Annotated in this window: 228 protein-coding genes, 1 tRNA gene, 4 pseudogenes and 1 riboswitch (2 of these 234 cut by a window edge); of the genes and pseudogenes, 113 read left to right on the top strand and 120 right to left on the bottom strand. The window is 65.3% G+C overall.

Annotated features, from left to right (window positions below; translation table 11 throughout):
• Nucleotides 1–73 carry the 3' end of a PAS domain-containing sensor histidine kinase gene (locus AC1ROB_RS04930; RefSeq protein ID WP_492973422.1) on the top strand. 1,754 nt of this gene lie to the left of the window's left edge, so 73 of the gene's 1,827 nt are visible here — the last part of the coding sequence; its start codon lies off the left edge, out of view; its stop codon occupies nt 71–73.
• A 36-nt stretch (nt 74–109) separates the two neighbouring features.
• Here the strand turns inward: AC1ROB_RS04930 and AC1ROB_RS04925 are convergent, their stop codons facing one another.
• The 3 genes from AC1ROB_RS04925 to AC1ROB_RS04915 form a co-directional block, all read right to left on the bottom strand.
• Nucleotides 110–817: a hypothetical protein gene (locus AC1ROB_RS04925; protein ID WP_492973423.1), complete on the bottom strand. Its 708-nt coding sequence runs from the start codon at nt 815–817 to the stop codon at nt 110–112.
• A 107-nt stretch (nt 818–924) separates the two neighbouring features.
• Entirely contained in the window at nt 925–1,614 is a 690-nt protein-coding gene (locus tag AC1ROB_RS04920; RefSeq protein WP_492973424.1) for a DUF4175 family protein, read from the bottom strand.
• Between the two features lie 201 nt (nt 1,615–1,815).
• On the bottom strand, nt 1,816–2,331 hold the full coding sequence (locus AC1ROB_RS04915) for an RT0821/Lpp0805 family surface protein (protein WP_492973425.1): 516 nt from the start codon (nt 2,329–2,331) through the stop codon (nt 1,816–1,818).
• A 165-nt stretch (nt 2,332–2,496) separates the two neighbouring features.
• Between AC1ROB_RS04915 and pdxH the strand changes: the two genes are divergently transcribed.
• The 11 genes from pdxH to AC1ROB_RS04860 all read left to right on the top strand — a co-directional run bounded on the left by pdxH (nt 2,497) and on the right by AC1ROB_RS04860 (nt 13,517).
• A complete protein-coding gene (pdxH, locus tag AC1ROB_RS04910) occupies nt 2,497–3,087 on the top strand; it encodes a pyridoxamine 5'-phosphate oxidase (RefSeq protein WP_492973426.1) in 591 nt (196 codons plus the stop codon).
• The gene (locus AC1ROB_RS04905) at nt 3,084–4,013 is read left to right on the top strand and encodes a cation diffusion facilitator family transporter (protein WP_492973427.1); all 930 of its coding nucleotides are present in this window, start codon (nt 3,084–3,086) and stop codon (nt 4,011–4,013) included. Before pdxH ends, AC1ROB_RS04905 begins: the two co-directional genes overlap by 4 nt.
• Complete coding sequence (locus AC1ROB_RS04900) at nt 4,000–5,412, top strand: sodium:proton antiporter (RefSeq protein WP_492973428.1); 1,413 nt, start codon at nt 4,000–4,002, stop codon at nt 5,410–5,412. Before AC1ROB_RS04905 ends, AC1ROB_RS04900 begins: the two co-directional genes overlap by 14 nt.
• An 89-nt stretch (nt 5,413–5,501) precedes the next feature.
• Nucleotides 5,502–6,215, top strand: a complete 714-nt coding sequence (gene rsfS, locus AC1ROB_RS04895; RefSeq protein WP_492973429.1) for a ribosome silencing factor — start codon at nt 5,502–5,504, stop codon at nt 6,213–6,215.
• A gap of 10 nt (nt 6,216–6,225) precedes the next feature.
• Entirely contained in the window at nt 6,226–6,696 is a 471-nt protein-coding gene (locus tag AC1ROB_RS04890) for a 23S rRNA (pseudouridine(1915)-N(3))-methyltransferase RlmH (protein ID WP_492973430.1), read from the top strand.
• Nucleotides 6,697–6,778: 82 nt separating this feature from the next.
• A complete protein-coding gene (gene gpmI, locus AC1ROB_RS04885; RefSeq protein ID WP_492973431.1) occupies nt 6,779–8,368 on the top strand; it encodes a 2,3-bisphosphoglycerate-independent phosphoglycerate mutase in 1,590 nt (529 codons plus the stop codon).
• Nucleotides 8,361–9,563, top strand: a complete 1,203-nt coding sequence (locus tag AC1ROB_RS04880; protein WP_492973432.1) for a murein hydrolase activator EnvC family protein — start codon at nt 8,361–8,363, stop codon at nt 9,561–9,563. Before gpmI ends, AC1ROB_RS04880 begins: the two co-directional genes overlap by 8 nt.
• On the top strand, nt 9,563–10,873 hold the full coding sequence (locus AC1ROB_RS04875; RefSeq protein ID WP_492973433.1) for a S41 family peptidase: 1,311 nt from the start codon (nt 9,563–9,565) through the stop codon (nt 10,871–10,873). Before AC1ROB_RS04880 ends, AC1ROB_RS04875 begins: the two co-directional genes overlap by 1 nt.
• A gap of 38 nt (nt 10,874–10,911) precedes the next feature.
• Nucleotides 10,912–12,231 carry a divergent polysaccharide deacetylase family protein gene (locus AC1ROB_RS04870; RefSeq protein ID WP_492973434.1) on the top strand — a complete coding sequence of 440 codons (1,320 nt, stop codon included), beginning with the start codon at nt 10,912–10,914 and terminating at the stop codon, nt 12,229–12,231.
• Nucleotides 12,232–12,238: 7 nt separating this feature from the next.
• A complete protein-coding gene (locus AC1ROB_RS04865; protein ID WP_492973435.1) occupies nt 12,239–12,718 on the top strand; it encodes an RNA pyrophosphohydrolase in 480 nt (159 codons plus the stop codon).
• A 7-nt stretch (nt 12,719–12,725) separates the two neighbouring features.
• Nucleotides 12,726–13,517 (top strand): alpha/beta hydrolase, encoded by a 792-nt coding sequence (locus AC1ROB_RS04860; RefSeq protein WP_492973436.1) that lies wholly within the window; start codon nt 12,726–12,728, stop codon nt 13,515–13,517.
• Between the two features lie 7 nt (nt 13,518–13,524).
• Here AC1ROB_RS04860 and AC1ROB_RS04855 read toward each other — a convergent pair whose 3' ends face one another.
• The 3 genes from AC1ROB_RS04855 to AC1ROB_RS04845 are packed head-to-tail and all read right to left on the bottom strand — an operon-like array spanning nt 13,525 to nt 15,439.
• On the bottom strand, nt 13,525–14,016 hold the full coding sequence (locus AC1ROB_RS04855; protein WP_492973437.1) for a PAS domain-containing protein: 492 nt from the start codon (nt 14,014–14,016) through the stop codon (nt 13,525–13,527).
• 51 nt (nt 14,017–14,067) lie between these two features.
• On the bottom strand, nt 14,068–14,565 hold the full coding sequence (locus AC1ROB_RS04850; protein ID WP_492973438.1) for a PAS domain-containing protein: 498 nt from the start codon (nt 14,563–14,565) through the stop codon (nt 14,068–14,070).
• Nucleotides 14,566–14,623: 58 nt separating this feature from the next.
• Nucleotides 14,624–15,439: a ferritin-like domain-containing protein gene (locus tag AC1ROB_RS04845; RefSeq protein WP_492973439.1), complete on the bottom strand. Its 816-nt coding sequence runs from the start codon at nt 15,437–15,439 to the stop codon at nt 14,624–14,626.
• A 107-nt stretch (nt 15,440–15,546) separates the two neighbouring features.
• On the opposite strand from AC1ROB_RS04845, the gene arsC reads away from it, so the two are divergent.
• Both arsC and AC1ROB_RS04835 read left to right on the top strand, forming a co-directional pair.
• Complete coding sequence (gene arsC, locus AC1ROB_RS04840) at nt 15,547–15,888, top strand: arsenate reductase (glutaredoxin) (RefSeq protein ID WP_492973440.1); 342 nt, start codon at nt 15,547–15,549, stop codon at nt 15,886–15,888.
• 64 nt (nt 15,889–15,952) lie between these two features.
• Nucleotides 15,953–16,885 (top strand): DMT family transporter, encoded by a 933-nt coding sequence (locus AC1ROB_RS04835; RefSeq protein ID WP_492973441.1) that lies wholly within the window; start codon nt 15,953–15,955, stop codon nt 16,883–16,885.
• Between the two features lie 3 nt (nt 16,886–16,888).
• Here AC1ROB_RS04835 and fdhF read toward each other — a convergent pair whose 3' ends face one another.
• The 4 genes from fdhF to aroA all read right to left on the bottom strand — a co-directional run bounded on the left by fdhF (nt 16,889) and on the right by aroA (nt 23,685).
• Nucleotides 16,889–19,639, bottom strand: a complete 2,751-nt coding sequence (fdhF, locus tag AC1ROB_RS04830; RefSeq protein ID WP_492973442.1) for a formate dehydrogenase subunit alpha — start codon at nt 19,637–19,639, stop codon at nt 16,889–16,891.
• On the bottom strand, nt 19,636–21,303 hold the full coding sequence (locus tag AC1ROB_RS04825) for an NADH-ubiquinone oxidoreductase-F iron-sulfur binding region domain-containing protein (protein ID WP_492973443.1): 1,668 nt from the start codon (nt 21,301–21,303) through the stop codon (nt 19,636–19,638). Before AC1ROB_RS04825 ends, fdhF begins: the two co-directional genes overlap by 4 nt.
• Before the next feature lie 92 nt (nt 21,304–21,395).
• Nucleotides 21,396–22,295 (bottom strand): LysR family transcriptional regulator, encoded by a 900-nt coding sequence (locus tag AC1ROB_RS04820; protein ID WP_492973444.1) that lies wholly within the window; start codon nt 22,293–22,295, stop codon nt 21,396–21,398.
• 7 nt (nt 22,296–22,302) lie between these two features.
• Nucleotides 22,303–23,685 (bottom strand): 3-phosphoshikimate 1-carboxyvinyltransferase, encoded by a 1,383-nt coding sequence (aroA, locus tag AC1ROB_RS04815; protein WP_492973445.1) that lies wholly within the window; start codon nt 23,683–23,685, stop codon nt 22,303–22,305.
• 172 nt (nt 23,686–23,857) lie between these two features.
• Here aroA and AC1ROB_RS04810 point away from each other — a divergent pair, with 172 nt between their 5' ends.
• Both AC1ROB_RS04810 and AC1ROB_RS04805 read left to right on the top strand, forming a co-directional pair.
• A complete protein-coding gene (locus AC1ROB_RS04810) occupies nt 23,858–24,181 on the top strand; it encodes a TIGR02300 family protein (RefSeq protein ID WP_492973446.1) in 324 nt (107 codons plus the stop codon).
• 119 nt (nt 24,182–24,300) lie between these two features.
• Nucleotides 24,301–24,376: transfer RNA gene (locus AC1ROB_RS04805), tRNA-Ala, on the top strand.
• 71 nt (nt 24,377–24,447) lie between these two features.
• Here AC1ROB_RS04805 and AC1ROB_RS04800 read toward each other — a convergent pair.
• Nucleotides 24,448–24,651: a hypothetical protein gene (locus AC1ROB_RS04800; protein ID WP_492973447.1), complete on the bottom strand. Its 204-nt coding sequence runs from the start codon at nt 24,649–24,651 to the stop codon at nt 24,448–24,450.
• Nucleotides 24,652–24,733: 82 nt separating this feature from the next.
• Between AC1ROB_RS04800 and AC1ROB_RS04795 the strand changes: the two genes are divergently transcribed.
• The 4 genes from AC1ROB_RS04795 (at nt 24,734) to speE (ending at nt 27,994) form a co-directional block, all read left to right on the top strand.
• Nucleotides 24,734–25,276 carry a PAS domain-containing protein gene (locus AC1ROB_RS04795; RefSeq protein ID WP_492973448.1) on the top strand — a complete coding sequence of 181 codons (543 nt, stop codon included), beginning with the start codon at nt 24,734–24,736 and terminating at the stop codon, nt 25,274–25,276.
• A gap of 7 nt (nt 25,277–25,283) precedes the next feature.
• Nucleotides 25,284–26,273 carry a peptidoglycan bridge formation glycyltransferase FemA/FemB family protein gene (locus tag AC1ROB_RS04790; RefSeq protein ID WP_492973449.1) on the top strand — a complete coding sequence of 330 codons (990 nt, stop codon included), beginning with the start codon at nt 25,284–25,286 and terminating at the stop codon, nt 26,271–26,273.
• Between the two features lie 351 nt (nt 26,274–26,624).
• On the top strand, nt 26,625–27,056 hold the full coding sequence (gene speD, locus AC1ROB_RS04785; RefSeq protein WP_492973450.1) for an adenosylmethionine decarboxylase: 432 nt from the start codon (nt 26,625–26,627) through the stop codon (nt 27,054–27,056).
• Nucleotides 27,053–27,994: a polyamine aminopropyltransferase gene (speE, locus tag AC1ROB_RS04780; RefSeq protein ID WP_492973451.1), complete on the top strand. Its 942-nt coding sequence runs from the start codon at nt 27,053–27,055 to the stop codon at nt 27,992–27,994. Before speD ends, speE begins: the two co-directional genes overlap by 4 nt.
• A gap of 76 nt (nt 27,995–28,070) precedes the next feature.
• Here the strand turns inward: speE and AC1ROB_RS04775 are convergent, their stop codons facing one another.
• From AC1ROB_RS04775 to AC1ROB_RS04765, 3 genes are all read right to left on the bottom strand, one after another.
• Entirely contained in the window at nt 28,071–30,041 is a 1,971-nt protein-coding gene (locus AC1ROB_RS04775) for an APC family permease (RefSeq protein WP_492973452.1), read from the bottom strand.
• Nucleotides 30,042–30,173: 132 nt separating this feature from the next.
• Nucleotides 30,174–31,376, bottom strand: a complete 1,203-nt coding sequence (locus tag AC1ROB_RS04770) for an MFS transporter (protein ID WP_492973453.1) — start codon at nt 31,374–31,376, stop codon at nt 30,174–30,176.
• Nucleotides 31,377–31,476: 100 nt separating this feature from the next.
• A complete protein-coding gene (locus AC1ROB_RS04765) occupies nt 31,477–32,529 on the bottom strand; it encodes an aromatic ring-hydroxylating dioxygenase subunit alpha (RefSeq protein ID WP_492973454.1) in 1,053 nt (350 codons plus the stop codon).
• 222 nt (nt 32,530–32,751) lie between these two features.
• On the opposite strand from AC1ROB_RS04765, the gene AC1ROB_RS04760 reads away from it, so the two are divergent.
• Nucleotides 32,752–33,243, top strand: a complete 492-nt coding sequence (locus AC1ROB_RS04760; protein ID WP_492973455.1) for a hypothetical protein — start codon at nt 32,752–32,754, stop codon at nt 33,241–33,243.
• Nucleotides 33,244–33,349: 106 nt separating this feature from the next.
• Nucleotides 33,350–34,258, top strand: a complete 909-nt coding sequence (yddG, locus tag AC1ROB_RS04755; protein WP_492973456.1) for an aromatic amino acid exporter YddG — start codon at nt 33,350–33,352, stop codon at nt 34,256–34,258.
• On the opposite strand, the gene AC1ROB_RS04750 is transcribed toward yddG, so the two are convergent.
• Nucleotides 34,226–35,470, bottom strand: a complete 1,245-nt coding sequence (locus AC1ROB_RS04750) for an MFS transporter (protein WP_492973457.1) — start codon at nt 35,468–35,470, stop codon at nt 34,226–34,228. The genes yddG and AC1ROB_RS04750 overlap by 33 nt on opposite strands.
• A gap of 89 nt (nt 35,471–35,559) precedes the next feature.
• Here AC1ROB_RS04750 and AC1ROB_RS04745 point away from each other — a divergent pair, with 89 nt between their 5' ends.
• Nucleotides 35,560–36,354 (top strand): AraC family transcriptional regulator, encoded by a 795-nt coding sequence (locus AC1ROB_RS04745; RefSeq protein WP_492973458.1) that lies wholly within the window; start codon nt 35,560–35,562, stop codon nt 36,352–36,354.
• Here the strand turns inward: AC1ROB_RS04745 and AC1ROB_RS04740 are convergent.
• Genes AC1ROB_RS04740 through rmuC form a run of 3 tightly spaced genes read right to left on the bottom strand, consistent with a single transcriptional unit; the run spans nt 36,323 to nt 38,699 of the window.
• Entirely contained in the window at nt 36,323–36,745 is a 423-nt protein-coding gene (locus AC1ROB_RS04740; protein WP_492973459.1) for a cupin domain-containing protein, read from the bottom strand. The two genes, AC1ROB_RS04745 and AC1ROB_RS04740, sit on opposite strands and share 32 nt — an antisense overlap.
• On the bottom strand, nt 36,745–37,371 hold the full coding sequence (locus AC1ROB_RS04735; RefSeq protein ID WP_492973460.1) for an exopolysaccharide biosynthesis protein: 627 nt from the start codon (nt 37,369–37,371) through the stop codon (nt 36,745–36,747). The genes AC1ROB_RS04740 and AC1ROB_RS04735 overlap by 1 nt, the downstream gene beginning before the upstream one ends.
• A complete protein-coding gene (gene rmuC / locus AC1ROB_RS04730; RefSeq protein ID WP_492973461.1) occupies nt 37,368–38,699 on the bottom strand; it encodes a DNA recombination protein RmuC in 1,332 nt (443 codons plus the stop codon). Before rmuC ends, AC1ROB_RS04735 begins: the two co-directional genes overlap by 4 nt.
• A gap of 94 nt (nt 38,700–38,793) precedes the next feature.
• Here rmuC and def point away from each other — a divergent pair, with 94 nt between their 5' ends.
• Genes def through truA form a run of 3 tightly spaced genes read left to right on the top strand, consistent with a single transcriptional unit; the run spans nt 38,794 to nt 40,977 of the window.
• The gene (gene def / locus AC1ROB_RS04725; RefSeq protein ID WP_492973462.1) at nt 38,794–39,312 is read left to right on the top strand and encodes a peptide deformylase; all 519 of its coding nucleotides are present in this window, start codon (nt 38,794–38,796) and stop codon (nt 39,310–39,312) included.
• A 7-nt stretch (nt 39,313–39,319) separates the two neighbouring features.
• A complete protein-coding gene (gene fmt, locus AC1ROB_RS04720; RefSeq protein ID WP_492973463.1) occupies nt 39,320–40,240 on the top strand; it encodes a methionyl-tRNA formyltransferase in 921 nt (306 codons plus the stop codon).
• Nucleotides 40,240–40,977, top strand: coding sequence for a tRNA pseudouridine(38-40) synthase TruA (truA, locus tag AC1ROB_RS04715; protein WP_492973464.1), 738 nt, complete (start codon nt 40,240–40,242; stop codon nt 40,975–40,977). Before fmt ends, truA begins: the two co-directional genes overlap by 1 nt.
• Nucleotides 40,978–40,987: 10 nt before the next feature.
• Here truA and AC1ROB_RS04710 read toward each other — a convergent pair whose 3' ends face one another.
• The 4 genes from AC1ROB_RS04710 to dapE form a co-directional block, all read right to left on the bottom strand.
• Nucleotides 40,988–41,314 (bottom strand): hypothetical protein, encoded by a 327-nt coding sequence (locus AC1ROB_RS04710; RefSeq protein WP_493031396.1) that lies wholly within the window; start codon nt 41,312–41,314, stop codon nt 40,988–40,990.
• 84 nt (nt 41,315–41,398) lie between these two features.
• Nucleotides 41,399–41,995, bottom strand: coding sequence for a DUF6624 domain-containing protein (locus AC1ROB_RS04705; protein ID WP_492973466.1), 597 nt, complete (start codon nt 41,993–41,995; stop codon nt 41,399–41,401).
• A 72-nt stretch (nt 41,996–42,067) separates the two neighbouring features.
• Complete coding sequence (locus AC1ROB_RS04700; protein ID WP_492973467.1) at nt 42,068–42,640, bottom strand: hypothetical protein; 573 nt, start codon at nt 42,638–42,640, stop codon at nt 42,068–42,070.
• On the bottom strand, nt 42,624–43,832 hold the full coding sequence (dapE, locus tag AC1ROB_RS04695; RefSeq protein WP_492973652.1) for a succinyl-diaminopimelate desuccinylase: 1,209 nt from the start codon (nt 43,830–43,832) through the stop codon (nt 42,624–42,626). The genes AC1ROB_RS04700 and dapE overlap by 17 nt, the downstream gene beginning before the upstream one ends.
• Nucleotides 43,833–44,095: 263 nt before the next feature.
• Here dapE and secA point away from each other — a divergent pair, with 263 nt between their 5' ends.
• The 3 genes from secA (at nt 44,096) to AC1ROB_RS04680 (ending at nt 48,558) form a co-directional block, all read left to right on the top strand.
• Nucleotides 44,096–46,810: a preprotein translocase subunit SecA gene (gene secA, locus AC1ROB_RS04690; protein WP_492973468.1), complete on the top strand. Its 2,715-nt coding sequence runs from the start codon at nt 44,096–44,098 to the stop codon at nt 46,808–46,810.
• Nucleotides 46,811–46,941: 131 nt separating this feature from the next.
• The gene (locus AC1ROB_RS04685) at nt 46,942–47,943 is read left to right on the top strand and encodes a DUF2891 domain-containing protein (protein ID WP_492973469.1); all 1,002 of its coding nucleotides are present in this window, start codon (nt 46,942–46,944) and stop codon (nt 47,941–47,943) included.
• Between the two features lie 42 nt (nt 47,944–47,985).
• Nucleotides 47,986–48,558 (top strand): hypothetical protein, encoded by a 573-nt coding sequence (locus AC1ROB_RS04680; RefSeq protein WP_492973470.1) that lies wholly within the window; start codon nt 47,986–47,988, stop codon nt 48,556–48,558.
• Here AC1ROB_RS04680 and AC1ROB_RS04675 read toward each other — a convergent pair.
• Nucleotides 48,555–49,679 (bottom strand): peptidoglycan-binding domain-containing protein, encoded by a 1,125-nt coding sequence (locus AC1ROB_RS04675; RefSeq protein ID WP_492973471.1) that lies wholly within the window; start codon nt 49,677–49,679, stop codon nt 48,555–48,557. The two genes, AC1ROB_RS04680 and AC1ROB_RS04675, sit on opposite strands and share 4 nt — an antisense overlap.
• A gap of 168 nt (nt 49,680–49,847) precedes the next feature.
• On the opposite strand from AC1ROB_RS04675, the gene AC1ROB_RS04670 reads away from it, so the two are divergent.
• The 6 genes from AC1ROB_RS04670 to AC1ROB_RS04645 all read left to right on the top strand — a co-directional run bounded on the left by AC1ROB_RS04670 (nt 49,848) and on the right by AC1ROB_RS04645 (nt 55,108).
• Complete coding sequence (locus tag AC1ROB_RS04670; RefSeq protein WP_492973472.1) at nt 49,848–50,474, top strand: LysE family translocator; 627 nt, start codon at nt 49,848–49,850, stop codon at nt 50,472–50,474.
• A 1-nt stretch (nt 50,475) separates the two neighbouring features.
• Nucleotides 50,476–51,663: an epoxide hydrolase family protein gene (locus AC1ROB_RS04665; RefSeq protein WP_492973473.1), complete on the top strand. Its 1,188-nt coding sequence runs from the start codon at nt 50,476–50,478 to the stop codon at nt 51,661–51,663.
• 9 nt (nt 51,664–51,672) lie between these two features.
• Nucleotides 51,673–52,128: a MaoC family dehydratase gene (locus AC1ROB_RS04660; protein ID WP_492973474.1), complete on the top strand. Its 456-nt coding sequence runs from the start codon at nt 51,673–51,675 to the stop codon at nt 52,126–52,128.
• Between the two features lie 147 nt (nt 52,129–52,275).
• The gene (locus tag AC1ROB_RS04655; RefSeq protein WP_492973475.1) at nt 52,276–52,917 is read left to right on the top strand and encodes a glutathione S-transferase family protein; all 642 of its coding nucleotides are present in this window, start codon (nt 52,276–52,278) and stop codon (nt 52,915–52,917) included.
• 276 nt (nt 52,918–53,193) lie between these two features.
• Entirely contained in the window at nt 53,194–54,252 is a 1,059-nt protein-coding gene (locus AC1ROB_RS04650) for an ABC transporter substrate-binding protein (RefSeq protein WP_492973476.1), read from the top strand.
• Nucleotides 54,253–54,502: 250 nt separating this feature from the next.
• Entirely contained in the window at nt 54,503–55,108 is a 606-nt protein-coding gene (locus AC1ROB_RS04645; protein WP_492973477.1) for an alpha/beta fold hydrolase, read from the top strand.
• Between the two features lie 307 nt (nt 55,109–55,415).
• On the opposite strand, the gene AC1ROB_RS04640 is transcribed toward AC1ROB_RS04645, so the two are convergent.
• Complete coding sequence (locus AC1ROB_RS04640; protein ID WP_492973478.1) at nt 55,416–56,369, bottom strand: acetyl-CoA carboxylase carboxyltransferase subunit alpha; 954 nt, start codon at nt 56,367–56,369, stop codon at nt 55,416–55,418.
• A 145-nt stretch (nt 56,370–56,514) separates the two neighbouring features.
• On the opposite strand from AC1ROB_RS04640, the gene purH reads away from it, so the two are divergent.
• The 3 genes from purH (at nt 56,515) to AC1ROB_RS04625 (ending at nt 60,166) form a co-directional block, all read left to right on the top strand.
• On the top strand, nt 56,515–58,101 hold the full coding sequence (gene purH / locus AC1ROB_RS04635) for a bifunctional phosphoribosylaminoimidazolecarboxamide formyltransferase/IMP cyclohydrolase (protein ID WP_492973479.1): 1,587 nt from the start codon (nt 56,515–56,517) through the stop codon (nt 58,099–58,101).
• A 14-nt stretch (nt 58,102–58,115) separates the two neighbouring features.
• Nucleotides 58,116–58,763 carry a glutathione S-transferase family protein gene (locus AC1ROB_RS04630; RefSeq protein WP_492973480.1) on the top strand — a complete coding sequence of 216 codons (648 nt, stop codon included), beginning with the start codon at nt 58,116–58,118 and terminating at the stop codon, nt 58,761–58,763.
• 155 nt (nt 58,764–58,918) lie between these two features.
• Nucleotides 58,919–60,166, top strand: coding sequence for a cyclopropane fatty acid synthase (locus tag AC1ROB_RS04625; protein WP_492973481.1), 1,248 nt, complete (start codon nt 58,919–58,921; stop codon nt 60,164–60,166).
• Nucleotides 60,167–60,223: 57 nt separating this feature from the next.
• Here the strand turns inward: AC1ROB_RS04625 and AC1ROB_RS04620 are convergent, their stop codons facing one another.
• A complete protein-coding gene (locus AC1ROB_RS04620) occupies nt 60,224–61,615 on the bottom strand; it encodes an MFS transporter (RefSeq protein WP_492973482.1) in 1,392 nt (463 codons plus the stop codon).
• Nucleotides 61,616–61,854: 239 nt separating this feature from the next.
• On the opposite strand from AC1ROB_RS04620, the gene AC1ROB_RS04615 reads away from it, so the two are divergent.
• The 5 genes from AC1ROB_RS04615 (at nt 61,855) to AC1ROB_RS04595 (ending at nt 67,139) form a co-directional block, all read left to right on the top strand.
• Nucleotides 61,855–62,274 carry a globin family protein gene (locus AC1ROB_RS04615; protein WP_492973483.1) on the top strand — a complete coding sequence of 140 codons (420 nt, stop codon included), beginning with the start codon at nt 61,855–61,857 and terminating at the stop codon, nt 62,272–62,274.
• 25 nt (nt 62,275–62,299) lie between these two features.
• The gene (locus AC1ROB_RS04610; protein ID WP_492973484.1) at nt 62,300–63,274 is read left to right on the top strand and encodes an alpha/beta fold hydrolase; all 975 of its coding nucleotides are present in this window, start codon (nt 62,300–62,302) and stop codon (nt 63,272–63,274) included.
• A 78-nt stretch (nt 63,275–63,352) separates the two neighbouring features.
• Nucleotides 63,353–64,063, top strand: a complete 711-nt coding sequence (locus tag AC1ROB_RS04605; protein WP_492973485.1) for a response regulator — start codon at nt 63,353–63,355, stop codon at nt 64,061–64,063.
• A 3-nt stretch (nt 64,064–64,066) separates the two neighbouring features.
• On the top strand, nt 64,067–66,010 hold the full coding sequence (locus AC1ROB_RS04600) for a PAS domain S-box protein (RefSeq protein ID WP_492973486.1): 1,944 nt from the start codon (nt 64,067–64,069) through the stop codon (nt 66,008–66,010).
• Nucleotides 66,011–66,164: 154 nt separating this feature from the next.
• Nucleotides 66,165–67,139: a TRAP transporter substrate-binding protein gene (locus AC1ROB_RS04595; protein WP_492973487.1), complete on the top strand. Its 975-nt coding sequence runs from the start codon at nt 66,165–66,167 to the stop codon at nt 67,137–67,139.
• Between the two features lie 74 nt (nt 67,140–67,213).
• Here the strand turns inward: AC1ROB_RS04595 and AC1ROB_RS04590 are convergent, their stop codons facing one another.
• Both AC1ROB_RS04590 and AC1ROB_RS04585 read right to left on the bottom strand, forming a co-directional pair.
• Nucleotides 67,214–68,533 (bottom strand): TRAP transporter large permease, encoded by a 1,320-nt coding sequence (locus AC1ROB_RS04590; RefSeq protein ID WP_492973488.1) that lies wholly within the window; start codon nt 68,531–68,533, stop codon nt 67,214–67,216.
• A gap of 10 nt (nt 68,534–68,543) precedes the next feature.
• The gene (locus tag AC1ROB_RS04585) at nt 68,544–69,083 is read right to left on the bottom strand and encodes a TRAP transporter small permease (protein WP_492973489.1); all 540 of its coding nucleotides are present in this window, start codon (nt 69,081–69,083) and stop codon (nt 68,544–68,546) included.
• A gap of 207 nt (nt 69,084–69,290) precedes the next feature.
• On the opposite strand from AC1ROB_RS04585, the gene AC1ROB_RS04580 reads away from it, so the two are divergent.
• On the top strand, nt 69,291–69,644 hold the full coding sequence (locus AC1ROB_RS04580) for a RidA family protein (protein WP_492973490.1): 354 nt from the start codon (nt 69,291–69,293) through the stop codon (nt 69,642–69,644).
• Between the two features lie 4 nt (nt 69,645–69,648).
• Nucleotides 69,649–70,002, top strand: a complete 354-nt coding sequence (locus tag AC1ROB_RS04575; protein ID WP_492973491.1) for a RidA family protein — start codon at nt 69,649–69,651, stop codon at nt 70,000–70,002.
• A 4-nt stretch (nt 70,003–70,006) separates the two neighbouring features.
• On the opposite strand, the gene AC1ROB_RS04570 is transcribed toward AC1ROB_RS04575, so the two are convergent.
• Complete coding sequence (locus AC1ROB_RS04570; protein ID WP_492973492.1) at nt 70,007–70,558, bottom strand: cupin domain-containing protein; 552 nt, start codon at nt 70,556–70,558, stop codon at nt 70,007–70,009.
• A gap of 168 nt (nt 70,559–70,726) precedes the next feature.
• Here AC1ROB_RS04570 and aptA point away from each other — a divergent pair, with 168 nt between their 5' ends.
• On the top strand, nt 70,727–72,076 hold the full coding sequence (aptA, locus tag AC1ROB_RS04565; RefSeq protein ID WP_492973493.1) for an omega-aminotransferase AptA: 1,350 nt from the start codon (nt 70,727–70,729) through the stop codon (nt 72,074–72,076).
• Between the two features lie 66 nt (nt 72,077–72,142).
• On the opposite strand, the gene AC1ROB_RS04560 is transcribed toward aptA, so the two are convergent.
• Nucleotides 72,143–72,706 (bottom strand): SRPBCC family protein, encoded by a 564-nt coding sequence (locus AC1ROB_RS04560; protein ID WP_492973494.1) that lies wholly within the window; start codon nt 72,704–72,706, stop codon nt 72,143–72,145.
• The gene (locus AC1ROB_RS04555; RefSeq protein ID WP_492973495.1) at nt 72,703–73,038 is read right to left on the bottom strand and encodes a metalloregulator ArsR/SmtB family transcription factor; all 336 of its coding nucleotides are present in this window, start codon (nt 73,036–73,038) and stop codon (nt 72,703–72,705) included. The genes AC1ROB_RS04560 and AC1ROB_RS04555 overlap by 4 nt, the downstream gene beginning before the upstream one ends.
• A gap of 107 nt (nt 73,039–73,145) precedes the next feature.
• Between AC1ROB_RS04555 and AC1ROB_RS04550 the strand changes: the two genes are divergently transcribed.
• Entirely contained in the window at nt 73,146–73,583 is a 438-nt protein-coding gene (locus AC1ROB_RS04550; RefSeq protein WP_492973496.1) for an EamA family transporter, read from the top strand.
• Between the two features lie 4 nt (nt 73,584–73,587).
• Here the strand turns inward: AC1ROB_RS04550 and AC1ROB_RS04545 are convergent, their stop codons facing one another.
• From AC1ROB_RS04545 to AC1ROB_RS04530, 4 genes are read right to left on the bottom strand one after another with little or no spacing between them, the layout of a single operon-like run.
• Entirely contained in the window at nt 73,588–73,995 is a 408-nt protein-coding gene (locus tag AC1ROB_RS04545) for a carboxymuconolactone decarboxylase family protein (protein WP_492973497.1), read from the bottom strand.
• Between the two features lie 11 nt (nt 73,996–74,006).
• Complete coding sequence (locus tag AC1ROB_RS04540; protein WP_492973498.1) at nt 74,007–74,504, bottom strand: cell wall hydrolase; 498 nt, start codon at nt 74,502–74,504, stop codon at nt 74,007–74,009.
• A 4-nt stretch (nt 74,505–74,508) separates the two neighbouring features.
• Complete coding sequence (locus tag AC1ROB_RS04535) at nt 74,509–75,111, bottom strand: 2-hydroxychromene-2-carboxylate isomerase (RefSeq protein WP_492973499.1); 603 nt, start codon at nt 75,109–75,111, stop codon at nt 74,509–74,511.
• Nucleotides 75,112–75,130: 19 nt separating this feature from the next.
• Entirely contained in the window at nt 75,131–76,447 is a 1,317-nt protein-coding gene (locus AC1ROB_RS04530) for a deoxyguanosinetriphosphate triphosphohydrolase (RefSeq protein WP_492973500.1), read from the bottom strand.
• A 134-nt stretch (nt 76,448–76,581) separates the two neighbouring features.
• Between AC1ROB_RS04530 and AC1ROB_RS04525 the strand changes: the two genes are divergently transcribed.
• The 5 genes from AC1ROB_RS04525 (at nt 76,582) to AC1ROB_RS04505 (ending at nt 82,091) form a co-directional block, all read left to right on the top strand.
• On the top strand, nt 76,582–78,300 hold the full coding sequence (locus tag AC1ROB_RS04525; RefSeq protein ID WP_492973501.1) for a sensor histidine kinase: 1,719 nt from the start codon (nt 76,582–76,584) through the stop codon (nt 78,298–78,300).
• 110 nt (nt 78,301–78,410) lie between these two features.
• Nucleotides 78,411–79,388, top strand: coding sequence for a Bug family tripartite tricarboxylate transporter substrate binding protein (locus AC1ROB_RS04520; protein WP_492973502.1), 978 nt, complete (start codon nt 78,411–78,413; stop codon nt 79,386–79,388).
• On the top strand, nt 79,388–79,876 hold the full coding sequence (locus tag AC1ROB_RS04515) for a tripartite tricarboxylate transporter TctB family protein (RefSeq protein WP_492973503.1): 489 nt from the start codon (nt 79,388–79,390) through the stop codon (nt 79,874–79,876). Before AC1ROB_RS04520 ends, AC1ROB_RS04515 begins: the two co-directional genes overlap by 1 nt.
• Nucleotides 79,876–81,354: a tripartite tricarboxylate transporter permease gene (locus tag AC1ROB_RS04510; protein WP_492973504.1), complete on the top strand. Its 1,479-nt coding sequence runs from the start codon at nt 79,876–79,878 to the stop codon at nt 81,352–81,354. The genes AC1ROB_RS04515 and AC1ROB_RS04510 overlap by 1 nt, the downstream gene beginning before the upstream one ends.
• Nucleotides 81,355–81,638: 284 nt before the next feature.
• Complete coding sequence (locus AC1ROB_RS04505) at nt 81,639–82,091, top strand: PaaI family thioesterase (protein ID WP_492973505.1); 453 nt, start codon at nt 81,639–81,641, stop codon at nt 82,089–82,091.
• 21 nt (nt 82,092–82,112) lie between these two features.
• Here the strand turns inward: AC1ROB_RS04505 and AC1ROB_RS04500 are convergent, their stop codons facing one another.
• Nucleotides 82,113–83,039, bottom strand: coding sequence for a hypothetical protein (locus tag AC1ROB_RS04500; protein WP_492973506.1), 927 nt, complete (start codon nt 83,037–83,039; stop codon nt 82,113–82,115).
• Nucleotides 83,040–83,235: 196 nt separating this feature from the next.
• Here AC1ROB_RS04500 and AC1ROB_RS04495 point away from each other — a divergent pair, with 196 nt between their 5' ends.
• Entirely contained in the window at nt 83,236–83,979 is a 744-nt protein-coding gene (locus AC1ROB_RS04495) for a substrate-binding periplasmic protein (protein WP_492973507.1), read from the top strand.
• A gap of 1 nt (nt 83,980) precedes the next feature.
• On the opposite strand, the gene AC1ROB_RS04490 is transcribed toward AC1ROB_RS04495, so the two are convergent.
• From AC1ROB_RS04490 to tsaB, 26 genes and pseudogenes are all read right to left on the bottom strand, one after another.
• Nucleotides 83,981–85,636 carry an alkaline phosphatase D family protein gene (locus tag AC1ROB_RS04490; RefSeq protein WP_492973508.1) on the bottom strand — a complete coding sequence of 552 codons (1,656 nt, stop codon included), beginning with the start codon at nt 85,634–85,636 and terminating at the stop codon, nt 83,981–83,983.
• A gap of 84 nt (nt 85,637–85,720) precedes the next feature.
• Entirely contained in the window at nt 85,721–87,871 is a 2,151-nt protein-coding gene (gene pnp, locus AC1ROB_RS04485) for a polyribonucleotide nucleotidyltransferase (protein WP_492973509.1), read from the bottom strand.
• Nucleotides 87,872–88,151: 280 nt separating this feature from the next.
• On the bottom strand, nt 88,152–88,421 hold the full coding sequence (gene rpsO, locus AC1ROB_RS04480; protein ID WP_492973510.1) for a 30S ribosomal protein S15: 270 nt from the start codon (nt 88,419–88,421) through the stop codon (nt 88,152–88,154).
• Nucleotides 88,422–88,439: 18 nt separating this feature from the next.
• Entirely contained in the window at nt 88,440–89,360 is a 921-nt protein-coding gene (gene truB / locus AC1ROB_RS04475) for a tRNA pseudouridine(55) synthase TruB (RefSeq protein ID WP_492973511.1), read from the bottom strand.
• 13 nt (nt 89,361–89,373) lie between these two features.
• Nucleotides 89,374–89,814 carry a 30S ribosome-binding factor RbfA gene (gene rbfA, locus AC1ROB_RS04470; protein WP_492973512.1) on the bottom strand — a complete coding sequence of 147 codons (441 nt, stop codon included), beginning with the start codon at nt 89,812–89,814 and terminating at the stop codon, nt 89,374–89,376.
• A 31-nt stretch (nt 89,815–89,845) separates the two neighbouring features.
• Nucleotides 89,846–92,725, bottom strand: a complete 2,880-nt coding sequence (gene infB / locus AC1ROB_RS04465; protein WP_492973513.1) for a translation initiation factor IF-2 — start codon at nt 92,723–92,725, stop codon at nt 89,846–89,848.
• 55 nt (nt 92,726–92,780) lie between these two features.
• A complete protein-coding gene (locus tag AC1ROB_RS04460; RefSeq protein WP_492973514.1) occupies nt 92,781–93,278 on the bottom strand; it encodes a DUF448 domain-containing protein in 498 nt (165 codons plus the stop codon).
• Between the two features lie 35 nt (nt 93,279–93,313).
• Nucleotides 93,314–94,840, bottom strand: a complete 1,527-nt coding sequence (gene nusA / locus AC1ROB_RS04455) for a transcription termination factor NusA (protein WP_492973515.1) — start codon at nt 94,838–94,840, stop codon at nt 93,314–93,316.
• A gap of 29 nt (nt 94,841–94,869) precedes the next feature.
• Nucleotides 94,870–95,400, bottom strand: a complete 531-nt coding sequence (gene rimP / locus AC1ROB_RS04450; RefSeq protein WP_492973516.1) for a ribosome maturation factor RimP — start codon at nt 95,398–95,400, stop codon at nt 94,870–94,872.
• A gap of 211 nt (nt 95,401–95,611) precedes the next feature.
• The gene (locus AC1ROB_RS04445; RefSeq protein WP_492973517.1) at nt 95,612–96,289 is read right to left on the bottom strand and encodes a CbtA family protein; all 678 of its coding nucleotides are present in this window, start codon (nt 96,287–96,289) and stop codon (nt 95,612–95,614) included.
• 33 nt (nt 96,290–96,322) lie between these two features.
• The gene (trmB, locus tag AC1ROB_RS04440; RefSeq protein WP_492973518.1) at nt 96,323–96,931 is read right to left on the bottom strand and encodes a tRNA (guanosine(46)-N7)-methyltransferase TrmB; all 609 of its coding nucleotides are present in this window, start codon (nt 96,929–96,931) and stop codon (nt 96,323–96,325) included.
• Between the two features lie 114 nt (nt 96,932–97,045).
• A complete protein-coding gene (gene metK, locus AC1ROB_RS04435; protein ID WP_492973519.1) occupies nt 97,046–98,260 on the bottom strand; it encodes a methionine adenosyltransferase in 1,215 nt (404 codons plus the stop codon).
• 134 nt (nt 98,261–98,394) lie between these two features.
• Nucleotides 98,395–98,871 (bottom strand): helix-turn-helix domain-containing protein, encoded by a 477-nt coding sequence (locus AC1ROB_RS04430; RefSeq protein WP_492973520.1) that lies wholly within the window; start codon nt 98,869–98,871, stop codon nt 98,395–98,397.
• Between the two features lie 67 nt (nt 98,872–98,938).
• Nucleotides 98,939–100,513 (bottom strand): apolipoprotein N-acyltransferase, encoded by a 1,575-nt coding sequence (lnt, locus tag AC1ROB_RS04425; protein WP_492973521.1) that lies wholly within the window; start codon nt 100,511–100,513, stop codon nt 98,939–98,941.
• 8 nt (nt 100,514–100,521) lie between these two features.
• The gene (locus tag AC1ROB_RS04420; RefSeq protein WP_492973522.1) at nt 100,522–101,406 is read right to left on the bottom strand and encodes a hemolysin family protein; all 885 of its coding nucleotides are present in this window, start codon (nt 101,404–101,406) and stop codon (nt 100,522–100,524) included.
• Nucleotides 101,407–101,558: 152 nt separating this feature from the next.
• A pseudogene (gene ybeY / locus AC1ROB_RS04415) lies at nt 101,559–102,038 on the bottom strand (rRNA maturation RNase YbeY); the annotation flags it as partial.
• 9 nt (nt 102,039–102,047) lie between these two features.
• Nucleotides 102,048–103,103, bottom strand: coding sequence for a PhoH family protein (locus AC1ROB_RS04410; protein ID WP_492973523.1), 1,056 nt, complete (start codon nt 103,101–103,103; stop codon nt 102,048–102,050).
• Nucleotides 103,104–103,137: 34 nt separating this feature from the next.
• A complete protein-coding gene (gene miaB / locus AC1ROB_RS04405) occupies nt 103,138–104,532 on the bottom strand; it encodes a tRNA (N6-isopentenyl adenosine(37)-C2)-methylthiotransferase MiaB (protein WP_492973524.1) in 1,395 nt (464 codons plus the stop codon).
• A 565-nt stretch (nt 104,533–105,097) separates the two neighbouring features.
• Nucleotides 105,098–106,258: a PepSY-associated TM helix domain-containing protein gene (locus AC1ROB_RS04400; protein ID WP_492973525.1), complete on the bottom strand. Its 1,161-nt coding sequence runs from the start codon at nt 106,256–106,258 to the stop codon at nt 105,098–105,100.
• Nucleotides 106,259–106,299: 41 nt separating this feature from the next.
• A complete protein-coding gene (locus AC1ROB_RS04395; protein WP_492973526.1) occupies nt 106,300–108,639 on the bottom strand; it encodes a TonB-dependent siderophore receptor in 2,340 nt (779 codons plus the stop codon).
• Nucleotides 108,640–108,798: 159 nt separating this feature from the next.
• Nucleotides 108,799–109,731, bottom strand: coding sequence for a FecR family protein (locus tag AC1ROB_RS04390; RefSeq protein WP_492973527.1), 933 nt, complete (start codon nt 109,729–109,731; stop codon nt 108,799–108,801).
• Between the two features lie 37 nt (nt 109,732–109,768).
• Nucleotides 109,769–110,311 (bottom strand): RNA polymerase sigma factor, encoded by a 543-nt coding sequence (locus AC1ROB_RS04385; RefSeq protein ID WP_492973528.1) that lies wholly within the window; start codon nt 110,309–110,311, stop codon nt 109,769–109,771.
• A 67-nt stretch (nt 110,312–110,378) separates the two neighbouring features.
• Entirely contained in the window at nt 110,379–111,221 is an 843-nt protein-coding gene (locus tag AC1ROB_RS04380; RefSeq protein WP_492973529.1) for a lysophospholipid acyltransferase family protein, read from the bottom strand.
• Nucleotides 111,222–111,247: 26 nt separating this feature from the next.
• Complete coding sequence (locus AC1ROB_RS04375; protein ID WP_492973530.1) at nt 111,248–111,676, bottom strand: Fur family transcriptional regulator; 429 nt, start codon at nt 111,674–111,676, stop codon at nt 111,248–111,250.
• 120 nt (nt 111,677–111,796) lie between these two features.
• Nucleotides 111,797–112,231 carry a Ros/MucR family transcriptional regulator gene (locus AC1ROB_RS04370; RefSeq protein WP_492973531.1) on the bottom strand — a complete coding sequence of 145 codons (435 nt, stop codon included), beginning with the start codon at nt 112,229–112,231 and terminating at the stop codon, nt 111,797–111,799.
• A 131-nt stretch (nt 112,232–112,362) separates the two neighbouring features.
• Nucleotides 112,363–113,484 (bottom strand): tRNA (adenosine(37)-N6)-threonylcarbamoyltransferase complex dimerization subunit type 1 TsaB, encoded by a 1,122-nt coding sequence (tsaB, locus tag AC1ROB_RS04365; RefSeq protein WP_492973532.1) that lies wholly within the window; start codon nt 113,482–113,484, stop codon nt 112,363–112,365.
• Nucleotides 113,485–113,540: 56 nt separating this feature from the next.
• On the opposite strand from tsaB, the gene ddpX reads away from it, so the two are divergent.
• Nucleotides 113,541–114,113: a D-alanyl-D-alanine dipeptidase gene (gene ddpX / locus AC1ROB_RS04360; protein ID WP_492973533.1), complete on the top strand. Its 573-nt coding sequence runs from the start codon at nt 113,541–113,543 to the stop codon at nt 114,111–114,113.
• Here ddpX and AC1ROB_RS04355 read toward each other — a convergent pair.
• The 5 genes from AC1ROB_RS04355 to sppA are packed head-to-tail and all read right to left on the bottom strand — an operon-like array spanning nt 114,050 to nt 117,836.
• Nucleotides 114,050–115,270: an NAD(P)/FAD-dependent oxidoreductase gene (locus tag AC1ROB_RS04355; RefSeq protein ID WP_492973534.1), complete on the bottom strand. Its 1,221-nt coding sequence runs from the start codon at nt 115,268–115,270 to the stop codon at nt 114,050–114,052. The genes ddpX and AC1ROB_RS04355 overlap by 64 nt on opposite strands.
• The gene (gene lhpI, locus AC1ROB_RS04350; protein WP_492973535.1) at nt 115,267–116,211 is read right to left on the bottom strand and encodes a bifunctional Delta(1)-pyrroline-2-carboxylate/Delta(1)-piperideine-2-carboxylate reductase; all 945 of its coding nucleotides are present in this window, start codon (nt 116,209–116,211) and stop codon (nt 115,267–115,269) included. Before lhpI ends, AC1ROB_RS04355 begins: the two co-directional genes overlap by 4 nt.
• A gap of 13 nt (nt 116,212–116,224) precedes the next feature.
• Complete coding sequence (locus AC1ROB_RS04345) at nt 116,225–116,548, bottom strand: LapA family protein (protein WP_492973536.1); 324 nt, start codon at nt 116,546–116,548, stop codon at nt 116,225–116,227.
• A gap of 19 nt (nt 116,549–116,567) precedes the next feature.
• Nucleotides 116,568–116,870, bottom strand: coding sequence for an integration host factor subunit beta (gene ihfB / locus AC1ROB_RS04340; RefSeq protein ID WP_492973537.1), 303 nt, complete (start codon nt 116,868–116,870; stop codon nt 116,568–116,570).
• 39 nt (nt 116,871–116,909) lie between these two features.
• Nucleotides 116,910–117,836 (bottom strand): signal peptide peptidase SppA, encoded by a 927-nt coding sequence (gene sppA / locus AC1ROB_RS04335; RefSeq protein ID WP_492973538.1) that lies wholly within the window; start codon nt 117,834–117,836, stop codon nt 116,910–116,912.
• A gap of 82 nt (nt 117,837–117,918) precedes the next feature.
• On the opposite strand from sppA, the gene AC1ROB_RS04330 reads away from it, so the two are divergent.
• Complete coding sequence (locus AC1ROB_RS04330) at nt 117,919–118,836, top strand: NHL repeat-containing protein (protein ID WP_492973539.1); 918 nt, start codon at nt 117,919–117,921, stop codon at nt 118,834–118,836.
• Between the two features lie 100 nt (nt 118,837–118,936).
• Here the strand turns inward: AC1ROB_RS04330 and AC1ROB_RS04325 are convergent, their stop codons facing one another.
• From AC1ROB_RS04325 to AC1ROB_RS04315, 3 genes are all read right to left on the bottom strand, one after another.
• On the bottom strand, nt 118,937–119,293 hold the full coding sequence (locus AC1ROB_RS04325; protein WP_492973540.1) for a hypothetical protein: 357 nt from the start codon (nt 119,291–119,293) through the stop codon (nt 118,937–118,939).
• Between the two features lie 71 nt (nt 119,294–119,364).
• Entirely contained in the window at nt 119,365–119,943 is a 579-nt protein-coding gene (locus AC1ROB_RS04320) for a PAS domain-containing protein (protein WP_492973541.1), read from the bottom strand.
• Between the two features lie 141 nt (nt 119,944–120,084).
• Nucleotides 120,085–120,642, bottom strand: a complete 558-nt coding sequence (locus AC1ROB_RS04315) for a sigma-70 family RNA polymerase sigma factor (protein WP_492973542.1) — start codon at nt 120,640–120,642, stop codon at nt 120,085–120,087.
• A gap of 247 nt (nt 120,643–120,889) precedes the next feature.
• On the opposite strand from AC1ROB_RS04315, the gene AC1ROB_RS04310 reads away from it, so the two are divergent.
• Genes AC1ROB_RS04310 through AC1ROB_RS04300 form a run of 3 tightly spaced genes read left to right on the top strand, consistent with a single transcriptional unit; the run spans nt 120,890 to nt 123,110 of the window.
• Entirely contained in the window at nt 120,890–121,417 is a 528-nt protein-coding gene (locus AC1ROB_RS04310) for an invasion associated locus B family protein (RefSeq protein ID WP_492973543.1), read from the top strand.
• Nucleotides 121,414–122,622, top strand: coding sequence for a dual-specificity RNA methyltransferase RlmN (gene rlmN / locus AC1ROB_RS04305; RefSeq protein WP_492973544.1), 1,209 nt, complete (start codon nt 121,414–121,416; stop codon nt 122,620–122,622). Before AC1ROB_RS04310 ends, rlmN begins: the two co-directional genes overlap by 4 nt.
• Before the next feature lie 2 nt (nt 122,623–122,624).
• Nucleotides 122,625–123,110: a hypothetical protein gene (locus tag AC1ROB_RS04300; RefSeq protein WP_492973545.1), complete on the top strand. Its 486-nt coding sequence runs from the start codon at nt 122,625–122,627 to the stop codon at nt 123,108–123,110.
• Nucleotides 123,111–123,129: 19 nt separating this feature from the next.
• On the opposite strand, the gene AC1ROB_RS04295 is transcribed toward AC1ROB_RS04300, so the two are convergent.
• From AC1ROB_RS04295 to AC1ROB_RS04275, 5 genes are all read right to left on the bottom strand, one after another.
• The gene (locus tag AC1ROB_RS04295) at nt 123,130–125,280 is read right to left on the bottom strand and encodes a methyl-accepting chemotaxis protein (protein WP_492973546.1); all 2,151 of its coding nucleotides are present in this window, start codon (nt 125,278–125,280) and stop codon (nt 123,130–123,132) included.
• A 211-nt stretch (nt 125,281–125,491) separates the two neighbouring features.
• Entirely contained in the window at nt 125,492–125,941 is a 450-nt protein-coding gene (gene cynS, locus AC1ROB_RS04290; RefSeq protein ID WP_492973547.1) for a cyanase, read from the bottom strand.
• A 27-nt stretch (nt 125,942–125,968) separates the two neighbouring features.
• Nucleotides 125,969–126,820, bottom strand: a complete 852-nt coding sequence (locus AC1ROB_RS04285; protein ID WP_492973548.1) for an ABC transporter ATP-binding protein — start codon at nt 126,818–126,820, stop codon at nt 125,969–125,971.
• Between the two features lie 5 nt (nt 126,821–126,825).
• Complete coding sequence (ntrB, locus tag AC1ROB_RS04280) at nt 126,826–127,665, bottom strand: nitrate ABC transporter permease (RefSeq protein WP_492973549.1); 840 nt, start codon at nt 127,663–127,665, stop codon at nt 126,826–126,828.
• Between the two features lie 21 nt (nt 127,666–127,686).
• A complete protein-coding gene (locus tag AC1ROB_RS04275; RefSeq protein ID WP_492973550.1) occupies nt 127,687–129,078 on the bottom strand; it encodes a CmpA/NrtA family ABC transporter substrate-binding protein in 1,392 nt (463 codons plus the stop codon).
• 176 nt (nt 129,079–129,254) lie between these two features.
• On the opposite strand from AC1ROB_RS04275, the gene AC1ROB_RS04270 reads away from it, so the two are divergent.
• The 3 genes from AC1ROB_RS04270 (at nt 129,255) to AC1ROB_RS04260 (ending at nt 132,463) form a co-directional block, all read left to right on the top strand.
• Nucleotides 129,255–131,165: a sigma-54 interaction domain-containing protein gene (locus AC1ROB_RS04270; protein ID WP_492973551.1), complete on the top strand. Its 1,911-nt coding sequence runs from the start codon at nt 129,255–129,257 to the stop codon at nt 131,163–131,165.
• 94 nt (nt 131,166–131,259) lie between these two features.
• A complete protein-coding gene (locus AC1ROB_RS04265) occupies nt 131,260–131,502 on the top strand; it encodes a hypothetical protein (protein ID WP_492973552.1) in 243 nt (80 codons plus the stop codon).
• 160 nt (nt 131,503–131,662) lie between these two features.
• Nucleotides 131,663–132,463, top strand: a complete 801-nt coding sequence (locus AC1ROB_RS04260; RefSeq protein ID WP_492973553.1) for a MipA/OmpV family protein — start codon at nt 131,663–131,665, stop codon at nt 132,461–132,463.
• A gap of 136 nt (nt 132,464–132,599) precedes the next feature.
• Here the strand turns inward: AC1ROB_RS04260 and AC1ROB_RS04255 are convergent, their stop codons facing one another.
• Nucleotides 132,600–133,796 (bottom strand): M20 aminoacylase family protein, encoded by a 1,197-nt coding sequence (locus AC1ROB_RS04255; RefSeq protein ID WP_492973554.1) that lies wholly within the window; start codon nt 133,794–133,796, stop codon nt 132,600–132,602.
• A 159-nt stretch (nt 133,797–133,955) separates the two neighbouring features.
• Here AC1ROB_RS04255 and AC1ROB_RS04250 point away from each other — a divergent pair, with 159 nt between their 5' ends.
• A complete protein-coding gene (locus tag AC1ROB_RS04250; protein WP_492973555.1) occupies nt 133,956–135,236 on the top strand; it encodes an MFS transporter in 1,281 nt (426 codons plus the stop codon).
• Here the strand turns inward: AC1ROB_RS04250 and AC1ROB_RS04245 are convergent, their stop codons facing one another.
• The 4 genes from AC1ROB_RS04245 to AC1ROB_RS04230 form a co-directional block, all read right to left on the bottom strand.
• Nucleotides 135,237–136,055, bottom strand: coding sequence for a hypothetical protein (locus AC1ROB_RS04245; protein WP_492973556.1), 819 nt, complete (start codon nt 136,053–136,055; stop codon nt 135,237–135,239).
• Between the two features lie 83 nt (nt 136,056–136,138).
• On the bottom strand, nt 136,139–137,503 hold the full coding sequence (locus AC1ROB_RS04240; protein WP_492973557.1) for an MATE family efflux transporter: 1,365 nt from the start codon (nt 137,501–137,503) through the stop codon (nt 136,139–136,141).
• 87 nt (nt 137,504–137,590) lie between these two features.
• Nucleotides 137,591–137,839, bottom strand: a complete 249-nt coding sequence (locus AC1ROB_RS04235; RefSeq protein ID WP_492973558.1) for a YjiS-like domain-containing protein — start codon at nt 137,837–137,839, stop codon at nt 137,591–137,593.
• A complete protein-coding gene (locus tag AC1ROB_RS04230) occupies nt 137,839–138,897 on the bottom strand; it encodes a class I SAM-dependent methyltransferase (RefSeq protein WP_492973559.1) in 1,059 nt (352 codons plus the stop codon). Before AC1ROB_RS04230 ends, AC1ROB_RS04235 begins: the two co-directional genes overlap by 1 nt.
• A 123-nt stretch (nt 138,898–139,020) precedes the next feature.
• On the opposite strand from AC1ROB_RS04230, the gene AC1ROB_RS04225 reads away from it, so the two are divergent.
• On the top strand, nt 139,021–140,058 hold the full coding sequence (locus AC1ROB_RS04225; protein WP_492973560.1) for a GlxA family transcriptional regulator: 1,038 nt from the start codon (nt 139,021–139,023) through the stop codon (nt 140,056–140,058).
• Here the strand turns inward: AC1ROB_RS04225 and AC1ROB_RS04220 are convergent.
• Nucleotides 139,954–141,201, bottom strand: coding sequence for an acyltransferase family protein (locus AC1ROB_RS04220; protein ID WP_492973561.1), 1,248 nt, complete (start codon nt 141,199–141,201; stop codon nt 139,954–139,956). The genes AC1ROB_RS04225 and AC1ROB_RS04220 overlap by 105 nt on opposite strands.
• Nucleotides 141,202–141,339: 138 nt before the next feature.
• Between AC1ROB_RS04220 and AC1ROB_RS04215 the strand changes: the two genes are divergently transcribed.
• The 4 genes from AC1ROB_RS04215 (at nt 141,340) to vapC (ending at nt 143,752) form a co-directional block, all read left to right on the top strand.
• Nucleotides 141,340–142,374, top strand: a complete 1,035-nt coding sequence (locus tag AC1ROB_RS04215; RefSeq protein ID WP_492973562.1) for a methionine synthase — start codon at nt 141,340–141,342, stop codon at nt 142,372–142,374.
• Between the two features lie 44 nt (nt 142,375–142,418).
• Nucleotides 142,419–142,715 carry a SemiSWEET family sugar transporter gene (locus AC1ROB_RS04210; RefSeq protein WP_492973563.1) on the top strand — a complete coding sequence of 99 codons (297 nt, stop codon included), beginning with the start codon at nt 142,419–142,421 and terminating at the stop codon, nt 142,713–142,715.
• A 374-nt stretch (nt 142,716–143,089) separates the two neighbouring features.
• Nucleotides 143,090–143,320, top strand: a complete 231-nt coding sequence (gene vapB / locus AC1ROB_RS04205; protein WP_492973564.1) for a type II toxin-antitoxin system VapB family antitoxin — start codon at nt 143,090–143,092, stop codon at nt 143,318–143,320.
• A 30-nt stretch (nt 143,321–143,350) separates the two neighbouring features.
• Nucleotides 143,351–143,752 carry a type II toxin-antitoxin system tRNA(fMet)-specific endonuclease VapC gene (vapC, locus tag AC1ROB_RS04200; RefSeq protein ID WP_492973565.1) on the top strand — a complete coding sequence of 134 codons (402 nt, stop codon included), beginning with the start codon at nt 143,351–143,353 and terminating at the stop codon, nt 143,750–143,752.
• 173 nt (nt 143,753–143,925) lie between these two features.
• Here the strand turns inward: vapC and AC1ROB_RS04195 are convergent, their stop codons facing one another.
• Nucleotides 143,926–144,417: a hypothetical protein gene (locus AC1ROB_RS04195; protein WP_492973566.1), complete on the bottom strand. Its 492-nt coding sequence runs from the start codon at nt 144,415–144,417 to the stop codon at nt 143,926–143,928.
• A 56-nt stretch (nt 144,418–144,473) separates the two neighbouring features.
• Complete coding sequence (locus AC1ROB_RS04190; protein WP_492973567.1) at nt 144,474–145,292, bottom strand: MipA/OmpV family protein; 819 nt, start codon at nt 145,290–145,292, stop codon at nt 144,474–144,476.
• Nucleotides 145,293–145,459: 167 nt separating this feature from the next.
• Between AC1ROB_RS04190 and AC1ROB_RS04185 the strand changes: the two genes are divergently transcribed.
• Complete coding sequence (locus tag AC1ROB_RS04185) at nt 145,460–146,203, top strand: response regulator (protein WP_492973568.1); 744 nt, start codon at nt 145,460–145,462, stop codon at nt 146,201–146,203.
• Nucleotides 146,200–147,621: an ATP-binding protein gene (locus AC1ROB_RS04180; protein WP_492973569.1), complete on the top strand. Its 1,422-nt coding sequence runs from the start codon at nt 146,200–146,202 to the stop codon at nt 147,619–147,621. Before AC1ROB_RS04185 ends, AC1ROB_RS04180 begins: the two co-directional genes overlap by 4 nt.
• Before the next feature lie 18 nt (nt 147,622–147,639).
• On the opposite strand, the gene AC1ROB_RS04175 is transcribed toward AC1ROB_RS04180, so the two are convergent.
• The 8 genes and pseudogenes from AC1ROB_RS04175 to AC1ROB_RS04140 form a co-directional block, all read right to left on the bottom strand.
• Complete coding sequence (locus AC1ROB_RS04175; RefSeq protein WP_492973570.1) at nt 147,640–148,947, bottom strand: sensor histidine kinase; 1,308 nt, start codon at nt 148,945–148,947, stop codon at nt 147,640–147,642.
• Nucleotides 148,948–148,953: 6 nt separating this feature from the next.
• Nucleotides 148,954–149,772 (bottom strand): PstS family phosphate ABC transporter substrate-binding protein, encoded by an 819-nt coding sequence (locus tag AC1ROB_RS04170; RefSeq protein ID WP_492973571.1) that lies wholly within the window; start codon nt 149,770–149,772, stop codon nt 148,954–148,956.
• 263 nt (nt 149,773–150,035) lie between these two features.
• Nucleotides 150,036–150,695 carry a peroxiredoxin gene (locus tag AC1ROB_RS04165; protein ID WP_492973572.1) on the bottom strand — a complete coding sequence of 220 codons (660 nt, stop codon included), beginning with the start codon at nt 150,693–150,695 and terminating at the stop codon, nt 150,036–150,038.
• Nucleotides 150,696–150,803: 108 nt separating this feature from the next.
• Nucleotides 150,804–151,211, bottom strand: a complete 408-nt coding sequence (locus AC1ROB_RS04160; RefSeq protein ID WP_492973573.1) for a DUF2177 family protein — start codon at nt 151,209–151,211, stop codon at nt 150,804–150,806.
• Nucleotides 151,212–151,321: 110 nt separating this feature from the next.
• The gene (groL, locus tag AC1ROB_RS04155; RefSeq protein WP_492973574.1) at nt 151,322–152,980 is read right to left on the bottom strand and encodes a chaperonin GroEL; all 1,659 of its coding nucleotides are present in this window, start codon (nt 152,978–152,980) and stop codon (nt 151,322–151,324) included.
• A gap of 38 nt (nt 152,981–153,018) precedes the next feature.
• On the bottom strand, nt 153,019–153,336 hold the full coding sequence (locus AC1ROB_RS04150; RefSeq protein WP_492973575.1) for a co-chaperone GroES: 318 nt from the start codon (nt 153,334–153,336) through the stop codon (nt 153,019–153,021).
• Between the two features lie 221 nt (nt 153,337–153,557).
• A pseudogene (locus AC1ROB_RS04145) lies at nt 153,558–154,190 on the bottom strand (NADPH-dependent F420 reductase); the annotation flags it as partial.
• A gap of 14 nt (nt 154,191–154,204) precedes the next feature.
• Nucleotides 154,205–154,966: a 3-oxoacyl-ACP reductase family protein gene (locus AC1ROB_RS04140; RefSeq protein ID WP_492973576.1), complete on the bottom strand. Its 762-nt coding sequence runs from the start codon at nt 154,964–154,966 to the stop codon at nt 154,205–154,207.
• Nucleotides 154,967–155,084: 118 nt separating this feature from the next.
• Here AC1ROB_RS04140 and AC1ROB_RS04135 point away from each other — a divergent pair, with 118 nt between their 5' ends.
• The 6 genes from AC1ROB_RS04135 (at nt 155,085) to AC1ROB_RS04110 (ending at nt 162,101) form a co-directional block, all read left to right on the top strand.
• Nucleotides 155,085–156,008 (top strand): LysR family transcriptional regulator, encoded by a 924-nt coding sequence (locus AC1ROB_RS04135; protein WP_492973577.1) that lies wholly within the window; start codon nt 155,085–155,087, stop codon nt 156,006–156,008.
• 70 nt (nt 156,009–156,078) lie between these two features.
• Nucleotides 156,079–156,747, top strand: coding sequence for a glutathione S-transferase family protein (locus AC1ROB_RS04130; RefSeq protein ID WP_492973578.1), 669 nt, complete (start codon nt 156,079–156,081; stop codon nt 156,745–156,747).
• 10 nt (nt 156,748–156,757) lie between these two features.
• Nucleotides 156,758–157,147, top strand: a complete 390-nt coding sequence (locus AC1ROB_RS04125) for a PaaI family thioesterase (RefSeq protein WP_492973579.1) — start codon at nt 156,758–156,760, stop codon at nt 157,145–157,147.
• A gap of 16 nt (nt 157,148–157,163) precedes the next feature.
• The gene (locus tag AC1ROB_RS04120) at nt 157,164–158,303 is read left to right on the top strand and encodes an alanine racemase (RefSeq protein WP_492973580.1); all 1,140 of its coding nucleotides are present in this window, start codon (nt 157,164–157,166) and stop codon (nt 158,301–158,303) included.
• 64 nt (nt 158,304–158,367) lie between these two features.
• Nucleotides 158,368–160,122 (top strand): sensor histidine kinase, encoded by a 1,755-nt coding sequence (locus AC1ROB_RS04115; protein ID WP_492973581.1) that lies wholly within the window; start codon nt 158,368–158,370, stop codon nt 160,120–160,122.
• A gap of 185 nt (nt 160,123–160,307) precedes the next feature.
• Nucleotides 160,308–162,101 carry a sensor histidine kinase gene (locus tag AC1ROB_RS04110; RefSeq protein WP_492973582.1) on the top strand — a complete coding sequence of 598 codons (1,794 nt, stop codon included), beginning with the start codon at nt 160,308–160,310 and terminating at the stop codon, nt 162,099–162,101.
• Nucleotides 162,102–162,107: 6 nt separating this feature from the next.
• Here AC1ROB_RS04110 and AC1ROB_RS04105 read toward each other — a convergent pair whose 3' ends face one another.
• From AC1ROB_RS04105 to rsmI, 8 genes are all read right to left on the bottom strand, one after another.
• The gene (locus AC1ROB_RS04105) at nt 162,108–163,229 is read right to left on the bottom strand and encodes a DUF2336 domain-containing protein (protein WP_492973583.1); all 1,122 of its coding nucleotides are present in this window, start codon (nt 163,227–163,229) and stop codon (nt 162,108–162,110) included.
• Between the two features lie 189 nt (nt 163,230–163,418).
• The gene (locus AC1ROB_RS04100) at nt 163,419–164,171 is read right to left on the bottom strand and encodes an FkbM family methyltransferase (protein WP_492973584.1); all 753 of its coding nucleotides are present in this window, start codon (nt 164,169–164,171) and stop codon (nt 163,419–163,421) included.
• A 189-nt stretch (nt 164,172–164,360) separates the two neighbouring features.
• Nucleotides 164,361–164,558: a hypothetical protein gene (locus AC1ROB_RS04095; protein WP_492973585.1), complete on the bottom strand. Its 198-nt coding sequence runs from the start codon at nt 164,556–164,558 to the stop codon at nt 164,361–164,363.
• 99 nt (nt 164,559–164,657) lie between these two features.
• On the bottom strand, nt 164,658–165,614 hold the full coding sequence (gene gshB / locus AC1ROB_RS04090; RefSeq protein WP_492973586.1) for a glutathione synthase: 957 nt from the start codon (nt 165,612–165,614) through the stop codon (nt 164,658–164,660).
• A 44-nt stretch (nt 165,615–165,658) separates the two neighbouring features.
• Nucleotides 165,659–166,483, bottom strand: a complete 825-nt coding sequence (locus AC1ROB_RS04085; protein ID WP_492973587.1) for a SirB1 family protein — start codon at nt 166,481–166,483, stop codon at nt 165,659–165,661.
• Nucleotides 166,484–166,502: 19 nt separating this feature from the next.
• Complete coding sequence (locus AC1ROB_RS04080) at nt 166,503–167,117, bottom strand: BON domain-containing protein (RefSeq protein WP_492973588.1); 615 nt, start codon at nt 167,115–167,117, stop codon at nt 166,503–166,505.
• Between the two features lie 55 nt (nt 167,118–167,172).
• On the bottom strand, nt 167,173–167,547 hold the full coding sequence (locus AC1ROB_RS04075; RefSeq protein WP_492973589.1) for a YraN family protein: 375 nt from the start codon (nt 167,545–167,547) through the stop codon (nt 167,173–167,175).
• Nucleotides 167,534–168,427 carry a 16S rRNA (cytidine(1402)-2'-O)-methyltransferase gene (gene rsmI / locus AC1ROB_RS04070; RefSeq protein WP_492973590.1) on the bottom strand — a complete coding sequence of 298 codons (894 nt, stop codon included), beginning with the start codon at nt 168,425–168,427 and terminating at the stop codon, nt 167,534–167,536. The genes AC1ROB_RS04075 and rsmI overlap by 14 nt, the downstream gene beginning before the upstream one ends.
• A 19-nt stretch (nt 168,428–168,446) precedes the next feature.
• On the opposite strand from rsmI, the gene AC1ROB_RS04065 reads away from it, so the two are divergent.
• From AC1ROB_RS04065 to AC1ROB_RS04055, 3 genes are all read left to right on the top strand, one after another.
• A complete protein-coding gene (locus tag AC1ROB_RS04065) occupies nt 168,447–169,874 on the top strand; it encodes a penicillin-binding protein activator (protein WP_492973591.1) in 1,428 nt (475 codons plus the stop codon).
• A gap of 177 nt (nt 169,875–170,051) precedes the next feature.
• On the top strand, nt 170,052–170,582 hold the full coding sequence (locus AC1ROB_RS04060; RefSeq protein ID WP_492973592.1) for a response regulator: 531 nt from the start codon (nt 170,052–170,054) through the stop codon (nt 170,580–170,582).
• 26 nt (nt 170,583–170,608) lie between these two features.
• Nucleotides 170,609–171,100, top strand: a complete 492-nt coding sequence (locus AC1ROB_RS04055; protein ID WP_492973593.1) for a hypothetical protein — start codon at nt 170,609–170,611, stop codon at nt 171,098–171,100.
• A 1-nt stretch (nt 171,101) separates the two neighbouring features.
• Here AC1ROB_RS04055 and AC1ROB_RS04050 read toward each other — a convergent pair whose 3' ends face one another.
• Nucleotides 171,102–171,869 (bottom strand): sulfite exporter TauE/SafE family protein, encoded by a 768-nt coding sequence (locus tag AC1ROB_RS04050; RefSeq protein ID WP_492973594.1) that lies wholly within the window; start codon nt 171,867–171,869, stop codon nt 171,102–171,104.
• Entirely contained in the window at nt 171,862–172,476 is a 615-nt protein-coding gene (locus tag AC1ROB_RS04045; protein ID WP_492973595.1) for a HupE/UreJ family protein, read from the bottom strand. The genes AC1ROB_RS04050 and AC1ROB_RS04045 overlap by 8 nt, the downstream gene beginning before the upstream one ends.
• A 130-nt stretch (nt 172,477–172,606) precedes the next feature.
• Nucleotides 172,607–172,842, top strand: a riboswitch (cobalamin riboswitch).
• A 118-nt stretch (nt 172,843–172,960) separates the two neighbouring features.
• On the opposite strand from AC1ROB_RS04045, the gene cobW reads away from it, so the two are divergent.
• From cobW to cobM, 10 genes are read left to right on the top strand one after another with little or no spacing between them, the layout of a single operon-like run.
• Nucleotides 172,961–173,986 carry a cobalamin biosynthesis protein CobW gene (cobW, locus tag AC1ROB_RS04040; protein WP_492973596.1) on the top strand — a complete coding sequence of 342 codons (1,026 nt, stop codon included), beginning with the start codon at nt 172,961–172,963 and terminating at the stop codon, nt 173,984–173,986.
• A 21-nt stretch (nt 173,987–174,007) separates the two neighbouring features.
• A complete protein-coding gene (gene cobN / locus AC1ROB_RS04035) occupies nt 174,008–177,784 on the top strand; it encodes a cobaltochelatase subunit CobN (protein WP_492973597.1) in 3,777 nt (1,258 codons plus the stop codon).
• 13 nt (nt 177,785–177,797) lie between these two features.
• Nucleotides 177,798–178,445, top strand: a complete 648-nt coding sequence (gene cobO / locus AC1ROB_RS04030; RefSeq protein ID WP_492973598.1) for a cob(I)yrinic acid a,c-diamide adenosyltransferase — start codon at nt 177,798–177,800, stop codon at nt 178,443–178,445.
• Nucleotides 178,445–178,828 (top strand): RidA family protein, encoded by a 384-nt coding sequence (locus AC1ROB_RS04025; protein ID WP_492973599.1) that lies wholly within the window; start codon nt 178,445–178,447, stop codon nt 178,826–178,828. The genes cobO and AC1ROB_RS04025 overlap by 1 nt, the downstream gene beginning before the upstream one ends.
• A 21-nt stretch (nt 178,829–178,849) precedes the next feature.
• Entirely contained in the window at nt 178,850–179,896 is a 1,047-nt protein-coding gene (locus AC1ROB_RS04020; RefSeq protein WP_492973600.1) for a sirohydrochlorin chelatase, read from the top strand.
• Entirely contained in the window at nt 179,893–180,534 is a 642-nt protein-coding gene (locus tag AC1ROB_RS04015; protein ID WP_492973601.1) for a precorrin-8X methylmutase, read from the top strand. Before AC1ROB_RS04020 ends, AC1ROB_RS04015 begins: the two co-directional genes overlap by 4 nt.
• Nucleotides 180,531–181,733 carry a precorrin-6y C5,15-methyltransferase (decarboxylating) subunit CbiE gene (gene cbiE / locus AC1ROB_RS04010; protein ID WP_492973602.1) on the top strand — a complete coding sequence of 401 codons (1,203 nt, stop codon included), beginning with the start codon at nt 180,531–180,533 and terminating at the stop codon, nt 181,731–181,733. The genes AC1ROB_RS04015 and cbiE overlap by 4 nt, the downstream gene beginning before the upstream one ends.
• A gap of 13 nt (nt 181,734–181,746) precedes the next feature.
• Complete coding sequence (cobI, locus tag AC1ROB_RS04005) at nt 181,747–182,466, top strand: precorrin-2 C(20)-methyltransferase (protein ID WP_492973603.1); 720 nt, start codon at nt 181,747–181,749, stop codon at nt 182,464–182,466.
• Nucleotides 182,463–184,268, top strand: a complete 1,806-nt coding sequence (gene cobJ, locus AC1ROB_RS04000; RefSeq protein ID WP_492973604.1) for a precorrin-3B C(17)-methyltransferase — start codon at nt 182,463–182,465, stop codon at nt 184,266–184,268. The genes cobI and cobJ overlap by 4 nt, the downstream gene beginning before the upstream one ends.
• Nucleotides 184,265–185,035: a precorrin-4 C(11)-methyltransferase gene (cobM, locus tag AC1ROB_RS03995; protein ID WP_492973605.1), complete on the top strand. Its 771-nt coding sequence runs from the start codon at nt 184,265–184,267 to the stop codon at nt 185,033–185,035. Before cobJ ends, cobM begins: the two co-directional genes overlap by 4 nt.
• Nucleotides 185,036–185,078: 43 nt before the next feature.
• On the opposite strand, the gene AC1ROB_RS03990 is transcribed toward cobM, so the two are convergent.
• Both AC1ROB_RS03990 and AC1ROB_RS03985 read right to left on the bottom strand, forming a co-directional pair.
• Entirely contained in the window at nt 185,079–185,852 is a 774-nt protein-coding gene (locus AC1ROB_RS03990) for a cobalt-precorrin-6A reductase (protein ID WP_492973606.1), read from the bottom strand.
• Nucleotides 185,836–186,936, bottom strand: coding sequence for a cobalt-precorrin-5B (C(1))-methyltransferase (locus tag AC1ROB_RS03985; RefSeq protein WP_492973607.1), 1,101 nt, complete (start codon nt 186,934–186,936; stop codon nt 185,836–185,838). The genes AC1ROB_RS03990 and AC1ROB_RS03985 overlap by 17 nt, the downstream gene beginning before the upstream one ends.
• 46 nt (nt 186,937–186,982) lie before the next feature.
• On the opposite strand from AC1ROB_RS03985, the gene cobA reads away from it, so the two are divergent.
• From cobA to AC1ROB_RS03955, 6 genes are all read left to right on the top strand, one after another.
• Nucleotides 186,983–187,804: a uroporphyrinogen-III C-methyltransferase gene (gene cobA / locus AC1ROB_RS03980; protein WP_492973653.1), complete on the top strand. Its 822-nt coding sequence runs from the start codon at nt 186,983–186,985 to the stop codon at nt 187,802–187,804.
• Nucleotides 187,786–189,096, top strand: a complete 1,311-nt coding sequence (locus tag AC1ROB_RS03975) for a cobyrinic acid a,c-diamide synthase CobB (protein ID WP_492973608.1) — start codon at nt 187,786–187,788, stop codon at nt 189,094–189,096. The genes cobA and AC1ROB_RS03975 overlap by 19 nt, the downstream gene beginning before the upstream one ends.
• 62 nt (nt 189,097–189,158) lie before the next feature.
• Nucleotides 189,159–189,632, top strand: coding sequence for a PAS domain-containing protein (locus tag AC1ROB_RS03970; protein ID WP_492973609.1), 474 nt, complete (start codon nt 189,159–189,161; stop codon nt 189,630–189,632).
• Nucleotides 189,629–190,435 (top strand): GAF domain-containing protein, encoded by an 807-nt coding sequence (locus AC1ROB_RS03965; protein WP_492973610.1) that lies wholly within the window; start codon nt 189,629–189,631, stop codon nt 190,433–190,435. The genes AC1ROB_RS03970 and AC1ROB_RS03965 overlap by 4 nt, the downstream gene beginning before the upstream one ends.
• 141 nt (nt 190,436–190,576) lie before the next feature.
• Complete coding sequence (locus tag AC1ROB_RS03960) at nt 190,577–191,128, top strand: SH3 domain-containing protein (RefSeq protein ID WP_492973611.1); 552 nt, start codon at nt 190,577–190,579, stop codon at nt 191,126–191,128.
• Between the two features lie 67 nt (nt 191,129–191,195).
• Nucleotides 191,196–191,723 carry a group III truncated hemoglobin gene (locus tag AC1ROB_RS03955; RefSeq protein WP_492973612.1) on the top strand — a complete coding sequence of 176 codons (528 nt, stop codon included), beginning with the start codon at nt 191,196–191,198 and terminating at the stop codon, nt 191,721–191,723.
• On the opposite strand, the gene AC1ROB_RS03950 is transcribed toward AC1ROB_RS03955, so the two are convergent.
• Together AC1ROB_RS03950 and AC1ROB_RS03945 are read right to left on the bottom strand one after the other, a co-directional pair.
• On the bottom strand, nt 191,720–192,364 hold the full coding sequence (locus AC1ROB_RS03950; RefSeq protein WP_492973613.1) for a glutathione S-transferase family protein: 645 nt from the start codon (nt 192,362–192,364) through the stop codon (nt 191,720–191,722). The genes AC1ROB_RS03955 and AC1ROB_RS03950 overlap by 4 nt on opposite strands.
• 11 nt (nt 192,365–192,375) lie before the next feature.
• Entirely contained in the window at nt 192,376–192,984 is a 609-nt protein-coding gene (locus AC1ROB_RS03945; RefSeq protein WP_492973614.1) for a pyridoxamine 5'-phosphate oxidase family protein, read from the bottom strand.
• Between the two features lie 213 nt (nt 192,985–193,197).
• Between AC1ROB_RS03945 and AC1ROB_RS03940 the strand changes: the two genes are divergently transcribed.
• The 6 genes and pseudogenes from AC1ROB_RS03940 to AC1ROB_RS03915 all read left to right on the top strand — a co-directional run bounded on the left by AC1ROB_RS03940 (nt 193,198) and on the right by AC1ROB_RS03915 (nt 198,233).
• Complete coding sequence (locus AC1ROB_RS03940) at nt 193,198–194,205, top strand: hypothetical protein (protein ID WP_492973615.1); 1,008 nt, start codon at nt 193,198–193,200, stop codon at nt 194,203–194,205.
• Nucleotides 194,206–194,218: 13 nt separating this feature from the next.
• Nucleotides 194,219–194,743 (top strand): hypothetical protein, encoded by a 525-nt coding sequence (locus AC1ROB_RS03935; RefSeq protein WP_492973616.1) that lies wholly within the window; start codon nt 194,219–194,221, stop codon nt 194,741–194,743.
• Nucleotides 194,744–194,836: 93 nt separating this feature from the next.
• A pseudogene (locus AC1ROB_RS03930) lies at nt 194,837–195,181 on the top strand (response regulator); the annotation flags it as partial.
• Nucleotides 195,170–195,260, top strand: a pseudogene (locus AC1ROB_RS03925) (DNA-binding response regulator); the annotation flags it as partial. The pseudogenes AC1ROB_RS03930 and AC1ROB_RS03925, both read left to right, overlap by 12 nt.
• On the top strand, nt 195,257–195,598 hold the full coding sequence (locus AC1ROB_RS03920) for a winged helix-turn-helix domain-containing protein (RefSeq protein ID WP_492973654.1): 342 nt from the start codon (nt 195,257–195,259) through the stop codon (nt 195,596–195,598). The pseudogene AC1ROB_RS03925 and the gene AC1ROB_RS03920, both read left to right, overlap by 4 nt.
• The gene (locus AC1ROB_RS03915; RefSeq protein ID WP_492973617.1) at nt 195,579–198,233 is read left to right on the top strand and encodes an ATP-binding protein; all 2,655 of its coding nucleotides are present in this window, start codon (nt 195,579–195,581) and stop codon (nt 198,231–198,233) included. Before AC1ROB_RS03920 ends, AC1ROB_RS03915 begins: the two co-directional genes overlap by 20 nt.
• Nucleotides 198,234–198,236: 3 nt before the next feature.
• On the opposite strand, the gene AC1ROB_RS03910 is transcribed toward AC1ROB_RS03915, so the two are convergent.
• From AC1ROB_RS03910 to irrA, 6 genes are all read right to left on the bottom strand, one after another.
• On the bottom strand, nt 198,237–198,668 hold the full coding sequence (locus tag AC1ROB_RS03910; RefSeq protein ID WP_492973618.1) for a VOC family protein: 432 nt from the start codon (nt 198,666–198,668) through the stop codon (nt 198,237–198,239).
• Between the two features lie 77 nt (nt 198,669–198,745).
• Nucleotides 198,746–199,168 (bottom strand): hypothetical protein, encoded by a 423-nt coding sequence (locus AC1ROB_RS03905; RefSeq protein WP_492973619.1) that lies wholly within the window; start codon nt 199,166–199,168, stop codon nt 198,746–198,748.
• An 82-nt stretch (nt 199,169–199,250) separates the two neighbouring features.
• A complete protein-coding gene (locus tag AC1ROB_RS03900; protein WP_492973620.1) occupies nt 199,251–199,838 on the bottom strand; it encodes a DUF3501 family protein in 588 nt (195 codons plus the stop codon).
• Nucleotides 199,838–201,202: a (Fe-S)-binding protein gene (locus AC1ROB_RS03895; RefSeq protein WP_492973621.1), complete on the bottom strand. Its 1,365-nt coding sequence runs from the start codon at nt 201,200–201,202 to the stop codon at nt 199,838–199,840. The genes AC1ROB_RS03900 and AC1ROB_RS03895 overlap by 1 nt, the downstream gene beginning before the upstream one ends.
• Nucleotides 201,203–201,303: 101 nt before the next feature.
• Nucleotides 201,304–201,723, bottom strand: coding sequence for a rubrerythrin family protein (locus AC1ROB_RS03890; protein WP_492973622.1), 420 nt, complete (start codon nt 201,721–201,723; stop codon nt 201,304–201,306).
• A 204-nt stretch (nt 201,724–201,927) separates the two neighbouring features.
• Nucleotides 201,928–202,347 carry an iron response transcriptional regulator IrrA gene (gene irrA, locus AC1ROB_RS03885; RefSeq protein ID WP_492973623.1) on the bottom strand — a complete coding sequence of 140 codons (420 nt, stop codon included), beginning with the start codon at nt 202,345–202,347 and terminating at the stop codon, nt 201,928–201,930.
• A 302-nt stretch (nt 202,348–202,649) separates the two neighbouring features.
• On the opposite strand from irrA, the gene fabA reads away from it, so the two are divergent.
• The 8 genes from fabA (at nt 202,650) to AC1ROB_RS03845 (ending at nt 208,920) form a co-directional block, all read left to right on the top strand.
• Nucleotides 202,650–203,189 (top strand): bifunctional 3-hydroxydecanoyl-ACP dehydratase/trans-2-decenoyl-ACP isomerase, encoded by a 540-nt coding sequence (fabA, locus tag AC1ROB_RS03880; protein ID WP_493031391.1) that lies wholly within the window; start codon nt 202,650–202,652, stop codon nt 203,187–203,189.
• Nucleotides 203,190–203,300: 111 nt separating this feature from the next.
• Nucleotides 203,301–204,536, top strand: coding sequence for a beta-ketoacyl-ACP synthase I (gene fabB / locus AC1ROB_RS03875; RefSeq protein WP_492973625.1), 1,236 nt, complete (start codon nt 203,301–203,303; stop codon nt 204,534–204,536).
• 39 nt (nt 204,537–204,575) lie between these two features.
• The gene (locus AC1ROB_RS03870) at nt 204,576–205,397 is read left to right on the top strand and encodes an enoyl-ACP reductase FabI (RefSeq protein WP_492973626.1); all 822 of its coding nucleotides are present in this window, start codon (nt 204,576–204,578) and stop codon (nt 205,395–205,397) included.
• 80 nt (nt 205,398–205,477) lie between these two features.
• Nucleotides 205,478–206,002, top strand: a complete 525-nt coding sequence (locus tag AC1ROB_RS03865) for a PAS domain-containing protein (RefSeq protein WP_492973627.1) — start codon at nt 205,478–205,480, stop codon at nt 206,000–206,002.
• Nucleotides 206,003–206,073: 71 nt separating this feature from the next.
• On the top strand, nt 206,074–206,646 hold the full coding sequence (locus tag AC1ROB_RS03860; RefSeq protein WP_492973628.1) for a PAS domain-containing protein: 573 nt from the start codon (nt 206,074–206,076) through the stop codon (nt 206,644–206,646).
• A gap of 40 nt (nt 206,647–206,686) precedes the next feature.
• Nucleotides 206,687–207,214, top strand: a complete 528-nt coding sequence (locus AC1ROB_RS03855) for a PAS domain-containing protein (protein ID WP_492973629.1) — start codon at nt 206,687–206,689, stop codon at nt 207,212–207,214.
• 59 nt (nt 207,215–207,273) lie between these two features.
• Nucleotides 207,274–207,906, top strand: a complete 633-nt coding sequence (locus AC1ROB_RS03850) for a glutathione S-transferase family protein (RefSeq protein ID WP_492973630.1) — start codon at nt 207,274–207,276, stop codon at nt 207,904–207,906.
• 114 nt (nt 207,907–208,020) lie between these two features.
• Complete coding sequence (locus AC1ROB_RS03845) at nt 208,021–208,920, top strand: MBL fold metallo-hydrolase (RefSeq protein ID WP_492973631.1); 900 nt, start codon at nt 208,021–208,023, stop codon at nt 208,918–208,920.
• 107 nt (nt 208,921–209,027) lie between these two features.
• Here the strand turns inward: AC1ROB_RS03845 and AC1ROB_RS03840 are convergent, their stop codons facing one another.
• Nucleotides 209,028–210,191: an aminotransferase class V-fold PLP-dependent enzyme gene (locus AC1ROB_RS03840; protein WP_492973632.1), complete on the bottom strand. Its 1,164-nt coding sequence runs from the start codon at nt 210,189–210,191 to the stop codon at nt 209,028–209,030.
• A 211-nt stretch (nt 210,192–210,402) separates the two neighbouring features.
• On the opposite strand from AC1ROB_RS03840, the gene AC1ROB_RS03835 reads away from it, so the two are divergent.
• The gene (locus AC1ROB_RS03835) at nt 210,403–211,284 is read left to right on the top strand and encodes an EamA family transporter (protein WP_492973633.1); all 882 of its coding nucleotides are present in this window, start codon (nt 210,403–210,405) and stop codon (nt 211,282–211,284) included.
• Here AC1ROB_RS03835 and AC1ROB_RS03830 read toward each other — a convergent pair.
• From AC1ROB_RS03830 to AC1ROB_RS03815, 4 genes are all read right to left on the bottom strand, one after another.
• Nucleotides 211,281–211,433: a hypothetical protein gene (locus AC1ROB_RS03830; RefSeq protein ID WP_492973634.1), complete on the bottom strand. Its 153-nt coding sequence runs from the start codon at nt 211,431–211,433 to the stop codon at nt 211,281–211,283. The genes AC1ROB_RS03835 and AC1ROB_RS03830 overlap by 4 nt on opposite strands.
• 69 nt (nt 211,434–211,502) lie before the next feature.
• Nucleotides 211,503–212,114, bottom strand: a complete 612-nt coding sequence (locus AC1ROB_RS03825) for a hypothetical protein (RefSeq protein WP_492973635.1) — start codon at nt 212,112–212,114, stop codon at nt 211,503–211,505.
• A 12-nt stretch (nt 212,115–212,126) separates the two neighbouring features.
• Nucleotides 212,127–212,474 (bottom strand): hypothetical protein, encoded by a 348-nt coding sequence (locus tag AC1ROB_RS03820; protein ID WP_492973636.1) that lies wholly within the window; start codon nt 212,472–212,474, stop codon nt 212,127–212,129.
• Nucleotides 212,475–212,601: 127 nt separating this feature from the next.
• Nucleotides 212,602–212,898 (bottom strand): hypothetical protein, encoded by a 297-nt coding sequence (locus AC1ROB_RS03815; RefSeq protein WP_492973637.1) that lies wholly within the window; start codon nt 212,896–212,898, stop codon nt 212,602–212,604.
• A gap of 154 nt (nt 212,899–213,052) precedes the next feature.
• On the opposite strand from AC1ROB_RS03815, the gene AC1ROB_RS03810 reads away from it, so the two are divergent.
• The 3 genes from AC1ROB_RS03810 (at nt 213,053) to AC1ROB_RS03800 (ending at nt 215,741) form a co-directional block, all read left to right on the top strand.
• Nucleotides 213,053–213,364 carry a hypothetical protein gene (locus tag AC1ROB_RS03810; protein ID WP_492973638.1) on the top strand — a complete coding sequence of 104 codons (312 nt, stop codon included), beginning with the start codon at nt 213,053–213,055 and terminating at the stop codon, nt 213,362–213,364.
• Between the two features lie 90 nt (nt 213,365–213,454).
• Nucleotides 213,455–214,516 (top strand): SDR family oxidoreductase, encoded by a 1,062-nt coding sequence (locus AC1ROB_RS03805; RefSeq protein WP_492973639.1) that lies wholly within the window; start codon nt 213,455–213,457, stop codon nt 214,514–214,516.
• Between the two features lie 34 nt (nt 214,517–214,550).
• A complete protein-coding gene (locus AC1ROB_RS03800; protein ID WP_492973640.1) occupies nt 214,551–215,741 on the top strand; it encodes an MFS transporter in 1,191 nt (396 codons plus the stop codon).
• A 14-nt stretch (nt 215,742–215,755) separates the two neighbouring features.
• Here AC1ROB_RS03800 and AC1ROB_RS03795 read toward each other — a convergent pair whose 3' ends face one another.
• From AC1ROB_RS03795 to AC1ROB_RS03780, 4 genes are all read right to left on the bottom strand, one after another.
• Nucleotides 215,756–216,700 carry a LysR family transcriptional regulator gene (locus AC1ROB_RS03795; protein ID WP_492973641.1) on the bottom strand — a complete coding sequence of 315 codons (945 nt, stop codon included), beginning with the start codon at nt 216,698–216,700 and terminating at the stop codon, nt 215,756–215,758.
• A gap of 32 nt (nt 216,701–216,732) precedes the next feature.
• Nucleotides 216,733–217,584 (bottom strand): CDP-diacylglycerol--serine O-phosphatidyltransferase, encoded by an 852-nt coding sequence (gene pssA / locus AC1ROB_RS03790; RefSeq protein WP_492973642.1) that lies wholly within the window; start codon nt 217,582–217,584, stop codon nt 216,733–216,735.
• Nucleotides 217,585–217,633: 49 nt separating this feature from the next.
• Nucleotides 217,634–218,326 (bottom strand): phosphatidylserine decarboxylase, encoded by a 693-nt coding sequence (locus AC1ROB_RS03785; protein WP_492973643.1) that lies wholly within the window; start codon nt 218,324–218,326, stop codon nt 217,634–217,636.
• 121 nt (nt 218,327–218,447) lie between these two features.
• Nucleotides 218,448–220,277: an ABCB family ABC transporter ATP-binding protein/permease gene (locus tag AC1ROB_RS03780; protein WP_492973644.1), complete on the bottom strand. Its 1,830-nt coding sequence runs from the start codon at nt 220,275–220,277 to the stop codon at nt 218,448–218,450.
• Between the two features lie 173 nt (nt 220,278–220,450).
• Between AC1ROB_RS03780 and AC1ROB_RS03775 the strand changes: the two genes are divergently transcribed.
• Nucleotides 220,451–221,299: a fumarylacetoacetate hydrolase family protein gene (locus AC1ROB_RS03775; protein WP_492973645.1), complete on the top strand. Its 849-nt coding sequence runs from the start codon at nt 220,451–220,453 to the stop codon at nt 221,297–221,299.
• A gap of 161 nt (nt 221,300–221,460) precedes the next feature.
• Here AC1ROB_RS03775 and AC1ROB_RS03770 read toward each other — a convergent pair whose 3' ends face one another.
• Nucleotides 221,461–222,374: the 3' portion of a quinone-dependent dihydroorotate dehydrogenase gene (locus AC1ROB_RS03770; RefSeq protein WP_492973646.1), read on the bottom strand. It continues 142 nt past the right edge of the window; only the last 914 of its 1,056 coding nucleotides appear in the window; its start codon lies off the right edge, out of view; its stop codon occupies nt 221,461–221,463.

The raw sequence follows: 222,374 nt of genomic DNA, 5'->3' as shown, positions 1-222,374 counted from the left end.
TCTGCGCAGCGAAAGCCTTCCCGATGGCAGCACGTCGCTGCATCTGCGCCTGCCCATGGCCGGGCCGGTCTGAAATACAATTGGGCTGAAACAGAATCGCGTTGACAGGTCAGGCCTTGAAATTGACCTTCATGCCGGCTGTCGGCGCCGCGGCATTCTGCAGGTTGGCGATCTCGCGGTTGGCATCGCCGAACATCTTCTGCATCTCGCCGCGATCCTGCGCTTCCAGGAACGGGTTCATGCCGGTGAGCAGCAGACGCTTCATCACCTTCTTGAGCGCACCGTTGATCTCGGCCGCATCGGTTTTCAGCGTGGCCAGGTCTTCATTGCTGATCGCGCCGGTGCTGACGGCCGGGCCGAGGCCCAGCGAGGCCTTGATCTGCGCGGCGGCCGACTGCGCCGCCGTCAGCGGCTTCTGCGGATCGGTCACCGGCGGGGCATTGAGCGTCAGGGCCTGGGGTTTGGGCGGTTGGACGGACCCTGTGCCGCTGGCCCCGGCGCCGGAAAGCGTGCGGCTGATCTCGCGGGCGGCATCGCGGATATCGCGGGCGACGCTGCGCGCCAGGCGTCCGTCGCCCATGGCGGCGGCCGAACCGGCCGCGAGCTGCAGACCGGCCAGACGCACACGGGCCTGATCGAGCTTGCTGCGCGCCAGACTGGCCGCGAGCGTACCGCTGCTGCCTTTGAGGCTGGTCAGCACCTCATCGAGAGTCTGCCCGGCCTGGCTTTTCGTCTGGCCCGTCCTGGCCACGGCCTGGGTCTGGGCTGTCGCCAGCAGGAATTTCGGGGTGCCGTTACCGGCAATATCGCTGACCATTCTGGCCTCAAGCAAAGGGGTGCCGCCGCCCATTTTGGGTTGCGCGGACAGGGTCCTTATACTCCGGTCTCAGCCGGCAGGGGTTAATTCCGGGCCTAAAAAAGCGATTATGCGCTGATATTCACCGTCATGCCGGGAGTGGGGGCCGCCGCCGCCAGCAGGCCACCAACCTCGCGCTCGGCCTCGCGGACCATCCGGTCCATCGCCTCGCGCTCTTTGGGATCGAGCGTATGGAAGCCGGTCTCGCGCAGTTTGCGCATGATTTTCTTCAGCTCCTTGACCAGCCCCGCAGCCTCGCGTTTCAGGCTGGCAAGATCGTCGTCGCCGGCAGCAGGCCGGGCCTCGCCGGCCGGCGCGACGCTGGCGGCCGGCTTCGGCGCATCAGCGGGAGCCCCGGCCCCTGTGGGGGCAGGCGCCGCGGTGCCGGAGGCCGCCGGCATGGCCGCGGCCGTAGTACCGCCCGCCTCGCCGGCGGCCGCCAGCGCGCGGCTGAGTTCGCGGCAGGCATCGCGGATATCCCGCGCCACCTTGCGGGCCAGACGCGCATCGCCGGTGGCGGCGGCCGAGCCGGCAGCCAGCTTCAGCGCTTCCAGTTTGGCTTTCAGCTGTTCGAGCTTGCGGCGCGCGGCTTCCTTGGCGCCCTTGCTCTTGCTGTTTTTCAGATCGTCGATAATCCGGTCGAGCGTCCGCTCGGCGTCGGTTTTCTGGCGCGTGGCATTCAGGCTTGCCAGCGCATCGCGCGCAGCCGCCTGGGCGGTGGGAGGGGGCGCAAGCGCCCCGGCAATATCGGCGACCATTCTGGCCTCCTGTTGCAGGTTGTCGGCGGCACGAGGCTTCTGCCTGCGCCGCGCTTTCATCTTAGCCCCGCATCCTTAACGCGCCATAAAAAAAGACGGCGTGTTCGGGGGAACACGCCGCTGAGTCTGGGGGGAAGGAAAATGAGGAATAACGCGGTAGTCAGACCGGCCGGGGCTCTGCAAACCTGGCCGGACAGAAAATCAGTTCATAACCTTCCAGCTGCCATCGGGCTGGCGGCAGGCGGTGCCGAAGCCCTGCTGCTGCTCGCCACCGACGGTGATGGTCTGCTGGAATTCGCGGCAGTATTCACCGCTCTTGGCCTGGTAGGCCGGCTGCGGCACCACGGTGCCGGCATTGCCGCTGTCAGGGTTGCGCCAGGACACCTGGGTGCCCGACGGCGTGGTCTCAAAAGCGCGCTGGTTGGCGCGTTCCATATAGCCGCGGTCGGCCTTGTCGAGCGATTTGCCGACTTCCGAGCCGAGCAGCGCGCCGATCAGCGTACCGGCAGCGACACCGACCAGCTGGCCGGTGCCCTTGCCGAACTGGGCGCCTGCAACGGCGCCACCGACGCCGCCGAGCACGGTACCGACATTCTGTTTGGGGCCGCTGTCATTGGCGCAGGCGGCCAGCATGCCGACGATACCGACAGCAGCAACCACCGACACGAAGCGGCGAGACCGGCTATGATACGGCGGGCGGAGAGAAATGGCGTTCATGGATCGTGGACCCCTAAGACATGCCCCGATAAGGCCTTTTAGGGCCGGGCACGGGAGAAAATCTGGCCGGGGATTGCGGCGGGATTGCGGCAGGGTTTAGGTATCATTGCGTCAGACTGTTACAGTCGGTGACAGCCGGCCATCGCCAGAGGATTGCAACCGATTATGAATGCCGCCGCAGACCCTTTTGCGCAATTCGCCGCCTGGCTGGCCGAGGCCACCAAGAGCGAGCCGAACGACCCCAATGCCATGGCCCTGGCGACCGCCGATACCGACGGCCTGCCCAATGTGCGCATGGTGCTGCTGAAAGACCATGACGCGCAGGGTTTCGTCTTCTACACCAATTTCGAAAGCCAGAAGGGCACCGAGCTGCTGGCCAACAAACAGGCCGCCGCCGTGTTTCACTGGAAGAGCCTGCGCCGCCAGGTGCGCATCCGCGGCAGCGTGAGTGTGGTGAGCGATGCCGAGGCCGATGCCTATTTCGCCTCGCGCGCCCGCGACAGCCGCATCGGCGCCTGGGCCTCGCAGCAGTCGCGCCCCCTGGAAGGCCGCTTCGCGCTGGAGGCCGCGGTGGCAAAATATGCCGCCAAGCATGCCATCGGCGAGGTGCCACGTCCGCCGCACTGGTCGGGCTTCCGCATTGCGCCGGTCTATATCGAATTCTGGACCGACAAGCCGTTCCGCCTGCATGACCGCCTGGTTTTCCGGCGCAGCAGCGTGGCGGCGCCCTGGACCACCGAGCAGCTCTATCCGTGACGATCGTCGCGCAAAGCCGCGTCGACCGCGCCACCACGGCGCGGCTGATGCGGCGCGCCACCTATGCCTCCGTGCTGGTGGTGACTCTCCTGGTGGCGGCGAAGCTGGCGGCCTGGCTGCAGACGGAATCGGTGGCACTGCTGGCCTCGCTGGTCGACAGCCTGCTCGATGGCGTCGCCTCGCTGATCAACCTGTTCGCGGTGCGTCATGCGCTGACACCGGCCGATGACGAACACCGCTTCGGCCATGGCAAGGCGGAAGCGCTCGCCGGCCTCGGCCAGGGCGCCCTAGTGGCCGGATCGGCGCTGTATCTGTTCATTGCCGGCATCGAGCATCTCGTTACGCCGCAGCCGATCGGCCAGAGCCCGGCCGGCATCGCTGTCATGCTGCTGTCGATTGTGCTGACCGGCGGGCTGATCCTGTATCAGCGCCGTATCGTGAAACAGACCGGCTCGCTGGCGATTGCCGCCGACCGGCTGCATTATGTCGGCGATCTCGCCACCAATCTGACCGTGATCCTGGCGCTGCTGCTGGCCAGCCGGCCGGGTTTTGTCTGGGTCGATGCGGTCGGCGCCCTGATCGTTGCCGTCATCATCGTCAAGAGTGCCATCGACATCGTGCGCGGCGCGCTCGACAACCTGATGGACCGCGAGATGCCGGATGCCGACCGCGACCGCATCCTGGCCGTGGTGCGTGCCCATCCGCAGACCCGTGCCGCCCATGACCTGCGCACGCGGCTGGCCGGCAACCAGGCCTTTATCCAGTTCCATCTGGAACTCGATCCCGACATCACCCTGCGCGCCGCGCACCGGATCTCCGACGAGATCGAGGCGCAGCTGCTGCAGATCTTCCCTGGCGCCGAAGTGATCATCCACCAGGATCCCGCCGGCTATGACGAACCGGTTGCCCCGCATGTTCCACGCTAAAGCCAGCCTCATCGCAACCGCCAGCCTGCTGGTCCTGCTCGCCACGCCGGCCCATGCGGCCGCCGTCGACGGCCGGAGCCTGACCGTCCTCTGGGTGCTGCCCTTTGCCGGCATCCTGCTGTCCATTGCCCTGATGCCGCTGTTCACGCCGAATGTCTGGCATCATCATTTCGGCAAGGTCGCGGCCTTCTGGAGTCTCTGCGTCATCCTCCCCTTCGCGCTGCAGATCGGCACACTGCCAACGGCCCATATGCTGCTGGACGTGGCGCTGCACGAATACATCCCCTTTATCGTTCTGCTGTTCGCACTCTTCACCGTGGCCGGCGGCGTGCGCATCACCGGCAACCTGCATGGTTCGCCCAGCCTGAACACTGCCCTGCTGCTGGTCGGCACCGTGCTGGCCAGCTGGATGGGCACCACCGGCGCCTCCATGCTGATGATCCGCCCGCTGATCCGCGCCAATGACGACCGCCGGCACAATGTGCATGTGGTGGTGTTCTTCATCTTCCTGGTCAGCAATGTGGGCGGCGCGCTTACGCCGCTGGGCGATCCGCCGCTGTTCCTCGGTTTCCTCAAGGGCGTCGATTTCTTCTGGACGACGAAGGCCCTGTTCATGCCGACGATGTTCGTCACCGTATTGCTGCTCGCCGTCTTCTACGCCATCGATAGCCACTATTACCGCAAGGAAGGCATCGTCGCGCCCGATCCGACGCCGGACAGCGCCATCGGCCTGGAGGGCGGCATCAACCTGATCCTGCTCGGCGCCATCATCCTGGCTGTCCTGATGTCCGGCACCTGGACTCCCGGTGTGGAGATCAGCGTCTTCGGCGTTGGCGTGGCCCTGCAGAATCTGGTGCGCGACATCCTGCTGGTCGTCATCTCGCTGCTGTCACTGAAGCTGACGGATACACAGACCCGCAGCGACAACGGCTTCACCTGGGGGCCCATCATCGAAGTGGCCAAGCTGTTTGCCGGCATCTTCATCACCATCATCCCGGCCATCGCCATCCTGCGCGCCGGTCTCGACGGCGCGCTAGGGCCCCTGGTCAGACTTGCCTCCCATGCCGATGGCACGCCGAACAATGCGATGTATTTCTGGCTCGCCGGCGGCCTCTCCAGCTTCCTCGACAATGCGCCGACCTATCTGGTGTTTTTCAACATGGCCGGCGGCGATGCCACGCAGCTGATGGGGCCGCTGGGCACGACGCTGCTGGCGATCTCGGCCGGCGCGGTGTTCATGGGCGCCAACAGCTATATCGGCAACGCCCCCAATTTCATGGTCAAGGCCATCGCCGAGGAGATGAAGGTCAGCATGCCTAGCTTCTTCGGCTATATGGCCTGGAGCTGCGCCATCCTGCTGCCCTGCTTTGCCATCGTGACGCTGATCTGGTTCCGCTGATGCGGGGTCACAGGACTTTCATTGTCGATAAACCCGAGTCGCGGTAGACTGTGACCGATTCGGGCGGCAGTCCGGCCGCCTGATCACGGGTGTTTGTTCAGGAGGACAGAGCCATCGCAACCAGCACGACGCGCAAAAGCGCTGCCGCGACCAAAGGGGCCAAGCCCAGGGCCGCCACCAAGTCCAGCACAACGACGTCCAAGGGCACCGCCGCCGCCAAGAAGCCAGCGGCTGCCAGCAAGACCAAGACCGCGCCTGCGACCAAAACCACATCGGCGACCAAGAAGACCGCGCCGGTTCGCAAGACCGCGATGACCAAGGTCACCGAAGCCGCCGCCAAGGCCGCCGCGAAATCCGCGGCGCCAAAGCCGAAATCCGCGAAAAAGGCCCCGGCGACATCCGGCGCAAAGCCGGCACCCGGCAAGGCCGCCGCCCCGAAAAAAAGCAGCATTCCGCCTGCCGTGCTGAAGCTGCACCAGGCGATCCTGAAATCCCTGGATGACGACAAGGCCGAGGAGATCGTCTCGATCGACCTGACCGGCAAATCCTCGATTGCGGATTTCATGGTGGTCGCCTCCGGCCGCTCCTCCCGCCAGGTCAGCGCCATCGCCGAGCATCTGGTCGAACGCATCAGCCGGGAAACCGGCCGCAAGGTGCGCGCCGAGGGCAAGGCCGTGGGCGACTGGGTGCTGATCGATACCGGCGACATCGTCGTGCATATCTTCCGGCCCGAGGTGCGCAGCTTCTACAATCTGGAAAAGATGTGGGGCGGCGCCACCATCCCCGAGCCGGCGGCAGCCTGACGATCCCACGATGAAGATCACGGTGGCCTGCGTCGGCAAGGCGGGCCGCGCCAAGCATGATGCGGCCCAGACCCTGCTGGAAGGCTATCGCGAGCGCCTGCCCTGGCCGGTCACCATCCGCGAGGTGGAAGACCGCAAACAGGGCGGCAGCGCGCCCGAACGCAAGGCTCGCGAAGCCGCCCTGCTGCTGGCCGCCCTGCCCAAAGGCGCCGTGATCGTAGCCCTGGACGAGCGCGGCAAAAGCCTGACCAGCCGCCATTTCGCCGATATCCTGGCCCAGTGGCGCGACCACGGCGAACAGGAGGTGGCTTTCCTGATCGGCGGCGCCGACGGCCTGGACCCCGCCCTGGTATCCAGGGCGCGGCTGACCCTGTCGCTTTCGGCCATGACTTGGCCGCATTTGCTGGCCAGGGTGATGCTGCTGGAACAGCTCTATCGCGCCTGGAGCCTGCAAACCGGCCATCCTTACCACCGTGATTAAGGAAAGGCCGGCGTGACGGGCGGGCCGGTCTGCGCTATGTAGAACGCAAGCCCCTTACTCAGAAGAATCGCCGATTTTCGCCATGAGCAATACCGCCGAAGCCCGCAAACCCGTTGTCCTCTGCATCCTGGACGGCTGGGGCCTGCGCGATGATCCGGCCGACAACGCTCTGGCCCAGGCCAGCCTGCCCAATTACCGCCGCCTGCTGGAGACCCGCCCCTTTGCCAAGGTGGGCACCTCGGGCCGCGATGTCGGGCTGCCCGACGGCCAGATGGGCAATTCCGAAGTGGGCCACATGAATATCGGCGCCGGGCGCATCGCCGTGCCCGATCTTGGCCGCCTCGACAATGCCGTGGCGGACGGATCGCTGAAAGACAATCCCGCCCTCACCGATCTGATCGCCAAGCTGAAAGCCAGCAAGGGCGCCCTGCATCTGCTCGGCCTGCTGTCGGATGGCGGCGTGCATTCGCATCAGGACCACATGGCGGCCGTGGCGAAGATTTTCGCCCAGGCCGGCGTGCCCGTGAACATCCATATGTTCGCCGATGGCCGCGACACGGCGCCGAAAAGCGCCCTGGGGTTCCTGCAGACCTTCCGCCAGCAGGTCGCCGGCGTCGCGGGCATCTCGTTTGCCACCGTGAGCGGACGCTTCTTCGCCATGGACCGCGACAAGCGCTGGGAGCGTGTCAGCCAGGCCGTCGACGCCATCGTCGATGCAAAGGGCAAGGCGGCCGTCAGCGCCGAAGCCGCCGTCGAGCAGGGCTATGCCGCCGACGAGAATGACGAATTCATCAGCCCCACCGTGCTCGCCGGCTATGCCGGGATGAAAAACGGCGATGGCGTGCTGATGGCGAATTTCCGCGCCGATCGTGCGCGCGAAATCCTCACAGCCTTGCTCGATCCGCATTTCGACGGATTCACGCGCAGCCGCGTGGTGAACACCGCCGGCGCCGTGGGCCTGACCGAATATTCCACGGCACTGAACGCGTTTCTCGCCACGGCCTATGCGCCGATGCGCTATCCCAACGTGCTGGGGGAAATCCTGGCGAATGCCGGCATGACCCAGCTGCGCATCGCTGAGACCGAGAAATACGCCCATGTCACCTTCTTCATGAATGGCGGCGAAGAACAGCCGTTCAAGGGCGAGGACCGCATCCTGGTGCCGTCGCCGAAGGTGAAGACCTACGACCTGCAGCCGGAGATGTCGGCGCCGGAACTGACCGACAAGCTGACCGCCGCCATCACCTCGGGCCAGTACGATCTGGTCATCGTCAACTATGCCAATCCCGACATGGTCGGCCATACCGGTTCAATGCCGGCGGCGATCAAGGCGGCGGAAACCGTCGACACCTGCGTCGGCCGCATCGAAGCGGCGGTGAAGCAGATGGATGGCGTGCTGCTGATCACCGCCGATCACGGCAACCTGGAACAGATGATGGATCGCAACAGCGGCCAGCAGCATACGCAGCACACCACCAATCCGGTGCCGCTGCTGCTCACCGGCGGCGCGCGCACCGATGCTTACGCGCTCTCGGACGGTCGCCTGTGCGACATCGCGCCGACGCTGCTGCATTTCCTCGGCCTGCCGCAGCCCAAAGAGATGACCGGCCGCATCCTCGCCACGCCGACCGCGACCGCAACCAGCCAGAACCCTGCCCGCCGCCTTGCGTAAGCTGCTCCTGTCCCTCGTCGGCCTGGCGCTGCTGGCGCCGGCGGACGGCTTTGCGCAAGCCGCGCCGCAGCAGCAGTTGCAGGATGTGCAGAAGCGCCTGCAGGAAAGCCGCGAACGCGAGCGCGAACTGGGCCAGGAAGCCGCCAAGCTGGCCCAGAAGCAGCGCGATCTGCAAAGAAAGCTCGTCACCGCCGCCCGCAAGCTGCAGACCCAGGAGGACCTGGTGTCGCAGAGCGAAGAAAAACTCGCCCGGCTGCTGTCCGACGAGGAAGCCGCCCGGGACTCGCTGGAGCTTCGCCGCGGCGAATTGGCGCAGACGCTGGCCAGTCTGGCCCATCTGAGCCGTCAGCCGCCCGAGGCCATGGTGCTGGCACCGGGCTCGGCGCTCGACATGGTACGGGCGAGCCAGCTGATGGCCGCCCTGGTGCCGGAGATCGAAAGCCGGGCCACCGGCCTGAAGGACGAACTGACCCGCCTGGCCCGGCTGCGGCAGGGTGTTTCCAGCGAGCAGGAGCGCCTAGGCAAGGCCATCGCCCAGCTGGACCATGAGCGCCGCGACCTGGAATTCCTGCAGGCCGAAACCCATGCCGCCGCCGCACAAACGGCGGAAGAGCGCGATTCCGAGCGTGAAAAGGCCGGCCAGCTGGCCGCCCAGGCCAAGGATCTACGGGCGCTGGTCGACCGCCTGCTGGAACAGGAGCGCCGCGACGCCGAACGGCGCGCCGCCGAGGCCCGGGCCAAGGCCCTGCCGGCACCCAAGGGCGGCGAGCGCGACCCGCCGGAAGCCTATGCCGCTTTAGAAGGCAGTGCCGCCCTGCCGGCCCGCGGGCGGATCGTCGGCCGCTTCGGGCAGGCCGACGAAAACGGCGCACCTCTGCGCGGATTGCGCATCGAAGCCCGCCCCGGCGCCCAGGTGATCGCCCCGGCTGACGGCAAAGTGATGTTCGCCGGACCGTTCCGCGGCTACGGGCAACTCTTGATTATCGCCCATGGCGGCGGATACCATAGCTTATTGGCGGGATTTGGACGGATCGACCGGGCGGTCGGTCAATGGGTTCTCGCCGGAGAACCGGTTGGCCTGCTGAGCAACTCCCCAGGCGAAAAACCTGTCCTATATCTCGAACTGAGGCGCAAGGGTGAAACGGTCAATCCGTTACCCTGGCTGGCCTCGGGCGACAGAAAGGTTAGCGGCTGATGCGCAATTTCCTCCTCGGTGGCGTCTGTGCCTTCGCATTGATGGGTTCTGTCGCGCTGTTCGCAGCCCCCAGCAAGGTCGGCAACCTGCAATCCAACGAAACCTACCGGCAGCTCAATCTGTTCGGCGAGATCTTCGAGCGGGTGCGCAACGACTACTACAAGGAAACCAAGGACGAGGAGCTGATGGAGCACGCCATCAACGGCATGCTCACCTCGCTCGATCCCTATTCGGTCTACATGCCGCCGCGCAGCTTCCAGGAAGCGCGCGTGCAGACCCGCGGTGAGTTCGGCGGTCTGGGCATTGAAGTGACGCAGGAAAGCGGCCTCATCAAGGTGGTGTCGCCGATCGACGAAACGCCGGCGCAGAAGGCCGGCGTGCTGCCGGGCGATCTCATCACCCATCTGGACGGCGATCCGGTGATGGGCAAGTCGCTGCAGGAATCGATCGAGAAGATGCGCGGCAATGCCGGCACCAATATCGTGCTGACCGTGCGGCGCGGCGCCGCCGATGCGGCCAAGACCTTCGACATCAAGATCACCCGCGCCGTCATCAAGACCCGCGTGGTGCGGTCGCGCCGCGAGGGCGAGTTCGCCTACCTGCGCATCTCGTCCTTCAACGAACACACCACCCAGGACCTGACCGCCGCCATCGACAAGCTGAAGAGCGAGATGGGGCCGGAGCTGAAGGGCTATATCGTCGACCTGCGCGACAATCCGGGCGGTCTGCTGGATCAGGCGATTTCGGTATCCGATGCCTTCCTGAACCAGGGCGAGATCGTTTCGACCCGCGCGCTGCGCGCCGCGGCCGATGAAGGCCAGCGCTACAACGCCAAGCGCGGCGACGTCGCCGATGGCAAGCCGATGGCCGTGCTGATCAATGGCGGCTCGGCTTCGGCTTCCGAAATCGTCGCCGGCGCCCTGCAGGATCATCATCGCGCCGTGCTGGTGGGCAACACCACCTTCGGCAAGGGTTTGGTGCAGACCATGATTCCGCTGGGTGAATTCGGCGGCATGAAGCTGACCACCGCAGGCTACTTCACCCCCTCGGGCCGCTCGATCGACAAGGTTGGCATCAGCGCCGATGTGGAAGCCTGGAACGAGCGCGACCGCCAGATCGCCGCGGCGCTGAAAGAGCGTCGCCAGATGACCGGCACGCGCGAGACCGAGGAAGACAAGCCGCAGAACCAGAGCACGCCGGTGCCGACACCGCAGGCCGTGCCGACGCCGGGCCAGGACGGCCCTGACCTGGTGCTGCAGTCCGCCATCGAAGTGCTGCGCGCACCGCCGAAGCCGTCTGCCCGCAAGTGACCTTGCGGCACGGATCAGCAGAAGGCTGAGACACCGCAATGGCCAAACTGCACGCCGATCCTGACGACCGCGCGATGGGCGATGCGCCGCCGCAGAAAGCCGGCCTGTTCGGCCGGCTGTTCGGCCGCAAGAAGACCGCAGCCGTCGAACCGGTGATGGCGGTTGCCGATCATGACGACGCCGACCTGATCCAGACCATCACCGGCGATGACGATGTTCATCCTGTCGAGCCGCCGCGTCGCCGCGGCTTCAAGCATAAGATCACCACGCTGTTCCGCATCATCGGCCTAATCCTGTGGCCGCCCTTCCTGCGCGGCGACTTCGGCACGGTGAATCGTCGCCTGCTGCTCACCGCCTGGACGCTGGTGCTGTTTGCGCTTGCCGCCGCCGGTGGCTGGCTGGTCACCACCAGCGAGAAGCTGGCCTTCCTGCCCGGCTCGGAAGTGACCATCGGCGTCGCCCGCCTGGCCCTGCCGCCCGAAGCCCGGCTGGCGCCCGACCAGAAGAGCAGCGCCGCCGCACCGCCGCCGGCCGTCGGTCGCCTGGCCAGCGGCCTGCTGGTGGCGCCCGATCCGGCACTGACCGAGATGACGCCGCGCGGCCCGATCCCGAAGATCGGCGCCGATGGCCGCCAGCCCTGGAATGCCTATGCGCGGCCCTACGACGAGCCGCCGAACCGGCCGCGGCTGGCCATCGTGCTGCACGAGATGGGCCTGAACGTGCAACTGACGGCGCTGGCCGCCGAACGCCTGCCGCCGGCGATCAGCTTTGCCTTCAATCCTTACGCGCCCGATCTCGCCGCCCAGGTGGAGAAGGCGCGCAGCAGCGGCCATGAAGTGCTGATCGGCCTGCCGATGGAACCGTTCGACTATCCGAGCAGCGACCCGGGCCCCTACACGCTGCTGACCTCGCTGAGCGACCAGGAAAATATCCGCCGCCTCGACTGGGTGCTGGCGCGCGTGCCGGGCTATATCGGCTTCACCAATCTGATGGGCGGCAAATATACCTCCTCGCCCGAGCATATGCGCACCATCGCCGCCCGCCTCAAGGATCGCGGCCTGATGTTCGTCGACACCCGGGTGGCGCCGCGCAGCGTGGCGGCGCGCGTGGTGCGCGAAGGCGGCGGCGTCTATGCCTTCGTCAACCGCCAGATCGACATGCAGCCGACCGCCCCGCTGATCGATGCGCGCCTGGAAGAACTGGAGCGCACCGCACGCGCCAGCGGCGTCGCCATTGGCGCCGCCATGCCCTATCCGGTCAGCCTCGACCGCCTGCTCGCCTGGACGGACAAGCTCGACGCCAAGGGCATCGCGCTCGCCCCCGTCTCCGCCATCGCCAATCGTCAAACCCCCGAGTGAGTCGTCCATGAGTATCGATGCGCGTCCCTACCGCGACGGCGTGGGCATTGCCCTGCTGAATGCGCAGGATCTGGTCTTCGTCGGCCAGCGGATCGACCAGACCGCCGAAGCCTGGCAGATGCCGCAGGGCGGCATCGATGCGGGCGAAGAACCGCTGCCGGCAGCCTTGCGCGAAATGGAAGAAGAGATCGGCGTGCCGGCGCATCTGGCCGAGGTGATCGCCGAAAGCCGCGGCTGGCTCTCCTACGACCTGCCGCCGGAGCTGGTCGACAAGGTGTGGAAGGGCAAATATCGCGGCCAGCGGCAAAAATGGTATCTGGCGCGCTTCAAGGGCCGCGACAGCGACATCAACATCCAGACCGCGCATCCCGAATTCAACCAGTGGCGCTGGCAGCCGTTCCGCCAGCTGCCCGACCTGATCGTGCCGTTCAAGCGACCGATCTATGAACAGATCGTCGCCGAATTCGCCGACCGGGTCCGCACCTGACCTGCGCATGAGCAAGGGCGATGTCCTGCTGCTGCACGGCGCCTTCGTCGGCGGCTGGGTGTTCGAACGCCTGCGCAGCGAACTCAGCCGGCGCGGCTGGAAAACCCATGCCCCCGACCTGCCCTTCCATGGCGCGGAACAGGCCGGCCAGCCGCCGCATCCGGATCTGGCGAAACAGGGCATTGCCGATTACCGCCGTTTCATTGAGGACGAGATTCACCGCCTGCCGCCGGGCGCGCATCCCCCCGTGGTGATCGGCCATTCGCTCGGCGGCCTGCTGGCGCAGCAACTGGCGGCGCAGAATCTGGTGCGCGCCACCGTGCTGCTGGCGCCGGTGGCGCCCTGGGGCAGCCTGCCGCGCACGAAAAGGCAGCTCGACAATGCCGCCGGTCTGCTGTGGAAGGGCGGCCTGGATATCTGGCGCAAGGGCGTGCCGCCGGATTTCCAAATTGCCGCCGACCAGTCGATGGATCATATCGCGCCGGCGCTGCAGCGGGACATCTTCGCCCGCATGGTGCCGGAATCGGGCCGCGTGCTGGGCGAGAGCGTGCTGTGGTGGCTGGACTGGCATGCGGCCAGCCATGTCGCCACCCATCGCGTGCAGGCGCCCGTGCTGGTGATCGCCGGCAGTGACGACAAGGTGACGCCGGCCACGGCCTGCCGCGCCGTCGCAGCCCGTTATCCCGGCCGCGCCGTCTATCGCGAGGTGCCAGGCCTGAGCCATTTCATCTTCGGCGAGCCGAAGGAAGACGAGGTCATTGCCCTCGTCGCCGACTGGCTGGACGAGCGCGTGGCCTGAAGCGGCTTCAAACGGACTCGACCGGCACGCCGCAACCCAGCACGATATCCACACTGGATCCATCGGAAGACAGCGGCAACAGCACGGCCTGAAACCGCTGCCGGCCGCGTTCGATTATGTAGTCGTAAGAGAGCGTCTGCATCGTGCCGCCGGTTATGACCGCATCATACAGCGCCAGCAGTTCGGCGCGGAAACCGGTATTGGCGATCTCGTCGAGCCAGCGTCCGGTCAGATCGCGGCCGTGATAGAACACGAACTCGCTGCCGAACAACCGGTAACGCAGACGCCAGCCGGTATCGGACTGGCGCACCACATCGACCAGCAGCAGATAGCCCAGCAGGGATTTGAGATCGAGCGGATCGAGATCGGCACGGGCGGGAAAGCGGCGGCCGGCCTGCTTGCCGGACCAATAGTCAATCAGGCTGCGCAGCCGCGGATCGAGATCCCCTGCTGCGACGGGCGTGATGTGGCGGTTACCCGCTGCTGTTTCGCCTCCCATGCCGACAAGCCTAAACCGACCGGGAAAATCAGCAAGACATCTTGGAGGTTGCTAATAGACTGCAACCGGCAGGCCGCTGCTGAGCAGTATGTCGATGGTCTGGCCATCGGCAGCCAGCGGCAGGATCACAGCCTGGAAGCGGTGGCGCCGGCTGTCGAGCAAGTAGTCGTAAGACACCATCGGCGTGGCACCTGTCGCCACCACATGGGTGTAGAGCGCGGATAGCTGCTCGCGGTAAACCGGGTTTTCGATTTCATCTACCCAGCTGCCGGTCAGATCGCCGCCATGGTAGAAAACGAATTCGCTGCCGAACAGGCGATAGCGGAACCGCAACCGGGCGTCCCCTGCTGCCACTTCCGGGCGCACCACATCGATCAGGTTGATATTGCCGAGCAGGCCGCGCAGGTCGAGCGGATCGATATCGGCGCGTGCCGGAAAGCGCCGGCCGGCACGCTTGGCACGCCAATAGGTCAGCAGCTCGGCGAGGCGCGTATCGAGGTCGGTTTCTGAGATCGGTCCCTGGGGTGGCAGATCGACCGGCGCTGTCATGGCGGAAAGTTTAGTCCGTCGTGCGGTCGAGGCAAGAGCCGGTTGTGATCGCCCGGCGTCAGGCGGCCGCGGCCAGGCGGCCCAGGCGCCATTGCATGACCCGCCAGATGATGGCGGCGAACCAGCGGCTGGCCCGCGACTGCGGATCAAGGTCGCAGGCCTTGAGTGCCATGCTCAGGCCGCGCTGGATATGGCCGAACCGGTAGACCCGGCTGGCGCGCAATTCATAGGCGGCGCTCTGCGTCTGCCGGTTGTATGCGCCTTCGCAGCCATTGCCGCACCAGTAGGCCATCGCCAGTTCGTCATCGCTGGCTTCCTGCATGCGGCCGAGCGCAATCGCCAGACGCCGCAGGCGCGACAGCGGCTGGTGCTGCTGATAGCGCTGCAGGTGGTCGTAGAAGAGTTTGTAATGGCGGAACTCGTCGGCGGCGATCTTGCCGGCCACCGCCTTCAGCACCGGCTCGTCGGTGGCATCGCGGATCGCGGTATAGAAACTGGATGTGCCGCATTCCACCACGCAGCGCGCCACCAGCTCGCCGCTGCGGCTGCCGCGCACGGAAGCCGTGACATCCAGCGGCAGGCGGTAGCCCTCGACAAAGCGCCGCATCGCCAGTTCGGCATCGAAAGCCGGATCGGCCAGATGGGCCCAGCGCGCCAGCGCCGCGCCATGCTGGCGTTCCTCGACGCCCCACTGCCGCACCACGGCGCAGAAGGCGGGGTCATCGGCAAAGACATTGCAGAGATACGTGACGTAATCGTCGGCATTGTGTTCGACCAGCGCCGCCGCTTTCACCGCGCGCAGCAGATCGGGATCGACCTTTGCGGGGTCGAACTGGTGCCAGGGAATGTCGTCGAGGGTCCAGTGACCGGTCATGCTTCTCTTATTTAACCGACAGTCATCAAATTGCAACTCTTGCAAAATGCGCTAAGTGCCGGTTAATACACCATTCTTGGCGAAATTAGGGCGACAGGACCGGTTCCATGGCCGACAGTATCCTCTATCACAATCCGCGTTGCTCCAAATCCCGCCAGGCGCTCGCCATCCTGAAAGCCAGCGGCATCGAGCCGGAGATCGTCGAATACCTGAAAACCCCGCCCGACGAAGCCGCCCTGAAACGCCTGCTGGCCCTGCTGGGCCTCAAGGCCCGCGATGTGCTGCGCCGCCAGGAAGCCGCCGCAGCCGGCCTTGATCCGGCCGCCAGCGAAGCCACGCTGATCCAGGGCCTGGCCGCCCATCCGGAAGCGCTGGAGCGGCCGATCTTCGTGCACAAGGGCAAGGCGGTGCTCGGCCGCCCGCCGGAAAAGGTGCTGGGCATTCTCTAGCCTGCTGGTCTTGGCCGGGGCTGCGCGTTAGGTTTGTCAGCATACAAACGGAAGCGTCTCGCCCATGACCGATCAGTCCATCGACACCCAAAAGGGTGCCGCCCCCCAGGCTGTTGTCCAGCAGGGCATTTCCGCCTATTCGCTCGGCCTGCTGGCGCTGCTGACGCTGTTCTGGGGCATCAACTGGCCGATCATGAAGATCGCGCTGGTGGAAATGCCGGTCTTCACCTTCCGCGCGCTCTGCCTGGGCGGTGGCGCCGTCGGCCTGTTTGCCATCGCGATCTTCAAGCGCATGCCGCTGCGCATTCCCGCCGGCTATTTCTGGAAGCTGGTCTGGATCAGCCTGTTCAACATCGCCGGCTGGAATGTCTTTGTGCTCTACGGCCTCAGCATGCTGCCGGCCGGCCGCACCACCATTCTCGCCTTCACCATGCCGCTATGGCTGATCCCGATGAGCACGCTGCTGCTGCACGAACGCCTCACCGGCTGGAAGCTCGCCGGCCTCGGCATCGGCCTCACCGGCCTGATCGTGCTGGTCGCCGGCGAATGGCAGGCCATGGCGGCTGCGCCGCTGGGCGTGGTGCTGGTGCTGGCAGCATCCGTCTGCTGGGCCATCGGCACGCTGCTGACCAAGCTGTGGCTGGTGCCGATGACGGCCGTGCCGTTTGTCGGCTGGCAGATGGTGCTGGGCGGCCTGCCGATCTTCGTGCTGGCACCTGTGCTGGAATCGAGCGGCTGGTACATGTATTCGCTCGGGCCGTGGCTCTCGGCGCTGTACAACGCCACGATCTGTTTCGTCTTCTGCTACTGGGCCTGGAATGTGCTGGTGCGCATCCTGCCGGCTGGCATCAGCGGGTTGTCGACCCTGATGATCCCGGTGGTGGGCGTCTTCTCGTCGATGTGGATGCTGGGCGAGCAGCCGCAATGGCCGGAATTCGCAGCATTGGTTCTGGTTGCCACCGCGCTGGGCCTGATCCTCAAGCCGGCAAAAAGCTGAAGGCTACTCTGCCGCCGCCTGCTCGCGCAGCGGTTCGACTTTCGCCGCGCAGAACTTGAATTCCGGAATCTTGCCGAAAGGATCGAGCTGCGGATTGGTCAGCAGGTTGGCCGCCGCCTCGAAGAAGGCAAACGGAATGAAGACCATGCCCTCGGCCACATCGCGGTCGATGCGGCATTTGAGCTGGATCGCGCCGCGCCGGGTCGAGACCCGGATGATGTCGCCGGCCGCAATGCCCATGCGGCCCGCATCGCGCGGATGCAGCATGGCGATGGCTTCAGGCTCCAGCGCATCCAGCTGCGTCGCCCGCCGCGTCATCGCCCCGGTATGCCAGTGTTCAAGCAGGCGGCCGGTGCTGAGCACCATCGGGTAATCGGCATCGGGCAGTTCGGCCGGCGGCGTGACCTTGGTGGGGACGATGCGGGCGCGGCCGGTGGCCGTGGGGAAACCGTCGCCAAAAATGATCTCCTGGCCACCCGGATAGGTAACCGCGTCTTCATTTTCCAGCCGCGACCAGGTGATGCCGGCCAGCGAGGGCATCAGCGCCGCCATCTCGGCATAGATTTCACTCGGATGCCCATAGGCCCAGGGCAGGCCCATGCGCTGCGCGATCGCCTGCACCAGCGCCCAGTCCTGCCGCGCCTCGCCCGGCGGCTTAAGCGCGGCGCGGCCGATCTGCACGCGGCGGTCGGTATTGGTGAAGCTGCCGTCTTTCTCGGCAAAGGCGGAAGCGGGCAGCACCACATCGGCATGGAAGGCGGTTTCGGTGAGGAAAATATCCTGCACCACCAGATGATCGAGTTTCGCCAGCGCCGCGCGGGCATGAGTGGCATCGGGGTCCGACATCGCCGGATTCTCGCCCATGATATACATGCCGCGGATCTCGTCCTGCAGGATCGCCGTCATGATCTCGACCACGGTCAGACCGCGCTTGGGCGGAATGCTGGCACCCCATACAGCCTCGAAGGCCTGGCGCCTGGCGGCGTCTTCCACCGACTGGTAGTCGGGCAACACCATCGGAATGAGGCCGGCGTCAGACGCGCCCTGCACGTTGTTCTGGCCGCGCAACGGATGCAGGCCGGTGCCGGGCCTGCCGACCTGGCCGGTGATCAGGCTGAGTGCGATCAGGCAGCGGGCATTGTCGGTGCCATGCACATGCTGCGACACGCCCATGCCCCAGAAGATGATCGAGGCTTTCGAGGTGGCATACATCCGCGCCACGTCGCGCAGCACGTCGGGTTCGATGCCGCAGAGCGGTGCCATCGCTTCCGGCGTCGCGTCCTTCACCGCCTGCTCCAGGTCGGGGAAGCCGTCGACGAAACGCTGGATATAGGCCGGATTGGTCAGGTTCTCGGCGATGATGACATGCAGCAGCGCATTCAGCAGCGCCACATCGGCGCCCGGCTTGAAACGCAGGTGATGCGTGGCAAACCGGGTCAGCGCCTGGCCGCGCGGGTCCATCACGATCAGCCTGGCGCCATTCTGCCGCACGGCATTCTTGATGAAGGTCGCCGCCACCGGATGGTTCACGGTGGGATTGGCGCCGATCACGATGATCACCTCGGCATCCATGGCGGCCGAGAACGGCGCGGTCACGGCGGCCGAACCGACGCCTTCCATCAATGCAGCAACGGATGACGCATGACAAAGCCGCGTGCAGTGATCGACATTGTTGGTGCCGAAACCCATGCGCACCAGCTTCTGGAACAGATAGGCCTCTTCGTTCGATCCCTTGGCCGAACCGAAACCGGCCAGCGCCTGCGGACCGACCGCGTCGCGCACCTTGACCAGGCCGGCCGCCGCGCGCGTCAGCGCCTCTTCCCAGGTGGCTTCGCGGAAATGTGTATAGGGATTCGCCGGATCGACGAAATCCCCGCCATGCTTCGGGATGCCGTCCTTGCGGATCAGCGGCACGGTCAGGCGATGCGGATGGCTGATATAGTCGAAGCCGAAGCGGCCCTTCACGCAGAGCCGGCCGCGATTGGCGGGTCCGTCTCGGCCGGTGACATACTGAATCCTGTCATCCTTGATCTGATAGGTGACCTGGCAGCCGACACCGCAGAAGGGACACAGGCTGTCGACGCTCTTGGTCGCCTTCTCGACTCCGCGATTGTGTTCGTCGACCAGCGTGGCCGGCAACAGCGCGCCGGTGGGGCAGGCCTGCACGCATTCGCCACAGGCCACACAGGTACTGTCGCCCATCGGATCGTTGAAATCGAAGACGATCTCGGAATGATGGCCGCGGAAGGCCATGCCGATCACATCGTTGCCCTGCACCTCGCGGCAGGCGCGCACACAAAGATTGCACTGGATGCAGGCATCCAGGTTGACCGCCATGGCGCCATGGCTGCGGTCGGGTGCAACGGGAGCCGCCTCCCGTGCCGGGAAGCGGCTCCCGGTGACGTTCAGCGCCTCGGCCCAGTGCCAGAATTTCGACTCCGCGTCATGGGCCTCGGCGCGCACCGGCTGGTCGGCAACCAGCAGCTCCATCACCATGGCGCGCGCTTTCACGGCCCGTTCGCTGGCCGAAACCACCGTCATGCCTTCGGTCGGCTCACGCTTGCAGCTCGGCGCCAGAACGCGCTCGCCTGCGATCTCCACCATGCAGGCACGGCAGTTGCCATCGGCGCGGAAGCCCGGCTGCGGCGTGTAGCACAGATGCGGGATATCCGTGCCCACCCGCTTGGCCACCTGCCAGATGGTCTCGCCGGGCTGCGCCTCGACCGGTTTGCCGTCGAGCAGAAAGCGGATCATGTGAAGCGCTCCAGCACCGAGAGCAGCGGATTGGGCGCTGCCTGGCCCAGACCGCAGATCGAGGCATCGCGCATCACCTGCGCCAGATCACGCAGCAGCGGCTCGTTCCATTTCGGCTGCGCCATCAGCGTCGCGGCCTTTTCGGTGCCGACGCGGCAGGGCGTGCACTGGCCGCAGCTTTCATGGCGGAAGAACTTCATCAGGTTCAGCGCCGCATCCTTCACGTCATCTTGGTCCGACAGCACGATCACCGCCGCCGAACCGATGAAGCAGCCATATTTCTCCAGCTGGCCGAAATCGAGCGGGATATTATCTAAGCTGGCCGGCAGGATGCCGCCCGAGGCGCCGCCCGGCAGATAGGCCATGAATCTGTGGCCCGGGAGCATGCCGCCGCAATACTCCTCGATCAGCTCGATGATGGTGACGCCGGCCGACGCCAGCTTGACGCCGGGATTGCGCACCCGGCCGGAGACCGAATAGCTGCGCAGGCCTTTCCCACCGTTGCGGCCATGGCCCTGCCACCAGGCCGCGCCTTTATCGGCGATCTGCGGCACCCAGTAGAGCGTCTCGATGTTGTTGATCAGCGTCGGGCGGCCGAACAGGCCAACCTGAAACGGATAGGGCGGCTTCTGGCGCGGCAGGCCGCGCTTGCCCTCGATGCTTTCCAGCATCGCCGATTCCTCGCCGCAGATATAGGCGCCGGCGCCACGCCGCAGTTCGACCGTCACCTCGCCGAGCAGGCCGGCGGCCCGCAGTGCCTGCAGCTCGTCGGCGATGACAACATTCAGCGCCGGATATTCGTCGCGCAGATAGATATAGGCCGTTTCCGCCTCGATCAGATGGGCGGCGATCAGCATGCCCTCGAGGAAGCCATGCGGATCGGTTTCGAGCAACCAGCGATCCTTCAGCGTGCCGGGCTCACCCTCATCGCCGTTCACGGCGAGCAGGCGCGGCTTCGGCTGCTCCAGCAGGGCTTTCCATTTGCGCGCCGTGGGAAAACCGGCGCCACCCATGCCGCGCAGGCCGGCGGCCTCGATCTCGGCAATCAGCGTCTGGGCCGTCAGCGCGCCGCCACGCAGTTTTGACAGCACGCTATAGCCGCCCTGCGCCCTGTAAGCCGCCAGGCCTTTGTAAGGCGGCAGAACCGGGGCAACGGCTCTGGCCGCATGCGCCGTCTGCACGGCTTCACGCGAGGCCGGCGCGATCACGTTCCTGCCATAGACGGCGCAGGGTGCGCGATCGCATTGCCCCATGCAGGGCGCACGTTCGACGCGCATGCCTTCCAGGCTTTCCAGCTGTGCGGCCAGCGCATCGGCGCCGGCCATGGCGCAACTCAAACTGTCGCAGACGCGCAGGGTCACGCTCGCGGGCTCGTCGCCATCGACCACCCGGAAATGCGCATAGAAGGTCGCCGTCTCGAACACCTCGGCCAGCGGCAGGCGCATGACTTCACTCAGGGCGGTCAGCAGCGGCGCCGGCAGGCAACCTTTCGCATCGTTGATCGCATGCAGGTATTCGATCAGCAGATCACGACGGCCGGCATCGGGCACGACAATGGCGCGCAAGGCTGCATGATCGTTATCCGAAGCCTGACGGCCGCGCGGCGTGGCGCGGCCAGGACGGCCCGGCCGATGCTGGCGGGGCGCAGGAACGGCAATATTCATGAACAAAAACGCTGGCTGGCTGCTGGTGCGCCATCATCCGCCCCGGTCAGGGCGGGATCAAGACCGCATTCCCGTCGCGCGATAGAGGTTTTCTATCGACCGGTCAGCACGGTAGCGAGCAGCTTGGCTTCCGCCATCAGGGCGGCGGTCAGCGGCGGCATCGGTTCGCGCTGCGGCACCACCAGGCCGATGGTGTGCACCGCATCAGGCTGGGTGATCGGAATGGCGCGCAGGGTTTCGGTCAGGCCAAGCGTCTCGGCCAGCTTTTCCGGCATCACGCTGGCCCATTGCCCGGTGCGCACATGCGAGAACAGCACGATCATCGAGTTGGATTCCAGCGTCGGCTCGGGCTCGGCGCCGCCGGCCTCGCGCAGCAGCCGGTCGATGATGCGGCGGTTCTGCATGTCAGGCGTCAGCAGGCAGAGCGGGATGCGACTGACCTCGGCCCAGGTGACGCTGTCGCGGCGGCCCAGCGGACTGTCTTCCGATGTCAGCAGGCGATACTGCTCGGAATACAGCGGGATCGAGCGGGCGCGGCCGAGCGGCTCGTTGTCGATATAAGTGATGCCGGCATCGATCTCGAGATTCTCCAGCATGGCCAGCACTTCGATCGACGTGCGCGACAGGATGGTGAATTTCACATCCGCATGTTTGGCGCGATAGGGCGTGGTCAGCGCCGAGACCATGCCGAGCGCCGTGGGAATGGCGGCGATCTTCAGATGGCCGGTCAGACCGGTTTTCAGTGCCTGCACCTCCTGGCGCATGGCGCGCGCATCGCCGACGATCCGGCGCGCCCAGTCCAGCACCCGCTCGCCCTCTGCCGTGAAGCCGAGAAAGCGCGAGCTGCGCTGCACCAGCAGCACACCAAGGGTATCTTCCAGCTGCTTGATGCCGGCCGAAAGCGTGGGCTGGGTGACGCCGCAGATGTCGGCGGCCTTGCCGAAATTCTTCTCGCGCGCCAGCGCCAGCAGGAATTCCAGCTTGTCGATCATGCGACGGTCAGGCCGCGCGTTCGAGGGTCGCGCCCAGCCGCCGCATCAGATCGGCAAAGCCGGGAAAGCTGGTATCCATCACGCGGGCATCGTCGATCACGGTGCCGTCCTGCGCCGCCAGACCCAGAACCAGGAAGGACATAGCGATGCGGTGATCCAGTTCGGTGCCGATGGCGTCGCCGCCCGCTGCGATGCCCCGGGGGGGCCGGCCCTTGCCGTGAATGACAATGCCATCCTCGAATTCCTCGAGATCGACGCCGCAGGCCTTGAGGCCGCGCGCCATCACGGCCAGGCGGTCGCTTTCCTTCACCCGCAGTTCCTTGGCGCCGCGCACAACGGTGTCGCCCTCGGCGCAGGCCGCCGCCACGAACAGGATCGGGTATTCGTCGATCATGCTGGGCGCGCGTTCGGGCGGCACGGTCACGCCCCTCAGTGCGCCATGCTTGACGATGATATCGGCCACCGGCTCGCCGCCCTCGTCGCGCCGGTTGGCATAGCTCATGTCGGCGCCCATCTCCTGCAGGGTGGCGAACAGCCCGGTGCGCAGCGGATTGAGGCCGACGTTATTCAGCGTGATCTGCGAGCCCGGCACGATCAGCGCCGCCACCATCGGGAAAGCCGCCGAGGACGGATCGCCCGGCACACTGATGGTGGCCGGTTTGAATTCGGGCTGCCCGGTCAGGCGGATGATGCGGCCGCCGGATTTCGTTACCTCGACGCTGACCTCGGCGCCGAAATGCCGCAGCATGTTTTCGGTATGGTCGCGGGTCGCCTCATGCTCGATCACCGTGGTGATGCCCGGCGCGTTCAGGCCGGCGAGCAGCACCGCGGTCTTCACCTGAGCCGAAGCCACCGGTAGTTCGTATTCGATCGGCAGCGGATGGGCTGTGCCGACCACCGTCAGCGGCAGGCGGCCGTTACTGCGGCCGACGAAGCGCGCGCCGATGCGCGACAGCGGCTCGACCACCCGGCCCATCGGGCGGCGGCGCAGCGAGGCATCGCCGGTGAAGGTGGCGGAGAAATTGTGGCTGGCGACCAGGCCCATGACCAGGCGCGCGCCGGTGCCGGCATTGCCCATGTCGAGCACGTCCTCGGGCTCGGACAGGCCGCCGACGCCGACGCCCCAGACCCGCCAGTCGCCGCCGCCGCGCGGGCTGTCGCCCAGACGCTCGACCTCGGCGCCCATGGCGCGCATGGCGGCCGCCGTCCGCAGGACATCCTCGCCTTCCAGCAGCCCGCTGACCCGGGTTTCGCCCACAGTCAGGGCGCCGAAGATCAGGGCGCGGTGGGAAATCGACTTGTCGCCCGGAATGGCGGCGCTGCCGGCCAGGCCGGCGGCGCCAGGGCGGGACCGGAGAGGCTGGGCTTTCTGGGCGGAATGGGCGGTCATCGGGGCAACAGTCCCAGAGCGGGTCGCCGGCCGTAAAAAAAGCCGGGATTAACGGGTTGACAGGGCGCGCTTCTTTAACACAATCGCGCCGCTCCGGCCAGCCGGCCGGGGCGTCGCCGCCGGACCCATTTCCAAGGCTATCCGGGCGCCGACCAGCATGGAGATTTGTTCGATGGCGAAAGCTGAATGGGGCACCAAGCGCCGCTGCCTGAGTTGCGGTGCCGGCTTCTACGATCTCGGTAAATCGCCGATCATCTGCCCGAAATGCAGCACGGAATTCAATCCGGAAGTGCTGGCCAAATCGGCCCGCCGCCCGTCCAAGGTCGAAGAAAAGAAGGCCCCCAAGCCCGTCGTCATTGCCGATGCCGCCGATGACGTGGTGGAGGATGCCGAGATCGGCGACGAGATTCTGGAGGATGCCGACGAGTTCGAAGAGGACGATGTCGCCGAAGAGATCGACGTCGAGACCCCGACGGACGAGACTGAAGAACGCTGAAAATCGGGCCTCGTTTCGGGGCCACGAAGCACTTGCAAAGCGGCGGAGGGCGGCTTATGGTCCGCCCCCGCCGACGGACCTCAGGCTCAGACAAGGAGCTGTTAAGTCCGTGATTTAATGGGGCCATAGCTCAGCTGGGAGAGCGCCTGCATGGCATGCAGGAGGTCAGCGGTTCGATCCCGCTTGGCTCCACCAAATCCTTCCGAAAAACGCCCGGTCCGCCCAAGACATTTGGTTGGCCGGGCGTTTTCGTTCCGGCCGGCCGCTCACGACCAGAAGCACAGGATGCCGTAGCAGGCGCCGAGCCAGTCGCGGAAGATGAAATACAGCGCGACATCCAGCGCCAGCAGCAGCAGCAGCACCGGTCCCAGCACGAATTTCAGGAAATACAGCAGCGCCCAGCGCGTGAACCGGGGCGCCGGAATCACCAGGCCGTGGATGCGCTCAGGCTGTCGGAACAGGCGGGCCATGACGCCGTCTTTACCGCAAAGCGCCGCCGCCCGGAAGAGCATGGCTTTACAGTGCTGTGCCGAACCGGCCAAGCTGCCGGCCATGACTGATGCCCCCGGCCGCTCCACCTTCTCGACCGCCAGCCTGCTGCGGCGCGATTTCACGGCCGCCGACTGCCGCGAGCCGGTGATCGGCCAGCTCTACGATTACTGGCAGGACCGCCGTGGCGCCCATCGCTTTCCCGGCCGCCAGGATATCGACCCGCTCGACATGAAAGCCGCGCTCGGCGGCATCACCATTTTCGAGGTGCATCGCAATGCGCCGATCCCCGGCCGCCTGCGCTTCCGCTATCGCCTGATCGGTTCGGCCATCGTCGCCCGCGACGGCTTCGACCATACCGGCAAATGGCTGGACGAACTGCCGCTGAAGCAATACCGCGCGCTGCTGCTGGGCCGGCTGGAAATGCTCTGCGCCGATCCCGGCGTTCTGCTGGTGCACAACAAACAGTTCTACGACGAGCGCTGGTACGATTACGAAGCGATCTGGCTGCCGCTCGCCACCGACCACCAGACCGTCGACATGCTGATGGCCTGCCAGATTTTCGCCCGCCGGCCGTCGGGCCATGTGGGCCTGCCCGTTGCCTGACGAAGCCGTGCCTGACGCGATCACCCTGCAGGCCTGCAGCGATGCCGCCGCCTGGGCGGCGGCGCAAAGCGCCATGCGCCGCAGCGTGCTGGAGCAGGGCTGGTGCTATGGCGCCGCCGTCGATGCAGCCTCCACCGGCAAGGTCTGGCCCGAACGCTGGCTGATCCGGCGCGGCGATACCGTCATCGGCATGGCGCAGGTTTTCGTCCGCCGCATTCCCCTGCTCGGCCGTTTCGTGCGCCTGGTGCGCGGGCCGCTCTTCATGCCCGGCCTCGACCGCGCCGACCGCAACGCAGCGCTTGGCCTGCTCCGTGCCGCCTATCCCTGGCGCCAGCGCTGTCTGTTGTGGTGGCTGCCGGAACTGAACGGCGGCTCGGAGTCCGATGCCGCGCTGGCGCAACTGGGCCTGCGGCCGATGGTGACCGGCTATTCCTCGATCCGGCTCGACCTGATGCCGCCGCTGGAGCGCCTGCGCAAACAGCTCGACGGCAAATGGCGCAACATGCTCAAGACCGCCGAGAAGTCGGCGCTGCTGCTTGAAGTGAGCAGCGTCGCCGATGGCAGCTGGAATGCCGAAGCCTTCGCCGCCCTGATGGGCGAGCATGACGAGCATCGGCTGGAAAGCCGCTTCCTCGGACCCGATGCCGCCTTCTACACCGCCTTTGCCGCCAGCGTGGCCTCCGCCCAGGCGGGTGAGGATGCCATATTACTCTGGGCCCATGCCGGGCCGCATCTGGGCAAGCTGCGTCCGATCGCCGGCATCCTGGTGCTGCGCCATGGCGCCGGCGCGACCTATGCCATGGGCTGGAGCAACGAAGCCGGACGGCTGGTGAAAGCGCATTACCGTCTGCTGTGGCGGGCGGTGGCCGAGTTGAAAGAACGTGGCGTCACCGATTTCGATCTGGGCGGCGTGGATACCGAACGCGGCGCCGGTGTGGCGCGCTTCAAGCTGGGCCTGGGCGGCGCGGTTTTCACCCTCGCCGGCAGTTATCTCTGAGGCGAAGCATCCATCGCCGAATGTGACAGTTTGCCGCGGCAACAGCGCGGATTCGGCGCGATTCAGCCCGCTGGCTGCCCCCTGGTTGTGACCCCTGCACCACAGGGGAAAAAAACCGCCCCCGAGGGGTCGTTTTTGCTTGCATCAGGGGGGGATTGGCCCCATACCCCCCTTCCAGAGACTGTTTGGAAAGTTGCGAACTGGCCGTCGGCCCGGACATCGATCCGACCGACCGGAACCACGGGGCTTTCCCAACAGTCTCTCTGCCAATCGGACACCCCTTTCATCTTATCGGGGTTGCCGCTCATTTCCCGGATTGCCCACAGCAATCCCCGTGGTGGAGAGACCAGTATGACCAAGAACTCCCTCAAGCCTGCCCTGCATGCCGTGCCGACCGACGAGACGGCGGCCGACGAGCATTTCATCTGCAAGGACGGCATGCGTTATGCCGGCATGCATCTGATTATCGATCTGTGGGGCGGCAAACACCTGGATAACCTGGCGCTGGTAAAGCAGACGCTGACCGAGGCCGTGGCCGAGATCGGCGCGACGCTGCTCAACATCGACCTGCATCATTTCGAGCCCAATGGTGGCATCTCGGGCGTGGCCGTGCTGGCGGAAAGCCACATGTCGATCCACACCTGGCCGGAAAAGGGCTATGCGGCTCTGGACGTCTTCGTCTGCGGCGACTGCCAGCCACAGAAGGCTATTCCGGTGCTGCGCCGCGCCTTCCTGCCCGACAACATCCAGTGCACCGAACTCAAGCGGGGCCTGGTCCTGTGACCACGTGGTTTAACGAGACGCTCTACAAGGGCTTCCGCCAGAGCCACGAAGTCAAGAAGGTCCTCTTCGAGGGCAAGTCGCAGTACCAGAATGTCGGCGTGTTCGAGAGCGGCCGCTTTGGCCGCGTGCTCGCGCTCGACGGCGTGGTCCAGTGCACCGAGGGCGACGAATTCGTCTACCACGAGATGCTGACGCATCTGCCGATCCTGGCCCATGGCAAGGTGCAGTCGGTGCTGATCATCGGCGGCGGCGACGGCGGCATCCTGGAAGAAGTGCTGAAGCACAAGTCGATCAAGCGCGTCACCATGGTCGAGATCGACGGCAAGGTGATCGAGGTCGCCAAGAAATACCTGCCCAAGATCTGCGGCAAGGCCTTCTCCGACAAGCGCACCAACCTGATCGTCGGCGACGGCGCGGCCTATGTGGCCGAGACCAAGGACCGCTACGACATCGTGATCGTCGACCGGCCCGATCCGGTCGGCCCCGCCACCGTGCTCTTCTCCAAAGCGTTTTACGATAACTGCCGCCGGGTGATGAAGCCGGGCGCCATTCTCGTCGCCCAGAACGGCGTGCCCCATATGCAGGGCCCGGAACTGACCGACGCGATCAAGCTGTTCCAGAAGATCTGGGCGCATTCGGGCACGTATCTGGCCGTGGTGCCAACCTATGTCTGCGGCTTCATGTCGATGACCTGGGCGTCGGACCGCGACATCACCGATGTCGATCCGCGCCATATCTTCGCGCGCTTCGACGCGGCGAAGCTGCCCAAGCTGAACTACTATAATCCGGAGCTGCATTTCGGTGCCTTCGCGCTGCCGAATTTCGTCGCCCGCCTGCTGCCGGCCCTGCCGAAGGCAAAGGCCGTGAAGAAGCCGGCCGCGAAGAAAAAGCCTGCACCGAAGAAGAAAGCCGCGCCGAAGAAAAAAGCCAGGCGCTAGACGCTGGACGAATACTCACGAAAAAGCCCGCCGCTGATCCCGGCGGGCTTTTTGTTTGGCGCGAGGCTGAAAGGCTTCAGACCTTCATGGGCAGGATCACCATCGGCACGCCGCGGCTGTGCAGTTTCCGCTGCAGCGCCAGCGGCGTCGAATTGTGCAGCAGGCGGGTGAAGACGTTGTCATTGGCAAAGAGCAGCTTGGAGGCGAAGAAGACCGTGTTGGGGAAGGTCTCCAGCACTTCGCCGGCCAGCTTGTCGAGCAGCTCGACCGTTTCGGTGCCATAGGCGCGGTAGGTGGCCGTGGCGATGCCGCGGCGTTCGCACCAGTTGGAGAAGCGCTCCAGGCGCGTATCGATCTCCACCTGCATCCGCGCGACCTTTTCCTGGCCGTGGAACTGCTCGATATCGATCTCGCCCACGGTGAGGAAGACCACATTCTTGAACTGGTTGGGGAACAGCGTCAGCGCCGCCAGCAGCGTATGCATGGCCACGCCGTCGCGGCCGCCAAGGAACAGCGCCGCCGTGCGCCCCTTGGGATCGGGCACCAGGTCCCGGGCCGGCGGCGCGCTCTGGGTGTTGCCGAACAGCACATCAGCCTCGGCGAGCTGACGGTTCACGCTGTCGTAATGGCGCTTGATCGAATAGCCGAGGAAGACCACGAAGCCGGTGGCCAGCACGGTGAACCAGGCACCATCCATGAATTTTTCGACCAGCGTCACCAGCAGGATCGAGAAGGCGACGGCGAAGCCGACGGCCGACTGCAGCATGCCGATCACAAAGCCCTTTTCCCAGCGGTGCATGACCCAGTAGCGACACAGGCCGGCCAGGCAGAGCGAGAAGGTCAGGAACACGTTGATCGAATAGAGCACGACCAGGAAATGCACCTCGCCATCGGTGACCCAGAGCGCGCCGATGGCGGCGGCGCCCATGACGATGACGCCGTTCTGGGTGACCAGGCGATCCGAGAGCTGGCTGAACTGGTGCGGCATCCAGCGGTCGACCGCCATGTTGGCCAGCACGGCCGGACCGCCGAGGAAGCCGGTATTGGCGGCGACGAACAGCAGGGCGGCGGCGAAGATCAGCGTGATGGTGAGTGCCACCGGCACCAGCAGGCTGTCGCCGAACAGCTCGCTCAGGATCGACTCGAAGACCACGGCATTCAGCGTCTTGCCTTCTTCGTAGCTGACGTTCCACAGCAGGTAGAGCACGATCAGGCCCGCCGCCATGAAGGCCAGCGACAGCGCCATGTAGAGCATGGTCAGCTTGCCGGTCTGCACGCGCGGCTCGCGCAGCATGTTGACATTGTTCGACACGGCTTCAATGCCGGTATAGGTGCCGCCGCCCATGGCAAAGGCCTTCAGCAGCAGCGCGATGACGCCGAACAGGCCAATCGTGCCGGCGAGGTTCTGGGTCTCGCTGACGGTGGCCGGGATCAGGTCGGGTAGGGCATCGGAATGGGCGCCGATGCCGACGACGATCAGCAGCACATGGGTGACGACAAAGCCGAGGAACAGCGGCAGCAGCAGCGCAATCGGCTCTTTCATGCCGCGCATGTTCAAGGTGGTGAGCATGACGACCACCAGGAATTCGATCGGCAACTTGTAGGCCTGCCATTGCGGCGGCAGCAGGCTGAACAGCGCGTCCACGCCGCTGGCCACCGAGATGGCGATGGTCAGCACATAGTCGATAATCAGCGCCGAACCCGAGACGAGGCCCGCATGGGGGCCGATCAGTTCGGTGGCGACCTTGTAGCCGCCGCCGCCATTGGGAAACAGCGCGACCACCTGGTTATAGGCAAAGGCGATGATGAAAACCGTGAGCCCGGTGGCGATGGCCAGGTAAAGCGCCAGATGGGTATGCCCCTCCAGCGCCAGGAAGGCTTCGGCCGGGCCGTAGTTCGCCGAAGACAGACCATCGGCGCCAAGGCCGACCCAGGCCAGGAATGCCGCCAGGGCGATATGCTGGCGCACCTTCGGCGAGAAGGGATCGAGCGGTGCGCCGAGGAAAAGACGCTTGAGTCGTTCGAGACTCAGCCAGGAAGGTTTCATAGCAATGATAACGGAGGATGAGAGAGGCGGTTGCCTGTCGCTGGGGGCGTTTTCATGTCAAACGCGGCGCGATCCTCTGCCTGAAACCAAAAATCGTCAAGAGTCGGCTGTGAATTCCGAATTTGATAGAGATTACCGTGCCTTGGCGGCAGCGAAGGCGAATCCGGCGGTGGAAAACACCGCCGCGGCCAGCACCGCCACGAGAACGGCGGCGTAGCCGTCGCTCACGTCCCAGATCAGCGCCGCCAGCGAGGGCGCAATGGCGGCGGCGATGCTGGCCGGCAGGCTGAGCGCACCGTTGATGGCGCCGACGCCCGCGCGGCCGAGCAGATCCGGCGCCGCGGTGCCACGCAGGATGGTCATCATGCCATTCGCGGCGCCATACAGCGCCGCAAAGACGAACAGCGCCGGCACCACGGCCGGAAACAGCATCAGCAGCAGCACCGCGATCAGGAAGGTGCCCATGACCAGGATGCCGGTGGCGACTGTATCGATGCGGTGCACGAACAACAGCAGGATGCGGCCGGCCACCTGCGCCGGGCCGATCACGGCCAGGATGCCGACCGCGATGGCCAGCGGGATGCCGTATTCGCCGAACATCGGCACGAAGTGGAAGGTCAGCATCGCATGCATCAGGCCGTAGAAGGTGTAGCAGACGGCAAGGCCCCAGAAGACCGGATGGCGCAGCGCCCGATGCAGCGGCCCCTTCTGCATCGCGGTGCCGGCGGATACTGCTGCGATATCCGATGGCGCCATCTGGCGGTCGCGCAGCATCAGCGCATGCACCGGCAGGCAGAAGACCAGATTGCAGCCCGCCATCAGCAGCAGGGCATCGCGCCAGCCCAGGCCCTCGATGGCCCAGGCGATCAGCGGAATGAACACCGTGCTGGCCAAGCCACCGGCCAAGGTCAGCACGGTGATGCGCAGCTTGAAGTTTTCGGGGAACAGCCGGGTCAGCACGGCAAAGACCGGCGTGTAGAGCGTGCAGGCCTGACACAGGCCAAGGCCGAACCACAGCAGGTAGAACCCGACCAACGTGTCGACGCGCGACCAGGCGACAAACAGTAGCGCCGCGCCGAGCGAACCGACGCTCATCAGCATGCGGCCGCCATGGCTGTCGATCCGTCGTCCCACCGGCACCGCCATCAGGCCCGCGACCAGCAGGCCGAGCGACAGCGCGCCGTTCAGTTCGCCGCGGCTCCAGCCGAGTTCGGTCTCCATCGGCAGGACGAAGAGCGGGAAGCCATAGAAGATGGTGCCCCAGGACACCAGCTGGGCGAGAGACAGGGCGGCGACCAGCGGCCAGCCGTCGCGGCGATAAGCGGACAGAAGCATTGGGCTGGTTTATAGCGCCCTTCCCCGCCATCGTGCATGAGATTTTCTTATGCGGCGCGAAAGCCGGGACTGCCGTCCCGACCTTCGCTGCACAGATGGATCACTCCGCCGCACTCTGCAGCGGTGTGGCTGGCATACCCGCGTAAATCTCGCCTTCGCCATGGGCCTTGAACAGCTCAAGCAGGCGCTTGCGCATGATGAGGCCACCCTTGTCGGACGGCATATGCGCCTCGATGCGACGCGAGATGTCGATGCAGGCATCGGCATCGGTCGCTTCCAGGATTTCTTTATCCTCCAGCGTGATCACCGCGTCCCAGTCGATCAGTTCCTGGGTGCTGCACTGGTCTTCGCTGTCGTTGCGATACAGCCACTGCACGAGTTGGATCCTGCCGTCTTCCATCGGCGTCGCGCAGTTGAAGATGATGTGCCGGAGTCCGCCGGGATATTCCATGTCGAGGCGGCGGCAGAACGGCATGTACCAGTGATTGCGCATATGCCGCGTGGTGGTCGGCGCCGTGGTGCCGGTGACGCGATGGGCAATCGGCGGATTGGCGATCGGCACGATCGATTCGGCATAGAAGCCGTAATCGGTTTCTTTCATCTCGTACTTTTCCGGCTTGGGCTGATCGAGCTGGCCGAAGGTGGATTTGTGCACGAAGGAGAAATGCGCGTTGTCGAAGGAATTCTCCAGCATGCGGATCGGCGCGCAGTTCCACTGTTCATAGAACTGGTCGATACGGCGGAAGCCGGGATCGCTGTCTTCCGGGATGTCGAAGATCTCGGCCAGCGGTTCTTCCAGCGCCACCCAGGCATAGCCATAGCGCGACTGGCAGCGGTAGCTCGGCGTCTTCAGCGTGCCCGAGACGGCAGCGTTGTCGGGGTATTGCGGGATGCGCACGCACTGGCCAGTCTTGTCATAGGTCCAGCCGTGATAGCCGCAGACGATGTTGCCGTTCTCGCACCAGCCCTTGGAGAGCTTGGCCGTGCGGTGGCAGCAGCGGTCGGCCAGACAGGCCGGCTTGCCCTCCGCATCGAGAAACAGCACCAGGTCCTCACCCATCAGGCGGAAGGGCTTCGGGCCATCGGCCAGATCCTTCAGCTTCACGGTGGCATACCAGAATTTACGCAGGGTCTTCTGCTTGGTCGTCAGCATGGATAGGACATCCTATCGCTCAGGCCCCCGCGGTCGCCGTCATAAGGCGGACCGGTGGGACGGGGCCGCCAGCCGGCCTACCGTGAATGGTCGCCTCCGCTGGCCGGGTCTTCGACCCGTGTCCCGGAAATATGCAAATCCTGCACCACGGAGGGCCAGTGTTTTCTTGCCTATGTTGCAAAGAATGATATATTATAACATAACTTGATTGATGAGGCTGTCATGCGCCGTCGCCAGTTCCTGTCTGCCGCCGCCCTGACCACCGCCGCCTCCGGCTTTGCCTGTCTGGCGGCCGCGCCGGCCCGCGCCCTGTCGCTGGAACCGCTGCCCGGGCATCTGCGCCTGACGGTGCCACCGGTGGACGGCGCGCTGGACTGGGACCTGCTCGCCAGCGCCGGAGAAGCCCGCTTCCAGGATGACGCCATCAGCCGCTTTCCAGCAGCCCTGCGCGGCCTCGACGGCCGGGCGGTCACGCTGACCGGCTATATGATGCCCTTCCGCGATGGCACGGAGCATAGCGAATTCCTGCTCGGCGCCCTGCAGTTCCACTGCCCGACCTGCATGACGGCCGATCTGAACCGGCTGGTCGCGGTCAAGGCAGCAAAACCAGTGACCTTCGCCGAACGCCCGCTGCTGATCCGCGGCACCCTGCGCCTGCTGGAAGACGAGCAGTCGCCGCTGTTCTACCGGATGGACGGCGCCCGCGCCGTCTGATCCGGGCGGTCTGACGCCACGTCATCCGCATAACGATTGCAGCCCGCTTGTCATCAGGCGGGCTTTTTCGTACTGGGGCGGTATCGTATCGCCTGGGTTCACAAAAATGACGACCTCTGATTCTGCGCAGCGCCCCGAGTCTTCGAAGAAACTGCGCGCCACCCTGATCGGCACCATCGCCATCTGGCTGTGGGCCGCGCTGGCGCTGTTCACCACGCTGACTCCCAGCGTGCCGGCCCTGCAACTCACTGCCATGACGTTTACGCTCTCGGCGCTCGCCGCCGTGGCGCTCTGGATCATCCGCGGCGATGGCGTGGTCAAGCATTTCCGGCTCAGCCCCGCCGCCTGGGCTTTAGGCGTCGGCGGGCTGTTCGGCTATCACGCGCTGTATTTCCTGGCGCTGAAACTGGCGCCGCCGCTGGAAGCCAGCCTGATCAACTATCTCTGGCCGTTATTGATCGTGCTGTTCTCGGCCTTGCTGCCGGGCGAGCGGCTGCGCTGGTTCCATCTGGCTGGTGCAGCCCTGGGCCTCGCCGGCACCGTGATCTTGATCGCCGGCAAGGGCGAGCTGGGCTTCGACTGGCGCTATGCGGCGGGTTACGCCGCCGCCTTCGCCTGCGCCTTCACCTGGTCGACCTATTCGGTGCTGAGCCGGCGCTTTGCAACAGTTCCCACCGATGCGGTCGGCGCCTTCTGCGCCGCGACCGCGCTGCTGTCCTGGATCGGGCATTTTGCTTTCGAGACCACTGGCGTACCAGCCGATATGAAAGAATGGGCCGCGGTGATCGCGCTGGGCTTAGGCCCGGTCGGCCTCGCCTTCTTCTGCTGGGACCATGGCATGAAGCGCGGCGATGTACGCGCGCTGGGCACAATGGCTTACGCGGCCCCGCTGCTCTCGACCCTGCTGCTGATCCTGTTCGGGCAGGGCGCGCTCACCCTGCCCGTCATTCTTGCCTGCGCTTTGATCGTCGGTGGCGCCGTCTTAGGCACCGGCGACCTTCGGCGTCGCACCTGACGGCATGTCTTCGCTGCGCGGTGCCCCAACAGGCGACTCCGTGGGCGAACCGCCGGGGAAGACCAGCGCCGACAGGAAGATGCTGAGGCCCAGCGCCGCCAGCACACCGAACAGCGTGTCGAAACCGCCGCCGCGTTCGTAGACCAGCGCGATCAGCGGCACCGCCGTGGCGCTGGCGCCGAACGACAGCAGATAGCGCAGCGAAAACGCCCGCGCCCGCCATTCATCCGAGGTATAGCGCGCCACCATGGTGTCGTTGATCGTCACCTGGCCGAAGACCGCGAACATCACGCCCAGGCAGGGCAGCACCAGCCACCAGCTTTCCGTGTAGCCGGCCAACAGAAGACACGGCGCCTGCAGGAAGGACACGACAACGAAGATCTGCTTCAGCGTATAGCGGTCGACCAGACGGCCGATGATGAGCTGCGCCATGGCGCCGGCGAGATAGACCATGAAGACCAGCATGCTGATGCCAACCGGCGTACCGATCAGATCGTGCATGCGTTCGCTGAACAGCTTGGGCAGCACGATGGTGGCCGCATTGAACACCACGCCGCCGCTGACGCCGACCACGGCCAGCACCGCGAAGGCGCGGATGGCAATGGCGCGGGGCACTTTCACCTGCGGCTTGCCCTTGCGCGGCGGGCTGGCATGTTCGGGCACCATGGCCAGATAGGCGATGCCGAAGCCGATGGAGACCAGACCCGGAAGGATGAAGGCGTAGCGCCAGCCCAGATACTGCGCGATCGCGCCGGTGACCAGCGCCGCACAGGCGACGCCGACATTGCCCCAGACACCGTTGGTGCCGAGCTCGCGGCCGAGTTTTTCCGAACCGAGCGCTTCCGCATGCGCGGTGAGCATGGCCGTGCCGACCGGATGGTAGATCGAAGCGAACAGCCCCATCAGCGTCAGCGCCACCGCCAGCATCCACAGCGAGCTGGTGCTGCCGGCCAGGATCGCGGCACCGCCGATGCCGATGAAAAAGACGCCCAGCATGTTGCGCCGGCTCCACTTGTCGCCGAGCCAGCCCGATGGGATCGAGCCGGCACCGAAGGCGATGAAGCCGCCGATGGAGAGCGCCAGCAATTCGCCGTAACCGCGGCCGAAATCCGCCTCCATCGCCAGCACGGCGGTGGGAAAGATCAGCATGAACATATGGTCGAACAGATGGGCGATATTGACGTAGTTGATCACCCGGCGCGGCAGCGACATGGACGGAATCCTTGAGAGAAACGGTTGCAGGCTCCACCATAGGGGTGTCTGATAGTCCTTGTCCTGACAGTTTCTATCGAGAATCGGACATGGCCCGCAGCACCAATGCCGAGGATTACCAGCGCATCGCCCCCGCCGTGGCGGCCATGCCGAAGGATTTCCCGGCCGGGTTCCATATCGAGCCGCACAGCCACGAGCGGGCACAGCTGCTCTATGCCACGCGCGGTGTCATGCGGGTCAGCACCGAACAGGGCGCCTGGGTGGTGCCGCCGCAGCGCGCGCTGTGGATTCCGCCCGGCGTCGAACACGAGATCCGCATGAGCGGCGCGGTGGCGATGCGCACGCTCTATATCGCCCCGCAGACTGCCGCGCTGCTGCCGCCGGCCTGCCAGGTGATCGAGGTATCCGATCTGCTGCGTGCGCTCATCCTCGCCGCCATGGAGGAACCAGTGGAATATGAACAGGGAAGCCGCGGCGCGGCGATTGCGCAGCTGCTGCTGCATGAGCTGCGTAGCGTGCCGGCTCTGCCGCTGCATCTGCCAATGCCGCGCGAGGCCAGGCTGAAGGCCGTCTGCCGGCGCGTGCTGGACCATCTGAGCGACGACACCGATATCGAGACGCTGGCAACGGAGGCCGGCATGAGCAGCCGCAGCCTGGCACGGCTGTTCCAGCGCGAGACCGGCATGGGCTTCCAGGCCTGGCGGCAGCAGGCGCGTCTGGCGGAGGCGCTGGCACGCTTAAGCAGCGGCCGTCCGGTGGCACTGGTGGCCAGCGATCTGGGTTATGCCTCTGCGGCGGCCTTCACGGCGATGTTCCGCCGCTCGCTCGGCACGACGCCGGGGAAGTATTTCGCTAAGGCGCCCAGCCCTTCGGGGCGAGCGTAAAGCCGGCGAAGTCGAAGCCCGGCGCGACGGTGCAGCCGACCAGGGTCCAGTCGCCCAACGTCTCCGCCGCCTGCCAGTGATCCTGCGGTACGATGCCCTGCGGCCGCTGGCCCGCGGCGATGTCATTGCCGAGCGTGATGGTGTGCACCGGCGCGCCTTTGTCGGCAGCGATCTGGAGTTTCAGCGGCGCACCCGCATGCCAGTGCCAGGTCTCGACGGCATCCACTTTATGCCAGTGGGATTTCTCACCCTGCTTCAGCAGGAAATAGATCGCGGTCGAACGGCTGCGGCCATCGGTATCGGTTGCCGGATCGCGAAAGGTCTCGACGAAATAGCCGCCCTCGGGATGCGGCTGCAGCTTGAGCACGGCGATGATCTCGTCGGCCGTCATCAGAAGATCCGGTCGATGATGGCCAGCCCGACGTCGAGCAGGAACCAGACCCAGCCGGTGGCCAGCAGGCTGGCGACAATGGCGGCGATCAGCAGCGTGCCGTCGCGTTCGACCTGGCCCAGGGCTGCCAGGATGATGGCCCAGGCCGGAATCAGGTTGCCGAAGGGGATTGGCAGCGACAGCAGCGCGGCATTCCACAGGATCAGCAGGCCGAACGGCCGGCTGGCGCGACGCCCCGACAGATGCAGGAAGCGCGGCCGCACATAGCGTTCGATCTTCACGATATAGGGCAGCGCCGGCCGCAGCAGTTTGGCGATATCGCCACGGCGGAAGCTGCGGGCCCGCCAGCTGGCCGGAAACCATGGCGTCTCGAAGCCGAGCAGCATCTGCACCGACAGCAGCAGCAGCGGCGCGCCGAGCACCGCCGACAGGCCGGGGGCAATCGGCGCCGGAATGCCGTTGGGCAGGGCGAAGACCAGGATCAGCAGGCCGAAGGCACGCAGACCGAAGGCGCGCAGCAGATCGTCCAGGCTGATGCGGTCGTCATCCCGGCCGTCGCAGAGCGCGGCGACGATGTCGCTGACCTTTTCGGGCGCCGCCGATTCGGATTCCGGAGCGTCGCTCATGTGTCACCGATACCCGGCAGGCGCGGCGCGACTTCCTCCACCTCGGCCTCGATCACATCATCGGTGCGATGCACATTGACCTCGAAGCTGGGCAAAGCGGCCGGCGCGCTCTTGCTCGGGCGGATGCCAAGCTGGGCCAGCTTGCGCACGCGCGGCAGCAGCCGGGCATTGACCGAACGGCTGAAGCTTTCGAACTGTTCGGTCGCCTGCTGCAACCCGCGGCCGACCTTTTCGGCGAGCGTCAGCGCCGTTGCCGTGCTTTCCACCAGCGCCGTCACGGCCTCCACGATCTTGTCCAGATTCTCGATCTGCTTGCCGCTGTCGATTTGCATGCGCGAAAAGGCGATCAGGGCGAACAGCGACGAGGGTCCAGCCAGCACCACGCCGGCCTCGATGGCGCGCTGTTCGAAATCCGGCGCCGCCAGCCGCAGCTTTTCCACCGCCGCATCGTTGGGCAGCGTCATGGCGACGATGCTGCGCTTCAGCACGCCGCCGCGTTTCGCATCCCTGTAGGCGCTCACCACCGCGTTGCCGTAATCCTTGGCGGTCAGGGCGCGCAGATGCGTGGTCATGCGCTGAGCCAGCTGCTGCAGCGCCGCCGCCTCGGCGCCCGCGCCTTCCGCCTCGGCCAGGTCGAGCAGCAGCTTCGAGGCCTTGGAATCGACCACCAGCACGGCATCGCCGGGCAGGAAGATCACCGCATCGGGGCGCAAGCTGCCGCGGTCGCTGTCGCCGGCCACATGATACTGCAGCACGAAATCGACGCCCGGCTGCAGGCCGAAAGCCTTCAGCGTATTCTCCAGCCCGATCTCGGCCAGCCGGCCGGCGCCGCCGGGATGCGACAGCATGCGGTGAATGGCGTCGACGCGCTGGTTGTCCTTCTGCTGCTGGGCCACCGTGCCGGCGACCACCTGCGCCACCGCGGTCATCTGCTTGGTCAGGCTTTCGGTGACCAGCTGCACCTTCTTCTCGGCGTCTTCCTTCTGGGCCTCGGCCTCGCGCTTGTGGTCGGCCAGCAGCTTGTTGGAGAGCTGGGCGGCGGATTCCACGGCGGCCGCCCGGGCCGCCTGGGTGGCGGTCTCGGCCAGCTTCTCGAAAGCCTGGGTCTTCACGGCGAGTTCGGCGCGCAGGCCGGCGGCCTGGCGCTCGGCGTCCAGCCGGGCGGCCTGGGCGGCGGCGGCCTCGTCACGGGCCTGGTCGACCTGGTCGCGCAGCTCGGCCACCAGGGCCGCCTCGCCGGCGGAACTGCCACCCCGGCGCAGCAGGAAAACCAGCAGGATCAGCACGATGGCCAGCCCGGCAAGACTGGCGATGGCGAGAATCGGCATTATATCCATGGGCATGGACGTTAAATAACAGCGGGCTTGACGGACCGCCAGCCCGCGGCCTATCTGACGCCCCGTAATATCACGGAAAGACCCTATGGCCCTGCTGCCCATCATCACGGCGCCCGACCCGGTTCTGGAGACTGTTTCGACCCCCGTCGAAGCGGTGACGGACGAGGTGCGCCAGCAGCTCGATGACATGCTGGAGACCATGTATGCGGCGCCCGGTATCGGCCTGGCCGCCATCCAGGTCGGCATCCCCAAGCGCATGCTGGTGATCGACGTGGCGCGCGAGGGCGAGGACAAGCAGCCGCTCTACATCGTCAACCCGGAAATCACCTGGGTGTCCGATGACGACCAGCTCTACGAAGAGGGCTGCCTGTCGCTGCCGGAACAGTATGCCGAGGTCGAGCGCCCGGCCGAGATCAAGGTCAGCTATCTGGACCGCAACGGCGCGCAGCAGGAGTTGCAGGCCGACGGGCTGCTGGCCGTCTGCCTGCAGCATGAGATGGACCATCTCGACGGCATCCTGTTTGTCGACCATATCTCGGCGCTCAAGCGCAACATGATCCTGCGCAAGCTGCTGAAGCAGAAGCGCCTGACCGCCACCGCCTGATCTCAGGATGACATTACGCCTCGTCTTCATGGGCACGCCGGATTTCGCCGTGCCGGTGCTGGACGCGTTCCTGAAGGCCGGCGATGAAATCGCCGCCGTTTACAGCCAGCCGCCGCGCCCGGCCGGCCGCGGCCAGAAACTGACCCCCTCGCCGGTGCAGGCCTTCGCCGAACAGAACGGCCTGACCGTACGCCATCCGGTCAGCCTGAAATCGCCCGAAGCCCAGGCCGACTTCGCCGCGCTGCATGCCGATGCCGCCGTGGTGGTGGCCTATGGCCTGCTGCTGCCCAAAGCGGTGCTCGATGCGCCAAAACTTGGCTGCTTCAACCTGCATGCCTCTTTGCTGCCGCGCTGGCGCGGCGCCGCGCCCATTCAAAGGGCTATTCTTGCCGGCGACACCGAGACTGGCGTCTGCGCCATGCAGATGGATGTCGGCCTCGATACCGGGCCGGTACTACTGCGCGAAACCGTGGCGATCGCGCCGCGTATGACCATCACCGAGTTGCATGACGACCTCTGCCGCATCGGCGCGCCGCTGATGGTGCGCGCCCTGCATGATTTCGCCGATAGCAAGATCGCGCCGCAGCCTCAGCCGGCCGAAGGCGTGACCTATGCCGCCAAGCTCAGCAAAGATGAAGGCCGCATCGACTGGGCACGATCAGCGGCAGAGATCGACCGCATGGTCCGCGCGCTCAATCCCGGCCCCGGCACGACGTTTGCGCTGAACGGCGAACGCATCAAGCTGCTGGCCTGCGAACCGGTTGCCGGCAGCGGCGTGCCCGGCACCATGCTGGACGATACCGGCACGGTCGCCTGCGGAACCGGCGCGCTGACGCTGCTGAAACTGCAGCGCCCGAGCAAGTCGCCGGTGGCGATTGCCGATTTCCTGCGCGGCCTGCCGCTGCCCAAGGGCTCGCGGCTCGTCTGATGCCGCGCTTCCGCCTCACGCTGGAATACAATGGCACGGCCTTTGTCGGCTGGCAGCGCCAGAAGGATGGCCGCGGCGTGCAGCAGGCGGTGGAAGAGGCTCTGGAAGCCATGTGCAGCGCGCCGGTGGAAATTTTCGCCGCCGGCCGCACCGATGCCGGCGTGCATGCCACCGGCCAGGTGGTGCATTTCGATCTCGACCGCGACTTCACGCCGGACCGCATCCGCGATGGCCTGAACTTCTACCTGCGCGAACAGCGCATCGCCGTGCTGGACTCAAGCATCGTGGACGACAGCTTCGATGCGCGCTTCTCGGCCACGGCACGACACTACCTCTATCGTATTCTGAACAGACGCCCGCCGCCGGCCCTGGAGGCCGGTTTCGTGTGGCATGTGCCGGTGCCGCTGGATGCCGAAGCCATGCACGACGCCGCGCAGGTGCTGCTCGGTCATCACGATTTCACCAGCTTCCGCTCCACCGAATGCCAGGCCAAATCGCCCGAGCGCACGCTGGATCATCTGGCAGTAATGCGCATGGGCGAAGAGATCCACATCACCGTGCGCTCGCGCAGCTTCCTGCACAACCAGGTGCGTATCACCGCCGGCACTCTGAAGATGGTGGGCGAAGGCCGCTGGACGGCCGCGGATGTGAAGACCGCGCTGGAGAAGAAAGACCGCTCGGCCGCCGGGCCGACAGCGCCGCCCGACGGGCTGTGTCTGACGTGCGTCGATTACTGACGCAGGCCGGCTAGCGGCGGCATCGATTCCAGCGTTCTACACCGGGCATGCCATATCCCTGGCTGTTAAAGATCAGGATGTCGCGCGCGCGGTCGTAGTTGAAATTGCTGACGATGCCTTCTTCCCGCCAGCGCACAGCCGCCTGTCCCCGCGGCCCGTCATTGAGGACGTAGATCGCGTCCTCGGGAGGATTGCTGCCCCATTTGATCGTGTCGGCGCCGATCAGAATCCTCTGGTCCGGATCGCCGCACGAACCGCGCTTCGCCCATGACCCACGAATCTCCGATGGTATAGCGGCACTGCTTTCGGTTTGCGCCAGCGCACTCTGCCATGCCATCAGCAATGCGGCTGATCCGAGCAAGACACATGCGCTCAACCTAGACATCAGAGTTCCACCAACAGGAACCGGCTCGGTACAGTCTCAGGCGCGCCAGCCGATCGCCTTGGCCCAGGCTTCGAAATCGCCGGTGCGCTGGCTGGCATTGGCCGGTGGCACTTCGCCAGCATCAGAGGCTTCCTTGCGGCGCTGCGCGATGCCATCGGCCAGCGGCGTCAGGCTGGCCGAGGCGCGGCGTGCATTCACATTGGCCTCGTCCTCGATCGGCAGCGGGTTGAGCTCGCCATTGGCATCCCAGTCGAACTGGGTGCCATAGACCTGCTTCTTGCCTTCGAGCCAGCGGATGCGATCGGTGAGCAGCGCCAGCTGCCAGCGCGGCACATCACCTTTCGCCGCCGCCGCCTCGATCAGCTCGAAGCAGGCGCGCATGAACCGCGGCAGGCCGATGGCATGCTGGGCAATCATCCAAGCCGCGGTGGCGCCGTCTTCGCCGACCAGCGCGAGGCCAGGCCAGCCCTTGGCATCGACATAGCCGGCCAGCGCTTTGGCCTGCTTGTTGTGCATGGCGCGCATGTCGTCGTTATAGCCGAGGAACAGGCTGCCATCGGCCGCGAGCCGGGTCCGCAGGCTGCGGCTTTCCTCGACCATGTCGAGCAGCGTCTGGCGCAGAATCTGATCCATTACCATCCCCGGAGAATCACTTATACACAGCTTGGCCGTTGCCGCCGTGCAAGTCCAGCCGGATGCCGCCGGTCAGAACAGCAGATCGCCGAGTCGATATAGAACCAGGCTGACGGTGAGATCGAAAATCGCCGCCGCCAATGCCACCGGCAGTGTTGCCTGCAAGCCATGCCGCGCCGTCTGCACCACGATGTAAAACCACGCCAGCAGCAGCGCTGTGCTCCATCCGACCTGCACGCTGCCGGGGATCAGCTGCAGCGCGCCGCCGGCCAGGATCGGCAGGCTGGCGGCCGTCACGATGGCCTGGGCCCAGTTGTACAGGACAACGAAGACGGCATAGCGGCCGCTCAACCCAAACATGCGGCTTAACCCTGCAATCAACCCCAAATATATGCCCCAGGCGAGCAGGAACTGGACGAACTGCACCAGCGCGAACAGCGGCCAGCCGAGATCGGCTTCGCCGACAGGCCCTTCGGGTGGCAGCAGCAGCACGTAGACCACGCCGATGATCAGCGGCGCGCGGAAGCTGCGCCAGAAACCGGCCTCGGACAGATCGAAATGCAGCAGGGCCGCCGCATCGCCGCGCAGCAGCAGGCCGAGCCCGCGCAGCGCGTTGGCAACTTCGACTTTAAACGACGGCGGCATCGAAGAACCGCTGCAGCATGCTTTCATAGACCTTGCTCAGCGCGCGGATGTCATCCACGCCGGCGCGCTCGTCAACCTTGTGCATGGTCTGGCCGACGAGGCCGAATTCCACCACCGGGCAATAGGCCTGGATGAAGCGCGCATCCGACGTGCCACCCGTCGTACTTAATTCAGGAACCCGACCGGTGCCGGTCTTCACGGCTTCCGCCATCGCGGCGACAAAGGGCCCCGGCTTGGTGAGGAAGGGCATGGCGCCGTCTTCCAGCACCAGATCGAAGCGCGTGCCCTGCAGCGCGCGGTTGGCGCTCTGCGATCCGCAGACGGCTTCCACCGTGCGGGTGATCCAGTCCTTCAGGCCGGCCGCAGTCTGTTCGGTATTGTAGCGGATGTTGAGCACGGCTTTGGCCGAGGCCGGAATCACATTGTTGGCCGGATTGCCGACATCCACCGTGGTGATCTCCAGGTTCGACGCCTCGAAATGCGCGTTGCCGGTATCGAGCCGGCGCGACTTCAGCGCTGACAAGATATCCAGCAGCTTGGGCACCGGATTGTCGGCCAGATGCGGATAACCGACATGACCCTGGATGCCATGCACGGTGAGGCGCGCGGTCAGCGAGCCGCGCCGGCCGATCTTCATCATCTCGCCCAGCTTCAGCGGATTGGTCGGTTCGCCCACCACGCAGACGCTGAGCGTCTCGCCCTTTTCCTTCAGCCAGTCGAGCACCCGCGTGGTGCCGTTGATGGCCGGGCCTTCCTCGTCGCCGGTGATCAGCAGGCTGATGCGGCCGTTCAGGGCATTGCCGCGCGCGGCCAGGAAACGCCCGGTGGCGGCCACGAAAGCCGCAATCGCCGACTTCATGTCGGTGGCCCCGCGGCCATAAAGCTGGCCCTCGATGATCTCGGCGCCGAAGGGATCGACGGTCCAGGCCTTGGCATCGCCCACCGGCACCACGTCGGTATGGCCGGCAAAGCAGAAATTCGGGCCGGCACCCGCTGTGCCGATGGCGCCGGCACCCCAACGGGCATAGAGGTTTTCCACATCGGGGGTGTTGGCTGCCGAAAATTTAAGCCGCTCGCAGGTGAAGCCCAGACCGGTCAGCGCCTGTTCCAGCACCCCCAGCGCGCCCTGGTCGCTCGGGGTCACGCTCGGGCAGCGGATCAGCGCCTGCGACAGCTCTACGGGATCAGGAATAGCGGCAGAAACAGGGGCAGCAGACACGGGAATGACCTTGGGATAGGGGAAGTTCTGGGCGCTTTCGGCGAAAGCGCGATGTAACCCCTTGAAACGGCGCGGGTCAATGCGGTCGGCCTGGGCCTGTTCGCGGCGCTTTACGGGCGGATTTACCGCACCCCCCTTCGTTGACACAGGCCGGGGCAATGCATATCTAATGCCGGGTTTCGTCGCCCGGTTCTCGTTTGGCGACGCATATTTAGCGGCATTTTCAGGGGTACGGCATGTTCGGCGCGATCGCCAAGAAGCTGTTCGGTTCGGCCAACGACCGCGCCGTCAAGGGATATTCCAAAGCGGTTCAGGCCATCAACGACCTGGAGCCGGAAATTGCCGCGCTCACCGATGCCGGCCTGCAGGCCAAGACGGTCGAGTTCAAGCAGCGTCTGGCCGGCCGCGACGGCAAGCCCGGCGAAGACCTGGACGACCTGCTGCCCGAAGCCTTTGCCGTGGTGCGCGAGGCGGCCAAGCGCGTGCTGGGCCAGCGCCATTACGATGTGCAGCTGATCGGCGGCATGGTGCTGCATGATGGCCGCATCGCCGAGATGAAGACCGGCGAAGGCAAGACGCTGGTTGCCACGCTCGCCGTCTATCTCAATGCCCTGGCCGGCAAGGGCGTGCATGTCGTCACCGTGAACGACTATCTCGCCAGCCGCGATGCCGCCTGGATGGGTCGCGTCTATGGCTTCCTCGGCCTGACCACCGGCGTGATCGTGCATGGCCTGGACGACGAGGAGCGCCGCGCGGCCTATGCCTGCGACGTCACCTACGGCACCAACAACGAATACGGCTTCGACTATCTGCGCGACAACATGAAGTTCCAGCGCGAGCAGATGGTGCAGCGCCCCTTCAGCTTCGCCATCGTCGATGAAGTCGACAGCATCCTGATCGACGAGGCGCGCACGCCGCTGATCATTTCCGGTCCGTCGGAAGACACCACCGACCTCTATGTGAAGGTCAATGCGCTGATCCCGCAGCTGGTGCCCGAGGATTACGAAAAGGACGAGAAGCAGCGTTCGGTGAACTTTACCGAAAGCGGCACCGAGCATATCGAGCAGATCCTGCGCGCCGCCGACCTGCTGAAGTCGGAATCGCTCTACGACATCGAAAACATCGCCGCCGTGCACCACGCCAACCAGGCGCTGCGCGCCCATGTGCTGTTCACCCGCGACGTGGATTACATCGTCAAGGATGACAAGGTGGTCATCATCGACGAATTCACCGGCCGCATGATGGAAGGCCGCCGCTATTCCGACGGCCTGCACCAGGCGCTGGAAGCCAAGGAAGGCGTCAGCGTCCAGACCGAGAACCAGACTCTGGCCTCGATCACCTTCCAGAATTACTTCCGCATGTATCCCAAGCTGTCCGGCATGACCGGTACGGCCTCGACGGAAGCCGCCGAATTCGCCGATATCTACCGCCTGGAAGTGATCGAGATTCCGACCAATGTCGGCGTCGCCCGCATCGATGCCGATGACGAGGTCTATCGCTCGGCGCGCGAGAAATACGAAGCCATCGTCAAGCTGATCGCCGAATGCCGCGAGAAGGGCCAGCCGCTGCTGGTCGGCACCGTGTCGATCGAGAAGTCGGAACTGCTGTCGGATTACCTGAAGCAGCGCAAGATCGAACACAACGTGCTGAACGCGCGCCATCACGACCAGGAAGCCTATATCGTCGCCCAGGCCGGTCGCCTGAACGCCGTTACCATTGCCACCAACATGGCCGGCCGCGGCACCGATATTCAGCTCGGCGGCAATGCCGAGATGCGTATCCTGCGCGAGACCGCCGGCATGGACGGCGAGTTGAAAGAGAAGATGGAGGCGCAGATCCGCGCCGAAGTCGCCGCCGAAAAAGACCGGGTGCGCGAAGCCGGCGGCCTCTATGTGATCGGCACCGAACGCCATGAAAGCCGGCGCATCGACAACCAGCTGCGCGGCCGTTCCGGCCGCCAGGGCGATCCGGGCGCGTCGAAATTCTTCCTCTCGTTGGAAGACGACCTGCTGCGCATCTTCGGCTCCGAGCGCATGGAAGGCATGCTGCAGCGCCTCGGCCTGCAGGAAGGCGAAGCCATCATCCATCCCTGGATCAACAAGGCGCTGGAAAAGGCGCAGCAGAAGGTGGAAGCGCGGAATTACGAAATCCGCAAGAACCTGCTGAAATACGACGACGTGATGAACGACCAGCGCAAGGTGATCTACGAGCAGCGCATCGAGATCATGGGTGCCGAGCATGTGGCCGATACCGTGGCCGACATGCGCGACGAGATCGTCGACGAACTGGTCACCCGCCACATCCCTGAGAAGGCCTATGCCGAACAGTGGGATTCGGCCGGCCTGCAGGCGGAAGTGATGCGCATCTTCGCGCTCGATCTGCCGATCGTCGACTGGGCCAAGGAAGAAGGCATCGCCGAGCAGCAGATCCGCGAGCGGCTGGCCGATGCGGTCGAACGCCGCATGGCAGAGAAGGCCGCCAATTTCGGCCCCGATGTGATGCGCATGGTCGAACGCAGCCTGCTGCTGCAGGTGCTGGACCAGACCTGGAAGGAACATCTGCATCACCTGGACTATCTGCGTCAGGCCATCGGCCTGCGCGCCTATGCGCAGAAAGACCCGCTGAACGAATACAAGCGCGAGGCCTTCACGCTGTTCGAACAGATGCTGGTGCGCGTGCGCGAGCAGGTGACCGCCATCCTCGCCCGCGTCGAAGTGCGCAACGACGAACCGCCGCCGGAATTCGCCCGGCCGTCGCAGCCCATGCATGAAAGCCGCGGCGAGCCGCTGGAAGGCGGCGCGGATGCCGAAGGTCTGCCGTCGCGTCCGGTGGCGCAGGCGCGCAGCGCCGCCGTCGATCCGAATGACGAAAGCACCTGGAAAGCAACGCCGCGCAACGCGCCCTGCCCGTGTGGCTCCGGCAAGAAGTTCAAATACTGCCACGGCAAGTGACGGTCCCTGCGGGGCCGTCATCCCGGGCTTGCCCGGGATCCCATTTTCTTCGTTTCACAAACAAATGGGATCCCCGCTTTCGCCGGGATGACGATCTGTATTGATCCTCCCGTCTGTGCCATTCTCGCCACATGACCCAGCTCACTCTGGCCCAGGCCGAACGCTTCGCCGCGCTGCCCCTGCGCAATCTCGACCGCGAATTCCCCAACAACCTGACGCATTTCAACAACGATGCCGGCGATGTGCTGCCGCCGCACAAACTGCACCCGATCTTCTGGGGCAGTTACGACTGGCATAGCTGCGTGCATGGCTGGTGGCTGCTGACGCGCTGCCTGCGCCGGTATCCCGCTTTAAGCGGCGCCGCCAAAGCCGAAGCGCTGTTCGCGCAGTTCTTCACGGCGGCAGCCGGCGCCGGTGAAGCCGCCTATCTCGACGCGTCCGGCCGCGGCACCTGGCAGCGGCCTTATGGCTGGGGCTGGCTGCTGGCGCTCTCGGCCGAACTCTCGCAATGGGATCACCCGCAGGCGCAGACCTGGCGCGCGGCGCTCAAGCCGCTGGAACAGCGCATCGTGCAGCGCTTCCCCGCCTATATGGAGAAGCTGACCTATCCGATCCGCGTCGGCACGCATTTCAACACCGCCTTCGGCCTGCTGCTGGCACTGCACTATGCCCGCGTGACACAGGAGCCGACGCTGGAGCCGGCGATTGCCGCCTATGCCGAACGCGTCTTCCGCAAGGACACGGATTATCCGGCGCGCTTTGAACCCAATGGCGACGACTTTCTGTCGGGCGCGCTGACCGAGGCGCTGCTGATGGCCGCGCTGCTGCCCGATACCGACTTCGCCGCGTGGTGGAACCGCTTCCTGCCCGATGCCACCACCATCTTCACGCCGGCCATCGTGGCCGACCGCGCGGATGCCAAGGGCGTGCATCTGGACGGACTCAACCTCAGCCGCGCCTGGTGCCTGCGCGGCATCGCTGCAAAACTGCCCGGCGACCAGTCCGGCCTGCTGCAATCGGCGACGCTGCATGAAGCCGCCAGCCTGCCCTTCCTGGAGAGCGGTGAATACGGGGGTGAGCACTGGCTCGCCACCTTTGCCGCACTCGGCATTGAAGGCCTGGCGACGGACTGAAACCGGCAGACAACATCGGCGCTCCCGCAGTATGCTGACGCCATGCGCCGCTTCATTCTTCTGTCGATCCTGATCCTGCTTGCGCAGCCGGCGCACGCCGGCAGCAGCGACATGACCAGGATCGGCGATTACACCGAGCTGACCCGCGCCATCGCCACCGACAATATCGACTTGGTTCTGAAGCATCCCGCCGTCGAGGCGAAGCTGCGCGAACTGACCGGGCCATATTATCCGCGCATTGCCAATCTGGCGCTGCCGGTACCGATCGGTTATGCGCCGCCGTTCAATCTGGTTGTGGTCGGCTACTCCGCCGGCGCCGACTATACGAAGGCGGAGACGACCGAAACCGTGATGATCGTCGTCGACTGGACCAGCGCCCTGGTTCATGCGGCGCTGCGCACACCGCAGGAGACGCTGGTCTTCGGTATCGGCTGGCGGCTGGCCGAATACCCCCAGCCGCTGCGGCACTTCATTTACCGGGACGAGATCCTGAAGCTGACCATACCGGATGCCGGGAACGGCCCGGCGCAGACCTGGATCAGCATCTACGATTACGGCGATGACCGGCAGCAGCTCTGGCCGCTGTCCAGCTGGCAGAAGCCCGACAAGCCCTAGCGCTCCGGGCCGCGGCGATAGGGGATTTTTTCAAACAGCCGCAGCCTCGTTTCCACGCTTTTGAACACCTGTTCGGCCGACTGCGGATCGGCGATGCCGGATTGCAGCGCCGCCACCGCCGCCCGGCCCTCATCGTCGACCCGGGTAAAATCGCTCTTCCAGCCATGGCGGCGCTGGTAATCGAGATAGGCTTTCAGCATGCCGGCGCCCTGGCGATGCGCCGCCGCCGCCATGCCGGCTTCGGTGAGCCTGAACCGCGCCTTGATGCCATCGACCTCCTGGCCGAGATGCTTCAGCACATCGAGACGGCGCATATAGGTTTCGTTGCGCGCCATCAGATCGGCAAAGGCCTGTTCCTGCGCCTCGGCGTTGCGCTTGAAATCCGCCAGGCTGCGCACGCCGTGTTTGCCGGTCCAGTTGCCGGCCGCGTCCATCAGGCCGACATCGCGCAGCGCCGGCTGGCGCAGCTGATACCGGCCATAGGCGCCGTCATTCTCGGCGTCGTAGCCGTGATGTCCGCTGGTGCTGCTTTCCTGCTCATGCAGGGCGGCGCGGAATGCCTCATGCACCGGCGAGGCGGACCCGGGATTGCGCCCGGCGGGCGCGACATCGCCGGTCACCGTCAGGCCCGGCAGCGGCGCGGCCTGCGCCACCCGCACCGGCGCGGCAGCCGGTAACGACGCCCGGTAGCCGCTTTCCAGCGCATCGATGGTCTCGCCGCCGGGGCCGGCCCAGCCGTCCGGGGTGACCCCGGCGCCAGTCTGGAAGCGCAGCATGGCGTCATCGTCGCGCGGACCCCAGTAGCCGGTCGGCCCGCCGGTGGCCGCAGCATCCAGCAGACCCTCGCGATGCAGCAGGGCCTGCAGCTTGAACACATCGCCGCGCCGGTTGCTGCGGCCACGGCCCACGGTGTCGGTCAGGCGGAACAGCGTGTCGCCGAACAGCTGGCGCAGCGGCGCGCCGGCCATCCAGCGGCCGCGCACCGCCTCCCAGGCCGGATCGCCGGCCCCGATGCGACCGAGGGGATCGGGCTCCGGCGCGGGCCCGGGATCGGCCCCGAACAGGCGGTCGATCTCCAGCGCGGCATCGTCACGGCCGGAACGGCTCGGCAGCAGGGTCATGGCATAGCTCCATATGGATCAAACAAAGAACATAATATAGGATATTATTCTGATTTCATCAAATTAAATTCTCTTAATGTTCTTATGATCCTCCCCCTTGCACTGACCGGCCGGCCTATGGCTGGCTGGGACGATACAGAGACGGAATACAGGGAGGAAATCCGCACGATGCCCGTCAGTCTCGAACTCTGGCTCGCCTTTGCCGCCGCCGCCGCGATCATGATCATGATCCCCGGCCCCACCACGCTGATGGTGCTGGGCCATACGGTCTCCAGCGGCTGGCGCATCGGCCTGACCAGTCTGGTCGGCGTCGTGCTCGCCGATATCTGCGCCATCACGCTCTCGGTGCTGGGCTTCAGTGCGCTGCTGGCGGCGTCGGCCGAGGCCTTCACGGTGATGAAATGGATCGGCGCGGCCTATCTGGTCTGGATCGGCATCCAGCTCTGGCGCGCGCCACCGATGAATCTGGATCCCGTAACCGAGCGGCGCAGCGGCGCCTGGAAGGCGGTGCGCCAGACGTTCCTGGTCACGCTGCTCAATCCGAAAGGCATCCTGTTCTTCGCCGCCTTCCTGCCGCAGTTCATCGACGCCGCATTGCCGCTCTGGCCGCAGGTGATCGCGCTGATGGCCACCTTCTGCACGCTGGCCACCCTGATCCAGGGTTTCTACATCACGCTCATGGGCAAGGCCCGCAGCCGCATCGCCAGTCCGCGCGCCCTGACGATCATGAACCGCACCGGCGGCGCCATGCTGATCGGCGCCGGCCTGCTCACCGCGTCGCTGAAAAAGGCCTGACATGCTGCGGCTGGCGCCTGCGGCGGAAAAGTTCAGCATCGAGATCGCCGATGCGGCGCTGGCCGATCTGCAGATGCGGCTCAGCCATACGCGCTTTCCCGCCGAGCCGATGAATGCTGCCTGGCAATACGGCAGCCACGGCGCCTATATGCGGCGCTTCATCGAGCGCTGGCGCGACGGTTTCGACTGGCGGCTCTGGGAGGCCAAGCTCAACGCCCATCTGCAGTATCGCGTGAAGCTGAAACGCCCCGATACGGGGACGCTGCAGACCATCCATTTCCTGATCGAACCGGGATCGGGCGATACGCCACGGCCGCTGCTGCTCACCCATGGCTGGCCGGGATCGGTGTTTGAGTTCATCGACGTGATCGAACGCCTGGCGCATCCCGAACGCTTCGGCGGCAAGACCGCAGACGCCTTCACCGTGATCTGCCCGACCCTGCCCGGCTACGGCTTTTCCATGCCGATCGAGAAACCGATCGGGCCGCGGGCGATCGCGCGACTGTGGTGCGACCTGATGGTGGAGGTGCTGGGCTTCGACCGCTTCCTGGTGCAGGCCGGCGACTGGGGCTCCATCGTCTCCAGCTGGATGGGCATCGACTATCCGCATCATGCCGCAGCCCTGCATCTCAACATGGTGCCGCTGCGCCCGCCGCTGAGCAAAGAGTCGACGCCGCTCAGCACGGCCGAGCGCGAATGGATTGCGCGCGCCAAGAAGCTGCATGGCAGCGAGGCCGGCTATCTGGCGATCCAGAGCACCAAGCCCTCCACGCTGGGCTATGCCATGAGCGACAGTCCGGCCGGCCTCGCCGCCTGGATCGTCGAGAAATTCCACGGCTTCCCGCGCGGCCCGGCCGAGCAGGACCCGCCCTTCGCCATGGATCACCTGATCGCCAACATTGCGCTCTACTGGCTCACCGACACGGCGGCGACCGCGACCTGGATCTACTGGGCGGCACGGCAGAACGGCGACCTGGCCATGCAGCCCGGCGATTTCGTCTCCAGCCCCACCGGCTTCCTGCTGCCGCCCTGGGACCTGGTGCCGCCGTCGCCGAAAGGCTGGCTGGAACGCGGCTACCATGTGACGCACCGCACCGATCTGGAACGCGGCGGGCATTTCGTGGCGATGGAGCAGCCCGACGCCTTCGTCGCCGACGTGCAGATGTTTTTCCGCAACATGCAGGTATGAAGCAGCATCATGAGCAAGAGCGAACGCTGGTTTGAGGATTACAGCGCCGGCGAGATCATCAAGGCCGATGGCGTGACGATTTCGGAAGCCGAAATCCTGGCCTTTGCCTTCACCTACGATCCGCAGCCGTTTCATCTCGATAAGCTGGCTGCCGAGCAGTCGCCCTATAAAGGCCTGATCGCCAGCGGCTGGCAGACCGGGCTGCTGGGCTTCCGCATGCTGCTTAACGCCGGCCTGCTGGGCAAGGGCAGCATGGGCTCGCCAGGCCTGGACGAGCTGCGCTGGTTCCTGCCGGTGCGGCCAGGCGACACGCTCTATGGCCGCGCCAGCATCCTGGAGACGCGCGAAAGCCAGTCGAAGCCCGACCGCGGCATCGTGAAGATGAAATACTGGATCGAGAACCAGAAGGGTGAGACGGTGATGAGCTTCTTCGGCACCCAGCTGGTGCTGAAACGGCCCCAGTAGCTCTGTCGTCATGCCCGGGCTTGCCTTGGGCATGCCATTCAATGGGACCCGCGGATCAAGTCCGCGGGTGACCGTGTTTGTGATATTGACTCTCCTTATACGCCGCCCTTTCTCAGGCCGGCACGCTTTCCCAGGGGACCCGCCATCATGACCACCGTCACGCTCTATTACGGCTCCGGCTCGGCCTATGCCTGGCGCATCTGGCTGGCGCTGGAACACAAGGGCGTGCCCTATGAGCTGAAGGTTCTGTCCTTCAGCGAGGGCGGTCACAAGACGCCGGACTATACCGCGCTCAATCCGCGCCAGCGCGTGCCCACCCTGATCGATGGCGATTTCGTCCTGCGCGAGTCGGCCGCGATCATGGAATATGTCGAGGACCGCTGGCCGCAGCCACGCCTGCTCGCCGCCGATACGCGGGCGCGCGCCGAACAGCGCCGCATGATCCGCGAGGCCGACAACTATGTCGGCACCAAGATCGAGCATCTGTTCGATGCGGTCTTCGCCCCGCCTGAGAAAGCCGATGCCGCAGCACTGGCCGCAGCGGTGACCGACGTGAAAGACGAACTGCTGCGCTGGGAACCGCAGCTCAAGGCGGATTTCCTGAGCGGCGCCATCGTCTCGGCCGCCGATTACACGCTCTATCCGCATCTGGCGATCATCGCGCGCTTCCGCCTGCGCAAGCCCGACGCCATTCCGGCCGATCTGTTCCCGCCGAAGATGGCGGCCTGGATGGCGCACATGCAGGCTCTGCCGATCGTCCAGAAGACCTGGCCCCCACACTGGAAGTAAGGCGCACTGGAAGAGCTAAGCCCCTGTCGTCATTCCCGCGAAAGCGGGAATCCAGAACAGCGGATCGACTGGGCTCCCGCTTCCGCGGGAGCGACGCAGGAAAGACTTCCAATTTTCAGGCAGGCTGGCCCGTCATGTCCGACGCCGCCGCAGCGGCAGAAAACACAATGGCCGAATCCTCGCCATCTGCACAAAATTCACGCAATAATATTTCGTGACGGAAAAGCAGGCGCACCCTAGGCTCGTGCATACAATCACAAGCCGACGGAGCCTCCCATGCCTGCTTCCTCCCGCATCCTGCGCCCCAGCCGCCGCAGCCTCCTGACCGGCGGCGCCGCACTCGCGGCCACGGCGGCCTTCGTGCCGAAACGCATCTATGCGCAGACCGCAAAGGTGCCGGTGAAGTTCTCGCTCAACCTGCCGCGCAACGGCACCAACTCGCCCTTCATCTACGCCTTCGAGAAAGGCTACTTCGCCGCCGAAGGCATCGAGATCACCGCGATGGACCCGGCGGCCGGCGCCGATGCGCTGCAGCGCGTATCGTCCAACACCTATGATGTCAGCTTCGCCGATCTCACCTCGCTGTCGGAATTCTATGCGAGCTTCCCCGAGCAGGTGCCGCTCGCGGTGTTCAACATCTACAAGATCACCCCGGCCGCCATCGTCAGCTGGAAGACCGCGAAGATCACCAAGCCGGCCGACCTGATCGGCAAGACCGTGGGCGGGCCGCTGACCGACAACGCCTACAAGCTGTTCCCGGTCTTCTTCAAGGTGAACGGCCTCGATCCGGCCGGCGTGAAGTTCAACAATGTCGATCTGCGCCTGCGCGAAAGCCAGCTGATGCGGCGCGAAGTGGATGCCGTCACCGGCTTCGATTCCACCGTCTGGATCAACCTGAAATCGCTGGGCATGAAGCGCGAGGACGTGTCGATCATGCTCTATGCCGATTACGGCCTCGATTTCTACGGCAACTCGGTCGTCGTCTCGCGCAAATTCCTGAAAGAGAACGAGGCCGCCATTCCCGGCATCTGCCGCGCGGTCTGCCGCGGCTGGCAGGATGCGATGAAGGACCCAAAGGCGGTCACCGATTCGCTGCTGAAGGCCGATGCGCTGCTCAAACACGACATCGAGCAGGAGCGCCTGCAATGGGTGCTCGACAACCAGGTGAAGACGGTGGAAGGCAAGGCCTTGGGCATCGGCGCCATCGACAAGGCCAAGCTGCAGCGTGGCATCAACACCATCGCCCAGGCCTATAACCTGCAGAAGGTGGCCCCGGTGGAGGCGATCTGGACCGACAAGTACCTGCCCTCAGCCGAGATGCGCAAGATCGCGTAACCCGCCCGAGCCATCCAGTCCCTTCCGTCATGCCACACTTGCGTGGCATGACGATTTTGATAATCCCCCAACCGTCACCCTCGGGCTTGTCCCGAGGGTCCATCCCAACCATCGGCGCGTCGGGTCGCGCAGATAGGCCCTCGGAATAAATCCGAGGGCGACGGTTTTATTTTAACGTTCCAGTCCCCACGCATTGCACCAGTACAACTCCGCGCGTGACGGCAGCCGTTCACTGACGCATCCTCCCCGCATGACGCATCTCCTCTTCCTGCCCGGCGCTGGCGGCGCGGCCGAGTTCTGGCATTCGCTCGGACGCCTGCTGCCGGAGACCTATGCCAAGACCTATCTGAACTGGCCCGGCCTCGGCCATGAAAAGCATCGCCCGGGCTATGACAGCCTCGATGCTCTCACCGCCTATGCCGCCGCGCAGCTGGCCGATGACGACAATGTCATTCTCGCCCAGTCGATGGGCGGCATCTTCGCGCTGCGGCTGGCGCTGCTCTATCCGCAGAAGATCCGCAAGTTGGTCTTCACGGCGGCCAGCGGCGGCATCGACGTGATGCGCTTCGGCGCCGCCGACTGGCGACCCGCCTATCGCGCCGAATATCCGCAGGCCGCCGACTGGATCACCCAGGCGCGCGCCGACCACTCAGCCGAGATTCCCGGCGTGCAGCAGCCGGCGCTGCTGCTCTGGGGCGATGCCGACACCATCAGCCCGGTCAGCGTCGGCCGCCATCTGGCCTCGCTGCTGCCGAAGACCCAGTTCCATGTCATCGCCGGCGGCACGCACAGTTTTGCGCAGGACCGCGCGCCCGAGATCGCGCCGCTGGTGCAGCGCTTCATAGCATCGCCATAAATCGTCGCTCCCGCGAAAGCGGGAGCCCAGTCTACCCAGCAGTCTGGATTCCCGCTTTCGCGGGAATGACGAATCACTTGAATCAAATGCCGACAGCACCATCTCAATGACGCTGCTGTTGGACATCGTGAAAAATCAGCGGGACAGACTTGGACTCAATCGGTCCTCAACGGGACAGAATGGGCTCTGCATGGGACCGAATTGGCCTCGCATGGGACCCAATCGGCCCGCAACGGGATCGCATCGGCCTGCAATCGGCCGCAGCCGGACCGGCATGGTCCAGCCGCATCAAGGACTTGACCGAAACTTAAAGGCCAGTCGCGCCCATATCGAGGAATTTGCGCCGGCGTGCCTCGCGCAAACTGCCCGGCTCCTGGCCGACCAGGCTGCGCAGGTTGGCATCCAGCGCATCGCCGAGCGAGGCAATCGCCCGGGCCGGATCGCGATGGGCGCCGCCCAGCGGCTCCTTCACAATCTCGTCCACGACTTTGAGCTTCAGCAGATCATCGGCGGTGACACGCAAAGCTTCGGCCGCATCGGGCGCCCTGGCATTGTCGTTCCACAGGATGGCGGCGCAGCCTTCGGGCGAGATCACCGAATAGATCGCGTGTTCGAACATCAGCACGCGGTTGGCGGCGGCCAGCGCCACGGCGCCGCCCGAACCGCCCTCGCCGACGATGGCGGCCACGAGCGGGACTCGGATATCCAGACAGCAGTCGATGGCGCGGGCAATCGCCTCGGCCTGGCCGCGCTCCTCGGCCTGCACGCCCGGATAGGCGCCGGCGGTATCGACCAAGGTGACGACCGGCAGGCGGAAACGGTCGGCCATGCGCATCAGGCGGATCGCCTTGCGATAGCCTTCCGGCTTGGCCATGCCGAAATTGTGCTTCACCCGGCCCTCGGTGCCGCGGCCCTTTTCATGACCCATGACCATGACGGCGCGGCCGCGCAAACGACCAAGACCACCCGTGATGGCGCCATCCTCGGCAAAGGCGCGGTCACCGCAGAGCGGCACGTAATCCTCGACCAGGCCGGCGATGTAATCGGCGAAATGCGGGCGGTCCTGGTGGCGGGCGACCTGGGTCTTCTGCCAGGCGCCGAGCTTGGCGTAGGTGCTCTGCAGCTGCTGGGCGGCCTTGGCCTCCAGCTTCTCCAGGTCTTCCGCGATATCGGTGTTGCCGCTGTCGACCAGCTTCCTCAGATCGGCGATTTTCGCCTCGAGTTCAGCGATCGGCTTCTCGAATTCCAGATAAGAGCGCATGGGGGCATCGTTTAGCATGGATCGCGGCGGCGGACAAACCTCCTAAACCCTTGTATCTCCCTAAGTTTTCCACATCTTCCGGGGGTGGCCGCATCATGCTATAGCCCGTCCGCCCTTCCCTCCTGCCCTTCCCGAGGCCCCGTCGATGTCCGCCGATCTGATCAAAGTGCGCCGTGCCCTGCTGTCCGTGTCCGACAAGACCGGGCTGATCGACTTCGGCAAGGCGCTCAGCGGCTTCGGGATCGAGCTCCTGTCCACCGGCGGCACCTACAAGGCCCTGAAAGACGCCGGCGTCGCGGTGAAGGAAGTGGCCGAGCATACCGGCTTCCCCGAGATGATGGACGGGCGCGTGAAGACGCTGCATCCCACCATCCATGGCGGCATCCTGGCCTTGCGCGACGAACCTGATCACAAGGCGGCGATGGACAAGCACGGCATCCCGCCGATCGATCTGGTGGTGGTGAATCTCTATCCCTTCGCCGCCACGGTGGCCAAGGGCGCCGACTTCCCGACCTGTATCGAGAATATCGATATCGGCGGCCCGGCGATGATCCGCTCGGCGGCCAAGAACCACGGCTTCGTCAATGTGGTGGTGGATGTCGCCGACTATGACGCGGTGATCGCGGCCCTGAAGGCCAACAACGGCGCCACCGATCTGAAGCTGCGCCGCACCCTGGCCGCCAAGGCCTATGCCCATACCGGCGCCTATGACAGCATGATCGCCACCTGGTTCGCGCGCCAGAATGGCGAGGATTTTCCGCCCACCCTGCTGCTCTCGGCCGAGCGCAAGCAATCCTTGCGCTATGGCGAAAACCCGCATCAGCGCGCGGCTTTCTATGTCACCGGCGACAAGCGCCCGGGCGTGGCGAGCGCGCAGCAGCTGCAGGGCAAGGAGCTCAGCTACAACAACCTGAACGACACCGACGCCGCCTTCGAGCTGGTGTCGGAATTCAGCGACAAGCCGACGATCGCCATCATCAAGCATGCCAATCCCTGCGGCGTCGCCAGCGCCGACACGCTGGGCGAAGCCTGGGATGCCGCTTTCCGCTGCGATCCGGTGTCGCCGTTTGGCGGCATCGTCGCCATGAACCGCACACTCGACAGGGCGACCGCCGAGAAGATCGGCGCCATCTTCACCGAGGTGATCGTCGCGCCCGCCGTGGATGACGACGCCAAAGCCTTCCTGAATGCCAAGAAAAACCTGCGCCTGCTGGTCACCGGCGCCATGGCCGATCCGCTGGCCAGCGGCTGGTTCGTCAAATCCGTCGCCGGCGGCTTCCTGGTGCAGACCCGCGATGCGGGCCGCATCGAGGAACAGGATCTCAAGATCGTCACCAAGCGCAGCCCCACCCCGCAGGAGCTGGCCGATCTGCTGTTCGCCTTCCGCGTCGGCAAGCATGTGAAGTCGAACACCATCGTCTATGCCAAGAATGGCGCCACGGTGGGCATCGGCGCCGGCCAGATGAGCCGCGTGGACGCCGCCCGCATCGCCTATCGCAAGGCCCAGGACTCGGCCGCCACCGCCGGCCTGGCCGAGCCGCTGACCGTGGGTTCGGTGGCGGCTTCGGATGCCTTCTTCCCGTTTGCCGACGGCCTGGAGGCCCTGGTGGAAGCCGGCGCCACCGCCGTGATCCAGCCTGGCGGCTCGATCCGCGACCAGGAGGTGGTGGATGCCGCCAACAAGGCCGGCCTGGCCATGGTCTTCACCGGCATGCGCCACTTCCGGCACTGACGGGGTTTACGTCGATGTACAAGCTCTTCTGGTCCCCAGGTTCCGCTGCGATGGCCCCTCAGGCGGTGCTGGAGGAGATCGGCGCGCCCTACCAGGCCATCCGGCTCGACCTTGCCGCCAAGGAGCATGAGCGGCCGCCCTACACGGCACTCAACCCAAACGGCCGGATTCCAACCCTGGTGGATGGCGATTTCGTCATCTTCGAGACGGCGGCGATCTGCCAGTATCTGAGCGACAAACACCCTGAGGCCAATCTGGCGCCGCCGATGAATTCCACGGCGCGCGGCCGGTATTACCAGTGGCTGACCTACATGACCAACACGGTGCAGACCGGCTGCATCGACTGGTTCCACCCCGACTGGACCTTCGCCGAACCGGCGCAGCAGGCGGCGCTGAAGGCCGAGGCCGAACGCAAGCTCTATCGCAGCTTCGAGGTGATGAACGACAGTATCGGCCCGTTGAATCGCCATATGATCGGCGACCAGTTCACCATCTGCGACATCTATCTGGCCATGCTGGCGCGCTGGAGCCGCTATTTCGCGCGGCCGATGTGGCACTGGCCCAACCTGAAGCGGGTGGTGGACACCGCCTATCCGCGCCCGGCCTTCCAGCGCATGATGCAGAAGCAGGGCATCGCCTGGGCGGAGACCTGGCCCGCATAACCGGGCCGCGAATTCGCCGCATCGGTAACCAACGCACCGGATATGCCCTCGGTTCCAGCCGAGCGGACCTGCACAACCCCTCTTGTCGCCGGCAACCCAGCGCGTCAATATGAATGACGGATTGGGGCGTTATCTCTTCTACTCGGAGATTCCGCATGCTTTTGGACAGTGTACTCAAGGCAGTCATTAAAACCGGTTCGCTGACGGTGATCGATCACCACAATCGCAGCCGGCACTATGGCGACCCGGTGGGACCGGACACCGTCGTGATCCGCCTGACCAGGGCGGGCACCGGGACGCGCATGGCGCTGGACCCGAATCTGGCGGTCGGCGAAGCCTATATGAACGGCGATCTCGTCGTCGACAAAGGCACGATCTACGATTTCCTCGCCGTGGTGGTGCGCAATCTCGGCACCCATGGGCAGCTGCCGTTCTCCGGACTGATGCGCGCCTTCGACCGCGTCACCAAGCTGTGGCAGCAGTTCAACCCGCAAAGCAAGGCCGCCAAGAACGTCCAGCACCACTACGATCTGGATGGCCGGCTCTACGACCTGTTCCTCGATACCGACAAGCAGTATTCCTGCGCCTATTTCCCGTCGCCGGATGCCACGCTGGAACAGGCGCAGCTCGCCAAGAAACGCCATATCGCCGCCAAGCTGCGGATCGAGCCGGGCATGAAGGTGCTGGAGATCGGTTCGGGCTGGGGCGGGCTTGGCCTCTACCTGGCCGAGACCTGCGGCGCTGAGGTCACCGGGATCACGCTCAGCACCGAGCAGCACACGATCTCCACCAGCCGCGCGGCCGAACATGGCCTGAGCGACCGGGTGAAGTTCCATATCCAGGATTACCGCACGCTGGCCGGCCAGTTCGACCGCATCGTCTCTGTGGGCATGTTCGAGCATGTCGGCGTGCCGCATTACCAGGAATACTTCAACGGCGTCGCCCGCCTGCTGAAGGATGACGGCGTGGCGCTGATCCATTCGATCGGCCGCATGGACGGGCCGGGCACCACACCGGGCTTCATCCGCAAATACATCTTCCCCGGCGGCTATATCCCGGCGCTGTCGGAGGTGACACCGGTGATCGAGCGCAGCGGCCTGTGGGTCACCGACATGGAAATCCTGCGCCTGCATTATGCCGAGACGCTGAAGCACTGGCGCGCCCGCTTCATGGCCCAGTGGGACAAGGCAAAGGCGCTGTATGACGAGCGCTTCTGCCGCATGTGGGAATTCTATCTGGCCGCCTCGGAAGTCACCTTCCGGCACTGGGGCAACATGGTGTTCCAGGTGCAGCTGACCAAGCAGGTCGACATTCTGCCTATCACGCGCGACTACATGCAGGAAACCGAGCAGGTGCTGGCCGGCCGCGAGAAACCGCAGCGGCCATTCGCCAAGACAGCATAAGGCGCCAAGACGGCATAACGACAAAAGCCCCGGTTAAAGCCGGGGCTTTTTCTTATGTCACGACCGCGCCGGCTCCTTTACCTTCCACAGCACGATGAAGCCGGTCACCAGGAAGACCAGCACGATCGCGGCACCCACCCGCTGGGTGGCGAAGATCGGCGTGGTGATGGCGATCAGCAGCGGTGCCAGGAACGTGGTAGCCCGCCCCGACAGCGAGAAGAGGCCGTAGAATTCGCCCACCATGTCGGGCGGCGACAGCCGCGCCACCAGCGTGCGGCTGGCCGCCTGGACCGAGCCGAAGCCGGCACCCAGAAGAATGGCGCAGAGGAAAAATACCTGCTCGCCGGCTGAGCTGAACAGGCCGGCGCCGGCAGCGCGCGGCACAACATCGACAAAGAACAGCACCTTGCCGGTCGTGATCGACAGGATGCCAAAGGCGCCGAGGCCGATCGACACCAGCGCGATCTGCACGGCGCGCTTGGAGCCGATGCGATCCTCCAGCGCACCGCTGATCATCACGGACGGAATCGCCACCAGATTGATCAGGATGCCAAAAATGCCGAGCTCGGTGGTGCCCCAGTCGAACACGCCGGCCGCATAGATGCCGCCAAAAGTGATGATCGTGACCACGCCATCGTAATAGATCATGTAGGCAATTAGAAACCGCAGCAGGTTGCCGTATTGCCGCATGTGGCGAATGGTGCCGATCACGCGGCCGATGCCGACCCTGATCACCTGCGTGAACGGCAGGCCCGAACCGGGACGATCCGGCGTGAACAGAAACATCGGCAGCACGAAGATCGCCACCCAGATCGCGGTGGCCGGCCCGATGATGCGCTCGGCCTCGAAGGCGTCGCGGCGCAGACCGAGCAGGGCCTCACCCGGCGGCGGCGTGATTCCGATGAGTTCGGGCTGCGACACGATCAGCGTGCCGAACAGCGCCAGCAGGCCGCCGGCATAGCCCAGGCCCCAGCCGATGCCGCTCAGGCGTCCGATATGCTGCGGCGTCTCCAGCGACGGCAGCAGCGCATTGTTGAACATGATCGAATATTCGGCGGCGATGCTGGCCAGAATGAAGCCGAGCAGCACCAGCGGCAGGAGCTGCATCTGCCCGGGCTGCGCCAGCCACAGCAGCGCGCAACCAAAGGCCAGCAGAATCTGAAACAGGAACAGCCAGGGTTTGCGGCGGCCGCCGGCATCGGCCAGGGCACCGAGGAAGGGCGCGCCGATGGCGATGATCGCCGCGGAGAAGGCCAGCGTGTAACCCCACAGCGCCTGGCCCTCGACCGAATTGCCGATCACCTTGCTGGTGAAATAGGGCGCGAAAATGAAGGTGGTGATGACGGTGAAATAAGGCTGGTTGGCCCAGTCGAACATCGCCCAGGACAGGCGCGCCCGCCATGAGGCAGGGGCGCGAACCGGTGGCATCGCCATTGTTTCAGCCGTCATGGGTTTCAGCCGTCACGGCATTCCTGTTCCGCCGCCCTTTTCCGCAGCATAGCCCGGCAATGTGACAGCGCCAATCACCGCCCCGGCGGGCAAATGAAACAATTGAAACGCTTTTCGCGGTTGCGAGACACACAAGCGAAACCCGCCGGGCCGATAAACCGCGCCATCACAAAGCCCCGGACCGGCGGCGAATCGCAACACCGCCGGCCAAGCCCCAGAGACCCGACAGGAGACCCGCCATGACCCCGCACCAGATTGCCCTCGTCAAAGACAGCTTCACCAAGGTCCTGCCGATCAAGGACGCGGCCGCGGCCGCCTTCTACGAGCGCCTGTTCACCCTCGACCCGGCGCTGAAGCCGCTGTTCAAGGGCGACATGGTGGCCCAGGGCCAGAAACTGATGATGGCGATCGCCACCGTGGTGGCCGCACTTGACCGCCTGGAGACCGTGCTGCCCACCGTGCAGCAGATGGCCCGCCGCCATGTCGGCTACGGCGTGCAGGAGAGCCATTACGCCACCGTCGGCGGCGCGCTGCTCGATACGCTGGCCGGTGCCTTTGGCGATGCCTTCACCCCGGAGCTGCGCGAAGCCTGGGCCACCGCCTATGGCACCCTGAGCGGCGCCATGATTGCCGCCGCCAAAAGCCCGCAGGCCGCCTGATCTTTCTTTTTCCGGAAATCCGACCATGACCGCCGTTCCGTTCCGCCAGCCTGAAACCGTGCCCGTGCCGTCGCGGCCCGTCGCCGTGAATCCCGCCGCACAGCTGGTGCCGACTCATCCTGCGCTGATGGCGCTGATGAGCACGGTGCCGGTACAGGCTTTCGTCGGGCCGCGCGGCACCATGGTGCATCTGTTCACGGCCGGCAGCGGTACGCCGGTGCTGGCCGTGCACGGATCGGGCATGCAGGGCCAGATGTGGCGCGGCCTGCTGCCCTGGCTGGGCGATGGCTTCCGCCTGCACTGCCCGGATCTCTACGGCTATGGCCGCAGCGAACCGCTGCCGATGCCCCAGCGCATGACGCTGGACGACAATGCGAGCCTGATCGGCACCCTGCTGCGTCGCTTCGACCGGCCGGTGCATCTGCTGGGCCATGCCTTCGGTGCGGCCGTAGCGCTGCGCGCGGCCCTGGACCATCCCGACCGGATCCGCAGCATGACATTGTACGAGCCGATGGCCCTGCATCTGCTGAAGCCCGAATGCGGCGGTCACGCCCCGGCGCAGCGCCAGATGGAAAGCCTGGCCGGCGACATGCGCGTGGCCTGCCTGCGCGGCGACAGCCTTGAGGCCGCCCGCCTGTACCATGATTTCTGCAACCATCCGGGCGCCTTCGCGGCCCTGTCCCCGATGCGCCAGACGGTCCTGGCCGGCCATGCCCCGCGGCTCTGCCTGGATATCGGCATGGCCTTCGGCGCCCGCCAGGCCCTCGCCGCCTATGCCATGCTGAAGATACCGGCCCTGCTGCTCAGCGGCACGCGTTCGCCCGGCATCCTGCGGCTGATCGCCGAACGGCTGGCCGGCGCCCTGCCGGTGGTGCGCCATGCCATCCTGCCCGACCTGGGCCATCTGGCCCCGGCCAGCCAGCCCGATGCGGTCGGTCGCGTGATCCTGCCCTTCCTGAACGCCTGCGAGCGTACGGCGCTGCCGCGTGCCTGCGCCTGAGACCCTGCCGCTGCCTGCAAGGGCGATGGACGGCCTGGGCCTTCGCTTGCTATCACAGCCATGGGGAATGGGGACGGCATGACAGGTGAACCCTATATCATCGTGGTCGACGACGAGGCTGGTATCCGCGAGATGGTGGCGGAATACCTGTCGGGCCATGGCTTCCATGTCGAGACGGCCGCCGATGCCGTCAGCTTCCGCCAGCTGCATGCCGAACGGCCGGCCGATCTGGTGATCCTGGATATCACCATGCCCGGCGAGGATGGCCTGAGCCTGGCGCGCTGGCTGCGCGCCCGCTCGAAAGTCGGCATCGTCATGCTGACCGCAGCCGGCGAGGTGGTCGACCGCATCGTCGGTCTGGAGATGGGCGCCGACGACTATATCCAGAAGCCCTTCGACCTGCGCGAGCTGCGCGCCCGCATCCGCACCGTGCTGCGCCGCCTGGGTGACGGTGCAGCCCAACAGGGCGACGACGCCGAGGTGGTGCGCTTTGGCAGCACCTTCCTCAATCTCGGCGCCCGCAAGCTGTTCGATGCCGCCGGTGCCGAGATCGTGCTGACTGCCATGGAGTTCGATCTGCTGGCCGCCTTCGCCCGCCATCCCGACCGCGTGCTGAGCCGCGACCAGCTGCTGGACCTGGCGCATCACCATCACTGGGAACCGTTCGACCGCAGCATCGACATCCGCATCGCCCGTCTGCGCCGCAAGATCGAGATGGACCCGACCAAGCCGGAGGTGATCAAGACCGTGCGCGGCGCCGGCTATCTGTTCAGCCGGCGGGTCTCGTAGCGCGTGTCGGCCCGGCTGCCCTACGACATCGAGCATCTGCGTCCGCTGCTGGCGGCCTCGCTGGACGGCGTGATCCTCACCGATATCCAGGGCAGCATCGTCGAATTCAATCCCGCCGCCGAAACCATGTTCGGCCAGCAGCGCGAGCACGTGCTGGGCCGGCCGGTCGGCGCCGTGGTCGTGCCGCCAAATCTTCGCCCGTTCCATGAGACCGCGATGCTGCGCCGCCTGTCCAATCCGGGCGACGCGCGAAACCGTCAGCGCTTCGAGACCGAGGGTCTGCGCGCCGATGGCAGTGTGTTTCCCGTCGAACTGACGGTGACCGACCTGATGCTGCCCGGCGGCGAACGCCTGCTGGTCGCTTACTTACGTGACATCACCGCGCGCCAGCAGCTGCGCCTGAGCGAGGAACGCTACCGCCTGGCGGTGCGCGGCTCCAACGACGGCATCTTCGAGTGGGATGTTGAAAACGGTACCGCCTTCTATTCCGAGCGGCTGGAAGAAATCGTCGGCCGCAAGGCCAAGGATCTTGCCACCATCGATGCCTGGCATGTGCATGTGCATCCCGACGATCTCGACATCCTGAAGGATGGCACGCGCCGGCTGCTGCGCGGCGAGGTCGAGAATATCGTCATGGAATACCGCCTGCTGCGCGCCGATGGCGTCGAACGCTGGGTGCAGACGACGGCCGCGGCCAAGCGCGGGCCTGACGGGCGCGCCCTGCGCATGGCCGGATCGGTGGGCGACATCACCGAGCGCAAACGCACCGCCGCTGAGATCGAGCGCCAGAAAGAAGCCCTGTACCAGTCGGAAAAGCTGTCGGCGCTGGGCTCGCTGCTGGCCGGCGTGGCGCATGAGCTGAACAACCCGCTGTCCATCGTGGTGGGCCAAGCGCAGATGCTGAAGGAAAACGCCGAAGGCACGGCGTATGCCGAGCGCGCCGGCAAGATCGAAACGGCGGCAGCACGCTGCGCCCGCATCGCCCGCACCTTCCTCGGCATGGCGCGACAGCGGCGGCCGGCGCGGCGGCCCGTCATGCTGGAACGCGTGGTCGAAGACGTGCTGAACCTGCTGGACTACAATCTGCGCAGCAGCGGCATCAGCATCGAGCGGCGCTTCGCCCCCGACCTGCCGGCGATCTCGGCCGATCCCGACCAGCTCAACCAGGTGTTCAGCAATCTGGTGATCAATGCCCAGCAGGCGCTGGCCGGCCAGCCCGATCCGCGCCGCATCGCCATTGCGATTGCCCAGAGCGGCGATGGCCAGTGGATCGAGGCCAGCGTCAGCGACAGCGGCCCGGGCATTCCGGCCAACCTGCGGCGCCGCATCTTCGAGCCGTTCTTCACCACCAAGCCGCCGGGCAGCAGCCCGGGCAGCGGCACCGGCATCGGCCTCGCGGTCAGCCATGGCATTGTCACCGCCCATGGCGGCACCCTGGAAGCCGATGCGGCCGATGGTGGCGGCGCCTGTTTCCGCATGCGCCTGCCGGCCAGCAGCGCATTGGCGCAACCGGCGCAGACCGGGCGCAGCGGCGAGCGCACGCTCTTACCGCGCGGACGTCATGCCCTGGTGGTCGATGACGAAAGCGGCGTGGCCGACCTGCTGGCGGAAATCCTGCGTGGCGCCGGGTTTGTCGTGGCCCTGGCCGATAACGGGCAGGCGGCGCTCGACCTGCTGGGCGACAGTGATTTCGCCGTCATCCTGACCGACCTGCGCATGCCGGGCCTGGATGGGCCCAGCTTTTTCACCCGCCTGCGGGCGCAGAACGCGGCCCTGTCGCAGCGCATCATCTTCGTCACCGGCGACATGCTGAGCCCGGATATCGCCGAATTCCTGCGCGAGAGCGGCCGGCCCTGTCTGGAAAAGCCGTTCTCGCCAGAAGAGGTGCGCCGTGTGGTGGCCGGCGTGATCGACGCGGAACCAGCCGCGAACCAATCTGGCAACTGATTGGCCGGCAACTGACCGCAGCGCGGCATATTGCCCGTTTCCGCATCAGCCCATTTTCCGGGCCACTGGTCTTGCCAAAACCGGTCATACGATGACAAACTATTTTAATGCGCGCTTTATTCCGGGCGCATCGTCCAATGGGGAGACAATCGATATGACGAAGATGTGGCTTAGCGCTGCCGTGCTCGGCACCGTAATGATCGGTGGCGCCGCCTCGGCGCAGACCAAGTGGGACCTGCCGAACGCCTATGCGATCAGCAACTTCCACACCAAGAATCTGCAGCTGTTCGCCGATGACGTGAAGAAGCTGTCAAGCGGCAAGCTGGAGATCACCATCCATCCGGGCGCCTCGCTGTTCAAGGCGCCGGAAATCAAGCGCGCCGTCCAGACCGGCCAGGTCCAGGCCGGCGAAGTGCTGATGGTCAATCTGGAAAACGAAATCCCGGTCTTCGGCGTCGACGGCGTACCGTTCCTCGCCACCAGCTTCGACTCCTCGTTCAAGCTGTGGACAGCCTCGAAGCCGCTGATCGAGAAGAAGCTGGCCGATCAGGGCATGATGGTGCTGTATGCTGTCGCCTGGCCGCCGCAGGGCATCTACTCCAAGAAGGACATCAACAGCGTCGATGACCTGAAGGGCACCAAGTGGCGCGCCTACAGCCCGGCCACCTCGCGCATCGCCGAACTGGTGCAGGCGCAGCCCGTGACCATCCAGGCGGCCGAACTGGCCGGCGCGCTGGCCACCGGCGTCGTCAACACCATGATGACCTCGGGCGCTACCGGCCGTGACTCCAAGGTCTGGGAAAGCCTGACGCATTACTACGACACCCAGGCCTGGCTGCCGAAGAACCTCGTCTTCGTCAACGCCGATGCCTTCAAGAAGCTGGATGCGGCGACGCAGAAGGCCGTGAAGGATGCCGCCGTTGCCGCCGAGAAGCGCGGCTGGGACATGGCCAAGGAAGAGACCGAGTCGGCCAAGGCCGATCTGGCCAAGAACGGCATGAAGGTTCAGCCGCCCTCGCCGGCGCTGAAGTCCGGCCTCGAGAAGATCGGCGCCACCATGATCGAAGAATGGGTCAAGAAGACCGGCGCCGATGGCGCCTCGATCGTCGACGCCTACAAGAAGATGTAAACCCCGCATCTGCGGTGCATATGAAAAGGGCGGCCGAGAGGCCGCCCTTTTTTATTGGCTGTGATCGTTCGCCGCTATCCGCCGGCAGAATCGGGGAAGGCCATCTTCGGCAGCACCGAGACGATCTCCGGGAAGACCGTGATGATCGCCACCGCGGCCACCAGCAGGAAGAAGAAGGGCAGCGAGGCTTTCGCCACAAACAGGCTGTCTCGTCCTGACATGGTCTGCAACACGAAGAGGTTGAAGCCCACAGGCGGCGACACCTCCGCCATCTCGATCACCAGGATCATGAAGATGCCGAACCAGACCAGATCGAAGCCGGCCAGCTTGATCAGCGGCAGCACCACCACCGTGGTCAGCACGATCATCGAGATACCGTCCAGCGCGGTGCCGAGCAGGATATACATGATGGTCAGCGCCGCGATCAGGGCGTAGGGGCTGAGCTGCAGGGCGCCGACATAATCGGCCAAACCGCGCGGAATGCCGGTATAGGCCATCGCCTTCGACAGGAAGGCGGCCGAAGCCAGGATCAGCATGATCATGCAGGTCATGCGCACGGTGCCCATGACGCTCTGCCAGAAATTCTCCCAGGTCAGCGAGCGCGACCAGGCCGCGATGGCAAAGGAGCCCAGCACACCCCAGGCCGCGCATTCGGTGGCCGTGGCCCAGCCCAGGATCAGGGTGACCAGGATGAACAGGATCAGCAGCGCGGTCGGAATCAGGTTCTTCGATTCCCGCATCCGCTCCCTGAAGGTCATGTCCTTCATGTCGTCGGGCGGCTGCTTGTCGGGATTCATCAGCGACCAGATGGCGATGTAACCCGAATAGAGCACCATCACCAGCAGGCCCGGCAGGAAGCCGGCGAGGAAGAGCTGGATGATCGAGACATCGGCCGCCACCGCATAAACAACCATGGTGATCGACGGCGGAATCAGGATGCCCAGCGTCCCGGCACCGGCCAGCGAGCCGAGCGAGACGCGCTCGTCATAGCCGCGCTTGTTCAGTTCCGGCAGGGCGATCTTGGCGATCGTCGCCGTGGTGGCGGCCGAGGAACCCGAGACCGAACCGAAAATGCCGCAGCCGATGACATTCACATGCATCAGGCGGCCGGGCAGCCAGCCCAGCCAGGGCGCCAGGCCCTTGAAGATTTCCTCCGATAGCTTTGTCCTGAACAGGATTTCACCCATCCAGATGAAGAGCGGCAGGGCCGCCAGTGTCCAGGATGCGCTGGAATCCCAGAAGGCAACGGCCAGCACCTTGCCGGCCGGGGCCGGCGTATAGAGCAGCATGGCGAGCCAGCCGCAGGCGGCGAGTGAAATTGCGATCCAGACGCCGGTGCCAAGCAGCAGCAGCATGAACAGCAAGACGATGAGTGAAAGCTCCATCTGACCCATGATGCGCTCCTCAGACCTGCGATGCGGCGCGCTCGAGGACTTCCTCGGCGGTCTTGGGCGGGTCCTTCGCGTAATCGGGCTTGTAGCCCAGCGCCGTGATCACCAGCTGCTCGACAAAGGCGATGAACTGCACCGTGGTGCCGAGCGCCAACGGAAGCTGCACGATCCACAATGGCAGGATCAGCATACCCGGCGTCACGTCCTTGAAACGGTAGGCGTCATAGACGAAATCGCTGCAGAACCAGGCGATCCAGCCGGTGAAGATGCAGCCGATCAGCAGACACAGGGACTCCGCCCAGCGGCGCGCCTCGCCTTCGAAGCGCTCAACCAGAATGCCGACGCGCACCACTTCGCCCTTCTTGAAGGTATAGGCGAGGCCGAGCGCGAAGCAGGCGGTGGAGAACCAGGCCGCGATCTCGTCACCGCCGCGCAGGGAGAAGCCGATCTCGCGCCCCACCGACAGGACCAGCATGATGAGGCAGATCAGCACGAGCAGCACGCCGGCCGCCCAGCCGCAAACAAGATAAAGACCGTCCAGGGCGCGCCGCACGGCGGTCGCTCCAGGTCCATACTGCGTTTTCATAAGACCCCCGATACAAACCGATTGTGGCTGCAACTTATCAGCCATCGGCCGAACCGGCACAAGACTTTGTTCGTTTCTGCGGCTGGTCAATCGATGAGCAGATGGCTAAAAAACTGCTTTCCCACCAGTTGTTTATGCGGCGGTTACGATCGCCACAACCTGAGGATCCCGCCCATGCTTCCCATCACGCGTTTCCCCGGCAGCGTTGCCGGCCGCAGCAGCGCCGTCGTCTTCAACAAGATGGTCTACACCGTTGCCACCGCCGATACCTATGAGCTGGACATGCGCAAGCAGGCCGCCGAAGCGCTGGCCAATCTGGATGCGCAGCTGGCCAAGGCCGGCACCGACAAGTCGCGGCTGCTGTCGGTGATTGTCTACATCACCGACATGGCGCTGAAGCCGCAGATGAACGCGGTTTGGGATGCCTGGGTGGATATGCAGAACCCGCCGCAGCGCGCCTGCATCGGCGCCAGCCTCGAAGACGGCGACCTGATCGAGATCGTCGCCACCGCGTCTACGAAGGAGTGAGATCATGCTGCCGATTACCCGCCTCACTGGCATGACGCCGACCCGCAGCCGCGCCGTGGCGCATGGCAACCTGGTCTTCACCGTGGCCGTCGCCGATACCACCGAGCTCGACATGCACAAGCAGACGACGGAAACGCTGGGCAAGATCGAGCGCTTCCTGAAGGATGCCGGCACCGACAAATCGCGGCTGCTCTCCTGCACCGTGTATATCTGCGACATGGCTCTGAAGCCGCAGATGAACGCGGCCTGGGATGCCTGGGTGGACATGGATAATCCGCCGCAGCGCGCCTGCATCGGCGCCACGCTGGAACATCCGCATATGGTGGAGATCGTCGCGGTGGCCGCGACGAAGGACTGAACCCTCAGAAGCTGGGCGGCGTGCAGGCGCTGACCAGCTCGCAGGGGTCCTTGCCGAGGTTGCGGAAGCGGTGCGGCTGGTCGCTTTCGAAATAATAGGCATCGCCCGGACCCAGCACCCGCACCTGGTCGGCCACCGTCACCTCCAAGCGGCCGCGGATGATGACGCCACCCTCCTGCCCCTCGTGGCGCAGCATCACGCGGCCGGTATCGGCGCCGGACGCATAGCGTTCGACCAGGATCTGCAGGGCGCGGCCGTTCAGGTCGGCGCCGACCTGGCGATAGCTGATCTTGCCCTTGCCGACTTCCGCCAGCTCGTCGGCGCCGTAAAAGGCCTTGCGCGGCGCCGGCGCATCGTCCATGGCGAAGAATTCCGCCAGCGACATCGGCAGGCCATCGAGCACGCGTTTCAGCGCGCCGACGGACGGGTTCATCTGGTTTGCCTCGATCAGGGAGATGGTGGCATTGGTGACGTTGGCGCGGCGGGCCAGCGCGCGCTGCGACAGTTTCGCCGCCAGCCGCACCGCTTTCAGCCGGCTGCCGATGTCTATTTCCATGCCAGATGCCATCCCGGCCCCCGTTTCGCTGTTCAGGATCGTCAACATTCTGCTCACGATTCAATAAATATCAAGGGTTTAGCCGTTTGCAGAAAAGCACTGTTTCGCCATCGCGAAACCCCCGATGATACGGCCTGAGCCCTTTCTCCTCGCGCGCCGGAGCCTGCCATGTCTGCCAAACCCGCCCTCGTTTCCAACGAAAACACCGCCGTGCCGAACGACCTGGAATCCTGGTGGATGCCCTTCACCGCGAACCGCCAGTTCAAGGCCAATCCCCGGCTGCTGGTGGGCGCCAAGGACATGCATTACACGACGCATGACGGCCGCCAGGTGCTCGATGGCAGCGCCGGCCTGTGGTGTGTCAACGCCGGCCATTGCCGCAAGCCGATCGTGGAAGCGATCCAGAAGCAGGCCGCCGAAATGGATTTCGCGCCCACCTTCCAGATGGGCCATCCCAAGGCGTTTGAATTCGCCGCCCGCCTCGCCCATCTGGCGCCGGGCGACATTAACCACGTCTTCTTCGCCAATTCCGGCTCCGAAGCCGTCGACACCGCATTGAAGATCGCCATCGCCTATCACCGCGCCCGCGGCGAAGGGGCCCGCACCCGTCTGATCGGTCGCGAACGTGGCTATCACGGCGTCGGCTTCGGCGGCATTTCAGTGGGCGGCATCGTGTCGAACCGCAAGGTCTTCGGCCCGCTGCTGGCCGGCGTCGATCACCTGCCGCATACCCACAGCCTGAAGGACATGGCCTTCTCGAAGGGCCAGCCCGACTGGGGCACGCATCTGGCCGACGATCTGGAGCGCATCGTCGCGCTGCATGACGCCAGCACGATTGCGGCCGTGATTGTGGAGCCTGTCGCGGGCTCCACCGGCGTGCTGATTCCGCCGAAGGGCTATCTGCAGAAGCTGCGCCAGATCTGCGACAAGCATGGCATCCTGCTGATCTTCGACGAAGTGATCTGCGGCTTCGGCCGCACCGGCGCCGCCTTCGGTGCGGATACCTTCGACGTGATCCCGGACATGATGACCGTTGCCAAGGGCCTGACCAATGCCGCCGTGCCGGCGGCGGCAGTCTTCACCCGCAAGCATGTGCACGATGCCTTCATGAGCGGCCCGGAGAACATGATCGAACTGTTCCACGGCTATACCTATTCGGCCCATGCGCTGGCCTGCGCCGCCGGTATCGCCACGCTGGATCTCTATCGCGACGAAGGCATCTTCGAGAATGCCAAGGCGCTGTCGCCCTACTGGGAAGAGGCCGTGCACAGCCTGAAGGGTGTGAAGAACGTCATCGACATCCGCAATATCGGCATCATGGCGGGCGTCGAGTTGGCCGCCCGTGAAGATGGCGCCGGCAAGCGCGGCTACGACGTCTTCGTAAAAGCCTATGAAAAGGGCCTGATGTGCCGCCTGACCGGCGACACCATCGCGCTGTCGCCGCCGCTGATCCTGAACAAGGGCCATATCGACGACATCTTCGGCATCCTGAAGGACTCGATCCAGAGCGTGAACTGACCCGCAGCCAGGTTACGCCCCATGGAAAAGCCCGGCCTGATGGCCGGGCTTTTTTATTGCAGCGACTCAGACGTCGAACAGCTTTTTATAATGGTGCTGCACCTGGTCGAACCTGCTCCAGTAGGGCGGCTTCGGGTCGCCGTTCAGCACCGCCACCAGCACGCCGGTATGCACATGCCAACCGCAGGAGACCATCAGCCCCTCCGTATTGCTGGTCAGACGGCGATGCGTCAGCGACAGCAGCACGCTCTTGCCCCGGGCCTTCAGCTCGAACAGCACCTCCGAGGCCGGACTGCCGTCGCCCGCATCGCCCCAGGTGAAGCCGAGCAGATGTGGCGCCGCCAGCTGGGTGATCCGGCCGGGATTGGTGAGCGGCCCGGTATAGGGCTTGAGCCAGTCCGGCACCGCCTCGCCTTCCGGCGCCAGCGTGGCGTTATGGAATTCCAGCGTCACCTTGCCACCGACATGCAGCTCCATCTCGCCGCCAGCCAGCCAGGTGGCACGCTTTTCCGGCACGGTGAGATAGTCCCAGACCCGCTCGATCGGACCGGGCAGTACCCGCTCGAAGCGCACCGCACCGGATTCCAGCACCGTGCCATAGGCATTGTTGTCGATCACATCCGTGCTCATCGCTTGCTTCCTTTCGCTTTGTTCTTCGCTGTCTCGGGCTTGCGCAATTCGCGCTCCAGGGCATCCAGCTTCGGCGCCCAGAAGCGCCGCACGCTGTTCAGCCAGGCATCCATTTCGCCCAGCCCCTGTGGATTGAGCTGGTAGATCCGACGCTGGCCATCCACCCGCACCTGCACCAGCGCCGCCTCGCGCAGCACTTTCAGATGCTGGGAAATCGCCGGGCCGCTCATGGTGAACTGTTCGGCGATTTCGCCGGCGGCCTGTTCGCCGCGACCAAGGAGCTCAACGATCTGGCGGCGGGTGGGGTCGGCAAGGGCTGTGAAAATCTGCATGGCTATTATTTATAATATTCACTTAAATAAGTAAACACTTAAATATAGGACGCTGGGCGGCCCACAATTTCGCAGGCTATGCTGTCACCCGCAGGAGGAATTCCGCGATGACATCCATGCTTTCCAGTTGGCAGTTCTGGGCCGTGCTGTCGGCGGTTTTCGCCGCCCTGACGGCCATCTTCGCCAAGATCGGCGTTGGCGATATCGCTGCAGATCTCGCCACCCTGCTGCGCACCATGGTGATCCTGCTGCTGCTCGCAGGCATCGTCTTCGCCACCGGCCAGTGGCAGCCGCTGCACAGCATCGCCAGTCGGACCTGGATTTTCCTGCTGCTTTCCGGTCTCGCCACCGGTGCATCCTGGCTGTGCTATTTCCGCGCGCTCAAGATCGGTGACGCCGCCCGCGTGGCGCCCGTCGACAAGCTGAGCGTCGTCATGGTCGCCATTTTCGGCACCGTCCTGCTGGGCGAGACCCTGTCGCTGCTCAACTGGCTGGGTGTTTTCCTGATCGCCGGCGGCGCCGTGCTGGTGGCCTGGAAGGCCTAGGGTTTCAGACCTTTTTGGAAACCGCACCGGCCGCTTCCAGCACCTCATTCGCGGCCTTGAAGGCATCGAGGCCGGCGGGAATGCCGCAATAGATGGTGGCGTGCAGCAGCACTTCCTTGATCTCGTCGACACTGACGCCGTTGTTCAGCGCGCCCTTCACATGCAGCTTGATTTCCGGTGCGCGGTTGAGCGCCGTCAGCATGGCGAGGTTGAGCATGCTGCGCGTCTTGCGGTCGAGACCCGGGCGATCCCAGCCATAGCCCCAGCACCATTCGGTGGTGATATGCTGGAAAGCCATCATGAAATCGTTGGCCTTAGCGATCGAGCCGTCGACATAGTCGGCGCCCAGCACCTCGCGCCGTACTTTCAGACCGGCCTCGAACAGGGCCCTGGTTTCGTCATCCTTCGACATGATTCGCTCCTTCAACGGTAGAAGACATGATCGCCGATGCGGGCCAGCTTCTTCCGCTTGGCCGCCCATGATGGCGCCTTGATTTTTGCACTGTGAAAATACAGCGCGCCATTGGTGGGGTCTTTGGCCCCACCGCTCATCGCGGCGCGCGCGCTTTCGACCGCTTCCTTCCAGTCCGTATCGTCCTGGGGTTCGTCACGCTTGCCATCGCACCACCAGGAAAACTGGCACCCCTTGCCACGCGGGGCTTTCTGCGAGACCACGCCACAGATCGTATTGGGAAATTTCGGATTCTTCATCCGGTTGAGCACTGTATGCGCCACCGCCAGCTGGCCGTCATGGCTTTCGGTCTTGCCTTCCCAGTAGACTGCCAGCGCCAGGCATTTGGTGGCGTCGTCCAGCGCTTTTGCCGGCTCGGCCACCGCGACCTGGGCGGCCGTTTCCTGCGCGGAAACCGGGGATGCGGCGGTCAACACTGCGAACAGAACACCGACCGCCAGCCGGCGCATCGTCTTACCCCGCCTTCGCCAGCGCGCGATCCAGAAAGTCCAGCCGATCCTGGCCCCAGTAGCGCTCGCCATTCAGGATATAGGTCGGCGCACCGAATACCTGGGCATCGATGGCCTGCCGCGTGCCATCCGCGTAGGCAGCCTGCACAGCCGCACTGTCGGCGGCCTTGAACAGCCTGGCCGGGTCGAGGCCGCATTCGACGATCAGTTCTTCCAGCACTTCCGGATCGGCGATGTTGCGATCCTCGGCCCAGATCGCATGCATGACCGCATGAGCGAGTCCGACGCCATTGGCGCCGTCGTCGCGCGCCGCCACCACCAGCCGCGCCGCCAGGCTTTCATCGACCGGGAAACTGCTCGGCATCAGATGCAGCGGCATATTGAGATACTCGCGCCAGCGCTTCAGCTCCACATCACGATAGGAACGACGCTGCGGCGCCCGTTTAGCCAGTGGCAAGCCGCCGGATTCGCCGAATACCGTCAGGGCCGATGCCGGCACGATGCGCACGGTGGCCTTGTGCTTGGCGACGATAGCTTCGAAGCGCTTGGAACCGAGATAGGCCCAGGGTGATGCGAGGAAGGTGTAATAATCGATATGCGCCGCCATGGAATCCTCCGGATTTTTTTCAGTCTTGCAAACCGCGTAGTCGCTGGAACTGCCGCAGTGCGTAAGAATCGGTCATGCCGCTGATGAAATCGGTAACGCTGAGCAGCCAGTCATAACGGCTGGCGCCGGGCTTTGGTTGCTGCGGCATCAGGCGCAGAAGGGCGCGGTGACGCGGCGCCAATGCCTTCACATCGCCGCCGGACTGTTCGAGCGCATGATGCGCTCCACAAAAAGCCTCCAGCAGGCTGGCCAGCACCTCTCCACCCATCACCTCGGTCTGGAAACGCTCGCGGGTCTCGAAGATACGGTTACGGGTGAAACCCGCGATCTCCTCCAGTTGCGGTGCCTTGCTGGTGCACGCCAGAAGGTCGCCGCTGAAGCGGCCCTCCAGGATTTCGGATTCATGGTCGAGGAAGACCTTCACCGCCAGATCGATCAGATCGCCGATCGCCTTGGCGCGCAGATAGGCGATCTTCCAGGTTTCGTCCTCGATTTCGCTATAGCGCGGCGGCAGCCGCTGCAGCAGGCCTTTCAGCCGCGCCTCGGCCTCGGCAAAGGTGATGCGACCGAGCTTGAAACCATCTTCGATATCCACCACCGAGTAGCAGATGTCGTCCGCCGCCTCGACCAGATAGGTCAATGGATGGCGGGCGAACCGGTCCGCGCCCAGGCTCAGCAGGCCGGCATTGCGCGCCACTTCCTCGAACAGGGCTGTCTCGGCGACAAAATAGCCGAACTTGCCCTTGGCCGGATCGGCCCGGCTGCTGCCGAAGGGATACTTCATGAAGGTGGCGAGGGTGGCACAGGTGAGCCGCAGGCCACCGGCATCGCGCCAGTTCTGCAGCCGCGTCATCACCCGGAAGCCCTGCGCATTCCCCTCAAAATGCAGGAAGTCACGCTGTTCGGCTTCACTCAAGGCCGCGATCAGAACGGCGCCAGGGCCGGAGCGGAACCAGTGCTGCACCGTCGCCTCGCCGAAATGGCCAAAGGGCGGGTTGCCGATATCGTGGCCCAGGCAGGCCGCGGCAACGATATGGCCGAACTCGGCCGCGGTGAGCCCCCCCAGATCGCCGCCCTGGCGATCGACGATCACCTGACCGACCTGGGCGCCGAGCGAACGGCCTACGGACGATACTTCCAGGGAATGGGTCAGCCGGTTGCGCACATAATCGCTCTCGGGCAGCGAGTGGACCTGGGTCTTGTCCTGCAACCGACGGAAGGCGGAGCAGAACACCACCCGGTCCCAGTCCTTCTGGAAGGGGTTGCGGGCCGGGGTTACCGGTTCGGCGGTCTCATGCCCGAGGCGCTGCGCCGACAGCAGACGGGACCATTGCATTGTCATGACGCCATGGTGGAGAGAACCCGCTGGCCTTTCAAGCGCTTGACCGGCTGGCCCGCAGCACGGGTTTTAATGGAAATGCAATGCCCTTGCCCCCTAGAGTAGGGCGAACAGGAAACGCCACGCCACTCATGCTCGACACGACCATAGCCATTACCGCCATCGCCGCGCCGCTGGTCGTTGCCTTGATCTGCCTGCTGACATGGCGCCGGTTCGAGGGCGGACGGCACCTGCTGTTCTGGGGCATCGCTCATATCGGCATCGCGGTTTCGCTGGCCACGCTCGGCCTGAGCAACCAGATCGAGACACAGCCGTTGGCGCTGCGCTGGCTCGCCGTCTTCGGCAACCTGCTCTGGGCCGTGATGCTGGCATCGGGCATCCGTGTTCTGACCGGGCGATCCGACCGGCTGTGGCATGCCGGCATCGCCACCGTCGTGGTCTTCATTATTGTGCTGGTGCTGCGCGAGGTGAGCGGCTCGCTCTACGCCACGATCTCGCCGGGCCTGAGCAGCCTGATCGTGTTCTATGCCGGCGTCACCGTCCTGCGACACCGCCGCTCGATCTTCTACACTTTCACCGGCCTGCTGCTGACCGGGCGCGCCCTGCTGGTGATCGGCGTGGCGCTGCAACTGCAGGGCCAGGGCATGGTTCAGGTCTCCACGTTCTCGCTCGGCATCTTCCTCAACCTGCTCACCGGCCTGGGCCTGGTGATGATCGAGTTCGACAATGCGCGCCAACGCGAAGTGCAGGCGCGTGCTGCAGAACAGGAGACCCTGCGCTTCTTCGAAACCGTGCTCGACACCATGCCGGCGACGATGACCTACAAGGACAGCAGCCTGCGCTATCGCATCATGAACCGGCGCATGCGCGAACTGCGTCAGGCTTATGACCAGAATTATATCGGCCGCAGCTGGTCGGACATCGTCGGTGCCGATGCCGCCAAGGTGATCGAGGATGTCGACCGCCGCATCCTGGAAACCGGCGAGTCATCCCATATGGAGCAGGCCTGGACCGGACCGGACGGCCGCAGCATCGTCATCTGGGCGATGAAAGTGCCGTTGCGCGACACCGACGGCCGCATCGCCGGCATTGTCACCTGCGGCGTCGACATCACCCGGCTGAAAGAAACCGAGGCCATGCTGATCGACCAGCGCGAGGCCGCCGAAAGCGCCAGCCGCGCCAAGACCAGCTTCCTCGCCCATATGAGCCACGAGCTGCGTACGCCGCTGAATGCCATCATCGGTTTTGCCGACATGATGGCGGCCGGTTATGCCGGGCCGCTGTCGCAGCGCCAGGGAGAGTATGCCGTCAACATCCGGGAATCGGGTGAGCATCTGCTGCGCCTGGTCAACGACATCCTCGATCTGTCGCGCCTGGAAAGCGGCCGGCTGGAAATGAATATCGAGGACTGCAGCTTCGATCAGATTGTGGCCAGCGCCATGGCCATGGTGCAGCCACAGGCGCGCCAGGCCCAGGTGACCCTGCATTACGAGCCGCAGCCGCTGCTGGTTCGCGTCGACGAACGCGCGCTGACCCAGATTCTGATCAATCTGCTGGGCAATGCGGTGAAGTTCAGTTTGCCCGGCGGCAGCGTGACCATCCGGGCCGACAGCAGCAATGGCGTGGTCCGCATCCAGGTGGCCGATACGGGGGTCGGCATGAGCGAAGCGGAAAGCCGCGCCGTCGTGCAGCCGCTTTACCGTTCCGATGTGTATCGCACCCGGCCGAACAGCGGCGCCGGCCTGGGCCTTTCGATCTGCCGCACCCTGGTCGAGATGCATGGTGGCCGCCTGGACATCCGCAGCGCGCCCGGCATGGGCACTACCGTGGAAATCGCCCTGCCGGCCTGAGTCGCGCCGTCCCTTGGGTGCAAAATTTTACGGCGTATTTCCTTGTTTTCGCTTGCCCTAGGCGGCTCTACTGCCACTATCAAACAAACGCCGTCTCTGGGAGAGAAACCATGATAAACCGCCGCAGCTTTCTGCAGTCCACCCTCTGTGCTGGTACTGCCGCCGCCGTCATGCCCGCTTTCATGCGTGATGCCCGCGCCCAGGTCGACAGTCTGAAACTGTTCGTGCCGGCCAATCCGGGCGGCGGCTGGGACCAGACCGCGCGCAGCATGGAACTGGCGCTGAAATCGGCGAACCTGATCAAGGGCGCGCAGGTGACCAATGTCGGTGGCGCCGGCGGCGCTGTCGGCCTGCCGCAGTTCGTCAACCAGTGGAAAGGCCAGGGCAACGCGCTGATGGTCGCCGGCATGGTGATGGTGGGCGCGCTGATCACCAACAAGTCGCCGGTGAAGATCACGCAGACCACACCGATCGCCCGCCTGACCGGCGAGTTCGAAGTGATCGTCGTGCCGCCGAATTCGCCGCATAAGACGCTGGGCGACCTGATGGCCGCCTTCAAGGCGGATCCGAGCAAGGTGTCGTGGGCCGGCGGTTCGGCCGGCGGCACCGACCATATCCTGGCCGGCATGCTGGCCAAGGCGGCCGGCGGCGACGCGAAGAAGGTGTCGTATGTGGCCTACTCGGGCGGCGGCCCGGCCCAGGCGGCCCTGCTGGGCGCGCAGGTGACCTGTGGCGTTTCCGGCTGGGGCGAATTCAGCGAGCAGATCAAGGCTGGCAAGCTGCGCGCGCTGGCGATCTCGGCCGAGAAGCGCGAGCCGGGCGTCGATGTGCCCACCATCAAGGAGCAGGGCTTCGATGTCGTGCTGTACAACTGGCGCGGCGTCTTCGCCCCGCCGGGCGTCAAGGATGCCGACAAGGCCGCGATGATCGAGCTGATGACCAGGATGAATGCCAGCGCGCCGTGGAAGGAACAGCTCAAGACGCGCGAATGGACCGATGTGTTCCTGGCCGGCGAGCCTTACGGGAAATACATCGCCGAAGAGAATGCGCGCATCGAGGGTATCCTGAAGGACATCGGCCTGGCCTGATGCAGCGCCTCGCCAAGCCGGAGACGGCCGTCGCCATCGGCGTCATCGCACTGGGCTTCCTGGCGCTGTACGAGACCACCCAGATTCCGGTCTCGCCGATGTATGCCCAGGTCGGCCCCACGCTGGTCGCCTATCTGGCCAGCGCGCTGCTGATCGCGCTGGGCCTTGGCCTGATCGTGCAGGTCTGGACCGGGTTGTGGACCAGCCCGCCGGAAGAAACCGAAACCGTGCTGGATGTCCGCGCGCTCGGTTGGCTGCTGCTCGGGCTGGTGCTCAACATCGGCCTGATCGGGCCACTGGGCTTCATCCCCGCCTCCACGCTGCTGTTCGCCTGCACGGCCCGCGCCTTCGGCAGCACGCGGCCGGCGCGCGATGTGCTGATCGGGCTGGTCTTCGCAGGCGTCGCCTATTTCGGCTTCGCGCAACTGCTGGGCATCAATATCGGCGAGAGCAGCCTGCTGTCCGCCCTGCTGGAAGGCGGCACCTGATGGATACCCTCTCCCTGCTGGCCGGCGGCTTCGCCGTCGCGTTGCAGCCGATGAACCTGATGTGGGCGCTGGTCGGCGTCACATTGGGTACCGCCATCGGCGTGCTGCCGGGCCTGGGGCCGGCACTGACCATCGCGCTACTGCTGCCGATCACCTTCAGCGTGCCGGCCACCGCCGCCTTCATCCTGTTCGCCGGCATCTATTACGGCGCCATGTATGGCGGCAGCACCACATCGATCCTGCTCAACACGCCGGGCGAAAGCGCCACCATCATCACCGCACTCGAAGGCCACAAGATGGCCAAGAAAGGCCGCGCGGCGGCAGCCCTGGCCACCGCCGCCATCGGCAGCTTCGTCGCCGGCACCATCGGTACGCTGGGACTGACCTTTGTCGCGCCGCCGCTGGTGGAATTCGCACTGCGCTTCGGGCCGGCGGATTACTTCTCGCTGATGGTGGTGGCCTTCATCGCGGTTTCCGCCGTGCTGGGCACCTCGGTGCTGCGCGGCCTGACGGCGCTGGCCTTCGGCATCCTGCTCGGCCTGGTCGGCATCGACCTGCAGACCGGCCAGCCGCGCTTCACGCTGGGCCTGCCGGAACTGCTGGACGGCATCAACGTGATCGTCGTCGCCGTCGGACTGTTCGCGGTGGGCGAAACGCTGTATCTCGCCGGCCGGCCGAAATCGGAAGTCACGCTGGTACCGCTGAAAGGCCGTGCCTATATGACCAAGGAAGACTGGCAGCGCTCGTGGAAGCCCTGGCTGCGCGGCAGCTTCCTCGGCTTCCCCTTCGGCGCGCTGCCGGCCGGCGGCGCCGAAGTGCCAACCTTCGTCAGCTATTTCCTGGAAAAGAAACTCTCCAAGCATCCGGAAGAATTCGGCCATGGCGCCATCGAGGGCGTGGCCGGACCGGAAGCTGCCAACAACGCGTCTGCGGCCGGTGTGCTGGTACCGATGCTGGCGCTGGGCCTGCCGACCTCGGCGACGGCGGCGATCATGCTCTCGGCCTTCCAGTCCTACGGCATCAATCCCGGTCCGCAGCTGCTGCAGAGCCAGCCCGAGCTGGTCTGGGGCCTGATCGCTTCGCTCTATGTCGGCAATGTGATGCTGCTGATCCTTAACCTGCCGCTAGCCGGCCTGTGGGCGAAGATCCTGTCGATCCCCTCGCCATGGCTGTATGGCGGCATTCTTGTTTTTGCGACGATCGGTACATACGGCATCAGTCAGTCCTGGGTCGACTTGGTGCTGCTGTATCTGATCGGCGGCGTCGGTTATCTGATGCGGCGTTTTGATTTTCCCACCGCGCCCACCGTGATCGGCATGATCCTCGGGCCGTTTGCAGAACAGGAATTCCGGCGTGCGATGACGATCTCGGCCGGCGACCTGAGCACGTTTGTCACGCGGCCGCTGAGCCTCACGCTGCTGATTATTGCAGTTCTGTTGCTGGTCACGCCGCTGCTGCTGCGCTTGCGCAACCGCTGATTAACCGCGCGCCTCACACTCGCGTAAACGGACAGATTCCAGGGGAATTTCGGGGCGCGAAAAATCGTGACCGCCATCACTGCGCGCTGGGCAGGAAGCGCCTATATATGAACCATGAGATGAAGAGATTTTGCAGAGTCGCTTCATTTCTTATTTTCCTCCCCCAATGAATACCCCCTTGAGAGGCGATCTTCCCCCCGGATCGCCTCTCAATTTTTTTGTGCCCAGCCTTGTCTGAATCGCATGGCTTGCCTTCGTCAGGCGCATAAGCCATCAAGGCTGCGATGACACGCCGCACTTCCCGCAAACCCCATCCGATGCCGCCGGGCTTCACCGCCCTGCCGCGATCGCCTTCGCCCTATTTCCACGCCATCGGCAAAGTCTATAAGCGTGGCGGCGAGGCAGGCACCGATCCGGTCTACGGCCTGCACGTGCGGCCAAAGCACACCAACCGCTACGGCACCGGCCATGGCGGTTTCCTCGCCACCCTGGCCGACTATTTCGCCGCCTGCTTCGTTTATGAACGGCGGCCCGAAACGCAGTCGGTGCGAACCAAGCAACTCTCACTGAGTTACGATTCACCCGTGCCGATGGGCGCCTGGCTGGAGGCGCACTTGACTGACTTTCAAACAAAGAAGTCCAAATTCGCCGTCGTGACCTGCGAACTGCGCATTGGTGACACAGCGGTCAGCACTGTCAGCGCTACATTCAGCATCCGCGACAAGCCGGCCGGTTAGGCCAAGTTTACAGATTCTGGCTTACCGGTTCTGTGGAACGGTGACGCTGGGCAGCGGCGCATTGGCGTCGCTCGCATTTCCTGGCGGCAGCGAGGCCGGCGGCGCGCCGGCCGACACGATGCGGCAGACCTGGGCGCGGCCGCTCGAATCCTGCAGCCGCAGCACCTCGCCGCTGCGCTCGGCGCCCCAGCCGGCGCCGAAATAATCATAGCGCGCGCCGGGCTGCTGGCGCTGCAGCACCACCGGATCGCGGCCCGCGGTTTCCACCACCAGCCGGTCCTGCGCCGCACCCAGCAGGGCATGCAGCGTATCCGAGCAGCGGAAGACAATCTCGCCGCCCTCGCCTGCCAGCTTGCGCGCTTCCGCAGAGGCAGGAGCGGGCTGCGGGATGGAAGCGATGGAGAAACCGGTCTGGCGCGATTCCGAGAAGGCCGGCTTCACGGTGGCCAGCCGCTCCAGGGCGGCCAGCGCCTGCAGATTGGCACCGCGGATTTCAGCTTCGGTCGGCTCGGTCTCGATACCGTCCACCATCTTGCGGCCGCCGGTGAATTTACCCTGCGAGAAAGACAGGTTCAGTTCGATGCGGCGGAAGCCGTCCATCGATCCGGCCTGGCCGCCGCGGCGACGGCCATGCTCGCCGTAATGCATCAGGTCGCCGTTATGGAAGGTGAAGACCACATTGGCATTGCCGTTGTCGCCATAGTCGCGCCATTCGGCAATGCGCTCAGGCTTACCCTTCTGCAGGGCGGCTTCCCAATCGGCTTTGGCTTCGCCACTGACATATTTGCCGCGCACGATGGTGGCACCATCGGTCATGTCCTCGGTCCCGTCAGCCTCGGCGGCCGGCGGTGCGGCAAGAGTCTGGGCATGAACCATCGGCACCGAAAACGGCATCGCGAAAGCGGCGGCCGTCAGCAGGAATCCGGCAAGAAGGGGGCGGTTCGTCATGGGATGGCTCCACACGGAATCGTCTAATCTAGTGTAAACGCAGAAAAGCGGCAGGAATCGGGCGATGCAATGGCAAGGTGGCCCTAAAGTCTAAAAAACCGCCAGGATTTGCGGTAAAATTGGCATACATATCGGTTCTACACTTCCCCCGCCGCAGGTCGACCCATAAGGTGGCGCAGACTCAGGAGGAAACCGCTTGCGTCCTGCCATTGCCATTCTGGGCTTTGCTCTCACCTGGGCTTGCGCTGGCATGGCTGCGGCAGCCCAGCCGCTGCAGATCATCGGCGCAGCCCGACCTCCCTATGTGAGCGACAATGAGGGCCGCGGCATCGGCCCGGCCGCCGAGCTGGTGACGCTGATCGCCCAGGCCGCCGGCATTGATCCCACCGTGCGCATCATGCCCTTCCAGCGCGCCGTTATGGCGCTCGACCAGGGCGGCATCCTCTATCCGGCCCTGCTGCGCACGCCGCAACGCGAATCGAAATACCTCTGGATCGGCGAGGTCTTCACCGACCGCGCAGTCTTCATTACTCGTCGGGGTTCACCTGTGGTCAGCAACCTGCAGACAGCGCGGCAAATCGGCCGCATCAACGTGATGCGTGGCTCGGAACTGCAGAGCATGCTGCAGTCGTTTGGCGTCACCGATATTGAGACCAGCAACAATGAAATCGACATCGCGCGACTGCTGCGCGCCGGCCGCATCGATGGCTGGTTCGCGCCGCGTGCGGTCGCCCACGCCACCTGGGCCTCGCTCGACTTCGATGCGGCCGAGCTGCAGTCCGGCGAAACTTTCGCCACGCTGCCTTTCTGGATTACAGCCTCCGCCGATCTGCCGGGCGAGACCGTGGCGCGGCTGCGCACCGCCTATCGCGCCCTGCGCAATGACGGCCGCTACGAGCGTATCATCCAGCCGCTGCGCAAGCTCGAGACGGGTTTCTAGGTTACACCGGCTGCACCGCGCCAAGACCGGGACCGGCCTGACTGGCCACGCGCAAGCCTGGCATGCCGGCAAGCGACAGGTCGCGCTGCCGGATGTCGCGCAGCAACAGCCAGCGCGCTGTCGCCGCCGCAGGCGTCAGCGTCACCGCGAGATAGCCGCGATGCTGCAGGTCGCACCAGAGCATGCCGGGGCTGGCCTCACGCATCGCCTGCGCGAGCGGCACCATATTCTCAGACAACAGGCCAGCCTCGGCGCCCGGCGAAGTGACGCTGGGCGCGGCGAATTCGACGGCAGCGATACCACCCGCGGCATCAGGCATGGCGAAAGCCCAGGCGTTATGACTGTCGCCGGCCAGGAAGATCACATTGTCGCCAGCGGTCTGCGCCGCCGCCAGCAGGCGCTGGCGCGCCGCCGGATATCCGGTCCAGCTGTCCAAGCTGGAGGGCACACCCAGCGTGTTGAGACGGGCGCGCAGGCGGCGAGCGGCGTGGCGGCTATCGCCCGGCGGCGTCAGGTCCGCGAAGACGGCCGGCGTGGTCACTGCGCCAACAAGGACCTGCTGTCCGACGATCTGCCAGCGCGCGCCGCGCCGCGTGGATTCTGCGAGCTGGTGCTGCAACCAGGTTTCCTGCGTCAGGCCCAATAGGCTGCGCCGCCCGTCATGCAGCGCCGTGAGGAACGGCTGTAGAGCCGCAGGCGGCACCGTGTCAGCAGACGCGTCGCGCAGCACAGCAGGCAGGCCGAGCTGGCGGCTGCGGCCGGCCAACCGCGTGTCGAGGATGATCAGGTCGGCCAGGGTGCCGATCGGGAAACTGCGGTAGCCCGCGACGGCGGCCGGATCGCCACGGATCGGCAACCATTCATAATAGGCCTGCAGTGCCGCCTTGCGACGCAGCGCCCAGTCACCCTGGCTGGCGGCATGGTTGCTGGCGCCCTCAGACCAGGCATTGTCGGCGATTTCGTGATCATCCCAGATGGCGACCATCGGATGCCGGGCATGGAGCTGCTGCAGGTCGGGATCGGCGCGGTAGCTGGCATAGCGTTGCCGATAGTCCTGCAGCGCCACCAACTCGGACGCCGGCTGCATGTCGCGGCCGCCGACCCGTAGCCGCGCGGACGGATAGCGCCCCAATCCGTATTCGTAGATGTAGTCGCCGAGATGGACGACGAGGTCGATGTCCTCGCGCTCGGCGGCATGCCGGTAGGCATTGAAGTAGCCGAAGCCGATATTGGCGCAGGAGAAGACTGCCAACGTGTACTGCGCCACACTGCCGACCGGCAGCGTGCGGGTGCGACCCGCGGACGAGGCCTGGTCACCCGCGAGGAAGCGGTAGAAATAGGACTGGCCGGGCTCCAACCCGTCCACGTCCACCTTGACGATGTAATCGGCAGTAGCACGAGCCTGCGCCACGCCCTGACGCAGGATGGTGCCGAAGGCAGCATCGCGCGCCACCTGCCAGGTGACGATGGTCTCCGGCGCCGCATCGGCGGGCAGATACCGTGTCCACAGAATAACCCGGTCGGCCAGCGGATCGCCGCTGGCGATGCCGTGGCTGAACGCGCCACGCCGATCTGCCGTACCAGGCACACAAGCCGCCAACGCACCGCCAGTGGCTGCTGCGAGCAGGGAACGACGGGTCGGCATCGGCTGAGACATGAATGGCAGCCTATGCCAGCCCCGGGCAAAAAGAAAAGGCCGGGATTTCTCCCGGCCTTCTCCGTATCGATATGCCGTTCAGACTTAGTCAGCCTGGGCGGCCTCGGCGTCATCGCCACGCGGCTTGTTCGTCAGGTCCTCGCCGGTGGCCTGGTCGACCACCTTCATGGACAGGCGCACCTTGCCGCGCTCGTCGATGCCAAGCACCTTGACGCGAACTTCCTGGCCTTCCGACACCACGTCGCTCGGCTTATTGACGCGCTTGGGCGCCATTTCCGAAACATGCACGAGGCCGTCGCGGCTGCCGAAGAAGTTGATGAAGGCGCCGAAGTCGACCAGCTTGACCACCTTGCCCTTGTAGATCATGCCGACCTCGGGTTCCGAGACGATCGACTTGATCCACTGCACGGCGGCATCGGCGGCGGCCGGATCGCTCGACGCGATCTTGATCGTGCCATCGTCCTCGATGTCGATCTTGGTGCCGGTCTTCTCGACGATCTCGCGGATCACCTTGCCGCCCGACCCGATCACTTCACGGATCTTGTCCTTCGGCACACTCATCGTGGTGATGCGCGGGGCGTTTTCCTTCACGCCGCTGCGGTTCTGCGACATCGCCTTGGCCATTTCGCCGAGGATATGCACGCGGCCGGCCTTGGCCTGCTCCAGCGCCACCTTCATGATCTCTTCGGTGATGCCGGCGATCTTGATGTCCATCTGCAGGGCAGTGACGCCCTCTTCAGTGCCGGCCACCTTGAAGTCCATGTCGCCCAGGTGATCTTCATCGCCCAGGATGTCGGACAGCACGGCAAAGCGCGTGCCTTCCAGGATCAGGCCCATGGCAATGCCGGCGACCGGTGCGGTCAGCGGCACACCGGCATCCATCAGCGCCAGCGAAGTGCCGCAGACGGTGGCCATCGAGGAAGAACCGTTCGACTCGGTGATCTCCGAAACGACGCGGATGGTGTAGGGGAAGGCTTCCTTCGCCGGCAGCAGCGGGCGAACCGCACGCCAGGCCAGCTTGCCATGGCCGATTTCGCGGCGGCCCGGCGAACCCATGCGACCGGCTTCACCGACCGAGTAGGGAGGGAAGTTGTAGTGCAGCATGAAGGCTTCGCGGTATTCGCCGTCCAGCGCGTCGATGATCTGCTCATCCGTGCCGGTGCCCAGCGTGGTGACCACCAGCGCCTGGGTTTCGCCACGGGTGAACAGGGCTGCGCCATGGGCGCGCGGCAGCACACCGACTTCCGACACGATCGGACGCACGGTCTTGGTGTCGCGGCCGTCGATGCGCAGGCCGGTATCGAGGATGTTGAAGCGCACGACCTGAGCTTCCAGATGCTTGAAGGCATCGGAAACATCGACCGGGTTGGCTTCGCCATCGGCGAACAGTGCCTTGGCCTTGGCCTTCACTTCGCCGACCTTGGCGTAGCGGGCCTGCTTGACCTTCTCTTCATAAGCGACGCGCAGTTCGGCTTCGATGCCCGAATCCTGCAGCTTCTTGAAGGCGGTCTCGTAGCCGGTGCGGGCTGACAGCGGCATCGCATCCTTGGCAGCGCGTTCGGCCAGGCCGATGATGGCTTCGATCACCGGCTGGAAGTTCTTGTGGCCGAACATCACGGCGCCGAGCATCACGTCTTCCGGCAGCTGCTGGGCTTCCGACTCGACCATCAGAACGGCGTCGGCGGTGCCGGCGACGACCAGGTCGAGCTTGTTGCCGGCTTCGCCGAGCTGGGTCTTGGTCGGGTTCAGCACGTATTCGCCGTTGATATAGGCGACGCGGGCGGCACCGATCGGGCCCATGAAGGGAATGCCGGAGATGGTGAGCGCGGCAGACGCGCCAACCAGGGCGACGATGTCCGGATCGTTTTCCAGATCGTGCGACAGCACGGTGGCAACCACCTGCGTCTCGTTGCGGAAGCCATCGGCGAACAGCGGACGGATCGGGCGGTCGATCAGACGCGAGGTCAGCGTTTCCTTCTCGGTCGGACGGCCTTCACGCTTGAAGAAGCCGCCCGGGATCTTGCCGGCGGCAAAGGTCTTTTCCTGGTAGTTCACGGTCAGCGGGAAGAAGTCGACGCCCGGCTTGGGGGACTTCGCGGCAACGGCGGTGCAGAGCACGATGGTGTCGCCATAGGTGACCATCACGGCGCCATCGGCCTGACGGGCGATCTTGCCGGTTTCGATGGTGAGCTTGCGGCCGCCCCACATCAGTTCGGTCTTGTGGATATTGAACATGAGTTTTCTTCCTTCCTCGGCGCCCTTAGGTCCTTCGGACTGTCCCTGACCTAGGCACCTGGCGGGACGGCGCCCATCGCCTCCCGCCCGGCCGGCACAACTGAATTCAGATCAGTCGCACACGGCAAACCGGCGCATCGAGTCCATCCCGATGGCGCCGACCACTCTCCGGCCTACGATGAAATGAAGACGCCCGCCCCGGCGGTCCGGGAGCGGGCGTGGTTCATCGTATCCGGAATACGGCTGCTGGCGATTCGCTTCGCGGCAGCGGCCATAATCGTTACTTGCGGAGACCCAGACGCTGGATCAGCGCGTCATAGCGCGGCGTATCCGTGCGCTTCAGGTAGTCGAGCAGGCTGCGACGCTTGCTCACCATCATCAGCAGGCCGCGGCGCGAATGCACGTCCTTCTTGTGGGTCTTGAAATGCTCAGAGAGGTTGTTGATGCGCTCGGTGAGCAGGGCCACCTGGACGTCCGGCGAACCGGTGTCGCCCTTCTTGGTGGCGAATTCCGAAACAACAGCGACTTTGCGCTCGGGGGTAATCGTCATGGTCTTAACTCCGCGACATCAAAGGTTGAACAAGCGCAACGGGCGAACCTCGTCGGCGAGACGTTCGGCGAGGCCGACGGGTTTGCCGTCTGCCATGGCCAGAAGTTCGCCTTCCGGCGGGAGTCCGGGGGCCGTGAGCGCGACCTTGATCGGCTGACCGTGTCTTAAACGGTCGGCCTGCGGGCCGGTCAGAACCAGGGCCGGGATGTCGTCCAGCGCGGTTTCGATCGGCAGCAGGTACGCGTGCGCGGCGTCCTTTTGGCACAGTTCCTCCAGTGAATCCAGCGAAAAGGCCGCCGTTTCCACATAGCGCCCGACCCGGGTGCGCCGCAGGGCCGTGATATGGCCGTAAGTCCCTAAATATAAAGCAAAATCCCGCCCCAGCGCCCGTACATAGGCCCCCTTGCCGCAATCGACCTCGAACACGGCATGGTCCGGATCCGGACAGTCGACTAGGCGCAACGCATCAATGCGGATCGGCCGGGCCGCCAGCTCCGGCAGCTCGCCCCCTGCCCTGGTCTGGGCGCGCGCCAGGTCGTAGCTGCGCTGGCCGTCGACCTTGATGGCGGAATAGGCCGGCGGGCGCTGCAGGATCTCGCCGGTGAAAGCCGGCAGCATGCTTAAGATGGCCGCGCGGTCGGGCCGGATATCGGAGCGTTCGGTGACGGCGCCCTCGGTATCGTCGGTGGCGGTGGCCTCGCCCCAGCGGACGGTGAAGCGGTAGGTCTTGCCGGCCCCCATCACCCAGTTCACGGTTTTGGTGGCTTCGCCCAAGGCGATCGGCAGCACGCCGCTGGCCAGCGGATCAAGCGTGCCGCCATGGCCGGCCTTGGCGGCATCGGTAAGGCGGCGGACTTTTGCCAGACACTGCGTCGAGGTGAGCCCGAGGGGCTTGTCGACGATCACCCAGCCATGGACCGGGCGGCCCCTCTTCTTCAAAGGACTGGCCTTTTCATTCGTTGTCCGGCTCTTTGGCCAGGTCAGCCTTCACGGCCGGCTGCTGCAACAGGCGGGTGACGCGGGCGGCCTCGTCGAAGCTGTGGTCGAGCTTGAAGGAGAATTGCGGCGCGACGCGCAGATTGATCTGCTTCACGGCCTCGGTGCGAATATAGGCGCTGGCGCGGTTCAGCCCGGCGATGATCTTGGGCGCATCGCTGCCGCCCAGCGGCATGACGAAAGCCGTGGCCGCCTTCAGGTCGGGACTGATGCGCACTTCGGTGACGGTGACGACGAGATCGGCCAGATCGGGATCGCGGAAATGGCCGTTGCGCAGCACCTCCGACAGGATATGCCGCAATTCTTCACCCACACGCAGCTGTCGCTGGCTGCGGCCGGCGCCCGAGTCTTCGCTGCTGCGTGCGCGGCTTTTGCCGCCGCCTTTGTGCTGCGCCATACCGGTTGCTCCCTGGAAGCGGACGCGCGGCTTACAGCTCGCGCGCCACGCTCTCGAGTTCGAAACACTCGATCATGTCGCCGACCTGGAGGTCGTTGTAATTCTCGAACGACATGCCGCAATCCATGCCCTGCTTGACCTCGCGCGCATCGTCCTTGAAGCGCTTGAGCGTCGAGAGCGCGCCTTCGTGGATGACCACGTTGTCGCGCAGCAGGCGGACCTTGGCGCCGCGCTTGACCAGGCCTTCGGTGACCATGCAGCCCGCGACCTTGCCGATCTTGGTGATGTTGAACACCTCGCGGATTTCGGCATAGCCCAGGAAACGCTCGCGGATGGTGGGGGCGAGCATGCCCGAGAGCAGGGCCTTCAGGTCGTCGATCAGGTTGTAGATGATCGAGTAGTAGCGGATATCGACGCCATCGCGCTCAGCCAGTTCGCGCGCCTGCTTGGAGGCACGCACGTTGAAGCCGATGATGGCGCCCTTCGAGGCCGCCGCCAGCGAAACGTCGGACTCGTTGATGCCGCCGATGGCGCCGTGCAGGAAGCGGACAACCACTTCCTCGGTGCCCAGTTTGTTGACGGCGGCCTGGATCGCTTCCAGCGAGCCCTGCACGTCGGTCTTGATGACGATCGGCAGTTCCTTGGCTTCGCCGGCCTGGATCTTGGAGAACATCTGCTCGAGCGAACCGCGCGCCGAAATGGCGGAGCGGGCTTCGCGCTGCTTGCGCTCGCGGAACTCGGCGACTTCACGGGCCCGGGCTTCGTTCTCGACGACGACGAACTCGTCGCCGGCTTCCGGATTGCCCTGCAGGCCCAGCACTTCGACCGGCACGGCCGGGCCGGCCGAGACGACATTCTTGCCGTGATCGTCGATCAGGGCGCGCACGCGGCCCCAAGCGCTGCCGGCGACGAAGACATCGCCGACATGCAGCGTGCCACGGGCGACCAGCACGGTGGCGACTGAACCGCGGCCGCGCTCCAGTTTGGCTTCCACCACCACGCCTTCGGCGCGGCGGTCCGGATTGGCCTTGAGATCGAGGATTTCAGCCTGCAGCAGGATGGCTTCTTCCAGCGTGTCGAGGCCCATCTTGGTCTTGGCCGACACTTCGATGGACTGCACTTCGCCGCCCATCTGCTCGACCACGATTTCGTGCTGCAACAGTTCCTGCCGCACCTTCTGCGGATTGGCCGCCGGCTTGTCGCATTTGTTGATCGCGATGACGATCGGCACGCCGGCCGCCCGCGCATGGTGAATGGCTTCCACGGTCTGCGGCATCACGCTGTCGTCGGCGGCAACCACCAGCACGACGATGTCGGTGACCTTGGCGCCGCGGGCGCGCATCTGCGTGAAGGCTTCATGGCCAGGCGTATCGAGGAAGGTGATCGCCTTGCCCGACTTCATATGCACCTGGTAGGCGCCGATATGCTGGGTGATGCCGCCGGCTTCGCCGCTGACCACATCGGTCTGGCGCAGCGCGTCGAGCAGTGAGGTCTTGCCGTGATCGACATGGCCCATGACGGTGACGACCGGCGAACGCGGCAGCATCACCGCATCCTCGTCCTTCTCGCCGCCGAGACCCAGTTCGATATCGGATTCCGCCACACGCTGCACGCGATGGCCGAACTCGCTGACGATCAGTTCGGCGGTATCGGCGTCGATGGTCTGGTTGATGGTCGCCATGACGCCCATCTTCATCAGCGCCTTGACGACGTCGACACCACGCTCGGCCATACGGTTGGCCAGCTCCTGCACCGTAATCGTTTCAGGAATGACGACGTCACGCAAAATCTTGAGCTGCTCCGCGGAACCCTGATTGTGGGCCCGTTTCTCGCGTTCAATACGACGACGGAAGGACGCAACCGAGCGCACGCGCTCGTTGTCGTCCAACGCCTTGGTGACACTCAGCTTGCCGGTGCGGCGCTCGGCGCCATCGCGGCCGGGACGCGGCGCGGGCTTGGCCGGGACGATCTTGGCGCCGCCGGGGCCGCTGCGGCGCTTGGCGCCGCCCTCGTCGTCATCCTCCATGGCCGCCGGGCGAACGCCGGTCGGTGCGACCGCGCCAGGCGCGGCCTCGGTGCCGGGAGTCTCGGGCGTGGCCAGACGGCGGGCAGCTTCGGCTTCGGCCTTCTTGCGGGCTTCTTCCTCCGCACGCTTGCGCGCATCCTCGTCGGCCTGGCGGCGCAGGGCCGCTTCGCGTTCGGCATGAATCTTGGACTGGTCGTCCATCCGGCGACGCATGTCCTCTTCGGCCACGCGACGCATCTCGGTGAAGCGGCTGCGCAGGTCGTCGTTGCGCGCGCGATTCTGCTTTTCTTCGTCCGACAGGGGCTTGAGCACCATGCCGGAGGTGCGGGTCGGCCGCGGCGGCGCATTGCGGTCGGGCCGCTCGGTGCGGGTGCCGGGGCGGACATCGCCGGTCGGCTGCGCCGTCATGCGCGGGCCGCTGCGCGGCTGCTGCTCGACGATACGGGCCGTCGGCGCCGGCGTGGTGCCGGCCGGAGCGGCAGCACGCGGCGGGGCCGGTGCGGCAGCCGGGGCCGGCTCGGCGGCAGCGCGCGTTGCTGCAACGGCTGCGGCTTCCTCGGCGGCCTTGGCCGCCTTGGCGGCGTCATGCTCGGCGAATTTCTCGGCCAGCGACGGCACGCTGACGCTGGGCGCGGCGGCCTTCGGTGCGGCAGATGCGGCGGCGGGCGCGGCAGCAGGCGTCGCGGCGGGCGCAGCGGCATCGGCCTTGCCGGCCGCGGCAGCACCCGGCGGCACGATGGTGCGCTTCTTGCGCACTTCCACCGTCACCGCCTTGGTGCGGCCGTGACTGAAGCTCTGGCGGACCTGTCCGGTCTCCACCGTCTTCTTCAGTTCCAGCCGCTTGGGCCGCGCCTTGTCCTTGTCCTGCTCGTTCACGTCGCTCATACAGTCCGCTTCCGCCTACCGCAAAAAATCAAACATTCCGCATCTTGCGATGCCCTTACTTATGGCGCTGCCGCCCGCCTGCCAGCCCCCGCCCACGGTTTGGTGCAGCATCGGATGCCACACCCAACCGGACGAGCAGCGCCAGATCGGCCGCCGCGCGCAACCCGAGCGGCGTGCGCATCAGCGCCAGCCGCCCGAAGCCGAGGCCGGTCGCATCGGCGGACACCCTGTCCCCCTCTGCGGCCGCATCGGCCACCACCAGCCCGGCACGCCGGGCCTTCATTACCTGGGCAGCGCCATGCGCCATCCAGGCCTCCAGGCTGCGTGCCGGCAGATCGGCCGGCACCTGCAGCTTGCGTTTGGCGGCACGGGCAAACAGGCCCTTTGCCGCCGCCTGAGCCACCGCATCCGCCGCCGGCGCAAGCCACAGCCCGCGCCCGCCCAGCCGATGTGCCGGATCCGGCACTACCACGCCCGCCATATCGATGGCGAAACGCAGCAACCGGTCTTCGTCCGCGCGCAGGCCGGTCAGCAGACAACGGCGTTGCGGCATGGTCGAAAACCGTCCTTCAACTCCGGACGGCAGGCTTACGCCTGGCCGTCCGCATTCTCCTCGCCGGCGAACCAATGCTGGCGCGCCGCCATGATGATGGCATTGGCATCGTCGTTCGACATGCCTTCGCCAACGATTTCCTGCAGCTCGTCGCCGGCCAGATCGCCGAGGTCGTCGAGCGTCTTCACGCCCTTCTCGCCCAGCGCCACCAGCATCGGCGGGGTCAGGCCCTCGACTGCGGCAACCTCGTCGCTGACGCCAAGCGCCTTGCGCTTCTCTTCCAGCTCGGTGTTGCGCTTCTCGACATATTCGAAGGCGCGCTCATGCAGCTCGCCGGCGATATCGCCATCGAAGCCCTCGATCTCGGCCAGCTCTTCCACCGGCAGATAGGCGAGTTCCTCGACCTTGGTGAAGCCTTCGGTGACCAGCAACTGGGCCAGGGTCTCGTCGACATCCAGGGCGTCGATGAACAGCTGGCTGCGCTCGCGGAATTCCTTCTGGCGGCGCTCGGACTCTTCTTCCTCGGTGAGGATGTCGATGTCGTAGCCGGTCAGCTGCGAAGCCAGGCGCACATTCTGGCCACGGCGGCCAATCGCCAGCGACAGCTGGTCGGTCGGCACGACCACTTCCACCGAATTGGCTTCCTCGTCCAGCACCACCTTGGCCACTTCGGCCGGGGCCAGCGCATTGACGATGAAGGTGGCCGGATCGGGCGACCACTTGATGATGTCGATCTTCTCGCCCTGCAGTTCGTTCACCACGGCCTGCACGCGGCTGCCGCGCATACCGACGCAGGCGCCGACCGGATCGATCGAGGTGTCGTTGGAGAGCACGGCGATCTTGGCGCGGCTGCCCGGATCGCGCGCCACAGCACGAATCTCGATGATGCCGTCATAGACTTCCGGCACTTCCTGGGCGAACAGCTTGGCCATCAGCTGCGGATGGGTGCGCGAGAGGAAAATCTGCGGGCCGCGCGGCTCGCGGCGCACATCGTAGATATAGGCGCGGGCGCGATCGCCCTGACGGAAGGTCTCGCGCGGCAGCAGCTCGTCGCGACGCAGGATCGCTTCGGCGCGGCCCAGGTCGATGGTGACGTTGCCGTATTCCACGCGCTTGACCAGACCGTTCACGATCTCGCCGATGCGGTCCTTGTATTCGTTGTACTGGCGCTCGCGCTCGGCTTCGCGCACCTTCTGCACGATCACCTGCTTGGCGGTCTGCGCGGCGATACGGCCGAAATCGATCGGCGGCAGCGGCTCGGCAATCACATCGCCCACCTGGGCGTCAGGATTGCGGCGCTGCGCCTCGATGATGCCGATCTCGATGGCGTCGTTCTCGATCTTCTCGACCACCTGCAGATGACGCTCCAGGCGAATCTCGCCCGACTTGCGGTCGATCTCGGCGTGAATGTCGTTCTCCAGGCCGTAACGCGAGCGCGCCGCCTTCTGGATTGCGTCTTCCATCGCCATCAGCACGACATCGCGCTCGATCGCCTTCTCGCGGGCCACAGCATCGGCCACCTGCAGCAGCTCGATGCGGTTGAAACTGGTCACCGTTTCCATCGTTCCTGTTCCTTGAACTCGTTACCTAGTCACGGACTGTCGTTGGCAATCACCGGACGACCCGCCAGCGAAGCGGCGATCAGGTCGTCGGTGACAATCAGTTTGGCGCTGCTGATGTCGGAGACCGGCAGACGCGCTTCGTCGCCCTTCTCCTCATCCTTCAGCAGCACGGTATCGCCGGTCAGGCCGCCGATGCGGCCCTGGAAGCGCTTGCGGCCATCCAGCGGACGGCCCAGCTCCACCTTGGCGGCGAACCCCTTGAAGCGTTCATAATCGGCCGGCTTGGTCAGCGGCCGGTCGAGACCGGGCGATGACACTTCCAAGCGATAGGCGTCGCTGATCGGGTCTTCCACATCCAGCACGGCGCTGACCGCCCGGCTCACCTCGGCGCAGTCATCCACGGTGATGCCGCCGTCATGGGGGGCGCCGCCGGTGTCGCGCTCGAACATGATCTGCAGCACCGGGCGCTGGCTGCCGAGCAGGCGCACACGCACCAGCTGGAAGCCCATCGCCGTCAGCGTGGGTGCAATCAGGTCTGCAATACGGGTCGCCGCGTCCATGCGTGCGCTGGGTCCTTAAAAACGTCGAAGTCTGTTTCTGCCGAGGTCTGATCGCCGGTCGGGGCCGACAAGTGCCGGCAGAAACCCGTAGAAACGAAAAATGGGCCGGCTGGCCCATGTCCCTTCCCGATCCGACCATGGACCAGGCCAGCGATGTCGGAGGCTGTTATAGCGGCAAATTCCACCAATGCAAGGCTTTTCGCCCCCTCGGTCATCCCGTCGGGGGCGGTTCGGCAGGGTCGGTTTTTCCCGGTCCGCGCGGCCCCACCCGACGGGCCGCCAGAGCCGAAAAATACCCCAGCAGCAGCCAGAACAGGAGATAGAGGCCCAGCACCTTCCAGACCCCAAGGTCTGGGCTGGCCGATCCGGCCAACTCGCCATAGCCGGGGGTGGCCGGCGGGCCACTGCCACCGGCGCTGCTGAAGCCGCCAGCCAGTGGCGGCAAGGCCAGCAGCACCAGGGCGGCGATCCGGCCGCTGAACCAGTGCCCACCGGGGCTGTACAGGAGCCAAAGGCCGCCTGCACCTGACGCCAGGGCGAGCAGCCAGAAAAGCAGGCGGTCGGCCGGAATCCGGCCTGGCGGCAGGTCGGGCAGCGCCAGCCAGGGCGCCAGCACGAAGGCGGTGAAGCCGGCAGCCCCCCAGAGCAGGCCGTCGCGGACCCGTACGAACCCGGACAGATCGGCCCGGGCCTGGGCCGCCCGATGCAGGAAAACCAGCTGCAGCAGCAGCCCGCCGGCGATGCCGAGCCAGACATGATGGATCAGCAGGGCTTCATTGGACGGCAGCTGGCCGGCGACGACCGGGCCCAGATTCACCCGGGCAATCATCAGGGCCAGGGCGGCGCCAAGGCCGGCCAGTACCGTCGCGAATACCAGACGCAACCGCATGAGCGCCTCCCGGGCTGTCTCTACGGCGGAGGTTCAGGTCCGTCGCAGACGATAATAGTGCGGCACCCGCCCGGCGGCGATGGCCTTCTGCTCATATTTGCTCGGCGGCCAGTCATCCGGCCGCCGCAGCCAGTCGGCACGGGCCTCCGCCTGCCAGTCGAACCGCGGCTCGGCCAGGATATGGCGCAGCATCCAGCGCTGGTAATCGGGCACGTCGGTGGCGACCCGCAGTTCGCCGCCCGGCGGGATCAGCCGCGACCAGTCAGCGAGCGTGTCGGCATTGACGATGCGGCGCCACTGATGGCGCTTCTTCGGCCAAGGATCGGGAAACAGGGTGAAGCCGCGCGCCACGCTGTTGTCGGGCAAGGCCTTCAGCAGCAGGCGCGCATCGTCGGTGAGAATGCGGATGTTGTCGCGGCTGTCGCCGCCGTCATGGCGCTCGGCAATGCGCATGACCAGCTTGGCCACGCCATGCTCGTAGGGCTCGATGCCGATGAAGCCGACATCGGGATGCTGCTGCGACAGCGCGAACAGATGCCCGCCATCGCCGAAACCGATCTCGACCCAGTAGGCTTTTTTTGGTGTGGCGAACAGCGAGGCCGGATCGAGCAGAATGCCAGGCGCCGGCAGCGCGATCGACACGCGCGGCAGCCAGTCGCCAAAACGGTTTTCGCGGGTGGGGGAAAGTTTGCGGCCGCGCCGACGTCCGAAAATCAGACGTCTTGGCGCGGCCGCGGACTCGTCGTCAGACACGTATTAGCGGATGTTGAAGGCCGACTTCAGGTCCTTGACCAGATCGGTCTTCTCCCAGGAGAAGCCGCCGTCCTTTTCCGGCTTGCGGCCGAAATGGCCGTAAGCGGCAGTGCGGGCGTAGATCGGGCGATTGAGCTGCAGATGCTCGCGGATGCCGCGCGGGCTCAGCTTCACCAGTTCCTGCAGGATCTTGGAGATCTTGTTCTCGTCGGCCTTGCCGGTGCCGTAGGTGTCGACATAGACCGACAGCGGATAGGCAACGCCGATGGCGTAGGACAGCTGGATCAGGCACTTGTCGGCCAGGCCGGCGGCGACCACGTTCTTCGCCAGGTAGCGCGAGACATAGGCGGCCGAACGGTCGACCTTGGTCGGATCCTTGCCCGAGAAGGCGCCGCCGCCATGCGGGGCCGCGCCGCCGTAAGTGTCGACGATGATCTTGCGGCCGGTGAGGCCGCAATCGCCGTCCGGACCGCCGATGACGAAACGACCGGTCGGATTGACGTAGAGATGCTCGTCATCGCACATCCAGCCCTTCGGCATGACCTTCTGCACGTAAGGCTTCACGATGCGCTTGATGTCGCCGCTTTCCAGAACGCGGCCCTTCTTGTCCTTCAGCGCATGCTGAGTCGAGACGACGATGGCGGTGGCGCCGGTCGGCTTGCCGTTCTTGTAAAGCAGCGTGACCTGGCTCTTGGCGTCGGGGCCAAGCAGCGGCTCCTTGCCACTGTGGCGCACGTCGGCCAGCACCTTCAGGATATTCTGCGACAGCTGCAGCGGCGCCGGCATCAGTTCCGGCGTCTCGTTGGTGGCATAGCCGAACATGATGCCCTGGTCGCCGGCACCTTCGTCCTTGTTGCCGGCGGCATCGACGCCGACGGCGATGTCAGCCGACTGGCCATGCAGCAGCACTTCGATCTTGGCGGTCTTCCAGTGGAAGCCCTTCTGCTCGTAACCGATCTTCTTGATGGTGGCGCGCGCCACCTCTTCGATCTTCTTCTTGTTCACCGCGCCCGACTTCGACACCAGGCTCTTCGGGCCGCGCACTTCACCGGCGATGACCACGCGGTTGGTGGTGGCCAGCGTTTCGCAGGCGACGCGGGCATAGGGATCTTCCTTCAGGAAAAGATCCAGCACACCGTCCGAGATCTGGTCGCAGACCTTGTCGGGATGGCCTTCAGACACCGATTCACTGGTGAACAGATAGGAAGAACGCGCCACGTGTTATCTCCTCAAGCAGCCGCGCCAACCGGCCCCAGGCTTTTTTAAACCCCGCCCCCGCACCGGCGTTTGGCGCACGCCGGAATTGGGAAAACGGGAAAAGTCCGGTTATTTCGCAGAGCCTGACGCGGGGGTCAAGCGGAATGGCGTGACCGAACTGGGGTTAAGCCCGGTTCCACAGCGCCGGCCGGTGAGTCTTCGCCGTCCGTCTCTTCGGTTCCGTTGCCCATGGCCCAGACCAGATCGATGATCTTGCGGCGCAGGCCGGTCTGGCGCAGGCCGTTGAAAGCGCGCAGCAGTTCGACATCGTCACGGCTGAACGACGCCGCCGGGCTGTTGGACGGCACGGCCGATTCCACCATCTGGCCATCGCGGTTGGCAATCTGCGCCTCGTCCAGGCCCTCGAAGAAATAGGCAGCCGGCACGCCGAGGATGATGGCGAACTGGAACAGACGGCTGGCGCCGATACGGTTGGCGCCTTTTTCGTATTTCTGGATTTGCTGGAAGGTCAGGCCGACCATCTGGCCGAGCTTGTCCTGACTCATGCCGATCATGGTACGGCGTAATTTCAATCGATTGCCGACATGAATGTCGACGGAGTTCTTCGTCACTGGGCACCCTCACGCAACGCATAATCAAAAACGAAGGGCCGATTAAAGTCCCTCGTCGTTGCTGCGGTCAACGCTTTGCACTGCGACGAAGCGCCACAAAGCGCCAGATAAGGAATAATAGCGAAAAAGCGAGCAAAGGTACATCACCGATACGCGCGTAAGGCGGAGAACCCTCCAGGGCTTTTGGTAAACGGCCGTCAACCACGCCGATGGCATCCAGCCCCAGGCTGGCGGTGATTCGCCCATAAGGGTCAATAATGGCGCTGATGCCGTTGTTGGCGGCCCGCACCAGGGGCAAGCCCTGCTCGATGGCGCGGAAACGGGCAGCGTTCAGGTGCTGCCAGGGCCCTGACGAACGACCGAACCAGCTGTCGTTGGTAACGTTTAGCAACAGGCCGGGCCGCGGCCCGCCACTGCCATCCGATATCTCATCGGGGAAAATCGCCTCGTAGCACACCAGCACGCGGGCCGCCGGCAGGCCGGGAATGGTCAGTGCTGCCGCCGATTCGCCGGGCGAGAAATCAACGCTGCCCGCCGCCAGGGCGTCGAGGCCGAGCGGCTTCAGGATTCTGCGGAACGGCAGGTATTCGCCGAACGGCACCAGATGCAGCTTGTCGTAGACGCCAGCCAGCGTACCGGTGGCATCCAGCACGAAGACGCTGTTGAACAGCACCAGCTGCTGCTTCGCATCGAACATCCGGCGCGGTGCGCCGGTGATCAGGGCACCGCCTTTCGCCGGCAGCAGCCTGGCCAGGCCCTCGCGCAGGCGCGGTTCTTCGTCCAGCAGATACGGCAGAGCGGTTTCCGGCCAGATGATATGGGTGGGCGGAATCTCCGCTGCCTGCAGGCTGAGCGTGGCATGCTCCTGCAGATGCTGCTGGCGCAGATCGTCGCGCCATTTCACCGTCTGCGGCACGCTGGGCTGCACCAGACGCAACTGTACGTCGGGCACGGTGTCGACGGCTGCCGTCGGCAGGCGCAGACTGCCCAGCCCCATCAGCAACACGAAGCCGGCCGGCAGCAACAATGTCGCCAATCGCACCCGCTGCGACAGGCCGGGCAACAGGAAGAGCGCGAGGCCGGCGGCCGCCAGCATGGTGATCAGCCCCAGCCCCTGCACACCGATGAAGGCGGCCAGCTGCATGGTGGCCGGCCAGTCGCCCCAGATGGTACCCACCACGTTCCAGGGAAAGCCGGTCAGCACATGGCCGCGCAGGTATTCGCCGATCAGCCAGCCGAAGGGCGCCAGCAGGAACCGCCAGGCCGCGCTGGCGCCGGCAACCTGCAGCGCCAGCCACAGGCCGGCAGCGGGGAACACGGCCAGCAGCAACGGCAGGCCCAGCACCGGCAGCGGCAGCAGCAACGCGTATTTGTCGGCATCGACAAAGAAGGCGATGCCGATCCAGTACAGCCCGGCGACGAAATAGCCATAGGCGAAAGCGAAACCGGTGAAAAAGGCGCGCCAGCGCAGCGTGGCGGTCTGCAGGTGCAGCAGCCCGATGAAGGCGATAAATGCAAGCGGCCAGAGCGACAGCGGCGCCTGCGCACCGGCCAAAGCCACGCCCAGCAGCAGGGCGAGGCCATAGCGGCGCCAGCCGGCCAGATTCGCCAGCACGGTCATCACAGCGGTCAGTCGGCTCATGTCAGGCGTCAGGCCGCATCGGCGCTGGTTTCCTGCGTCTGTACGCGGATGCGCACACGCTTCACCCGGCGCGGATCGGCATCCAGCACCTCGAAGGCAAGGCCGGCGGGATGTTCGATCAGTTCGCCGCGCAGCGGCACCCGCCCGAGATGCGAAACGATCAGGCCGCCGACAGTATCGACTTCCTCGTCTTCTTCCGGATCCTGCAGGGCGCGGCCGATCTTTTCTTCCAGATCTTCGATCGGGCAGCGGCCGACCGCCTCTAGCACGCCGTCGGCGCGCTGGATCAGCATGGCGCCGGCGCTTTCATCATGCTCGTCGTCGATCTCGCCGACGATCTGCTCGACCAGATCCTCGATGGTGACCAGGCCGTCCACACCGCCATATTCATCGACGATGATGGCCATATGCACGCGGCTGTCGCGCATCTCGCGCAGCAGTTCCAGCACCGACTTCGATGGCGGCACCACCAGAAGCTTGCGCATGATCTTGTCGATGGCGAAGCCGCTGCGGCCAGCCAGATAAGGCAGCACATCCTTGACATGGATCATGCCGATCACGTCGTCGAGCGAGCCGCGATAGACCGGCAGACGCGAATGCTCGGCATCCACCAGCATCTTCACCAGCTTCTCGAACTCGATTTCGGTGGAGACTGCGATGATGTCGGTACGCGGCACGCGGATTTCACCAACCCGCAGCTCGCCCACTTCCAGCACGTTGCGCAGCAGGGCGCGCTCGGCGGTTTCTTCCGGCGTGGCACTGTCGTCGGCATGCTCTTCCAGCAGCTCTTCGATGCTCTCGCGCAGGGATTCGTCGCTGCGTCCGCGCAGCAGCGACAGCAGGCGGCGCCAGAATGTCGTGCCGCCATTGCCGTTTTCGCGGGCCTCGCTCATGACGCGCGCCTCTGCTTTGCGGTCGTCTTCGTGGTCTTCTGTTTCGCCCGGACAGGCGCAGACTTTGCTTTCACAACACTCTTCTTCTTTGTAACGGTCTTCTTCCTGGTCACGATCTTCTTCTTGGTGACGGCCCTGGCGGGCCGGATCGTATAGGGATCGGCAATGCCCATACCGGCCAGGATCACGGTCTCCAGCGGCTCCATCGCCTCGGCCTGGTCGTCATCCATATGATCGTAGCCGAGCAGATGCAGCACCCCATGCACGGTCAGATGCGCCACATGGTCGGCCAGGGTTTTCTTCTGCGCTTTCGCTTCACGCTTGCAGGTGGCCAGACCCAGTGCGACATCGCCCAGATAGGCAGGCGGTCGTGCCGGATCGACGGCGTTTTCCGCCGGGAAGGACAGCACGTTGGTCGGCTTGTCCTTGGCGCGCCAGCCGGCATTCAGCTTGCGCATCTCGGCATCGTCGGTAAGCAGGATGCTCAGGCCGGTGGCGGCTTTGGCCGGCAGTTCGCTTTTCAGGGCGGCCTGCACCGCCTTGCGAACCGCCGCAGCCGGGTTGGGCAAATCCTTGCGCCAGCCGGCCGCGGCAATGCGGATGTCGATCTCTATACTCGGGCCTTCAGGCATGGTGGCGGATCAGCGTCTCGGTCTGGGCGTCGCCAGGTCGAGCTGCTGCTCCTTCTGGGCATAGGCGCGCACGATCTTGGTGACCAGCGGATGGCGCACCACATCGGCCTCGCCGAACTTCACGAACGAGATGCCATCGACGCCATCGAGAATATCCAGCGCATGACGCAGGCCCGACGGCACGCCGATCGGCAGATCGATCTGCGACAGATCGCCGGTCACCGCCAGACGCGAATTCTCGCCAAGCCGCGTGAGCAGCATCTTCATCTGCACCGGCGAGGTGTTCTGCGCTTCGTCCAGGATGACGAAGGCGTTGGCCAGGGTACGGCCGCGCATGAAGGCGAGCGGCGCCACTTCGACCTCGCCACTTTCCAGGCCCTTGGCCACGCGTTCGGCCGGCAGCATGTCGTAGAGCGCGTCGTAGAGCGGACGCAGATACGGATCGATCTTGTCGCGCATGTCGCCCGGCAGGAAGCCGAGGCGCTCGCCGGCTTCAACAGCGGGGCGCGACAGGATGATACGGTCGACACGGCCTTCCAGCAGCATCGACACCGCCATGGCGACGGCGAGATAGGTTTTTCCGGTGCCGGCCGGGCCGAGGCCGAAGACCAGTTCGTTACTCTGCAGTGCGTCGAAATACAGTTTCTGCGTATGGGAGCGCGGAATGATGATGCGCTTCTTGGTGCGCACCGCACCGTCCGGGATCGGCCGGTCATCCCGAATCAATTCGGCCTTGTCACGCAGCTTCGCCGTCACTGGAGCGTTCATCGGACCCCCTTGCGTCATGCGGATTGCACCATCGACATCACCCATCTCGACTTCGGTGCCGTTTTCGAGACGGCGGTAGAGATCGGTGAGAATTTTGCGCGCCTGGACCTGCGCCTCGGCCGGACCGGTGATCATCAGCCGGTTGCCGCGCGACGCCACCGCCACGCCCAGCCGCTCTTCGATGCGGGCGAGATGACGATCATGCTCGCCGAACAGCAGGGCGAGAAGGCGATTGTCCTCGAAATCCAGAATGATCGGATCGGCTGCCGTTTTATCCGCGCCGCGTGCATCGCTCACAGGCTTTGGCCTCGTTGCTGCGTCCAATCGATCCTCATGCTGCTGCCAGACGGGCGAGCTGCCCATCCACGGAACTGCCATGGCCGGCGGTAATGGTCACTGCGGCGCGGTCGCCGATTTGCAGCGACGCATCGTTGACGATCACCGACTGCATGTAAGGCGAGCGGCCGAGCACCTGGCCGGGACGACGTCCGGCGCGGTCGAAGACCACATCCAGCGTCCGCCCCACCGTGCCGGCATTGAAGGCCAGCGACTGCTCGCGCAGCAGATCCTGCAGGGCCTGCAACCGCGCGCTGCTTGCCGCATCGCTCACCTGATTGGGCAGCAGGCTGCCCGGCGTGCCGGGGCGGGCGGAATACTTGAACGAATAGGCAGCGGCATAGCGTGCCTGGCGCACCAGATCGAGCGTCGCCGCGAAATCCTTGTCGGTCTCGCCGGGGAAGCCGGTGATGAAATCGCCGCTGAGCGCCAGATCGGGACGCGCGGCATAGAGCTTTTCCACCACGCGCAGATAGTCTGCCGCGCGATGCTGACGATTCATGGCTTTCAGCACGGCATCCGAACCGGCCTGCACCGGCAGATGCAGGAAGGGCATCAGCATCGGCAGGTCGCGATGGGCAGCGATCAGGTCGTCGCTCATCTCCAGCGGATGCGATGTGGTGTAGCGCCAGCGGATCTGCGGATACTGCGCATTGACCCGCTCGTGCAGCGCCGCCAGCAGGCGGGCCAGCGACCAGGTCGCGCCATCAGAACCTTCGCCATGCCAGGCATTCACATTCTGGCCGAGCAATGCGATCTCGTGCACGCCGGTGGCGGCGATTCTCAGGGCTTCCGCGATGATGGCATCCGCCGGACGGGAATATTCGGCGCCGCGCGTATAGGGCACGACACAGAAGGTGCAGAATTTGTCGCAGCCTTCCTGCACGGCCAGATAGCCGACCGGCCCGGGGGCCGCAGAAATCTCGTTGGGAAGATGATCGAATTTCGATTCGACCGGGAAGGCGGTCTCCATCAGGCCCAGTCCCGCTTTATGGGGGCCGCCGCTGTGCCTGACGCTGGCGCGCTCGGCTTTCGCCAGCAGCTCGGGCAGCTTGTGATAGGCCTGGCTGCCGACCACGAGGTCGACGAAGGGCGCGCGCTGGTTGATCTGCTCGCCCTCGGCCTGGGCGACGCAGCCGGCGACCGCGATGGTCACGTCGCCACCCTGCTTCTGGGCCTCCGCCTTGCGGATCCGCCAGTGGCCAAGCTCGGAGAACACCTTCTCGGCGGCCTTTTCGCGGATATGGCAGGTATTGAGGATGACCATGTCGGCATCCTCGGGATCGTCGGTCTTGGCGTATCCGAGCGGGGCCAGCACGTCCGCCATGCGGGCGGAGTCGTAGACGTTCATCTGGCAGCCGTAGGTCTTGATGAACAGCTTTTTGGCCAAGTCCGGGTTTCAGCGGGGCGGGCCTTCAACCTGACGACGCCCCAGACGCTCCTTAAGAATTCGTTGCCGACAACCCACGCTACCACCCCGGGGGGCAAAAACCAAGGACAACAGCAGCCGATCAGGGGCAGCGTCACAGATTCTTCACAAGAGAATCAAGGGGTTAATATAATCACCGTGCACCTCGCCCGGGCCGGGCAGCATCGGGCCCGGCCAGATAACACCCCGATTCGCGCCTGCCAGGCTCCCCCGGCGCTCCCGGGCCTTCGTTCGGCTTCGTTCGGCTTCGTTTGGCTTCGTTTACGTTCGTTTGGCTTCGTTTACGTTCGTTCGGCTTCGTTTGCGTTCGTTTGGCTTCGCCGGCACTCGCCGGCTTTCGCCAAAGGCGGGGAAACGAGACCGAATCTGCCTGTTGCCTGGAGGGCAATCAGAACTAAATGGGAACATATAAAAGAATATCAAGGGCAGGCTGGGGCCGATGGCTGGCTGGCTTGCGGCGGATTGCCCGGCGCGGCTGGCTGGCTGGTCGAAACCGGTTTTCACCGGCCCCTGAAGATATGACGTTCTAGCCCGCCATTTTTTTTACCGCCGACCGCCGACGCCACCACAGCACGATGCCGGTGACCGAGAGCAGCGCCGTTATCAGCCCCGCGGCAGAAATGACGATGCGCCCCGGCAAACCGGCGATCCAGCCGCTGTGCAGAGGAAACTGCAGCCTCAGGAAAACATCGCCGGCCGTGCCCTGCCAGGGCACTTCCGCCGCGAGCAATCGTCCGTCCATCGCATCGAAATACAGAAACGGCCGGTTGGGTCCGGCGCCGTAATCCGACTGGCCGGGGAAGAAGTGGACCGAATAGATCCCGTAGGCCGAATTGTAGGATATCCCGCCCGGACGATCCGACCAGCCGCGCCGGTCGGCCTCGGCATTGGCGGAGATAGAGATCGCGGTAAAGCCCAGTCCCGCCGGCGTCTGACTGCCGGCCGGCCGGGCCTGGCGCAGATCGTAGGGCGACGGGGTCAGGCTGCTGAAGACCGAGACAACGGGCCGGAACACCTCGCGGTTCAGGTTGAAGTAGATGCTGGTGAACGCCAGCATCATCAGCACCGGCCAGAACCACAGGCCACCGGCCCGATGCAGATCGAGATAGCGGCGGCGCCGGCTCGCATCGGGTTTGATTATCCAGGCGACGCGCCAGTGCTGCAGCAGTGGTCGTGCCCGCGGCAGGGTCAGCGCTGCACCGACGATGCTGTCGAACAGCCAGACCAGTGCGATCCCACCCATCAGCCAGGCGCCCCAGCGACCCGGCAGATGCAACCGGTAATGCAGTTCGTAAAGAAAGCCGACCACATGGCGCCGGTCGATGCCCCCACCGAAACGCTGACGCCGCTCAAGGATCGTGCCGGTGGCGGGATCGACGAAAATCTGGTCATAGCCCAGCACGAAGGGCCGGCCGGTCTGCGGATCGGAGCGCGGGCGCAGGGACAGGCGCGCCGTTTCGCCCGGCCGCACATTCAGCGGCACATACCGCACCATGGCGCGCGGCTCCGCCGCCTCGACGCGGGCGACCAGATCGTCGAGCGGCAGCGGCGGTCCGACCGCCTGGACATGAAAGATGTCGGCATTGAGCCAGGCATCCAGCTCGAAATGAAACGCGATCACCGCACCGGTCAGGCCGGCGACGAACAGGAATCCCGCCGTCGCCAGGCCTGCGATGCGGTGGACCAACAGCCAGAATGGCCGCGTCGCCGCCCTTTGCAGGGCAGCTATCACCAGCGGTAACGGACCGCGGCAATCACCGTGCGGCCGATGCCGTAGTTACAGCTCGTCAGCGAGCCGCAGGAGAAGTTCTCCTTGTCGAACAGATTGGCGGCGTTCAGCGAGACGCGGAAATTCTGCCAGTCGTAATGCACAGCGGCATCGAACAGCGTATAGGCCGGCACATCGAAACTGTTGGTTGATGTGCCATAGGTGGTGCCGATGTAACGGGCGCCGGCACCGAAGCCGAGACCAGCCAGATCGCCGCTGCGCAGCGTATAGTCGGCCCAGAGCGATGCCATGTATTCCGGCACGCGGGCCGGCCGCTTTCCCAGATCGGTACCGTTGCTCTTGGTCACCTCTACATCGGTGTAGCTGAAGGCAGACAGCAGATCGAGCTCACGGCTGATGCTGGCCTTGCCCTCCAGCTCCAGGCCGCGCGACGTCACTTCGCCGGTCTGGATGCTGAAGGTGGGATGGGCAGGGTCGCTCGTCGTCACATTCTGCCGGCGCAGGTCGAAGGCCGAGAAGGTGACGAAACTGTCGTAGCCTTTCGGCTGATATTTGACACCGATTTCCTGTTGCTGGCCGGTTTCGGGCACGAAGGCCTTGCCGGAGAAGTCTGTACCGGACACCGGTTCGAAGGATTCGGCATAAGAGACATAGGGCGCCAGGCCCATGTCAAAGAGATACATCAGGCCAGCGCGACCGGTGAGCGCGCGGTCGTCCTGCATGGTTTTGAAGCCGGTGAAGCGATTCTTCGTATCGCTGACGGCGCGATCCTGGCGTCCGCCGGCGACGAGGATCCAGTTGTCATATCTGATCTGGTCCTGCGCATAGAGGCCGTATTGCGCGATCGTCTGGTCGGAACCACTGCCAAAGGCCGGCACGCTCACGGCCCTGCCATAGCTCGGCGCAAAGATATTGAGCAGTCCGCCACCACCGGTCGAGTTGCCGGTCATCACATCGAGCGAAACATGCTGATAGTCGAAGCCGGCGATGGCCGTGTGCTTGACCGGGCCGGTATCGAACTTGGCTTCGGCCTGCTGATCGGCAGTAAAGACGCGCCCCGCGGCCAGCCGTCGTTGCACGTTGCGGTTATAAAAGCGCGGATCGGCCTGCTGGGCGCCAAGGAAGATCGTCTTGGAATCATAGTCGTGATCGCTGTAGCGCAGCGTCTGGCGGAGCGTCCAGGTATTGTCGATGCCATGCTCGGTCAGCGCGCTGAAGGATGTCTTGTTCATCAGCGTGGAATCGAAGTCCGGCTCACCCACGAAGCGGTTGATCGGTATCCTGCCATTCGGGCTCGACAGAACGGTGCCCACCGCCGGCATACCGTAAATGTAGAGCGAGTCATCACGCTGATGATCCATCAGCAGCGTCACTGATGTATCGGCGCCGGGACGGAAGGTCAGACCGCCGGCCAGGAAGATGCGATCATCCCGCACATAATCCACCTGCGTGTCCGTGTCGCGGCCAAGCGCGACGAAACGGTAGGACAGTTTCTCGCTCGCTGCGCCGCCGATATCGGCGGCGATCTGTTTGCGGTCGAAGCTGCCGCCCTGCACTTCCACTTCGTTGATCGGCCGGTCGGTCGGCCGCTTGGTCACCATGTTGACCAGGCCACCTGGCGAATTCTGGCCATAGAGAATGGAGGCCGGACCCTTGATGACCTCGACGCGCTCCATGTTGTAGGGCTCCGGCGCATGGAAGCCGAGGAAAGCCTGCGGCAGTTCGCGCGTTCCATCACGATAGAGGTAGCCGGCAAACTGCGTGAAGCCGCGCAGCTGGATGCCGTCATGCTGCATCTGCAGGCCACCGGCTTCAGCGCGGACGCCGGCGGTATAGCGTAGCGTTTCGCCGATCTGGCGTGGCTTCTGCTCGTCCATCTGCTCGCGTGTGATCACCGAAATGGACTGGGGCGTTTCCAGCAGCGGCGTATCGGTCTTGGTGCCCGTGGCGCTGCGCGTTGCGACATAGCCGTCGACAGGCCCCCAAGCGGTTTCACTGCGCTGCCGGCCTTCGACCGCCAGTGTGGGCAGCACCGCGGCGTTACTGCCCTGGGCCGGCAGTTCGACCAGTGTCACCGTATTTGCGCCGGTGACACGGTAGGTGAGGCCGGTGCCGGTCAGCAGGCGGGCCAGCGCATCAGCGGGGCTGAAGGTGCCGCGCAGAACACTCGAGGTCTTGCCCTGGGCCAGCGCTGCCGGATAGCCGAGCTGCCAGCCGGAGTTACGGGCAAAACCATCCAGCGCCGCGGTCAGCGGCTGGGCCGGAATGTCGAACTGCTGCTGGACTGGCTGACCCTGCGCAACTGGGGTCTGGGCCTGCAGGGGCAGATTGCCCGCCATGCCGAAAACCAACGCCGTTCCCAGCAAAAGCGCGTTGCGCCAAGAATACCTGTGCATTCAACTTCCCCAATGCCTGTTCTTTCAGCAAATGCGACGCATTTGCGACCCTTAAGCCCTGACGCATGGGGCAGCGTCAACCGGAAGCGTTTTTTGAAAAAATCAGCGGGAGAGGATGAACAGCCGGCCGCCATAGACGGCAACCTGCGCCCCTGTGGCCGCGGCAAGAGCCGCCACCACGGCCGGTGGGTCGTCGAGCCGGTAGCTGCCCGAGACATGGAGGCCGGCCAGATCGGCGCCGCGTACCCAGATCATGCCCGGCCAGTAGCGGTCGAGTTCGTCCAGCACCTCGCCCAGCGGTCGGTTGGCGAAAACCAGGCGGTTCTCGGTCCAAGCGAAAGCCTCCGGCGCGATGGCCATGGCATTCATGCCGCCACCCTGCCCCAGAACGGCCGCCTCCCCAGCCGTCAGCGTGGCCAATGAACGGCTGGCCCGCGCCACCGCCACGCGGCCATGATGTACGGCGACCGTGACGTCACGCGCAGCATCCAGGCTGTAGGCCGTGCCGAGCGCCTGGGCCGCCACATCGTCACGCTGCAGCCGGAAGGGCCTGGCCGCATCGGGCTGCACCTCGGCAAAGACGCGGCCGCGCAGCACCGTGACCTTGCGCTGCTGCGCACTGTAATCCACTGCGACTGCCGCACCGGCATCGAGCAGCAGTTGCGACCCGTCGGCCAGGGTCACGCGCTGCGGCAGCCCGGCTTTCGCCACATGGTCAGCGGCGAAATCGACATCCAGCCCGCTGATATGCGCAGCCCCCCACAGCCCTACCAGCACTGCAGCTGCCGCCGCCATGCGGCGCGCCAGCATGGGAACGCGGACCTTGGGTTTTTCCGCGCCCACCGCAAACAGCGCCGCCGTCAAATCGGCATCGGTCCACAGGGCTTCGACGCGGGCATAGGCCGCCGCATGGGCCGGATCGGCATCATGCCAGAGGAGAAACGCCGCGCGGATTTCTGCATCGGCGTCGCCGCGCAGGGTCGCGAACCAGTCGGCGGCCTGCTGCTCGGGATGGGCAGTCGGATCAAGGGACATATCGATAAGACGCGCGAGGCCGGTCAAAGCGGAAGTCCTATCCGTAGCCGCCATCGGCGGCGAGACAATGTTTCAGCGCCAGCGCCAGGTCCTTGGCGATGGTACGTTCGGTGACACCGAATTTCCGCGCGATCTGCGTCTGGGTCAGCCCATGGATCCGGTGCAGCACAAGCACCTGGCGGGCGCGCTCAGGCAGGCAGGCCAGTGCAGCCTGGAAGCGGCGAACGCGATCGCGGTCCAGGACCTGCGTCTCCGGTGACGGCTCGGTTGCCGGCACGGCGGCGACCGCCGCATCGAGTCCGTCGCTGCCGGCGGGATGCACCCGTGTGCGCACCTTCTGCCGCCGCAGATGATCGAGCGCCAGGTTGCGAGCGGTCTGATAGAGGAAAGCCTGCGGATGCTGCACCTCGCCGGCCTCGGCAGCAGCAGCGGCCTTGATATAGGCATCCTGCGCCAGGTCTTCGGCCGCGTGACGGTCACCGACCAGTCGCGACAGCCAGCGCACCAGCGGACCCCGCTGGGCGGAGAACAGCGCCGCGAAGTGATGTCGTGCCGCGGCAGATGCGGTCTCGTCGGCCAAGCGGCTCCCCCGGTGAATGCGGGGAGTTTATTTTAGTTGAGAATTATTCGCAATAGTGATGGGGGATTCAGTCTTCGGCCGCAATGTCCTGCGGCTTCGGCGCCGGCAGTTTCTGCGGCGGCGTGCGCGGACCTGGGATTTCGCGGCCGGCATTGATGTCGCTGAGGCCTTCGGCCACGCGCTGGTGGCACCAGGCGGCAAGGCCCTTGCGCGAGTTGAACTGGTCCATGGTGACGGCCGTGTGGAATTCCACCACCGCCTCGCTCGGGCCGGCCTTGAGGAAGCGCCACAGATGCGGCACCAGATCCTCGTCGCCGACCCAGGCAAACAGCCGCATCCAGCGGCGGCCGACCGGCATGTGATTGAGCTTGGCATAGCCGAGGCTGACCGGCTGCACGGTCAGATGGCGGCCATGCACCGGTGCTTCCGCCATGGCGAAGAAGGCCGACTTGAAGGTGAGGATGCGCAGGCCGTCGGACGAGGTGCCTTCGGGGAACAGGATCAGGCTGTCGCCCTGCTGCAGGCGCTCGACCATTTCATCGCGATGCTCGGCGGTGCGCGACCGGCGCTCGCGTTCGACAAACACCGTGCGCTGCAGCCGCGCCAGCGTGCCGAAGAACGGCCACTCGTTCACCTCCTGCTTGGCGATGAAACTCACATCCGGCATCGCCGCCGACAGCACCACGATATCGAGCCAGGAGATATGATTGCACGCGAACAGCGTCGGCCGCGTGGCCGACGGCTGGCCGACGCGCCGCACCTTCACCCGCAGCAGCCAGGCCACCGAGCGGTGATAGAAATACGGTAGGCTGCGCATCAACGGACTGTTGAGACGAATCAGCAGAATCTGGACGGGGATCAGCAGCACCGTCCAGGCAAGAAAGACGGTGAGCGTCACAAGTGCGCGCATGGCCATGGCTGCGGAAGGGCTGGGACTCAGCCCTTCTTCTTGTCCTTGTCATCGAGCGGCACGCCAAAGAGCTCCAGCCGGTGATCGACCAGCTTGTAGCCCAGGCGCGCGGCGATCTTGTCCTGCAGCGCCTCGAGCTCGGGATCGTTGAACTCGATGATCTTGCCCGACCGCGTGTCGATCAGATGATCGTGGTGCGACTCCGGCATCTCTTCGTAGCGCGCACGCCCGTCGCCGAGATCGAGACGGCTGAGGATGCCGTTCTCCTCGAACATGCGCACGGTGCGATAGACCGTGGCGATCGAGATGCGCGGATCCACCGCCACCGAGCGGCGATGCAGCTCTTCCACATCGGGGTGATCGTGCGAGGAACTGAGGACCCGGGCGATCACACGCCGCTGGTCGGTCATCCGCATGCCAAGTTGTTCGCAAAGTTGTTCGAGGCGGCTGCTCATACGCCGAACGCCCTTTTTATTGGTGAATGATCCCTGCCCCAGCAGTTTAGCACGGCCGCGCCAGCGATGAAACGCGCGGCGCGACTCGGCCGGGGGCCATATTTCCCGTGAGGCGCCGTCTTAACGGCGATGGCGGCCCTTGCCAAGCCCGATCTTCTTGGCCAGCACCTGGCGATGCAGCGCATAATTGGGGGCCACCATCGGGTAATCGGCCGGCAGGCCCCAGCGTTCGCGATACTGCTCCGGCGTCATCTTGTAATGGCTCATCAGATGGCGTTTGAGCATCTTCAGCTTCTTGCCGTCTTCCAGGCAGATGATGAAATCCGGCGTCACCGATTTCTTCACCGGCACGGCGGGTTGCGAGCGCTCCGCAGTCGCAGCACCGGCCGGCGTCGGCGTTTGCGCCATGGTGCCATCGAGACCGGCCAGGGTGGCGTGGACCTGGCGGATCAGGGCCGGCAGTTCGGCGGTGTCGATGCGGTTCTGTGCAACATGCGCCGCGACGATCTGGGCGGTCAGCGTCAGCAACTGTAACCGCTCGGCGGACTGCGGCATTGGCTCAAACTCCATGAACAGATCAAGTAAAACGTCGTGACAATGCTTAAACTAGGGAGCGATTCTGCCTAAATCCAGTGCGTTCTTGGCAAAAATCAAAGTGTCACAGCAATATTCCTGCAACTTGTACTTTAGTCCTGCCCCAGCAGCCGCTGCATGACGATGGCATCGCGCGGGCCGGCCGCGGTCTGGTAATAGGCGGCGCGGCGGCCGACCTCGGCGAAGCCGGCCGCCAGATACAGGCCGCGCGCGGGCTTGTTGTCGGAGGCGACCTCAAGGAAACAGCGCGCAACACCCTGCGCGCCAAGCCGGGCAAAGCCGGCCTGCAGCAGCCGGCGCGCCACATTCAGGCGCCGCAGCCGCGGCGTCACCGCGAGCGTTATGACCTCGGCTTCGTCGGCAGCCTGGCGCAGCAGCAGGAAACCCACCGGCTGCGTGCCATTCAGGGCGACCAGGCAGAGCGCGCCCGGCATATCGAGCAGGTTACGCAGGCTGTCGGCAGTCCAGCCGCCCTCGGCGAAGGCTTCGGCATGCAGCGCGGCCAGCACGGCAGCCGCTTCGCCGCCGCAGGATTCGACGCCGACCGCCAGTTCGGCGCGCGGCTGCGGCGCTTTCGGCAGGGCCGCATCCGGCGGACGGATATAGAGCGGCGCCGGTGACGCGTCGGGCCGCGGCATCGCGCGGGCCAGCCTGGCTACCAGCACCGGATCGGGATCGGGATCGGCATCCGATATCGTCAGGTCGGCGCGGCCGGCGGCGTCTTTCAGCAGCACCGCACCACTGCCGACCAGCATGAACGCGCCCGGCGGAATCGCGGCGGCCGCGTCTTTGAGCGGCAGCAGCAGCGGTTCGGTGACCGTCGTGCCGTCTGCTGCGAAAACCTGCAGATAGACTTCGTCGCGGCGCGCATCGATCGCCGCAACCGTGCCCTGCCCGGGCCGGGCCGCCGCGGCAGCCAGTGCCTGCGTGGTGGTCACGCCCCAGACCGGTTTGCCGAGCGCAAGCCCGAGGCCGCGCGCGGTGGCCAGCGTGGTACGGATGCCGGTGAACGAGCCGGGCCCGATGGTGGCGGCAATGCCGTCCAACTGGCCGAGTTCGATCCCGGCTTCCAGCCGTGCCTGCTCGATCAGCGCCAGCAGCCGTTCGGCATGACCCTTGCCGCCGGCCGAAACCACGCGCGCCAGGGCGCGATCCCCATCGGTGATGGCGACCGAGCAGGCGTTCAGCGCGGTATCGAGGGCCAGCAGCTTCACGGGTTCGCCGGCCGGTGATAGTAGGAAGGCGTGTTCATGGTGATGGAGTAGCAGTGATGCCAGCTTTGGTCGAGATCAAGCCGCCGGACTTTCCGGTCCTGATCGACCTGCGCTATGCCACGGCCGACAACCTGACCGGCGCGCCGATCTATGCCCGTGCCGGCTGTTACCTCAACCCGGAAGCAGCCGGGCTGCTGAAAAACGCCGTTCAGCTGGCCGCCCAGATGGGCCTGCGGCTGAAGGTGTTCGATGCCTTCCGTCCGACCGAGGCCGCCTGGGCTTTGTGGAACCACACGCCCGATCCGACTTTCCTGGCCGATCCGCGCAAGGGCTCGCCGCATTCGCGCGGCGCCGCCGTGGATGTGACGCTGGTGGATGACGCCGGCGACGAACTCGACATGGGCACGGATTTCGATGCCTTCACGCCGCTGGCCTTCCATGGCGTGCTGGAGATCGGCGCGGCGCAGCAACGCAACCGCGCGCTGCTGCTGGGAATCATGACGGCGGCGGGCTGGGATTTCTATCGCAACGAATGGTGGCACTACCAGCTGTTCCAGCCGCGCCGCTATCCGCTCTTGTCGGATGCGGCGGCCGGCACGGAACTGATGGCGCCGTCCGGGGTGATGTGATCGGCGGTGATCGCCACGCGATCCACTTCGCCGGACAGCCATTGCGCCGTGGTCAGCGGCTCGGCTTTTTCAAACAGCACGTCGCCGATCATCTCGCCGACCAGCGGCCCGAACTTGAAACCATGACCTGACGTGCCGCAGAAGGCATAGGCACGCGGCCCCAATGTACGGAACTGGAAGCGTTCCTCGATCTCCACATCGTAGAAGCAGGTCTTGGCCTGCACCACTTTGTAATCGTCCAGATTGGCGATGCGATGACGGGCGTTGTCGAGAATGGCGGCAATCTCTGCCGGCCTCGGTTCGCGGTCGGCCGAAGGATCGGCGGTCAGGCCGAAACGATGGTCGCCGATCTTCAGGCCGGTGCGCATGCCATCGCGGGTGATGCGCGGCGGCACAACGTAGAAGCCTTTCGTCTGGCCGATTTCGAGCAGCATCGGTGCGCTGTACCAGGCCGTGCCCAGATCGGCCGGCGGCTGCAGATACACCACCACCTGGCGCGACGGCCGCGACACCTCGGCAAGGCCGGGCAACAGTTTCGAGGTCCAGGGCCCGGCGGTCACCAGCACGCGGTCGGCCTGCAGCGCGCCATGCTCGCCGAGCGTGACCGTGCCGGCCTCGGCATCCACCGCGGTAACGGTTTTACCGGTGGCAATGCGCACGCCGTGGTCGCGCAGATGCGTGGTGAGCGCCGCGACGATGGCTTCGGCAAACAGCACGCCGCCGGACGGACAATAGAACGCATCCTGCAGGCCGGCCTCGTTCAGCATGGGATAACGGCCGGCCACGGTTTCGGCATCGAAGGCGAGATGCTCGACCTCTTCCTCGGTCAGTACGGCGGCGCATTTCGCCGTCCAGTCATCGCCCTCGCCGCTCAGGATCAGCGTGCCGGTCTCGGCATAGAGCGTCATCTTCAGGTCGCGCCAGAGCCGGTCCCAGGCGTGGTAGGCATGGCGCACCATGCGGGTGTAGCCCACCTGCGCGCCATAGGGGTAGCGGATGAGGCGATGCTGGTCGACCGAGGAGCCGAGCGGATTGGGCAGCGTGCCCTGCTCGATCAGCGTGACATCGGCGCCATTGCGACGCAGCGCCCAGGCGCTGCTGAGGCCCATGATGCCGCCGCCGACGATGATGACCTTCATGCCGTTTTCCGTCTTCATGACATCAGGCTCTCTACCACCAGTTCGGCCGCCGCCAGATCTTCCAGCGCGGTGCCGACCGATTTGAACACGGTGACCTCGGTATCGTTGCTGCGGGCGAAGACATCGTTGCGGCACAAGGCAAACAGATCGCCGCGCACATCCTCGGGACTCAGCAGGCCGTGCTTGATCGGCACGACGAGATCGCCGGCTTCTTTCAATGCGCCTTCGCGGGTATCGACCCAGACCTCGCCACGCGACAGGGTGGCGTCGTCGGCCTCGCGCATCTGCGGCGTGAAGCCGCCGACCAGATCGACATGGGTGCCGGGCTTGAGCCAGTCGCCGCGCACCAGCGGCTCGCGGCTTAAGGTCGCACAGGAAATCGTGTCGGCGACGCGCTGCGAGGCCTCCAGATCGTCGACCACGGCAATCGACGCATTCAGGTCGGTCAGTTTCGCCGCCAGCACTTCGGCGCTGCTGCGATTGCGATTCCAGATCTCGATGCGCTTGTAGCGGCGCACCGCGCAATGGGCACGGATCAGATGCGGCGCCAGCGAGCCGGCGCCGATCATCAGAAGATGCTGTGCATCCTGGCGTGCCAGATACCCGGCGGCCAGAGCAGACGCGCAGGCGGTGCGACGGAGCGTGAGTGCCACGCCATCGATCACCGCCTTGGGCGCGCCGGTGCGCGCATCGAACAACAGATAGGCGCCGATCACCGACGGCAACCCCGCCTTTGGATTGTCCGGGTAGACACTGACCGCCTTGATGCCGATATGCCGCCCGGGCTGCCAGGCCGGCATGATCAGCAGCGTGCCACCCGGGCCGCCCTGCGGATCATCGATATGGAAATGGCTGCGCACCGGCACCTCGCCGCCCGCCTGAAAGGCGGCGCGCAGATGCGGAATCAGTTTTCCGTAGGGCAGAGCCGCATGGACGGCGGCGGCATCGATACTGCGCATGGGCGGAACCGGGTCAGGCGAGCGGCGCCGGCGGCAACGGCGGCAGTGCCGATGCGGCTGGCGTCTGGTCGGCCGGCTTCTGCGCCGCCAGCTTGATCTCGGCCTGGCGCTGGCGCGCGGCCTTCTGGCGCGCCGCCGACCAGGCATTGAACCGGCCGAACACCGCGCCGAGGATCAGACCGACAAAGAAGACAAGGAAAACCAGCAGGTAGAGCGGCAGCTCGACCTCGAAGGGCAGCGGATCGATGCTGACAGTCACCGGATTCTTGTTGGCGACCGCAAACACCACCAGGATCAGGAGAAGCAGGGCGCCCAGAAAAACGCGCAGAAAGCGCATGCGGACCCCCGCTGGAAAATTACTCGGTGTCGGACGACTTGCCCGAGAGATTGAGCTTCTGGCGCAATTCCTTGCCCGTCTTGAAGAAGGGCACGAACTTTTCCTGCACGTCCACGGCTGTGCCGGTGCGCGGATTGCGACCCGTGCGCGCCGGACGGCGTTTCACAGAAAATGCACCGAAACCGCGCAATTCAACACGATCGCCGCGCGAGAGTGCGTTGGCGATCTCATCGAAGATGGTGCCGACGATGCGCTCGATATCGCGCTGCGTCAGATGCTGGTTACGTTCGGCCAGACGGTTGATGAGTTCGGACTTGATCATCGGTTTTCCCTGCGCAGCGGCTGCGGGCCCCCTCGTTCGTTACTCAGGGTGCCAAACCGAGGTCAGGCCGTCAAGCCTAAGTCTTTCCCCGAAAAGGCTTTTTCCAAGGAGGGCGATGGCCGTCCGGCTGCCCAGGCCGTCCAGCAGGCCGGCCGGCGGGTCCGGCGGCACGTCGCGGAGGGGCAAATCGGCGCTGATGCCGCGCTGTCCGGCCAGCCAGGCCCGGGCCTCGGCCAGGCCGCCCAGGCCGTCGATCAGGCCATTATCCAGCGCCGCGCGGCCGGAATAGACCCGGCCATCGGCCAGCTGGCGGACCTTTTCGACCGGCAGATTGCGGCGGTCGGCCACCAGACCGACGAACCAGCTGTGGGTTTCATTGACCATGGCCTGGATTTGGGCCCGGCCGGCCGGGCTCATCGGCTTGGTCGGATTCGGCTCGGCCTTGAGCGCGCCCGAAGTGATGGTTTCGGCGCTGACGCCGACCTTTTCCATCAGTTTGGAGAATTCCGCAGTCTGGAACAGCACGCCGATCGAGCCGGTGAGCGAGGTTTCACGCGCCAGAACATGGTCACCGGCGATGGCGATCATGTAGCCGGCGGAGGCACCGAGCGTGCCGATCACCGCCACCACGGGCTTTTTCTCGGACACCTTGCGAATGGCCTGGAACAGCGCCTCACCGCCATAGGTGCTGCCGCCGGGGCTGTTGATATGCAGGATGAGCGCACGGGCGCGGTCATCCGCCGCCACCTCCTGCAGCTTTTCCATCCACCAGTCGTTTTCGCTGATGACGCCGCTGATCTCCAGGCGGGCCACATGCACCTGATGACCGCGGATCACATTGCCGGGGTCGAGGCGGTACAGGCCAATGACCGCGACGGCGAGCACCGCGATCACGGCGATGAAGCGCCACCAGGTCAGGCGGCGGTTGAGCTTGCGGCGTTCCAGCCAGGCATCGGTATCGGACATGAGGGTAAACTTAGGCAGCACTTCGGTTTTTGCCAAGGGAGCGAGGCAGACAAAACCGCCCCGCGGCGGTTACAGTTCCCGTATGCGCTCCCTTATCTTTGCCGGCCTGCTGCTGTTGGCCCTGCCCGCCCAGGGTCAGAGCCCGATCCAAGATGTGCCTGGCGGCGAAGCGCCGCGCTATACCGAGCGCAGCCTGTCGAAAACCCCGATGGACGCGGCGATCCGCAGCCGCTTCTGGGCGCCGGGCCTGAACGAGGGCTATGTGCCGCAAAGCCTGACCTTTGTGCGTGACACGATCTTTGTCGGCACCTATCGCAGCACCGAGCAGCAGACCAATCGCGGCCCGGCGAAAATCTTTGCCGTCGATCCGAAGAACGGCGCCGTGGTCGGCGGCTTCGATCTGCCCGACAGCATCGGCCATGTCGATGGCCTGGCTGCCACGCCCGATGGCGGCCTGCTGTTCCTCGCCGACAGCGGCCGCGCGCTCTATGCCTTCGATCTGCCGCGCTCGCTGCAGGCCGGCCGCGCCGTCATCGTCGGCAAGCCGCGCAAGCTGGAAAAAGATCCGGCGCTGGGCAGCAACTTCCTCAGCTTCGACGGCCGGCTGCTGTGGTTCGGCCGCTACAGCCGCGACGATACGGCCGCCCGGCTGGTCGCCGCCGATCCGGCCATGGTGTTCAACGGCAGCGACAAGCCCTTCCGCATGGCGCAAGCCGCGCGCAGTCTGGCCCTGCCCTTCCATATCCAGGGTGCCACCTTCGATGCGCAGGGCACTCTCTGGCTCAGCGCCAGCAACGGCAGCATGGGGCGGCTTTATCGCATCGACACGCAGAACGGCGCGGTGCTGGCGGAGTATCCGGCGATGGCCGGGCTGGAAGACCTGGCGCGCGGCGCCGATGGTCTGCTCTGGAGCATCTCTGAGGCCGGCTCGCAGCGCTGGAACAGCTGGAAGACATTTTTCCCGCTGCTGTTCAGTTTCGATCCGGCGGCGCTGAAGTAAACGTGTTTCCGTCATTCCCGCGAAAGCGGGAATCCCATTTGTTTTTCGAATGCTAAAAATGGGACCCCGGATCAAGTCCGGGGTGACGATCTGTGGTTGCCTACCAGCGGAACAGGTCGAAGCGCACCAGGCGATAGGGCAGCGGGTCGAGCCCGTGGCGGCGACGGACGGCATATTCCACCATCTGGATCGCCCACATGGCGATGAAGGCACCGCCAAAACTGCCAACCACGGTGAGCAGCATGTTATCCGGCGGGATGCCACGCATGGCGCCGACCTTCAGGGCAATGGCCTGGCCCAGCCCGAAGCCGAGCACCAGCGAGATCACGTTGGTGGCGTACTTGGCGATGCGCCACTGGGTGGTGGCGTTGAGTTCGTACTGCACCGTCGACCAGCCGGCCAGCACCACCAGCACGATCAGACAACCGCCGGTGATGGTGATGAAGGGATCGTCCATGATGTCCTCGCCTGACGCCTGTTTCTTGTTGCGCCGGACTATAGAGGGATCGTGCAGCGGATCAATCCGGCTTAAGGCGGATCGAGCAGGCCGCGGAAGGTGGCCTGCAGCACGCCTTTTTCCAGGGCCTCCACCGCAATCTGGCGCTGGCGCGAGGGCACCGGCTGATGACCCGCCACAGGATCGGCCGGCGACCAGCTCACGGCGCTGAGCACAAAGGCGACGCGGCTTTCGCCGGCTTCGGCCGCCATCGGCAGCAGCAGGCGACGCATGCGGCCATGGCCTTCCTCGGCCCAGGCCCGCACATTCTCCACAAAGAAGGGCTGCGCCTTGTCAAAGACGATGTCGTAGATGCCTTCCAGATACGGGCGGTAATCACCGGTCGGATACAGTTCGGTGCTGGTCTTGCCGGTGGCGTCGCGGCCAAAGCGCTGCACCAGCTCGGTGCCGACCAAGCGGAACCGGAATTCGGAACCCTGTCCGGTGCGCTCGGCCAGTGCCAGATGCGGCAACAGACGGCGCGGCATATCGAGCGGATCGATGGCGCTGCGCGGCGGCAGTGGATGGGCGCCCCGCTTGGCCGACCAGTAGGCGGCCAGGTTCAGCAGGATGCGATCGTCGGCAAATGGCAGGGAGTGGCCGGCTGACACGGATACGGGAACTCTTAATTAAGCCGACCAGACGAATCGGAATGCGGTAACATGATCCGACAGTCATGCAATTCTCATTCGGATTCAATGGGTTGCAACCTGACCGCGTATGATTGAGGTTTAAAATATCGCCGGGGACGCTTATTGGTCGGATTTACCGATTTCAAGCTGCCCTTTCAGTCTGGCCAATGCCAGACGGATACGCGACTTCACCGTGCCGAGCGGCAGGTTTTCCCGTATGGCGATATCCCGGTGCGACAGATCGGAAAAGAAAGCGAGCTGCAGCAGCTTGATCTGTTCCGGCGGCAGGGTCTGCAGCGCATCGCGCAGCCGGGCCTCGTCCTGCGCCACATCCAGACCCTGATCCGGCGCCGGCTCGGGGTCGGGGATCAGGGCCGGATCGTTGGGATCGAATTCGGGCCGGCGTTCGCGCCGCAACCGGTCGATGCGCTTGTTGCGCGCGATGGTGAACAGCCAGGTGGCCACCGAGGCCTGCGCCGCATCGAAACTCGCCGCCCGGCGCCAGGCCAGGATCAGGCTTTCCTGGGCCAGCTCCTCGGCGGCATCCTCGGGCGTGCCCAGACGCATCAGATAGGCTTTCACCCGGGGGGCGAAATGCTCGTACAGCCGCGCAAAGGCCGCCCGATCGCCGGCCTGCGCCACCGCGGCCATCAGCTCTGCCTGCCGTTCACGGTCCATGGGAGCGCCCGATCATGGCGCAATGGTGCGGGAAGATCAGGGATAAGACAAGCCAGCCAATGGCTTAGACAACAACCCGTGAACGCTGTGATGGCTGCCATGATGTCGCCATGAAATCGGGTGGAAATCGCCTATCCGCCCCGCTATGTTCGCCGCCATGACCGACAACACGGCTAATCGATCCGCAGCTCAGACGCTCGCCTCGCTCCTCCTGTTGCCTGCCCTTACCATCGGGCTTGCCCTCGGCGTGTGTGCCCTCGGCAGCCCTGCCCTGGCACAGGCGAAGAAGCAGGAGGCCAAACCGACGGCCGCCGCCAAACCCGAGACGAAAAAGATCGGCAGCTTCAGCGGCTGGGATGCCTACGAGCATACCGACAAGGGCGCCAAGCTCTGCTACCTGCATGCGCTGCCGCAGAAGAAGGAACCGGCAGCCGCCAAGCGCGGCGAGATCTATATCCTGGTGACGCACAAGCCGAAGGAAAAGATCCGCAACGAGGTCAGCATCTATTTCGGCTACACGCTGAAGGATGCCACGCCGGCGCAGGCGGTGATCGGCCCCACCACGGTGGAGATGTTCACCCACCAGGAGGCCGCCTGGGCCTCCGATTCATCCGTCGACCAGAAGCTGGTCGATGCCCTGCGCAAGGGCAAATCCCTGGTGGTGAAGGGCGAGTCCGCCCGCGGCACCAAGACCACCGACACCTATGACCTGGGCGGCTTCATGCCGGCCCTGCAGGCCATCGACAAGGCCTGTGGCCTGCCGGCGACGTCATGAGTATCCCCGCCCTCTCCTCTTCTGCCGCCATCGTCGAGGATGTCCGCGTCGGCGATCGCGCGCCGGCAGCAGCCGACGGCCGCACCGAGCTGCTGGGCCTGACGCGCGCCGAAATCGCCGCGGCCTTGGTGGCGGCCGGCGAAGCCGAGAAGGGCGCAAAGATGCGCGCCAGCCAGCTCTGGCACTGGATCTACTATCGCGGCAGCCGCGACTTTGCCGCGATGACCACGCTGTCGAAAGACCTGCGCGAGCGTCTCAGTCATCATTTCAGCGTCGGCCGGCCCACGGCCAGCACGGATCTGAAAAGCACCGACGGCACGCGCAAATGGCTGATCCGCTTCGCCGACGGCGAAGAAGCCGAATGCGTGCATATCCCCGAGGACGATCGCGGCGCGCTCTGCGTCTCCAGCCAGGTCGGCTGTACGCTGACCTGCCGCTTCTGCCACACCGGCACCATGAAGCTGGTGCGCAACCTTAACGCTGCCGAGATCGTCGGCCAGGTGATGCTGGCCCGCGATCACCTGAACGAATGGCCCTCGCCGCCGGACGGCCGCATGCTGTCCAACATCGTGATGATGGGCATGGGCGAGCCGCTGTACAATTTCGACAGTGTCGCCAAAGCGCTGAAGATCGTGATGGACGGCGAAGGCATCGCCATCTCCAAGCGCCGCATCACGCTCTCCACCGCCGGCGTGGTGCCGATGATCGCGCGCTGCGGCGCCGAGCTGGGCGTCAATCTGGCGATCAGCCTGCATGCGGTGCGCGACGATATTCGCGACGTGATCGTACCGATCAACAAGAAATACCCGATCAAGGACCTGATGGCCGCCTGCGCCAGCTATCCCGGCCTGAGCAACGCGCGCCGCATCACCTTTGAATATGTGATGCTGAAGGGCGTGAACGACACGCCGGCCGATGCGAAAGAGCTGGTGCGGCTGCTGAAGGGCGTGCCGGCCAAGGTGAACCTGATTCCGTTCAACCCCTGGCCCAACGCGCCCTATGAATGCTCGAGCGACGAGGCGATCCGCAAGTTCAGCGATATCGTCTTCAACGCCGGCTATTCCTCGCCGGTGCGCACGCCGCGCGGCCGCGACATCATGGCCGCCTGCGGCCAGCTCAAATCCGCCAGCGTGAAACGCAGCAAGGCCGATATCCTGCGCGAGCAGGCGGCCAAAGACGCGGCCGCCGCCGCCCTGCCGGCCTGACCATGCGCAGCCTGTTCGCCGCCGCCCTGCTTGCCACTGCCCTGCCGGCCGCCGCCGCGCAGGCCCAGAACCTGCTGCAGGGGCCGGGCCTGGCACCGCCGCCGGCCCAGTCGCAGATCAGCACCGCGATCCAGCCCCTCGCAGCGCCGCCGGTGCTGACGAATGTGGATGAGAACGTGGCCTTCAATCACACCGAACAGTGGCTGATCCCGCTGTATTTCGAGCGTGTGCGCCAGAAGCAGAAACGCGCCGCGCGTCAGAAACGCTACGAACGCGCCCTGCCCGCCGGCCTGACCGCAATCCCCGCACGGGGTTCGCAGCTGCCGCCAGTGGTGCTGGCCGAAGCGCCCCGCTTGCCGGGGCCGCTGCTGCGCGACCTGCCGCCGGCCCGTCCTGGTACCGAGCGCATCATCATTGCCAAGGATGTGGTGATGGTGCACACGGCCAGCGGCGAAGTGCTGGATGTGCTGAGCAACATTATTTACTGAGGCCGGGCCGTCCGGCGCACTAGCGCCGGAAGAACCCGACCAGCTCGGCCAGTTCGGTGGCCTGGTGCGACAGCGCTTGGGCCGAGGCCGTGGTCTCCTCCACCAGCGCGGCGTTGCGCTGGGTGGTCTGATCCATCTGCGCCACCGCCATATTCACCTGTTCGAGGCCCGTGGCCTGTTCGCGTGACGCTGCCGCGATCTCGGCGATGATGTCGGACACGCCGCGGATCGCCGTATTCACCTCATCCAGCGAAGCGCCGGCCTTGTCGACCAGAGCGGCACCATCACGCACATGGCCGTTGGACGCCTCGATCAGGTTGCGGATTTCCTTCGCCGCATTGGCCGAGCGTTGTGCCAGCGCGCGCACTTCATGGGCGACGACGGCAAAGCCCTTGCCGGCATCGCCGGCCCGGGCCGCCTCGACGCTGGCATTCAGCGCCAGCAGGTTGGTCTGGAAAGCGATCTCGTTCATCACCGCGACGATATCGCCGATTTTCGACGCACTGGCCTCAATCTGCTGCATGGCCGCGATCACGCCCTGCACCACGGTGCCGCTCTGCGCTGCCGTGCTGCGGGCATTATGGCTGAGGCCGTCGGCGCGCGTGGCGTTATCGGCATTCTGCTTCACGGTGGCGGTGATCTGCTGCATGGTCGCCGCCGTCTCTTCCAGGGCCGCGGCCTGGCTTTCGCTGCGCTGGGCGAGATCGAGGCTGCCCGATGAAATCTCTGCAGACGCGGTTTTCACCGCGGTGGCGCTTTCAGCCAGACGGCCGGAGAAATCGCCGAGCAAAGCCGCCATCGCATTGGTGCTGTCTTTCAGCTGGCCGAACAGGCCGGCATAGTCGCCCTGCACCTGGCGGGCGAGATCGCCGGCGCCGAGCGCCGCCGTCACCAGCGCCATCTCGTCCATCATATGCTGCAGCATTTCCACAAAGCGGTTGAGCTGCTGGCTGATATCGAGGAAAAAGCCGCTCTTGCCATCCTGCGCCAGACGGCTGGAGAGATCGCCGGCAATCAGCCGGTTGACCAGATCGGTGACCTCGGCCGCCGAAACGCGTTCCCGGGCTTCCGCCTCGGCCTGCTGCAGTTTTTCATTGTCACGCACCATCTGGCGATCACGCGAGGATTTGCGACGGGCCGCCGCCTGGCCGCGCCAGGCACGCCAGGACTGTCGCAGCTGACCAAGGCGCGCACCGGCGCCCACGGCAGCAGCAACCGTGGCAATCACCGGCAAGCCCAGCATCAGGCAGAAACCGAGGATGCCGGCAAGACGATCCGGTTTCTGTTCGAGCAGCGCCGCGCAGGCCGCCTGCAGATCCGATGCGACGCGATCGCGCACGCGGCAGATCTGGTCGATACGCGCTGTCGTAACCTGGAACCAGTGCGGCGCGGCGATATCGGCCGCTTCGCCGGCCGCGAAGCTGTGATAGATACGGCTGCGCAGGGTATCGACTTCGGCGAATTGCGGCCCGCTGCGCAGATCGTCGAACTGTTTGGCCTGCGCCGGCGTGGCGTGGCTCTTGAACACCGTGAAATCCGCCTCCTGCAGGAAGCCCAGACTCATGAAGCGCTGGAATATCGGCAGCTCGAACTTGCCGGCCGCCAGCGCACCTGACCCGGTGGCGCGCTCCTGCGCCGATTTTTCCAGGCCTTCCAGCAGGGCGAGGAAGGCATCGAGACCCCGGGCGATCGCCATGTTCTGCAGCAGATAGCCCAGACTGCGCACGCTCTCCAGCGCCTGACGGATCGGCGCGGTCCAGTTGGCGAAGGATTGCTGGGTGGTCAGATCCAGCCGGTCAATGGCCGGCCGTGCGGTGCGTGCCGAATCCAGCGCCTGGCTCAGTTCGGCGCCCGCCGCGAGCAACGGTGTCAGCAGGGCGAAGCCGCGGCAGTCCTGCAGGGCGCGGCGCAATTCGGTCACACGATTGTCGAGATCGCCGCGCGCGCCGTTCAGCTGCTCGCGGAACTGCGTGCCCTTGCTGCCGATGAACAGGGCGCTGGAGCCGCGCTCGCGCTGCAGGTCATGGGCCAGTGCGCCGACCGCGATGGCATAGCCGATGGCCTTCTCCGCCGCCGGCGCTTCGCTGTACAACTGGCGCGCCTCGTAGAGCTGCGTGGCGGCATAGCCGACAAATCCGAGCACCGAAAGACTGCGAGACTGACCGGGCATTCACTACCTCTATCGCCTTTTGCGATGCCTATAATTTTCACTGAAAACAAAGCATGTTCCGTGCCAAGAAAACTTTTGCGCCCCTCAGTTGCGTTCAGCGCACGGCCCGCGGGCAATTGCCGCCACGAAAAACGGGATGCTGAACCTTCAGCATCCCGTTTGCCATCATCCTCATGGGCGAGAAGCGTGCGCAAACCGCACGCGGCGCCGCTTAGTAGCGTTTGTATTCGAGATACTTGCCGGTCATGACGATCTTGACGCGATCGCCCTTCGGGTCGGGCAGGCGTTCCATCGTCATGTTGAAATCGATGGCCGACATGATGCCATCGCCGAACTCCTCATGGATCAATTCCTTCCACGTGGTGCCGTAGACCTGCACCAGCTCGTAGAAGCGGTAGATGGTCGGATCGGTCGGCGGCACCTGCGGCAGCGAGCCGCGATACGGGATCTCGCAGAGCAGCTTTTCCTCCATCTTGCCCAGGCCCAGCAGCTTGGCGGCCTTGGCGGCCTGCGCCGGCTCCAGCTTCATCTGGCCGAGCAGGGCGGCGGTGATGAGGATATGGGATTCCTTGGGATCGATCTTCTTGGCGATGGCCTTCCAGGTCAGGCCCTTCAGACGTTTGGCATCGCAGATCTTTTCGGTAACGGCTTCGCGCTTCACGGGTCTCTCTCCTCTGCTTTCTGACGGTTATTCAGCGGCCGCGTTGACGCCGGCGGGGCGCACATGTGGCGGTTTCTTCGCATCCCAGCCAGCCGGCGGGATGAAGTTTTTCGAGCGCCGCACCAGGAAATCCAGCAGGTGATTGCGCATCGGGTAGTATTCGGCGAGCTGGTGCAGGGTTTCGCGCGTGCGGGTCTTGGGCAGGGTGTTGACCAGGATTTCAGCGATCTTCGCGCCCGGCCCGTTGGTCATCAGCACGATGCGGTCGGCCAGCAGGATAGCTTCGTCCACATCATGGGTAATCATGAAGACGGTGAGGTTGGTGGTGGCGCGCAAGCGCAGAACCTCGTCCTGGAGCGTGCCGCGCGTCAGGGCATCCAGCGCCGAGAAGGGCTCGTCCATCAGCAGCGTTTTCGGCTCGATGCTGAGCGCGCGCGCGATGCCGACGCGCTGCTTCATGCCGCCCGACAGCTGCGACGGCTTCTTGGCCTCCGCGCCGGCCAGACCGACCATGGCGATATATTTGCGCGCATGTTCGGCGGCCTCGAACCTGGTCCATTTCGGCCAGCGCGACTGCACTGCGAACATCACGTTGTCGAGCACGGTCATCCAGGGCATCAGGGCGTGGCCCTGGAACACCACCGCGCGCTCCAGGCTCGGGCCTTCAATCGCCGTGCCGTCGAAGATGATGGCGCCCTCGGTGGCGCTGTCGAGCCCGGCCATGATGTTGAGCACGGTGGTCTTGCCGCAGCCGGAATGGCCGATGATGCAGACGAACTCGCCCTTATCCATGCTGAACCACAGATCCTCGAACACCGCCTGGTCGGCGCCGGGGAACTGGCGCTTGAGCGCCTCGACGGAAATGAAATGCTGGCTCATCGCACTTACTCGGTGAACGTGACGAGGCGGGTGAGGAAGCCGAGGAACTGGTCGAGCAGCATGCCGATCACGCCGATGAACAGGATGGCGTTGATCACATTGGCAATCGACAGGTTGTTCCACTCATTCCAGACGAAGTAGCCGATACCGGTGCCGCCGACGAGCATCTCTGCCGCCACGATCACCAGCCAGGCAATCGAGATCGAAATGCGCATGCCGGTGAGGATGGTGGGTGCGGCGGCGGGCAGGATGACACGGAAGATCTTGCGGAAGGTGCCGACCTCCAGGGTGCGTGCCACATTCAGCCATTCACGCCGCACATTGGCCACCGCGAAGGCCGTGTTGGTCAGCATCGGCCAGACCGAGCAGATGAAGATGACGAAGATCGACGAGATCGCTGAGTCCTTGATGGTGTAGAGCGCCAGCGGCATCCAGGCCAGCGGCGACACCGGCCGCATCACCTGAATGAAGGGATCGAGCGCCTGGCGGAACAGCGGCGACAGCCCGATCAGGAAACCGAGTGGCACCGCGACGATGACGGCGAGGCCGAAGCCCAGCGCCACGCGCAGGATCGACCAGCCGAGCTGCACGCCGATGCCCTGGTCGTTCGGACCCTTGATGTAGAAGGGATCGGCCAGATGCGCCCACAGCACTTTGCCCACATCCAGCGGCCCCGGCATGGCGGATTTGCCCTGGGTGGCGGTCAGCCCCATGAGCTTGGCATATTCGGGATCCATGGCCTGGGTGGCGCCGGTGCCCGAGGTGGCGATATGCCAGGCCCCGAGCAACGACAACAGGAGCGCCAGGGATACGATGGCGGCACGCAGGCGGAACGACATCTTCATCAACGCAACTCCGCCTGCGACTCAGACCCGCTTGATCTTGAACGAGTTGACGTATTCCGCCGGCTTCGACGGATCGAAGACCTTGCCCATCACCGAGAAGGTCTTGTACGGGCTCGATGGCGGGGTGAGGCCGACATCCTGCATCAGCTTCTGGGTATCGGTGGCGAGGAAGACCTGTTCGGCCACCTTCTGGTAATCGATGTCGCCCTTGATCTGACCCCAGCGCTTCATCTGCGTGAGGATCCAGATGCCGAAGCTCTGCCAGGGGAAGGGCGCGAAATCGATGCGGTCGGGCACCTTCTTCACATTGCCCAGGCCGTCGGCATAGGTGCCGGTCAGCACCTGCTCGACCACCGTCACCGGCTGGTTGAGATAGGCGGCCGGCGCAATGGCCTCGGCAATCTGCTTGCGGTTCTCGGCCTTGGTCGCATAGGCCGTGGCTTCGATGATGGCACGCAGCAGGGCACGATAGGTGTTCGGGGCCTGGGTGATGAACTCCTGGCTGGCGGCAAAGGCGCAGCAGGGATGGCCGTCCCAGATTTCCTTGGACAGGATATGGATGAAGCCGACGCCGTCATAGACCGCACGCTGGTTCACCGGATCGGGCGCCAGGAAGCCGTCGATATTGTCGGCACGGAGATTCGCCACCATTTCCGGCGGCGGCACGGCGCGGATCTGCACATCGGTATCCGGATCGAGGCCATGCTCGGCCAGGTAATAGCGCAGCAGGTAGTTGTGCATCGAGTAGTCGAAGGGCACGGCGAGCTTGAAGCCCTTCCACGATTTCGGATCGCGCTTGTCCTTGTGTTTCATCGCCAGCGTGATCGCCTGGCCGTTGATGTTCTCGATCGCCGGCGCGGTATAGGGGATCGGGTTCGAGCCGGTGCCGGTGGTGATCGCCAGCGGCATCGGCGACAGCATATGCGCGGCGTCGTATTCCTTGTTGATGGTCTTGTCGCGAATCACCGCCCAGCCGGCGGTCTTGACCACTTCGACATCCAGGCCGTGCTTGGAATAGAAGCCCATCGGATGCGCCATGATGATCGGCGTGGCACAGGTGATGGCGATGAAGCCGACATTGAGCTTTTTCTTTTCCAGCGGCGCGGAGCCTTGCGCGAAGACCTCGCGCGCGGTGGCCAGCGGGAAGAACTGTTCGATGGCCGCGAGCAGCGTGCCCGCGCCAATGGTGTGCAGCACGCGGCGGCGGGTCACGTCATTGGGGATCAGGGCGCGGACGACGGCCTGGTCGACCGCATTGGTCAGGCGCTTTTCTTCATCGCCGGCGACCTGCAGCTGCTGGTCGCGCTGCAGCAGCGCCAGCTCGGCATTGTGGTCGGCCAGCGAACGATGGGCGCCGCAGGGGCAGGCGGAAAGATCGGTACCCGCATCGAACGGATTCTTGAACAGCGACATATCTCATCCCCCTGGTGGCTGGCCTGACGGATAAATTTGCAAGCCATGTGCCAGAAGGGGTGCGGCGCAGCATTGCCCCGTAAAACCTGCATAAATGAGCGGAAGTAATGTTTCGCCATTTACTACGAATATTCGTAGTATACGAAACTTCGTAGTTGCGATTACAATATTTCGTAATGACAGATCAGACGCCTCTCCCCGCCGTCAGCGCGCTGGGCCATGCCTTCGACAGCAATCCGCAGGCGATGCTGGCCGTCGACCCGACCGCCGACCGCATCCTGGATGCCAACCCGGCCGCCGCCCGGCTGCTGGGCTATGACCGCGACACGCTCTGCGCCATGAAGATGACCGAGCTGCATCCGGGCCAGCGGCCGGCCCTGATCGTCTTCACCGAGGCCGTGGCGGCCAAGCGGCGCTACTGGACCCGCGACCTGCGGCCGCGCCATGCCGGCGGCCATGAGCTGAAGGTGGAGTATGTCGGCGCCTTCATGAGCACGGCCGGCCATCTGCTGCTGACGCTCGGCGACCTGGACGAACTGCGCCGCCGCCATGTCGATGCCGAAGCGGATTCATACTTACGCGGCGGCATTGCCGAATGGCAGCGCGTCGAGCGGTTCTTCCGCGACATCGAGCGCGAGAACCAGCTGATCCTGCGCGCCGCCGGCGAAGGCATCTATGGCGTCAATGCCGAAGGCAAGACCACCTTCGTCAATCCCGCCGCCGAACGCATGCTGGGCTGGACGGCGGATGAACTCGTCGGCCAGGACATCCATTCGATGGTGCATCACAGCCATGCCGACGGCTCGCACTATCCCGGCCACGACTGCCCGATCTATGGCGCCTTCCGCGACGGTCATGTGCATACGGTGGCCAACGAGGTGTTCTGGCGCCGCGACGGCAAACCCTTCTGGGTCGAATACACCTCGACGCCGATCCGCGACCGCGGCGCCGTGGTGGGCGCCGTGGTGGTGTTCCGCGATGTCAGCCTGAAGCGCGAAGCCGATGAAAAGCTGCATGCGGCGCTGGAGGAAGTGGAAAGCCTGCGCCAGAAGCTGGAACTGGAAAACGCCTATTTGCAGGAGGAAATTCGCGCCGAAAGCAATCATCGCGGCATCCTGGGCAAATCGGCGGCGATCCAGAATATCCTGCGCCAGGTGGAGCTGGTGGCGCCCACCGACGCCACCGTGCTGGTCACCGGCGAGAGCGGCACCGGCAAGGAACTGATCGCACGCGCCATCCATGAAGCCAGCAAACGCAGCGACCGCCCGCTGATCCGCGTCAATTGCGCCGCCATTCCGCGCGAGCTGTTCGAGAGCGAATTCTTCGGCCATGTGAAAGGCGCCTTCACCGGTGCCTTGCGCGACCGCATCGGCCGCTTCGAGCTGGCCGATGGCGGCACGCTGTTCCTGGATGAGGTCGGCGAGATTCCGCTGGAGCTGCAGGGCAAGCTGCTGCGCGTGCTGCAGGAAGGCCAGTTCGAGCGCGTCGGCGAGGAGCGCACCCGCAATGTCGATGTGCGCGTGATCGCCGCCACCAACCGCGACCTGAAGGCCGAAGTGCGCCAGGGACGGTTCCGCGAAGACCTGTATTTCCGCCTCAACGTCGTGCCGATCGAATCGGTGCCGCTGCGCGAACGCCGCGAGGATATCCCGGCGCTGGCTGCGCATTTCCTGCGCGGCGCCGGCCGCAAGCTGAAGACCGACGGCCTGCGCCTGAGCGAAGGCGACATGCGGCGGCTGTCGCATTACGACTGGCCCGGCAATGTGCGCGAACTGGAGAATGCCATCGAGCGTGCCGCCATCCTGGCGCGCGACGGTCGCCTGCGATTCGACCTGCCGGACGCCGCAATTCCGGCCGCCCAGCCGGTGGCCGTGGCTGCGAGCCAGCCGCTGCTGCTGACCGAAGATGACCGGCGCAGCCGCGACCGCACCAATATCCTGGCCGCATTGCAGGCCTGCGGTGGCAAGGTGTTCGGCCCCGGCGGTGCGGCCGAACTGCTGGACGTGAAACCGACCACGCTCGCCTCGCGGCTCAAGGTCCTCGGAATCCGCAAACCCGCTGCCGAAAAGGCAGGCAGACAGCCCTGAAAGTGGGCAAGCCGCAGCCCACCCCTTGTTTGTCCGTCGATTCAGGGCTTCACTGCTGTCGCGTTCCCAGACGCACTCCTTTCAAGAGGCGATCATGGCAACCACGAAACTCGACAAGAACCTGCGGCTCGACCTGCCGCGCGACCTGCTGAAAAGCCATCACTGGCAGGCGGGCACCGAATTCATCATCGAGGACCGGCCCGATGGCCTGCTGCTGCGGCCGCTGACCGAGCCGAAAAAGGCCGCGAAAGCGGGCACCGCCAGCCATGGCGCCGCCGGCTGCGACCGCACCCTGGCCGAGGCCATGCGCGACCGCTACGCCCGCCTCGGGCACTGAATCGGCCGCCGCAGCCTCGCCTTTTCAATACTCCGGCCCATATCAAGGACTTGTCGTGACCACGGTCACGGCAGGCCGGGTCCTGTGCCGCCATGATCCGGCCGTAATTTCCCGGCACTGGTAGCGGGATACAAAGTCGCCCCCGGAGCGTTAGTCCATCATGTCGCCGCTTGTTACCCGCGTTGCTTTCGCCGCCGCCACTCTGCTGGCGGCGCTGCCGGCCGTTGCCCAGACCAAGGCCGCGGAGCAGAGCAGCGGTGACAACTTCCGCCTCACCGTCGGCGGCGGCGTGATCTATGCGCCGACCTATCTGGGCTCCGACGAATACGAGGTCGATCCGATCCCGCTCTTCGACCTGCGTTATGCCGACCGCTTTTTCCTCTCCACCCGCGACGGCCTCGGCGCCAACCTGCTCGAGCGCGGCTCGAACTGGAAAGCCGGCCCGGTGGTGAAATACCGCTTCGGCCGCGACCAGGATGACGATGACGCCCTGCGCGGCCTGGGCGATGTCGATCCGGCCGGCGAGGCCGGCGGCTTCGTGCATTACGACATGCGGCCGTTCAAGCTGGGCGCGGAAGTGCGCCAGGGCTTCGGCGGCCATGACGCCGTGATCGGCGATGTCTTCGCCAACTGGTCGACCAAGCTGAGCGACAGCCTGATGCTGACCGCCGGCCCGCGCGCTACCGTGGCCTCGAAAGATTTCACCCATACCTATTTCGGCATCGACAGCGCCCAGGCGGCGCGCAGCGGCTATCGCCGCTATGCGCCTGACGGTGCCTATATGAGCTACGGGCTCGGCGCCAACCTGACCTATATGCTGAACGAGCGTGTATCGCTCGGCGGTTTCGCCGGCCTCGACCGCATCGCCGGCGACGCGGCAGACAGCCCGCTGGTCGACCAGGCCGGCTCGGCCACCCAGGCCCGCGTCGGCGTCACGCTGGGCTACAGCTTCGGCTGGTAGGCCCGCTTCTGACGATGTCATGGCCGGACTTGGTCCGGCCATCCACGTCTTCCTCTATACACCCTCTACACACCAAAACATGGATGCCCGGGACAAGCCCGGGCATGACACGTGAGAGTCGGAAGAGGCCGCGATCTTACCGCGCGTCGCCCAGTTCCACATTCACCAGGTTCACCCAGTAGGCGGCGCCGGTCAGGATGATCTGGTCGTTGAAGTCGTAATGCGGCGTGTGCACCGAATGGCAGGAGCCATCCGCGATGCTGCCGCCATTGCCGATCAGGATATAGGCGCCCGGCTTCTGCTCCAGCATGAAGGCGAAATCCTCTGCGCCGGTCAGCGGTTCGGCATCGCCATCGGTGCGCGCCTCACCCACGGTGAGCGCCGCGGCCTTGAGCGCCAGCAGCGTCTGCTCAGGCGCATTCTTCAGCGGCGGATAACGCCGCAGATAGTGATAGTCCACGCTGCAGCCATGGGCCTTCGCCATGCCTTCGGCGATTTCGCCCAGGCGACGGTCAAGCAGGTCACGGTCTTCCGGCGTATAGCTGCGCGCCGTGCCGCGCACGGTGACCTCTGACGGGATGACATTGGCCGCGCCATACTGGCCGGCAGCCAGATGGCCGACGCTGACCACGGCGGCATGCTGGGGATTCACATTGCGGCCGATGATGCTCTGCGTCGCGGTGACAAAAGCCGCGGCAGGCTGTGTCGGGTCGGTGCCGAAATACGGCATGGCGCCATGGCCGCCGGTGCCGCGGAACACGGCCGTCCATGTGTCGCTTGCTGCCATCATCGGACCCGGACGGATGGCGAAGTCGCCGGTCTTCAGGCCGGGCATGTTGTGCATGCCATAGACGGCATCGACGGGAAACTTCTCGAACAGGCCATCCTCGATCATCACGCGCGCGCCGCCCTCACCTTCCTCGGCGGGCTGGAAGATGAAATGCAGCGTGCCGGCGAAATCGGGATTCTGCGCCAGATGCTTGGCCGCGCCGAGCAGCATCGTCGTGTGGCCGTCATGGCCACAGGCGTGCATCTTGCCCTGATGCACCGAGGTGTAATCGAAGGTGTTCTTCTCCTGCATGTTCAGCGCATCCATGTCCGCGCGCAGCGCAATCGTGCGCTGGCCGGCACGCTTGCCCTTGAGCGTGCCGACCACGCCGGTTTTCCCCAGGCCGCGATGGATCGGGATGCCCCATTCGGTCAGCTTGGCCGCGACCACATCGGCGGTGCGGTTTTCCTCGAAGGCGGTTTCGGGATGCTGGTGGATGTCATGGCGGATCGCGGTCAGTTCGTCGCGATAAACCTGCATATCCTTCAGAATATCTTTGCTCATCTGGGGCTCCTCTCGATCAGGGGCTTGGCCTTAGCACAGCACTGCTGACCGGCCTTGGCAAGATGCCAGCGCAATGTACCGGTACATTTCCCCCTCTGGACTTGTGCAAATCCACCCCTATCATCGCCGGCACCCGAGACAGCCAAGCAAGAGCCCCACATGGCCGCCGATACCGCCAGTTCCGCCGCCCGCCCCGCATTCCATCACCCCTCGCTGAGCCAGTGGCAGAGCGTCTCCATCCTGGCCGGCGCGGCCATCATGCTGTCGCTGGCCATGGGCATGCGGCAGAGCCTGGGCCTGTTCATGCAGCCGGTGACGAAAGATATCGGCATCTCGGCAGCCGACTTTGCTTTCGCACTCGCCATCCAGAATATCGTCTGGGGCGTGGCGCAGCCCTTTGCCGGCGCACTGGTCGACCGCTTCGGCACCCGGCTGATCGCGCTGTTCGGTGGCCTGCTCTATGCCGGCGCGCTCATCATCACCGCCTATGCCCACAGTGCCTGGATGATCACGCTCGGCTCCGGTCTGATGATCGGCGTGGCCCTGGCCTGCACGACATCGGGCATCGCCGCCAAGATCGCCGCGAAAGTCGTGCGGCCCGAGCGGCGCAGCCTGGCCTTCGGCCTGGTGTCGGCCGCCGGTTCGATCGGCACCTTCTTCTGCGCGCCGCTGGCCCAGGGCGTGATCCAGGCGAGCGGCTGGCAGATGGCGATGTTCGTCTTCGTGGCGCTGGCCGCCGCCATGCTGCCCGCCGCCCTGATGGGCGGCCGTGCCGACAAGGTGCCGCTGGATGCGATCCCCGGCGCCACTGAAACCATGCGCAGCACGCTGGGCGAGGCTGCCAATCATGGCGGCTATATCGTGATGGCGGCGGCCTTCTTCGTCTGCGGCCTGCAGCTGGTGTTTCTCACCACGCATCTGCCCACCTTCCTGGCCGATTGCGGTGCCGATCCGATGCTGAGCGCGCAGGCGCTCGCCGTCATCGGCGCCTTCAACGTTTTCGGCAGCTGGCTGTTCGGCTGGCTCGGCGACCGCTACCACAAGCCGATGCTGCTGGGCGTGATCTACATCGCGCGCTCGGTCGCCATCGCCGTCTATTTCAGCATGCCGGTGAGCCAGGCCAGCACGCTGGTCTTCGCCGCCATCATGGGCACCCTGTGGCTGGGCGTCATTCCGCTGGTCAACGGCCTGGTGGCGCAGATCTTCGGCATCCGCTATCTCGCCACGCTGACCGGCATCGCCTTCTTCAGCCACCAGGTCGGCAGCTTCCTCGGCGCCTGGGCCGGCGGCGTCATCTATGACGCGCTCGGCTCGTACCAGCTCGCCTGGCAGCTCGCCGCCGGCATCGGTGCGGCGGCCGGCGTCATGCAGCTGTTCATGAACACGACACCGACCGAACGCGTGCTGGCGAGCCAGCGCGCGACGGTCGGCGCCGAGTAATCACCGCGTCAGATACTGCTGCACGGTGTCCTGCGCCACCTTCTGGAGGTGGGCCGCCGTATCGGCGTCGAGCCCGGCCGTGTACTTCATGCCCACCGGCGACTTGCCGAACAGCGTGGCATAGGTGACAGCCGAGGCGAGATAGGTGCCGGCCAGGCTCGGATGGCGCTTGTCGGCCACATAGAGATTGAGATCGGGCTTCAGCTTGATCGACTGCGCAAAGGCCAGGCCCGCCGGAATCACCAGAGCCTTATGCTCGTTGCCGGCCTTGGTATAGGCCTCGGCCAGCTGCTCGGTCATTTCAGGCTTGTCCTGATAGGCCCAGGACATGAAGAAGACCGGCTGGCCGCCATGCTTGCGCACGGTATCGCTGTGTTTCTTGGTGTATTCGGCAAAGACCTTGCTCAAGGTCGGATGCACCGGGCACTGGCTGCAATCCATCATAACGGCAACTTCGAACAGCTTGCCGGCCGGCGGATTGAACACCACCTCGTTGTCGCCGACGAAGGAATAGCGGCCGATGCCGTTCGGCTGGAAATAGGCATCGACATTGTGCCAGTCGAGACCGGAACCGCTGATCGTCACCGACGAGGCGCGATACTTATGATCCTTCATGCCTTCGCGGACCATGAGGGCAATATGCCCGTGCATGCTGTTGTTGTAGTAGAAGAAGCTGTTGCCGATATAGATCACCGAGGCTGGTGCTGCACCGCCGAGATCCTTCACGGCGGGCCTGGTCTGGCCCCAGCTGGTCGTGGTGCCGGCCAGCGACAGCGTCACGGCCGCAGCGATTCCAAATGCGAACTTGCGCAGGGTCATCTTTGTTTCCTCCGGGTTTTATTTTTTGTCCGGCGCAAGTCTAGTGCGCCGGACAACCGGAGGCAAATCCGCTGCACCTGTCACTAGCGGCGGGCGAACAGCCGCCGCAGGGTCAGAACCGTGGTGAGCAGCGCACCCACGACAAGGCCGACCCACAGCCCGGTCACACCGAGACCCTGTATCTCGCACAGGTAGAGCCCCAGCGGCGTGCCGATGCCCCAATAGGCGACCAGCTTATAGGTCATCGGCGCCCGGGTATCCTTGCGCCCCCGCAGCAGGCCGATGGCGACGAGCCCGGGATAGCCAACAAACTGCAGCAGGCCGAGCAGAAGCAGAAGCACCACGGCAACCTGCGCCGCAGCAGCACCCGCCGCACTCGCATCGAAGAACCACACCGCCAGCGGTTGCGCGCCGAGCGCCAGCAGGAGGCAGAATGTGATCCCGCCGGCAGACGACAGTACCAGGCTGCTGGCGATCACGGCGCGGCCGGCGCTGGCATCGCCCAGGCCGTCGGCCCGGGCCAGTCGCACCATGGATGCCTGCTGCAGTGCGGCCGAGCCGGCATAGATGATGCCGGCCATCCGCAGGGTGAGCGTATGGGCGGCGACATCGGCCGCGCCCAAGGTGGCGGCATAGAGCGTCACGGCCAGATAGAGGCCGGTCTCGGTGGCCATGGTGATGCCGATGGGCAGTCCGACACGCAGCACGGCAACAAAGCCGCGCCAGTCGAACGGCGCCGGCACCGCCGGCCGTACGGGTGCCGTGCGACGCGCCATCAGCAGCAGAAGCACCAGGCTGGCGCCCGCCACCAGCAGCGTGGCGAGGCCCGATCCGGTTGGGCCGAAGGCCGGGATGGGACCCATGCCCATCATCAGCACATAGTTGCCGGCGGCATTGAGCGGCAGCATTGCCAGCGTGACCTTCAGGAAGGCCTGCGGCTGCTCGGCCGCCGTCAGCAGCGTGCGATACAGCATGACGCCCAGCATCGGAATCAGGGTGAGCGCCATGGTCTGGGTGAAGCCCGCGCCCAGCGCGAGCAGGCGCGGTTCCAGTCCGAAGGCCTGCAGCCAGAGCGGCGCGAACCAGACCACCGGAACGGTCGCTGCCGTCAGCAGCGCCACCAGCATCCAGCCGATCCGTTCGAGCCGGTGGCGGTCCTCGGCATCGGCGCGCGCCGCCGCCGCCGCATAGAAGGGCGCCACGCCGCCCAAGATGCCGGCGCAGATGTAGAAGACGATCGAATAGAGATCGCTGCCGACCGCCACCGCCGCCAGCGCATCGGTGCCGAACAGCATCGACACCATCAGCGTGTCGGTCACGCTCATGCCCATATTGACCAGCGCGATCAGTGCGATCGGCCAGCCAAGCCGCAGCAATGCGCCACCCTCGCTGATCGGCAGACGCCACGCGGCCGGGTTCGCCGTGAAATCCGTTTGTGCAATCGACATCGGTATCCCTGTCTGTTGTCTGCCGCCGTCAGGCGGCAGGACGGCGACAGCCGCGGCTTGCATCGCGGCTGTCGCCTGTTGCTTCGGTCAGCGGTCGCGCAGACGCCGCTCGGCGATCCAGAACAGCCGCGTCGCCTCGTATTGTGCGACCAGCGGATCGACGCCCGCATCGCGCAGCGTGCGGTGATCGACCTGTCCCAGGGCCCGGCGCGCCCGGATACGCCGGCGCCAGGTGCGCACCGCCTCCACCAGCCGCGTCAGGCCGTCGGTCTGGCGATCCTCGGCGCGCCGGCCGATGATCGTCCCGGTCACTGACCGCAAGACATGGGCGCGCATCAGGCCCGCGCTTCCAGGATCAGGTTGAACGGCGTCTGCGTCGCCCGGCGGAAGTGCGAGAAGCCGCTGGCCTTCGCCAACTCCGCCAGACGGCCCTCGCCGGCCTGGGCGCCTAGCACATGCGTGCCGTTTTCAGAGATCGCATGGGCACAGCACAGCATGGCGGAACCGGCGTAATACATGCGGCCGATCGGATTGAGGTTGTCTTCCACCTTGTCGTTGGCAAACGGCTCGACCAGCATCACCGTGCCATCCTTGGCCAGCGCCCTGGCCGCCTGCTTCAGCGCGACATCGGGATGCCCCATGTCGTGCAGCGCATCGAAGAAGCAGATCAGATCGAAGCCTCGCTCCGCATAGTCGCCGGCCTTGGCCACCTCGAAGGTGACGCGGTCGGCGACACCTTCCTGTTCCGCATTGCTGCGGGCCTGGGCGATCGAACCGGCATGGGTATCGAAGCCCCAGAAGCGCGACTTCGGGAAGGCTTTCGCCATGATGATGGTGGAATGGCCATGGCCACAGCCGACATCGGCGATGCGTGCGCCGTTTTCCATCTTGGGGACAACACCCTCCAGTGCGGGCAGCCAGGCCGGCACCAGGTTGGCGGCATAGCCGTTGCGGAAGAAAGCGGCGACGCCGCAATAGAGCCGCTCGTGATGGTCGCCCCAGGCCACGCCCTTGCCGGTGCGGAAGGCCTCGATGGTCTTGGGCTCGTCGAACCACAGCGAGGCCGTCACTTCCAGGGCATTGGGGATGAAGACCGGGCTGCTATCGTCGGCCAGCATCAGCGCCTGTTCCGGCGAGAGCTCGTAAGTCTGTTCGATGGCGTGGTAATCCACATAGCCGCCGGCGGCCTGGCAGTTCAGCCATTCGCGCACATAGCGTTCGGCACAGCCGCTGCGCCGGGCGAGATCGGCCGGTGTCAGCGGCCCGGCACCGGCCATCGCCTTGTAAAGGCCGAGCTTGTTGCCCACGCTGATCATCACGCCGCCATTGGCGGCCGAGAGCTCGCCGACGGCCATGCTCACGAGCGCGTGAAGCTTGTCTTGATCGATCATCATAGAATCATTCCATTCTGTAGCTTTTCCCGGGGGGTCGGGGCGGCGGAGAATGGGCGCTGTCGCAGCCGGATGTGAGAGGCTAACTTGTCAATATCGGTCCTCTTGTGCCAATGAAGCGCTCAAATGAACCCTAAGCCCATCCATGTCAGCCTGATCGCCATCCCCGAGGCCTCGGCCTCGGTGCTGTTCGGCATGCATGACCTGATGAATGCCTTCCCGCAGATGCAGGGCATCATCCCCGGCCTGCCGGAGATGACGCCGTTCCAGGTGGAACTGGTGGGCGCGGAGGCCGGCGAGCTGATCGTGGCGGGCGGTACGCGGGTGAGCGTGCAGCGCAGCTTCCGCGACGTGGACCAGACCGACATCGTCATCGTGCCGGCGCTGGTGATGAAGGCCTGGCGCACTGGCCGCTACAACGGCCTGGTCGACTGGCTGGCGCAGCGGCATGATGCCGGCGCCACGCTCTGCTCGGCCTGCTCGGGTATTTTCCTGATCGCCGAGACCGGCCTGCTGGATGGCCAGCGCAGCACGGTGCACTGGTCCTACGGCCCGCATTTCCAGGCGCTGTATCCCAAAGTGCCGGTGCATCCGGAGCAGACCCTGACCATCGCCGGATCGCGGCAGCAGTTCGTCTCCTGCGGCGCCTCGATGTCATGGCACGACCTGGCGCTCTATCTGGTGGCGCGACACACGGGCGAAGCGGCGGCACGCGCGGTGGCAAAGTTCTACGCCCTGCAATGGCATCGCGACGGGCTGCAGCCCTTCATCACCTTCGAGGGCCGGCGCGATCATGGCGACGCCGCGATCCTGGATGCGCAGAGCTGGCTGGATAAACACTACCAGGTCGCCGACCCGGTGGAGGAAGTGGTGAAGCGCTCGGGTGTGGCCGAACGCACCTTCAAGCGCCGCTTCACCAAGGCGACCGGCCATGCGCCGATGGCCTATGTGCAGCAGATCCGCATCGAGGAAGCGAAACGCCGGCTGGAAGGCACGCGCGATCCGGTCGACGAGATCGGCTGGCAGGTCGGCTACGAGGATCCCGCCTTCTTCCGCCGCCTATTCAAACGCGTGACCGGCATTTCGCCGGGCAGCTACCGGCGCCAGTTCCAGATTCCCGCCTATGCCACGCCTGGCAGTGCGCCCGGGCAGGCGGCCGAATAGGGACGGCCATATCGCAGCCGCCGCGGATATCCGCATCGCCGGTTGTTCAACCACGTGATGAAACAGTTTGGCGGCGGCAATCGCCAGCGCGCCGACCACAAGCGAAGCCGTGGTGGCCGCCATGACAGGACCGAGCAGCGGCAGCAGCGGCAGATAGGCCATGCCGCCGAACGACCAGATCAGCGGCGCGTGCAGCAGGTAGAGGCCGAAGGAAATCTGGCCGAGAAAACCCGACAGCGGGTTGGCAAGAAAGCGTTGCAGCACCGGCGCCAGCATGACGCCGCCGACGATCAGGGCAGCACGCAGCTGGCTGGTGCCGAGAATCGGACTGGCCGGATCGGGCGGCGTGGCGGCCGGATCGTAGACGCTGAGGCCGAACAGCGGAAACAGGCAGAGCCCGAGCACCACCAGCGTAACGCCCACCGGATCGCGCCAGGCGGCGATACGCGTGTCGTGGCGCGCCAGATCGTGGAAGACGATGCCGAGCGCGAAGAGCGAGCAATAATTGGCGATCCAGCCGGCCGGCCATGCCGTGGACGTGAGCGCCAGGAGTGTGCCGGCGAACAGCGCCGCCGTTAGGCGCGTGCGGCCGGCAGGGAGATACAGGGCGAGCAGGAACACCAGCAGCGAGCCGGGGAATTCGATGCGGATGGTCCACAGTACCGGATCATGCACCGGCGTCGGCCCGATGAAAGCGGAGACAAAGGCCTCGCGCAGGATGTCCCAGACGGACGGGGCGTAGGCCGGCGGGAAGAACATGCGCATCCAGCCCGACTCCGCCGCCCAGCCGATAGCGATACTGCGATCGGCATTGATCTGCATCAACGCCCAGACCACCAGGCCGGCGGCGAAGATCGGGATGCCGAGCCGCAGCCAGCGTTTCAGAACCAGCCGGCCGAGGCCCGGCCGCAGGCCCTTTTCCCGCGCCGCATCCAGCGCGGCGGTGAGCACGATGCCCGACAGGATGAAAAAGATCGACACCGCCAGCGGACCATCGGTGAGAAAGCTGAACGGCGCCGCCGCCGGCGAGGCTCTCACGCCGGCCTCGTGGCCATCGGGGGCAAAGGCCAGCAGCAGGTGATGGAACAGCACGAACAGCGCCGCCCAGCCGCGCAACCCGTCGAGATACAGAATCCGGCGCATTGATCATCCTGCCCTGATCGTCAGACCCGGGATAAACGCTGCAGTGCGGCAGGGTTCACTGTTGCGCGAGGCTATGTCTCATCTTGGTCACAGATGGTATCGTCGCCGCCCACGAATCAGGCGAGGAAACCCAGCATCATGTCCGCCAGGCATCTGTTCCCCACCGCTGTCGCCGGCAGCCTGCCCAAGCCGGCCTGGCTGGCCGAGACCCACAAGCTGTGGCCGCAGTGGAAAGCCGAGGGCAAGGACCTTGAAGATGCCAAGCGCGACGCGACGCTGCTGTGGATCAAGGCGCAGGAAGATGCCGGCCTGACCATCGTCGGCGACGGCGAGATGTCGCGCCAGCATTTCGTGCATGGCTTTGTCGAATGCGTGGATGGCATCGACCGCCAGAACAAGGTGGAGATGGCCATCCGCGACAACCGCTACAAGGCGATGGTGCCGCGCGTGGTCGGCAAGCTCACCCTGAAAGGCCGCGCGCATCCCTGGGAGGGCGCCTTCAGCCGCGCGCATACCAAGCGGCAGCTGAAATTCACCCTGCCCGGCCCCATGACCATCATCGACACGATTGCGGATGAGTATTACGGCGACCGCGTGAAGATGGCGATGGCTTTTGCCGAGCTGCTGAACCAGGAAGCAAAAGCCCTGGAAGCCGAGGGCGTCGATATCATCCAGTTCGACGAGCCGGCCTTCAACGCCTATACCAAACAGGCCGGCGAATGGGGCATCGAGGCGCTGCATCGCGCCATCGACGGCCTGAAATGCAAAACCGCCGTGCATATCTGCTACGGCTACGGCATCAAGGCGAATATCGACTGGAAGCAGTCGCTGGGCCAGGAATGGCGCCAGTATGAAGACTTCTTCCCGGCGCTGGCCAAGAGCCGGATCGACCAGGTGTCGCTGGAATGCTTCCACTCGAAAGTGCCGCCGCATCTGATGGCGCTGCTGGAGGGCAAGGAGGTGATGGTCGGCGTGATCGACGTGGCAAGCGACGCCATCGAGACGCCGCAGGAGATCGCCGACACCATCAAGACCGCGATGCAGTATGTGCCCAAGGACCGCATCATCCCCTGCACCAACTGCGGCCTCGCTCCGCTCGACTCGGCCGTGGCGCATGCCAAGCTGAAGGCGCTGGGCGAAGGCGCGGCGCTGGCCCGGGAACAGTTCGCCTAGGCTGCCGTTCTTTCTCCCGGTTTCCACAACAACCGGGACGCATCATGGACACGGCGACTCTGCTGGGCGCCGGCGCGGCACTTGCCTCGACGGTGAGCTTCGCGCCACAGGCCTGGAAGGTGATCCGCTCGCGCCGCACGCAGGATATTTCCGGCGTGATGTATGGCCTGACGGTGACCGGCTTCGCGCTCTGGCTCGCCTATGGCATCACCCTGATGCAGTGGCCGCTGATCGTCTGCAACGGCATCTGCCTGCTGCTCTCGGGCTTCATCCTGACCATGAAACTGCTGCCGCAGCGGGCCAAGGACGAGGTGGCGGATACGGTGGATCCGGAGAAATAGCCGGATCGCTTCGCCAGCCTTCGTTTCACTTCGTTTGGCTTCCCTGGCCTTCGTTCGGCTTCGTTTCCATTCGTTTGGCTTCGTTTGGCTTCGTTTCGCTTCGCCGGCGTTCGGAGCGGTTCCGGCTGGTTCCGGATGGTTCGCGACGTTGCGCCGAAGCCGCTCACGACATGCAATAGTATGCACCCGGCCCGACCGCTGTGGCAGCGGGGCTTTCGCACTGGATTCACGATGCAAAAGATCGACAGGGAAAACGGCGGAAAACCGGCTTACCCATTAAGAACATATAGAGTACATTAAATTCGCACTCTCCACAAGGCCGATTTAATATTGTATATCCCATATGGATATCCCTCTGATTCCGAGACAAGCCTATGGCCACGATCCGCACCCGGCTTTTCCTGTCCAACCGCAGCCAGGCGGTGCGCCTGGCCCGTGACGTGGCCTTTCCCGCCGATGTGCAGGAGGTGGCTGTGCTGAAAGACGGCGCGCGCCGCATCCTGGTGCCGGCCGACCGGCTGTGGGACGACTTTTTCGACGCCCCCGGCCTCGACCTGCCCGAGCGCGACCAGCCGGCCATCATGCAGCGCCGCGAACCGCTCTGAGCGCGGACGACGGCAACGCCGGCTGAGCCCATGCTGCGCTACATGCTCGATACCGATATCTGCATCCGCGTGCTGCGCGACCGGCCCGTCAGCGCACGGCCGCGTTTCAATGCCGAGGCCGAAACGCTCTGCATCTCCACCGTGAGCCTGGGTGAATTGCTGCATGGCGCGGCGCGTTCGGCGCAGCCGGCAGAGACCCGCCGCATGGTGGAAAGTTTTGCCGCGCGACTGATAGTGCTGCCCTTCGATGCCGAGGCCGCCGGGCATTTCGGTGATATCCGCGCAACGCTGGAGCAGCGTGGCAGCATGATCGGACCTTACGATTTGATGATCGCCGGCCATGCACGTAGCCGCGGCCTGATCGTGGTCACCGGAAACCAGCGCGAATTCGGGCGCGTGGATGGACTGCGGACGGAAGATTGGCTGGGATAGAAGTGAAGCAGAAAATGTTGCGCACCAGATTAAGCCGCAGCATCCTTTATATAAATCAGAGTTGCTCGCTTCAATTTTTAGAAATTAGAAAAGGGCACCGTTTCCGGCACCCTTTTGCATTTCAAAAAAATGGGATTCCCGGGTCAAGCCCGGGATGACAAGACTGGAAATTCCTACCGCTCCTGCGCGTCGAGTTGCGCCTCGCACTGGCCATAGCGCTGCGCCGCCATGCCGATATGGCGCAGCTCGGCATGCACGTAGGGCCACAGCACGATCAGGAAGGCGATGCTCACTGCGTCCAGCATCAGGATCGCCAGATCCTGCGCCGTCATCGGCTCGGACACCGTCGCCAGCGCCTGGAACAGCGCCATGCCGGTGGTGCCGGCAACGAAGATCAGCACGCCCACCAGATGCAGGCGGTAGGTGGAAAGCAGCAGGATCACCAGGGCCATCGCAAGCTGCAGCCCGGCCGCCACCACATCCTCCTCCAGTTTCAGACTGCTGAGCAGGGTGGCCACGCAGGCGCCAAGATAGAGCGCCACCGCCAGCAGGTTCAGGCCGAACCAGAAGACCGACAGCCGCCGCCCCAGCACGGTGACCAGCACGCCGGCCATCAGGCTGCTCAGCACCACGGCCCAGGCCACCCAGTGCCATGGTCCCATCATGCCGTGCCTGCTTTCATCGCGTGTGTCCCTTCATGCGTCGCTGTCATCCGGTGCATTCAGAACCTGTAACTGAGGAACAGGCCGGTGCTGAGCTGGTCGGCCGAACCGCGATCCTGAACCAGGGGGCTGTCGGCCGCGTCGCCGAGCAGGCGCTTGTAGCCGAGCCGCCCGGTGAGGCCCCAATGCTCGGTCAGGCTGTAATCCAGATCGAGCGTCAGGCCAGCATCCTTGAAGCCGCCCTCGGGCTGGTAGCGCCGCATGCCGCTGCGCGCGGATTGCGCCGCCGTGACGCCGAAGAAGGTTTCGGTATAGCTCTCGTCGGCCCAGGTGGCGAAAAGCTCGCTGCGCAGGCGCAGCTTCGGGCTGAAGCTGTAGGCATAGCCGCCACTCAACTTCGCCGTCAGGCCATCATGGGCGCCGCTGACATCCTGAAACGCCGTGAGTCCGGCCGACCACGGCCCCATGCGATAGCTGATAAAGGCGCCCACTTCGGCGCCGGCATCGATATCGCCCATGCCGCGCAGGTCGTCGCTGTCGTCTTCATCGCGGCCCATCTGGTAGCGCAGCAGCGGACCGACCTGCAGCTTGTCGCTGTCGCGCGGGCCCTGCCAGGTGAAGACGTTGGCACCCAGCATCGGGCCGCGCAGGAACACCAGGTCCCTGTAATTGATCATGAGCAGCGGCACCGGTGCGACTTCATACTCGTCGCTGCCTTCGTATTCGGGCTGATACTGCGCACCAGCACCAAGGCGGATATCCCAGTCCTTCTTGACCGGCGGGGCCGGCTGCTGCTGGGCCGACTGCTGCTGGGCCGTGGCCAGGAATGGCAGCAGGAGAATGGCTGCGGCGGCAGCCAGGAAGGCGGTGTTTTTCATCGGGAGAGCGCTCTTTTTTTTGACGGGTCCGGGGGTGGTATGGCCGGCACCCTACCCGGCGGGCCGCCGGGGCCGGTGTCAGCCCCGTATCGTTATGTTTCAGAATGTTGCTGGCCCGGTGCCCGGCCGATTCGACCTGATATAGTGGCCGCCTGCCGGAGAGACGCGTGACCACGAGCCCCACCACCCACGTTCTGATTGTCGATGACGACCATCGCATTCGCGCCATGCTGGCGCGCTTCCTGACCGATCACGGGCTGAAGGTGAGCCAGGCCCGCGACGGCCGCGAGATGTTTGCGCTCTGCGAGGCGGCGCGCATCGACGTGATCGTGCTCGACATCATGATGCCGGGCGAGGACGGCCTGTCGCTGTGCCGCCGCATGCGCGCCCAGAGCACGGTGCCGATCATCCTGCTGACCGCGATGACCGGCGACACCGACCGCATCATCGGCCTGGAGATTGGCGCCGACGATTATGTGGTGAAGCCGTTCAATCCGCGCGAGCTGCTGGCGCGCATCCGCGCGGTGACGCGGCGCCTGAGCGCCGCCAGCATCAATGCCGAAACCCGCCCGGTGGCGATGGCCTATGAATTCGGCGGCTGGCAGCTCAATGCCAGCCGCCGCACCCTGATGTCGCCGGCCGGCGCCCTGACCGACCTGACCAGCGGCGAGTTCGACCTGCTGCTGGCTTTCCTGGAGCATCCGCAGCGCGTGCTGACCCGCGACCAGCTGCTGGACCTGGCGCATGGCCGCATGAGCCAGTCCTATGACCGCAGCATCGATGTGCAGATCAGCCGGCTGCGCCGCAAGATCGAGGCCGATCCGCAGGACCCGGCCTTCATCAAGACCATCCGCAACGAAGGCTATTTCTTCACGGCGGTGGTGACCATGATTCGGGATGCGGCGGCGTGAGAATTCCGCTCTGGTCAAAGCTGCGGCTGGCGCCGCGCATCATCATCGTTATCCTGCTCAGCCTGCTGGCGGTGAAGGCGGTCGACAAGCTGATGCCGCTGGTGATCCGTCCGCCGGAGATCATGTTCTTCGACCGCGACTGGATGCTCGCCACCCTGCAGGAGTCGCGCGACCGCATCCGTGCGGCCAGCAGTGAGGCGCGGCCGGCCGTGCTGCAGGACCTGCCGGCACGGCAGTGGCTGGACATGACGCTGCTGGCGGCGCGGCCGGACTTCCGGCACATCTCGCGCGCCGGGGCGTTCGCCGAGATGCGGCTGCTGATCGCCGAACGGCTTAATATTGCGCCGCAGGACGTGTTGCTGATGGCGGATGAACTGGACGATCCGGAGTATTCCTCGCGTCCGCTGGTCATCATCCTGCCGCCGCTGCCCGTCACCATGCGCGACGTACTCGACGTGCGGCGCGAGAACATGCTGAGCAGCGACCTGCGCATCGCCTTCCGCATCGGACCACAGGAGGACTGGCTGCTGGTGATGCCGAAAAGCGACGGCCAGGAAACCGTGCGCATGATCCGCAACGTACTGCTGCCGATCTTCGCGGTGATGATGATCGGGCTGATGTCGGTCTGGGTGGCACGCGGCGTGGTGCGGCCGCTGGACGACCTGGCGGCGGCGGCCGAGAAACTCGGCCGGGACCGCGAGATTCGGCTGGTCAAGGAGTTCAACGCACCCGAGCTGCGCGCCATCGGCGGATCGTTCAATGCCATGCAGCTGCGGCTGAAGCGCTTCGTCGACGACCGGCTTCAGATGATCGCCGCAATCAGCCACGACCTGCGCACGCCGCTGACCCGGCTGCGGCTGTTCGCCGAATACCTGCCCGACCAGGACCAGCGCCGTCAGGTGCTGTCCGACATCAACGATATGGAAGCGATGGTGAGCGCCACGCTGACCTTTGCCAGCAACACGCTGAAGGACGAGGCGAAGAGCGCCATCGATCTGGCCGCCATGCTGATCAGCCTGTGCGACACGGCCTCCGATGCCGGCTGCGCCGTGAGCTACGACGGCCCCGATCATGCCGGCCTGACCGGCCAGCCGATCGCCATGCGCCGTGCCTTTGCCAACCTGATCGACAACGGCTGCAAGTTCGGCAGCATCGTGCAGGTGCGACTGCGCGAGACGACCGATGGCGTCACCGTCACCGTTGCCGATGACGGGCCGGGCATTCCGGCCGACCAGCGCGAGGCCGCCTTCCGGCCGTTCACCCGGCTGGAAAGCTCGCGCAACCGCGAGACCGGCGGCACCGGGCTGGGACTGACCATCGCGCAGGATGTGATCCAGGCCCATCGCGGCCACATCGAACTGGGCGATGCCGAAGCCGGTGGCCTGCTGGTGACAGTGGTGCTGCCGCACCACGCGTAAAAAATAGCGACGCGGCGCTCAGGCCGCCTGCTCTTCCGTCCGCTGCAGGCCCACCGGCAGCAGCACTTCCACAGTAGTGCCCTTGCCGGGCTCGCTGGTGATCTGCAGGCTGCCGCCCTGGATCTCGGCGAACTTGCGCGAGATCGGCAGGCCGAGGCCGGTGCCTTCAAAGCGTTTCGACAGCGCATTGCTGATCTGGCGGAAGGGCTGGAAGGCCAACTGGATTTCGGCGGGCGTCATGCCGATACCAGTATCGGATACCGCAATGCGCAGCTGGCCGGCCATATCGCGGCGGGCGCTGAGCGTCACAGTCCCGCCCTGCGCCGTGAACTTCACGGCATTCGACAGCAGGTTAAGCACGATCTGCTTGGTCTTGGTCGCATCGAGCGTGCCCATGCGGCCGCCTGCCATGTCGAAATCCGACATGAGCATGACGCCGGTTTTCTCGGCGCGACAGATGGTCAGACGCAGGCTATCGCTCAGAATATCCTGCAGGTCGCAGTATTCGGCATAGAGATTCTGCTGGCCGGCCTCGATCTTGGCGAGATCCAGGATATCGCTGATGACGCCCAGAAGATGCTGGCCGCTGCTGCTGATGTCTTCCGCGTAAGCCTTGTAGCGTTCGCTGAGCGGCCCCATCAGCTGCGTTCGCATGATGTCGGAAAAGCCGATGATGGCATTCAGCGGCGTGCGCAGCTCATGACTCATATTGGCCAGGAATTCCGATTTGCTGTGGCTGGCGCTTTCAGCTTTGCGCCGTTCGTCTTCGGCCACGCGCAGGGCGTCCTGGGTCAGATGATACTGTTCCTTCAGGTCTTCCGCGGCCTTGCGCAGCGCGCTGGTCGCCATATGCACGCAGGCATAGGCCGAAACACCCAGCATGCCGCCCAGCAGGGAGAGGATCAGAACGCGTTCGAGCAGGGGGCGCAGGCTTTGCGCCACCACCACACTGCCCACCACCCGCGGCCCGGCGATGATCGGCGCGGAAACATCAAGGATCGGCCAGGGCGGCAGCTCGCCGATGGCAACGACCTCGGCCCCGAGATCGTCGTAGACATACTGGCGGGTGTCGCCATCGGGAGCAGCGAAGAGTTCGACGATCTCACCGACGCGATGATTGCTGTAGCGCCAGGTATCACCCTGGACATAGGCATAGAGCGCGACCTGGCGGGCCGAGAAGCGCGCCGACAGCGCCTGGATGGCGATCTGATCGAAATAGGCAATCGTGCCATAACCGGCGGGCACCGCGATGGCGACCAGCACGCCGACCCAGATGGCGATGCGGCGCAGGATGCGCCGGATGCGGTCTGTTCCGGTTTCAGCCATACGACATCACGGCGATGGTTCGGCGCCATTGGCACGTACGACGGCCTGGCCGGCCGGCGTCGCGATATAGTTGGCCATGATGAGCGTTGCCGGCGTGGCGGTCTGCAGCACCAGCAGGCAGACCGACAGCGGCAGGGGATAGGAGCGGTCTGCAATCGACTGCGGCGCCGGCAGAACGCCATCGAGCGCCACCGGCGTCAGGTTCAGCTTTTCGGCGCGGACCTGGAGCAGCGTGGTGATGGCCAGCGAGCCGGCCGTCTTCTGGGCAAATTCGGCATTCTCCTGATCGGTCGCGCCGACCGGAATGCCGCTGCGCCGGAAGGCGGCGGCAAAGGCCGGTTCCAGCGCGGGGATGGCCTTCACCAGATAGGGATTCTCCGAACCGGTGCGCGAGCGCAGGATCACCTTCAGTGGCTGGCCATCGGGCCAGCGTGGATCGGCGGCGCTGTAAATCGCGGGCAGTTCATCGCGGGTCAGACTGAAGGTTCCGCTGCGCGAAGTGGCGAAAATCAGCGCCGTGGTCATGCAGGCGGCGGTGCGGATGCCGGCGGCGTTTTCGTCCGGCGTCGCCTGGCGGGTCGCAATCGCAACCTCGATGGCGCCGGCAGCCAGCGCCTTCAGGCCGCCCGTAGTGCCGAGACTGGGAAGCACCTCGGCCTGGATGGCGGGATACGCGCGCTCGACCTGTTCGCCGACAACGCGCATCAGCGCCAGACCCATGCCGGTGCCGCCGATGCGGATTGTGTCGGTGGCACGCGCCGGGGCTGCCGCCAGAAGAGCGGACATCAGCAGCAGGAAAAGACGAAAGGACGGGGCGCTAAGCATCGGAATGTTGCTCGCTGTAATCGGCTGCCGTGTTAGTAGCAGTGAAAACCGCGCGTTTCCGCTTACTTTTCAATAACAACCCCCGCGATCATCGCCGGGCGCGGCAAATCGCGGAAATCAAGCGCCCCATACCATCGCATCTGGAGGGTTTTTGCCCGGCCTGCCTGTATCGGCGGACAGGTCCGGCACGCTCCGAGGATCGGCGCGCCAAAGGATTGCAGGCGACGCCGCAGCGCACGGCGTCGCCTGGATACGAGCGGGTCTTACTTGGGCTGAGGGACGATACGCAGGTAAGGCTTCGGCGCCTTCCAGCCGTCGGGGTATTTCGCCTTGGCGTCGTCGTCGCTGACCGAGCCGGCGATGATGACATCCTCACCCGGCTTCCAGTCGGCCGGCGTCGCCACCTTGTGCTTCGCCGTGAGCTGCATGCTGTCGATCATGCGCAGGATCTCGTCGAAGTTGCGGCCCGTGGTCATCGGGTAATGCAGCTGCGCCTTGATGGTCTTGTCGGGCCCGACGATATAGACCGTGCGCACGGTGGCATTGTCGGCCGCCGTGCGGCCCTTCGCGCTGTCGCCGGATTCTTCGGGCAGCATGTTGTAGAGCTTGGCCACCTTCAGGTCGTGATCGGCGATCAGCGGATAATCCGGCAGGAAGCCAGTGACATCCTTGATGTCGCCGACCCAGCGCTTGTGATCGTCGACCGGATCGATGCTGAGGCCGGCCACCTTCACATTGCGCTTGTCGAATTCGGGTTTCAGTTTGGCCACGGCGCCGAGCTCGGTGGTGCAGACCGGGGTGAAGTCCTTCGGGTGGCTGAACAGGATGCCCCAGCCGTCGCCGATGAAGTCATGGAATTTCAGCTTGCCGACGGTGCTGTCAGCCTCGAAATCGGGTGCCTTGCTGCCGATGCGCAGACTCATGGGGATTCCCTCCGGGTTTCTGGAAAGGACCTAAGCTAGGGCAGAGACCCGCCGCTGAAAACCGAAGAATTTTTGTCAGTCCGGCGGAGGATTTTATGCGCGCATCGTTTATGCGAATTTTCGCTCCAGCCAGAGCGCGAAACCGACCGCCAGCGCGCTCATCACCGCGCCCCACGCCATATCGACCACGGTGACGCTGAGCGGCCAGCCGCGCGTGGTGGCCTGGTTGGTCAGGTCATAGGCGCCATAGGCGACGAGGCCGAAAAAGGCGCCGTAGAGCATGGCCTGCGGCAGCGGGTCGCCATCCTGCAGCGCCGGCCGCAGCACGAAGACCAGCAGGCCCAGGCCATAAAGCACATAGAAAGCGATGGCGGCCCACCAGACCGGCGTGTCGTTCAGCAGGCTGCCGAGCCGGGGCCGGTAGAACAGCTTCGTCGCCAGACCGAGCCAGAACGCATCCAGCACGGCCATGGCGGCCCACATCCCGGCGGCGGCGATGACCAGCGATTTCGACATGGGCGGACTCCTCAGGCTGCGCTGCCCATGATGTAGACCGAATGGCCAATAGAAAAGGCCCGGTGTTTCCACCGGGCCTTTCCCAACTCTGCGAGCAGAGAGCGTCGGACTTAGAAGTCCATGCCGCCCATGCCGCCCATGCCACCCATGCCGCCGCCGCCCGGCATGCCGCCGCCGGCCGACTTCGGCTCCGGCTTGTCGGCAACCATGGCCTCGGTGGTGATCAGCAGGCCGGCCACCGAAGCAGCACCCTGCAGCGCGACGCGCACGACCTTCGTCGGGTCGATGACGCCGGCCTTCACCAGGTCGGTATACTCTTCGGTCTGGGCGTTGAAGCCCCAGCTGGTGTCCTTGGACTCCAGCAGCTTGCCGGCGACCACGGCACCGTCAACGCCGGCATTCTCGGCGATCTGACGGACCGGAGCCTGCAGGGCGCGGCGGATGATTTCCACGCCATGCTTCTGGTCGGCATTGTCGACCTTGACCTTGTCGATGGCGCGGACCGAGTACAGCAGCGCAGTGCCGCCGCCCGGAACGATGCCTTCTTCAACCGCGGCGCGGGTCGCATGCAGCGCGTCGTCAACGCGATCCTTGCGCTCCTTCACCTCGATCTCGGTGGCGCCGCCGACCTTGATGACGGCCACGCCGCCAGCCAGCTTGGCCAGACGCTCCTGCAGCTTCTCACGGTCGTAGTCCGAGGTGGTTTCCTCGATCTGCGCCTTGATCTGGCCAACGCGGGCGTCGATGTCCTTCTTCTTGCCGGCGCCGCCGACAACGGTGGTGTTTTCCTTGTCGATGGTCACCTTCTTGGCGGTACCGAGCATGGCGAGCGTGACGCTCTCCAGCTTGATGCCGAGATCTTCCGAGATCAGCTGACCGCCGGTCAGGATCGCGAGATCTTCCAGCATCGCCTTGCGGCGATCGCCGAAGCCCGGCGCCTTGACGGCCGAGACCTTCAGGCCACCGCGCAGCTTGTTCACCACCAGAGTCGCCAGGGCTTCGCCCTCGACGTCTTCGGCAATGATCAGCAGCGGACGGCCGGTCTGCACGACGGCTTCGAGAACCGGCAGCATCGCCTGCAGGCCCGACAGCTTCTTCTCATGCAGGAGGATGAAGGGGTTCTCCATCTCGCAGAGCATCTTCTCGGCATTGGTGATGAAGTACGGCGACAGGTAGCCGCGATCGAACTGCATGCCCTCGACGACGTCCAGCTCGGTCTCCAGGCTCTTCGCCTCTTCAACCGTGATGACGCCCTCGTTGCCGACCTTTTCCATGGCCTTGGCAATCATGTTGCCGATTTCATGGTCGCCGTTGGCCGAGATGGTGCCGACCTGGGCGATTTCCTTGGCACCCGAGATCTTCTTCGAGCGGGTCTTGAGGTCTTCGACGATCTTCTCGACGGCGAGGTCGATGCCGCGCTTCAGATCCATCGGGTTCATGCCGGCGGCAACGGCCTTGGAGCCTTCGCGCACGATGGCCTGGGCCAGCACGGTGGCGGTGGTGGTGCCGTCGCCGGCCTGGTCATTCGCCTTCGAGGCCACTTCGCGCACCATCTGGGCGCCCATGTTCTCGAACTTGTCAGCCAGCTCGATTTCCTTCGCAACCGTCACACCGTCCTTGGTGATGCGCGGCGCGCCGAACGACTTGTCGAGCACGACGTTGCGGCCCTTCGGGCCCAGCGTCACCTTGACGGCATCGGCGAGGATGTCGACGCCACGCAGCATCTTGCCACGGGCATCGGCGCCAAAACGAACGTCTTTAGCAGCCATGAGACTATCTCCTTAAATCTTTTGAATGGGGGCGCTGATTAAGCGGCCTTGGACTTCTTGGCGGGGGTGCCTTCGATGATGCCCATGATGTCGGATTCCTTCATGATCAGGAGATCCGTGCCATCGAGCTTCACCTCGGTGCCCGACCACTTGCCGAACAGCACGCGGTCGCCGACCTTGACGTCGAGCGGCTGGACCTTGCCAGCCTCATCGCGGGCGCCGGCGCCGACGGCGATGATCTCGCCCTGCATCGGCTTTTCCTTGGCGCTGTCCGGAATGATGATGCCGCCAGCCGAACGCTCTTCCTCGGCCACGCGCTTTACCACCACGCGGTCATGCAGCGGACGAAACTTCATGCGATCCTCCATATGTATCTGTCGCATCGAAAAATTCGGAAACCCAGAAATTCGCCGTTTTCAGGCAAAATCTCAAAGTTGTTAGCACTCCCCTCGGGAGAGCGCCAGACACTTAAGCAGGGCATCGCCCCCCGTCAAGGAGGCATGCCCGATTTTCGCCATAAATTTTCATGACAGCCGGATCCCCGCGCCGGGCGAAGCGCCCGGCGCGGGAGCAAAGGCTACGACGCCTTCAGCAGGTTGAGCGCGGGCAGCGGGCCGCCGGGGAACTGCATCAGCGCGGCGCCCTGGGCCAGGGGACCGAGATCGACGGGCGCGAAGCCGAGCCGCTCGGCCAGCGCCGATACTTCGGTCCGCGCCGCCGCATCGTCACCCGAGAGAAAGACCACGCGGTTGCCGCTGCTCTCCCGCGGGTCGCGCGCCAGCAGCGCCGCCGGCAGGGTGTTAAAGGCCTTCACCAGACTCGCGCCCGGCAGCAGACCGGCCAGCACGGCGCTGGAGGTGCGGCCATCCAGGTCGGCGAGCTGGAAGCCAGGCTGCACCACCGGATTGTTGCTGTCGATCACGATGCGGCCATTCCAGTCCGGCAGGCCGGCCAGCGCGGCCGGCAGCTGCGCCCAGTTCACCGAGATGAAGACGATCGCGGCGGAAGCCGCCTGCTGCACGGTGCCGGCGCGAACCGTGGGGCCGAGCGCGGCCACGGTGTCGCGCAAGGAGTCCGGCCCGCGGCTGTTGCTGAGGATGGCGTCGATCTTCGCCGCCGCCAGTCGCGTGGCGAAAGCCTGTCCGATGGCCCCGGCGCCGATGATGCCGATGGTGCTGTTGCTGATGCTCTTGGTCATGACACGATCTCCATTCCGTTCAGGATTTACGCGGCGAAACCGCCATCGATGCGCAGATTGGCGCCGGTGATGTAGCTGGCGTCCGGGCCGGCGAGATAGGCCACGAAGCCGGCAATCTCATCGGGTGCCGCGTAGCGCTGCAGCGCCGTAAGGCCGCGCACGGTCTCGGCAAACGGGCCCGAGGCCGGATTCATGTCGGTATCGGTGGGGCCCGGCAGCACGTTGTTCACCGTGATGCCGCGCGGACCGAGATCGCGCGCCATCGCCTGGGTCATGCCGGCCACCGCGCCCTTGGTCAGCGCATAGACCGAGATGCCGGCATAGGGGACATATTCACTGTGGATGCTGCCGATGTTGATGATGCGGCCACCCTGCTGCATGTGGCGCGAGGCTTCCTGCGCGGCGACGAAGGCACCCTTGATATTGACCGCGACCAGGCGGTCGAAATCGGCGAGCGGGATTTCGCCAGTGACGCCCTGCGCCGCCGTGCCGGCATTGTTGACCAGGATGTCGAGCCGGCCGAAGACGGCGACGGTTTCATCGACCGCCGCCTTCACCGCAGCGGCATCGCCGGCATCGGCCCGGATGGCGCGGGCCTTGCCGCCGACCGCGGCGATCATCTGCACGACCTCTTCGGCCTTCTGCGGCGAGGCGCTGTAGGTGACTGCGACCGCCGCACCTTCGGCGGCGAGACGCCTGGCGATGGCGGCGCCGATGCTGCGCGAGCCGCCGGTGACCAGGGCGACCTTGCCGGTCAGGGTTTGGGGGGAGGAAGGCTGGGTGGACATGATGAATGCTCCGTAGGGTGGATGGTGGTGACGGAGCAGAGGGTAGGCGCGTAATTCCCTTTGAATTAGCCGGTAATTATGTAAATTACTTTCAAGTATTCCTTGAAAGTGTGTTGCCATGGAAACCTTGGCCAATCTGGAATCCTTTGTGCGTAGCGCGGAACTCGGCAGTTTTTCTGCCGCCGCGCGTCGCCTGGGCCTGACGCCGGCGGCCGTCAGCCGCAATGTCGGCACCCTGGAAGCCAATCTGGGTGTGCGGCTGTTCCAGCGCAGCACGCGCCGGCTGACCCTGACCGAGTCCGGCGAGCGCTTTCTGCAATCGGTGAGTGGCGGACTGGACAGCATCCAGGCGGCGATTGCCGGAGTCAGCGCCGAAACGGCGCAGCCGGCCGGCCTGCTGAAGGTGAGTCTGGCGCCAGGCTTCGGCGCCGATTACATCCTGCCGCTGCTGCCCGGCTTCCGCGCGCGCTATCCGCTGGTGACGCCGGAGTGGCAGTTCGAGAACCGCGCGGTGGATCTGATCGCGGAAGGCTACGATGCGGCCATCGGTGGCGGCTTCGCGCTGACGCCGGGCATCGTGGCGCGCGAACTGGCGCGCGCGCATATCGTCGCCGTCGCCGCGCCGGCCTATCTCGCCGGCCGCAGTCTGCCGCAGACGCCGGCCGATCTTGCCGCCTGCGACGGCATCGCCATGCGCTCGGTGCAGACCGGCCGATTGCGCAGCTGGGTGATGCGGGACAGCAAAGGCCGCGAAGCCGAGCCGCAGATGAACACCGCCGTCATCCTGAGCGATCCATCCTCCATGTGCCGCGCCGCCCTGCTGGGCCTGGGCGTGGCGATGCTGGCCATTCCGGATGTGCTGCCGCATCTGGAACGCGGCACGCTGGTGCGTCTGCTGCCCGACTGGCATGCCGATGTGGGTCCGATATCGCTCTACTATGCCAGCAAGACGCTGCTGCCGGCCAAGACCCGCGCCTTTGTCGATTTCGTGATCGAGCAGTTCCGCCGCCAGGACCTGGCTCAAAGATTCTCTGCCCGCTGACGCGCGCGGGCGGTTCTCCGCATGCCGACACGCATGCTAGGCTGCCCGCCTCTCATCACAGGGGCCCGGCATGATCACCGTCCATCACCTGAACAACTCCCGTTCGCAGCGCGTGCTCTGGCTGCTGGAGGAACTGGGCCTGCCCTACCAGGTGGTGCGCTACGAGCGCGGCGCCGACATGCGCGCGCCGGCGGCGCTGCGGCAGATCCATCCGCTCGGCAAGTCGCCGGTGATTTCCGATGGCGATATCACCATCGCCGAGACCGGCGCCATCGTCGAATACCTGATCGAGACCTACAGTCAGGGTAGACTGATCCCGGCGCCGGCCACGGCGGAGAAGCGCCGCTATACCTACTGGCTGCATTATGCCGAAGGTTCGGCCATGCCGCTGCTGCTGCTCAAGCTGATCTTTCTGCGCCTACCGAAAAACGTGCCGGGCCTGATCCGGCCGATCATCAAGATGGTGGCGGGCAAGGCGCAGGCGACGCTGATCGACCCGCAGCTCGCCCAGCATATGCGCTACTGGTGCGACGAATTGACGAAGAACGGCGGCTGGTTCGCCGGGCCGGACTTCAGCGCCGCCGATATAATGATGAGCTTCCCGCTGGAGGCGACCGCCTCCCGCGTCGGCCTCGATGACACTTACGTGCCGATCCGCGACTTCCTCAACCGCATCCACGCGCGGCCAGCCTATCAGGCTGCGCTGAAAACCGGCGGTCCCTACGAACTGTTGAAATAAGGCTTTTGCGATGTCGGACCTGACCAAGCTGCCTTTTGCCGACCTGATCGGCCTGCGCATCATCAGCGTGGCGCCCGACAAGGTGCTGGCCGAACTGCCGGTGACGCCGGACCTGTGCACACGGCCCGCCGTGCTGCATGGCGGCGCGGTGATGGCCTTTGCCGACACGCTGGGCGCGGTGGCCACGGTGGCCAATCTCACGGACGGCTTCAGCACCACCACCATCGAAAGCAAGACCAACTTCTTTGCAGCGATTCCCGCCGGCGATACGGCGAAAGCCGAATGCACGCCGCTGCATCGCGGCAAGACCACCATGGTGTGGCAGACGCGGATCACGCGCGGCGACGGCAAGCTGGCCGCCGTGGTGACGCAGACGCAACTGGTGCTGAGCCCCCGATAAACAGAGTCCGGCCGACATGACCATGACCCTCGACGACCTGCCCACTCCCGCCCTGCTGCTCGACCGCACGCGGCTGATGCGCAATGTGGCGCGCATGCGCGAACGCGCCGCCCATCTGAAGGTGACCCTGCGACCGCATCTGAAGACGGCGAAATCGGTGCGCGTGGCGCTGATGTGCCACAATGGCGATCCCGGCCCGATCACCGTGTCGACTCTGGCCGAGGCGGCTTACTTCGCCAAAGCCGGTTTCCGCGACATCACCTATGCCGTGCCCATCGCGCCGCAGAAACTGGAGCAGGTGGCCGCCATCATGAAGGATGGCACCGACCTGAAGATCATCACCGACCATATCGCCGTGGCCGAGGCCATCGCCGCCAAGGGCGTCGCGCTGGGCGTCAGCTTCCGCGTGCTGATCAAGATCGACTGCGGCCTTGGCCGTGCAGGCATTGCACCCAACGCGCCCGAACTGCTGCCGCTGGGCCAGGCACTGTCGCAGCCGGGCGCGAATCTCGCCGGCGTGCTGACCCATGCGGGCCATTCCTACGGCGCGAAAAGCATCGCGCAGATCGAGGAGATCGCCGAGTCCGAACGCACGGCCGTAATCCTGGCCGCCACACGCCTGCGCGAGGCCGGACTGTCCTGTGCGATTGTTTCGGTCGGCTCCACGCCGACGGCGCTGTTTGCCAAACATCTGGACGGCATCACCGAGATGCGGCCGGGCAATTTCGTCTTCTTCGACCTGTTCCAGGCCGCTCTGGGCAGTTGCAGGATGGAAGACATCGCGGTCAGCGTGCTGGCCTCGGTGGTGAGCCATCACCACAGCCGCAACCATCTGCTGATCGATGCCGGCGGCCTGGCGCTGTCGAAGGACACCGGCGCCAATATGCACAGTCCCGGCACCGGCTATGGCCGCGTCTGCCGGCCGGCCGGGGCCCTGCCGCTGGATGGCCTCAACATCCATGACGTGCACCAGGAGCATGGTCTGCTCGGCGGGCCGCAGATGCCGCCGGTGGATTTCGCCGCCTTTCCGCCCGGCACGAGGCTGCGCGTGTTGCCCAATCACGTCTGCATGACCGGCGCGATGTATGATCGCTATTATGTGACCGATGGCGGCAGCGAAATCGTCGCCGAATGGGACCGTGTGAACGGCTGGTAAGTTAAAGCGGTTGCATGAACCCTGTCTTTCCGGTTGAGTATCTTCCGGGGGAAACGCTCTAGGCATGTCCGGGATCATCGACACTGCATCCACCGAACCCGCTGCCGCTCCGGCAGATCGCAAGCCCGACTCCCGCATCACCTTCCATCAGGTCGTGCCGATCAACGGCGTGGTCACCCTAGTCAATGTCAGCGCCGTCGCCCTGCTGCTGTCGAACCAGATTCCGCTTCCCTGGCTGGCCGCCTGGTGGCTGCTGCATGGCGTGACCATGATCGCCATGCTGGTGCGCTGGCGACTGGGCCATGGCATGCGGCGCCAGGGCAGCGAGAAACGTTCGGCGCGGCTGCGGCAGTTCGATCTGGCGAGCGCGGCCGTCTCGGGCGCGGCCTGGGGCGTGTCGTCGCTGTTCCTGCCGCATCTGACTTCGGAATATCAGCTGCTGCTGGTGATGGTGGCGGCCGGCATGATCGCCGGCTCGGCCGCCACGCTGGCGGTGGTGCCGCAGGCGGCGCTGGCTTTCATGCTGCTGATCGCCGTGCCCTTCATTACGCATTTCCTGCTCACCGGCACCGGGGTCGGCGCCGCCATGGCGGTGGTCTCATCGCTGTATACCGCCGCGATGATCCTGACCAACCGCATCGTCAACGGCGTGATCCGGCGCAATCGCCGTCTCTATGAAGAGAACAGCGCGTTGGACGCCCGCATCCGCGCCGTTCGCGCCGAACTGCTGGACATCGCCGAAAGCACCGAGGCCTTCGCGCTGATCGACAGCACCGGCCGGCTGCAGCTGTGGAACCGGCGCCTGCCAGCGGTGCTGGGCCTGCAGGAGGCGCAGCTGCAGCGCGGCCGCGACCTGGACGGCCTGCTGCGCGATGCCGGACTGGCCGAGGCGTTGCTGACCAGCGAGATCGCCGGCGGCACCCTGCAGCTGCCGAATGGCCGCTGGGTGCAGATCGGCCATCGCGCCACGCCCCAGGGCGACCGCGCGCTGATCGTGATCGACGTGACCGAGCAGCAGCAGGCCGCCAGCCAGCTGCAGCAGCAGAATGCCCGTCTGGAAGAGCTGTTCCGCGAGGTGAGCCTGGCGCGCGATGCGGCGCTGCGCGGCAGCCAGGCAAAATCGATCTTCCTGGCCAACATGAGCCACGAGCTGCGCACGCCGCTAAATGCCATCATCGGCTTTTCCGACATCGTGCAGAAGAAGATGTTCGGCGAGGCCTGGGAGAAATACGACGAGTATCTGGCCGACATCAACGGCAGCGCGCGCCATCTGCTGGCGGTGATCGACGACATTCTCGACCTGGCGCGCATCGAGGCCAACCAGATCGTGCTGAACGAACAGCCGGTGATGCTGGACGAGGAACTGCCGGTCTCGGCCCGCCTGGCCGCCTCGCATTACGGCCGCGAAGCCAAAGCCGTGAGCGTCAGCGTGCCGCCGGATCTGCCGGCGCTGCATGCCGATCCGCGCCTGGTGCGCCAGATCATGATCAACCTGATCGGCAATGCGCTGAAATTCTCGCCGCCCGATGTGCCGGTGGAAGCCCAGGCGGCGCTCCACACTGGCACGAATGAACTGGTGGTGACCGTGCGCGACCGCGGCATCGGCATCGCGCCGGAAGATCACAAGCGCATCTTCGAGGCCTTCGAGCAGGCCGACAGTCAGCTGAGCCGCAATTACGGTGGCGTCGGCCTGGGACTGTCGCTGGTGCGCGCTTTCGTGCTGGCCCATCACGGCCGCATCGCCATCGACAGTGCGCCGGGCCAGGGCACCGCCATCACCGTGTTTTTCCCGGCCTCCCGCACCGAGATGCCGGCCTGACGCCGGATTGCGGCTGGTGAGCGCCGTCACAGTTTGCAGGGCCATTTGCCGCAGGCGTAAATTCGCGCTGGTCATCAGGGGAACGATGCTGTATCCCCTGCCGCGCGTTACACATTCGAACCCGTCCTGTCGTCAGGACTCTCATCTCCGGTTGAGTGATAACGCAAAACAGCCACCATACAGCGATGTCGAACCTGCCTCCTGATAGCGCGAATCCGCGCGTCGAATCCCATGCCGCGGCTTCCGCCGCGGGCCATGGCGCAGGCGCGACGAAGACGCAGCAGATCCAGGGCGGACCGCCGTTCCGGCAGAGCTTCCAGCAGATTCTGCTGATCAATGCCGGTGCCACCGTCTGCTTCCCCACCGTCACCGCGCTGCTGCTGCGGGAACAGGTGCCCGAGAATCTGCTCTTGGGCTGGTGGCTGCTGCATATGCTGTCGGCCTGCATCATCGTGGCGGACTGGTCCATGCGCCAGCGCGTGCGCCACGAGGCACAACCGCGCTGGCAGATGCCGGTGGAAATTTTCGTTGCCGGGTTTGCCGGCTGCATCTGGGGCCTGAGCGCGCTGGCGTTGCCGCTGATCGATGCCGAGGGACAACTGCTGCTGATCGCGGTGGTCGCCGGCGTGATCGGGGCCTCGGCGCCGGCGCTGTCGCTGATGCCGCTGGCCGGCGCCACCTTCATCATCTGCATCGCCCTGCCCTATGCAGTGCATTTCCTCAGTGTCGGCACCACGATCGGCTATGGCCTGGCCGGGCTGCTCTGCGGGTATGTAGCGGCGATGATCGTCGCCAACCGCGTGGTCCATCGCATCATGGTCCGCAACTGGCGACTCAATCGCGAGAACAGCGGCCTGTACGACCGCATCCGCCGGGCCCAGGACGAATTGCTGGATGTCGCCGACAGCAGCGAAGCCTTCGTGTTCTGCGATGCCGCCGGCCGCATCCAGCTGTGGAACCGCCGCTTCCAGGCCCTGCTCGACCTGCCTGAAGACGACCTGCACCGCGATGCGCCGCTGGCGCCGCTGCTGCAGCGCGCCGGGTTGCCTGAAGACCTGCCACAGCGGTTGCACCAGGCGCCGGTCGGACAGAGCCGCCCGGTGCTGGAACTGCCCAACCACCGCTGGGTGCGCGCCAGCCTGCGCCGTCTGCCCGATGGCGATGCGGCGCTGATCCTGATCGACATCACCGAGCAGCAGCAGCAGAACGCGCAGCTGGAGGAGCTGTTCCGCGAGGTGAGCCAGGCGCGCGACACCGCCCTGCGCGCCAGCCAGGCGAAATCCGCCTTCCTGGCGCATATGAGCCACGAGCTGCGCACGCCGCTGAATGCCATCATCGGCTTTTCCGACATCATCAAGCGCAAGATGTTCGGTGCCGACTGGGTGCGCTATGACGACTATGTGGGCGACATCCACAGCAGTGGCACGCATCTGCTTGGCATCATCAACGACATTCTCGACCTCGCGCGCATCGAGGCCAACCAGATCGTGGTGCAGGAAGACATGGTGGATGTGGCCGAACAGGCCGCCACCTGCATCCGGCTGGCGGCGCAGCAGTTCGGCCGTCCGCCGGAAAGCCTGGTGGCGGAGATTCCAGACGACCTGCCGATGCTCTATGCCGATGCGCGGCTGCTGCGCCAGATCATGATCAACCTGATCGGCAACGCGCTGAAATTCTCACCGCCCGAACTGCCGGTTGTCGTCGGCGCGCGGCTGCAGCCGGCCAGCAACGAGATCGAACTCTGGGTGCGCGACCGCGGCATCGGCGTGGCGCCCAAGGACCAGGCGCGCATCTTCGATCCCTTCGAGCAGGCCAATACCAAGCTGAGCCGCAATTACGGCGGCGTCGGACTGGGCCTGTCTCTGGTGCGGGCCTTCGTGCTGGCCCATCAGGGCCGTATCAGTATCGACAGCGCACCGGGCCAGGGCACCACCATCACCGTCGCCTTCCCGGCCACACGCACCGGCGGCACGGCCTGAACTTCGTCAGGCGGCGGCAACCGCCAGGCGCTGGGCCGCCTGGGCGCGGCTGCGGCGGCGGGTGAGCCAGCGCTGCTCCTGCGGATCCCACAGAACGGCATAATCGGCCAGCATCATACCGGTGACCATCTCGGCGAATTCGGCGCGCTCGATGGTGCCGCGCTGGAAATCGAAGCCGCGCGCCAGATCGATCACTGCCTCGATCATCTTCAGATAATCCTTGGGCAGACCGCAACGCAGGCAGATGGCCGGCAGGCCGCGCTTGCCCGGATCGTAGATCAGCAGCCGGGCATTGGCGGGCGCGATGCCGGCCAGCTGGGCCAGCCCCTGTTCGAAGAAGGCGAGATCGCCGCCGGCTAGGGCGCGCACCAGCAGCATGGGATTGAGCTGGCCGCGCTTCTGCAGGTCGGCCGCCAGCTCGGCCAGCGCCGGCGGTTCGGCGCCATCACCGATCAGGCCGAGCAGCGTGCGCTCGCGCAGCTGCATCATGGTGTCGGCAGCCATCGCCGGCGGAATCTGGTAGCGCGCCACCAGCGTCTCGCGCAGGGCGTCGGAGACCTGGGCGATCAAGCGCGCGGCGAATTTCGGCGGCAGCTGCGGATGGCGGGCCAGCGCCTCGCCGACATTGCGGCTGTCGGGGAAGCGGTCGAGCGCCCGTTCCATCATAGTGTTGGTGATCTGCGCGCCGCGATTGGCGATCAGCACGGCCACCGCCGCCTCGGCGCCATGTGTGACCAGCGCATTCGACAGCGCCGCCGACACCGTGCGGCGGCCGGCAATCGCAGTCTGGTGCAGCGGCGACACCGCCTGCACCAGTTCGATCAGGTCGGCATCGGAAAACACCGGCGAGAACTGCAGCAGCGGCGCGGCGACCGCCGCCGTATCGCGGACCAGCTTGAGGGCGATGCCGCGCGGCAGTTCGGGATTGCTCTTGAGATGCTCGGCCAGGGCCTGGCGCACCATGATCTCGGCATCGCGGGCAAGCGCGGTGACGATGGCTTCGGCCAGCTGGCGTTCGGATGGCGACAGCGTCTGGGTGGACCAGGCCAGCGCCACCTTGGAGGCCGTGTCGGTACGCGCCGCAGGCGATGGATCCGCCAGCAGCCGCTCGACATCCTGCAGTGACAAGAACGCCCCCGACGCCACCCGACTCGCTTCCCTGATTGTGCGTTATTTGGCGGGGGACAATAGCAAAGCACGGCCGAATGTCACGGCCAAATATCCTGACCAATACTGACGAATCCCTGATTGCCGGTTTTCGCGGCTGGCAGACCGGTTTGTATGCAACCGGCAACCCTGCGGGGCCGTCGGGTCGCGTCAGAGGGGCAGGAAGATGAAGTTGAAGACATAAGCCGCATTGCGCTGGCGATGCATTGCCTCGGGATCGAAATCCTCCAGCAGGCGCAGGCTGCGGCGGCCCTGGTCGAAATACAGCCCGCGATAGCCACGCGCCAGCACGGCCGCCAGGGACTGCTCGATCGGCTGTCGGGTGTGGACCTCTTCCATTTCGACCAGCAGCACCGGGCGGTCGCGCGCCAGCAGGGCAGCGCCACCGGCCAGCACATCCAGTTCGCTGCCCTCGACATCGATCTTGATGAAGCCGATATCGGGCAGATCGAGATCGTCGAGCCGCGCCGTGCGAACCGCGACTGCGGTATGGGCGCCACAAACCTTGATACAACTGAGCGATCCGCCCTGGTTGGAATGGCCGCCACTGCGACCGCGCGGGATCAGGAAGTCCGCGGCTCCCGCGCGATCAGACAACGCCAGCGGCGAGACCGTGACATTCTGGGACGCGGTCTGCCGCAGCACCGCGAGCATTTTGGGATTGGGTTCGAAGGCATAGACATGCCGGGCCAGCCCGGCCATCACATGGGTAAAGGTGCCCTTGTTGGCGCCGGCATCGATGGCATTGCGCCGCTGATCGACCAGCAGGTCGAGCAGGCGCAGTTCTGGCTGCCCCGCCCAGCGTTCCTTCAGCACCTTGTAACGAATATAAAGACCGGACGGGATCAGGGCGTGTTTGACACGCTCCTCAAACGTCCAGAGCTCGCGCTCTAGACCCGACATTGTGTATGTGCCCCCTGGACCAGGAAGACACTAGGACCTGACGGGCCGCCGACCTATCAGAAACCGTTTATACGAAAATAATTCATATTCAGGTTGCATGGCCGGGGTTGCAGATTGCAACGCATACGAATGGATCGCGCAACTGCGCCCCGGCCAGCCTTTCATTATGGTCTGGACCTCAGACTCGCATCAGCAGGTGGTGTAGCCCGGCGGGCAGGTGCGGACCGTGCTGCCCGGCGGCACGACCACGGCCTGGCCCGGCTGCACCACTGCGCGCTGCGGCGGCGGGTCGACGATCACGGTCTGGCTCTGCGGCGGGCTGGGGCTGCAGGCCGCCAGCATCAACGGAGCCGCCAGTACGGCGGTAGCCATCAGGATCTTGCGCATGGTGTCTCCTCCTTATACTGCCGACACGGCAGCCTGAGGACACAACACCGCGACAGTGCCGAAGTTCTGTGACTTATCGGGGACTTATACGGGAGCGATTTATGCCATCACGCGACGGCTGAGCCCATCCTCGATGGCATCCCAGATTTCGGCTTCCAGCTGCACGCCGTCGAAGCGGTTGATCTGCTGGATGCCGGTGGGCGAGGTGACATTGATCTCGGTGAGGTAATCGCCGATCACGTCGATGCCGACGAAGATCAGGCCTTCGCGCTTCAGATGCGGCCCGATGATCTCGCAGATTTCATGCTCGCGTTTGGTCAGGCCGATCTTTTCCGGCCGGCCGCCGACATGCATGTTGGAGCGCGCCTCGCCCGCTGCCGGCACGCGGTTCACCGCACCGGCCGGGCGGCCATCGATCAGGATGATGCGCTTGTCGCCTGCCCGCACCTCGGGCAGATAGCGCTGCACGATCACCGGCTCGCGCGCCAGCTTGGTGAACATTTCCAGCAGCGAGCCGAGATTCTCGTCATCGGGCTTCAGATGGAAGACGCCGGCGCCGCCATTGCCGAACAGCGGCTTGAGGATGATGTCCTTATGCTCGGCGCGGAAGGCCTTGATCGCCTCCATGTCCGACGAGATCAGGGTCGGCGGCATCACGCCGTCGAAATGCGTCACATACAGTTTCTCCGGCGCGTTGCGCACGGCGACCGGGTTGTTCACCACCAGCGTCTTGGGGTGGATATGCTGCAGGATATGCGTGGCGGTGATGTAGGACATGTCAAACGGCGGATCCTGACGCATCAGCACCACATCCATCTCGGCCAGATCGATCAGCGCCGGTTCGCCGAGCGTGAAATGGTTGCCGCGTTCGGCCCGCAGGCGCAGCGCCCGCGCCCGCGCCAGCACCTGGCCGTCGCGGAAGCTCAGATCCTTGGCCAGATAGTGAAACAGGCTGTAGCCGCGGCGCTCGGCTTCGAGGCCGAGCACAAAGGTGCTGTCGCCATCGAAGTCGATGCTTTCGATGGGGTCCATCTGGATCGCCACCTTGAGGGCCATGGCACAGTTCCTTGTTGTGAAAAGGTCAGTTCAGCTGGAGGCGCCTAGTTTAACTGGAGGCGAATGTGGCGCAGGAAAGCCTCGGCCTCAAGGCTCGCCGCCTCGTCGCCGGCCAGCATCAGGAACCGTTCGGTGGCCGCCATCGCCTGGCGGATATGGCCGAGCTTGCCCTCGACCACGCCGAGTTCACGCCAGGCCGGCGCGAAATTCGGCGCCACCAGCAGCATGCGCCGCAGCGTCTCGGCTGCGCGTTCGACATCGCCGCCGCGCCAGGCGCGGCCCTTGATGTTGTTCTGCAGCCGCAGCAGCACTTCGCGCGGCGTCATCAGCCGCACATGCTCGGGCCGCACTTCCTCGCCGCCACCGATGCGGCGCAGCAGATCGTTCATCTCCGGCGCCGCCGCGATCTTGCCGGCATGGAAGGGATCCAGCACCAGGGCGCCATCCTCGCCTTCCAGCCGGATCAGGAAATGGCCGGGAAAATCGATGCCGGCCACCGGCCAGGCCTGGGCGCGGGCGGCGTAGATGTAGAGCACGCCGAGGCTGACGGGCAGACCCATGCGGCGGTCGATGACGCGGATCAGGTCGGCATTCTGCGGGTCGTCGTAATTTTCGGTATCGCCGCGGTAACCGAATTCCAGGCTGAGCACGCTGGCCAGCGCCATGGCGCGCGGCGCCACCTCGGCACCGGCGCCGATGCGGCTCAAAGCCGCGGCGATATCGGCCAGGTGCCGGCGATAGGGCGCGAGATCGAGACCGGGACGGTCGAGCGCCGCCAGCAGCAGCGCCGCCTCGGCGATATCGATGCCGTCATCAGGCGCAGCGCCGAGGGTCTTTAAAGCCGTCTCTATCGCTGCGCTGTCGCTCATGCTGCCTCTTGCCGGGCTTCTACACCGGCCGGCGGCGCGTATCGGTCTTCAGCCAGACATGGCTGACAACCCTGCGCACCCCTTTGATGGTCCGGGCCTGTTCGGTCACCCGCGTGATCTCGTCATCCGACTGGCCGATGCCCATCAGATAGATCGTGCCGTTCACCGTCTCGATCGAGTAGTTGATGTCGACGATCTGCTTGTCGCCGGCGATCTTGGCGCGCAGCTGCGTGGTGATCCAGGTATCGTTGGCATAGTCGAGCAGATCGCCCGATGGCGTCACCTGGATTTCGTTGATCACCTCGTTGATGCGATCCGATGCGGCCCAGGCCAGACGCGTGGCCTCGTCGCGCGAAAATTCCGTACCGACCACACCGGTCAGCAACACGCGGCCTTCGTAAACCGTGATCGACAGCTTGCGCCAGAGATACTGGTTGTCTTTCAGATAGCGATCGTTGATGGCGAGCTGAATGCCCTTGTCGTTGGCGGCATTCTTGATACCGCGCTCTTCCGCCGCGGCAACACCGGTGGCAGCGCCGGCACCGACGGCGACGCCGACACAGCCGTTGAGCATGGGTGCTGTGGCCAGCAGGGCGGCCAGAACAAGAAAGCGGCTAGCAGACGTGATACGCACGAACATCCCCTGTCGTTCAATGGCCCGGTCGTTCAAAACCCGGTTCGGGCCGGCCTCAGTCGATGCGCCAGGCATCGCGGATATGGTGGGGCCAGCGCCCCGGTACAAGCAGCATGGCGTCGAAGCGCAGCGTCAGGGCGGCGGCATCGGCCTGCTGGCCCAAGAATACCGCAGCCGCATTGGCAATGCGACGGCGCTGCTTGGCCTGTAATGATTCTGCCGCCTGCATATAGGTGCCGCGCGCCTTCACCTCCACGGCGACCAGCAGCCGGCCGCGGCGGGCCAGGATGTCGATCTCGCCCAGAGGGTGACGCCAGTTGCGCGCCAGGATGCGGTAGCCCTGCAGCCGCAGCCACCAGACAGCCCAGGTCTCGCCGCGCCGGCCTCGGCGATGCCGCGCATCGGGGGGAAGATCGTCAGTCTGCGGCATCCCGCAATTCCAGGGCGCGGGCATAGACCGCCTTGCGGGCCAGATTGAGCACGGTGGCCACCTCGTCCACCGCCTGGCGCAGCGGCAGCCGCGCCAGCGCCGCCCGCAGCGCCGCATCGAGATCGTCCGCGCCCGCGACGCTCTCTTCGGCCGGCGGCCCGATCACCAGCGTGACCTCGCCTTTGGGCGGACCGTGTTCGGCATAATGGGCGGCCAGCTCGGCCAGGCTGCCGCGCCGCACCTCCTCGAATTTCTTGGTCAGCTCGCGCGCCACGGCCGCCTCGCGTTCGGGACCGAAGACCTGGGCCATGCTGGCCAGGCTGTCGGGCAGGCGCTGGGCGCTTTCCAGGAAGATCAGGGTGGCGCGGGCGGATTTCAGCTCGGCCAGCCAGCGGATGCGGGCCGCCGCCTTGGGCGGCGGGAAGCCCGCATAGAGGAAGCGGTCGCTGGGCAGACCGGACAGGCTCAAGCCCGTCAGCACCGCCGAGGCGCCGGGCAGCGCCGTGACCATGACACCGGCGGCGATGCAGTCACGCACCAGCTTGTAGCCGGGATCGTTGATCAGCGGCGTGCCGGCATCGGAGATCAGCGCCACCACGGCGCCGGCCTGCAGTTTGCCGAGCAGCTGGGGCCGCACTTTTGCCGCATTATGCTCATGATATGGAAATAACGGCGTGGCGATGCCATAGCGCTTCAGCAGCGGCCCGCTGACCCGGCTGTCCTCGCAGGCCACCAGATCGGCGCGCCGGAGCAGGGCCAGGGCGCGCAACGTTATATCGGCGGCGTTGCCGATGGGGGTGGCCACCAGATATAAGCCGGATGTGAATTGCGCTGCATCGACGCCAAGATTGTCGGGCAGCGGCTGAAACGGGTCTGTCATGAGCGCCGGAATGAGCTGCGTGGGTTACCTTAAAGCTGGTCTTTCCGGCCTGTCCATGGTGCTGCGGCCTGCAGCCGCCGCGGCCGGTATGCTGGTGCTGGTTGCCTGCCAGAGCGGCCCCAGCATGCAGGGCGGCCTGCCCGGCCTGCTCGATCGTGTTGTGCCCGGCGCGCCCCAGCGTGTCGCGCCCTCGCCCGGCACCCCCGTGCAGACGCCGGCCCAGACCAATGCCATGCCCAATAGCGGGACGCAGCCGCCGGCGCAACCACTGCCGCTGCCGGCTGCCACGCCATCGGTGGCGATCGAGACCCTGCCGATGCCGCCGGCGCCGCAGTTGCGCGCCCCGGGCGGCGCCGCGGCCATCCATATCGGTTTCTTGGCGCCGCTGAGCGGCCCGAATGCCGGCCTGGGGCGCGCCCTGTTCGAGGCGGCGCAGCTGGCGTTGTTCGACCTGGGCGACGACCGCCTGGTGCTGCTGCCGCGCGACACCGAAGGCCAGGCCGACAAGGCCGCGGCCGCGGCCCAGCAGATGATTGCCGAAGGCGCGCAGATCATCCTGGGGCCGGTATTCGCCAATGAAGCCGCCGCCGTGGGCCAGGTGGCGCGGCTGCGCAACGTCAAGGTCCTGAGCTTCTCCACCGACCGCAGCGTGGCTGGCGGCGGCGTCTTCCTGCTCGGCTTCACGCCGGACCAGCAGGTCGAGCGCGTGGTCGCCTATGCGCGCACCAAGGGGATGACACGGTTTGCCCTGCTGGCGCCGGACTCGGCCTATGGCGGCGCGGTGGCCCAGGCCGCCGAAAGCGCCACAAGCCAGACGGGTGCCCAGATGCTGAAGCAGGAGCGCTATCCCGGCGACACACCAGACCTCACCCCTATTGTCCGGCGCTTTGCCAGCAGCCTGCGCGCCCTGCCGGCCCGCAGCCTGGAAGACCCGCCGGTGGACGGCGTCGACCCCAATCTGCCGCGTCCGGTGGATGCCCTGCTGCTGCCCGAAGGCGGGGCGCGGCTGCGCGCCCTTGCTCCCCTTTTGCCCTTCTTCGATATCGATCCGCGTGCGGTGCGGTTCCTGGGCACCGGTCTGTGGGATGACCCCGCCCTGAGCAGCGAACCGGCCCTGGTGGGCGGCTGGTATGCCGGCCCGGCGCCAGAAGGCTTTGCCGAATTCGCCCGTCGCTTCGAGCAGGGGTTCGGCCGCCGGCCGCCCCGCCTGGCCAGCCTGTCCTATGACGCCACCGCCCTGGTCGGCATCCTGGCCCGCAGCGCGGCGGGGGCGATGTTTGACGAGGCGGCCCTGACTAACCCGGACGGTTTTGCCGGATATGATGGAATTTTCCGCTTCCGCAGCGATGGCGTGGTGCAGCGCGGTCTGGCGGTTCTGGAAATCCAGCGCCGCGGCAGCCGGGTGATCGACAAGGCACCGGCCAGTTTCCAGCCCGCCAGCAACTGAGCCCGGGGGCGTTCGCCCAACGGGCTGATTGCATCGGCCAGCTTACTAAGAAATTATTCGCTCCCGTGCCGGCCGCGTGCTACCACCGCGGAACGGTCCAATACTACCTGGACGCGCTTTTGCTTTGAGGTCCTTTCTAGTAGGATTCTTATCAAGCCCGTGCGGGGAGATGCTGCAGTGAGCGAAGACACGATGTCGGATCATGAGCGTATCGATTTCTCGAAGATCAGTTTTCTGGTCGTCGAGCCGAACCGGTTGATGGGTCAGATGGTCCGCGATGTGCTGATGATGCTGGATGCCCAGTATATCGATCGCGCCCGCGACTTCGACACGGCGGTCAACATCCTGCGGTTGGGCCGCACCGATATGATGATCACCGAATGGGCGCTGGGCGCGGAAAAGCTCGGCCGCAACGGCATGGATATCGTGCAGTGGATTCGCAACGATGCGGGTTCGCCGAACCGCATGATGCCGATTGTCATGATGACGGCGAATTCGGAAGAGGAATATGTCTGCCGCGCCCGCGATTGCGGCGTGTCGGAATTCGTCGCCAAGCCTTACACGGTGAACGGCTTTTATACCCGGCTGGTGGCCGCGATTGCACGGCCGCGCCAGTTCGTGCGCATCGGCGAGTATTACGGTCCCGATCGCCGGCGGCGTCGCACGCCCGGCTATGGCGGGCCGGAACGCCGCATCGACCTCAACTGACACCGGCAGCCATCAAGGTCAGTATAATGGCGAAAAAGCCGGTTTTCACGCCTCCGCAGCAGGATTTGCGCCGCAAGGCTGTCAATTTCAAGAAAGGCTTCCGCCTTCAACTGGCGCCTGAAGAGCTGCGCCGCCTGGAAGAGGTTGTGGAAAAAGCCACCGACAGCTTCACCCAGGAAATTGCCGACAAACTGCGTCAGCTGCGCGCATCCCTGGACGAGGTGGCCACCGGCCACGGCGTCGATCAGGCCATGCAGGCGATCCGTTCGCTGTCGCTCGACATCAAGGGCATGGGCGGCATGTTCAAATATCCGCTGCTCACCGCCTTTGCCAAATCGCTGAACGATTTCACCAAGGATATGGGCGCGCCCAGCCCGATCCAGCTCGACATCATCGCGGCGCAGATCGATGCACTGTATGTGGTAACCGCCCAGCGTATCCAGGGCGGCGGCAGCCAGATCGAATCCGAACTGCTGGGCGCCCTGCGCACCGCTACCCGCCTGCACAAGGCGACGTAAGTCAGCCCAGCATCCGCCACAACGGCAGGCCGCTGAGCGCCGCAAAGGCACAGAGCCCCAGCGCCGCCAGACGGAACTGCTGTTCGCTCGAACGCGCGAACAGCCGGCTGCCCAGATTGAGCGGCAGCAGATAAGCCGGAATCAGCGGCAGCGACATCAGCAGGCTTTCCGCGGTGAACAGCCCGTTCCACCAGTAAGCGAGTCCCGAGGCGATCGCCGTGAAGCCGAAGAATACGATCAGGTTGGCGCGCACGGTGGCGGCCTCGCCCTGGCCGCCAAGCCAGAGCAGCACCACCGGCGGACCCGGCAAGGCGGCAGCGCCGCCGCTCAGGCCGGCCAGCGCGCCGGTGCCAAGCGTCGCCGGCAGACCCAGCCGGCCGCGATAGCGCCAGCCGGCGGCCATCAGCCCGACCGCCAGCAGGATCAGCAGACAGATCACCCAACGCATCACATCGGGATCGGCGATCACCAGCAGCGCCACGCCGAAGGGCACGGCGACAACCGCACTCAGGCCCAGCGGCAGCACCTCGCGCCAGACACAGCGGCGCAGCGCATCGGGCAGCATGGCCAAAGCGGCGATATCATCGGCGATGAACAGCAGGATGGCGGCGAGCTTGGGTTCGTAGACCAGGCTGGCGACCGGCATGAACATCATGGCGCCGCCGAAACCGGAAAAGCCGCGCACCAGACCGGCCAGCGCTGCTGCGCCGAAAACGGCCCAGTAGCGCGGCTCGGTCAGGAAGCCGAAAAGAGGAAACGCGTCAGCCAACCAGGATGACGATGCCGGCCAGCGCCACGGCCGCGCCGGCGGCGCGGGTGATCAGGCCGACATTCAGCTGCTGCGCGAGACGGGCTGCAACCAGGCCGATGCCATGCAGCAGCGCCGTGGCCAACAGCATGCCGAAGCCATAGACCAGCGCCTGCGAGGCATCGCCGATCTCGGTGCCATGGGCATGGCCGTGGAACAGGGCAAACACGGCGGTCACCGCCATGGCGGCCGGCAGCGGCGGACGCATGGCGAAGGCAACGATCAGGCCCAGGATCAGCACCGACAGCGCGATGCCGGACTCGACGCCGGGCAGGGCGACATTGGCCAGACCGAGGCCGAAGCCGGCCGCCATCGTAGCGACGAAGCTGGCCGGCAAGAGCCAGAGGGCGCGCGGTTGCTGCGCGGCCTGCTGGACCGCCCAGAGGCCGACCGCCAGCATGGCGAGCAGATGATCGAGGCCGCCGAAGGGATGCGCGAAGCCGGCGGAGAAACCGGCGGCGGCGGGCTCGGCGCCGGGATGACCGGGATGGGCCAGAGCCGGAACGGCGATGCTCGCCAGAACGAGGGCCGGCAGAACCATCTGGCCGAGCTTGGACTTGAAGGACATGACGACCTCTTTATTGCGCATGCGTTGCGAACCACCCGTCTCCTTTGTGCCCCAAGCCGGTTGCGTTTGACAAGACATGCCCGGGCCTCCCCGCGGGGTTGGCGCGCGTTTGACAAGGCCGGAGCCCGGGCTTAGGGTCCGCCGCGATGGTTCGCCGCCTGCCGGAAGGTGGAACGGCGATGAAAAGGGAACGCGGTGCCGGCTTTCTGTGCAGATATATCTGCGCAGGGCCGCAAGCCGCGGCAGCCCCCGCTACGGTAGGCGGCGAGCGGCGCGCAACAGCCACTGGACCGGACACGGTCTGGGAAGGCGCGCGATCCGCGACAACCCGCAAGCCCGGAGACCTGCCATCGGCTTTAGTCGAAGCGGACGTGCCGGACGGGGTGTGCCGGCGCCCGGCCTATGTCATTCTTGCCGCTGCGCAGGCGCAAGACCGACAGCAGCCATGGTCCGCGTCGGCGTCATGGAACAGGGCGCTCATCCTATGCAGAAGATTCCCGCAACCGTCGTCACCGGCTTTCTCGGCGCCGGCAAGACCACGCTGATCCGCCACCTCATCACCAATGCCAATGGCCGGCGCATCGCGCTGATCGTCAACGAATTCGGCGAAATGGGCATCGATGGCGAGCTGCTGAAAAGCTGCGGCGCGCCCGATTGCAGTGAGGACGATATCATCGAGCTGGCCAATGGCTGCCTGTGCTGCACGGTGGCCGACGATTTCCTGCCCACCCTGCAGAAGCTGCTCGACCGACCCAATCCGCCGACGCACATTGTCATCGAGACCTCCGGTCTCGCCTTGCCGAAACCCCTCGTCCAGGCTTTTGCATGGCCGGGCATCAAAAGCCGCACAACGGTGGATGGCGTGGTCACCGTGGTGGATGCCGCCGCCGTGGCCGAAGGGCGGTTTGCCGATGATGAAGATGCGGTGGCCGCGCAGCGCGCCGCCGATGCCAGCCTGGATCATGACAATCCGCTGGAGGAACTGTTCGAGGACCAGCTTGGTTGCGCCGATCTGGTGCTGCTGAACAAGGCCGACCTGCTGGATGAAGGCGCCATGCAGAATGTGCGGGCCGAGATCGGTGCGCATCTGCGCCAGGGCGTGAAAACCCTGTCGATCAGCCAGGGCGAGATCGCCGCCGATATCCTGCTGGGCCTGCATGCGGCCGCCGAGGACGACATCGCGGCGCGCAAGTCGCATCACGACAATGAGGAAGACCACGACCACGAGGATTTCTTCAGCTTCTCGCTGACCCTGCCCGAGCAGACGGCGCCGGATGCCCTGCTGGAGCGCCTGCTGCCGGTGATCGCCGAACACGACATCCTGCGGGTGAAGGGTTTTGTCGCCGTCGCCGGCAAGACTATGCGGCTGGTGCTGCAGGGCGTGGGCGCGCGGCTGTCGCATTATTACGACCGTGACTGGACCAGCGCCGAGCCACGCGCCACGCGCCTGGTGGTGATCGGCCGCGCCGGCCTGGACGAGGCGGCGATCCGCGCCGCCCTCGCGGCCTGAGTCGAACAGGGGCGCAGCGCCTTGCATCTGCTCAATGCCATACCCGGCGGCGCGGCGACAGCGGATGGCGCCGTCGACCTGAAACAGTCGCCGGGCGATATCGTCATCCTGAGCGCTGCGGATTCCGAACTGGCGGGCCTGAGCAATGCCTGCGCGGCCCTGAGCGACGACTTCCCCTCGCTGCGACTGGCCAACCTGCTGCAGCTTGGCCACCCCTACGCGGTCGATCTCTATGTCGACAGCGTGATCGTGCAGGCCAAGCTGGTGATCGTGCGGCTGCTCGGCGGCCAGAGCTACTGGGCCTATGGCGTCGAGCGTCTGAGCGAGGTCTGCCGCACGCGTGGCATCGCGCTCGCCTTCCTGCCCGGCGACCGCCAGGCGGATCCCGGCCTCGACGGCTTCTCTACCGTCACCGACGAGACGCGCGCCGAATTGTTCAGCTATTTCCGCGAGGGCGGCGTCGACAACCTGCGCAACGCCCTGCGCTATGCGGCTTCCGTGATCGGTCATGCGGAAGACCCGCCGCCGGCGCGGCCGCTGCCGGCCGCCGGCCTGTACTGGCCCGACCTCGCCGATCCCGATCTCGACACGCTGCGCCACACCTGGGCCGCCAAGCATCGCGGCATGCCGCATCCGATCTGCGCCATTGTTTTCTATCGCGCCCTGCTGCAGGCCGGCGATATAGCGGCTGTCGATGCGCTGATCGAATCGTTAAGCGCCGAGGGCCTGCATCCGCTGCCGATCTACGTCACCAGCCTGAAGGACCGCCTGTCGGCCGATTTGGTCGGGACCCTGCTGGATCAGGCGCTGCCCGACGTGATCCTCAATGCCACCAGCTTCGCTATCGGAAGCCCGAATGGTGGCGCAGCCAATACGCCCACCGACGATCCGCTGGGGCAGTGTGACTGCCCAGTGCTGCAGGTGGTGTTCGCCTCAGGCCCGCGCGAGGACTGGCAGACCGGCACGCGCGGCCTGAATGCCCGCGATCTGGCGATTGCCGTGGCGCTGCCGGAAATCGACGGACGCATCCTCACCCGTGCCGTGGCCTTCAAGGCTGAAGCCACCTTCGACACCCGCACCGAATGCAGCATCGTACGCATGCAGCCCGATCACGGCCGCTGCCGCTATGTGGCAAAGCTGGCCTGCGCCTGGTCGCGCCTCGCACGCCTGGCACCGGCAGAGCGCAAAGTCGCGCTGGTGATCGCCAACTATCCCAACCGCGACGGCCGCATCGGCAACGGCGTCGGCCTGGATACGCCACAAAGCGCGGTGGAAATCCTGCGCGCCATGAAAGATGCCGGCTATGAACTGAATGCGCTGCCGGTCAGCGGCAACCGCCTGATCGAAGCGCTGCAGGAAGGCGTGACCAACGACTTCGCCCGCGCCGCCGGCCGGCGCGTGCGGGTGCTGTATCCGCTCGCATTATACCGTCGCTACTTTGAAAACCTGCCGCCCTCGATACAGCAGGCCGTCCAGGAGCGCTGGGGCGATCCGGAAGCCGATCCGCTGCTCCATGACGGACCCGACGGCAGCGGCTTCACCCTGCCGGTGCTGCCCTTGGGCAATGTCGCGGTGATGATCCAGCCGGCGCGCGGCTACAATATCGATCCGGCGCGCAGCTATCACGATCCGGCATTAGTGCCGCCGCATCACTATCTGGCGGCCTACGCCTGGCTGCGTGAAAGCTTCGGCGCCGATGCCGTGATCCATTGCGGCAAGCATGGTAATCTGGAATGGCTGCCCGGCAAGGCACTGGCGCTGAGCGAAGACTGCTTCCCCGAAGTGGTGTTCGGGCCGCTGCCGCAGCTCTATCCCTTTATCGTCAACGATCCCGGCGAGGGCACGCAGGCGAAACGCCGCACCTCCGCCGTGATCCTGTCGCATCTGACGCCGCCGCTGACGCGCGCCGAGATCTATGGCGATCTCTCGGCACTGGAACAGCTGGTGGATGAATATTACGAAGCCGCCGGCCTCGACCGCCGCCGCCTGCCGCTGCTGGCCGAACGCATCATCGACGAGACGCGACGACTGGGCCTCGATGCCGATTGCGACATCCAGCCGGGCGAGCCCACCGAATCCGCCCTGCTCAAGCTCGACAATCATCTCTGCGACCTGAAAGAGCTGCAGATCCGCGACGGCCTGCATGTCTATGGCGTGAATCCCCATGGCGAGCAGCTGATCGACCTGCTGGTGGCGCTGGTGCGGCTGCCGCGCAACGACAGCAAGGGCGGTAATGCCTCAATCCTGCGCGCGCTCAGTGCCGATCTCGGGCTCGGCTTCGATCCCCTGGGCACCGACTATGCCGCCGACTGGACCGGACCGCGCCCGGATATCCTGGACGCCATCGTGCCCGACGGCTACTGGCGCAGCCATGGCGACACCATCGAACGGCTGGAGATGCTGGCCAAGCAGCTGATCGGCGATCGCCGCCTGCCCGACGAGACCTGGACCGCGACCCGCGTGGTGCTGCAGGAAATCGACTACCGCCTGCGCCCGGCGGTGCTGAGCTGTGGCCGCGCCGAGATCGAAAATCTGCTGCTCGGCCTCGATGGCCGTTTCGTGCCGCCGGGCCCGAGCGGCGCGCCGACCCGCGGCCGGCCGGAAGTGCTGCCCACGGGGCGCAACTTCTTCTCGCTGGATGCGCGCAGCCTGCCGACGCCCTCGGCCTGGACGCTCGGCTGGCAGTCGGCCGATGCACTGCTGCAACGGCATCGCCAGGATCATGGCGAATGGCCGCGCGCGATTCTTCTCAATGCCTGGGGCACCGCCAACATGCGCACCGGCGGCGACGATATCGCCCAGGCGCTCGCTCTCATTGGCGCGCGCCCGACCTGGGAGACCGCATCGGGTCGCGTCACCGGATTCGAGATCGTGCCGCTGGACCTGCTGGACCGGCCGCGTATTGACGTCACCCTGAAGGTGAGTGGCTTTTTCCGCGACGCCTTCCCGGCGCAGCTCGCGCTGTTCGATGCGGCCATCCGCGCCGTGCAGGGGTTGGACGAGCCGCCGGAACTCAATCCGCTGGCCGCGCGCTTCCGCGACGAAACCGACGCGATGATCGCCCATGGCGTCAGCCCGGAGGATGCGCGTCGCCGCGCCGGCTATCGCATCTTCGGCGCCAAGCCTGGCGCCTATGGCGCCGGCCTGCAGGCCCTGATCGACGAAGGCGGCTGGGCCGAGACCGCCGATCTGGCGCGCGCCTATATCGCCTGGGGCGCCTATGCCTATGGTGCCGAAGCAGAAGGCGTCGAAGCCAAGGACGGCTTCACCCGCCGCCTGGGCGTGATCGACACCGTGGTGCAGAACCAGGACAACCGCGAACACGACCTGCTGGATTCCGACGACTACTACCAGTTTGAGGGCGGCGCGGTGGCGGCGGTTCAATTCGTCTCAGGCGCCGCACCGACCGCTTATCACAACGACCATTCCCGCCCGGAAGCGCCGCGCATCCGCCGCTTGGAAGAAGAGATCGCCCGCGTGGTGCGCGGCCGCGCCGGCAATCCGAAATGGATCGACGGCGTCAAGCGCCATGGCTACAAGGGCGCCTTCGAGATCGCCGCCACGGTGGATTACCTGTTCGCCTTTGCCGCCACCACCGGCCTGGTGCGCGATCATCAGTTCGACCTGCTCTATGAATCCTACCTGGCCGATCCGGATACGCGGCATTTCATCGAGATCAACAATCCGGCCGCCGCCCGCGAGATCGCCGAGCGCTTCCGCGAGGCGATCCGGCGCGGCCTGTGGCGGCCGCAAGCCAATTCCGCCGCCGATCTGCTGGAAAGAATGTCGGCCGCATGAAAGCGATTGGTACATGAAAATCAAGGAACCCGGCCTGAGCGACGACGAGATCAATGCGCGCGCCAACGAAAAGGCAAAGAAGCGCAAGGAAGTACGCGACCGCATGCTGGCGACCAAGACGATCACCGAGAAGGGCCTGCTGATCGTCCATACCGGCAAGGGCAAGGGCAAGTCGACCGCCGCCTTCGGCCTGGTGATGCGCGCCATCGGCAATGGCTTCCGCGTCGGCATCGTGCAGTTCGTCAAGGGCAAGTGGCAGACCGGCGAGCGGCCGGTACTGGAGAAATTCCCCGAACAGGTGACGATCAAGGCGATGGGCGAGGGTTTCACCTGGGACACCCAGGACCGCGCCCGCGACATCCGCGCCGCCACCGAGGCCTGGGCTGAGGCGAAGCGCATGATCGCCGCCTGCACCGGAGACCGGCCATTATACGACATGCTGGTGTTCGACGAGCTGAACATCGTGCTGCGCTACGACTATCTCGATCTGGCCGAAGTGGTGGAAACCCTTCGCCAGCGCGCGCCGCAGCTCCATATCGTGGTGACCGGCCGCAACGCCAAGCCAGAATTGATCGACGCCGCCGACCTGGTGACCGAAATGACCGAGATCAAGCATCCCTTCCAGGCCGGCGTGAAGGCGCAGAAAGGAATCGAGTTCTGATGGAAAAGACCCTGCTCAATCCCGCCAGCATCGCACCGCCGGTGGGCAATTACGCCCATGGCGTGCTGGTCGCCGGCGGCCAGCGCATGCTGTTCATCAGCGGGCAGATTCCGGCGGCAAGCGACGGCAGCATCCCGAAGGATTTCGAAAGCCAGGCGCGCTACTGCTGGCGCAATATCGAGGCCATCCTGAAAGAGGCCGGCATGAGTTTTGACAACATCGTCAAGGCCACCATCTTCCTGACTGACCACAAATACCTGCAGGCCAACCGGCAGGTGCGCAACGAAATTCTTGGCGATCGCAAATTCGCCTCCAGCGCCATCGTGACTTCGACCCTGCTGCCGGAATGGCTGCTGGAGATCGAAGCCATCGCCATGGCCTGAGCAGAAAGCACACCACGCCCCATGTTTTCGCTGGAAAAATCCGCCTTCGAGAAAACCGCCGTGATGCTCTGTGGCCATGGCAGCCGCGACGAGGCGGCGGTGGCCCAGTTCAAGGCGCTGGCCGATCATATGAAACGGCGCCTGCCGCAATACGATGTCGATTACGGCTTCCTGGAATTCGCCACGCCGATCATCCGTGATGGCCTGGACGCGCTGCGCGCCAAGGGCAATACGCGGATTCTCGCCCTGCCCGGCATGCTGTTCGCCGCCGGCCATGCCAAGAACGACATCCCCAGCGTGCTCAACCGGTATCAGGCCGAGCATGACGATATCACCATCACCTATGGCCGCGACCTCGGCATCGACCTGAAGATGCTGCGCGCCGCCGGCGACCGGGTGCAGACCGCACTCGATACAGCAGGCGACGGCATCGGGCGCCATGAAACCGCGCTGGTGGTGGTCGGCCGCGGCACCTCCGATCCCGACGCCAATTCCAATGTGGCCAAAGTGATGCGCATGCTGTGGGAAGGCTTCGGCTTCGGCTGGGGCGAGACCGCCTATTCCGGCGTCACCTTCCCGCTGGTACAGCCCTCGCTGCAGCATGTGGCCAAACTCGGCTACAAACGCGTCATCGTCTTTCCCTATTTCCTGTTCACCGGCATCCTGGTCGACCGCATCTACGGCGCGGTCGACGACGCGGCAGCCGCGCATCCGGAGATCGAATTCGTCAAGGCGGGCTATCTCAACGACCACCCGCTGGTGCTGGAGGTGTTCGAGGACCGGGTGTCGGAGATTCTGGCCGGCACCAACAACATGAACTGCCAGATGTGCAAATACCGCGCTCAGGTGCTCGGCTTCGAGGACGAGGTTGGCCTGGCGCAGGAAAGCCACCACCATCATGTGGAAGGCATCGGCACCGGGCACAGCCATGGTCACGATCACGGGCACGGGCACGGGCACGATCATAGCCACGACCACGCCCATCACGATCATGCGCCTCACGATCATGGTCATCATCCCTATCCCCATGGCGACCATCCGCATGGTCCGAAGACGCTTGTGAAATGACCGGCTACGACTATCTGCGCGATCCGGATGCGATCTATCGCCTGAGCTTCGAGCTGATCCGCAAGGAAGTCGATCTGGCGCATCTGCCGCCGGGCATCGACGAGCTGGCGTTGCGACTGATCCATGCCTGCGCCATGCCGGATATCCTGCCCGACCTGGTGTGGACGGACGATCTGCCGCAGGCCGTGCATGACGCGCTGCGCGCCGGCAAGCCGATCTTAAGCGATGTCGACATGGTGGCTTATGGCGTGATCCGCTCGCGCCTGCCAGCCGATAACCGTGTGCTGAGCTTCCTCAACACACCGGAAGCACGCCAGATCGGCCAGACCGGGCAGATCACCCGCTCAGCCGCTGCCGTCGAGCTTTGGCTTCCCCATCTCGACGGCGCCGTGGTGGTGATCGGCAATGCCCCGACCGCGCTGTTCCGGCTGCTGGAACTGCTGCAGGACCCCGGCACACCCCGGCCGGCGGCCATTCTGGGCTTCCCGGTCGGCTTCGTCGGCGCCGCGGAATCCAAACAGGCGCTGATCGAGGCGTCGCCCAAGGGCGTGGCTTATGCGACACTGAAGGGACGGCGCGGCGGCAGCGCTATGGCGGCGGCGGCCATCAACGCCCTTGCGACCTGGGACCCTGCATGACGACACCATGGCTGTCCGTGATCGGGATTGGCGAAGACGGCCTCGACGGCCTGAAATCCGCCGCACGCACACTGATCGAGACCGCCGATCTGCTGATCGGCGGCGAGCGCCATCTCGCCATGGTGCCGGTTCGTGATGGCCAGCAACGTATCGCCTGGGCCTCGCCGCTGCTGGCGCAGGCCGACCGCATCCTGGACCACAAGGGCCGACGCACCTGCGTGTTGGCCAGCGGCGATCCGATGTGGTTCGGCATCGGCGCGACGCTGGCCAGACGTGTGCCACCCGAAGAGCTGGTGATCGTCAGCCATCCCGGCGCCTTTGCGCTGGCGGCGGCGAAACTGGCCTGGCCGCTGGATGCCGTCGCCTGTCTCACGCTACACGGCCGTCCGCTCGACCTGCTGGCGGCACAGCTTTATCCGCAGGCGCGGCTGCTGATCCTCAGCGAGAATGGCGCCATGCCGGCGCAGGTGGCGAAGTATCTCGACAAGCGCGGTTTCGGCTCGGCCGAAATCACGGTGCTGGAGCATCTGGGCGGCGCGCAGGAGCGCGTGCTGACCGGCAGGGCGAAGGGCTGGCCCCATTGCGCCTGCGCCGATCTCAACACCATCGCGCTGCAGCTCAACGACGGCCCGGGCCTGACCCGGCTCGCCGGCCTTGAGGACGATCTCTATCTCCATGACGGCAATATCACCAAACGCGAGATCCGCGCCGTGACGCTGGCGCGGCTGGCGCCATTTCCGGGCGAGCTGCTGTGGGATGTCGGCGCCGGTTCGGGCTCGATCTCGATCGAGTGGATGCGCAGCCATCACCGGAACCGCGCCATTGCCATCGAGAGCAAGGATTCGCGCCGCAGCATGATCGCCCAGAATGCCGCCCAGCTTGGCGTGCCCGATCTCGATATCCGCGATGGCATCGTGCCTGCTGCACTGGATGGCCTGCCGCCACCCGACGCCGTCTTCATCGGCGGCGGCGTGACGGCGGAAGGCGTGATCGAACGCTGCTGGGACGCACTGAAGCCCGGCGGACGGATCGTTGCCAATGTGGTGACGCTGGAAGGCGAAAGTATCCTGACGCAGGCGCGCAGCACGCATGGTGGCGATCTCGCGCGCTTTTCGGTGCAGCGCGCCGAGCCGGTCGGCCGCTTCCATGGCTGGCACGCGATGTTCCCGGTGACGCAGTGGTGCGCTGTAAAAGATTGAAGATTGGCAAGGCATGACCGGCACCGTATATGGCCTCGGCATCGGCCCGGGCGACCCCGAGCTGATTACGCTGAAGGCGCTGCGGCTTCTTCAAAGCGCAGATGTCGTGGCTTATCCCGCCCCCGAAACCGGCGACAGCCTGGCGCGTAAAATCGTTGCGCCGCATCTGAAAGGCGGCCAGACCGAAGTGGCGATCCGCATGCCATTGACGGTGGCGCGTTTCCCGGCCCAGGCCGTCTACGACCAGGCCGCCAAGGACCTCGCCGCGCATCTCGATGCCGGCCGCAACATTGCCGTGCTGTGCGAGGGCGATCCCTTCCTCTACGGCTCATTCATGTATCTGTTCGGCCGACTGGCCGAGCGTTTCCCGGTCGAGGTGGTGCCCGGCGTGTCGTCGCTGAATGCCTGCTCTGCAGCGCTGAAGCATCCCCTGGTCTCCCGCAACGACGTGCTGACGGTGATCCCGGCGCCGCTGGATGACGAGACCATTGCGCAGAAGCTGCTGCACACCGATGCGGCCGCGATCCTGAAGCTCGGTCGTCACGGGCCACGCATCGTCGCCCTGCTGCGGCAGCTTGGCCTGAGCAGCCGCGCGCATTATATCGAACGCGCCACCATGGCCGAGCAGCGCATCCTGCCGCTCGGCGATGTCGACCCGCAGAGCATCCCGTATTTCGCCATGATCCTGATCCACAAGAAGGGCGAGAGCCATTTCATGGAGTTCCAGTCTTGAGCATAGGTAAACCGGCGCTGGTGCTGCTAACCCCCAATGCGCGGGGAACGGCACAGGCACTGATGACGGCGTTTCCGGCCTGGGACGTTTACGCGCCCGACGATGCGGCGCTCGTCCATGCGCTCCCCATCGGCAAGCCCACGGAGACCATGGCGCAGCTCTTCGCGGCCGGACGCCCGGTGATCGGCATCTGCGCCGCCGGGATTCTGATCCGCGCGGTGGCCGGTACCCTGGCCGACAAACGCAGCGAGCCGCCGCTGATCGCGGTGGCGGCCGATGGCTCCAGCGTGGTGCCGCTACTGGGCGGCCATCACGGCGCCAACCTGCTGAGCCGCCGCATCGCCAGCGTGCTGCAGGGCATCGCCGCCGTCACCACCGCTGGCGACCTGGCCTTCGGTCTGGGACTGGACGAACCGCCCGAAGGCTACAGGCTGGCCAATCCCGACGACGCCAAGGGCCTGATGGCCAATCTCCTGCGCGGCACCGGTATCCGCATTGCAGGGGAAGCGCCCTGGCTGCGCGACAGCGGCCTGCCGATCCGCGATGACGGCACCATGCTGATCGAGGTGACGCACAGAGCCGTCGAAGGCAACGCTAATCACCTGGTCTATCACCCGCGCAGTGTCGCCATCGGCGTCGGCTGCGAGCGCAACTGCAAACCCGTCGAACTGATCCGCCTGGTGCAGGGCGTTCTGGATCGCGAAGAGATTGCCCGCGACAGCATTGCCGGCATCTATTCGCTCGACCTGAAAGCCGACGAACCGGCGATGCAGGAACTGGCGAAATGGTTCGACGTGCCCTTCCGTGTTTTCGATGCCGCCACGCTGGAAGCCGAGGCACCGCGGCTGGCCAATCCCTCGGATGCCGTCTTCGCCGAGGTCGGCGTGCATGGCGTGTCGGAAGGCGCGGCGCTGGCTGCCGCCGGACCGGACGGCATCCTCCTGGTGCCCAAGCAGAAATCCGAGCGCGCCACCTGTGCCTTTGCGCTGGCGCCGCTGCCCTTCGACGGGACAACGCGTGGAAAAATGCGCGGCGAGCTGCATGTGGTGGGCACCGGCCCGGGCGATGCGCAATGGCTGACACCGGAAGCACGGATCGCCTTGAGCGAGGCCACCGACTGGGTCGGCTATGGACTCTATCTCGACCTCTATCCCGAACTCGGCATTGGCAAGACGCTCCATCGCTACGAGCTGGGCGAGGAAGAGCTGCGCGTGCGCGCCGCCCTCGACTTGGCCGCCGAAGGCCGGCGCGTGGCGCTGGTCTGCTCGGGCGATCCCGGTATCTATGCCATGGCAACGCTGGTTTTCGCCCTGCTGGAGAAAGAACCGGAACGGAAAGACTGGCAGCGGCTCGCCGTACAGGTCGCGCCCGGCATCTCTGCTTTGCAGGCCGCAGCGGCGAAATCCGGCGCGCTGCTGGGTCATGACTTCTGCACGATTTCGCTGTCCGACCTGCTGACGCCGCTGGAAGCCATTCTCCAGCGCATCAAGGCCGCAGCCGAAGCCGACTTCGTCATCGCCTTCTACAATCCGGTATCGCAGCGCCGCCGCCACCAGCTGGAACTGGCGAAAGACATCCTGCTGCAGCATCGCCCGCAGGACACGCCCGTCGTGCTGGCCCGCAATCTGGGCCGCGAGGGCGAACGCATCACCCTGACGACCCTGGCTGCGCTCGACATCGACGCCATCGATATGCTGACGGTGGTGCTGATCGGCTCGTCGGCCAGCAGGGCGATAGCCATGCCTGATGGCCGCCGCTTTGCCTATACGCCACGCGGCTACGAAAAGAAGTTCACGGAATGACTGTCCACTTCATCGGTGCCGGCCCCGGCGCCCCGGACCTCATCACGCTGCGCGGTGCGACGCTCATCAAAGCGTGCAAGGTTTGTCTTTATGCCGGCTCTCTGGTGCCGAAGGAGATCGTCGCGCTGGCGCCGAAGAAGGCACGCGTCATCGACACCGCACCGCTGAACCTGGACGAGATCATGGCCGAGATCGTCATGGCTCATGACAAGGGACTGGATGTCGCGCGCGTGCATTCGGGCGATCCGTCTTTGTACGGCGCCATCGCCGAACAGATTCGCCGGCTGAAAAAACTCGACATTCCCTATACCATCACGCCCGGGGTTCCTGCCTTCGCTGCCGCCGCCGCGATCCTGCAGACCGAACTGACCCTGCCCGACGTGGCGCAGAGCGTGATCCTGACCCGCACGGCGATGAAGTCATCGGACATGCCGGCTGGCGAGACGCTGGCCAATTTCGGCAGGACCAAGGCCACGCTGGCCATTCATCTGTCGATCCGAAACATGAAGCATGTGATCGAGGAACTGACGCCGCATTACGGGACCGATTGTCCGGTCGCCGTTGTCGTCCGTGCCACCTGGCCGGACCAGGAAATCATCCGCGGCCGGCTTTCGGATATTGCACCGAAGGTGCGGGCGGCCAAGATCACCCGCACGGCACTGATCCTGGTCGGCCGCGTGCTGGGCGAGGATACTGCCTTCAGCGACAGCGCGCTGTATGACCCGAAGCATGTGCATGTGCTGCGGCCGGGGAAGACGAAAAAATAACATCTGTCATGCCACCGCTTTCGCGGTGGCATGACAGATGCTGTTATAATGCCGCGATGTTAATCCAGCCCAGCGCGGCGCCGACTGAATCGAGCGCTTCGCCCGGTGGCAGCGGCGGGCGTTCGATCATCAGGACGGGAAGATGAAGTTCGGCCGCAGCCGCCACCTTGGCCGCTGAGCCGCCGGAATTCTTGGTCACCAGCAGATCGATGCGGTGCTGCTGCATCAGCGCCTTCTCGTCATCGGGCGAGAAGGGGCCGCGGCCCAGAACCAGTTCGCCGGCCGGCAGCGCCAGCCCCGCGGCTGGCGGATCGATCATGCGGGTGAGAAACCAGCGGGCATTGCCATGCGATGCAAGGCCGCCGCCCAGCGGCACGAAGGGTCCCAGTTCCTGCCGGCCGACGGTAAGGAAAATCCGGTGCGCCGGATGGAAGCGCAGGAACACCGCCGCCGCCGCCACGCTTGGCATCATGGTCCAGCGATCGCCCGGCGCGGCCACCCAGGGCGGCCGCACCAGCTTGGCGCGCGGAATGCCCAGCGCGGTGCAGGCCTCGTGGGCATGGCGCGCCATCTGGGCCGCGAAGGGATGCGTGGCATCCAGCACCAGGTCGATCTTCTCGGCGACCAGATAGCTGCTCAGGCCTTCGATGCCGCCGAAGCCGCCAATGCGCACCTCGCCCGGCGGCACCTGCGGATTCTCGGTACGGCCGGCCAGCGAGGAAATGCAGCGCACTTTCGCATGGCCCGCCAGTTCGCGCGCCAGCCGCAGCCCCTCGGCCGTGCCGCCGAGCAGCAGGAGATTACGCTGGCGTGCCATGCGCTCTCCCGACGATGCTGCCGGCACGATCCACGGCGATGACATCGATGACGATGGCCGCCGGACTGACGATGCCCTGGGCCACGGCGCAGGCCCGGCGCGCCACCAGATCGCCGAGCGGCAGACCGGCGGCCTGCGCCATCTGCAGAACCTGCAGGGCCGTATTGGCCGCCTGCGCCTGCGCCACCTGATCGGCGGAGGCGCCCAGCTCACCCAGCCACCGGGCCAGGCTTTCGGCATCGACCTGGCTGCGGCCGGAATGCAGGTCCATCTGGCCCTGCGCCAGTTTCACCAGTTTGGCGAAACCGCCGCCGATGGTCAGCCGCGGCACCGGATGCTGCCGCAGGTATTTCAGCAGCGCGCCGGCGAAGTCGCCCATATCGAGCAGCGCCTGATCGGATAATCCATAGAGCGTCTGCACCGCCGCCTCGGAGGTCGAGCCGGTGCAGCCGGCGACATGATCCAGACCGGCGGCCACCGCCACATCGACGCCGCGATGGATAGAATGAATCCAGGCCGAGCAGGAAAACGGCACGACGATCCCGGTGGTGCCGAGGATGCTCAGGCCGCCGACAATGCCGAGCCGCGGATTCCAGGTCCGTTTCGCCAGGTCCGCACCGCCAGGCACCGCGATCTCGATTTCCACATCGCCGGCATCGCCATGCGCGGCGGCAACCTGCTGCACTACCTCGGCCATCATGCGGCGCGGCACCGGGTTGATCGCCGGTTCGCCCGGCGGCAGCGGCAGGCCGGCCAGCGTCACCATGCCCACGCCTTCGCCGGCCCGGAACTGCACGCCGCTGCCCGGCGACCCGCGCGAGACCCTGGCAACGATCAGCGCCTGATGCGTCACATCGGGATCGTCGCCGGCATCCTTCACGATGCCGGCCCGGGCCCAGCCGTCGCCCTGCTGTTCGGTCGCCAGCGCAAAGCTGGGCGTTTCACCCTTCGGCAGTGTGATGGTCACCGGATCGGGGAATACGCCGGTCAACAATGCCTGATAGGCAGCCGCCGTCGCCGCGGTGGCGCAGGCGCCTGTGGTCCAGCCGCGGCGCAGAGGTTTATCCGGCGAGAGGTCCGTCATGGGAGGCGAAGTATACACCGGCGACCGTGCGGTGTACCCTCACGCCATGCATTTGCCCGCTCTCGACATGCCCGTTTTTCCGCCCGGCCAGGTCTGGCTTGCCGGCGCCGGTCCCGGCGATCCGGGGCTTTTGACGCTGCATGCGGTGAATGCGCTGAACCAGGCCGATGTCGTCGTCTATGACGCGCTGGTCGGCGAAGCGATCCTGCGCTGTGCCCGGCCGGCCGCGGTGCTGGAATACGCCGGCAAGCGCGGCGGCAAGCCCTCGCCGAAGCAGCGCGATATTTCCATCCGCCTGGTCGAGCTGGCGCGCCAGGGCAAACGCGTGCTGCGGCTGAAAGGCGGCGATCCCTTCGTTTTCGGCCGCGGCGCCGAGGAAGCCCTGGCGTTGCGCGAGGCCGGCATCGGCTTCCGCGTCATCCCCGGCATTTCGGCGGGTATCGGCGGCCTGGCCTATGCCGGCATTCCGCTGACGCATCGCGACACCAACTCCTGCGTCACCTTCCTGACCGGCCATAACGCCAGCGGCGAAGTGCCCGATAGCGTCGACTGGGCCGCCATGGTGCGCGCCTCGCCGGTGCTGGTGATCTACATGGCGATCAAGCATCTGGATATCCTGGTGGCCAAGCTGCGTCATGCGGGTCTGAGCGCCGACCGCCCGGCGGCCCTGGTGAGCCATGCCACCCTGCCGCAGATGCGCGTGCTGACCTCCACGCTGGACCGCGTGGTGGCCGAGGCACAGACCGCGCAGATCGAACCGCCGGCACTGCTCGTGGTCGGCGAGGTGGTCAACCTGCATCAGGTCTTCGGCAGCAGCGACCTGCAGGCGATGCCAACCCCCGTCGCGTCATGCCAAGCGGCCTCGTAATCGCCGCGCCCGCGTCGGGCAGCGGCAAAACCACCGTGACCCTGGCGCTGCTGCGCCTGCTGAGCCGCGAAGGCCGCAGCGTCACCGCCTTCAAGACCGGACCGGATTACATCGACGGCGCCTTCCATCGCGCCGCCGCCGCCAGCCGCCCCTGCTACAATCTCGATCCTTATGCCATGCGTGCGGAAACCGTTGCCGCCGTGCTGCGCGCCGGCGCCGAAGAGGCCGAGGTGGCGGTGATCGAAGGCGTGATGGGCCTGTTCGACGGCGCCGCCAGCGGTGAAGGCTCGACCGCCGATCTGGCCGTGCGGCTCGGCCTGCCGGTGATGCTGGTGGTGGATGCGGCGCGCCAGAGCCAGTCGGCCGCAGCATTGGTGCATGGCTTCCGCAGTTTCCGCAGCGATGTCGCAGTCGCCGGCGTCATTCTCAACCGCGTCGCCTCACCCCGTCATGAAGCCCTGCTGCGCGAGGCGCTGCAGCAAAGCGGCATCCCGGTGCTGGCCGCCCTGCCAGCGGAAACCGAACTCGCCCTGCCGAGCCGCCACCTGGGCCTGGTGCAGGCCGGCGAGCATGAAGGTCTGGATCTTTTTCTCGACCGCGCCGCCGACTGGCTGCACCGGCATCTCGACCGCGCGGCATTGGATACCCTGCTGCAGCCGCTGGCCATTGACGGCACGGCGAAGCTGCGGCCGCTGCAACCACTCGGCCAGCATATGGCGGTGGCGCAGGACGAGGCCTTTGCCTTCGCCTATCCGCATCTGCTGCAGGGCTGGCGCGACCAGGGTGCGGATTTGAGTTTCTTCGCGCCGCTGCAGGATCAGGCGCCGTCGCCGCAAGCCGATGCCGTCATCCTGCCCGGCGGCTATCCCGAACTGCATGCCGGTGCCCTGGCGGCGAACCAGACCCTGATGCGCGGCCTGCACGATGCGGCGGGCCGCGGCGTGGCGATCTATGGCGAATGCGGCGGCTTCATGCTGCTGGGCCGCAGCCTGACCGATGCGACCGGCCACAGCCATGCCATGGCCGGGCTGCTGCCGGTGGCGACCAGCTTCGCCGAGCGCCGGCGCAGCCTGGGCTATCGCCGCATCGTCACCCTGGCCGAGACCGCGCTCGGCCCGAAAGGCAGCCGTTTCCGCGGCCATGAATTCCACTATTCGGTGCAGGTCGACGACATCGATCCGGCACAGGCGCTGTTCAGCCTGCAGGATGCGGTCGGCGCCGATCTCGGCCCCGCCGGCTGCCGGCAGGGCAGCGTCTGCGGCAGCTACCTGCATTTGATCGACCGGGAATGAACGACTTGCCGGAATAGATGAGTGGACTAGAATTGTGATCCGGTCGTTCTCTCTGGCATTGCATGATCAACTGGATCGATATTCTTTCACCGAAACTGCGGCAGCTGCACCAGGACTGGATTCACTATCGCGGCAGTCATTTGATGCCGGTGGTGACGACTTACAATGACTTCGCCCGCATCGACAGCGTGGAACATGCCGACAGCCAGACAGTCGTGGTGATGTTCCCGCAGGTGGGTCCGCCCCTCTGCAAGCATGTCGGCAGCGACCTGACGGCCATTATGTCCGATTTCCGCTCCGGCATCAGCTTCAGCGACCTGCGTTCGCCTGTGATGCGCACGGCGGTCAGCCAGCCGTTCCATCGCATTGTCACCAGCCGACAACCCGAAGTGCGCCGCAGCCGCCTGGTGTCGGCGGCGCGCGCCTACGACTACGAACTGCTGCTGCTGCCCTTCAGCGACACGCGGCTGCATGTGCGCATTGTTCATGCCGTCTATGACCTGACCGGCATCGACTGGAAGAAGGCCGCCGCATGATCGAGGCTCCGATCCCCGAGAACGACACCTATCGCCTGGCTGCACTGCATGCGCTGCCGCTGCTCGATACGCCGCCGGAGCCGGATTTCGACGCCATCGTCAATCTGGGGCAGTCGCTGTTCCGCACCGAAAGCTGCCTGATCACCCTGGTGGATACAAACCGCCAATGGTTCAAGGCCTGCATTGGCTTCGATACGGCCGAAGGCCCCCGCGCTACCTCCTTCTGCGGCCATGCCATTCTGCAGTCTGACGTCTTCGTCATTCCCGATGCCCGCGAGGACGAGCGGTTCCACGACAATCCCGCCGTCACCGGATCGCCCTTCGTGCGCTTCTATGCCGGCGCGCCGATCCTGCTGCCCAGCGGCTATACCATCGGCACGGTCTGCATCTTCGATCCGCGACCGCGCCATGATTTCGGCCTGGTCGAATGCGCGCGGCTGGCCAACCTGGCCAAGATGGCACTCGGCGCCATCACGCTGCGCGCCCTGCGCGGCGAGGTCGACCAGGCCCGACAGGCGGTCGAGCGGCACCAGAGCGCCCTGCTAGCGGTGCCGGGCCCGGTCGCCCTGCTAGATGTGGAAGGCCGCCTGACCTTCTTCAACGATGCCTTCGCCGCGCTCTGCCCGGCCTGGCCGTCGGAGGGCGATGCCGCCGCCGCTGCGCTGGGCCTGTCCTGGTCGCCGGTTGCCATGCTGGCCTCCGGTGCAGGGGAGACGACACTGCCGCATCCGGCGCTGCCCAGCGGCCTGGTGGTTTACCGCGACCCCGACGGTTTCATCGTCACGGCGGCCCCGCCGGCCTGAATCTGGCGGCCTGCGGACCGTCACCGAAACAGTATTGCGCGGGACTCGGGCGCTGCTACGATCCGCAGTGCTGGCCCGATTCGCCAATTTGGTCCGGGCTTTAACCCTTCCTTTGCCGGTTCTGCGTTAGTCACCGCTTTCATGCTGTCGCGATTCGCCCTTGCCCTCTGTCTGATTCTGGCCGGCCCGGCATCCACCGCCCTGGCCGCCGAGGCCGCGACCCTGACGGCGCCCAATGCGGCCAGCGCGTCCCCCGTGCCCGACAAGGGCCTCGATTCCGGCCTGCCGCTGCCGCGCTTCGTCAGCCTGTCGTCGGACAAGGTGAATGCCCGCACCGGCCCTGGCGCACGCTACCCGATCGCCTGGCAGTACCAGCGCCGCGGCCTGCCGGTGGAAGTGGTGGCGGAATACGAATACTGGCGTCGCATCCGCGACCATGACGGCACCGAGACCTGGGTGCACAAGAACCTGACCTCGGGCAAGCGCTTCGCCGTGGTCGACGGCACCGTGCGCTCGTTGTTCAAGAAGGCCGACACGGCCACCGACGTGCTGCTGACGGCCGAACCCGGCGTGCAGGCCCGCGTGCGCAAATGCCCGGACCTGAACTGGTGCCAAGTGGAGATCGCCGGCACGCGTGGCTGGATTCCGCGCCAGCACCTCTGGGGTCTCTATCCTCAGGAAACCTTCGACTGACCCTGGCGATGGCCTGCGACACCGCGTCGCGGCATCGGGGCTGCCCTGCCGCCCTATCCTGAATGCCATGAGCCACGACGACGATACCACTCTTGCCCAGCGCCAGGCGCGCCGCGCCGCCATTTCGCCCGGTGCCCATGCCGGCGTGGATGAGGCGATGGTGCGGGCGGTGGTGCATGGCTTCTACGACCGCATCCGCAGCGACGACCTGCTCGGACCGATTTTCAACGGTGCGATCCAGGATCGCTGGGATCATCATCTGGCCAAGATGGTGGATTTCTGGTCATCGGTGCTGCTGATGACCGGCCGCTACGAGGGCCGGCCGATGGCGGCGCATCTGATGCTGGATTACAAACGCGGCGAGCAGGGCATGCCCCGGCTGGACGAGCCGCATTTCAATCACTGGCTCGACCTGTTCCGCGCCACGGTCTCCGGCCTCTGTCCGCCCGAAGCCGCGGCGCTGTTCGTCAATCGCGCCGAAAAGATCGCCCAGTCCTTTGTGATGGGCATCCGCTTCCATCGCGGCCAGGAACCCGACTGGCTCGGACCGGTAAAAAGTGAACCGGTGAAAAGCGAGCCGGTCAAACCGGCCTAGACATAATGCGTGAGGCGCTGGCCTGGCAGCAGATCGTAAGCCGATTGCCAGCCGGGCAGAGCCGCGATCCGCTGCAGCCAGGCATGAATGGCCGGATGACTGACGGCGAAATCGTAGCCGGTTTCATCCGCCGGATAATGCAGATAGGCCATCATCGAAAAATCCGCCACCGTCGGCTCTGCGCCCGCGGCAAAGGCCGTGCCCTGCAGATGCTGCTCAAGAATACTGAGGAAATCGTCGAGGCGCCGGCGGAAATACTTCAGCACCTGCGGATCGGGATTGGGTGTGAAGGTGCGGTGAAACCGGTAGGTCGCCATGTAGCCGGTGAGCTTGTGGTTATCCCAGAACAGCCAGCGCAGCACTTCGAATTTTTCCGCCTCCGTCGTGCCGCCGAATTTTCCGTACTGCTCCGCCAGCTTGAGCAGGATCGGCGCCGTCTGAGTCAGGCGCACGCCGTCTGCCTCCAGCACCGGGATTTCGCCCATCGGGTTGACGGCTTCGCGCCAGGCCGGCGTGCGCGTGACACCGCCGCCGAAATCGGTCCAGACCGGCTCGAAGCGCTGGCCGCAGAGCGTCAGCATCAGGGCCAGCTTGTAGCTGTTGCCCGATTCCGGGAAATAGTGCAGCCGATAGGCCGGCATCCCGCGCGCCCTCAATAGAGGCGGTTCTTGTAGCCATCGGCGATGCTGGCCTCGACCACGGCCAGATCGACGCCCGCCACCTGATCGGCGATCACCTTGCCCAGACTGGGGAAGCTGCTGCGCGGCACATGCTTGTCCGGGTTCCACAGATCGGAGCGCATCATCGCCTTGGCGCAATGGAAGAAGACTTCGCGCACCATGATCTCCAGCGCCGAGGAGGGCGCCTTGCCCTGCGCCGTCATCGGCGCCAGCCGGGCCGGATCGGTGATGACTTTCGCCGTGCCGTTGACGCGCAGCGTCTCGTTGATGCCCGGCACCAGGAACAGCAGGCCGACATGGGGGTGCTGCACGACGTTGCGCAAGGAATCGATCAGGTTGTTGCCGCGCCGGTCAGGCAGCAGCAGGGTGCTGTCATTCTCCACATGCACGAAGCCCGGGGCATCGCCGCGCGGCGAGCAGTCGGCGCCGTCCGGCCCGCTGGTGGACAACGCCAGGAAGGGCGACAGCGCAATGAAGGCTTTGGCATGCTTGTCGAGGCGCGGAATGATTTTCCGCTGAACGGTGTCGCTCGGTTCGGCATAGCAGTCGCGCAGGGCGGCTTCGGATTCAAGGACGGACATGGGGAACCTCCAGCCGGCATCGTGCCGGTGCAATGCCGCCGGATCAATCCTCGGCCCAGGGCTGCGGATGCCGGCGACGTTCAGAAGTCGTTCAGATACCGGAAAGATGCCGTTCAGGACAAGCAACGATTTGAAATTGCGGCCTTTCCCGGCTGCCCCTACTGCAGTCTGAGCGCCGCCTGCGGCGCCCGGACCGACAGTGGGGGACATGCCGTGACAACACGTTTTGCCTGGAGTGCAGGCTTCACCGGCGCCAGCCTTGCGGCGCTGATCCTGCTGCCTGCCGGCCTGGCCATGGCGCAGGAAAGCCCGAAGCTGCCGCCGCTGCCCAAGAACTTCCCAATGATGGTCGGCAACCTGATCGTGCTGCCCCATGCCTCGGAAACGCTGGAGCATGTGACGGGCTTGGCCTCGAACACAGTGCTCGACAGCACGACCTTCAAACCGCGCCGCGTATCCGACCAGCGCGCCGTCACTGCGGCGGGCGCCAAGGCGATATATTCGGTCAGTCCCAAAAGCATGCTCGATTTCGGGTACAACCTGCAGTCCCTCAACTATCTCGACCATGACGAATTCAACTTCCTGACCAACACACTGAACGCCGGCATGGTGCACAGCATCGATTCCTACAATTCATTGTCCTTCAACACGGGCATCACCCGTGCGCTCGCCACCGGCGATTATGACGGCTATTACTGGCGACCGCATGTGAGCTTTGGCTATACACGACTCTTCAACGCCCAGATTTCGCTGACCACCGGCGTCGATCTGGCCCATTACACCTTCGACAGGGCCGAGCGCCTGGACAGCGACATGTTCAGCCTGTCGGCCACCCCGCGCTACCGCTTCAAGAATCTGCCGCTGGATGCCGCCTTCAGCCTGTCATTCGGCCGCAACAACGCCGAGATCGCTGCGCAGACCTTCAGGTTCGTCGAGGCCTCGCCCAGCCTGACCTGGAAACTGAGCGAGCGCGACTCCATTCAGGGCGCGCTGCGCTATGGCAACTACGACTTCGCCGGTCCCGACCTGGTGCAGACCGCTATCACGCGCGAGGACCGCATCTGGGGCGGCTCGATCGGCTATTACCGGCAATTGTCGCAGGATGTCGTGCGGAACCTGACGGCTTTCGCCCGTTACACCCATGTGGACACCGATTCGAACATCGACCGCCAGAGCTACAGCTCTCACGTCGTGTCGATCGGCCTTTCGGCACGATTCTGAGCGGAGCTGAACGATGATAAAGATGATCAAGCGGATATGCATGCTCGCCACGCTGGCACTGCCGCTCCTGTCCCTGCCTGCCCATGCACAGAACAACACCACCAGCATGGAGCAGTTACAGCAGTTGTACACCGCCTATTTCGGCAGGCCGGCCGATACTCAGGGATTAGAAAACTTTCCACCGCCCACCCAGACAGAGATGGTCTTCATATTGTCCGCCCTGGACAATCTAAGGACGACACCGGATGGTACGGGGCTGGATCCGGCAAGCTTGGAGTTCCTGCAGGCCTTCGCAGGCGATTCCGCGAGGTTCAGCGCGTTTATGCAGACCATGAATAGCCTCACCCAGAAGATGATAGAGTTCATGACCACAGCAATGCAGTCGGGCAATCCGTCTGAGATTTTCACTCTCATGGCGCAGTTCGGCTCGAACCCTGATTTCATTCCGGGCAGTGGCACCTTCGGCGGCGGCCCTCTGGTGCCGAGCGGTCCATGCCCGCCGGGCCAGACCTACAGCGCCGGCGTCGGCTGCATCTGACGGCCTGCTGCCAGAGACCTTGCAACCGCGGGGAAGTCTGTCAGGCTTGCGGCACGGAGAGCACAGGCTCTGAGAGAGCACAGACCCGGGAAGATGGACCCAGTCAAAACAGTCAGCGGCACAGCGGCGGAAGAGACCGTTAGCGCCGCGCCCGAAACCGAAGGCCGGCTGCTGATCGTCGATGACGATCCGGTTACGCGGCATCTGCTCTGCAGCTATTTCCGCCAGGCCGGCTATCACGTGGCGGAATCCGACAGTGGCGCCGATGTCGAGGCGCAGATCGCCGCTGCGCCCTGCGATATCGTCCTGCTGGATATCCGCATGCCCGGCCGTAACGGCCTGGATATCACCCGCTCCTTACGCGTCCAGAGCAGCATCGGCATCATCCTGATCAGCCAGCTTGCCGACGACACCGATCGCGTGATCGGTCTGGAGATCGGTGCCGACGACTACATCACCAAGCCGTTCAACCTGCGCGAGGTGCATGCGCGGGTGAAAAGCCTGCTGCGACGCATGGCGCTGTGGACACGGCCCGACGACAGCGACGTGATCCGCTTCCAGGGCTGGCAGTTCGACCTCGCCACCCGCCGCTTGCTCTCGCCGCAGGGCGAAGAGGTGCGCCTGACCGGCGGCGAATTCCAGCTTCTGGCCTGCCTGGTGCAGCGGCCCAAACGCCTCACGCCGCGCAGCCATCTGATCGCTATGGTCAGCGACGGCGCGCGCAGCATGTCGGCCGAAAGCATCGACGTGCTGATCTCGCGCCTGCGCCGAAAACTGGGCGACGATACGCGACCGCCCCGGCTGATCGTGACGGTGCATGGCCAGGGCTATGTGTTTGCCGCGCCGACTTACTGACCTCCTCGCCGCGCTGCCGCTGCTCCTGCTGCTGGCGGCGACGCCGGCACGGGCGCAGGAGATTCCCACGCTGACGCTGCGCGATGGCACGCTGATCGACCTGATGGTGCAGGCGGCGCGTTATGACGGTGACCCCGCCGGCGAGAGCGATCCGGCCTATCCGGCACTGCTGCGCCGCGCCTTCGCGCAGGCCGCGCCGGCGCCGGCGCCATGGCCGGATTACAGGGCGCTCTGGCTGGCCGTCCGGCTGGTGAATCAGAGCACATTGACGGACTGGATGCTGCGGATGGATACCGATCCGCTCTACCTGCCGCAACTTGTCGTGCTCGATGATACCGGCACCCTGCTGTCGGTGGCGCGACGGCTGGACGCCCGCGCGGCCCTGCCCGAAACCGGCGCCGAGATCGGCGTCGGCCAACGCTTCCAGGTCACGGTTCCACCGGGTCAGGCCCGGATCGTGTTGCTGCGCGTCAACGCCCTGGGTTTCGGATCGCTGGTGGCCGATATCCTCAGCCGCGACGCCTGGACCGTCTGGGCGATCCGGCACCAGGCGGTTCTCGCTCTGGCGGTCGCCCTGATCGCCGCCACCGGCATCTACACCATGGTGATCGGCACCGGCATCGGCCGCATGGCCTATCTCTGGTACGGCCTGCATTGCGCCACGGTGCTGGTCTTCTGGCTCAATCTCTATGGCGTCTTCGCCGACCTGTTCGGTTTCACCGACCATACGCGGCTGCTCTACAAGGCATCGTCGATGGCGCTGGTGGCGATCGCACCCCTGCTGACGCGCGCGTTGCTGGATGTGCAGGATTTCGCGCCGCGCCTGAGCACGGCGCTGCTGGTCTGCGGTATCGCCGGATTCGCCCTGATCCTGCCGATCATCGTGCTGCATCCCTGGCCCGACCTGCAGCGCGCCTGGCTACGCGGACCCGACTGGCAGTATCTCGTCGCGGTCGTCAGCTATTGCCTGATCTTCCCGGCCGGCTTTCTGGCGATGTGGCATCGCGTCGCCGGCGCCCGCTGGTTTCTGGTCGGCTGGCTGACCTATATCGCCGGCACCTTCTACACACTGGCCGCTTATTTCGGCTTCGTGCCCTTCACCGGGATGATTCTGTTCGTGGGTTTCATCACGGCAAGCTGGGAGGTGCTGTTCTCGGCCCAGGCACTGGCCACCCGCATCCGCCTGCTGCAGGCCGAAAAGATCGAAGCGCAGGCGCAGCGCCGTGCGCAGCAGGATTTCCTCGCCGCGATCAGCCACGACCTGCGCACGCCGCTGAATGCCATCCTCGGTGCGGCTGCCATGCCTGATGACCGCAGCCTGACTGAAGCCGCGCGCCTGCGGCTCGCCGCCATCCGCCGTGCCGGCAAGATCCTGCTGGCGCTGATCTCCGACCTGCTCGACCGCGCCTCCTTGAGCAGCGGCAACCTGACCATCCTGAAACGGCCGGTGGCATTGCAGGACTGCGTGCAGGAAGCCGTCGACCTGGTACGCGAGCGCGCCGAGGAGAAGCGGCTACGGCTGCGCATCAACATCGACCCGGCCCTGCCGCATTCGGTGATCGGCGATGAGCTGCGGCTGAAGCAGATCCTGTTCAACCTGGTCGAGAATGCCGTGAAATTCACGCCGCGCGGCGAGGTGACGGTCACCGCCAGCGCGCTGCCCTCGCCGGCCGCGCCGCGTCTGGCCATCGCCGTGCACGACAGCGGACCAGGCATTCCGGCCGCCGAACAAGGCATCATCTTTGCCCCATACCGGCGCGGGACGGCCATCGAGGGTGCTGGCCAGACGGCGGCTGCGGGCGGCAGCAGCCGCGGCCTCGGGTTATCCATCGCGCGCGACCTGGCGCGGGCCATGGACGGCGACCTGATCGTGGATAGCGCGCCAGGTGAAGGCAGCTGCTTCACCCTGACCCTGCCGCTGGTCTCCGCCGCGCCCGCCGATCGCCTGGTGGCCAGCCAGTTTATCCTGCTGGTCGACGATCTGGCGCTCAACCGGGAAACCGGCGCAGCCCTATTGCGCAGCGAAGGCCATATCCTGCGCAGCTGCGGCAGCGGCGAGGCGATCCGGCATGTCGAGCAGGATGCCCTCGACCTGGTGCTGCTGGACCTGCAAATGCCGGAAATCGACGGCTTCGAACTGGCGCGCCGCATCCGTCACCTGGGCGACGAGCGCAAGGCCAACCTGCCCATCATTGCGCTCAGCGCCCATGTTGACGAAACCGTGCGGCAGCGTCTGACTGCTGTCGGTGTCTTCGATATCCTGCAAAAGCCGCTGGGTCTGGACAGTCTGAACGCCATCCTGCAGCAGGCCATCGAGACCGCGCCGCGCAGGGTCAACTATGCGCTGCAACTCCGCGTCGCAGGCGAGATTGGGCGGGCCAGCTGGGTCGTGGCGCTGCGGCGCTTCCGCGACGCCAGCGAAAATCTGCTGCAGGAAATCGCAGAGGCGCAACCGATGCAGCGTGCCGAACTGCTGCACCGGCTCGCCGGCATGGCCGGTGCCGTGGGACTGGAAGCCGTGTCGCATGAGGCCGCCACCCTGGAACAGCGCCAGCGCAACGGCAACAGCATCCTGGATGGACTGCCCGGCCTGCGCGATCTGTGGTCGCGCAGCCTGGCGCGCTGTATCCCGTAACGATCAGGACGGCAGATCCGCCGCGATCACCACGCTGGGGGCCGAACGGGTGGCCGGGCCGTGGAACACCGCCTCGATATTGTTGCCATCGGGATCAAGCGCGAAGGCGGCATAATAGTCGGGATGGTATTTGTCGCGCGGACCGGGCGCGCCATTGTCGCGGCCGCCGGCAGCCAGCACGGCGGCATGGAAGCGCTTGACCATGGCCTCGTCGGCGGCCTGGAAAGCGATATGCGCCCGGCCGGTGAGATGGAAATCCGCATGGGCTTCGACGGTACTGACATACAGCTCGTCGACGAAAAAGAAGCCTGGGCCCTCGCCCCCGATCTTCAGGCCCAGGGCGCCGAAGGCCGCCTCGTAGAATTTGCGCGCTGCCGCCAGGTCGCGGACCACCAGCTGGATGTGATCGATCAGTCGGCCACGATGGAACTGCATGTGTTTCCTCCGGAGCGGAATGCCCTGCCGCAGATAACCCGCGACACGGCCTTTTGCTCCGGACGAAACGGCAAAGATCAGGTTGCCGTGATGTAGGGAATCCCGGCGATCACGCTGCTGAGCACCACGCCGTTGACCAGCATGCCCGCGACATGCAGCCGGCGCAGCCGGGTCACCGCGGCCACATCGCCTTCATCCCGGGCCTGCAGCGCCGTGTCGAAATGGCGCATGAACCAGCGATGGGCAAAGAACGTGCAGCTGGCCAGCAGGAGCATGCCAAGCGCCGGCCAGGCCTTGCCCGCCACCGCATAGGCCAGTAGCGCCAGCGGGCTGGTGACCAGCAGCATCCAGAAATAGCCCCGGAACATGGCGCGCAGTAGCCGCGGCACCGAGGGAATGGTGAAGCGCACCAGCAGGAAGGCCGGACAGGCGAGGAACAGGTATCCCAGCGGGAACAGCAGCAGGATGGTGGTGAGCAGAACGTAGGATTCGGGCGTCATAACCCATCTCGCGCGACCGTGGACGACCGGGCCATATTATACCAGCCGTACCGGTATAATACCCCCCAATGGTCGAAGCCGCTCAGGCGAAATCCTGCGCCAGGCTGGCGCGCACCGGCTCCGGGATCACGGCGATATGGCCGTAAGCGGGATGTTCGATGGCCAGCAGCACGCGGTCGGCCGCCTTGAACCCCGCCACCTGTTCGGCGGTGAAGGGGAAACGCAGGAAATGCACCGACGAGGTCTTGCCGTCCTCGCGGTTGCGCTCGGCATCGTCCTCGGGGACCGCCTTCACCTTGTGGCCGCCGAATTCCAGCACCACCATCTGGTCGATATTGGTGAGCTGGCCCAGCAGCACCGGGCGGCGCACCGGATCGTCCACCTCGATCATGAAGGTGCAGACCAGTTCAGCACCCTTGGGGATCAACGGCGCATAGGCATGCAGCTCGTCGGCGATCTGCTCCTCGCCGCCCTTCTCGATGAACAGCATTTCGTGAATCTGCCACCACATGGTGGCGTAATTCTCGAAATAGAAAGTGCAAAACGGGCCGACGCCGACCCGGCGGTTCTTCTTGATGGCGACGATCTCGGCACGCTTGTCCTTGCGGACTTTCTCGAAGTCCGGCATCGCCAGGATGTCGTCGCGTGTGATCGTCGTTTTGGTGTTCATCAGATCAACCCATATGCCTTTGCAAACAGCTCCACCGGATGATCGGCCTTGGCCGGCAGGGTGAAGCCTTCTTTATCCTTGCCCTCGCGCTCCATGCCCTGGCGGATATGGATGGCGGCGAGCGGGCATTCCGACGCGATATGCGCCTTGTTCTCTTTCACCGCGGTGCGCATGACCGGCTTGCCCACCTTCATGCCGACCTCGAAGAACTCTTTCCGCACGCCCCATGAGCCGCCATGGCCGGCACAGCGCTCGATCACGGCCAGGTCCTGGCCCTGCTTCATCTCCGGGATCAACTTCATCATCTCGGTCGCCTTGTTACCCATATTCTGGGCACGGGCATGGCAGGCCAGATGCAGGGTGACGCCGCCTTCCAGCGGCTTCAGGCCCGGCGCCAGGCCATGCTTCTTGGCGATGTCGACGATGCATTCCGAAATGTCGAAGGTAGCCTGGGCCAGTTTTTTCACCAGCGCGTCGTCGGGCAGAATCAGCGGCCATTCGAATTTCAGCATCAGCGCGCAGGATGGCACCAGCGCCACGATGTCGTAGCCTTCGTCGATCAGCGGCGAAAACGCCTCCGCCACCACGCGGGCCTTCTTGGCCACATCCGCAATGTCGCCCTGCTCCAGCCGCGGCATGCCGCAGCAGCCGGGATATTCGACCCGCAGGTCGACGCCGTTATGGGCGAGAATCTTCTGCGCGGCGACACCGATATCGGGATTGTTGTAGTTGCCGAAGCAGGTGGCGTAGATCGCCGCCTTGCGTTTTCCAAAGGCGGGAGCCTCGCGGTTCACCGCCGCCGGCTCGGATTTGGCGCGCGCCACCAGGGTTTTCGAGTGGAATTTCGGCAGCTCGGCATCACGATGGATGTCGGTGACGGCTTCCATCACCGGACGGGTCAGCCCGTTGCCGCGTTCGGAGGCCCAGTTGGCAATCGGCGCCACCAGGCCGGCGAGCTTGCCGTTGCGATCGGTCTGCGAGAGCTGGTCGCCAATCGCATCCTTGTGCCCATGATGCCGTTCGGCGGCGCGATACCGCAGCATCAGATGCGGGAAATCGAGTTGGAATTCATGCGGCGGCACATAGGGGCACTTGGTCATGTAGCACAGGTCGCAGAGCGTGCAGGCATCCACGATCGGCTTGAAGTCCGCCGACTTCACTTCATCGAGTTCGCCGGTCGGCGAGGCATCGACCAGATCGAACAGGCGCGGAAAACTGTCGCAGAGATTGAAGCAGCGGCGACAGCCATGACAGATGTCGAGCACGCGCCGCATTTCGGCGTCGAGTTTTTCCAGGTCGTAGAAATCGGGATTGTTCCAGTCGAGCGGATGCCGGACCGGCGCCTCAAGGCTGCCTTCGCGCATGGTAGTCCCCCGGATGGGTGCGTCTAACGTGCTGGTCATCTGCGGAGCGCCAGCTTGGGGCGATGCGCTCCGCAGATCGTTACGTCACCAGGGCCGGGAAATCAGCCCAGCGTGTCGAGCGCCTTCTGGAAGCGGCCGGCATGGCTCTTTTCAGCCTTGGCCAGCGTCTCGAACCATTCGGCGATCTCGTCGAAGCCTTCCTCGCGGGCGGTCTTCGCCATGCCGGGATACATGTCGGTGTATTCGTGGGTCTCGCCGGCAACGGCGGCCTTCAGGTTGTTCGAGGTCTCGCCGATCGGCAGATCAGTGGCCGGATCGCCGACTTCGGCCATGAATTCGAGATGGCCATGGGCATGGCCGGTCTCGCCTTCGGCGGTCGAGCGGAAGACGGCGGCAACGTCGTTGTAGCCTTCAACGTCGGCCTTCTGGGCGAAATAGAGATAGCGGCGGTTGGCCTGGCTTTCGCCGGCGAACGCGTCTTTCAGATTGCCGTGAGTCTTGGAGCCTTTGAGTGCGGGCATTGCTGGTCCTCCTTGCATTCCCCTGAGCCGCGGGTTCCCCGAACGGGCCCCACAGCGGTCGTCCCGATCTGATGCGGCTGCCATGGGGGACAGCGCGGCAGATTCGGAATCAGCGGATTATGAACCGCAACCGCAGGCCGTCAAGGCGTTTTAGAATTATTCTAAAAGTTGCGAATGGCTCGCAGACGGAGCGTTTCGCGGGCCTCAGCTTTCGAGGCGGACGATCACGTCGACGCGGGCGATTTTCGCGCCCTCGGGGGCCTCGGGCAGGCGGGCCACGGCGATCTCGGTTTCCGGGATGTCACGCAGCTCGCCCGAGCGCTCATAATAGAAGTGATGGTGCGGCGACAGGTTGGTGTCGAAATAGGCCCGGCCGGCATCCACCGTCACCATGCGGAGCAGGCCGGCGGCAGTGAACTGGTGCAGGCAGTTGTAAACGGTCGCCAGCGACAGGCGGGCGCCACGCTCGGCAGCCTCGGTGAACAGGCCTTCGGCGGTGACATGGCAATGGCCGCGCTCGAACAGAATCTCGGCCAGCACCAGGCGCTGCCGCGTGGTCCGCAGTCCGGCACCCTGCAGCCGCGCCGCGGCCGCCTTGAAGCGGGGATCGATCACCTTGGTCATAAGTCTGCATATATAACAGGAGTGGCCCTGAGGCCACCGATTTGTCGGTATTGTTGCATTCCCCTCGCAAGCTGTTGATCGGGCAGGGTCTGTTGCGGCGGCGGCCGGCGTTAACCACTTCGCCCGGGCCGTCGATGCGACCGGATCGCGTCATTGTAACAAGTTGCAACGAAACTGTTGCGGCTGGCCGGGGGATCACTACATTGTGCCCGGAAGGCGATGGCAGACCCGACACTTAAGGGTCATTTGCCACAGAGGGACTGCGCCATCCTGGCAGCAGACGGGTTGAGGATTTCGCGCCAGTGGAACTAAAGAACGTGGAACGGAAGAACAGTTACAGCTACGAGGATCTGCTGGCTTGCGCGCATGGCAAGCTGTTCGGCGAGGGCAATGCCCGCCTGCCGCTGCCACCCATGCTGATGCTCGACCGGATCGTCAAGATCGTCAGCGATGGCGGCAAGTACGGCAAGGGCGAGATCGAAGCCGAGCTGGACATCAAGCCGAACCTCTGGTTCTTCCCCTGTCATTTCGAGAATGATCCGATCATGCCGGGCTGCCTCGGCCTCGATGCCATGTGGCAGCTGGTCGGCTTTTTCCTCGGCTGGATGAAGGCGCCGGGCCGCGGCCGCGCGCTCAGCGTCGGCGAAGTGAAATTCTCCGACATGGTCACGCCGGCGGCCCAGAAGATCACCTTCAAGATCGATATCAAGCGGGTGCTGATGCGCAAGTTCGGCATCGCCATCGCCGACGGCACGATGTTCATCGACGGCAAGCCGGCCTATGAATGCAAGGACATGCGCGTTGGCGTGTTTCCGGATGGCATGGCGCCGGCTGCTGCCTGATGCGCGCTGTCTGACCCGGCTGCGCCGTCACACGACGGCCCTATATTTGTGAAAGCATTGTCGTTGCGGCCAGCATTCGCTAACCCGGCCGCATAACAGGAGCCTTACGCCATGCGTCGCGTCGTCGTTACCGGTCTCGGCATCACCTCTTCCATCGGCAATAATGTCGAGGAAGTCGCAGACAGCCTGAAGGCCGGCCGCTCCGGCATCGTGTTTGCCGAAGACTATGACCGCCTGAATTTCCGCAGCCGCGTGCATGGCACCGTGAAGATCGATCTGGAGGCCGCCATCGACCGCCGCCAGAAGCGCTTCATGGGCGACGGCGCCGCCTATGCCTATCTGGCGATGGAGCAGGCGATCGCCGACAGCGGGCTGGAAGCCAATGACATCATCAACCCGCGCACCGGCCTGATCGTCGGCTCTGGCGGCGCCTCGACCAGGAACCTGGTGGCCTCGGCCGATATCACCCGCGAAAAAGGCGGCCCGAAAAAGATCGGCCCCTTCATGGTGCCGCGCGCGATGTCGAGCACCTGCTCGGCCGTGCTCTCCACCGCCTTCAAGATCAAGGGCGTCAACTACTCGATCAGCTCGGCCTGCTCGACCTCGGCCCATTGCATCGGCAATGCCGCTGAACTGATTCAGCTCGGCAAGCAGGATATCGTGTTTGCCGGCGGCGGCGAGGAACTGGACTGGACCCTGAGCTGCCTGTTCGACGCCATGCCGGCCATGTCGTCCTCCTTCAACGCCACGCCGGAAAAGGCCTCGCGCGCCTATGACAAGGACCGCGACGGTTTCGTCATCGCCGGCGGCGGCGGCATCCTCGTGGTCGAGGAGCTGGAACATGCCAAGGCGCGCGGCGCCAAGATCTATGCCGAACTGGTCGGCTATGGCGCCACCTCGGATGGCGCCGACATGGTCGCGCCGTCGGGCGAAGGCGCGGTGCGCTGCATGCAGCAGGCGCTCAGCGAGGCCGGCGGCCATGGCCATAACGCGCCGATCGACTACATCAACACCCACGGCACGTCCACACCGGCCGGCGACATCACCGAGCTGAACGCGATCCGCGAAGTGTTCGGCGACAAGGTGCCGCCGATCAGCTCGACCAAGTCGCTCACCGGCCATTCGCTGGGTGCCGCCGGCGTGCAGGAGTCGATCTACTCGATCCTGATGATGCGCGACAACTTCATTGCCGCCTCGGCCAATATCGAAAACCTCGACCCTGGCGCCGAAGGCTTCCCCATCGTGCGCGAGCGCCGTGACAACGTGACGCTGAACCGCGTGATGTCGAATTCCTTCGGCTTCGGCGGCACCAACGCCTCGCTGATCTTCCAGCGCTACGCCGCCTGACCTGCCAGCTTTCCCCAATCAAAAAAGTCCGGAACGAACATGACTGACATGCCTGCACTGATGAGCGGCAAACGCGGCCTCATCATGGGGGTCGCCAACGACCATTCCATCGCCTGGGGCATCGCCGACATGCTGCACAAGCATGGCGCGGAGCTTGCCTTCACCTACCAGGGCGAAGCCTTCGAGCGCCGCGTGCGCCCGCTGGCCCAGAGCGTCAATGCCAAAGCCATCGTGCCCTGCGATGTCGAGGACGAGACCTCGATGCGCCAGGCCTTCGAGAAGGTCGGCACCGCCTTCGGCAACCAGATCGATTTCGTGGTGCATGCCATCGCCTATTCCGACAAGGAAGAGCTGAAGGGCCGCTACCTCAACACCACGCGCGGCAACTTCAGCCGCTCGCTGCTGATCTCGTGCTATTCCTTCACCGAAGTGGCACGTCTGGCGCAGCCCTATATGAGCCAGGGCGGCTCACTGATCACCCTCACCTATGAAGGCAGCACCCGCGTGATGCCGAATTACAACGTGATGGGCGTCGCCAAGGCGGCGCTGGAAGCCAGCGTGCGCTATCTCGCCGTCGATCTCGGCCCGCAGAATATCCGCGTCAACGCCGTGTCGCCCGGGCCGATGCGTACGCTCGCCGGCTCGGCCATCGGCTCGGCCCGCGCCACCTTCAAGTTCACCGCCCAGCACAGCCCGCTGCGCCGCAATGCCAGCCTGGACGAAGTGGGCGGCGCCGCGCTCTTCCTGCTCAGCGATCTCGGCTCGGGCGTCAGCGGCGAGATCGTCCATGTCGACAGCGGCTTCCATGCGCTCGGCATGCCCAACCCCGCCGACCTCGCCGGCAACGGCCAGGACAGCTGAAGCGCGGCTACCGCCGTATACTGCGTTACACATCCGGTCCGGGCAGCTATGCTGTCCGGACCGTTGCATTTGCAGCCCATATGGATCGCCCGCTCGACAGTCTCCTGACCGACCTGGAACTGCCCGGCCATCGTGCCGTGGCCGAACACTGGCTCGCGCTTTACCGCAGCAAGGGCGACATCCCCACCCTGGCCGAAATCGACCCGCTGCATTTTCCCCGGGCGCTGGCCGATGCCTGGATCGTCGATGCCACCGATGACGGCCGCTTCTGTTTCCGCCTGATGGGCGAGACCCTGGTGCAGTGGTATGGCCGCAGCCCGAAAGGCCTGTATTACGAAGACCTGTTCCCTGCCGCCACCGTGGCGGTGCTGATCCCCCAGTCGCAGCAGGTGCTGCAACGGCCCTGCGCCGGCTTCCAGCGCGTGCATACCCAGACGCCGGACCGGCATCTGCCGCGCTCGTTCGAACGCCTGACCTTCCCCTTGCGCGACACCGCCACCGGCCGTATGCGGCACATCCTGGGCAACTCGATCTTCAACCGCGAACGCGACGGTCCGCTACCGCCGGAAGCAGATTACTGGTATCCGCTCGACACGAGCCGGTGAATAGCCGCGATTAGCGGTTGTCAGCCCTGCCCGCCGCGCCGCAGAATGGATGCCACCCCGAGGGGCGTTCCATGTCGCACGACTTCAATACGCTGCTGACTGACATGACCCTGCCGATGCACCGCGCCCTGGTGCAGCACTGGCTGGAGCTTTATGACGCCGCCGGCGGCCGGATTCCCGCCGTGCAGGCCATCGACCCGCTGCGGCTGGGCCGCTACCTGCCCGATATCTGCATCCTCGACCATGACGGCGGCGACGTCTTCCGCTACCGGCTGGCGGGCGGCAACGTGAATGAATTCTACGGCCTGGATGTCAAAGGCCGCGACATGACGGAGCTGCTTGAATCGCCGACGCGCGAGCGCCTGCTCGACATGGCGCATGCCATCGTGGAGATGCCGGCGGCCGTGCTGCATGGTCTGAGCAGCATGCTGCCGCAGTGGAACTACTCGGTGGCGCTGCAGCGCATCAGCCTGCCGCTGGCCGACCGCGACGGCGCACTGCGCCATATCATCAGCGCCACCGTGTTCCGCTACGACCGCAGCCAGAGCTATGCCCTGGTCTCGGCCGATTTCCAGCACCGCTACCGCATCCCGCAGGACGGCCGCAGCGGCCAGGCCGACGACACGATGCGCTCGGCCGGCTGAGCGCTGTACAGGCTTTTGACGTCGCCGATATACTGTCGGCGTGAATCGGCCGCTGACCGCCCTCATCGAAGACATCATGTTGCCGAGCCACCGGCTGGTGGCCGCACACTGGCTTGATCTCTATGCCGCCGCCGGCAGCCGCGTGCCGCTGCTGCGCGACCTCGATCCGATCCGGTTTCCCGCGGCCCTGCGCGACATCTGGATCGTCGATGCCGGTGACGATGGCCGCTTCCGCTTCCATCTGGCCGGCCAGAGCCTGGTCGAGTGGTATGGCAGCAGCCCGAAGGGACTGTCCATGGAAGACATTTACCCCGATACGGTGCTGCCCCTGATCAACCGCACCCTGCGGCAGGTCATCACGGCACCCGCCATCTGCTACCAGAAGGGCAGCAGCCTGACCAAGAACTGGAGTCTGCCGATTGCCATGGAGCGGCTCGGCCTGCCGCTGGCCGACGATGCCGGCCGGCTGCGGCATCTGTTCGGCATCACCAGTCTGGAAACCCGGGATGGCGACGGCGATGGCCCGCTGACATCCAGTATCGATGTAGAACGCTGGTACCCGGTCTGAACTGCCCGGTCTGAACTGCCCGATCTGAACTACCCGGTCTGAACTGCGAGGACGACCCGATGCTCAATCTCTATTATGTCGCCAACACCTGCGCGCTCGCCTCGCATATCGCGCTGGAAGACGCCGGCGCCCCCTACACGACGACGCGGATGAGCTTTGCCAGCGCCGACCAGCGCAAGCCGGAATACCTGGCGATCAACCCGAAGGGCCGCGTCCCGGCACTGGTGACCGAGCGCGGCGTGCTGACCGAAACGCCGGCGATGCTGGCCTATATCGCGCAGCTTTATCCCGCCGCGAAGCTGGCGCCGCTCGACGACGCTTACGCCTTCGGCCAGGTGCAGGCCTTCAACAGCTATCTGTGCTCCACCGTGCATGTGGCCCATGCCCATCGCATGCGCGGCTATCGCTGGGTCGAGGCCGATGACGCGGCGTCGATCGCGGCGATGCAGCGCAAGGTGCCGCAAAGCGTGTTCGAGGCCTTCCATCTGATCGAGACCGGCATGCTGGCCGGCCCCTGGGTTATGGGCGTGGACTATACGATCTGCGATGCCTATCTCTTCACGCTCGCCCAGTGGCTGGAAGGCGATCGCGTCGATGTGGCGCAGCTGCCGCGGATCATCGCGCATCGCCAGCGCATGCTGCAGCGCCCGGCGGTGCAGCGCGCCATCGCGGCCGAAACGGCGGCGGCCTAGTCACCCCCGCCCGATCACCGAAAGTTGCCCGGCCGGCTCGGGCATTCTGGCCTATGCTGGGGTACGGCAGGCCTGACGGGTCTGCTCGGGGAATCTCAAATGGGGGAAACAATCATGAACCGGATTCTGTCTGCCGCCATCGGCATGGCCGCAATGGCTGGCGCCGTCTGCACGGTCGCGCCGGCTGCGGCCCAACAGGCCGCGCGCCCGCCGATCGCCACCACCAAGGTGGAGGGCACCGATAATGTCTATGTCTTCCGTAATGGCGGCCATCAGGCCATGTTCATCGTCACCCGGGATGGCGTGATCGCCACCGATCCGGTCGCCTATGGCAAGCCCACCGGCGGCCAGGCCTATGTGGACGAGATCCGCAAGGTCACCGACAAGCCGATCAAATACGTGATCTACAGCCATCACCATTACGACCATATTGCCGGCGGCAAGGCCCTGAAGGATGCCGGTGCCATCTTCATCGCCCACAAGCGCGCCAAGGAACGCCTGGTGCCGCTGAAGGACCCGCATACCGTGATCCCCGATGAAGTGGTGGGCAACAAGGGCCGCACCATCACGCTGGGCGGCACCAAGCTGGAGCTGACCTATCACGGTCTCAACCATTCCGACTCGTCTCTGGTGATGCGCCTGCCGAAGGAAAAGATCATCTTCATCGTCGACACCATCCCGGTCGGTTCGGTCCCGGGACGCGGCATCATCGATTTCTATCCGCTGGAAACCGAAGGCTTCATGAAGAAAGTGCTGGCGATGGACTGGGATCGCATGATCCCCGGCCATCCCGGCCCCAATGACCGCCTCGGCACCAAGGACGATGTGCGCGCGCAGCTGCAGTTCCTGCAGGATGCCTCGGCCGAAATGAAAATCCTCGCCCAGGACGGCAAATGCTGGGACACGGCGGAGAAGGAATTCAAGCTGCCGAAATACGAAAGCTGGCCGGGCTATGCCAACAACCTGCCCTTCGTGGCACGGCGCTATTGCGGCCTCTGGGGCCGCGGCACGTAGCCTTACAGACAACTGTCATGCCAACGCCCAGCGGTGGCATCCACGACTTGGCAACAGGATAAATCGTGGATGCCACGCAAGCGTGGCATGACGGATGGGATGAGGACCTACAGCGCCGCCTTCAGCACGCGGAACAAACGCTCGATATCGTCTTCGGTGTTGTAGACGTGGGGCGTGACGCGCATGGCCTTGCCGCGCACGCTGACAAACACCTTTTCCGCCGCCAGTTTCGCCGGCAGATTCGCCGGCACGGCATCACCGAAACGCAGACCGAGATAATGCCCGGCACGGCGGTCGGCGCGCACGGTGTCGAGACCCAGCTCGGCGCGCGCCCGTTCGGCCACCCTGTCGTTGCGTGATTTCAGCGTCGCGTAGATGCGCGCCGTGCCCCAGCCGAGCAGCAGTTCGAGCGAGGCTTTCGCCGCCGGAGTCAGGGCGAAGTTGCTGCGTTCGCCGACATCGAAGCGTCGTGCACCCGGCTGGAACTCGGCCTTGTAATCGACCAGGCCGGCGAAGTTTTCCGAATCCTTGCGTGCGATCCAGTTATGCTCAATCGGTGGGCCCGACTGCCAGCGCGGTGCCACATAGAGATAGCCGAACGAATACGGCCCCAGCATCCATTTATAGCCGCCGGCAACCAGGATATCGGGCTGGATCGTGGCCACGTCGAAAGGCATCACCCCCATCGACTGCGTGGCATCGATGCACAGCGCGGCGCCCACTTTGCGGCAGGCGGCGCCGATGGAAACCAGATCAAGCAGGCCGCCATCGGTCCAGTGACAATGCGGCAGGGCGACGATGCCGGTGCGACTGTCGATCTGTTCCAGCACCAGCGCCGTCCAGTCGTCATCCGAAGGACGCGGGATATTGACGAACTGCGCGCCGGTCTTCTTGGCCAGTTCCATCCAGGGATAGATGTTGGAGGGGAACTGCTCGGCCAGCGTCACGATGGTCTGCCCGGCTTTCAGCGGCAGGATATTGGCCGCCACCGCCATGCCATAGGACACCGACGGCACGATCGCGATGTCACTGGCATTGGCGTTGACCAGTTGCGCGAACAGGCCGCGCACCGCTTCGGATTCGGTGAAGAAATCCACCGGGCTGATGGTCCAGGGATTCAGCTTGGCACGCATGCCGGCCTCACCGGCCGCCGCCACGCTTTTCGGCAGCGGGCCCATATAGGCACTGTTGAGATAGGCGACATCAGCGGGAATATCGAACAGCGCGCGCTGGCTCGGCAGCAGGGCCTGGGTCGGAGACTGGTCGGTCATGGCATCCATCCATTGAAGTCGTAAGCCTGACTAGCCAGCCCGGGGCTTGCCTGTCGAGCGACAAATTGCCGCCCGACAATACACCCCTGGCCTAAGTCGCTGACAATTCTCGCGGCCGCGAATGCACCCCGACAATATTCCGCTGGCGCGGCTGTACCGCCGGCGGCAGAGTGCCGGCAAAACAAGGTCCGCTTCCCCCGGTGGCATAACCATGTCCGTTCCGCATATTGCGCTCGCCGTCCTGATCGCCGCGATCTGGGGCTTCAACTTCGTCGTCATCCGGCTCGGCCTCGACGCCTTCCCGCCACTGCTGTTCAACGGCCTGCGCTTCGCCGTCGCCAGCCTGCCCTTCCTGCTGCTGTTCCGCAGCCCCGGCGTGCCGTGGCGCTGGGTGCTGGGCACCGGCCTGGTGCTGGGCGTCATGAAATTCAGCCTGCTGTTCGTCGCCATGGCCCATGGCATGCCGGCCGGCCTCGCTTCGGTGGTGATGCAGGCGCAGGCGCTGTTCAGCGTGGTGTTTGCCGCGCTGCTTCTGCAGGAACGGCCTGGCATCATGCAATGGAGCGGCATGATGATTGCCGCGGCAGGTCTTGCCGTGATCGGTCTTGATATGGGCGTGGGGGCGTCGCTGATCGCCTTCGGCATGATTATCGCCGCCGCCGCCTGCTGGGGCCTGGCCAATATCCTGACACGCCGGGCCGCGGCACCACAGCCGCTGGCTTTCATGGTCTGGGTCAGCGCCGTGCCGCCGCTGCCGATGCTCGGCCTGTCATGGGTCTTCGAGGGCGAGGCCGCTATCACGACGGCCATCGCCTCGCTCGATGGGCGCGGCATCATGGCCGTGCTCTATATCGGGCTGCTGTCGACCACCGCCTGTTTCGCCGCCTGGAGCTTCCTGCTGCGGCAGTACAAGGCCAGCATCGTGGCGCCGTTCACCCTGCTGGTGCCGGTCTTCGGCCTGATCAGCGCAGGCCTCGTGCTGGACGAGACGCCATCCGCCGTCAAGCTCGGCGGCGCAGCGCTGATCCTGTTCGGTCTGATGGTGAATGCCGGCCTGCTGAAGCGGCTGCTGCCGGCAGCGAAAACCGCCTAGAGCTTTATCGCGAGATCGCGGATCGCCGTGCGACAGGCATCGGCGGTCCGCTCCAGATAGGCGCGGGCGTCGGGACGCAGACCATCCTGCTGCAGCTGTTCATTGATCGAAGCGAGAATTGTGCGCAGGTGCCGAATACGGGCCGGCATGTCTTTATCCCCCTCAGGCGAATCGCGTGTTGAATCATGTTTCACGCGACGGAGAGTGGGCAGTTTAGGTTAATAAAAACTGACCTGCTGTTTGCGGCTGCCGCGACGGGCGATGCGACGCAGGCCCGGCGTGAAAGCCGGGCGATCGGATTCAAAATCCGGGATCGTCGGCACCACGACATGCGGTGCCGCAGGACGATCAAGCGCCACTACATCGGGTATTATCACCTCTTCCACCGGTACGGTGATCGGCGGCGCCTCCATTATTCTGTCCTGTGTTTCGGCCGCCACATCTGCATCTGCGGGCGCACCAGGCACCGGCACGGAGAGGATGGTAACCGACGGTTTCGCCGGCGAATCGGGCGGAGCGGCTGCCGATTCGGTTGCCGAAGTCTCCGCACCGGCGGGCATCGTCTCGGCCTGGGTGACCAGGCGGTCGAGCATGCTTTTCAGCGGCAGCGGCACCGGGTCGTAGCCTTTCAGGATCAGCACCAGCGCCGGCCGCATCATGCCGAGCTTGTCGGCGAGCTGCTCGAAGCTGATACCGTACTGACGGCAGGCTTCCAGCACGCGCGGCTGCACGTCGCCGAGATAGTAGAGCTTGCCCTCCTTGCGCAGGCAGGGCAGGCCATCCTCGAACAGGAAATCGTCGTCCTCGGTGATCGGGCTGTGCAGGGTCATCGTGGGCGCCACTTACAGGCGGTCCTGGGCGGTGGCGGCCGCCGACTGCCAGGCGGTCATGCCGGCGGTGAGGCTCAGGCCCTTGAGCACGAAGGCCTCGATGGCGCGCTGCACCGGACGCGGCACCGGATCATGGCCTTTCAGCATCAGCACCAGGGCACCGCGCGGCATGGAAAACCGGGTGGCGAAGAGATCGAAGCCGATGCCATGGGCGCGGCAGGCCTGCAGCACCAGCGGCTGCACATCCTCGGCGAAATAGAGCTTGGCCCCGCGCTCGATGGTGTTCAGGCCGGTATGGCCGCCAATGCCGGTGCCGAAACCGGCCGGGCGGGCGAAACGGGGATACTGCATCGGGTTCATGGCGCGGCTCCTGCTGCCCGGAAGGGGATCATCGGAAGCCAAACGTCATGTGGCGCGCCGGGTTTCCCGGGCGGGCTGGAACCTTTTTATGACCGGAAGAGAGGCCGGGGGAAAAGCGGGAGGGTGGTCAGACGCTCAGATCGGCCCGACGGCCCATGCCGCGCGGACGGGCGCCGGTGGTATCGGTCTTGGCTTCGGTGGCATTGGCGCCGGTATCGGTCTTTTTGCCTTTTTCGCCCTTGGACTGGGCCGATCCGCCGGTATTGCCGGTGGCGATGGCCGCCTGCCGGGTCTGGTTGCCGACCGGCAAAGCCGTGACCGCCGCGGCGGCCAGGGCCGCGTTCGGAGCCTGCGACTGGTTCAAGCCTTGCGCCGGGGTGGACGGCTGGGCTTGCGGCAGGGATGACACCGGAGGGATGATCATCGTCATGGTCCAGATGTATGATGACAAAACGTGGTTGACAAGAACTTAAAGTTTTAGGGCAACTGGGGCCCACAATTATTAATAACTACAACGGGGAAAGGAGCCTGCCCTGTCCAAGCCCAAGGCGAGTAAACCCCCGGCAAAACCGGGGCTTTTGAGCCGGCTGTTCGGCACCGCCGCGCCGGCGCCCAAGCCCAAACAGCAGTTCAACGGCCCGGCCAAGGACGCGGCCGAAGGCCGTCGGCTGCGCGCCCAGCTGGCCGAGCAGATCCGCAGCCTGCGCGCCAAACTGAGCCCCCAGCTGCTCAAGCTGGGCGAAAAGATCGCCCGCAAGGGACCGCCGGTGACCGACCAGGAACGCGCCACCATGGCCATCGAGCTGTTCCTGGCCCAGAAGCAGGACGGCGGCGATTTCGCCGCCAAGCTGAAAGAGAAGATCGAGGAGCGCCGCCGCAAGAGCCACTGAGGCAGCCGGCGGCTATTCTTTCCATTTTGGAAAAACTGCTTCTCCCCACCGGCTGCTAGTTCTGGCAGCCCCGGCGCCTACCTTGCCGGCATGACTCAGAAAACCAGAACCGCTCTGGTGGTCGGCGCCCAGGGCGTGATCGGCCGCAACCTCATCGACCATCTTGCGACGCTGGACGACTGGCGGGTCATCGGCCTGTCGCGCCGGGGCGGTGAGTCGACCGCAGCGCTGCGCTATATCGCCGTCGACCTGCTGGATGCCGCCGATACAAAACTGAAGCTCGCCGGTCTTGGCGACGTGACGCATGTCTTCTACGCGGCCTATCAGGATCGCCCGACCTGGGCCGAACTGGTGCCGCCGAATCTGGCCATGCTGGTGAATACGGTGGAGGCCATCGAACCGGTGGCGCGCGGCCTGCAGCACATCAGCCTGATGCAGGGCTACAAGGTCTATGGCGCGCATCTCGGACCCTTCAAGACACCGGCGCGCGAGGACGAGGCCGGCCGTCACATGCCGCCGGAATTCAATGTCGACCAGCAGGTCTTCCTGACGCAGCACCAGCAGGGCAAGACCTGGAGCTGGTCGGCCATTCGCCCTTCGGTGGTCGGCGGCTTCGCGCTCGGCAATCCGATGAATCTTGTTGTCGCCATTGCCATCTATGCGGCGATGTCGAAGGAGCTGGGCATTCCGTTGCGCTTTCCGGGCAAGCCCGGCGCCTACGATGCGCTGCTGGAAATGACCGATGCCGGCCTGCTGGCGCGCGCCACCGTCTGGGCCGCGACCGAGCCGAAAGCTGCCAACCAGGCCTTCAACATCAATAACGGCGACCTGTTCCGCTGGCGCGAGATGTGGCCGCTTATCGCCGACTATTTCGACCTCGAAGTCGCACCGCCGCTGCCCATGCAGCTCGGCACCGTGATGGCCGACAAGGCAGCCCTGTGGCAGAACATGCAGGCAAAGCATGGTCTGGCGCCGCATCCCTATGCCGATGTCTCGGCCTGGGGCTTTGCCGATTTCGTCTTTTCCTGGGATTACGACATGTTCGCCGATGGCAGCAAGGCGCGGCGCTTCGGCTTCCATGAGCATGTCGAGACCCGGCAGATGTTCATCACCCTGTTCGACGACCTGCGCCGCCGCAATATCATTCCGTAAAACAAAAAAATCAGCCTTCCCTCAGGAGCCTCCCATGTCGTCCACCCAACGATCATCCACGATTGCCATTGCGGCGCTGTCGGTCAGCGCCTTTGCGATCGGCACCACCGAATTCGTCATCATGGGTCTGCTGCCGCAGCTCAGCCAGGACTTCGCCGTCTCGGTGCCCGATGCCGGCCTGCTGGTCACCGGCTACGCGCTCGGCGTCGCCATCGGCGCGCCCCTGCTCGCCGCGCTGACCGGCCGTATTCCGCGTAAAGCCCTGCTGCTGGCGCTGATGGCGCTGTTCACCATCGGCAACATCCTCTGCGCCATCGCGCCGGGTTATGGCCTGATGATGGCGGCCCGCGTGGTCACCAGCTTCACCCATGGCAGCTTCTTCGGTGTCGGCTCAGTGGTCGCCGCCGGCCTGGTGGCGCCGGACAGGCGCGCCGGTGCGGTGGCGCTGATGTTCACCGGCCTGACCATTGCCAATATCCTCGGCGTACCGTTCGGCAAGCTGCTGGGCGATGCCTATGGCTGGCGCTCCACCTTCTGGGCGATCTCGGGCCTGGGCGTGATCGCCATGGCGGCGGTTGCCCTGCTGGTGCCACGCATCGCCAGGGTCGAGGATTCCAACTTCCTGCGTGAGCTGCGCGTGGCCATGAAGCCCGCCGTGCTGCTGGCCCTGCTGACCACCGTGTTCGGTTTCGCCGGCGTGTTCGCCGCCTTCACCTATGTGGCGCCGCTGCTGCTCGACGTCACCGGCACGACCCAGACCATGGTGACCGTGGCGCTGGTGCTGTTCGGTGTTGGCGTCACCATCGGCAATACGCTGGGTGGCAAGGTCGCCGACCGTAGCCTGATGCCCGGCCTGATGGGCATTCTCGCCCTGCTGATCCTGGTGCTGGTCGCGCAGTATCTGTTCGCTGCGCAGCTGGTGCCGGTGCTGATCCTCGTCACGCTGGTCGGCGTCTTCGGTTTCGCCACCGTGCCGGGCCTGCAGACCCGTGTGCTGGACAAGGCCGCCGATGCGGCAGCCCTGGCGGCCACGCTCAACATCGGCGCCTTCAATCTCGGCAACGCCATCGGCGCCTGGGTCGGCGGCCTGATGATCACGCAGGGATTCGGCATTGCCGCGACGGCGCTGGGCGGCGCCGGGCTGGCGCTGATCGGTCTGGCCGCGACCGCGCTCGGCTATCTCGGCGACCGCGCGGTGCTGAAGCCGGCGCAAGCCTCGGCGTAAACAACGAAAACGCGTCAGCTCCGGCTGGCGCGTTCCTTTTTCGCCCGCACGGCGGCGGGACCAAGCAGCTTGCGTTCCGCCGCCTGCAGCTCCTTTGTCAGGAAATCGACAAAACAGGTAACGCGATGCGGCACCTGGCGGCCCGGCGGAAACACCGCATGGACATCCTCGTCGCGGCGATAGGCGGCGAGCACCGCCACCAGCCGGCCGCTGTTCAGATCGTCGGCCACATCCCAGATCGATTTCTGCGCCAGGCCCAGGCCGGCCAGGGTCCAGGCATAGGCGACCTCGCCATTGTTGGCGGCCAGACGCCCGTTGATGCGCAGGGCGCTTTCTTCCGTGTCGCCGGTGAAGCGCCAGACCTGGCCCGGACCGGTGCCGCAGATGGCGATGCAGTCATGCGCGGCCAGGTCGGCGAGCGTCTGCGGCGTGCCGCGTTTTTTCAGATAGGCCGGCGCGCCGCAGATCAGCCGCTGGTTCGACACCAGCCGGCGCGTGCGCAGCGAAGAATCCGCCAGATCGCCCATGCGCAGCGCCAGGTCGATATTCTCCTCCAGCAGATCGACCACCGTATCGGTGAGCTGCAAATGGAAGCTGAGTTGCGGATGCTTGGCGGCGAAGGCGGCGATCAGCGGCGTGATCCAGGCGCGGCCGAAGGCCACCGGCGCGGTGATGCGGATGGTGCCGGTCAGTCGCCCGTCGGCGCCGGCAATCGCCTGCTCGGCATCGGCGACATCGGCGAGGATGGTCTTGCAGCGTTCGAAGAAGGCGAGGCCGTCCTCGGTCAGCGCTAATTTCCGCGTCGTGCGGTTGATCAGCCGCGCCCCGAGCCGGCGTTCGAGCTGCGCCAGCTGCTTGCTCACCACCGGAATGGAAAGATTGAGGCGCCGCGCCGCGGCCGACAGGCTGCCGGTAATGGCAACAGCGGCGAAGATTTCCATGTCACGCAGGCGATCCATGGCGCGAAAATGGCGGGATCGGATGAAAAACGCTAGTGCAGACTGCTGCGCGGCGGTTCGCCGGATTCGACGGCTGCCGGCTCGACCGTCGTAACCGGTGCAGGCTGGTCGGGCCCGGCAGGTACGCTGCCATCGCCACGCTTCAGCCGGTCATGGGCCTTCACCGAGAAGGGGATCGAGGCGATATAGGCGATCTCCATCGCCGCCAGCGTATACCAGGGCTGGTTCAGCAGGCCGGCGACCAGCAGGCCGACACCGAGCAGCACCAGGCCGATATATTCGCGCGGCACGCGCACGCGCTTGAAGGAATAGGTCGGCACGCGGCTGACCATCATGCCGCCGATGACCAGCATCCAGATCGCATTGAGGCCGGCCGAACGGAAGAACTCGCTGTCCAGCTCCAGGCTGATAATCAGGAACAGCAGGCTGAGGCCTGCACCCGCCGGCGCCGGAATGCCGGTGAAGAAGCTGCCGGTCCAGACCGGCTTCTGGTCGTCATCGAGCGCGGTATTGAAGCGCGCCAGACGGAGCGCCGCGCAGACCGCGAAGGCCAGCACCACCACCCAGCCGGTATTGCCGCCGCCGAGCGTGTTCAACGTCCAGAAATACAGCACCATCGCTGGCGCCACGCCGAAGCAGAGGAAGTCCGACAGCGAATCCAGCTCGGCGCCGAATTTCGACGCGCCTTTCAGCAGGCGGGCGACGCGGCCGTCCAGCATGTCGAACAGGGCGGCGGTGGCAATCGCCATCACCGCGAACTTGAACTGCCCCATGATGGCAAAGCGGATCGCCGTCAGCCCTGAACAGAGCGCGATGATGGTGAGGATATTCGGCGCCAGCGTATTGAGCGGCAGGTTGCGCAGCTTGATCGGCTTCATCGGCATCGTGGCTCTCCTGTCGCCGCCAGACTAGTCCGGCGATCTTACAGTCGTATTAACGGACCGTACCCGTCCGCGGCTGCTCGGTGGCGCCATCCTCGGCGATCACTGTCTCGCCGGCAATGCAGCGCTGGCCGACGATGGCCAACGGCACCATGCCGTCATCGAGATAGACATCGACGCGGCTGCCGAAGCGGATCAGGCCGAACCGTTCGCCAGCCTTGTAGGTTTCGCCCTCGCGGGCTTCACAAAGAATACGGCGGGCGACCAGGCCGGCGATCTGGACGACGGCGATCTCCTTGCCCGAGGTGAGCTTGAGCCGCATGGACTGGCGCTCGTTGTCGATGCTGGCCTTGTCGAGCGCGGCATTGAGGAACTTGCCCGGACGATAGGCGAGCGCCGTCACCACACCCTCGGCCGGGGCGCGGTTCACATGCACGTCGAAGACATTCATGAAGACGGAGATGCGCATCAGCGGGTCGGACCCCATGCCGAGCTCTTCGGGCGGCGCGGCGCGCTCGATCATCTGCACCACGCCATCGGCCGGCGAAATGAGGAGGCCGGCGCGATCGGGCGTTACGCGCGGCGGGTCACGGAAAAAGTAGGCGCACCAGCAGGTGAGGATGACGCCGAGCCAGCCCAGCGGGGTGGCGATCCAGAACAGGATCAGGGTGACGATCGCGAAGATGGCGATGAACTTCCAGCCTTCGCGGTGGATCGGCACCAGAACGGAACGGATCGTGTCCATGGACGCAGTCTTCCTTCAGTCGGAACGGGACGTATGACGCGGGTGCAATGTAGCGATTGCCGGCCCCGTCTTAAAGACCTGCCGGGGCAGGACTTTGGGCGATTTTGGCCCCGCCGGCTGCTCAGTCGCCCGCCGCCGAGAGGATGGCGGCGCTTTCGGTGCCGGCCTTGGCCTCGCGGTCGCGGGCTTCCTGCTGCTTGTGCCAGAGCGCGGCATAGAGCCCGCCCTGGGCCAGCAGCGCATGATGGCGGCCGCGTTCGGCGATCTGGCCCTGCTCCAGCACGATGATCTCGTCGGCATCCACGACAGTGGACAGCCGGTGCGCGATCACCAGCGTGGTGCAGCCTTCGGCGGCGCGGCTGAGGGCTGCCTGGATCTCGCGTTCGGTATGGGTGTCGAGCGCCGAGGTCGCCTCGTCGAACACCATGATCTTCGGGTTCTTCAGCAGCGCACGCGCAATCGCCACGCGCTGCTTCTCGCCGCCGGACAATTTGAGGCCGCGTTCGCCCACCATGGTCTGCATGCCATCGGGCAGGCGGGAGATCAGGTGATCGAGCTGGGCATCGCGGGCCGCCTGCGCCACATCCGCATCGGAGGCGCCGACACGGCCATAGCGGATGTTGTAAAGGATGGTGTCGTTGAACAGCACGGTATCCTGCGGCACGATGCCGATGGCCTGGCGCAGACTGAGCTGCGTGACGCCACGGATATCCTGGCCGTCGATGGTGATGCTGCCCGACTGGATATCGTAGAAGCGGTAGAGCAGACGCGACAGCGTCGACTTGCCGGCGCCCGAAGAGCCAACGACCGCGATCTTCTTGCCGGGCGCGATGCGGAAGCTGACCCCTTGCAGGATTTCGCGACGCGGATCGTAGGCGAAACGTACATCGCTGAACGCCACCTCGCCGCGCGGCACCTGCAGCGCCGGTGCATCGGGCGCATCCTGCACTTCCGTGGGCACCACCAGCAGCGTGAACATCGCCTCCATGTCGATCAGGCCTTGCTTGATCTCGCGATAGGCAAAGCCGAGGAAATTCAGCGGCAGATAAAGCTGGATCAGGTAGGCATTGACCATCACCAGGTCGCCGAGCGTCATGGTGCCGTCGCGCATGCCGAGCACCGACAGGCTCATCACCGCGATCAGGCCGACCGAGATGATGGCGCCCTGGCCGAGATTGAGCAGGGCCAGCGTGGTCTGGCTTTTGACTGCGGCGGTTTCATAGCGCTGCAGCGCCTCGTCGAAGCGATGCGCCTCATGGGCCTCGTTGGTGAAATACTTCACCGTCTCATAATTCAGCAGGCTGTCGACCGCGCGGGTATTGGCACGCTGGTCCTCGTCATTCATCTGGCGGCGGTATTTGGTGCGCCATTCGGTGATCGCCAGCGTGTACCAGATATAGCCGCCGATGGTGCTGACCGTGATGACGGCAAAGACCCAGCCGTAGAGCCACCACAGCACGCCGCCGACCAGCGCGATCTCCACAATGGTCGGCACGATGTTGAAGGTCATGAACTGCAAAACGAACTGGATGCCCTTGGTGCCGCGCTCGATCACGCGGGAGAGGCCGCCGGTCTGGCGCTCCAGATGGAACCGTAGGCTCAGCGCATGCAGGTGGTTGAAGGTCTCCAGCGCTAGGTCGCGGATGGCGGCCTGGGCCACCTTGGCGAAAACCGCGTCGCGCAGCTCGCCGAAGGCCTGGGCACCCATGCGGGCGAGACCATAGGCGACCACCAGGCCGATCACCGCGGTGACGGCGATCTGGCCGGCGGAAAAGCCATGGTCCAGCAGGTCGACCACCTGCTTGAACAGATATGGCACTGCAACATTGATCAGCTTGGCCGCCACCAGGAAGACGAAGGCGATCACCACCCGGCGGCGCAGGTCGGGGCGGCCCGCGGGCCAGAGTCGCGGAATCAGCAAGGCTGGTAGCGATTTTTTCAAGTCGGTCATGATGGGCAGGGCTGGGGCGATTGATTAGGTTGGGCTGGCGCGAACCGGTTTGCCCCGGATTGGTTCAAGGGCGAAATTGGTCCGGGGACTTGATCGGCAAGGCGGGCGGAGCCTATCGTCTGCCCCCGAATAATCCACGTTATTTTCCTGTTAGGCTTCAAGGGAGCAGTGCGATGAAAGTGGTGAGCTTCGTCCGAAATGGCAAGGGCTCGTATGGCGTGGTCTCGGGGGACGGGATCGTCGATGTGGGCGCCAAGCTGGGGACGAAATACCCCGACCTGGTCGCGGTGCTGAAGGCCGGCGCACTGGCCGAAGTGGAAGCCGCGGCCAAGGGGGCCGCCGCCGACCTGCCCTACAAGGGCACGGTGCTGCTGCCGGTGGTGCCCAATCCGGGCAAGATCGTCTGCGTCGGCGTCAATTACGACGAACACCGCCGCGAGATGGGCCGCGAGCCGCCGGGCCATCCCACCATCTTCGTGCGCTTCCCGGAAAGCCAGGTTGCCCATGACCAGCCCCTGCTGAAGCCTGCCGAATCCGACAAGCTGGATTACGAGGCCGAGCTGGCCGTCATTATCGGCAAGCGCGGCTACAAGGTCTCCGAAGACGACGCCTTCAGCATCGTCGCCGGCTACAGCTGCTACAACGACGGCTCGGTGCGCGACTGGCAGACCCATACCGGCCAGTTCACCCCGGGCAAGAACTTCAACGCCACCGGCGGCTTCGGCCCCTGGATGGTGACCGCGGACGAGATCCCCGATGCCCAGGCCCTGGAAATCCAGAGCCGCCTGAACGGCCAGGTGATGCAGAAGTCCAATACCGAACTGATGACCTTTAACATCCGCAAGATCATCAAGTATGTGACCACCTTCACGCCGCTGGAACCTGGCGACGTGATCGCCACCGGCACGCCCGGCGGCGTCGGCACCAAGCGCAACCCGCCGGTCTACATGAAGGATGGCGACATCATCGAGATCGAGATCGAGAAGGTCGGCCTGCTGCGCAATCCGGTGAAAAACGCGTAAACGGTCCACTTTACTCTGAGTACCAACGGGGCGCTTCAGGCGCCCCGTTTCGTTTCTGCCCCCAAACCGTCATGCCAACGCGTCAGCGGTGGCATCCACGACTTGATCCACGAAAGACGTAGATGCCACGCAAGCGTGGCATGACGAGAGGCGTAGGTGAGTTACCCTTTCCCCACCGCTTCCGCGACGCTCTTGAAGCCATCGCGCTTGAGCAGCGCCGCCAGCTCGGCCTTGATGCGCGTCACCAGGCCCGGACCTTCATAGACCAGCGCCGAGTAGAGCTGCACGGCCGAGGCGCCGGCGCGGATCTTGGCATAGGCCTGTTCACCCGAGGCAATACCACCGACGCCGATCAGCGGCACCTTGCCGCCGACGTAAGAGTAAAGCTGCCGCAGCACGGCGGTCGAAGGCTCGAACAGCGGCTGTCCCGACAGTCCGCCGGTCTCCTTGTAGTTGCGGCTTTCCAGCGTGGCCGGTCGCGCAATCGTGGTGTTGGTGGCGACGATACCATCCAGCCGGAAATTCACAGCCAACTGCGCCACCGCCTGAATGTCTTCATCGGCGAGGTCGGGCGCGATCTTGACCAGCAGCGGCGTTTTATACTGCTCGTGCAGCGGCTGCAGCCGCGCCAGCAAGGCCGTCAGCTCCTCGCGGCCCTGGAGATTGCGCAGGCCCGGCGTGTTGGGCGAGGAGACATTGACCACCGCGAAACCACTGAGCGCCGCGAGTCGCGCGTAACTGATCGCATAATCGCCGGGACGGTCGGCGGAGTCTTTATTCGCGCCGAGATTGACGCCGAGCAGCCCAGGCTGGCCCCCTTTGAGATTGGCGCGCCGCGCTTCCAGCCGCGCGGCGGCGACAGCGAGGCCGTCGTTGTTGAAGCCCATGCGGTTGATCACAGCGCGGTCTTCCTCCAGGCGGAAGACGCGCGGGCGCGGATTGCCCGACTGCGGCTGCGGCGTGATGCCGCCCACTTCGACGAAGCCGAAGCCGAGCCGCAGCATGGCATCGGGCACTTCGGCATTCTTGTCAAAACCGGCGGCGAGGCCGACCGGATTGGTCAGGCTGCGGCCGA

This window comes from Ferrovibrio sp. GW821-FHT12F09, from assembly GCF_058806775.1.
This window is presented reverse-complemented; position numbering and strand designations above follow the sequence as displayed.

Coding starts and splice junctions, on each gene's coding strand:
- AC1ROB_RS04925 (WP_492973423.1), bottom strand. CDS start 817: ATGGTCAGCGATATTGCCGGTAACGGCACCCCGAAATTCCTGCTGGCG.
- AC1ROB_RS04920 (WP_492973424.1), bottom strand. CDS start 1,614: ATGGTCGCCGATATTGCCGGGGCGCTTGCGCCCCCTCCCACCGCCCAG.
- AC1ROB_RS04915 (WP_492973425.1), bottom strand. CDS start 2,331: ATGAACGCCATTTCTCTCCGCCCGCCGTATCATAGCCGGTCTCGCCGC.
- pdxH (WP_492973426.1), top strand. CDS start 2,497: ATGAATGCCGCCGCAGACCCTTTTGCGCAATTCGCCGCCTGGCTGGCC.
- AC1ROB_RS04900 (WP_492973428.1), top strand. CDS start 4,000: ATGTTCCACGCTAAAGCCAGCCTCATCGCAACCGCCAGCCTGCTGGTC.
- AC1ROB_RS04890 (WP_492973430.1), top strand. CDS start 6,226: ATGAAGATCACGGTGGCCTGCGTCGGCAAGGCGGGCCGCGCCAAGCAT.
- gpmI (WP_492973431.1), top strand. CDS start 6,779: ATGAGCAATACCGCCGAAGCCCGCAAACCCGTTGTCCTCTGCATCCTG.
- AC1ROB_RS04875 (WP_492973433.1), top strand. CDS start 9,563: ATGCGCAATTTCCTCCTCGGTGGCGTCTGTGCCTTCGCATTGATGGGT.
- AC1ROB_RS04870 (WP_492973434.1), top strand. CDS start 10,912: ATGGCCAAACTGCACGCCGATCCTGACGACCGCGCGATGGGCGATGCG.
- AC1ROB_RS04865 (WP_492973435.1), top strand. CDS start 12,239: ATGAGTATCGATGCGCGTCCCTACCGCGACGGCGTGGGCATTGCCCTG.
- AC1ROB_RS04860 (WP_492973436.1), top strand. CDS start 12,726: ATGAGCAAGGGCGATGTCCTGCTGCTGCACGGCGCCTTCGTCGGCGGC.
- AC1ROB_RS04855 (WP_492973437.1), bottom strand. CDS start 14,016: ATGGGAGGCGAAACAGCAGCGGGTAACCGCCACATCACGCCCGTCGCA.
- AC1ROB_RS04850 (WP_492973438.1), bottom strand. CDS start 14,565: ATGACAGCGCCGGTCGATCTGCCACCCCAGGGACCGATCTCAGAAACC.
- AC1ROB_RS04845 (WP_492973439.1), bottom strand. CDS start 15,439: ATGACCGGTCACTGGACCCTCGACGACATTCCCTGGCACCAGTTCGAC.
- arsC (WP_492973440.1), top strand. CDS start 15,547: ATGGCCGACAGTATCCTCTATCACAATCCGCGTTGCTCCAAATCCCGC.
- AC1ROB_RS04835 (WP_492973441.1), top strand. CDS start 15,953: ATGACCGATCAGTCCATCGACACCCAAAAGGGTGCCGCCCCCCAGGCT.
- fdhF (WP_492973442.1), bottom strand. CDS start 19,639: ATGATCCGCTTTCTGCTCGACGGCAAACCGGTCGAGGCGCAGCCCGGC.
- AC1ROB_RS04825 (WP_492973443.1), bottom strand. CDS start 21,303: ATGAATATTGCCGTTCCTGCGCCCCGCCAGCATCGGCCGGGCCGTCCT.
- AC1ROB_RS04820 (WP_492973444.1), bottom strand. CDS start 22,295: ATGATCGACAAGCTGGAATTCCTGCTGGCGCTGGCGCGCGAGAAGAAT.
- aroA (WP_492973445.1), bottom strand. CDS start 23,685: ATGACCGCCCATTCCGCCCAGAAAGCCCAGCCTCTCCGGTCCCGCCCT.
- AC1ROB_RS04810 (WP_492973446.1), top strand. CDS start 23,858: ATGGCGAAAGCTGAATGGGGCACCAAGCGCCGCTGCCTGAGTTGCGGT.
- AC1ROB_RS04800 (WP_492973447.1), bottom strand. CDS start 24,651: ATGGCCCGCCTGTTCCGACAGCCTGAGCGCATCCACGGCCTGGTGATT.
- AC1ROB_RS04795 (WP_492973448.1), top strand. CDS start 24,734: ATGACTGATGCCCCCGGCCGCTCCACCTTCTCGACCGCCAGCCTGCTG.
- speD (WP_492973450.1), top strand. CDS start 26,625: ATGACCAAGAACTCCCTCAAGCCTGCCCTGCATGCCGTGCCGACCGAC.
- AC1ROB_RS04775 (WP_492973452.1), bottom strand. CDS start 30,041: ATGAAACCTTCCTGGCTGAGTCTCGAACGACTCAAGCGTCTTTTCCTC.
- AC1ROB_RS04770 (WP_492973453.1), bottom strand. CDS start 31,376: ATGCTTCTGTCCGCTTATCGCCGCGACGGCTGGCCGCTGGTCGCCGCC.
- AC1ROB_RS04765 (WP_492973454.1), bottom strand. CDS start 32,529: ATGCTGACGACCAAGCAGAAGACCCTGCGTAAATTCTGGTATGCCACC.
- AC1ROB_RS04760 (WP_492973455.1), top strand. CDS start 32,752: ATGCGCCGTCGCCAGTTCCTGTCTGCCGCCGCCCTGACCACCGCCGCC.
- yddG (WP_492973456.1), top strand. CDS start 33,350: ATGACGACCTCTGATTCTGCGCAGCGCCCCGAGTCTTCGAAGAAACTG.
- AC1ROB_RS04750 (WP_492973457.1), bottom strand. CDS start 35,470: ATGTCGCTGCCGCGCCGGGTGATCAACTACGTCAATATCGCCCATCTG.
- AC1ROB_RS04745 (WP_492973458.1), top strand. CDS start 35,560: ATGGCCCGCAGCACCAATGCCGAGGATTACCAGCGCATCGCCCCCGCC.
- AC1ROB_RS04740 (WP_492973459.1), bottom strand. CDS start 36,745: ATGACGGCCGACGAGATCATCGCCGTGCTCAAGCTGCAGCCGCATCCC.
- AC1ROB_RS04735 (WP_492973460.1), bottom strand. CDS start 37,371: ATGAGCGACGCTCCGGAATCCGAATCGGCGGCGCCCGAAAAGGTCAGC.
- rmuC (WP_492973461.1), bottom strand. CDS start 38,699: ATGCCGATTCTCGCCATCGCCAGTCTTGCCGGGCTGGCCATCGTGCTG.
- def (WP_492973462.1), top strand. CDS start 38,794: ATGGCCCTGCTGCCCATCATCACGGCGCCCGACCCGGTTCTGGAGACT.
- fmt (WP_492973463.1), top strand. CDS start 39,320: ATGACATTACGCCTCGTCTTCATGGGCACGCCGGATTTCGCCGTGCCG.
- truA (WP_492973464.1), top strand. CDS start 40,240: ATGCCGCGCTTCCGCCTCACGCTGGAATACAATGGCACGGCCTTTGTC.
- AC1ROB_RS04710 (WP_493031396.1), bottom strand. CDS start 41,314: ATGGCATGGCAGAGTGCGCTGGCGCAAACCGAAAGCAGTGCCGCTATA.
- AC1ROB_RS04705 (WP_492973466.1), bottom strand. CDS start 41,995: ATGGATCAGATTCTGCGCCAGACGCTGCTCGACATGGTCGAGGAAAGC.
- AC1ROB_RS04700 (WP_492973467.1), bottom strand. CDS start 42,640: ATGCCGCCGTCGTTTAAAGTCGAAGTTGCCAACGCGCTGCGCGGGCTC.
- secA (WP_492973468.1), top strand. CDS start 44,096: ATGTTCGGCGCGATCGCCAAGAAGCTGTTCGGTTCGGCCAACGACCGC.
- AC1ROB_RS04685 (WP_492973469.1), top strand. CDS start 46,942: ATGACCCAGCTCACTCTGGCCCAGGCCGAACGCTTCGCCGCGCTGCCC.
- AC1ROB_RS04680 (WP_492973470.1), top strand. CDS start 47,986: ATGCGCCGCTTCATTCTTCTGTCGATCCTGATCCTGCTTGCGCAGCCG.
- AC1ROB_RS04675 (WP_492973471.1), bottom strand. CDS start 49,679: ATGACCCTGCTGCCGAGCCGTTCCGGCCGTGACGATGCCGCGCTGGAG.
- AC1ROB_RS04670 (WP_492973472.1), top strand. CDS start 49,848: ATGCCCGTCAGTCTCGAACTCTGGCTCGCCTTTGCCGCCGCCGCCGCG.
- AC1ROB_RS04665 (WP_492973473.1), top strand. CDS start 50,476: ATGCTGCGGCTGGCGCCTGCGGCGGAAAAGTTCAGCATCGAGATCGCC.
- AC1ROB_RS04660 (WP_492973474.1), top strand. CDS start 51,673: ATGAGCAAGAGCGAACGCTGGTTTGAGGATTACAGCGCCGGCGAGATC.
- AC1ROB_RS04655 (WP_492973475.1), top strand. CDS start 52,276: ATGACCACCGTCACGCTCTATTACGGCTCCGGCTCGGCCTATGCCTGG.
- AC1ROB_RS04650 (WP_492973476.1), top strand. CDS start 53,194: ATGCCTGCTTCCTCCCGCATCCTGCGCCCCAGCCGCCGCAGCCTCCTG.
- AC1ROB_RS04645 (WP_492973477.1), top strand. CDS start 54,503: ATGACGCATCTCCTCTTCCTGCCCGGCGCTGGCGGCGCGGCCGAGTTC.
- AC1ROB_RS04640 (WP_492973478.1), bottom strand. CDS start 56,369: ATGCGCTCTTATCTGGAATTCGAGAAGCCGATCGCTGAACTCGAGGCG.
- purH (WP_492973479.1), top strand. CDS start 56,515: ATGTCCGCCGATCTGATCAAAGTGCGCCGTGCCCTGCTGTCCGTGTCC.
- AC1ROB_RS04630 (WP_492973480.1), top strand. CDS start 58,116: ATGTACAAGCTCTTCTGGTCCCCAGGTTCCGCTGCGATGGCCCCTCAG.
- AC1ROB_RS04625 (WP_492973481.1), top strand. CDS start 58,919: ATGCTTTTGGACAGTGTACTCAAGGCAGTCATTAAAACCGGTTCGCTG.
- AC1ROB_RS04620 (WP_492973482.1), bottom strand. CDS start 61,615: ATGACGGCTGAAACAATGGCGATGCCACCGGTTCGCGCCCCTGCCTCA.
- AC1ROB_RS04615 (WP_492973483.1), top strand. CDS start 61,855: ATGACCCCGCACCAGATTGCCCTCGTCAAAGACAGCTTCACCAAGGTC.
- AC1ROB_RS04610 (WP_492973484.1), top strand. CDS start 62,300: ATGACCGCCGTTCCGTTCCGCCAGCCTGAAACCGTGCCCGTGCCGTCG.
- AC1ROB_RS04605 (WP_492973485.1), top strand. CDS start 63,353: ATGACAGGTGAACCCTATATCATCGTGGTCGACGACGAGGCTGGTATC.
- AC1ROB_RS04595 (WP_492973487.1), top strand. CDS start 66,165: ATGACGAAGATGTGGCTTAGCGCTGCCGTGCTCGGCACCGTAATGATC.
- AC1ROB_RS04590 (WP_492973488.1), bottom strand. CDS start 68,533: ATGGGTCAGATGGAGCTTTCACTCATCGTCTTGCTGTTCATGCTGCTG.
- AC1ROB_RS04580 (WP_492973490.1), top strand. CDS start 69,291: ATGCTTCCCATCACGCGTTTCCCCGGCAGCGTTGCCGGCCGCAGCAGC.
- AC1ROB_RS04575 (WP_492973491.1), top strand. CDS start 69,649: ATGCTGCCGATTACCCGCCTCACTGGCATGACGCCGACCCGCAGCCGC.
- AC1ROB_RS04570 (WP_492973492.1), bottom strand. CDS start 70,558: ATGGAAATAGACATCGGCAGCCGGCTGAAAGCGGTGCGGCTGGCGGCG.
- aptA (WP_492973493.1), top strand. CDS start 70,727: ATGTCTGCCAAACCCGCCCTCGTTTCCAACGAAAACACCGCCGTGCCG.
- AC1ROB_RS04560 (WP_492973494.1), bottom strand. CDS start 72,706: ATGAGCACGGATGTGATCGACAACAATGCCTATGGCACGGTGCTGGAA.
- AC1ROB_RS04555 (WP_492973495.1), bottom strand. CDS start 73,038: ATGCAGATTTTCACAGCCCTTGCCGACCCCACCCGCCGCCAGATCGTT.
- AC1ROB_RS04550 (WP_492973496.1), top strand. CDS start 73,146: ATGACATCCATGCTTTCCAGTTGGCAGTTCTGGGCCGTGCTGTCGGCG.
- AC1ROB_RS04545 (WP_492973497.1), bottom strand. CDS start 73,995: ATGTCGAAGGATGACGAAACCAGGGCCCTGTTCGAGGCCGGTCTGAAA.
- AC1ROB_RS04540 (WP_492973498.1), bottom strand. CDS start 74,504: ATGCGCCGGCTGGCGGTCGGTGTTCTGTTCGCAGTGTTGACCGCCGCA.
- AC1ROB_RS04535 (WP_492973499.1), bottom strand. CDS start 75,111: ATGGCGGCGCATATCGATTATTACACCTTCCTCGCATCACCCTGGGCC.
- AC1ROB_RS04530 (WP_492973500.1), bottom strand. CDS start 76,447: ATGCAATGGTCCCGTCTGCTGTCGGCGCAGCGCCTCGGGCATGAGACC.
- AC1ROB_RS04525 (WP_492973501.1), top strand. CDS start 76,582: ATGCTCGACACGACCATAGCCATTACCGCCATCGCCGCGCCGCTGGTC.
- AC1ROB_RS04520 (WP_492973502.1), top strand. CDS start 78,411: ATGATAAACCGCCGCAGCTTTCTGCAGTCCACCCTCTGTGCTGGTACT.
- AC1ROB_RS04515 (WP_492973503.1), top strand. CDS start 79,388: ATGCAGCGCCTCGCCAAGCCGGAGACGGCCGTCGCCATCGGCGTCATC.
- AC1ROB_RS04510 (WP_492973504.1), top strand. CDS start 79,876: ATGGATACCCTCTCCCTGCTGGCCGGCGGCTTCGCCGTCGCGTTGCAG.
- AC1ROB_RS04505 (WP_492973505.1), top strand. CDS start 81,639: ATGACACGCCGCACTTCCCGCAAACCCCATCCGATGCCGCCGGGCTTC.
- AC1ROB_RS04500 (WP_492973506.1), bottom strand. CDS start 83,039: ATGACGAACCGCCCCCTTCTTGCCGGATTCCTGCTGACGGCCGCCGCT.
- AC1ROB_RS04490 (WP_492973508.1), bottom strand. CDS start 85,636: ATGTCTCAGCCGATGCCGACCCGTCGTTCCCTGCTCGCAGCAGCCACT.
- pnp (WP_492973509.1), bottom strand. CDS start 87,871: ATGTTCAATATCCACAAGACCGAACTGATGTGGGGCGGCCGCAAGCTC.
- rpsO (WP_492973510.1), bottom strand. CDS start 88,421: ATGACGATTACCCCCGAGCGCAAAGTCGCTGTTGTTTCGGAATTCGCC.
- rbfA (WP_492973512.1), bottom strand. CDS start 89,814: ATGGCGCAGCACAAAGGCGGCGGCAAAAGCCGCGCACGCAGCAGCGAA.
- infB (WP_492973513.1), bottom strand. CDS start 92,725: ATGAGCGACGTGAACGAGCAGGACAAGGACAAGGCGCGGCCCAAGCGG.
- AC1ROB_RS04460 (WP_492973514.1), bottom strand. CDS start 93,278: ATGCCGCAACGCCGTTGTCTGCTGACCGGCCTGCGCGCGGACGAAGAC.
- nusA (WP_492973515.1), bottom strand. CDS start 94,840: ATGGAAACGGTGACCAGTTTCAACCGCATCGAGCTGCTGCAGGTGGCC.
- rimP (WP_492973516.1), bottom strand. CDS start 95,400: ATGGACGCGGCGACCCGTATTGCAGACCTGATTGCACCCACGCTGACG.
- AC1ROB_RS04445 (WP_492973517.1), bottom strand. CDS start 96,289: ATGCGGTTGCGTCTGGTATTCGCGACGGTACTGGCCGGCCTTGGCGCC.
- lnt (WP_492973521.1), bottom strand. CDS start 100,513: ATGAGCCGACTGACCGCTGTGATGACCGTGCTGGCGAATCTGGCCGGC.
- AC1ROB_RS04420 (WP_492973522.1), bottom strand. CDS start 101,406: ATGAGCGAGGCCCGCGAAAACGGCAATGGCGGCACGACATTCTGGCGC.
- AC1ROB_RS04395 (WP_492973526.1), bottom strand. CDS start 108,639: ATGGCGGGCAATCTGCCCCTGCAGGCCCAGACCCCAGTTGCGCAGGGT.
- AC1ROB_RS04390 (WP_492973527.1), bottom strand. CDS start 109,731: ATGTCCCTTGATCCGACTGCCCATCCCGAGCAGCAGGCCGCCGACTGG.
- AC1ROB_RS04380 (WP_492973529.1), bottom strand. CDS start 111,221: ATGCGCGCACTTGTGACGCTCACCGTCTTTCTTGCCTGGACGGTGCTG.
- AC1ROB_RS04375 (WP_492973530.1), bottom strand. CDS start 111,676: ATGAGCAGCCGCCTCGAACAACTTTGCGAACAACTTGGCATGCGGATG.
- AC1ROB_RS04370 (WP_492973531.1), bottom strand. CDS start 112,231: ATGCCGCAGTCCGCCGAGCGGTTACAGTTGCTGACGCTGACCGCCCAG.
- ddpX (WP_492973533.1), top strand. CDS start 113,541: ATGCCAGCTTTGGTCGAGATCAAGCCGCCGGACTTTCCGGTCCTGATC.
- AC1ROB_RS04355 (WP_492973534.1), bottom strand. CDS start 115,270: ATGAAGACGGAAAACGGCATGAAGGTCATCATCGTCGGCGGCGGCATC.
- lhpI (WP_492973535.1), bottom strand. CDS start 116,211: ATGCGCAGTATCGATGCCGCCGCCGTCCATGCGGCTCTGCCCTACGGA.
- AC1ROB_RS04345 (WP_492973536.1), bottom strand. CDS start 116,548: ATGCGCTTTCTGCGCGTTTTTCTGGGCGCCCTGCTTCTCCTGATCCTG.
- ihfB (WP_492973537.1), bottom strand. CDS start 116,870: ATGATCAAGTCCGAACTCATCAACCGTCTGGCCGAACGTAACCAGCAT.
- sppA (WP_492973538.1), bottom strand. CDS start 117,836: ATGTCCGATACCGATGCCTGGCTGGAACGCCGCAAGCTCAACCGCCGC.
- AC1ROB_RS04330 (WP_492973539.1), top strand. CDS start 117,919: ATGCGCTCCCTTATCTTTGCCGGCCTGCTGCTGTTGGCCCTGCCCGCC.
- AC1ROB_RS04325 (WP_492973540.1), bottom strand. CDS start 119,293: ATGGACGATCCCTTCATCACCATCACCGGCGGTTGTCTGATCGTGCTG.
- AC1ROB_RS04315 (WP_492973542.1), bottom strand. CDS start 120,642: ATGGACCGTGAACGGCAGGCAGAGCTGATGGCCGCGGTGGCGCAGGCC.
- rlmN (WP_492973544.1), top strand. CDS start 121,414: ATGAGTATCCCCGCCCTCTCCTCTTCTGCCGCCATCGTCGAGGATGTC.
- AC1ROB_RS04300 (WP_492973545.1), top strand. CDS start 122,625: ATGCGCAGCCTGTTCGCCGCCGCCCTGCTTGCCACTGCCCTGCCGGCC.
- AC1ROB_RS04295 (WP_492973546.1), bottom strand. CDS start 125,280: ATGCCCGGTCAGTCTCGCAGTCTTTCGGTGCTCGGATTTGTCGGCTAT.
- AC1ROB_RS04285 (WP_492973548.1), bottom strand. CDS start 126,820: ATGAGCCAGCATTTCATTTCCGTCGAGGCGCTCAAGCGCCAGTTCCCC.
- ntrB (WP_492973549.1), bottom strand. CDS start 127,665: ATGAAGATGTCGTTCCGCCTGCGTGCCGCCATCGTATCCCTGGCGCTC.
- AC1ROB_RS04275 (WP_492973550.1), bottom strand. CDS start 129,078: ATGTCGCTGTTCAAGAATCCGTTCGATGCGGGTACCGATCTTTCCGCC.
- AC1ROB_RS04270 (WP_492973551.1), top strand. CDS start 129,255: ATGACAGATCAGACGCCTCTCCCCGCCGTCAGCGCGCTGGGCCATGCC.
- AC1ROB_RS04265 (WP_492973552.1), top strand. CDS start 131,260: ATGGCAACCACGAAACTCGACAAGAACCTGCGGCTCGACCTGCCGCGC.
- AC1ROB_RS04260 (WP_492973553.1), top strand. CDS start 131,663: ATGTCGCCGCTTGTTACCCGCGTTGCTTTCGCCGCCGCCACTCTGCTG.
- AC1ROB_RS04255 (WP_492973554.1), bottom strand. CDS start 133,796: ATGAGCAAAGATATTCTGAAGGATATGCAGGTTTATCGCGACGAACTG.
- AC1ROB_RS04250 (WP_492973555.1), top strand. CDS start 133,956: ATGGCCGCCGATACCGCCAGTTCCGCCGCCCGCCCCGCATTCCATCAC.
- AC1ROB_RS04245 (WP_492973556.1), bottom strand. CDS start 136,055: ATGACCCTGCGCAAGTTCGCATTTGGAATCGCTGCGGCCGTGACGCTG.
- AC1ROB_RS04240 (WP_492973557.1), bottom strand. CDS start 137,503: ATGTCGATTGCACAAACGGATTTCACGGCGAACCCGGCCGCGTGGCGT.
- AC1ROB_RS04235 (WP_492973558.1), bottom strand. CDS start 137,839: ATGCGCGCCCATGTCTTGCGGTCAGTGACCGGGACGATCATCGGCCGG.
- AC1ROB_RS04230 (WP_492973559.1), bottom strand. CDS start 138,897: ATGATGATCGATCAAGACAAGCTTCACGCGCTCGTGAGCATGGCCGTC.
- AC1ROB_RS04225 (WP_492973560.1), top strand. CDS start 139,021: ATGAACCCTAAGCCCATCCATGTCAGCCTGATCGCCATCCCCGAGGCC.
- AC1ROB_RS04220 (WP_492973561.1), bottom strand. CDS start 141,201: ATGCGCCGGATTCTGTATCTCGACGGGTTGCGCGGCTGGGCGGCGCTG.
- AC1ROB_RS04215 (WP_492973562.1), top strand. CDS start 141,340: ATGTCCGCCAGGCATCTGTTCCCCACCGCTGTCGCCGGCAGCCTGCCC.
- AC1ROB_RS04210 (WP_492973563.1), top strand. CDS start 142,419: ATGGACACGGCGACTCTGCTGGGCGCCGGCGCGGCACTTGCCTCGACG.
- vapB (WP_492973564.1), top strand. CDS start 143,090: ATGGCCACGATCCGCACCCGGCTTTTCCTGTCCAACCGCAGCCAGGCG.
- vapC (WP_492973565.1), top strand. CDS start 143,351: ATGCTGCGCTACATGCTCGATACCGATATCTGCATCCGCGTGCTGCGC.
- AC1ROB_RS04195 (WP_492973566.1), bottom strand. CDS start 144,417: ATGATGGGACCATGGCACTGGGTGGCCTGGGCCGTGGTGCTGAGCAGC.
- AC1ROB_RS04190 (WP_492973567.1), bottom strand. CDS start 145,292: ATGAAAAACACCGCCTTCCTGGCTGCCGCCGCAGCCATTCTCCTGCTG.
- AC1ROB_RS04175 (WP_492973570.1), bottom strand. CDS start 148,947: ATGGCTGAAACCGGAACAGACCGCATCCGGCGCATCCTGCGCCGCATC.
- AC1ROB_RS04170 (WP_492973571.1), bottom strand. CDS start 149,772: ATGCTTAGCGCCCCGTCCTTTCGTCTTTTCCTGCTGCTGATGTCCGCT.
- AC1ROB_RS04165 (WP_492973572.1), bottom strand. CDS start 150,695: ATGAGTCTGCGCATCGGCAGCAAGGCACCCGATTTCGAGGCTGACAGC.
- AC1ROB_RS04160 (WP_492973573.1), bottom strand. CDS start 151,211: ATGTCGAAATCGCTGGTCATCGCCGCCGCCGGGATGTGGGCCGCCATG.
- groL (WP_492973574.1), bottom strand. CDS start 152,980: ATGGCTGCTAAAGACGTTCGTTTTGGCGCCGATGCCCGTGGCAAGATG.
- AC1ROB_RS04150 (WP_492973575.1), bottom strand. CDS start 153,336: ATGAAGTTTCGTCCGCTGCATGACCGCGTGGTGGTAAAGCGCGTGGCC.
- AC1ROB_RS04140 (WP_492973576.1), bottom strand. CDS start 154,966: ATGTCCACCCAGCCTTCCTCCCCCCAAACCCTGACCGGCAAGGTCGCC.
- AC1ROB_RS04135 (WP_492973577.1), top strand. CDS start 155,085: ATGGAAACCTTGGCCAATCTGGAATCCTTTGTGCGTAGCGCGGAACTC.
- AC1ROB_RS04130 (WP_492973578.1), top strand. CDS start 156,079: ATGATCACCGTCCATCACCTGAACAACTCCCGTTCGCAGCGCGTGCTC.
- AC1ROB_RS04125 (WP_492973579.1), top strand. CDS start 156,758: ATGTCGGACCTGACCAAGCTGCCTTTTGCCGACCTGATCGGCCTGCGC.
- AC1ROB_RS04120 (WP_492973580.1), top strand. CDS start 157,164: ATGACCATGACCCTCGACGACCTGCCCACTCCCGCCCTGCTGCTCGAC.
- AC1ROB_RS04115 (WP_492973581.1), top strand. CDS start 158,368: ATGTCCGGGATCATCGACACTGCATCCACCGAACCCGCTGCCGCTCCG.
- AC1ROB_RS04110 (WP_492973582.1), top strand. CDS start 160,308: ATGTCGAACCTGCCTCCTGATAGCGCGAATCCGCGCGTCGAATCCCAT.
- AC1ROB_RS04100 (WP_492973584.1), bottom strand. CDS start 164,171: ATGTCGGGTCTAGAGCGCGAGCTCTGGACGTTTGAGGAGCGTGTCAAA.
- AC1ROB_RS04095 (WP_492973585.1), bottom strand. CDS start 164,558: ATGCGCAAGATCCTGATGGCTACCGCCGTACTGGCGGCTCCGTTGATG.
- gshB (WP_492973586.1), bottom strand. CDS start 165,614: ATGGCCCTCAAGGTGGCGATCCAGATGGACCCCATCGAAAGCATCGAC.
- AC1ROB_RS04085 (WP_492973587.1), bottom strand. CDS start 166,483: ATGAGCGACAGCGCAGCGATAGAGACGGCTTTAAAGACCCTCGGCGCT.
- AC1ROB_RS04075 (WP_492973589.1), bottom strand. CDS start 167,547: ATGCCGCAGACTGACGATCTTCCCCCCGATGCGCGGCATCGCCGAGGC.
- rsmI (WP_492973590.1), bottom strand. CDS start 168,427: ATGACAGACCCGTTTCAGCCGCTGCCCGACAATCTTGGCGTCGATGCA.
- AC1ROB_RS04055 (WP_492973593.1), top strand. CDS start 170,609: ATGGCGAAAAAGCCGGTTTTCACGCCTCCGCAGCAGGATTTGCGCCGC.
- AC1ROB_RS04045 (WP_492973595.1), bottom strand. CDS start 172,476: ATGTCCTTCAAGTCCAAGCTCGGCCAGATGGTTCTGCCGGCCCTCGTT.
- cobW (WP_492973596.1), top strand. CDS start 172,961: ATGCAGAAGATTCCCGCAACCGTCGTCACCGGCTTTCTCGGCGCCGGC.
- cobO (WP_492973598.1), top strand. CDS start 177,798: ATGAAAATCAAGGAACCCGGCCTGAGCGACGACGAGATCAATGCGCGC.
- AC1ROB_RS04025 (WP_492973599.1), top strand. CDS start 178,445: ATGGAAAAGACCCTGCTCAATCCCGCCAGCATCGCACCGCCGGTGGGC.
- AC1ROB_RS04020 (WP_492973600.1), top strand. CDS start 178,850: ATGTTTTCGCTGGAAAAATCCGCCTTCGAGAAAACCGCCGTGATGCTC.
- AC1ROB_RS04015 (WP_492973601.1), top strand. CDS start 179,893: ATGACCGGCTACGACTATCTGCGCGATCCGGATGCGATCTATCGCCTG.
- cbiE (WP_492973602.1), top strand. CDS start 180,531: ATGACGACACCATGGCTGTCCGTGATCGGGATTGGCGAAGACGGCCTC.
- cobI (WP_492973603.1), top strand. CDS start 181,747: ATGACCGGCACCGTATATGGCCTCGGCATCGGCCCGGGCGACCCCGAG.
- cobM (WP_492973605.1), top strand. CDS start 184,265: ATGACTGTCCACTTCATCGGTGCCGGCCCCGGCGCCCCGGACCTCATC.
- AC1ROB_RS03990 (WP_492973606.1), bottom strand. CDS start 185,852: ATGGCACGCCAGCGTAATCTCCTGCTGCTCGGCGGCACGGCCGAGGGG.
- AC1ROB_RS03985 (WP_492973607.1), bottom strand. CDS start 186,936: ATGACGGACCTCTCGCCGGATAAACCTCTGCGCCGCGGCTGGACCACA.
- cobA (WP_492973653.1), top strand. CDS start 186,983: ATGCATTTGCCCGCTCTCGACATGCCCGTTTTTCCGCCCGGCCAGGTC.
- AC1ROB_RS03975 (WP_492973608.1), top strand. CDS start 187,786: ATGCCAAGCGGCCTCGTAATCGCCGCGCCCGCGTCGGGCAGCGGCAAA.
- AC1ROB_RS03970 (WP_492973609.1), top strand. CDS start 189,159: ATGATCAACTGGATCGATATTCTTTCACCGAAACTGCGGCAGCTGCAC.
- AC1ROB_RS03965 (WP_492973610.1), top strand. CDS start 189,629: ATGATCGAGGCTCCGATCCCCGAGAACGACACCTATCGCCTGGCTGCA.
- AC1ROB_RS03960 (WP_492973611.1), top strand. CDS start 190,577: ATGCTGTCGCGATTCGCCCTTGCCCTCTGTCTGATTCTGGCCGGCCCG.
- AC1ROB_RS03955 (WP_492973612.1), top strand. CDS start 191,196: ATGAGCCACGACGACGATACCACTCTTGCCCAGCGCCAGGCGCGCCGC.
- AC1ROB_RS03950 (WP_492973613.1), bottom strand. CDS start 192,364: ATGCCGGCCTATCGGCTGCACTATTTCCCGGAATCGGGCAACAGCTAC.
- AC1ROB_RS03945 (WP_492973614.1), bottom strand. CDS start 192,984: ATGTCCGTCCTTGAATCCGAAGCCGCCCTGCGCGACTGCTATGCCGAA.
- AC1ROB_RS03935 (WP_492973616.1), top strand. CDS start 194,219: ATGATAAAGATGATCAAGCGGATATGCATGCTCGCCACGCTGGCACTG.
- AC1ROB_RS03920 (WP_492973654.1), top strand. CDS start 195,257: ATGGCGCTGTGGACACGGCCCGACGACAGCGACGTGATCCGCTTCCAG.
- AC1ROB_RS03910 (WP_492973618.1), bottom strand. CDS start 198,668: ATGCAGTTCCATCGTGGCCGACTGATCGATCACATCCAGCTGGTGGTC.
- AC1ROB_RS03905 (WP_492973619.1), bottom strand. CDS start 199,168: ATGACGCCCGAATCCTACGTTCTGCTCACCACCATCCTGCTGCTGTTC.
- AC1ROB_RS03900 (WP_492973620.1), bottom strand. CDS start 199,838: ATGAACACCAAAACGACGATCACACGCGACGACATCCTGGCGATGCCG.
- AC1ROB_RS03895 (WP_492973621.1), bottom strand. CDS start 201,202: ATGCGCGAAGGCAGCCTTGAGGCGCCGGTCCGGCATCCGCTCGACTGG.
- AC1ROB_RS03890 (WP_492973622.1), bottom strand. CDS start 201,723: ATGCCCGCACTCAAAGGCTCCAAGACTCACGGCAATCTGAAAGACGCG.
- irrA (WP_492973623.1), bottom strand. CDS start 202,347: ATGACCAAGGTGATCGATCCCCGCTTCAAGGCGGCCGCGGCGCGGCTG.
- fabB (WP_492973625.1), top strand. CDS start 203,301: ATGCGTCGCGTCGTCGTTACCGGTCTCGGCATCACCTCTTCCATCGGC.
- AC1ROB_RS03870 (WP_492973626.1), top strand. CDS start 204,576: ATGACTGACATGCCTGCACTGATGAGCGGCAAACGCGGCCTCATCATG.
- AC1ROB_RS03865 (WP_492973627.1), top strand. CDS start 205,478: ATGGATCGCCCGCTCGACAGTCTCCTGACCGACCTGGAACTGCCCGGC.
- AC1ROB_RS03860 (WP_492973628.1), top strand. CDS start 206,074: ATGTCGCACGACTTCAATACGCTGCTGACTGACATGACCCTGCCGATG.
- AC1ROB_RS03850 (WP_492973630.1), top strand. CDS start 207,274: ATGCTCAATCTCTATTATGTCGCCAACACCTGCGCGCTCGCCTCGCAT.
- AC1ROB_RS03845 (WP_492973631.1), top strand. CDS start 208,021: ATGAACCGGATTCTGTCTGCCGCCATCGGCATGGCCGCAATGGCTGGC.
- AC1ROB_RS03840 (WP_492973632.1), bottom strand. CDS start 210,191: ATGACCGACCAGTCTCCGACCCAGGCCCTGCTGCCGAGCCAGCGCGCG.
- AC1ROB_RS03835 (WP_492973633.1), top strand. CDS start 210,403: ATGTCCGTTCCGCATATTGCGCTCGCCGTCCTGATCGCCGCGATCTGG.
- AC1ROB_RS03830 (WP_492973634.1), bottom strand. CDS start 211,433: ATGCCGGCCCGTATTCGGCACCTGCGCACAATTCTCGCTTCGATCAAT.
- AC1ROB_RS03825 (WP_492973635.1), bottom strand. CDS start 212,114: ATGACCCTGCACAGCCCGATCACCGAGGACGACGATTTCCTGTTCGAG.
- AC1ROB_RS03820 (WP_492973636.1), bottom strand. CDS start 212,474: ATGAACCCGATGCAGTATCCCCGTTTCGCCCGCCCGGCCGGTTTCGGC.
- AC1ROB_RS03815 (WP_492973637.1), bottom strand. CDS start 212,898: ATGATCATCCCTCCGGTGTCATCCCTGCCGCAAGCCCAGCCGTCCACC.
- AC1ROB_RS03805 (WP_492973639.1), top strand. CDS start 213,455: ATGACTCAGAAAACCAGAACCGCTCTGGTGGTCGGCGCCCAGGGCGTG.
- AC1ROB_RS03800 (WP_492973640.1), top strand. CDS start 214,551: ATGTCGTCCACCCAACGATCATCCACGATTGCCATTGCGGCGCTGTCG.
- AC1ROB_RS03795 (WP_492973641.1), bottom strand. CDS start 216,700: ATGGATCGCCTGCGTGACATGGAAATCTTCGCCGCTGTTGCCATTACC.
- pssA (WP_492973642.1), bottom strand. CDS start 217,584: ATGCCGATGAAGCCGATCAAGCTGCGCAACCTGCCGCTCAATACGCTG.
- AC1ROB_RS03785 (WP_492973643.1), bottom strand. CDS start 218,326: ATGGACACGATCCGTTCCGTTCTGGTGCCGATCCACCGCGAAGGCTGG.
- AC1ROB_RS03780 (WP_492973644.1), bottom strand. CDS start 220,277: ATGACCGACTTGAAAAAATCGCTACCAGCCTTGCTGATTCCGCGACTC.
- AC1ROB_RS03775 (WP_492973645.1), top strand. CDS start 220,451: ATGAAAGTGGTGAGCTTCGTCCGAAATGGCAAGGGCTCGTATGGCGTG.